General features: G+C 71.7%; 202 protein-coding genes, 1 tRNA gene, 1 pseudogene and 4 CRISPR repeat arrays (2 of these 208 cut by a window edge). Of the genes and pseudogenes, 80 read left to right on the top strand and 124 right to left on the bottom strand.

What is annotated here, in order from left to right; translation table 11 throughout:
- The 3 genes from AHOG_RS10210 to AHOG_RS10200 form a co-directional block, all read left to right on the top strand.
- Positions 1 to 454, top strand: the 3' portion of a protein-coding gene (locus AHOG_RS10210; RefSeq protein WP_093941148.1) for an oxidoreductase. Its footprint begins 482 nt before the window's first position; the window shows 454 of its 936 coding nt (coding positions 483-936); the start codon falls outside the window, past its left edge; it ends in the stop codon at positions 452 to 454.
- Positions 455 to 609: 155 nt separating this feature from the next.
- Positions 610 to 1,803: a cytochrome P450 gene (locus AHOG_RS10205; protein ID WP_157736748.1), complete on the top strand. Its 1,194-nt coding sequence runs from the start codon at positions 610 to 612 to the stop codon at positions 1,801 to 1,803.
- A 731-nt stretch (positions 1,804 to 2,534) separates the two neighbouring features.
- A complete protein-coding gene (locus AHOG_RS10200; RefSeq protein ID WP_157736747.1) occupies positions 2,535 to 4,466 on the top strand; it encodes an AfsR/SARP family transcriptional regulator in 1,932 nt (643 codons plus the stop codon).
- Here AHOG_RS10200 and AHOG_RS10195 read toward each other — a convergent pair.
- From AHOG_RS10195 to AHOG_RS10170, 6 genes are all read right to left on the bottom strand, one after another.
- Positions 4,396 to 6,405: an AfsR/SARP family transcriptional regulator gene (locus AHOG_RS10195; protein ID WP_093941145.1), complete on the bottom strand. Its 2,010-nt coding sequence runs from the start codon at positions 6,403 to 6,405 to the stop codon at positions 4,396 to 4,398. The two genes, AHOG_RS10200 and AHOG_RS10195, sit on opposite strands and share 71 nt — an antisense overlap.
- Positions 6,406 to 6,802: 397 nt before the next feature.
- Positions 6,803 to 7,300, bottom strand: a complete 498-nt coding sequence (locus tag AHOG_RS10190; RefSeq protein ID WP_093941144.1) for a DUF4262 domain-containing protein — start codon at positions 7,298 to 7,300, stop codon at positions 6,803 to 6,805.
- Positions 7,301 to 7,333: 33 nt separating this feature from the next.
- On the bottom strand, positions 7,334 to 8,086 hold the full coding sequence (locus AHOG_RS10185; RefSeq protein ID WP_093941143.1) for a YebC/PmpR family DNA-binding transcriptional regulator: 753 nt from the start codon (positions 8,084 to 8,086) through the stop codon (positions 7,334 to 7,336).
- Positions 8,087 to 8,185: 99 nt separating this feature from the next.
- Complete coding sequence (pdxT, locus tag AHOG_RS10180) at positions 8,186 to 8,806, bottom strand: pyridoxal 5'-phosphate synthase glutaminase subunit PdxT (RefSeq protein ID WP_093941142.1); 621 nt, start codon at positions 8,804 to 8,806, stop codon at positions 8,186 to 8,188.
- Positions 8,807 to 9,169: 363 nt separating this feature from the next.
- Positions 9,170 to 9,478: an AzlD domain-containing protein gene (locus AHOG_RS10175; RefSeq protein ID WP_093941141.1), complete on the bottom strand. Its 309-nt coding sequence runs from the start codon at positions 9,476 to 9,478 to the stop codon at positions 9,170 to 9,172.
- Entirely contained in the window at positions 9,469 to 10,545 is a 1,077-nt protein-coding gene (locus tag AHOG_RS10170) for an AzlC family ABC transporter permease (protein ID WP_093941140.1), read from the bottom strand. The genes AHOG_RS10175 and AHOG_RS10170 overlap by 10 nt, the downstream gene beginning before the upstream one ends.
- A gap of 64 nt (positions 10,546 to 10,609) precedes the next feature.
- Here AHOG_RS10170 and AHOG_RS10165 point away from each other — a divergent pair, with 64 nt between their 5' ends.
- The 3 genes from AHOG_RS10165 to AHOG_RS10155 all read left to right on the top strand — a co-directional run bounded on the left by AHOG_RS10165 (position 10,610) and on the right by AHOG_RS10155 (position 11,943).
- The gene (locus AHOG_RS10165; protein ID WP_093941139.1) at positions 10,610 to 11,176 is read left to right on the top strand and encodes a helix-turn-helix domain-containing protein; all 567 of its coding nucleotides are present in this window, start codon (positions 10,610 to 10,612) and stop codon (positions 11,174 to 11,176) included.
- A 76-nt stretch (positions 11,177 to 11,252) separates the two neighbouring features.
- Entirely contained in the window at positions 11,253 to 11,489 is a 237-nt protein-coding gene (locus tag AHOG_RS10160; protein ID WP_093941138.1) for a FitA-like ribbon-helix-helix domain-containing protein, read from the top strand.
- Between the two features lie 52 nt (positions 11,490 to 11,541).
- Complete coding sequence (locus AHOG_RS10155) at positions 11,542 to 11,943, top strand: type II toxin-antitoxin system VapC family toxin (RefSeq protein ID WP_211290566.1); 402 nt, start codon at positions 11,542 to 11,544, stop codon at positions 11,941 to 11,943.
- A 92-nt stretch (positions 11,944 to 12,035) separates the two neighbouring features.
- On the opposite strand, the gene pdxS is transcribed toward AHOG_RS10155, so the two are convergent.
- Positions 12,036 to 12,968: a pyridoxal 5'-phosphate synthase lyase subunit PdxS gene (gene pdxS / locus AHOG_RS10150; RefSeq protein ID WP_281258085.1), complete on the bottom strand. Its 933-nt coding sequence runs from the start codon at positions 12,966 to 12,968 to the stop codon at positions 12,036 to 12,038.
- Between the two features lie 197 nt (positions 12,969 to 13,165).
- Here pdxS and AHOG_RS10145 point away from each other — a divergent pair, with 197 nt between their 5' ends.
- Positions 13,166 to 13,924: a nucleoside/nucleotide kinase family protein gene (locus tag AHOG_RS10145; protein ID WP_093941137.1), complete on the top strand. Its 759-nt coding sequence runs from the start codon at positions 13,166 to 13,168 to the stop codon at positions 13,922 to 13,924.
- A gap of 361 nt (positions 13,925 to 14,285) precedes the next feature.
- Positions 14,286 to 14,927: a lytic polysaccharide monooxygenase auxiliary activity family 9 protein gene (locus tag AHOG_RS10140; protein WP_245856678.1), complete on the top strand. Its 642-nt coding sequence runs from the start codon at positions 14,286 to 14,288 to the stop codon at positions 14,925 to 14,927.
- A gap of 158 nt (positions 14,928 to 15,085) precedes the next feature.
- On the opposite strand, the gene AHOG_RS10135 is transcribed toward AHOG_RS10140, so the two are convergent.
- The 7 genes and pseudogenes from AHOG_RS10135 to AHOG_RS10105 all read right to left on the bottom strand — a co-directional run bounded on the left by AHOG_RS10135 (position 15,086) and on the right by AHOG_RS10105 (position 22,908).
- Positions 15,086 to 16,201 carry an NUDIX hydrolase gene (locus tag AHOG_RS10135; RefSeq protein WP_093941135.1) on the bottom strand — a complete coding sequence of 372 codons (1,116 nt, stop codon included), beginning with the start codon at positions 16,199 to 16,201 and terminating at the stop codon, positions 15,086 to 15,088.
- The gene (locus AHOG_RS10130) at positions 16,198 to 17,343 is read right to left on the bottom strand and encodes a glycosyltransferase family 4 protein (protein ID WP_093941134.1); all 1,146 of its coding nucleotides are present in this window, start codon (positions 17,341 to 17,343) and stop codon (positions 16,198 to 16,200) included. Before AHOG_RS10130 ends, AHOG_RS10135 begins: the two co-directional genes overlap by 4 nt.
- 341 nt (positions 17,344 to 17,684) lie before the next feature.
- A pseudogene (locus tag AHOG_RS10125) lies at positions 17,685 to 18,629 on the bottom strand (phosphatidylinositol mannoside acyltransferase); the annotation flags it as partial.
- The gene (pgsA, locus tag AHOG_RS10120) at positions 18,626 to 19,237 is read right to left on the bottom strand and encodes a phosphatidylinositol phosphate synthase (RefSeq protein ID WP_093941132.1); all 612 of its coding nucleotides are present in this window, start codon (positions 19,235 to 19,237) and stop codon (positions 18,626 to 18,628) included. The gene pgsA and the pseudogene AHOG_RS10125, both read right to left, overlap by 4 nt.
- A gap of 175 nt (positions 19,238 to 19,412) precedes the next feature.
- The gene (locus AHOG_RS10115) at positions 19,413 to 19,958 is read right to left on the bottom strand and encodes an HIT family protein (protein ID WP_093941131.1); all 546 of its coding nucleotides are present in this window, start codon (positions 19,956 to 19,958) and stop codon (positions 19,413 to 19,415) included.
- Entirely contained in the window at positions 19,955 to 22,039 is a 2,085-nt protein-coding gene (thrS, locus tag AHOG_RS10110; protein ID WP_093944328.1) for a threonine--tRNA ligase, read from the bottom strand. The genes AHOG_RS10115 and thrS overlap by 4 nt, the downstream gene beginning before the upstream one ends.
- Positions 22,040 to 22,176: 137 nt before the next feature.
- Positions 22,177 to 22,908, bottom strand: a complete 732-nt coding sequence (locus AHOG_RS10105; RefSeq protein WP_245856956.1) for a creatininase family protein — start codon at positions 22,906 to 22,908, stop codon at positions 22,177 to 22,179.
- A 197-nt stretch (positions 22,909 to 23,105) separates the two neighbouring features.
- On the opposite strand from AHOG_RS10105, the gene AHOG_RS10100 reads away from it, so the two are divergent.
- Complete coding sequence (locus AHOG_RS10100; protein WP_093941129.1) at positions 23,106 to 23,690, top strand: helix-turn-helix domain-containing protein; 585 nt, start codon at positions 23,106 to 23,108, stop codon at positions 23,688 to 23,690.
- Positions 23,691 to 23,734: 44 nt separating this feature from the next.
- A complete protein-coding gene (locus tag AHOG_RS10095) occupies positions 23,735 to 24,394 on the top strand; it encodes an RES family NAD+ phosphorylase (protein ID WP_093941128.1) in 660 nt (219 codons plus the stop codon).
- Positions 24,395 to 24,715: 321 nt separating this feature from the next.
- Here AHOG_RS10095 and AHOG_RS10090 read toward each other — a convergent pair whose 3' ends face one another.
- From AHOG_RS10090 to AHOG_RS10080, 3 genes are all read right to left on the bottom strand, one after another.
- Positions 24,716 to 25,462 (bottom strand): GNAT family N-acetyltransferase, encoded by a 747-nt coding sequence (locus AHOG_RS10090; protein ID WP_157736746.1) that lies wholly within the window; start codon positions 25,460 to 25,462, stop codon positions 24,716 to 24,718.
- Between the two features lie 8 nt (positions 25,463 to 25,470).
- Positions 25,471 to 26,004 (bottom strand): GNAT family N-acetyltransferase, encoded by a 534-nt coding sequence (locus tag AHOG_RS10085; protein ID WP_093941126.1) that lies wholly within the window; start codon positions 26,002 to 26,004, stop codon positions 25,471 to 25,473.
- A 194-nt stretch (positions 26,005 to 26,198) separates the two neighbouring features.
- Complete coding sequence (locus tag AHOG_RS10080; RefSeq protein WP_093941125.1) at positions 26,199 to 28,163, bottom strand: S9 family peptidase; 1,965 nt, start codon at positions 28,161 to 28,163, stop codon at positions 26,199 to 26,201.
- A gap of 110 nt (positions 28,164 to 28,273) precedes the next feature.
- On the opposite strand from AHOG_RS10080, the gene AHOG_RS10075 reads away from it, so the two are divergent.
- Positions 28,274 to 29,557, top strand: coding sequence for a metal-dependent hydrolase family protein (locus AHOG_RS10075; protein WP_093941124.1), 1,284 nt, complete (start codon positions 28,274 to 28,276; stop codon positions 29,555 to 29,557).
- A 52-nt stretch (positions 29,558 to 29,609) separates the two neighbouring features.
- On the opposite strand, the gene AHOG_RS10070 is transcribed toward AHOG_RS10075, so the two are convergent.
- Positions 29,610 to 30,602 carry a TerC family protein gene (locus tag AHOG_RS10070; protein WP_093941123.1) on the bottom strand — a complete coding sequence of 331 codons (993 nt, stop codon included), beginning with the start codon at positions 30,600 to 30,602 and terminating at the stop codon, positions 29,610 to 29,612.
- A 413-nt stretch (positions 30,603 to 31,015) separates the two neighbouring features.
- Here AHOG_RS10070 and AHOG_RS10060 point away from each other — a divergent pair, with 413 nt between their 5' ends.
- Entirely contained in the window at positions 31,016 to 33,844 is a 2,829-nt protein-coding gene (locus AHOG_RS10060; protein WP_245856677.1) for an alpha/beta fold hydrolase, read from the top strand.
- Positions 33,841 to 34,860, top strand: a complete 1,020-nt coding sequence (locus AHOG_RS10055) for an ABC transporter permease (protein ID WP_093941121.1) — start codon at positions 33,841 to 33,843, stop codon at positions 34,858 to 34,860. Before AHOG_RS10060 ends, AHOG_RS10055 begins: the two co-directional genes overlap by 4 nt.
- A 517-nt stretch (positions 34,861 to 35,377) precedes the next feature.
- Here the strand turns inward: AHOG_RS10055 and uvrB are convergent.
- Positions 35,378 to 37,555, bottom strand: coding sequence for an excinuclease ABC subunit UvrB (uvrB, locus tag AHOG_RS10050; protein ID WP_093941120.1), 2,178 nt, complete (start codon positions 37,553 to 37,555; stop codon positions 35,378 to 35,380).
- Positions 37,556 to 37,738: 183 nt separating this feature from the next.
- Between uvrB and AHOG_RS10045 the strand changes: the two genes are divergently transcribed.
- Both AHOG_RS10045 and AHOG_RS10040 read left to right on the top strand, forming a co-directional pair.
- Positions 37,739 to 38,305 (top strand): ribonuclease FAU-1 family protein, encoded by a 567-nt coding sequence (locus AHOG_RS10045; RefSeq protein WP_093941119.1) that lies wholly within the window; start codon positions 37,739 to 37,741, stop codon positions 38,303 to 38,305.
- Positions 38,306 to 38,572: 267 nt separating this feature from the next.
- On the top strand, positions 38,573 to 38,968 hold the full coding sequence (locus tag AHOG_RS10040) for a ribonuclease FAU-1 family protein (protein ID WP_245856676.1): 396 nt from the start codon (positions 38,573 to 38,575) through the stop codon (positions 38,966 to 38,968).
- Between the two features lie 64 nt (positions 38,969 to 39,032).
- On the opposite strand, the gene coaE is transcribed toward AHOG_RS10040, so the two are convergent.
- The 4 genes from coaE to rpsA form a co-directional block, all read right to left on the bottom strand.
- A complete protein-coding gene (coaE, locus tag AHOG_RS10035; RefSeq protein ID WP_157736745.1) occupies positions 39,033 to 40,031 on the bottom strand; it encodes a dephospho-CoA kinase in 999 nt (332 codons plus the stop codon).
- Positions 40,032 to 40,063: 32 nt separating this feature from the next.
- On the bottom strand, positions 40,064 to 42,145 hold the full coding sequence (locus AHOG_RS10030; RefSeq protein WP_093941117.1) for an acyltransferase family protein: 2,082 nt from the start codon (positions 42,143 to 42,145) through the stop codon (positions 40,064 to 40,066).
- Positions 42,146 to 42,240: 95 nt separating this feature from the next.
- On the bottom strand, positions 42,241 to 44,250 hold the full coding sequence (locus tag AHOG_RS10025; protein ID WP_184450860.1) for an acyltransferase family protein: 2,010 nt from the start codon (positions 44,248 to 44,250) through the stop codon (positions 42,241 to 42,243).
- A gap of 487 nt (positions 44,251 to 44,737) precedes the next feature.
- Entirely contained in the window at positions 44,738 to 46,231 is a 1,494-nt protein-coding gene (gene rpsA, locus AHOG_RS10020; protein WP_093941115.1) for a 30S ribosomal protein S1, read from the bottom strand.
- A 337-nt stretch (positions 46,232 to 46,568) separates the two neighbouring features.
- On the opposite strand from rpsA, the gene AHOG_RS10015 reads away from it, so the two are divergent.
- From AHOG_RS10015 to AHOG_RS10000, 4 genes are all read left to right on the top strand, one after another.
- The gene (locus tag AHOG_RS10015; protein ID WP_221438461.1) at positions 46,569 to 47,366 is read left to right on the top strand and encodes a class I SAM-dependent methyltransferase; all 798 of its coding nucleotides are present in this window, start codon (positions 46,569 to 46,571) and stop codon (positions 47,364 to 47,366) included.
- Positions 47,367 to 47,440: 74 nt separating this feature from the next.
- Positions 47,441 to 48,367, top strand: coding sequence for a GNAT family N-acetyltransferase (locus tag AHOG_RS10010; protein ID WP_245856674.1), 927 nt, complete (start codon positions 47,441 to 47,443; stop codon positions 48,365 to 48,367).
- Positions 48,368 to 48,393: 26 nt separating this feature from the next.
- Positions 48,394 to 49,134, top strand: coding sequence for an ATP-binding cassette domain-containing protein (locus AHOG_RS10005; protein WP_184450863.1), 741 nt, complete (start codon positions 48,394 to 48,396; stop codon positions 49,132 to 49,134).
- Entirely contained in the window at positions 49,131 to 51,278 is a 2,148-nt protein-coding gene (locus AHOG_RS10000) for a YhgE/Pip family protein (protein ID WP_157736744.1), read from the top strand. The genes AHOG_RS10005 and AHOG_RS10000 overlap by 4 nt, the downstream gene beginning before the upstream one ends.
- A 231-nt stretch (positions 51,279 to 51,509) precedes the next feature.
- On the opposite strand, the gene AHOG_RS09995 is transcribed toward AHOG_RS10000, so the two are convergent.
- Complete coding sequence (locus AHOG_RS09995; protein ID WP_093941111.1) at positions 51,510 to 51,905, bottom strand: VOC family protein; 396 nt, start codon at positions 51,903 to 51,905, stop codon at positions 51,510 to 51,512.
- A gap of 13 nt (positions 51,906 to 51,918) precedes the next feature.
- The gene (gene polA, locus AHOG_RS09990; RefSeq protein WP_245856673.1) at positions 51,919 to 54,624 is read right to left on the bottom strand and encodes a DNA polymerase I; all 2,706 of its coding nucleotides are present in this window, start codon (positions 54,622 to 54,624) and stop codon (positions 51,919 to 51,921) included.
- A gap of 95 nt (positions 54,625 to 54,719) precedes the next feature.
- Here polA and AHOG_RS09985 point away from each other — a divergent pair, with 95 nt between their 5' ends.
- On the top strand, positions 54,720 to 55,154 hold the full coding sequence (locus tag AHOG_RS09985) for a PaaI family thioesterase (protein ID WP_245856954.1): 435 nt from the start codon (positions 54,720 to 54,722) through the stop codon (positions 55,152 to 55,154).
- Positions 55,155 to 55,500: 346 nt separating this feature from the next.
- On the opposite strand, the gene AHOG_RS09980 is transcribed toward AHOG_RS09985, so the two are convergent.
- The 6 genes from AHOG_RS09980 to AHOG_RS09955 form a co-directional block, all read right to left on the bottom strand.
- On the bottom strand, positions 55,501 to 56,214 hold the full coding sequence (locus AHOG_RS09980) for an ABC transporter ATP-binding protein (protein WP_093941110.1): 714 nt from the start codon (positions 56,212 to 56,214) through the stop codon (positions 55,501 to 55,503).
- Positions 56,201 to 57,058, bottom strand: a complete 858-nt coding sequence (locus tag AHOG_RS09975; RefSeq protein WP_211290630.1) for an ABC transporter ATP-binding protein — start codon at positions 57,056 to 57,058, stop codon at positions 56,201 to 56,203. Before AHOG_RS09975 ends, AHOG_RS09980 begins: the two co-directional genes overlap by 14 nt.
- 122 nt (positions 57,059 to 57,180) lie before the next feature.
- Entirely contained in the window at positions 57,181 to 58,326 is a 1,146-nt protein-coding gene (locus AHOG_RS09970) for a branched-chain amino acid ABC transporter permease (protein ID WP_093941108.1), read from the bottom strand.
- A complete protein-coding gene (locus AHOG_RS09965; RefSeq protein ID WP_245856672.1) occupies positions 58,323 to 59,333 on the bottom strand; it encodes a branched-chain amino acid ABC transporter permease in 1,011 nt (336 codons plus the stop codon). Before AHOG_RS09965 ends, AHOG_RS09970 begins: the two co-directional genes overlap by 4 nt.
- A gap of 99 nt (positions 59,334 to 59,432) precedes the next feature.
- The gene (locus AHOG_RS09960; RefSeq protein ID WP_093941106.1) at positions 59,433 to 60,644 is read right to left on the bottom strand and encodes a branched-chain amino acid ABC transporter substrate-binding protein; all 1,212 of its coding nucleotides are present in this window, start codon (positions 60,642 to 60,644) and stop codon (positions 59,433 to 59,435) included.
- A 323-nt stretch (positions 60,645 to 60,967) separates the two neighbouring features.
- Positions 60,968 to 61,597, bottom strand: a complete 630-nt coding sequence (locus AHOG_RS09955) for an ANTAR domain-containing response regulator (protein ID WP_093941105.1) — start codon at positions 61,595 to 61,597, stop codon at positions 60,968 to 60,970.
- 262 nt (positions 61,598 to 61,859) lie between these two features.
- Between AHOG_RS09955 and AHOG_RS09950 the strand changes: the two genes are divergently transcribed.
- A tRNA-Leu gene (locus AHOG_RS09950) sits at positions 61,860 to 61,936 on the top strand.
- 169 nt (positions 61,937 to 62,105) lie between these two features.
- On the opposite strand, the gene AHOG_RS09945 is transcribed toward AHOG_RS09950, so the two are convergent.
- Entirely contained in the window at positions 62,106 to 62,585 is a 480-nt protein-coding gene (locus AHOG_RS09945) for a hypothetical protein (RefSeq protein ID WP_093941104.1), read from the bottom strand.
- A 1,533-nt stretch (positions 62,586 to 64,118) separates the two neighbouring features.
- Here AHOG_RS09945 and AHOG_RS09940 point away from each other — a divergent pair.
- From AHOG_RS09940 to AHOG_RS09930, 3 genes are read left to right on the top strand one after another with little or no spacing between them, the layout of a single operon-like run.
- Entirely contained in the window at positions 64,119 to 64,958 is an 840-nt protein-coding gene (locus AHOG_RS09940) for an ABC transporter ATP-binding protein (protein ID WP_169725837.1), read from the top strand.
- 27 nt (positions 64,959 to 64,985) lie between these two features.
- Entirely contained in the window at positions 64,986 to 65,957 is a 972-nt protein-coding gene (locus AHOG_RS09935; protein WP_093941103.1) for an ABC transporter substrate-binding protein, read from the top strand.
- Between the two features lie 7 nt (positions 65,958 to 65,964).
- Positions 65,965 to 68,187, top strand: coding sequence for an iron ABC transporter permease (locus tag AHOG_RS09930; RefSeq protein WP_093941102.1), 2,223 nt, complete (start codon positions 65,965 to 65,967; stop codon positions 68,185 to 68,187).
- A gap of 438 nt (positions 68,188 to 68,625) precedes the next feature.
- Here AHOG_RS09930 and AHOG_RS09925 read toward each other — a convergent pair whose 3' ends face one another.
- Genes AHOG_RS09925 through AHOG_RS09915 form a run of 3 tightly spaced genes read right to left on the bottom strand, consistent with a single transcriptional unit; the run spans position 68,626 to position 71,623 of the window.
- Positions 68,626 to 69,525, bottom strand: coding sequence for an ArsA family ATPase (locus AHOG_RS09925; protein ID WP_093941101.1), 900 nt, complete (start codon positions 69,523 to 69,525; stop codon positions 68,626 to 68,628).
- Positions 69,516 to 69,827 carry a cory-CC-star protein gene (locus tag AHOG_RS09920; RefSeq protein WP_245856671.1) on the bottom strand — a complete coding sequence of 104 codons (312 nt, stop codon included), beginning with the start codon at positions 69,825 to 69,827 and terminating at the stop codon, positions 69,516 to 69,518. The genes AHOG_RS09925 and AHOG_RS09920 overlap by 10 nt, the downstream gene beginning before the upstream one ends.
- Positions 69,824 to 71,623 carry a carbon starvation CstA family protein gene (locus AHOG_RS09915; RefSeq protein ID WP_093941100.1) on the bottom strand — a complete coding sequence of 600 codons (1,800 nt, stop codon included), beginning with the start codon at positions 71,621 to 71,623 and terminating at the stop codon, positions 69,824 to 69,826. Before AHOG_RS09915 ends, AHOG_RS09920 begins: the two co-directional genes overlap by 4 nt.
- Positions 71,624 to 71,784: 161 nt before the next feature.
- On the opposite strand from AHOG_RS09915, the gene AHOG_RS09910 reads away from it, so the two are divergent.
- Entirely contained in the window at positions 71,785 to 72,597 is an 813-nt protein-coding gene (locus tag AHOG_RS09910; RefSeq protein WP_093941099.1) for a hypothetical protein, read from the top strand.
- Between the two features lie 59 nt (positions 72,598 to 72,656).
- Here AHOG_RS09910 and AHOG_RS09905 read toward each other — a convergent pair whose 3' ends face one another.
- Both AHOG_RS09905 and AHOG_RS09900 read right to left on the bottom strand, forming a co-directional pair.
- Positions 72,657 to 73,454 (bottom strand): SDR family oxidoreductase, encoded by a 798-nt coding sequence (locus tag AHOG_RS09905; protein ID WP_093941098.1) that lies wholly within the window; start codon positions 73,452 to 73,454, stop codon positions 72,657 to 72,659.
- A complete protein-coding gene (locus AHOG_RS09900; protein ID WP_245856670.1) occupies positions 73,454 to 75,517 on the bottom strand; it encodes an ABC transporter ATP-binding protein in 2,064 nt (687 codons plus the stop codon). Before AHOG_RS09900 ends, AHOG_RS09905 begins: the two co-directional genes overlap by 1 nt.
- Before the next feature lie 67 nt (positions 75,518 to 75,584).
- Between AHOG_RS09900 and AHOG_RS09895 the strand changes: the two genes are divergently transcribed.
- Together AHOG_RS09895 and recQ are read left to right on the top strand one after the other, a co-directional pair.
- Entirely contained in the window at positions 75,585 to 76,151 is a 567-nt protein-coding gene (locus tag AHOG_RS09895; RefSeq protein ID WP_093941097.1) for a TetR family transcriptional regulator, read from the top strand.
- Between the two features lie 313 nt (positions 76,152 to 76,464).
- Complete coding sequence (recQ, locus tag AHOG_RS09890) at positions 76,465 to 78,306, top strand: DNA helicase RecQ (RefSeq protein WP_093941096.1); 1,842 nt, start codon at positions 76,465 to 76,467, stop codon at positions 78,304 to 78,306.
- Positions 78,307 to 78,497: 191 nt separating this feature from the next.
- On the opposite strand, the gene AHOG_RS09885 is transcribed toward recQ, so the two are convergent.
- The 4 genes from AHOG_RS09885 to AHOG_RS09865 all read right to left on the bottom strand — a co-directional run bounded on the left by AHOG_RS09885 (position 78,498) and on the right by AHOG_RS09865 (position 81,763).
- Complete coding sequence (locus tag AHOG_RS09885) at positions 78,498 to 79,079, bottom strand: TetR/AcrR family transcriptional regulator (protein WP_169725836.1); 582 nt, start codon at positions 79,077 to 79,079, stop codon at positions 78,498 to 78,500.
- 440 nt (positions 79,080 to 79,519) lie between these two features.
- Positions 79,520 to 80,008, bottom strand: coding sequence for a hypothetical protein (locus tag AHOG_RS29310; protein ID WP_184450867.1), 489 nt, complete (start codon positions 80,006 to 80,008; stop codon positions 79,520 to 79,522).
- Positions 80,009 to 80,306: 298 nt separating this feature from the next.
- Positions 80,307 to 80,864 carry a universal stress protein gene (locus tag AHOG_RS09875; RefSeq protein WP_093941093.1) on the bottom strand — a complete coding sequence of 186 codons (558 nt, stop codon included), beginning with the start codon at positions 80,862 to 80,864 and terminating at the stop codon, positions 80,307 to 80,309.
- Positions 80,865 to 81,280: 416 nt separating this feature from the next.
- Entirely contained in the window at positions 81,281 to 81,763 is a 483-nt protein-coding gene (locus AHOG_RS09865) for a universal stress protein (RefSeq protein ID WP_157736743.1), read from the bottom strand.
- Between the two features lie 516 nt (positions 81,764 to 82,279).
- Between AHOG_RS09865 and AHOG_RS09860 the strand changes: the two genes are divergently transcribed.
- Positions 82,280 to 83,920, top strand: coding sequence for a GAF domain-containing sensor histidine kinase (locus AHOG_RS09860; protein ID WP_169725835.1), 1,641 nt, complete (start codon positions 82,280 to 82,282; stop codon positions 83,918 to 83,920).
- A gap of 105 nt (positions 83,921 to 84,025) precedes the next feature.
- On the opposite strand, the gene AHOG_RS09855 is transcribed toward AHOG_RS09860, so the two are convergent.
- Positions 84,026 to 84,694 (bottom strand): response regulator transcription factor, encoded by a 669-nt coding sequence (locus tag AHOG_RS09855; protein ID WP_093941089.1) that lies wholly within the window; start codon positions 84,692 to 84,694, stop codon positions 84,026 to 84,028.
- Between the two features lie 449 nt (positions 84,695 to 85,143).
- Between AHOG_RS09855 and AHOG_RS09850 the strand changes: the two genes are divergently transcribed.
- The 6 genes from AHOG_RS09850 to AHOG_RS09825 all read left to right on the top strand — a co-directional run bounded on the left by AHOG_RS09850 (position 85,144) and on the right by AHOG_RS09825 (position 89,884).
- Positions 85,144 to 86,301: a S1 family peptidase gene (locus AHOG_RS09850; RefSeq protein ID WP_093941088.1), complete on the top strand. Its 1,158-nt coding sequence runs from the start codon at positions 85,144 to 85,146 to the stop codon at positions 86,299 to 86,301.
- Positions 86,302 to 86,707: 406 nt separating this feature from the next.
- Entirely contained in the window at positions 86,708 to 87,445 is a 738-nt protein-coding gene (locus AHOG_RS09845) for a hypothetical protein (protein WP_157736742.1), read from the top strand.
- The gene (locus tag AHOG_RS09840) at positions 87,433 to 87,774 is read left to right on the top strand and encodes a hypothetical protein (RefSeq protein ID WP_245856669.1); all 342 of its coding nucleotides are present in this window, start codon (positions 87,433 to 87,435) and stop codon (positions 87,772 to 87,774) included. The genes AHOG_RS09845 and AHOG_RS09840 overlap by 13 nt, the downstream gene beginning before the upstream one ends.
- A gap of 150 nt (positions 87,775 to 87,924) precedes the next feature.
- Complete coding sequence (locus tag AHOG_RS09835) at positions 87,925 to 88,908, top strand: aldo/keto reductase (protein ID WP_093941086.1); 984 nt, start codon at positions 87,925 to 87,927, stop codon at positions 88,906 to 88,908.
- 167 nt (positions 88,909 to 89,075) lie between these two features.
- Positions 89,076 to 89,522: an SRPBCC domain-containing protein gene (locus AHOG_RS09830; protein ID WP_093941085.1), complete on the top strand. Its 447-nt coding sequence runs from the start codon at positions 89,076 to 89,078 to the stop codon at positions 89,520 to 89,522.
- Positions 89,519 to 89,884, top strand: a complete 366-nt coding sequence (locus tag AHOG_RS09825) for an ArsR/SmtB family transcription factor (RefSeq protein WP_093941084.1) — start codon at positions 89,519 to 89,521, stop codon at positions 89,882 to 89,884. Before AHOG_RS09830 ends, AHOG_RS09825 begins: the two co-directional genes overlap by 4 nt.
- 720 nt (positions 89,885 to 90,604) lie before the next feature.
- On the opposite strand, the gene AHOG_RS09820 is transcribed toward AHOG_RS09825, so the two are convergent.
- Positions 90,605 to 91,294, bottom strand: coding sequence for a RibD family protein (locus tag AHOG_RS09820; RefSeq protein WP_093941083.1), 690 nt, complete (start codon positions 91,292 to 91,294; stop codon positions 90,605 to 90,607).
- Positions 91,295 to 91,489: 195 nt separating this feature from the next.
- On the opposite strand from AHOG_RS09820, the gene AHOG_RS09815 reads away from it, so the two are divergent.
- Both AHOG_RS09815 and AHOG_RS09810 read left to right on the top strand, forming a co-directional pair.
- On the top strand, positions 91,490 to 92,506 hold the full coding sequence (locus AHOG_RS09815) for a tryptophan--tRNA ligase (protein WP_093941082.1): 1,017 nt from the start codon (positions 91,490 to 91,492) through the stop codon (positions 92,504 to 92,506).
- Between the two features lie 342 nt (positions 92,507 to 92,848).
- Positions 92,849 to 93,415, top strand: a complete 567-nt coding sequence (locus tag AHOG_RS09810) for a histone deacetylase (protein ID WP_211290565.1) — start codon at positions 92,849 to 92,851, stop codon at positions 93,413 to 93,415.
- A 99-nt stretch (positions 93,416 to 93,514) separates the two neighbouring features.
- Here AHOG_RS09810 and AHOG_RS09805 read toward each other — a convergent pair whose 3' ends face one another.
- From AHOG_RS09805 to AHOG_RS09760, 10 genes are all read right to left on the bottom strand, one after another.
- Positions 93,515 to 93,967 (bottom strand): protein-tyrosine phosphatase family protein, encoded by a 453-nt coding sequence (locus AHOG_RS09805; protein WP_093941080.1) that lies wholly within the window; start codon positions 93,965 to 93,967, stop codon positions 93,515 to 93,517.
- A gap of 564 nt (positions 93,968 to 94,531) precedes the next feature.
- Entirely contained in the window at positions 94,532 to 95,860 is a 1,329-nt protein-coding gene (locus tag AHOG_RS09800; protein WP_093941079.1) for a UDP-glucose dehydrogenase family protein, read from the bottom strand.
- A complete protein-coding gene (locus AHOG_RS09795; protein WP_093941078.1) occupies positions 95,853 to 96,803 on the bottom strand; it encodes a glycosyltransferase family 9 protein in 951 nt (316 codons plus the stop codon). The genes AHOG_RS09800 and AHOG_RS09795 overlap by 8 nt, the downstream gene beginning before the upstream one ends.
- On the bottom strand, positions 96,794 to 97,483 hold the full coding sequence (locus tag AHOG_RS09790; protein ID WP_093941077.1) for an SDR family oxidoreductase: 690 nt from the start codon (positions 97,481 to 97,483) through the stop codon (positions 96,794 to 96,796). The genes AHOG_RS09795 and AHOG_RS09790 overlap by 10 nt, the downstream gene beginning before the upstream one ends.
- Before the next feature lie 60 nt (positions 97,484 to 97,543).
- Complete coding sequence (locus AHOG_RS09785; protein WP_093941076.1) at positions 97,544 to 98,995, bottom strand: PfkB family carbohydrate kinase; 1,452 nt, start codon at positions 98,993 to 98,995, stop codon at positions 97,544 to 97,546.
- Positions 98,992 to 99,555: a D-sedoheptulose-7-phosphate isomerase gene (locus AHOG_RS09780; RefSeq protein WP_169725834.1), complete on the bottom strand. Its 564-nt coding sequence runs from the start codon at positions 99,553 to 99,555 to the stop codon at positions 98,992 to 98,994. The genes AHOG_RS09785 and AHOG_RS09780 overlap by 4 nt, the downstream gene beginning before the upstream one ends.
- On the bottom strand, positions 99,552 to 100,607 hold the full coding sequence (locus AHOG_RS09775) for a glycosyltransferase family 9 protein (RefSeq protein WP_093941075.1): 1,056 nt from the start codon (positions 100,605 to 100,607) through the stop codon (positions 99,552 to 99,554). Before AHOG_RS09775 ends, AHOG_RS09780 begins: the two co-directional genes overlap by 4 nt.
- A complete protein-coding gene (locus AHOG_RS09770; RefSeq protein ID WP_093941074.1) occupies positions 100,604 to 102,091 on the bottom strand; it encodes an HAD-IIIA family hydrolase in 1,488 nt (495 codons plus the stop codon). The genes AHOG_RS09775 and AHOG_RS09770 overlap by 4 nt, the downstream gene beginning before the upstream one ends.
- On the bottom strand, positions 102,088 to 103,713 hold the full coding sequence (locus AHOG_RS09765; RefSeq protein ID WP_093941073.1) for a carbamoyltransferase family protein: 1,626 nt from the start codon (positions 103,711 to 103,713) through the stop codon (positions 102,088 to 102,090). Before AHOG_RS09765 ends, AHOG_RS09770 begins: the two co-directional genes overlap by 4 nt.
- A 208-nt stretch (positions 103,714 to 103,921) precedes the next feature.
- Positions 103,922 to 104,899: a GDP-mannose 4,6-dehydratase gene (locus tag AHOG_RS09760; RefSeq protein ID WP_093941072.1), complete on the bottom strand. Its 978-nt coding sequence runs from the start codon at positions 104,897 to 104,899 to the stop codon at positions 103,922 to 103,924.
- A gap of 377 nt (positions 104,900 to 105,276) precedes the next feature.
- Between AHOG_RS09760 and AHOG_RS09755 the strand changes: the two genes are divergently transcribed.
- Positions 105,277 to 106,161: a glycosyltransferase family 2 protein gene (locus AHOG_RS09755; RefSeq protein ID WP_093941071.1), complete on the top strand. Its 885-nt coding sequence runs from the start codon at positions 105,277 to 105,279 to the stop codon at positions 106,159 to 106,161.
- The gene (locus tag AHOG_RS09750; RefSeq protein ID WP_093941070.1) at positions 106,158 to 107,054 is read left to right on the top strand and encodes a glycosyltransferase family 2 protein; all 897 of its coding nucleotides are present in this window, start codon (positions 106,158 to 106,160) and stop codon (positions 107,052 to 107,054) included. Before AHOG_RS09755 ends, AHOG_RS09750 begins: the two co-directional genes overlap by 4 nt.
- A gap of 88 nt (positions 107,055 to 107,142) precedes the next feature.
- Here the strand turns inward: AHOG_RS09750 and AHOG_RS09745 are convergent, their stop codons facing one another.
- Positions 107,143 to 108,357 carry a glycosyltransferase gene (locus AHOG_RS09745; RefSeq protein WP_093941069.1) on the bottom strand — a complete coding sequence of 405 codons (1,215 nt, stop codon included), beginning with the start codon at positions 108,355 to 108,357 and terminating at the stop codon, positions 107,143 to 107,145.
- A gap of 32 nt (positions 108,358 to 108,389) precedes the next feature.
- Entirely contained in the window at positions 108,390 to 109,346 is a 957-nt protein-coding gene (locus tag AHOG_RS09740) for a glycosyltransferase (protein ID WP_093944318.1), read from the bottom strand.
- Positions 109,347 to 110,824: 1,478 nt separating this feature from the next.
- Here AHOG_RS09740 and AHOG_RS09735 point away from each other — a divergent pair.
- The 4 genes from AHOG_RS09735 to AHOG_RS09715 all read left to right on the top strand — a co-directional run bounded on the left by AHOG_RS09735 (position 110,825) and on the right by AHOG_RS09715 (position 117,017).
- The gene (locus AHOG_RS09735; protein ID WP_093941068.1) at positions 110,825 to 112,657 is read left to right on the top strand and encodes an ABC transporter ATP-binding protein; all 1,833 of its coding nucleotides are present in this window, start codon (positions 110,825 to 110,827) and stop codon (positions 112,655 to 112,657) included.
- The gene (locus AHOG_RS09730; RefSeq protein ID WP_093941067.1) at positions 112,654 to 114,465 is read left to right on the top strand and encodes an ABC transporter ATP-binding protein; all 1,812 of its coding nucleotides are present in this window, start codon (positions 112,654 to 112,656) and stop codon (positions 114,463 to 114,465) included. The genes AHOG_RS09735 and AHOG_RS09730 overlap by 4 nt, the downstream gene beginning before the upstream one ends.
- Before the next feature lie 54 nt (positions 114,466 to 114,519).
- The gene (locus tag AHOG_RS09725) at positions 114,520 to 115,815 is read left to right on the top strand and encodes a YfgM family protein (protein WP_093941066.1); all 1,296 of its coding nucleotides are present in this window, start codon (positions 114,520 to 114,522) and stop codon (positions 115,813 to 115,815) included.
- 698 nt (positions 115,816 to 116,513) lie between these two features.
- Entirely contained in the window at positions 116,514 to 117,017 is a 504-nt protein-coding gene (locus AHOG_RS09715) for a hypothetical protein (protein ID WP_157736741.1), read from the top strand.
- 133 nt (positions 117,018 to 117,150) lie between these two features.
- Here the strand turns inward: AHOG_RS09715 and AHOG_RS09710 are convergent, their stop codons facing one another.
- Positions 117,151 to 117,813 carry a P-loop nucleotide/nucleoside kinase family protein gene (locus AHOG_RS09710; protein WP_093941063.1) on the bottom strand — a complete coding sequence of 221 codons (663 nt, stop codon included), beginning with the start codon at positions 117,811 to 117,813 and terminating at the stop codon, positions 117,151 to 117,153.
- 8 nt (positions 117,814 to 117,821) lie between these two features.
- Positions 117,822 to 118,172 (bottom strand): TFIIB-type zinc ribbon-containing protein, encoded by a 351-nt coding sequence (locus AHOG_RS09705; RefSeq protein WP_093941062.1) that lies wholly within the window; start codon positions 118,170 to 118,172, stop codon positions 117,822 to 117,824.
- On the opposite strand from AHOG_RS09705, the gene amrS reads away from it, so the two are divergent.
- The 3 genes from amrS to AHOG_RS09690 are packed head-to-tail and all read left to right on the top strand — an operon-like array spanning position 118,113 to position 121,878.
- Positions 118,113 to 120,287, top strand: a complete 2,175-nt coding sequence (gene amrS, locus AHOG_RS09700) for an AmmeMemoRadiSam system radical SAM enzyme (protein WP_342746057.1) — start codon at positions 118,113 to 118,115, stop codon at positions 120,285 to 120,287. The genes AHOG_RS09705 and amrS overlap by 60 nt on opposite strands.
- A gap of 14 nt (positions 120,288 to 120,301) precedes the next feature.
- Entirely contained in the window at positions 120,302 to 120,703 is a 402-nt protein-coding gene (locus AHOG_RS09695) for a cupin domain-containing protein (protein ID WP_211290564.1), read from the top strand.
- On the top strand, positions 120,700 to 121,878 hold the full coding sequence (locus AHOG_RS09690; RefSeq protein WP_157736740.1) for a pyridoxal-phosphate-dependent aminotransferase family protein: 1,179 nt from the start codon (positions 120,700 to 120,702) through the stop codon (positions 121,876 to 121,878). Before AHOG_RS09695 ends, AHOG_RS09690 begins: the two co-directional genes overlap by 4 nt.
- A gap of 387 nt (positions 121,879 to 122,265) precedes the next feature.
- Here the strand turns inward: AHOG_RS09690 and AHOG_RS09685 are convergent, their stop codons facing one another.
- Entirely contained in the window at positions 122,266 to 122,883 is a 618-nt protein-coding gene (locus AHOG_RS09685; RefSeq protein WP_093941058.1) for a LysE family transporter, read from the bottom strand.
- A gap of 116 nt (positions 122,884 to 122,999) precedes the next feature.
- Between AHOG_RS09685 and AHOG_RS09680 the strand changes: the two genes are divergently transcribed.
- The 5 genes from AHOG_RS09680 (at position 123,000) to AHOG_RS29305 (ending at position 131,224) form a co-directional block, all read left to right on the top strand.
- Positions 123,000 to 123,485 (top strand): Lrp/AsnC family transcriptional regulator, encoded by a 486-nt coding sequence (locus tag AHOG_RS09680; protein ID WP_093941057.1) that lies wholly within the window; start codon positions 123,000 to 123,002, stop codon positions 123,483 to 123,485.
- A gap of 443 nt (positions 123,486 to 123,928) precedes the next feature.
- Entirely contained in the window at positions 123,929 to 126,730 is a 2,802-nt protein-coding gene (locus tag AHOG_RS09675) for a hypothetical protein (protein ID WP_093941056.1), read from the top strand.
- Between the two features lie 750 nt (positions 126,731 to 127,480).
- Positions 127,481 to 128,335, top strand: a complete 855-nt coding sequence (locus AHOG_RS09670; RefSeq protein WP_093941055.1) for a M23 family metallopeptidase — start codon at positions 127,481 to 127,483, stop codon at positions 128,333 to 128,335.
- A 197-nt stretch (positions 128,336 to 128,532) separates the two neighbouring features.
- Positions 128,533 to 128,856 (top strand): hypothetical protein, encoded by a 324-nt coding sequence (locus AHOG_RS09665; RefSeq protein ID WP_157736739.1) that lies wholly within the window; start codon positions 128,533 to 128,535, stop codon positions 128,854 to 128,856.
- A 910-nt stretch (positions 128,857 to 129,766) separates the two neighbouring features.
- Entirely contained in the window at positions 129,767 to 131,224 is a 1,458-nt protein-coding gene (locus tag AHOG_RS29305; protein WP_211290563.1) for a phosphatase PAP2 family protein, read from the top strand.
- A 246-nt stretch (positions 131,225 to 131,470) separates the two neighbouring features.
- Here AHOG_RS29305 and AHOG_RS09655 read toward each other — a convergent pair whose 3' ends face one another.
- Positions 131,471 to 132,751: a family 8 glycosyl hydrolase gene (locus AHOG_RS09655; RefSeq protein ID WP_211290562.1), complete on the bottom strand. Its 1,281-nt coding sequence runs from the start codon at positions 132,749 to 132,751 to the stop codon at positions 131,471 to 131,473.
- A gap of 850 nt (positions 132,752 to 133,601) precedes the next feature.
- Between AHOG_RS09655 and AHOG_RS09650 the strand changes: the two genes are divergently transcribed.
- Together AHOG_RS09650 and pcp are read left to right on the top strand one after the other, a co-directional pair.
- Positions 133,602 to 134,423, top strand: a complete 822-nt coding sequence (locus AHOG_RS09650; RefSeq protein ID WP_093944317.1) for a nucleotidyltransferase family protein — start codon at positions 133,602 to 133,604, stop codon at positions 134,421 to 134,423.
- A gap of 276 nt (positions 134,424 to 134,699) precedes the next feature.
- A complete protein-coding gene (gene pcp, locus AHOG_RS09645) occupies positions 134,700 to 135,362 on the top strand; it encodes a pyroglutamyl-peptidase I (RefSeq protein WP_093941052.1) in 663 nt (220 codons plus the stop codon).
- A gap of 170 nt (positions 135,363 to 135,532) precedes the next feature.
- A CRISPR array of direct repeats spans positions 135,533 to 135,800; the repeat unit is 24 nt; unit sequence GGCTCACCCCCGCTTGCGCGGGGC.
- A gap of 162 nt (positions 135,801 to 135,962) precedes the next feature.
- On the opposite strand, the gene AHOG_RS09640 is transcribed toward pcp, so the two are convergent.
- The 4 genes from AHOG_RS09640 to AHOG_RS09625 all read right to left on the bottom strand — a co-directional run bounded on the left by AHOG_RS09640 (position 135,963) and on the right by AHOG_RS09625 (position 140,990).
- Positions 135,963 to 137,339 carry an RNA polymerase sigma factor gene (locus tag AHOG_RS09640; protein ID WP_093941051.1) on the bottom strand — a complete coding sequence of 459 codons (1,377 nt, stop codon included), beginning with the start codon at positions 137,337 to 137,339 and terminating at the stop codon, positions 135,963 to 135,965.
- A gap of 311 nt (positions 137,340 to 137,650) precedes the next feature.
- On the bottom strand, positions 137,651 to 138,079 hold the full coding sequence (locus AHOG_RS09635; RefSeq protein ID WP_093941050.1) for a YciI family protein: 429 nt from the start codon (positions 138,077 to 138,079) through the stop codon (positions 137,651 to 137,653).
- Positions 138,080 to 138,496: 417 nt separating this feature from the next.
- The gene (locus tag AHOG_RS09630) at positions 138,497 to 139,540 is read right to left on the bottom strand and encodes a ferric reductase-like transmembrane domain-containing protein (protein WP_184450869.1); all 1,044 of its coding nucleotides are present in this window, start codon (positions 139,538 to 139,540) and stop codon (positions 138,497 to 138,499) included.
- A gap of 514 nt (positions 139,541 to 140,054) precedes the next feature.
- Positions 140,055 to 140,990, bottom strand: a complete 936-nt coding sequence (locus AHOG_RS09625) for a LysR family transcriptional regulator (RefSeq protein WP_093941048.1) — start codon at positions 140,988 to 140,990, stop codon at positions 140,055 to 140,057.
- A gap of 82 nt (positions 140,991 to 141,072) precedes the next feature.
- Between AHOG_RS09625 and AHOG_RS09620 the strand changes: the two genes are divergently transcribed.
- Positions 141,073 to 141,834 carry a sulfite exporter TauE/SafE family protein gene (locus tag AHOG_RS09620; RefSeq protein WP_093941047.1) on the top strand — a complete coding sequence of 254 codons (762 nt, stop codon included), beginning with the start codon at positions 141,073 to 141,075 and terminating at the stop codon, positions 141,832 to 141,834.
- Between the two features lie 24 nt (positions 141,835 to 141,858).
- On the opposite strand, the gene AHOG_RS09615 is transcribed toward AHOG_RS09620, so the two are convergent.
- On the bottom strand, positions 141,859 to 142,530 hold the full coding sequence (locus tag AHOG_RS09615; RefSeq protein WP_093941046.1) for a CatB-related O-acetyltransferase: 672 nt from the start codon (positions 142,528 to 142,530) through the stop codon (positions 141,859 to 141,861).
- Positions 142,531 to 142,849: 319 nt separating this feature from the next.
- On the opposite strand from AHOG_RS09615, the gene AHOG_RS09610 reads away from it, so the two are divergent.
- The 5 genes from AHOG_RS09610 (at position 142,850) to AHOG_RS09590 (ending at position 148,108) form a co-directional block, all read left to right on the top strand.
- A complete protein-coding gene (locus AHOG_RS09610; RefSeq protein ID WP_093941045.1) occupies positions 142,850 to 143,281 on the top strand; it encodes a hypothetical protein in 432 nt (143 codons plus the stop codon).
- On the top strand, positions 143,274 to 143,609 hold the full coding sequence (locus AHOG_RS09605) for a hypothetical protein (protein ID WP_093941044.1): 336 nt from the start codon (positions 143,274 to 143,276) through the stop codon (positions 143,607 to 143,609). The genes AHOG_RS09610 and AHOG_RS09605 overlap by 8 nt, the downstream gene beginning before the upstream one ends.
- A gap of 233 nt (positions 143,610 to 143,842) precedes the next feature.
- A CRISPR array of direct repeats spans positions 143,843 to 144,480; the repeat unit is 28 nt; unit sequence GTCTTCCCCGCGCGAGCGGGGGTGAGCC.
- 359 nt (positions 144,481 to 144,839) lie between these two features.
- Positions 144,840 to 145,679 (top strand): GntR family transcriptional regulator, encoded by an 840-nt coding sequence (locus tag AHOG_RS09600; RefSeq protein ID WP_093941043.1) that lies wholly within the window; start codon positions 144,840 to 144,842, stop codon positions 145,677 to 145,679.
- Between the two features lie 270 nt (positions 145,680 to 145,949).
- On the top strand, positions 145,950 to 146,813 hold the full coding sequence (locus AHOG_RS09595) for a fumarylacetoacetate hydrolase family protein (RefSeq protein ID WP_093944316.1): 864 nt from the start codon (positions 145,950 to 145,952) through the stop codon (positions 146,811 to 146,813).
- Positions 146,810 to 148,108, top strand: a complete 1,299-nt coding sequence (locus tag AHOG_RS09590) for an L-fuconate dehydratase (protein WP_093941042.1) — start codon at positions 146,810 to 146,812, stop codon at positions 148,106 to 148,108. The genes AHOG_RS09595 and AHOG_RS09590 overlap by 4 nt, the downstream gene beginning before the upstream one ends.
- Before the next feature lie 137 nt (positions 148,109 to 148,245).
- On the opposite strand, the gene AHOG_RS09585 is transcribed toward AHOG_RS09590, so the two are convergent.
- The 8 genes from AHOG_RS09585 to AHOG_RS09550 form a co-directional block, all read right to left on the bottom strand.
- Positions 148,246 to 149,961, bottom strand: coding sequence for an acyltransferase family protein (locus tag AHOG_RS09585; protein ID WP_093941041.1), 1,716 nt, complete (start codon positions 149,959 to 149,961; stop codon positions 148,246 to 148,248).
- A 5-nt stretch (positions 149,962 to 149,966) separates the two neighbouring features.
- A complete protein-coding gene (locus tag AHOG_RS09580; RefSeq protein WP_093941040.1) occupies positions 149,967 to 151,193 on the bottom strand; it encodes an alpha/beta hydrolase in 1,227 nt (408 codons plus the stop codon).
- Between the two features lie 519 nt (positions 151,194 to 151,712).
- Positions 151,713 to 152,708 carry a phytoene/squalene synthase family protein gene (locus AHOG_RS09575; protein ID WP_093941039.1) on the bottom strand — a complete coding sequence of 332 codons (996 nt, stop codon included), beginning with the start codon at positions 152,706 to 152,708 and terminating at the stop codon, positions 151,713 to 151,715.
- Positions 152,705 to 154,216: a phytoene desaturase family protein gene (crtI, locus tag AHOG_RS09570; protein ID WP_245856668.1), complete on the bottom strand. Its 1,512-nt coding sequence runs from the start codon at positions 154,214 to 154,216 to the stop codon at positions 152,705 to 152,707. The genes AHOG_RS09575 and crtI overlap by 4 nt, the downstream gene beginning before the upstream one ends.
- A 49-nt stretch (positions 154,217 to 154,265) precedes the next feature.
- On the bottom strand, positions 154,266 to 155,432 hold the full coding sequence (locus tag AHOG_RS09565; protein ID WP_093941037.1) for a polyprenyl synthetase family protein: 1,167 nt from the start codon (positions 155,430 to 155,432) through the stop codon (positions 154,266 to 154,268).
- Between the two features lie 831 nt (positions 155,433 to 156,263).
- Positions 156,264 to 157,100 (bottom strand): hypothetical protein, encoded by an 837-nt coding sequence (locus tag AHOG_RS09560; protein WP_093944315.1) that lies wholly within the window; start codon positions 157,098 to 157,100, stop codon positions 156,264 to 156,266.
- A gap of 273 nt (positions 157,101 to 157,373) precedes the next feature.
- Positions 157,374 to 157,982: a GNAT family N-acetyltransferase gene (locus tag AHOG_RS09555; RefSeq protein ID WP_093941036.1), complete on the bottom strand. Its 609-nt coding sequence runs from the start codon at positions 157,980 to 157,982 to the stop codon at positions 157,374 to 157,376.
- Positions 157,983 to 158,077: 95 nt separating this feature from the next.
- Positions 158,078 to 158,617: an Lrp/AsnC family transcriptional regulator gene (locus AHOG_RS09550; protein WP_093941035.1), complete on the bottom strand. Its 540-nt coding sequence runs from the start codon at positions 158,615 to 158,617 to the stop codon at positions 158,078 to 158,080.
- Between the two features lie 105 nt (positions 158,618 to 158,722).
- Between AHOG_RS09550 and AHOG_RS09545 the strand changes: the two genes are divergently transcribed.
- Together AHOG_RS09545 and lspA are read left to right on the top strand one after the other, a co-directional pair.
- Positions 158,723 to 159,409 carry a LysE family translocator gene (locus tag AHOG_RS09545; protein WP_093941034.1) on the top strand — a complete coding sequence of 229 codons (687 nt, stop codon included), beginning with the start codon at positions 158,723 to 158,725 and terminating at the stop codon, positions 159,407 to 159,409.
- A 61-nt stretch (positions 159,410 to 159,470) separates the two neighbouring features.
- A complete protein-coding gene (lspA, locus tag AHOG_RS09540) occupies positions 159,471 to 160,013 on the top strand; it encodes a signal peptidase II (protein ID WP_245856667.1) in 543 nt (180 codons plus the stop codon).
- A gap of 177 nt (positions 160,014 to 160,190) precedes the next feature.
- Positions 160,191 to 160,463: direct repeats of the CRISPR family, unit length 29 nt; unit sequence CGACCAACCTCCACGCGTGTGGAGAGCAC.
- Between the two features lie 370 nt (positions 160,464 to 160,833).
- Here lspA and AHOG_RS09535 read toward each other — a convergent pair.
- Positions 160,834 to 161,523, bottom strand: a complete 690-nt coding sequence (locus tag AHOG_RS09535) for a FadR/GntR family transcriptional regulator (RefSeq protein ID WP_093941032.1) — start codon at positions 161,521 to 161,523, stop codon at positions 160,834 to 160,836.
- Positions 161,524 to 161,621: 98 nt separating this feature from the next.
- On the opposite strand from AHOG_RS09535, the gene AHOG_RS09530 reads away from it, so the two are divergent.
- The 3 genes from AHOG_RS09530 to AHOG_RS09520 all read left to right on the top strand — a co-directional run bounded on the left by AHOG_RS09530 (position 161,622) and on the right by AHOG_RS09520 (position 169,089).
- Positions 161,622 to 163,220 (top strand): MFS transporter, encoded by a 1,599-nt coding sequence (locus AHOG_RS09530; protein WP_093941031.1) that lies wholly within the window; start codon positions 161,622 to 161,624, stop codon positions 163,218 to 163,220.
- Entirely contained in the window at positions 163,220 to 164,176 is a 957-nt protein-coding gene (locus AHOG_RS09525; protein ID WP_093941030.1) for a dihydrodipicolinate synthase family protein, read from the top strand. The genes AHOG_RS09530 and AHOG_RS09525 overlap by 1 nt, the downstream gene beginning before the upstream one ends.
- A 1,259-nt stretch (positions 164,177 to 165,435) precedes the next feature.
- Positions 165,436 to 169,089 carry a phosphodiester glycosidase family protein gene (locus AHOG_RS09520; protein ID WP_093941029.1) on the top strand — a complete coding sequence of 1,218 codons (3,654 nt, stop codon included), beginning with the start codon at positions 165,436 to 165,438 and terminating at the stop codon, positions 169,087 to 169,089.
- Between the two features lie 159 nt (positions 169,090 to 169,248).
- Here the strand turns inward: AHOG_RS09520 and AHOG_RS09515 are convergent, their stop codons facing one another.
- The 13 genes from AHOG_RS09515 to AHOG_RS09445 all read right to left on the bottom strand — a co-directional run bounded on the left by AHOG_RS09515 (position 169,249) and on the right by AHOG_RS09445 (position 183,286).
- Complete coding sequence (locus AHOG_RS09515; protein ID WP_093941028.1) at positions 169,249 to 169,590, bottom strand: hypothetical protein; 342 nt, start codon at positions 169,588 to 169,590, stop codon at positions 169,249 to 169,251.
- Between the two features lie 164 nt (positions 169,591 to 169,754).
- Complete coding sequence (locus tag AHOG_RS09510; protein ID WP_093941027.1) at positions 169,755 to 170,105, bottom strand: hypothetical protein; 351 nt, start codon at positions 170,103 to 170,105, stop codon at positions 169,755 to 169,757.
- The gene (locus AHOG_RS28450; protein WP_157736738.1) at positions 170,102 to 170,656 is read right to left on the bottom strand and encodes a hypothetical protein; all 555 of its coding nucleotides are present in this window, start codon (positions 170,654 to 170,656) and stop codon (positions 170,102 to 170,104) included. The genes AHOG_RS09510 and AHOG_RS28450 overlap by 4 nt, the downstream gene beginning before the upstream one ends.
- A gap of 393 nt (positions 170,657 to 171,049) precedes the next feature.
- Positions 171,050 to 172,468, bottom strand: a complete 1,419-nt coding sequence (der, locus tag AHOG_RS09500) for a ribosome biogenesis GTPase Der (RefSeq protein WP_093941025.1) — start codon at positions 172,466 to 172,468, stop codon at positions 171,050 to 171,052.
- Positions 172,465 to 173,187 (bottom strand): lysophospholipid acyltransferase family protein, encoded by a 723-nt coding sequence (locus AHOG_RS09495; RefSeq protein WP_093941024.1) that lies wholly within the window; start codon positions 173,185 to 173,187, stop codon positions 172,465 to 172,467. Before AHOG_RS09495 ends, der begins: the two co-directional genes overlap by 4 nt.
- Positions 173,184 to 173,909, bottom strand: a complete 726-nt coding sequence (gene cmk / locus AHOG_RS09490) for a (d)CMP kinase (protein WP_093944314.1) — start codon at positions 173,907 to 173,909, stop codon at positions 173,184 to 173,186. Before cmk ends, AHOG_RS09495 begins: the two co-directional genes overlap by 4 nt.
- Before the next feature lie 370 nt (positions 173,910 to 174,279).
- A CRISPR array of direct repeats spans positions 174,280 to 174,919; the repeat unit is 28 nt; unit sequence GGCTCACCCCCGCTTGCGCGGGGCTTAC.
- Positions 174,920 to 175,497: 578 nt separating this feature from the next.
- Positions 175,498 to 176,652 (bottom strand): prolipoprotein diacylglyceryl transferase, encoded by a 1,155-nt coding sequence (gene lgt, locus AHOG_RS09480; protein ID WP_093941022.1) that lies wholly within the window; start codon positions 176,650 to 176,652, stop codon positions 175,498 to 175,500.
- 77 nt (positions 176,653 to 176,729) lie between these two features.
- Positions 176,730 to 177,287 (bottom strand): Uma2 family endonuclease, encoded by a 558-nt coding sequence (locus tag AHOG_RS09475; protein ID WP_093941021.1) that lies wholly within the window; start codon positions 177,285 to 177,287, stop codon positions 176,730 to 176,732.
- A gap of 137 nt (positions 177,288 to 177,424) precedes the next feature.
- Complete coding sequence (gene trpA / locus AHOG_RS09470) at positions 177,425 to 178,240, bottom strand: tryptophan synthase subunit alpha (RefSeq protein WP_093941020.1); 816 nt, start codon at positions 178,238 to 178,240, stop codon at positions 177,425 to 177,427.
- Positions 178,240 to 179,541, bottom strand: coding sequence for a tryptophan synthase subunit beta (trpB, locus tag AHOG_RS09465; RefSeq protein ID WP_245856950.1), 1,302 nt, complete (start codon positions 179,539 to 179,541; stop codon positions 178,240 to 178,242). The genes trpA and trpB overlap by 1 nt, the downstream gene beginning before the upstream one ends.
- A complete protein-coding gene (trpC, locus tag AHOG_RS09460) occupies positions 179,520 to 180,332 on the bottom strand; it encodes an indole-3-glycerol phosphate synthase TrpC (protein WP_093941018.1) in 813 nt (270 codons plus the stop codon). The genes trpB and trpC overlap by 22 nt, the downstream gene beginning before the upstream one ends.
- 175 nt (positions 180,333 to 180,507) lie before the next feature.
- Positions 180,508 to 181,212 carry a Trp biosynthesis-associated membrane protein gene (locus tag AHOG_RS28445; protein ID WP_157736737.1) on the bottom strand — a complete coding sequence of 235 codons (705 nt, stop codon included), beginning with the start codon at positions 181,210 to 181,212 and terminating at the stop codon, positions 180,508 to 180,510.
- A gap of 445 nt (positions 181,213 to 181,657) precedes the next feature.
- Positions 181,658 to 183,286, bottom strand: a complete 1,629-nt coding sequence (locus AHOG_RS09445) for an anthranilate synthase component I (protein ID WP_184450871.1) — start codon at positions 183,284 to 183,286, stop codon at positions 181,658 to 181,660.
- A 53-nt stretch (positions 183,287 to 183,339) separates the two neighbouring features.
- On the opposite strand from AHOG_RS09445, the gene AHOG_RS09440 reads away from it, so the two are divergent.
- Positions 183,340 to 183,975 (top strand): TetR/AcrR family transcriptional regulator, encoded by a 636-nt coding sequence (locus AHOG_RS09440; protein WP_184450873.1) that lies wholly within the window; start codon positions 183,340 to 183,342, stop codon positions 183,973 to 183,975.
- 9 nt (positions 183,976 to 183,984) lie between these two features.
- Here AHOG_RS09440 and AHOG_RS09435 read toward each other — a convergent pair whose 3' ends face one another.
- The 6 genes from AHOG_RS09435 to AHOG_RS28435 form a co-directional block, all read right to left on the bottom strand.
- Positions 183,985 to 184,434 (bottom strand): MarR family winged helix-turn-helix transcriptional regulator, encoded by a 450-nt coding sequence (locus AHOG_RS09435; protein ID WP_093941015.1) that lies wholly within the window; start codon positions 184,432 to 184,434, stop codon positions 183,985 to 183,987.
- A gap of 929 nt (positions 184,435 to 185,363) precedes the next feature.
- Positions 185,364 to 185,606, bottom strand: coding sequence for a hypothetical protein (locus tag AHOG_RS09430; protein ID WP_093941014.1), 243 nt, complete (start codon positions 185,604 to 185,606; stop codon positions 185,364 to 185,366).
- A complete protein-coding gene (locus AHOG_RS09425; RefSeq protein WP_093941013.1) occupies positions 185,603 to 185,884 on the bottom strand; it encodes a hypothetical protein in 282 nt (93 codons plus the stop codon). The genes AHOG_RS09430 and AHOG_RS09425 overlap by 4 nt, the downstream gene beginning before the upstream one ends.
- 188 nt (positions 185,885 to 186,072) lie before the next feature.
- Positions 186,073 to 186,384, bottom strand: coding sequence for a hypothetical protein (locus tag AHOG_RS28440; protein ID WP_157736735.1), 312 nt, complete (start codon positions 186,382 to 186,384; stop codon positions 186,073 to 186,075).
- Positions 186,381 to 186,584 carry a hypothetical protein gene (locus AHOG_RS09420; protein ID WP_093941012.1) on the bottom strand — a complete coding sequence of 68 codons (204 nt, stop codon included), beginning with the start codon at positions 186,582 to 186,584 and terminating at the stop codon, positions 186,381 to 186,383. The genes AHOG_RS28440 and AHOG_RS09420 overlap by 4 nt, the downstream gene beginning before the upstream one ends.
- Positions 186,581 to 186,775 carry a hypothetical protein gene (locus AHOG_RS28435; RefSeq protein WP_157736734.1) on the bottom strand — a complete coding sequence of 65 codons (195 nt, stop codon included), beginning with the start codon at positions 186,773 to 186,775 and terminating at the stop codon, positions 186,581 to 186,583. The genes AHOG_RS09420 and AHOG_RS28435 overlap by 4 nt, the downstream gene beginning before the upstream one ends.
- A 204-nt stretch (positions 186,776 to 186,979) precedes the next feature.
- On the opposite strand from AHOG_RS28435, the gene AHOG_RS09415 reads away from it, so the two are divergent.
- The 4 genes from AHOG_RS09415 (at position 186,980) to AHOG_RS09400 (ending at position 189,965) form a co-directional block, all read left to right on the top strand.
- Entirely contained in the window at positions 186,980 to 187,855 is an 876-nt protein-coding gene (locus AHOG_RS09415) for a helix-turn-helix domain-containing protein (protein WP_093941011.1), read from the top strand.
- Complete coding sequence (locus tag AHOG_RS09410) at positions 187,842 to 188,030, top strand: DUF397 domain-containing protein (RefSeq protein ID WP_093941010.1); 189 nt, start codon at positions 187,842 to 187,844, stop codon at positions 188,028 to 188,030. Before AHOG_RS09415 ends, AHOG_RS09410 begins: the two co-directional genes overlap by 14 nt.
- A 209-nt stretch (positions 188,031 to 188,239) precedes the next feature.
- Positions 188,240 to 188,704 carry a hypothetical protein gene (locus AHOG_RS09405; RefSeq protein ID WP_093941009.1) on the top strand — a complete coding sequence of 155 codons (465 nt, stop codon included), beginning with the start codon at positions 188,240 to 188,242 and terminating at the stop codon, positions 188,702 to 188,704.
- Between the two features lie 661 nt (positions 188,705 to 189,365).
- A complete protein-coding gene (locus AHOG_RS09400) occupies positions 189,366 to 189,965 on the top strand; it encodes a hypothetical protein (protein WP_093941008.1) in 600 nt (199 codons plus the stop codon).
- Between the two features lie 155 nt (positions 189,966 to 190,120).
- On the opposite strand, the gene hisI is transcribed toward AHOG_RS09400, so the two are convergent.
- Genes hisI through AHOG_RS09380 form a run of 4 tightly spaced genes read right to left on the bottom strand, consistent with a single transcriptional unit; the run spans position 190,121 to position 192,729 of the window.
- Positions 190,121 to 190,477 (bottom strand): phosphoribosyl-AMP cyclohydrolase, encoded by a 357-nt coding sequence (gene hisI / locus AHOG_RS09395; protein ID WP_093941007.1) that lies wholly within the window; start codon positions 190,475 to 190,477, stop codon positions 190,121 to 190,123.
- Complete coding sequence (locus AHOG_RS09390) at positions 190,474 to 190,872, bottom strand: hypothetical protein (RefSeq protein WP_093941006.1); 399 nt, start codon at positions 190,870 to 190,872, stop codon at positions 190,474 to 190,476. The genes hisI and AHOG_RS09390 overlap by 4 nt, the downstream gene beginning before the upstream one ends.
- Positions 190,869 to 191,642 (bottom strand): imidazole glycerol phosphate synthase subunit HisF, encoded by a 774-nt coding sequence (hisF, locus tag AHOG_RS09385; protein ID WP_093941005.1) that lies wholly within the window; start codon positions 191,640 to 191,642, stop codon positions 190,869 to 190,871. The genes AHOG_RS09390 and hisF overlap by 4 nt, the downstream gene beginning before the upstream one ends.
- A 10-nt stretch (positions 191,643 to 191,652) precedes the next feature.
- Positions 191,653 to 192,729, bottom strand: coding sequence for an acyltransferase family protein (locus tag AHOG_RS09380; protein ID WP_376700032.1), 1,077 nt, complete (start codon positions 192,727 to 192,729; stop codon positions 191,653 to 191,655).
- Positions 192,730 to 193,030: 301 nt separating this feature from the next.
- On the opposite strand from AHOG_RS09380, the gene AHOG_RS09375 reads away from it, so the two are divergent.
- Entirely contained in the window at positions 193,031 to 193,783 is a 753-nt protein-coding gene (locus tag AHOG_RS09375; protein WP_157736733.1) for a CPBP family intramembrane glutamic endopeptidase, read from the top strand.
- 688 nt (positions 193,784 to 194,471) lie between these two features.
- On the opposite strand, the gene priA is transcribed toward AHOG_RS09375, so the two are convergent.
- A complete protein-coding gene (gene priA / locus AHOG_RS09370; RefSeq protein ID WP_093941002.1) occupies positions 194,472 to 195,203 on the bottom strand; it encodes a bifunctional 1-(5-phosphoribosyl)-5-((5-phosphoribosylamino)methylideneamino)imidazole-4-carboxamide isomerase/phosphoribosylanthranilate isomerase PriA in 732 nt (243 codons plus the stop codon).
- A gap of 609 nt (positions 195,204 to 195,812) precedes the next feature.
- On the opposite strand from priA, the gene AHOG_RS28430 reads away from it, so the two are divergent.
- Positions 195,813 to 196,292, top strand: coding sequence for an Imm1 family immunity protein (locus tag AHOG_RS28430; protein ID WP_157736732.1), 480 nt, complete (start codon positions 195,813 to 195,815; stop codon positions 196,290 to 196,292).
- Between the two features lie 311 nt (positions 196,293 to 196,603).
- Here AHOG_RS28430 and AHOG_RS09360 read toward each other — a convergent pair whose 3' ends face one another.
- Complete coding sequence (locus tag AHOG_RS09360) at positions 196,604 to 196,813, bottom strand: hypothetical protein (protein ID WP_157736731.1); 210 nt, start codon at positions 196,811 to 196,813, stop codon at positions 196,604 to 196,606.
- Positions 196,810 to 197,442: an imidazole glycerol phosphate synthase subunit HisH gene (gene hisH, locus AHOG_RS09355; protein WP_093940999.1), complete on the bottom strand. Its 633-nt coding sequence runs from the start codon at positions 197,440 to 197,442 to the stop codon at positions 196,810 to 196,812. The genes AHOG_RS09360 and hisH overlap by 4 nt, the downstream gene beginning before the upstream one ends.
- Positions 197,443 to 197,761: 319 nt before the next feature.
- Between hisH and soxR the strand changes: the two genes are divergently transcribed.
- The gene (gene soxR, locus AHOG_RS09350) at positions 197,762 to 198,223 is read left to right on the top strand and encodes a redox-sensitive transcriptional activator SoxR (protein ID WP_093940998.1); all 462 of its coding nucleotides are present in this window, start codon (positions 197,762 to 197,764) and stop codon (positions 198,221 to 198,223) included.
- 274 nt (positions 198,224 to 198,497) lie between these two features.
- Here the strand turns inward: soxR and AHOG_RS29045 are convergent, their stop codons facing one another.
- Positions 198,498 to 198,653: a hypothetical protein gene (locus tag AHOG_RS29045; protein WP_169725833.1), complete on the bottom strand. Its 156-nt coding sequence runs from the start codon at positions 198,651 to 198,653 to the stop codon at positions 198,498 to 198,500.
- A gap of 75 nt (positions 198,654 to 198,728) precedes the next feature.
- Positions 198,729 to 199,328, bottom strand: a complete 600-nt coding sequence (gene hisB / locus AHOG_RS09345; protein WP_093940997.1) for an imidazoleglycerol-phosphate dehydratase HisB — start codon at positions 199,326 to 199,328, stop codon at positions 198,729 to 198,731.
- A gap of 187 nt (positions 199,329 to 199,515) precedes the next feature.
- On the opposite strand from hisB, the gene AHOG_RS09340 reads away from it, so the two are divergent.
- Together AHOG_RS09340 and AHOG_RS09335 are read left to right on the top strand one after the other, a co-directional pair.
- A complete protein-coding gene (locus AHOG_RS09340) occupies positions 199,516 to 200,424 on the top strand; it encodes an RNA polymerase sigma-70 factor (protein WP_093940996.1) in 909 nt (302 codons plus the stop codon).
- Positions 200,425 to 200,511: 87 nt separating this feature from the next.
- Positions 200,512 to 201,699 (top strand): NAD(P)/FAD-dependent oxidoreductase, encoded by a 1,188-nt coding sequence (locus AHOG_RS09335; RefSeq protein ID WP_093940995.1) that lies wholly within the window; start codon positions 200,512 to 200,514, stop codon positions 201,697 to 201,699.
- A gap of 66 nt (positions 201,700 to 201,765) precedes the next feature.
- Here AHOG_RS09335 and AHOG_RS09330 read toward each other — a convergent pair whose 3' ends face one another.
- The 3 genes from AHOG_RS09330 to AHOG_RS09320 form a co-directional block, all read right to left on the bottom strand.
- Positions 201,766 to 202,281: a hypothetical protein gene (locus AHOG_RS09330; protein WP_093940994.1), complete on the bottom strand. Its 516-nt coding sequence runs from the start codon at positions 202,279 to 202,281 to the stop codon at positions 201,766 to 201,768.
- Positions 202,278 to 202,805, bottom strand: a complete 528-nt coding sequence (locus AHOG_RS09325; protein ID WP_157736730.1) for a hypothetical protein — start codon at positions 202,803 to 202,805, stop codon at positions 202,278 to 202,280. Before AHOG_RS09325 ends, AHOG_RS09330 begins: the two co-directional genes overlap by 4 nt.
- Before the next feature lie 144 nt (positions 202,806 to 202,949).
- Entirely contained in the window at positions 202,950 to 203,201 is a 252-nt protein-coding gene (locus AHOG_RS09320) for a hypothetical protein (RefSeq protein ID WP_093940992.1), read from the bottom strand.
- A 446-nt stretch (positions 203,202 to 203,647) separates the two neighbouring features.
- On the opposite strand from AHOG_RS09320, the gene AHOG_RS09315 reads away from it, so the two are divergent.
- Positions 203,648 to 204,229, top strand: a complete 582-nt coding sequence (locus AHOG_RS09315) for a DinB family protein (protein WP_093944311.1) — start codon at positions 203,648 to 203,650, stop codon at positions 204,227 to 204,229.
- Between the two features lie 171 nt (positions 204,230 to 204,400).
- Here AHOG_RS09315 and AHOG_RS09310 read toward each other — a convergent pair whose 3' ends face one another.
- The 7 genes from AHOG_RS09310 to tgmA form a co-directional block, all read right to left on the bottom strand.
- Positions 204,401 to 205,531, bottom strand: a complete 1,131-nt coding sequence (locus tag AHOG_RS09310) for a histidinol-phosphate transaminase (protein WP_093940991.1) — start codon at positions 205,529 to 205,531, stop codon at positions 204,401 to 204,403.
- Positions 205,528 to 206,850 (bottom strand): histidinol dehydrogenase, encoded by a 1,323-nt coding sequence (hisD, locus tag AHOG_RS09305; protein ID WP_093940990.1) that lies wholly within the window; start codon positions 206,848 to 206,850, stop codon positions 205,528 to 205,530. The genes AHOG_RS09310 and hisD overlap by 4 nt, the downstream gene beginning before the upstream one ends.
- Before the next feature lie 380 nt (positions 206,851 to 207,230).
- Entirely contained in the window at positions 207,231 to 207,563 is a 333-nt protein-coding gene (locus tag AHOG_RS09300) for a transcriptional regulator (protein ID WP_093940989.1), read from the bottom strand.
- Positions 207,560 to 208,252 carry a hypothetical protein gene (locus tag AHOG_RS09295; protein WP_093940988.1) on the bottom strand — a complete coding sequence of 231 codons (693 nt, stop codon included), beginning with the start codon at positions 208,250 to 208,252 and terminating at the stop codon, positions 207,560 to 207,562. Before AHOG_RS09295 ends, AHOG_RS09300 begins: the two co-directional genes overlap by 4 nt.
- A gap of 591 nt (positions 208,253 to 208,843) precedes the next feature.
- On the bottom strand, positions 208,844 to 210,010 hold the full coding sequence (locus AHOG_RS09290) for a methyltransferase domain-containing protein (RefSeq protein ID WP_245856665.1): 1,167 nt from the start codon (positions 210,008 to 210,010) through the stop codon (positions 208,844 to 208,846).
- Complete coding sequence (gene tgmB / locus AHOG_RS09285) at positions 210,007 to 210,987, bottom strand: ATP-grasp ribosomal peptide maturase (RefSeq protein WP_245856664.1); 981 nt, start codon at positions 210,985 to 210,987, stop codon at positions 210,007 to 210,009. Before tgmB ends, AHOG_RS09290 begins: the two co-directional genes overlap by 4 nt.
- Before the next feature lie 26 nt (positions 210,988 to 211,013).
- On the bottom strand, positions 211,014 to 211,349 hold the full coding sequence (tgmA, locus tag AHOG_RS09280) for a putative ATP-grasp-modified RiPP (RefSeq protein ID WP_245856663.1): 336 nt from the start codon (positions 211,347 to 211,349) through the stop codon (positions 211,014 to 211,016).
- Positions 211,350 to 212,137: 788 nt separating this feature from the next.
- Here tgmA and AHOG_RS09275 point away from each other — a divergent pair.
- The 4 genes from AHOG_RS09275 to AHOG_RS09260 all read left to right on the top strand — a co-directional run bounded on the left by AHOG_RS09275 (position 212,138) and on the right by AHOG_RS09260 (position 215,591).
- Positions 212,138 to 213,442, top strand: a complete 1,305-nt coding sequence (locus AHOG_RS09275) for a M14 family metallopeptidase (RefSeq protein ID WP_093940985.1) — start codon at positions 212,138 to 212,140, stop codon at positions 213,440 to 213,442.
- A gap of 633 nt (positions 213,443 to 214,075) precedes the next feature.
- Positions 214,076 to 214,852 carry a hypothetical protein gene (locus tag AHOG_RS09270; RefSeq protein ID WP_093940984.1) on the top strand — a complete coding sequence of 259 codons (777 nt, stop codon included), beginning with the start codon at positions 214,076 to 214,078 and terminating at the stop codon, positions 214,850 to 214,852.
- Positions 214,853 to 214,858: 6 nt separating this feature from the next.
- Positions 214,859 to 215,203 carry a hypothetical protein gene (locus AHOG_RS09265; RefSeq protein ID WP_093940983.1) on the top strand — a complete coding sequence of 115 codons (345 nt, stop codon included), beginning with the start codon at positions 214,859 to 214,861 and terminating at the stop codon, positions 215,201 to 215,203.
- Between the two features lie 49 nt (positions 215,204 to 215,252).
- Positions 215,253 to 215,591, top strand: a complete 339-nt coding sequence (locus AHOG_RS09260) for a hypothetical protein (RefSeq protein ID WP_093940982.1) — start codon at positions 215,253 to 215,255, stop codon at positions 215,589 to 215,591.
- Positions 215,592 to 216,075: 484 nt separating this feature from the next.
- Here the strand turns inward: AHOG_RS09260 and AHOG_RS09255 are convergent, their stop codons facing one another.
- The 6 genes from AHOG_RS09255 to nadA form a co-directional block, all read right to left on the bottom strand.
- Positions 216,076 to 216,777, bottom strand: a complete 702-nt coding sequence (locus AHOG_RS09255) for a DsbA family oxidoreductase (RefSeq protein WP_093940981.1) — start codon at positions 216,775 to 216,777, stop codon at positions 216,076 to 216,078.
- Positions 216,774 to 216,998: a hypothetical protein gene (locus AHOG_RS09250; RefSeq protein WP_093940980.1), complete on the bottom strand. Its 225-nt coding sequence runs from the start codon at positions 216,996 to 216,998 to the stop codon at positions 216,774 to 216,776. Before AHOG_RS09250 ends, AHOG_RS09255 begins: the two co-directional genes overlap by 4 nt.
- Positions 216,968 to 218,578: an ABC transporter substrate-binding protein gene (locus AHOG_RS09245; protein ID WP_211290561.1), complete on the bottom strand. Its 1,611-nt coding sequence runs from the start codon at positions 218,576 to 218,578 to the stop codon at positions 216,968 to 216,970. The genes AHOG_RS09250 and AHOG_RS09245 overlap by 31 nt, the downstream gene beginning before the upstream one ends.
- Positions 218,579 to 218,745: 167 nt before the next feature.
- The gene (gene nadC, locus AHOG_RS09240; RefSeq protein WP_093940979.1) at positions 218,746 to 219,666 is read right to left on the bottom strand and encodes a carboxylating nicotinate-nucleotide diphosphorylase; all 921 of its coding nucleotides are present in this window, start codon (positions 219,664 to 219,666) and stop codon (positions 218,746 to 218,748) included.
- The gene (locus AHOG_RS09235) at positions 219,663 to 221,300 is read right to left on the bottom strand and encodes an L-aspartate oxidase (protein ID WP_093940978.1); all 1,638 of its coding nucleotides are present in this window, start codon (positions 221,298 to 221,300) and stop codon (positions 219,663 to 219,665) included. The genes nadC and AHOG_RS09235 overlap by 4 nt, the downstream gene beginning before the upstream one ends.
- Positions 221,297 to 222,340, bottom strand: coding sequence for a quinolinate synthase NadA (gene nadA, locus AHOG_RS09230; RefSeq protein ID WP_093940977.1), 1,044 nt, complete (start codon positions 222,338 to 222,340; stop codon positions 221,297 to 221,299). The genes AHOG_RS09235 and nadA overlap by 4 nt, the downstream gene beginning before the upstream one ends.
- 136 nt (positions 222,341 to 222,476) lie before the next feature.
- On the opposite strand from nadA, the gene AHOG_RS09225 reads away from it, so the two are divergent.
- Both AHOG_RS09225 and AHOG_RS09220 read left to right on the top strand, forming a co-directional pair.
- Entirely contained in the window at positions 222,477 to 223,139 is a 663-nt protein-coding gene (locus tag AHOG_RS09225; protein ID WP_281258094.1) for an NUDIX hydrolase, read from the top strand.
- Positions 223,140 to 223,293: 154 nt separating this feature from the next.
- Positions 223,294 to 224,613 carry an FAD-dependent oxidoreductase gene (locus tag AHOG_RS09220; RefSeq protein ID WP_093944308.1) on the top strand — a complete coding sequence of 440 codons (1,320 nt, stop codon included), beginning with the start codon at positions 223,294 to 223,296 and terminating at the stop codon, positions 224,611 to 224,613.
- Between the two features lie 309 nt (positions 224,614 to 224,922).
- On the opposite strand, the gene AHOG_RS09215 is transcribed toward AHOG_RS09220, so the two are convergent.
- The 7 genes from AHOG_RS09215 to AHOG_RS09185 all read right to left on the bottom strand — a co-directional run.
- Positions 224,923 to 225,666 (bottom strand): DUF2567 domain-containing protein, encoded by a 744-nt coding sequence (locus AHOG_RS09215; RefSeq protein ID WP_157736729.1) that lies wholly within the window; start codon positions 225,664 to 225,666, stop codon positions 224,923 to 224,925.
- Positions 225,667 to 225,695: 29 nt separating this feature from the next.
- A complete protein-coding gene (gene bsaP, locus AHOG_RS30665) occupies positions 225,696 to 225,908 on the bottom strand; it encodes a biotin synthase auxiliary protein BsaP (RefSeq protein ID WP_093944306.1) in 213 nt (70 codons plus the stop codon).
- A gap of 14 nt (positions 225,909 to 225,922) precedes the next feature.
- Positions 225,923 to 226,945 carry a biotin synthase BioB gene (bioB, locus tag AHOG_RS09205; protein ID WP_169725832.1) on the bottom strand — a complete coding sequence of 341 codons (1,023 nt, stop codon included), beginning with the start codon at positions 226,943 to 226,945 and terminating at the stop codon, positions 225,923 to 225,925.
- Between the two features lie 144 nt (positions 226,946 to 227,089).
- The gene (locus AHOG_RS09200; protein WP_157736728.1) at positions 227,090 to 227,746 is read right to left on the bottom strand and encodes a hypothetical protein; all 657 of its coding nucleotides are present in this window, start codon (positions 227,744 to 227,746) and stop codon (positions 227,090 to 227,092) included.
- A complete protein-coding gene (gene bioD, locus AHOG_RS09195) occupies positions 227,743 to 228,477 on the bottom strand; it encodes a dethiobiotin synthase (protein ID WP_093940973.1) in 735 nt (244 codons plus the stop codon). Before bioD ends, AHOG_RS09200 begins: the two co-directional genes overlap by 4 nt.
- Positions 228,478 to 228,603: 126 nt before the next feature.
- Complete coding sequence (locus AHOG_RS09190; RefSeq protein WP_211290560.1) at positions 228,604 to 229,896, bottom strand: adenosylmethionine--8-amino-7-oxononanoate transaminase; 1,293 nt, start codon at positions 229,894 to 229,896, stop codon at positions 228,604 to 228,606.
- A 430-nt stretch (positions 229,897 to 230,326) separates the two neighbouring features.
- On the bottom strand, positions 230,327 to 230,686 hold the 3' end of the coding sequence (locus AHOG_RS09185) for a cytochrome P450 family protein (protein ID WP_093940971.1). The gene runs 846 nt beyond the window's last position; the window shows 360 of its 1,206 coding nt (coding positions 847-1,206); its start codon lies beyond the right edge, outside the window; its stop codon occupies positions 230,327 to 230,329.

Below are 230,686 nucleotides of genomic sequence, written 5' to 3'. Positions count from 1 at the left end.
CGACCTCGACTTCACCCGCCGGTACAACCGGATGGCGGCCTACTCCCAGTCCAAGCTCGCCAACCTGCTGTTCGCCTTCGAACTCGATCGACGCTGCCGGGCGTCGTCCCTCGACGTGGTCAGCGTGGCCGCCCATCCCGGGCTCGCCGCGACGAACCTCTTCACGGCGGCGGGCGGGCTGTTCGGCTTCTTCGGCCGCGTGATGGTGCCGCGCTTCGCCCAGTCTGCCGAGGCGGGCGCGCTGCCCCAGCTGCGCGCGGCCACCGCGCCGGACGTCGAGGGCGGGCAGTATTTCGGGCCTTCCGAACGAGGAGAGCAGAGCGGTCCCCCCGTCGTGGTGCGTGCCGCGGAGCAGGCCTACGACGCGGCGGTCGCCCGTCGACTCTGGACGGTGTCCGAGGAGCTCACCGGCGTCCGCTTCGCGGAGCCGTCGACGCCCCCGGCGCTCCAGTGACTCCGCCCGACGCGTCCTTGCTCGGATTTCGAGTGAAGATGGGATCACCGAGGGTAGCGTCGACGGCTGGCATGACCGGTGTCGGCCGATCGACCGCCCGCACCGGCGCCATGGAAGCGGATACCAGTTCCCACACCGTCCCGGAGGGGCCACTCGTGACACGAAGCAGTGAATTACGACCTGTACCCGGCATCGAATCGGACGGCGGCACCGAGCTGATCGACTGGCTCCAGGAGATGCGAGAGCATTCTCCCGTCTGGCAGGACGGCATCGGAGTATGGCACGTCTTTCGTTATGAAGACGTAAGCCGCGTGATCACTGACTACTCGATCTTCTCCGCCGACTACAGCAAGGCCTACGCGGAGAACCAGCAATTCCGACCGGGGAACATCACGATGGTCGATCCCCCGTACCACCGGAAGCTTCGCGGCCTGGTCAGTCAGGCCTTCGGCGCCAGGGCGATCAACGCGCTGGAGGGTCGAATTCATCGAATATGCCATGACCTGCTCGACGCGATGGACGGCGCCGAGGAGATCGACATCGTGCAGGACTTCTCGTATCCGCTGCCGGTGATCGTGATCGCCGAACTGCTCGGAGTCCCGCCCGCCGACCGAGTGCTGTTCCAGCAGTGGGCCGACAGCATCCTGCTCGCCGATCACTCCGACATGGGCGATGAGGCCTTCATCACCTCCTTCGGCGACTCGGTTCGCAACACCGGGGACTACATGCTCCGTCACTGTGAGTCACGCAGACGGGACCCGCAGGACGATCTGATGAGCAGGCTGGTCCAGGCCGAGGTCGACGGCGAACGACTCGACGATCAGGAGATCGCCACCTTCGCCGGGCTGCTGCTGATGACCGGGCACGTGACGACCACGATCCTGCTGGGCAACGCACTGCTGTGTCTCCGGGACGAGCCGAGCGCCGAAGCCGAACTGCGGGCGGATCGGTCGCTGATCCCGACGGCGGTCGAAGAGGTGCTGCGGTACCGCGCGCCCTTCATGCAGACCAAGCGAGTGGCCGTGGAGGACACCGAGATCGCGGGCGTCCGAGTGCCGAAGAACGAGCTCATCATGCCCTGGCTGCTGTCGGCGAACCTGGACGAGCGGCAGTTCGCCGAGGCGGATCGGTTCGACATCCGACGTGATCCGAACCCGCACCTGGGGCTGGGCCGAGGCATCCACTTCTGTCTGGGGGCGCCGCTGGCACGACTGGAGGGCCGAGTGGCGATGAACGTCCTGTTCGATCGCCTTCGCGGCATGCGGGTGACCGCGACGCCTCCGTTCGATCCCTACGGCTGGGGGCTGTACGGCGTTCGGAATCTGGCCACGTCGATCGCCTGGGCCTGACGCCCGGCACACGTCGCGATCAACGAGAGGGCACCGGCGGACTCGCGCCGCCGGTGCCTCCGCGCGCGCGGGCCACCTGTGCGGACGCCTGCCGCGGACGTCGGGTTCGCACGACGGCGGAACGCATCCCGACGCCGCGGCTGAAGCCGAGACACGCCGCCTCCGGTCGCCGCCGAGTCGCTCCGCGCCCTCGCACGCCGGCCCGACACGGGGAATTCGTCCTGCGTTCAACGAAGATCGGAACAATTGGTTGCACATTCACCGAAAATTCCCCACTCGAAGGTCACACGAGAATGGGCGGTGTCCACCGTTCACTCGATCGTGCAGCCATGAACACCGGAGATCCAAACATTCATAAGGTACGACGGGCATATGACCACGCTCTCTTCGTCGCGAGGACCGCCATGCCCGCGCCGGTCCGCCGTCCCGGCCACGACCGAGAAATATGACGCTCAGTCGTTTTCTAGACTTGCTCTAGTCAGACTCCAGCGAGCCTCCAGCCGAGGCGACGAATGTCCCCACTGGTGGAAGCACAGAGCCTCAGGGGAAATCCGCCTGAATGAGCTGAGATCCATCGATACCGAGGTTGTGAGGGGACTTGTCAAGGCTGTAGCAACTCTTCTCGTCCTCCCGACGACATCGCAGCAAGCCGGAATGATCACCGCGCGCGGTACTCGTCGGTCCGGGCACGGGCTCGCCTGACAAGGTCGACCGGAAGGAGAGTGGTAGTAGTGCAGGTACATGTACTGGGACCCTTCGAGGTACTGCGGGACGGTCGGTTCGCCACGCCGTCGGCCCCCAAGCTCCGCCAAGTGCTCGCGTTGCTGGTCACCCACGCCAACAGCATCGTCCGCACCGACCAGATCATCGAGGAGCTGTGGGAGGACCATCCTCCTAAGAGCGTCACCACGACGCTGCAGACCTACGTCTACCAACTACGAAAACTTCTCCGTCTCAGCGGTTCCGGCGCTCCCGCCGTCCACCGCAACGAGCCCCTCGCCGAGGCCGTGCTGCTGACCTCGCCCAGCGGCTATCTCCTCGGACTCCCGCCGGACGCCATGGACTCGCACCGCTTCGAACAACTCGCCGAGCGCGGCAGGGCGGAGTTCGAGGCAGGCTCGCTGGCAGAGGCCGCCGACACCCTCGGCGCCGCGCTGAAGCTGTGGCGGGGACCGGCGCTGATCGACGTCAGTCCGGGCCCGGTGCTCCAGGCCGAGGTGGTCCGGCTCGACGAGATCCGCAAGAACGCCCTGGAACGGCGGATCGACAGCGCGCTCTCCCTGGGCAGACATCGGGAGCTGCTCGGCGAGCTGACCACCGCCGTGACCAGGGAGCCGACCCACGAGGGTTTCCAGGCCCGCCTGATGCTGGCGCTCTACCGCTCGGGCAGACGATCCGACGCGCTTCAGGTCTATCAGCGGGCCCGCAAGGTGCTCGCCGACGAACTCGGACTCGACCCCTCCTCCGAACTGCAGAAGCTGCATGCGGCGGTCCTGTCGGCCGATCCCGCGCTGGAGGCGCCGCGGATTCGCGAGACGGTCCGCGCGTCCCCGCAGATCGAGCCGCCCGCCGAACTGCCGTCGGACATGCCGGCCATCGTCGGCAGAGAGGCCTCGCTCACCACGGCACTGCAGGCCCTGACCTCTCCCGAGCGCAAGGCCCCGCCCGTGGTCGTCGGCGTCGGCGCGCCCGGCACGGGTAAGTCGGCCTTCTGCGTCCATGCCGCACACCTCGTGCGCTCCGACTACCCCGATGGCCAGCTCTACGCGCAGCTGCTCGACCCGAGGGGCGAGCCGGTCGACCTCTCCGAGGTCCTCGCGCACTTCCTTCGCGCACTGGGCGTGGCACCGACGTCGCTGCCTCGCTCGTTGGAGGAACGCAGTCAGATGTTCCGGGGTCGCACGGCGGGCAGACGGGTCCTGGTCGTGCTCGACGACCTCGTCAGCGCCGAACAGCTCCTCCGGCTCAAGCCCTCCGGCAGCGGGTGCGCGGTGCTCGCCGCCAGCAGGAGACGACTCTCCCATCCGATGATCACGACCACTCTGGAGATGACGCCGCTCAACGTCGGCGACTCGTTGCAGCTGCTCGGGTCGACGCTGGGCGCACATCGGATCGCGGGCGAGATCGACGCCGTGCACGAGCTGGTCGAGCTGTGCGAGGGGATGCCCCTGGCGCTGCACGCCTCGGCCAGCAGACTCCGACTGCGCCCGCACTGGTCGATCACGCGCCTGGTGGAGTGGGTGCGTCGTGAACAGCGGCGCGGTCCGGAACTGGCGGTCAAGGCGTTGGAGCTGTCTGCCAGCATCGAACAGACCTACCGACTCGCCTCGCCCGCCGTCCGGACCGCCTTCCGCCTCGTCTCGATCCTGCACGAACAGCCGGTCTCCCCGCAGGCAGCCGCGGCGGTGCTGCGCTGCACGGAGTTCTCGGCCGAATCACTGTTGGAGGAACTCGTCGAGTTCCGGCTGTGCGACGCGGAGCCCGCCGCCGAGGAGCCGGGAGGCTTTCGCTATCGCTTCCCCACTCACCTGCGCGCCGCAGCGGGCCTGCTCGAACTGGCGCCGGAACACGACGAGGTCTTCGTGCCCTCGGTCAGCGGCCCGCCAGCACAACGGGCAGCGAGCCCGCGGTGGGCCCCTCGTTCGGCCGCCAGCGAGGCGTGAGGTCTCCGGGGAGCTGCCCGTGTCCCTGCGGGCAGTCTCCGGCCTCTCCGCCGCGCTGATCGCAGCAGCCGGGCAGGTGCGGCGCGGCACCGGACCGACGCCGCACCGACACCTCCCACTGCTCGCGGGCGAACCAGCGATTGACCGGATGAAACTCGAAGCGCATCTCCTCCTCGCTGGTGCGCTCGGCGATGCGCAGCAGCCCGCGTCCCACCAGCTGTGCCAGGGTCGCCTCCGCCTGCTCCGGATCGCAGCCGAGCCGACGGGCCGCGTCGGGAGCGGTGAATCGCGCGGACAGCGTGGAGAGATCGCGGAAGGTCTGCCAGACGGCGACCGGGAGGCCTCGTGTCCCGCTGACGAGGCTGCGCCGTACGTCGATGCCGTCGAAGCGCAGCAGATCCAGCGGCCGGTCACTCTCGCCGAGGTGTCTGGCCATGCTGGAGATCGGCCATCCGACGGCCGCGCTGAGCCGGGCTCCGACGCAGCGCACGGCGAGCGGCAGGTGACCGCAGAGCTCGACGAGCCGCTGTGCCTCGACACGCTCCCGCTCCACGCGCTCCGCACCGATCATCCCGGCGAGCAGTTCGAGGCTCTCCCCGGCCGACAGGGGTTCCAGGGCGGTCACCCTGGCGCCGGGCAGACTCTGCACGCCGACCCTCGCGGTGATCAGGACGGCGCAGCGCGAGCCGCCGGGCAGCAGCGGTCGGATCTGCTCGACGCTCGCGGCGTCGTCGAGCACGACGAGCAGCCGCCGTTCGGCGCTCCAGGTGCGGAACAGCGTCGCCAGCTCGTCCAGTTCACCGGACAGCTGTTCGGCGGCGAAGCCCGCCGCACGCAGGAACCCGCGTAATACCGAGAGCGGGGTGCGCGGCGTGCCGGAACCGCCGAGGTCACAGAAGAGCTGTCCGTCGTGGAACCGATCCCGCAGCCGATGAGCCACCCGGACCGCGAAGGCCGTCTTGCCGATGCCCGGCATCCCGCTGACCGCCAGGACGCGGAGTCCCGGGCCGGTCGTCGCATCGGACTCGGCGGGGGCGATCCGGTGCAGCGCCTCCGTCAGTCTGTCCTCCCGGCCGACGAAGTCGGCGATGTCGTGTGGCAGCTGCGCGGGCGTGCCGATCTCGGTTCCCTCGGTCGGACGTCTGCCGAGCACCAGCCGGTCAGTCGGCGTCCCACCCTCCTCGGTCTCGCCCGCGAGCAGGTCGTTGTGGACGCGCTGCAACGCGGGCGACGGCTCGAGCCCCAGCTGGTCGATCACGTTCTGCCGGAAGCGCCGATAGACGTCCAGGGCCTCGTGCTGCCTGCCGGATCGGTTCAACGCGGTCATGAGCTGCCCGTGGAAGCCCTCGTCGAGCGAGCGGGCGACGGTGAGCTCCTTCAGTTCGCTGATCAGTTCACGATGCCTGCCCAGTCGGAGGTCCGCCTCGATCCGGGACTGCAGCGTGCGTAGTCGGCTCTCTTCGAGCCTGGTCAGGTGCGCGCTCAAGAGGGTGCCGACGTCGATGCCTCCGAGCGCGGGTCCACGCCACAGCGCGAGCGCGTCGCGAAGCCGCTCGGCGGCGACCTCCGCCTCTCCCACGTCCAGCGCGCTGCGGCCCTCCCGGGAGAGCCGCTCGAATCGATACTGGTCGACGCTCTCGACCGGAGTGGTGATCACATAGCCGAAGTAGCGTGTCCGGAGGCTGACCTGTGTCTCGTCGGCCAGTGCCGCGAACAGGAGCTTGCGCAGCTTGTAAATGTATGTCTGCAGTGTCGCCAATGCGCTCGACGGCGGCCGCTCCCCCCACAATTCATCCACCAGTTCGCTGGTGTGAACGAGGGTATTGTGCCGGGAGACCAGTAGTGCGAGAACCTGTCGGGTCTTGGGTGCCGTCGGGGTCAGATCTTGATCGTCAACGAGGACTTCCAGCGGACCGAGCGTGTTGAACCGTACAGCCATGCATCCTCCCCAGTCGTCGCCCGAACGGACCAAGGCACCCGGCGAAGGTGATCGACAAGGGACCGCCCTGTCGGCTGAGAAGACGAACAAAAGCCCACCGAGAGGTCACCATTCCAGGAATCCACTAATCCGACTCGGGCGGAGCCAGCCTACTCCATTGCGCCGTTTAGTCCCATGGCCCAGGAAAACGACGCCGAATACACCCAGAAGACCCAACGTCCTGCTCAGTTCACTGCTCAGCGTGATATTCACCAGGCTGGTCGACCGACAGTGCACCCACCCGGCGGAGCACCCCGACGCGCGCGAGGGGACGCCCTGTCAGGGCAGACCAGGTCGCGACGCGAGCGGCGGGGAAGCGCGCCGTCACGCACGGTCGCGCGCTACGCCGCCGGGGCCGTCAAGGCCCGGTGTCGCCGGGGATCCAACTCTCCGGCCGGCCACTGTCCGTGAGGATGCGTTGCCATCGGACGAGGCCGCTGGGCGCGTCCGGCTCCCAGGGCCAGGCGCCGTCCGGGCTGGCCGCGATCAATTGCACGGCCGGAAAGTCACCCTTGCGATAGATCAGGAGTGCATGTCCGAAGTACTCGGCGTAGTAACCCCTGGCCACTCGTTCGAAGGTGATCGGACAGTCCTGGATGAATCCGTCATAGCACTGCCCGATCCCGAAGGTCTCTCCGCCCAGCACGCGCTGGACGAACTGGTTCAACACAGCGTGTGCGACCTTCGGCGGCATGCCCACCGCCACCGCCTCCGGGCTGCCGCATCGCCGCCACAACCCGACGGTGAAGGCGAACGGTGGCCCGTTCCGGTCACCCCCGACATGTACGACCGCGGCACCGTGCTCCTCCGCGTCGGCCAGCAGTCGCCTGCGGGCCTCCTCGTCCCCAGGAAGCATCCGAGCAGCCCTTTCGAGTCGGCGGCGGGTGGATCAGGCCTCGACGGCCTGCATGACCTCATCGGACACGTCGATGTTGGAGAAGACGTTCTGCACGTCGTCGCAGTCCTCCAGCGCGTCGATCAGCCGGAAGACCTTCCGCGCCGTGTCGACGTCCAACTCCACCGTCCCGGAGGGCACGAAGTCGGCCTCCGCCGAGTCGTACTCGATGCCCGCCTCGCGCAGCGCCGAACGCACCGCCACCAGGTCGGCCGCCTCGGAGACGACCTCGAAGTTCTCCCCGTGGTCGTTGACCTCCTCGGCGCCGGACTCCAGCACCGCGCCGAGCACGTCGTCCTCGCTCAGCCCGTTCTTGGGCAGCAGCACGACGCCCTTACGGGAGAAGAGGTAGGAGACCGAGCCGGGGTCGGCCATCGAACCGCCGTTGCGTGTCATGGCCGTGCGAACCTCGGACGCGGCCCGGTTGCGGTTGTCGGTCAGACACTCGACCAGGATCGCGACTCCGTTGGGTCCGTAGCCCTCGTACATGATGGTCTGCCAGTCGGCACCACCCGCCTCCTCGCCACCGCCCCGCTTACGGGCCCGCTCGATGTTGTCCAGCGGGACGGAGTTCTTCCTCGCCTTCTGCATGGCGTCGTAGAGGGTGGGATTGCCGTCGGGATCACCGCCACCGGTTCTGGCCGCCACCTCGATGTTCTTGATCAGCTTGGCGAAGAGCTTGCCTCGCTTGGCATCGACGACGGCCTTCTTGTGCTTCGTGGTGGCCCATTTGGAGTGGCCGCTCATGTCTCCTCCATCGTCGACGTCCTCATCATCGCGCCGCGTCGCACGGGCGGACCCGATCGCACCCGTGCCTGCTGCGGCGACGCACTCGGCAGGGTGTGCTCACCGCTCGCGCACGGCGTGGACGAACATCTCGTGCACCCGCCGATCACCAGCCAGCAGCTCAGGATGGAACGCGGTCGCGATCACCGCCCCCTGCCGAACCGCGACGATCCTACCGGCGGCGGCCCCCGCCTCGGGCACCTCGGGCACGCGCGCCAGCACCTCGACGTCCGAACCGGCCGATTCCACCCAGGGCGCCCGGATGAACACCGCCCGCAGGGCGCCGCCCGGCAGGCCCGTGACGTCGAGGTCGGCCTCGAAGGAGTCGACCTGCCGCCCGAAGGCATTGCGTCGCACCACCATGTCGACGCCGCCGAGGCTGCGCTGGTCCGGCCTGCCGTCGAGCACCTCGCGAGCCAGCAGGATCATGCCCGCGCAGGAACCGAGCACCGGCAGCCCGTCGGCGATCCGCTCCCGCAGCGGCTCGAACAGCTCGAAGACCGACAACAGCCTGCTCATCGTGGTCGACTCCCCGCCGGGGAGGACGAGCCCGTCGACCTCGGCCAGTTCTTCGGCCCGGCGGACCGGCCGAGCGAGCACGTCCTGCTCGGCGAGGGCGAGCAGATGCTCTCGGACATCGCCCTGCAGGGCGAGCACACCGATGACGGGCGCGGCGGACACGAGCGACCTCCTGAGAAGCGGACGAGGGGACAGCGGGCCGAGGCACGGCCGAGTGCAGCCACCGCCTGCGATGCCGGAGTGTGGTGCGCTGCGCCGACCAGCCTAGTCAGGCGGCGCACCCGCCGATCCGCCCCTCGACCGCTCGACCCGTCGCGGTCGCCGAGACCGGTCTGCCCGCGAGCGGGCGGCGGCACGGACGGCAGGTCGGGCCTGCGGGACGACGTGGGCACGGCGGCGCACCAGAGCAGCCGGCACCAGAGCAGTCGACACCGGGGCGAGCGGCGGGCGCCGGGCCCTCCGCGACGACGGGATCAGGGCGGGCGCGAAACGACGTCGAGAGCCGGCGGGCTGGAGGACACCTGATCAGGGCACGCCGAGCAGGCGAAGCCCGGCGGCGGTGAGCGCCGCGGCGAGGACGATCACCACGAACGGCGCGCGCCGCCAGGCCAGCACCGCTCCGACGGCGACGCCCGCCGGGCGAGCCCAGCCGGCGAAGCCGCCCGCCTCGGTGAGGGCCGCGGTGAACAGCAGCGCCGTGAGCAGTGTGGTGGCGGCGGTGGCCAGCAGTCGCCCGGCCCGCTCCGACACCTCGATCCGGCCGCGCAGCAGCGGTCCGGCGACGCGCAGCAGATAGGTGCCCACCGCCAGGACGAGCACCGTCGTCATGGACATGGCGTCTCCTCATCGGCATCGGTACGACGTCTGCCTGCCTCGGCGACAGGCCGGGCCCGGCGGTCGCACCCGGTCTCGGAATTCGGCCGACCGCCCCGAGAGCCCGGCGGCGAGGCCGCGGTGTCCGCACCCGGCGTGCGGTGCGACTCCGCGCCGGGGCCGGCCTGCCCGGCCTGTGCCCGGGTGCCTGCCCCGGCCGCGGGTCCCGTCGTGCCTGCCTGGTCCGTCACGATCGGCGGCCCGACGGTCGCCGACTGCCCACCGCCTGCCGCCGAGGTGCCGTCCGGACCCGCTGGAGTGCTCGCGGGCACCGCCGCCACCTCGCTGGGATTCGGCATCGATCCCGACGGCGGGTCCGCCTGGACCGGCTCACATTCGCCTTCCGCCCGCCTGGCCCACCGCGGCAGCGGAAGGGCGAACACGACGCCGACGAGGGCCAGCAGGACGGGCATCCCGGCAGGCAGCACGGGTGTCGCTGCGACGGCCACCAGCGCGCCGACCAGTGCGGCCCGGCGCGTCGCCGCCACCCGCAGCGAGGGCAGGACCAGCGCGACCAGCGCGGCGGGGAACGCGGCGTCGACGCCGTAGACGGAGGTGTCGCCGAGCGCCTCTCCCGCCATCGCGCCGAGCACCACCGCCGGATTCCAGGTGAGGAAGGCCGCCACGCCGGACACCCAGAAGGCCGCCCTGGCGCGCTCGGGATCGCGTTGAGCCATCGCGAAGGCGACCGACTCGTCGATCAGGATGTGACTGCCCACGAGCTTGGCGAGCAGACCGCGCCCCATGGTGTCGCCTAAGGCGAGCCCGAAGGGGAGGTGTCGCAGATTGAGCAGCAGGCCCGCCACGACGGCGGCCACCGCGCCGCCGCCCGCCGCGAGCACCCCGACCACCATGAACTGGGCGCCGCCTGCGAAGACGACGAGCGACATGACGAGAGCGGCCCACATCGACAGTCCCGCCGCGACGGCCACCGCGCCGAACGAGGCACCGACCACGGCGATCGCGGCGGCCAAGGCGCCCACGTCCCGCAGGAGCGCCCTGTCTATCGTTCGCCATATCGAACTCATCGACTCACATCCTGAACAAGCATCGTTCGTTCGTCAAGAAGAACGAATGTTCACTGGAGCGATCATGACTGAGAACGAGCAGCCCGGCGCACCCCTCGCCGTCATCGCCACGGCGCTACGCCGCGAACGCAGCCGGGCGGGACTGTCGCTGAGCGAGGTGGCCCGTCGCGCCGGGGTCGCCAAGTCGACCCTGTCGCAGCTGGAGGCGGGCAACGGCAACCCCAGCGTGGAGACGCTCTGGGCACTGGGCGTGGCACTGGGCGTGCCCTTCAGCAGACTGGTGGACCCGCCGGACCGCCCGGTGCAGGTCGTCCGCGCCGACGAGGGGCTCAGCGTGCGATCCGAACAGGCCGACTTCGACGCCCGGCTGCTGTCGGCCTGCCCGCCCGGGGCCCGGCGTGACGTCTTCACCGTCGTCCTCCAGCCCGGCGCCACCCGCGAGGCCGACGCCCACCTGCCCGGCACGGTCGAGCACCTCGTCGTCGCGCACGGCTCACTGCGCGCGGGACCACTGGACCGGGTCGTCGAGCTGAGCGAGGGCGACTACCTGAGCTTCCCCGGCGACGTCCCCCACCGGTACGAGGCGACGGCGCCGGACACGCGGATCGTCCTGGTGATGGAGCACGTCTAGACGGTCATGATCACCCGATTGGTCAAGAAAGAGGCAGTTCATGCAAAGGAGCGCCACTTCTCAGTATCCTGCATACATGGGTAAGACAGTGCAGATCAGAGACCTCGATGACGAGGCCTACACGGTGATGCGTACCCGGGCGGCACGCGAGCATCTGTCGTTGAGCGCATACCTGCGGAGACAGATCGAATCACAGGCGAACAGCCTCACGATGGAGGAGCTGCTGGCGCGGGCGGATCGACGGCGAGCACACGGGATGGGGACGACCCCGGAGCAGATCACCGACGGGGTGCGCGCGGCCCGTCACGACTAACCAGGTCCTTACCTTCCCTCACCGACCCCAGAGCAGTCAGGACGCCACAAACGTGATCGAATCGGTCGTGGACTCGTCGGCCATTCTCGAACTGTTCACCGCAGCGCAGCCCTCTCGTGGCCTGAGAACCAGATTCCTGGCCAGTGGGAACGCCGCACCGGCTCTGCTCGACGCCGAGGTCGCTCACGTACTGCGCCGCATGGCCCGACGTGGAGAGTTGTCCGAACAGGACGCACACGACACCCTGATGGACATCCGAGACTCCCCGATCAGCCGTTCACCTCATCAACCCCTCGTGCCGAGAGTGTGGGAGCTGCGCGGCTCGGTCACGGCCTACGACGCGATGTACATCGCCCTCGCGGAGGCCCTTGACGTCCCCCTGCTGACCTGCGATGCAAAGCTGGCCGGGAGCAACGGTCACAACGCGAAGATCGAGCTGTTCGCGCAGGACTGAGCCTTCCAGGTCTCACACCGGAGCCGCGCTCCTGCCACGGCCCGGCACCGCGCCCCGGCGGTGCCGAGCCGACGTCGGTCAGCGCCCGCGACTCACCAGCCCCGGCCCGCGTAACGCTGGCTCGCAGGCAGGTCGTCGACGTTGAGCCCCACCATCGCCTCGCCGAGCCCGCGCGACACCTTCACGATCACGTCCGGGTCGTCGTAGAAGGTGGTCGCCTTCACGATGGCCTCGGCCCGCTTGACCGGGTCGCCGGACTTGAAGATGCCCGACCCCACGAAGACGCCCTCCGCGCCGAGCTGCATCATCATCGCCGCGTCGGCGGGCGTCGCGATGCCGCCCGCGGTGAAGAGCACCACGGGCAGGCTGCCCGCCTCGGCGATCTCCCGGACGAGCTCGTAGGGGGCGCGCAGCTCCTTCGCCGCGACGAACAGCTCCTCGTCGTCGAGCACGGTCAGCCTGCGCAGGTCGGCCCGGATCTGCCGCATGTGCCGGGTGGCCTCGACGACGTTGCCGGTGCCCGCCTCGCCCTTCGATCGGATCATGGCCGCCCCCTCGGAGATGCGGCGCAACGCCTCCCCGAGGTTGGTGGCGCCGCACACGAAGGGAACGGTGAAGTTCCACTTGTCGATGTGGTGGGCCTCGTCGGCGGGGGTCAGCACCTCGGACTCGTCGACGTAGTCCACGCCGATGGCCTGCAGGAGCTGCGCCTCGGCGAAGTGACCGATCCTGGCCTTGGCCATGACGGGGATCGACACGGCGTCGATGATGCCGTCGATCATGTCGGGGTCGGACATCCGCGCGACGCCGCCCTCCACCCGGATGTCGGCGGGGACCCGTTCCAGCGCCATCACCGCGACGGCGCCCGCGTCCTCGGCGATCTTCGCCTGCTCGGGGGTGACGACGTCCATGATGACGCCGCCCTTGAGCATTTCGGCCATGCCGCGCTTGACCCGCGCGGTGCCGGTCACCGGGGTCACGGCGGGCTGCTCGGAGTCGGAGGGGGTGAGGTCGACCGAGGTCACAGCGTGCGCCTTTCACAGAACGTCGAGTAGTGAATCACCCGTTCGTACGAGTGCGGTCCCGCTAGTCTACGACTGACGTGGACCGGCGCCCCAGGCCAATCGACCTCGATCTGACCAGTCCACTTCCCGTTGGGCGTGACTCGTGATCAAGACCTCTCCTACGTCGCATATCGTGCCGTCACGACAACGGAGGTTCGATGCGCATCCTGGTCGACGGGCTCGACATGACCGGCAAGTCCACTCTCACCGAGGTCGTGGTGAGAATGCTCGCCGCCCGTGGGGTCCCCGCCCGACGTCACCGCGGACTGATCAGCATCGGCACGCTGCTGGAGCCGCTGCGCCGACCGCTGCGGCCCTTCCGGCTGCCCCGCCGCACTCTGGCGAGCACCACGTTCCTGCTGGCCGGTTACGCGCTGGACGCGCTGCTCACCAGGGTGCTGCCGTATCGGCATCCCGAGGTGGTGCTCGTGCAGGACGGCTATGTGGACCGCTGTGTGGCCTCGGGCATCGCCGCAGGCCCCTACCGGCCCGCCCGCTGGGCGCTGCGCAGCGCCGCCTGGTTCGTGCCCTTCGACCTGGCGGTCTATCTGCATGCCCCGCCCGCCGAGCGCGCCGCCCGGCTCGCCGAACGCTCGGATGCCGACGCCAACGATCGACACTCGGTCGCCGACGCCGCGTTCGCGGCCGAGTTCACCCGCGTGCTGATCGAGGGCATGGGCGCCCGGCACACCCGGCTGCTGGTGTTCGACACCACCCGGCAGAGCGTGGACGAGGCCGCCCGGATCATCGTCGACACCCTGCTCAGCAGGCCCGCGCGCTCTCGGAGGCCGCGGCGGGGCGTGGCGGGGCGGAGCGGGCGCGCGACCGGGCGCGCTCGTCGTTCCGGCCGCGCCCGACCCGGGTCGCGGGGTGGGCCCGCCCGGCGCGGTGAGCGGGAGACCCCGGCCGCGGACTAGGCCGTCGGGTCGGCGTGGCGGTACCGGCGTGAGCGTTCGTCGCCGCACGGCGCCTGCCGACCGGCGCCCCCGGCGTCCGGCGTGCACGCCCCTCGGCGCCGCCCCGGCGGCTCGGTGCCCGGGCTCCGCGACGCGAGCCCCGAATCGAGGCCTCCCCGCGGTGGGGAGGCGCCGGGAGGCAGGCGCGCGCCGGCCACACTCGAAGGGCCTTCCCCGCCTGGGAGAACGGCGGGCAGGCTGCGCCGTCTCGGCCAGCGGCTTCGACCGGATGCACCGCCCAGGTGGGTCCGCCGAGCGGATGTTCTCCCGTCGGCTGGTTAATTACCGTCGACAGTCGGGAGCATCACGTAAGGAGATCACCGTGACGAGACGACGCAAGGGCGCGTTGGTCGGGGTACTTGCCGGAGTCGTCGGCCTGCTCGCGGCGTTGCTGCCCGCGAGCAGCGCGCTGGCGCACGGCGGGATGTCCTCGCCGGGCACCCGCACGTACTTCTGTTTCCAGGAGGGGCCGGAGAACCCGCAGTCGGAGGCCTGCGCGGACGCGATCGCCCAGGGCGGCACCCAACCGCTGTACGACTGGTTCGCCATTCTCATCAGCGACGCCGCGGGCAGACATCAGGAACTCATCCCCGACGGGCAGCTCTGCGGCGCGGGCACCGACAAGTACGCCGCCTACGACGTTCCCCGCGACTGGCAGACCACGACCCTGCCGACCAGCGGCGAATGGACCTTCGAGTACGTGGCCTGGGCACCGCACCCCGGCGACTTCGACCTGTACGTGACCAAGGACGGCTTCGATCCCGACCAGCCGCTGAAGTGGTCGGACCTCGAACCGGAGCCGTTCTCCACCGTGACCGACCCGCCGATCGTGGACGGCTCGTACCAGTGGACGGCCGAACTGCCGGAGGGCAAGTCCGGGCAGCACATCATCTACTCGATCTGGCAGCGCTCCGACAGCCCGGAGGCCTTCTACAACTGCTCCGACGTCGTCTTCGGCGGCTGAACCGCCGTCACCCTCCGACGCACCCGACGGAGGTCGAAGCGGGAGGACGGACGAGGCCCCGGTCACCGGAGCTCTTCTCGCGGCTGGACGGCGGCGGTCCGGCCCGCCTGCACGCGGCCGGGTGGGCGGCGGACGAGCAGGCACGCGGGTGCGCGGCATCAACGGATGCCGCGCACCCGGCCGTCCCATCGGCCGACGATCACGTCCGGCAGGAACTCTGCGAGCTGCACCGGATAGACGGTGGCCTCGGTCTCCCTCAGCTCGGCGGCCGTCCACCACCGATGGCCGCGTACCGTGCGCCGCTCCAGGTCGGTGAAGCCGGAGACGTCGACGTCCTCGGCGTCGGTCCTGGCGACGAAGAACCACTCCTCACTGTCGAAGACCTGCCCGTCGAAGCCGAAGACGGCGCGCCGGAGCCACACCGGCCCCACCAGGTCGGACTCCGCCAGTGCCAGCCCGGTCTCCTCGGCCACCTCGCGGATCGCGGCCGCCCGCAGCTCCTCGCCCGACTCGACTCCCCCGCCCGCGGTGCACCAGAAGGTCTCCTGCGGCCTGCCGGGGTCGAGGGACTCGAACAGCAGCAGCCTGTCCGCGGCGTCCAACAGCAGCACGCGCGCCGAGGGGCGATAGATCACCGGGGTCGCGGGCTCCGGCTCGCCCGCCCGCTCGACGATCTCGAAGTACGTCGGCGGCGGCGCCCCGCCCGCCAGCCGCAGCCACCGCACCGGACGCCGGGACCGCAGGGCGAGGGTGTCCCGGACCGCGTCGTTGTAGACCCGACGGGCCAGCATCACCCGCTCCTCGGCCTCGGTCAGCTCGGCGGCCAGCGGCACGGGCAGCCGGGAGCGGTCCAGTTCGCCCAGCATCCTGCCCAGCAGGTTCTCGCTGTGCTCCCGACCGGGCCTCGGCGTCAGTTCGGCGTCCAGCGCCGCGGCCCGCAGGCGTTCGGCGTCCAGCGGCGAGACCCTCGGCGGCTCCGCGCCCGGTGCGGACACGTCTCGCTGCCCGGGGTCGGCACCCGACGCGCCCGGCGGTCGGTCGGCCGGGGCCGGGCCGCGCGGCGGCTCCGCCACGGCCGCCACCGGGCCGACGGCCGCCACCGCGCGCGTCACCACGGCCCTCCGCGCCAGAGCCGACTCCAAAGCCGCCCAGCCCGCGTCGGTCCGGACGTGCAACCGATTGAGCCGGTTGGCGATGAGGACGGACCAGCCGCCGACGAGCAGCAGCAGGGTGAGCAGGATCAGGACGACGACCAACAGCGTGGTGAGACTCATTCGACATCGCCGCCGTCCGCCTCGGCGACCCGGCGAGGATCGGCCGCCATCGCCGTCTCGTACACCCGCAGCACCTGTCGGGCCACCACCGGCCAGTCGAAGTTCTCGACGAAGCGGCGCCCGACGGCGGCGAACTCGGCACGACGCGAGTCGTCGTCCAGCAGATCGGCCAGCCGCAGTGCCAGCGCCTCGGCGTCCCCGACGGGGCTCAGGACACCCGCCCTGCCGTCGTCGAGCACTCGCCGGAAGGCGTCGAGGTCGCTGGCCAGCACGGCGGTGCCCGCCGCCATCGCCTCGGCCAGGATGATGCCGAAGCTCTCGCCGCCGGTGTTGGGCGCACAGTAGACGTCCACACTGCGCAGCGCCCGTGCCTTGTCCACGTCGTCCACCTGGCCGAGCAGATCCAGTCGCTCGGCCAGCGCCGAGCCCGCCCGCGCGCGCAGCTCGTCGGCGTCTCCCCGGCCGACGACCAGCAGCCGAAGGTCAGGTCGGCGTTCGACGAGCAGCCGCATCGCGTCGAGCAGCACCGGCATGCCCTTGCGGGGCTCGTCGAACCGGCCGACGAAGCCGACGGTGCCGCCCGTCCTCGGATAGCCGTCGAGCCGCTCGGCGCCCGCGAAGAAGTCGACGTTCACGCCGTTGGGGATGAGGACCGCGTCACCGCCGAGATGCTCGACCTGCACCCGCCTGGCCAGCGCGGACACCGCGATCCGCGCGGTGATCTTCTCCAGGAACGGCTGTAGGACCGAGTGGAAGGCCGCGAGGGTGCGGGACCGCTGAGTGGAGGTGTGGAAGGTCGCCACGATCGGGCCGTCCGCCACCATCAGGGCCAGCAGAGACAGACTGGGCGCGACCGGCTCGTGCAGATGCAGCACGTCGAACTGGTGATCGCGCACCCATCGGCGTGCCCTGGCGAAGGAGACGGGTCCGAAGGAGAGCCGGGCGACCGACCCGTTGTACGGGATGCCCAGTGCCCGACCCGCGGGCGTGACGAAGCTCGGCAGGTCGCCGTCCTCGTCCGCCGCGGCGAGCACGTTCACCCGGTGCCCCAGCCCGATGAGGGTGTGGGCGAGGTCCATGACATGGGCCTGGACCCCGCCGGGGACCTCCAGGCTGTAGGGACAGACCAGTCCGACCCTCACGACGGAGGCTCCGCGCGCCCCGACTCGCGCTCCGACCGGCCGTCGGCCGCGGACGCCTGCACCGCGGGCGATGCGGACGGCGCGTCGGAACCCTCCGCGGCAGCCGATCGGCGGGCGCGGCCCGTCCCCGGCGCGGCGCCCTCGGCGGCGGAGTCCTGCCCTGCGACGGCCTGCCCCGTGTCCTCCCCCGCGGCGAGCCCACTCCCGGCCTGTCCGCTCACGGCGTCCCACTCTTCGATGTCGTCGTCCGGGGCGGCCCCGCTCGTGACGTCGTCGGCCTGAGTGGCGGCGTTCTCCCCCTCGACACGCGGGGCACCCGCGGCTTCGTTCCCGTCGCCTGCGAGGAGCGCCCGGCGACGCGCCGAGAGGTCCGCGAGCCAGAGCGGCTGCAGCATGTGCCAGTCCTCGGGCCGACCCGCGATGTCGGCGGCGAAGGCGTCCGCGACGAGCTGGGTGGCGGCCTTGATCTCGGCCGGGCTCGAGCCCGACACCGGGACCGCCTCGTGCAGCCGGATCGACCAGCCGTCCTCGGTGAACTCGCAGGCGGCGGGCACCAGCGCCGCCCCGGTCGCGGCCGCGAGCCGAGCCGGGCCGCTCGCCATCCGCGTGGTCTCGCCGAAGAACTCCACCTCCACGCCCCGCCTGCTCAGATCGCGGTCGGCGATCAGACACAGCAGACGGTTCTCCCGCAGACGGGCCAGCAGCGTCGACATCATCCGTCTGCCCCCGTCGTGCGGCAGGATCTCGAAGCCCATCGACTCGCGATACGCGACGAACCGCCGATACAGCGGCTCGGGGCGCAGCCGCTCGACGACCGAGGTGAATCCGCCGTAGCGACTCACCGCCCACACTCCCGCGATGTCCCAGTTGCCGCTGTGCGGCAGGACCGCGATCGCACCCCGCCCCCGCGCCAAGGCCGCGTCGAGGTGCTCCCGGCCCTCGACCCCCGCGTCGACCCGCACGCTGACGGCCCGCAGGTCCATCGCGGGCAGACGGAAGGCCTCCCGCCAGTAACGCAGATAGGAGCGCATCGACCGCCGTACGAGGTCGTCCAGCTGCGGCTCGCTCAATGTCGGCGCCACCCGACGCAGGTTCCGGCGGAGCTGCTCGACGCCACGCCCGCCCCGCCGCACCGTCAGATCGGCGCCTGCCTGGAACAGTAGGCGCGCCGCTCGTTCCGGCAGCAGTCTGACCAGTCGCCACCCCGCCGTGTAGGCGCCGTCGACGAGGCGGTCCCGCACCGAGAGCGCCGGGGACACGGCGGGTTCGCCCGTCCCGCCGCTCATGCCGCCTGCTCCGAGGCGGAGCGGTGGACGGCGAGCAGCCGCTGTACCACCGTGATCACCGAGAGCACCGCGAGCAGCCAGAGACTCGCCTGCAGGATGTACGGCACACCGAGACCGTGCACGCCGACGCCCACCAGCCCGATGATCAGCCGCTCGGCCCGTTCGACCAGCCCGCCGTCGGCGGACAGCCCGGAGGCCTCGGCCCTGGCCTTGATGTAGGAGATCACCTGGCCGCAGCCCAGCGAGACCAGGGCGGCGATGCCGGTCACGCGGTCGTCGGCACCGACGAAGCACCAGTAGGCGATGGCGCCGAACAGCGCCGCGTCCGCCAGCCGGTCACAGCACGAGTCGAGTACGGCGCCGAACACGGTGCTGCCGCCGCTCACCCGCGCCATCGCGCCGTCGAGCAGGTCGAAGAGCACGAAGACCGTGACCACCGCGGCGCCGACGAAGAGGTCGCCCCTGGGCAGGAACCACAGCGCCGCGCCGATCGTGCCCGCGGTGCCCAGCACCGTCATGGTGTTCGGCGAGAGTCCGCGGCGCACCAGCCAGCCGCCCACGGGGTCGGTGATGCGGGCGACGGAGGCACGCGCGAAGATGTTGAGCATGGGACTGGTCGACTCAGGCCTTCCCTCGACGGCGTGAACCCGGGCGGGCCATGCCCACGGACATGTCAGGTACCGGAAAGCAGACTAACGAGCGACGCCCGGATGCATGGCGGCGGCATGGTCTGTCTCCCCGGCCTGTCGCCCCCGACGACGTCGGCTCCGTACGGGCCCGCGTTCATCCGCTCTCCGCCCAGGCGACGGCGAGCAGTGACCGGGTCTCGCCCAGCAGCTGCGGCAACACCTTGGTATGGGCGATGACCGGCATGAAATTGGCATCGCCGCCCCACCTCGGCACCACGTGCTGATGCAGGTGCGCGGCGATCCCGGCTCCCGCGACCGGGCCCTGATTCATCCCGATGTTGAAGCCGTGCGGCCCCGAGGCCCGCCGGATCGCCCGCATGGCGCGCTGGGTGAAGGCGGCCAGCTCGGCCGTCTCCGCCATCGTCAGGTCCGTGTAGTCCGGGACGTGGCGATAGGGCAGCACCATGAGGTGACCCGGGTTGTACGGGTACAGGTTGAGCACGGCGAAGACCCGCTCGCCGCGCGCGATGATCAGTGCGTCGGCGTCGTCCAGCGCAGGCAGCAGGCAGAAGGGACAGCCGGCCTCGTCCAGACCCTCAGGCTTGTTCTCTCCTCGGATGTAGCTCATCCGGTGCGGGGTCCAGAGCCGTTGCAGGGCGTCGGGAACGCCGACGCCCTGCTGCTCGGCGAACTCGGTCATCCCGTGCGGGCGGCGTCGAAGGCCTCGGCGGTCGGCGAGGAGTTCTCCCGTCGGCCGACCCAGCCCGCCAGTGCATCGACGGCCTGCTCCACCGGAACGCCGTTGATCTGGCTGCCGTCGCGGAAACGGAAGGAGACCGCCCCCGCCTCGACGTCCTTGGCGCCCGCCAGCAGCAGGAACGGCACCTTCTGCGTCGTGTGGTTGCGGATCTTCTTCTGCATCCGGTCGTCGGAGGTGTCCACCTCGACCCGCAGGCCCTTGGCACGCAGCGCCGAGGCGACGCCCGTCAGGTGCTCGACGTGCTCGTCGGCGATCGGGATGCCCACCACCTGGACCGGCGCGAGCCAGGCGGGGAAGGCGCCCGCGTAGTGCTCGGTCAGAATCCCGAAGAAGCGTTCGATCGAGCCGAACAGCGCACGGTGGATCATCACCGGCCGCTGCCGAGAGCCGTCGGAGGCGGTGTACTCCAGGCCGAACTTCTCCGGGAGGTTGAAGTCGAGCTGGATGGTCGACATCTGCCAGGTGCGGCCGAGCGCGTCCTTGGCCTGCACGGAGATCTTCGGTCCGTAGAAGGCGGCGCCGCCCGGGTCGGGCACCAGTTCGAGCCCGCTCGCCACGGCCACCTCCCGGAGCGTCTCGGTGGCCTCGGCCCAGACCTCGTCCGAGCCGACGTACTTCTCCTCGTCGCGAGTGGACAGCTCCAGATAGAAGTCGTCGAGACCGAAGTCCCGCAGCAGATCCAGCACGAAGGTGAGCAGGGAGCGGATCTCCTCGCCGACCTGTTCCGGGGTGCAGTAGATGTGGGCGTCGTCCATCGTCAGGCCGCGCACCCGGGTCAGCCCGTGCACCACGCCGGACTTCTCGTACCGGTACACCGAGCCGAACTCGAACGCCCGCAGCGGCAGTTCGCGATAGGACCGTCCCCGCGACTGGAAGATCAGGTTGTGGAACGGGCAGTTCATCGGCTTCAGGTAGTAGTCCTGGCCGGGCTTGCGCACCACGCCGTCGGCGTCGACCTCGGCATCCAGGTGCATGGGCGGGTACATGCCGTCGGCGTACCACTGGAGGTGTCCGGAGATCTCGAACAACGTGCCCTTGGTGATGTGCGGGGTGTAGACGAACTGGTAGCCGGCCTCCTCGTGTCGACGCCGTGAGTAGTCCTCCAGCTCCCGGCGGATGACGCCGCCCCTGGGGTGGAAGACGGGAAGACCGGAGCCGATCTCGTCGGGGAAGCTGAACAGGTCCAGCTCCGCGCCGAGCCTGCGGTGGTCGCGGCGCTCGGCCTCGGCCAGCCGCTCCAGGTACGCCTCCAGCGCCTCGGTGGACTCCCACGCGGTGCCGTACACCCGCTGTAGCTGCGGGTTCTTCTCGCTGCCCCGCCAGTAGGCCGCGGCGCTGCGCATCAGCTTGAACGCGGGGATGTGCTTGGTGGTGGGGATGTGCGGGCCGCGGCACAGGTCGCCCCAGAGCCGTTCGCCGCTGCGCGGGTCGAGGTTGTCGTAGACCGTCAGCTCGGCGCCGCCGATCTCCATCACCTCGGAGGTGTCCACGGCGGCCTCGCCCTGACCCGGCCCGCCCTTGACGTCGACGAGTTCGAGCTTGTAGGGCTCCGAGGCCAGCTCCTCCTTGGCGGCGGAGACGGACTCGACCACCCGCCGGGAGAATCGCTGCGCGCCCTTGACGATCTGCTTCATGCGCTTCTCCAGCGCCTGCAGGTCCTCGGGGGTGAAGGGGCGCGGCATGTCGAAGTCGTAGTAGAAGCCGTCGGTGACCGGCGGGCCGATGCCCAGCTTCGCCTCGGGGAACAGATCCTGAACGGCCTGCGCCAGCACGTGGGCCGTCGAATGGCGGATGACGGCCCGGCCGTCCTCGGTGTCGGCCGCCACCGGAACGACGTCGGTGTCGACGTCCGGCGTCCAGGACAGGTCACGCAGGACACCCGCCGGGTCGCGGACCACGAGGACGGCGTCGGGGCCCTTGGCGGGTAGGCCGGCCTCCCGGACCGTCGTCCCCGCGGTGGTCCCGGCCTGCACCCTGACGGGTGATGCGGACTCGGGCGGCGGGAACTGCGGTCGGGACACGGTCACTCCTTGACGATGACGGAAGGCACCGGGCACGGTGCGGACTCCGATGCTATCCGGCGCCGTCGCGCCGACACCGCACGGTTTGCCGCCGTCGCGACGCGCCGCGGTACGGCACGGCGGGCGAGCACTGCGAGCTAGAGCGTCTTGGACAACAACAGCAGGCGATCGGCGAGGGCCGCGGCGCAGGCGTCCAGCCATCGCCTGCCCTTCTCGGCGGAGGCACGACCGGGTTCGTCGGTGAAGCCGTCGATGCGGCGCCACCGCTCGCGGCTGTGCAACGTGATGCCGGTCATCGCCTGGAGTTCGCTGACGGCGCGGGCGCCGGGCCGCTCCTCCACCAGTTCCTCCCGCAGCGCCAGCAGCATGGCGGTCTCGAACACGCCCGCGTGTCCCGGCACCAGCGGGCTGTTGCCGCCTGCCTCGGCGGGGAAGAGGTCCCAGTAGTCCGCATAGCCGACCGAGAGGTCGAACCGGATCGCGGCGGCCTCGGCGACCGAGTGACACGGGCCCTTGTTGCCCGCGTGGCCGTTGACGAGGACCACGCGCCGCCCGCCGCCCATGGCGATGGAGCGGACGATGTCCAGCAGCACCTGGGTGAAGGTCTCGAAGGTCAGCGAGAGCGTGCCGCCGAAGGGCAGGTGATGATCGGAAGAGCCGAAGGCCACGGGCGGGGTGATGATCAGCTGCCGCGGGCAGCGTTCCGCCGCCTGCGCGACGGCCGCCTCGACGACCGCCTGGACGATCAGCGTGTCGGTTCCGGTCGGCAGGTGCGGGCCGTGCTGCTCGATGGCGCCGACCGGGAGGATCACCATCCCCTCCGGCAGGGCCTCGATGAGACGTTCTCGGGTGGAGCCATGCCACCGCATCACGTTCACCGATCTCCTCCTCAGCGCTCAATCGGTGAAGAAGGGACTGCTTCATCACGAAGTCCGCCCCGGATCTCCGTATCATCTATCACCCGCACGAGTGGCCGTACTGCCCCCTCGTCGAAGACCGCGTCACGCACCGCAGTCGATGGAATCGCGTCCCGCACGCACCCGCACAGCTGGGCTACGCTGGAGGCGTGAGTACGGGGTTGGAGTCAGTGCTGGCGAACGCGGGCCTGGGAGTGTCCCCCAGGGAGTTCCTGACCTTCGTCGAGGACGCCGTGCGCAAACTCGCGCCGCCGCGCCCCGACCCGGCGGCGCACCTGTCGGTGGGCGAGCGCGAGGCTCTCGCCGAGGTCGGGCTCGATCTGAGCCACCGCGGCGAGACCGAGATCGATCACCGCGCGCGCGCCGTGGCGCAGCAGGCGGTGCTGCACGACTCGGCGCTGACCGTGCCGCAGGCCGCGGCCGCCCTGGGCATCGACACGAGCCGCGTCCGACACCGCATCGCGGAGGGACGCCTCGCGGGCTGGAAGGATCAGCGCGGCTGGCGGCTGCCTGCCTGGCAGTTCACCACCCACGGGGTGCTCCCCGGCCTGGACGTCGTGCTGGCCTCGGTGCCCGCGGACCAGCCTGCGCTGGTCGTCGCGGCGTTCATGTCGACCGTGCAGGAGGATCTCCAGGTGGGTCCCGCGAACGCGGCGCCTCGGGACTGGCTGCTGGCGGGCGGTGACCCGGCGCGGGTCGCCAGGCTCGCCGCCCGGCTCGGCGAACCCGTCTGAGCGGCCCGACCCGTACCGCCTGAACGAGAGACGAACGACTGACGATGGCTCGGCTTCCCCAGCCGCCCGAACCCGACGTCCTGCGTGCGATGCTGCGCGAGACCGAGGACGTGGTGGCCGTTCACCAGGCGACACGACTCGTCCGCGTCTTCACGACCGGCGGCAGACATCGACAACAGTGGGACACCTTCCGCCGATTCGGCCCGCTGGCACACGCCCGGTTCGACCCGCATCCGGTGACCGACGGCGACGCGCCGACTCCCGCGCAGGCCGACGACGGCGTCCTGTACTTCGGGTTGTCGGTGCGCACCAGTATCGCCGAGGTGTTCCAGGCCGCCTCGATCGTCGACCGCCGTACCCGTGCGCCGCACCTGGTGGTCCTGCGCCCCGTCCGGCCGCTGCGACTGCTGGACATCGCGGGGCTGTGGCCCACCAGGGCGGGGGCGTCCCAGGCGATCAGCAGCGGACCCAAAGACAGGACGCAGGCCTGGGCCCGTGTCATCCGAGAGGCGTATCCGCGGCTCGACGGGTTGTGGTACCGGTCGTCGATGGATTCGGGCAGCCCCGCGGTGTGTCTGTGGGACCCGCCGTCGGGCAGCGCGCTGCCCGAGTCACCCGATGTACTGCTGCCGCTCGACCATCCGGGGCTCGACCTGCCGCTGGGGCGAATCTGCGAGCAGCTGCACTACACGCTGCTGGACTGACCGCCCGTGCCGGCCGGTCGCCGGGGTGGTTCGACGGGGTGGAACGGGCGTGCGTCGACCGCCTGCGGGCAGCCGAGGTCGCGGCGAGCGATTGGGCCGCCGAGGGCGGGTTCGGCCGCGGTCGGCGGCCTCGACAGACCGTGCTCGCCCTCGGCCGATGGCGCGCCGGCCTGTCAGTGCCGCGTTAGACGGGCGGCGCGCTCTGCGGCAGCACGGCGCGACGGGCGGCGTACACGACGAACGACGTGCTCCGCAGACGGCCTTCGTCCGGCAGCGTGGTCTCGGCCGTCCGGCAGGCGATGCGGCGGCGGGCCCGCGCTCTCAGCGACCGGCGGCGGCCCGAGGCGTGTCGACCGGCGGCGGGAGCGGCCGGGAGTACCGGATCTCCGGCAGGCTGAAGCCGGGCAGCTCCAACGGCCGCACCACCTCGTCGCAGTCCCAGCCCACGGCCTCGTAGAAGGCGCGGCCCTCGGAGTTGCCCTCCATCACCCACACCACGACGTGCTCGTAGCCCGCCTCGGCGAGATACGCCAGTCCCGCGTCGTGGACGAGCCTGCCCGCACCGGTCCGCAGCCAGGCGGGCGAGGCGTACAGCGCGATCAGTTCGCCGGTGCGCCGAATCGGGTGGGCGTCGGCGGGCTCAGCCGGCGGCCCCACGGTGGAGTAGGCCCCGATCAGCTCGGTGGACCCGCCGGCCCCCAGGTCGACGGCGGGGCCTGCGACGGCGTCGCGGGCGCCCTGGCCGCGGGCACCCTGGCCGCCCACGACCTGGTCACCGACAGCCCGCTGACCGGCGCCCCGGTGATCGGCGGCGTGAGCGGCGGGGGACCCGCCCCCCGATGCGGCTTCGGCGTCATCCGGTCCGGCCGCGCGCACGGCCAGGAAGTCCGCGTGCGGCTCCGGCAAGGCCAGCGTCCGTCGCCAGTTCGGGGTCTGGTCCACCCTCGACAGGCCGTCGAGCAGGGCGGCGGGCATCAGGTCTCGGTAGACCCGCTGCCAGGCCGCCACGTTCATCCTGCCCAGCACGGCCGCGTCGTCCGGCACGGCGCGTCGCAGTGTCCATCGCATTCGGGTCATCATGCCGGGACGAGACTGCGGGAGTAGCGGATCTTCGGAATCCGTTCTCCCGCGATCTCCAGGTCCAGCAGTAACCCGTCGTCCGACCAGCCGTGGCGCTCGTAGAAGCGGCGACCGGAGAGGTTCGACCGCAGCACCCAGAGCACCGCGTGCTCGAAGCCCTGAGCGGCGAGGAAGTCCGTCGCCGCCTGCGACAGGGCGTGGCCCGCGCCGGTCCCCCACACGTCCGGGTCGGCATACAGCGCCACCAGCTCCCCGACCCGCGTCCCGGGGAGCCGGTCCACGTCGTCGCGCGCCTGTGCGACGGCGCAGTACGCGCCGATCCGGCCCGTCTCGTCGACCGCCACGAACACCGCGCCCGGCTCGGGCTGTGCCAACCATCGCGCCCAGCCCGGTTCCTTGGCCTCCTCCCGCAGGCCGCGGAGGAAGCTGTCCGGCATCATGCCGGGGTAGGCCTGACGCCACGACCGGACGTTGATCCGGGACACATCAGAGGAATCCGCAGGCACCGCTCGACGCACCGTCCATCGCATGCGGAGAAGAATGGGCGTTCATCGGCCGTCAGGCCAGCGGTTTTCCATCGTCGCGATCATCCGCCCCCTCCGCCGACACGCCGCGTGACCATCCCCCGCGACACGCCGATGCCATCCGGGCGCGACCCCGGGCGGGCCATGCCCGCCGCCGACCTCGCGACCAGCGGCGGGCGACCGCGCCGTGCCCGTCCGCCTCAGCCCTCGGCCGCGCCGCCGACCGGCATCCTCCGCTTCCAGAAGTCCAGCACCGCCTCGAAACGCTGCACTCGATGCCGGGGGCCGCCGCTGCGACTCAGCTCGTGTCCCTCGCCGGGGAACAGCAGCAGCTCCACGTCGACGCCCGCCCGGTGCAGTGCGACGTACTGCCGCTGGGCCTGCTCCACGGGACAGCGCCAATCCTGTTCGGAGTGCACCACCGCGAAGGGGATCGTCACGCGATGGGCATACGAGACGGGGCTCTTCTCCCGCCACACCGTCGGGTCCGGGCCGAGGTAGGCCTCGGTGAAGTACCAGCCGATGTCGGAGCTGCCGTGGAAGGAGTCCCAGGCGTTCACCGCGCGCTCGCTCCAGGCCGCCGTGAACCGCTCGCCGTGGTGGGCCGCCAGCCAGCTCGTCATGAAACCGCCGTACGAACCGCCCATCACGCCGACCCGCGCCGCGTCGCACTCCGGCTCGGCCAGCGCGAGATCCAGGACGGCGAGGATGTCGGAGACGTCCACCGTCCCCATCGCCCCGATGACCGCGCGGGCGTGCCGCTCGCCGTAGCCCGCCGAGCCGCGCGGGTTGGACATGACCACGGCGTACCCGGCGGCGGCGTAGACCTGCGCCTCGTCGAAGAAGCTCCACTCATAAGGTGCGAAGGGCCCGCCGTGCACCGTCAACAGCACCGGGTGCGGACCGGGTCCCTCGGGGAGGACGATCCAGCCGTGCACCGGATAGCCGTCCGGTCCGGTGCCGGTGAGCTCCCGCACGGGGCGCACGCCTCGGTCTCGGATCGCACGTCCGTAGTCGGTCGCGATCGTCGCCGTCTCGACCGAGCCGCCCGCCGTGTCCAGCGTGGTGAGCACGACCTCCGCCGGGCCGTCGACGTCCGCCCGCAGCAGGGCCAGCCGATCGCCGCTCACCGCGAATCCCCGCACCGAGGCTCGCTCCTCGGTGAGCGCGGGCAGCGTGTCCAACGGGGCCGCGACCGCGTCGTCGGGGACGAACCGCAGCCGCGCGCTGCCGCGTTCCCGGACGACCACCAGTACGCCGCCGGCCACCGGCACGGGGGCGCAGCCGTGCGCGACGTCGACGGTCTCGGCGTCCGTCAGTCGGACGGCCTTCTCGATGTCGCCGTCGGCGGGCAGCGTGGCGCGGAACAGGCCGCCGTTGCGCGCGACATCCTCCCGGTCGGGAAACTCGGTCCCCACGTAGTACAGCCGACCGTCCTCGGTGATCACCGGCGCCGACACGTCCCCCGCCGAGCGCACCGCGAGCCGGGGCGCCGCCCCGGAGACCGGGACCACGTAGACGTCGTGGTGCAGCGTGTCGACACGGCCCAGGTCGCGCTCCGCGACGACGACGAGCCGCGTGCCGTCGGGTGCCCAGACCGGCGTGGCGACGTCGAACCCGCCGTCCGTCAGCTCCACCGGCTCGGCGGCATCGTCGACGACGTCCACCACGAACAACCGCCGCCGCTGATCGTCGAGGAAGCCCACGTCGTCGAGCCGGTACAGCAGCCTGGTGATCCGACGCGGTGCCTCCGAGGCGGCGTCGACGCCCTCCTCGGTGCCGTAGCGGCCCGGCTCGGGGACTCGGGCGGCGAAGGCGATGCGCCGCGAGTCCGGACTCCACACCGGCTCGCCGGCGCCGCCCGGGAGTGCGGTGAGTCGACGGGCCTCGCCGCCGTCCACCGGCATCACATACAGCTGGGCGCGCTGCCCGGCCTCGGCGCGCAGGAAGGCCACCCGCGTGCCGTCGGGCGAGACCCGCGGGGTGCGATCGCGGCTGCCCGCGGTCCACGGGACCGGATCGCCGCCGCCGAGCGGCACTCGCTCGATCGAGCTCAGGTAGGCGTTCTGCTCGACGTCGGGACGGGTCACCTCCACCAGCAGCAGGTCGCCGTGGAAGGCGAGGTCGCTGGGAACACGCAGGGCGGAGAGGTCTTGTGGACGCATTCGACCGAAGTTACGCGCCTGGTCGGGCGGGAAGGGTCGCCCAGACCAAATCGTTAGCCGACCTCACAAGATTTCGTCCCGGACGGGCGCCGTACCGCTACCGTCTGCACATGACACGCATCCACTTCACCGGCGGCCGGGTGTTCGACGGCACCGGTTCCCCCGCCCGGCCGGCCGACGTCACCGTGACGGACGATCGCATCGAGTCCGTGAACGATCGACCCGCGGCGACCGACCCTCCCGGGTCGACCGCCGCCGCGCCCGCGCCGGGCGAGCGGGTCGTCGACGTGAGCGGCGCGACCGTTCTGCCCGGCCTCTTCGACTGCCACACCCACATGATGCTCGGCGGCATCGACACGCTTCAGACGGTGACGACGCCCTTCTCCCTGCCGTTCTTCGCCGCGGTCGGGAATCTGCGGACGACGCTGAGCTGCGGCATCACCTCCGTTCGCGACGCGGGCGGCGCCGATCTCGGCGTGGCCGAGGCCGTCCGCCGAGGCATGATCCCCGGACCGCGGATGCAGATCGCCATCTCGATGCTGTCCCAGACCGGCGGCCACGGCGACGACCACCTGCTCAACGGCGGCAGCCTGCCGCTGATGCCCTCCCACCCCGGAAAGCCGAACACCGTCGTGGACGGCCCGGAGGAGGTCCGCAAGAAGGTCCGAGAGCTGATCAGGGCTGGCGCCGACGTGATCAAGGTCGCCACCAGCGGCGGCGTGGCCTCCCCACGCGACGATCCGCGTCACGCTCACTTCCGGGACGACGAGGTGGCGGTGATGGTCGCCGAGGCGACGGCCGCCGGGCTCTCGGTGATGGCACACGCCCAGGGCACCGACGGCATCGCCGTGGCGGTCCGCAACGGCGTCCGCTCCGTCGAGCACGGCATCTACCTCACCGACGAGGTCATCGAGCTGATGCTGGAGCACGACACCTGGCTGGTCCCGACGCTGCACGCGCCGAGGGCCCTGCTCGCGGGGGCGGCGTCCGGCGCGGGGCTGACCAGCGGAGTGATCGACAAGGCGCGCCGGGTGCTCGATCAGCACATCGAATCGGCCCGCGCGGCGATCGCGGCGGGCGTCCGCATCGCGATGGGCACGGACGCAGGCGTCGGACCGCACGGCGACAACCTCGACGAACTACGGCTGCTCACCGAATGTGGGATGAGCGTGGAACAGGCCCTGCACGCCGCGACGCGCTCGGCCGCGGAGCTGCTGGGCGTCGCCGATCGGCTCGGCACCCTGGAACCGGGCAGACTCGCCGATCTGGTGGTGCTGGACGGCGACCCGGCCGCGCTGATCCCTCTGGGGGGAGAGGCGATGCGGGCCGCCGTCCGCGAGGTCTGGACGGACGGCAGGCGGGTCTACGCCAGAACCGAGCCGTCCGAGACCTGACGGTGTCCAGCCGAACACGCCGAGCGGGCGGCGGACGGCGACAACCTGTCGATCAGTCGTCGACCTTCTTCACCGCGCCGGGGTCACGCCTGACCTTCCAGAGGCTGGCGACGGTGGTCACCACGAGGACGCCGATGATCACCGTCAACGAGAGCCCGGTGGAGACCTCGGGCACCGACAGGGGCTCGCCGCCGTTGAGGAACGGCAGGGTGTTCTCGTGCAGGGCGTGCAGCACGAGCTTCACACCGATGAACGCCAGGATGAGCGACAGACCGATCGACAGGTACACCAGTCGGTTGAGCAGCCCGCCGACCAGGAAGTAAAGCTGTCGCAGACCCATCAGCGCGAAGGCGTTCGCGGTGAACACCAGGTAGGGCTCCTGCGTCAGGCCGAAGATCGCCGGGATCGAGTCGAGGGCGAACAGCAGGTCGGCGCTGGCGATGGCCACCAGCACGATCGCCATCGGAGTCAGCCAGGTCTTGCCCTCGATCCGCACGAACGACTTGCTGCCGTGGAATTCCTCGGTCACCGGCATGAAGCGCTTGGTCAGCCGCACCATCAGGTTGTCGGCCGCGGCGGAGTCGTCCTTGTCGTCGTGCCGCAGCAGCCCCCACGCGGTGTAGATGAGGAACGCGCCGAAGATGTAGAAGACCCAGCTGAAACGCTCGATCGCGGCGGCGCCCACCGCGATGAAGATGCCGCGCAGCACGAGCGCGAGCAGGATGCCGATCAACAGCACCCGATGCTGATGGATCTTCGGGACCGCGAAGGTCGACATGATGATGACGAAGATGAACAGATTGTCGACGCTGAGCGCCTTCTCCGTCACATATCCGGCATAGAACTCGCCTGCGATCGTGCCGTCGACGACGATCCACAGCCCGATGCCGAACACCACCGCCGCCAGCACCCAGCCGATCGACCAGATCGCGGCTTCCTTGATGCCGACCTCGTGCGGGTTGCGCCCGACGATGATGAGATCAACGGCGATGAGCAGCAGCAGCACGCCGACCGTGACGAACCATACCCATGTGGGGACGTCCATTGAGCCTTCCTCCGGTGTCAGGACACGCCGATCACCGGAGGTCTCTTCCGCCGATTCTTCGATCGACCGACGGCCCCGGGCGCCTCCTGCCGGAGACAACCGTGATGACGAGACCGCCGCGAAGGAATACTCCCCTCCACCAACCAGGGAATTGTCTACCACGTGTCGCCTCAGACACCACCCGGGGTGAGCAGCGACACCACCCGCATCCTCGGCACCACACCAGAAGTCACTCCATCGGGTGAACGAGCCGGCCCGACGCGCGGCGGCGCGGCGCCGACGACCTGCGCCTCACCCATCGCGCCGGACTCGTCGTTCGGCGAACGACCGACCGGCGCAGCGGACTCCCCGTTCGGCGACGATCGGTGACGAGATCGCACCTTGAGGGTGACGTCTCCCTTACAGTCTCCGCTGTGCCCGTCCGAACCCGACGGACCAGGAGACCGCTGCTGGCGGTCGTCCTCGTCCTCCTGATCAGTGCCGGGTTCCTGCTGTGGCCCCGCGAGGACGCCGTTCCGGAGGTCGGCGCGCGCGACCTCACGCTGGAACTGCCCGCAGGACCCGGCGACGCCTCGCGCGTGAGCATCGACGCCACGCTCTACACCCCGGAACGCACTCCGGCGCCCTCGATCCTGCTGGCGCACGGCTTCGGCGGGAGCAAGGACGACCTCGCCGATCAGGCGCGCGGCCTGTCCGAACGCGGCTTCGTGGTCCTCGCCTACTCGGCGCGCGGCTTCGGGGCCAGCACCGGTCGCATCGGCCTGAACTCTCCCGAGCACGAGGTCAACGACGCCCGGGAGCTGATCACCTGGCTGGCGGGCAGGCCGCAGGTCCTGTCGGACGGGCCGGACGATCCCGTGGTGGGTGTCGCGGGCGCCTCCTACGGCGGCGCGCTCGCCCTGCTGCTGGCGGGCACCGACGACCGAGTCGACGCCATCGCGCCGATGATCACCTACAACGACCTCAACCGGGCTCTGCTGCCCAACGCGGCGGGCGACCCGCCCTCGGACGCGACGACACCGGCGGCGGGCCCCGAGGCAGGCCCCGGCGTGTTCAAACAGTCCTGGGCGGCGACGCTGTTCAGCGCGGGCTTCACGCCCCCGGCGGCCCAGCGTGACCCGGCCGATCAGGACGGCGAGACCCCGCCGAACGAGGCCGACGACGCGAACGAGGCCGACGCACCGGCGGCCGCCGCTGCCGACGGCCCGCTGACCTGCGGCCGATTCAGCAGCGCGGTCTGCGAGGCCTACACGGAGCTCGCCACCACCGGCAGGCCCAGCGCCGAGACCGTCGAACTCCTCGCCGCGCGCTCACCCTCCTCGGTGACCGGGTCGATCCGGGTGCCGACGCTGCTCGTCCAGGGCAGGCAGGACACGCTGTTCGGCTTCGAGGAGTCCGACGCCACCGCCCGTGAGATCGCCGAGGCGGGCGGTACCGTGCGCGTGATCTGGTACGACGGCGGTCACGACGCCGAGTCGCCCGGCGAGGACCTGCTCGACGAGGTCGGCGACTGGTTCGACTTCCACCTCGCCGATCGCGGTCCCGATCCGGGCACGGGCTTCGAGTACACCCTGCCGAAGACCGGCCCGAACGAGGAGACCCCGCCCAGGACGGTCACCACCGACGCCTACCCCGGCCTGGGGTCGGACGACGGGACCAGCCGAGAGAACCTCCGGCTGACGGGCGACCCGACCCCCGTGCTCACTCCGCCCGGCGGGCAGCCCGCCTCGGTCAGCAGCCTGCCCGGCCTGGGGATCGGCGCCCTGCCCACCGGGCCCGCCGGCGGTCTGGCCACGGACCTGCCCGGGCAGGTCGCGCGCTTCACCAGCGAGCCGCTGTCGGAATCGGTGCTCATCGCCGGGTCGCCGCGGATCACGCTCCAGGTCTCCGCCGTCCCCGGCCAGCCCCGGACGGGCTCGACGGTGCTCTTCGTGAAGCTCTACGACCTCGGCACGGGGGACGACCGCAGACTGCCGGGCGGGGCGGTGGCCCCGATCCGGCTCGGGGACCTGCGGGCCGACGGCGCTCCCACCGAGGTCGTCGTCACGCTGCCCGGCATCGTGCACACGATCGACGCGGGCGACCGGATCGAGATCGCCGTGGCCACGACCGACCAGGCCTATCGGGGTGCGACTCAGCCCGGTGTCACGCTCGTCGGACTCGGCGGCGACGAGCACCTCAGCCTGCCGACCGTCGCGGGAACGCCCACCCATGTCGAACCGCCCACGGAACCGCTGCTCGGGGCCCTCGCGGTGATGGCGCTCGGCGTCGCGGTGGCGGTCGTGAGCGCCGTCCGACGGCGACAGACCGCGGACTTCGATCCGGAGCTCGCCGACGTCCCCCTGTCGACCGAGAAACTGAGCAAGTCCTACGGCGGCGGAGCCCCCGTGGTCTCCGACCTGTCGATCCGGGTGGAGTCCGGCCAGGTCGTCGGACTGCTCGGGCCCAACGGCGCGGGCAAGACCACCACGCTGCGCATGCTCCTCGGCCTGATCTCGCCGTCGGAGGGATCGGTGCGGGTCTTCGGTCATCTGATCCGCCCCGGCGCTCCCGTCCTCTCCAGGGTGGGTTCCTTCGTGGAGGGAGCAGGCTTCCTCCCGCACCTCTCCGGCATGGACAACCTGCGGTCGTACTGGGCCGCCACCGGGCGATCCGAGGAGAGCGCCCGGATGGAGGAGGCGCTGGCGATCGCGGGTCTCGGGGTCGCCGTGCACCGCAAGGTGGGCGCCTACAGCCAGGGCATGCGGCAGCGCCTCGCGCTCGCCCAGGCCATGCTCGGGATGCCCGATCTCCTGGTGTTGGACGAACCCGCCAACGGCCTGGACCCGCCGCAGATCCATCGGCTTCGCACGGTGCTCGCCGACTACGCCGCCACGGGCCGCACCGTGCTGGTCTCCAGTCACCTGCTGGCCGAGGTGGAGCAGACCTGCGATCACCTCGTGGTGATGCACCGAGGACGGCTCGTCGCGGCGGGCCCGGTCACCGACATCGTCGCGGGCGACGGCGAGGTCACCTTCGTGGTGGACGATCCGGTGGCGGCCGGTCTGGCCCTGCGTACGCTGCGCGGGGTCGAGGAGGTCGCCTCCGACGAGCACTCCGTGACGGCGCGACTGGTCGACACGCCCGCGTCGGCGGTGGTCGCGGCCCTGGTGGCGGCAGATGTGGCGGTCACCCAGGTCGGACCGCGTGGCAGGCTCGAGGACACGTTCCTCCAGCTCGTAGGAGGGGAGACGGCACCGTGAACGGGCCGCAGGACGAGACGGACCCGCCGGACGCGACCGGCGCCGGTTCCTCGGCCGACCATGCGCCGGGCAGGTCGACCGGCGGCGACGCCGGGAGCAGGACGACCGCCCGAACGGAAGCCGACGGGGGCGCGTCAGCCGACGCCGCGTCCCCTGGTGACCGGTATGAGGCCTGGCAGGGCGCGGCCGCGGGTTACCGTCCGTCCCACACACTGCGGCTGCGGGTCGAGCTGGGCAGGCAGCTGCGGCGAAGACGGACCCGGATCACGCTGGCCTTACTCGTCGCCCTGCCGGTGCTGCTGTGGGCGTCGTTCGAGATCGGCACCGACGAATCCGGCCCCGGTCGGGGCAGCTTCGTCGAGCTGGCCACCGGCAGCGGACTGAACTTCGCGTTGTTCTCGCTGTTCGCCTCGGTGGGCTTCCTGTTCGTGGTGGTCGTCGCCCTGTTCTTCGGCGACACCGTGGCGGGCGAGGCCGCCTGGTCGAGTCTGCGTTACCTCTTGGCCGCGCCGATCCCGCGTGCCCGGCTGCTTCGGCAGAAGGCCCTCGTGTCCGGGCTGCTCAGTCTCGCGGCGCTGGTCCTGCTTCCCGGCGTGGCACTCCTGGTCGGGCTGGCGGCCTACGGTTCCGGACCGCTGACCACACCGGCAGGCGAGACGCTGCCGTTCGCCACCGGTCTCGCGGCGCTGGCGATGGTGATCGTCTTCCTGCTGGTCTTCTCGCTGTGGATCGCCGGACTCTCGCTGTTGTTGTCGGTGTCCACCGACGCACCGCTCGGTGCCGTGGGCGGCGCGGTGCTCGTGTTCATCGTCTCGCAGATCCTCGATCAGATCACCGCGCTCGGGGATCTGCGGAACTTCCTGCCCACGCACTACGCCTACGCCTGGACCGATCTGCTCAGCACACAGCCCGACTTCACCGATCCCGCGCGAGGCGTGTTCGCGGCCGTGGCCTACGCCACCGTGTTCCTGCTGGCCGCAGGCTTTCGGTTCGAGCGCAAGGACATCACCAGCTGACCCGTTCCGCCCTTCGGGCCGAGCCGGGTGTTCGAGTGCGCGCACGGCCGCATCGGACCTCCTCTGGACCGCCCGTCGTCCCCCGCCTCGCCGACCAGGGCGGAGGGGCGGCACACCCGCGGGCACGGTGCGCTCCGGCGAGACCAGTCGGTCCGACCCCTCGGCCGCACCGCTCCGGCATGACGCCCTGGTCGTGTCGACGCGCGGCTCGGCTCGACGTCGGGAGCCCGGTCCGGCCGGTGTCTCGGGGCGAGCCGACTGGCGTATGCCGCGCCCGCCACGCCGCGGACGAGTGGCGACGGCCCGCGCCGCCACCCCGTGGCGGTCCGCCGCGATCCCGGTCTCGTCGGCCGCCCCGCCGGCCGAGGACATGGCGGACGATCGCCGACATGCGGCTCTCATCCCCGAGACGACGCCCGCGAGCGGCCACCCGACGCGCACCCGCTGCCGGCCCCGGGGAGGCGTCGCTTCCGGACTCGTGCCCGGACGAAGCGAAACGGCCCGCGGCGGCACCGCCTCAGGACACCCCGGCCGCGTCCATCGATCGCAGCTCCTTCTTCAGGTCCGCGATCTCGTCCCGCAGCCTTCCCGCCAGCTCGAACTGAAGCTCCCGCGCCGCGTTCATCATCTGATCGGTCAGCTGCTGCACGAGGTCGGCGAGCTCCGCCCTCGGCATCGAGGTGGTGTCCCGCTCGACGAGCACGCCGGAGCTGCCCCTCGGCTGTCCCCGCTCGCCGACGGGCTTGCGACCACGGGAGGCGTTGCGGCCGCCCACCTCGGTCGTCGCGGTGTCCTCCGCCTCGGAGTACACCTGATCGAGGATGTCGGCGATCCGCTTGCGCAGGGGCTGCGGGTCAAGACCCCGCTCCTCGTTGTAGGCGATCTGCTTGGCCCGGCGACGGTCGGTCTCGTCGATGGCCCGGCGCATCGAGTCGGTCACGCGATCGGCGTACATGTGGACCTCGCCGGACACGTTGCGCGCCGCACGACCGATGGTCTGGATGAGGCTGGTGCCCGAGCGGAGGAAGCCCTCCTTGTCCGCGTCCAGGATCGCCACCAATGACACCTCCGGCAGGTCGAGCCCTTCCCGGAGCAGGTTGATGCCGATCAGCACGTCGAACTCGCCGAGACGCAGTTGTCGCAGCAGCTCCACCCGCCGCAGCGTGTCGACCTCCGAGTGCAGGTAGCGCACCCGGATGCCCAGTTCGAGCAGGTAGTCCGTCAGATCCTCGGCCATCTTCTTCGTGAGCGTGGTGACGAGCACCCGCTCGTCGCGCTCGGCCCGCAGCCGAATCTCGTGCACCAGGTCGTCGATCTGCCCGTCGGTGGGCTTGACCAGCACCTTCGGGTCGACCAGACCGGTCGGGCGGATCACCTGCTCGACGAACTCGCCGCCGGACTGCCCCAGCTCGAACGGACCGGGAGTGGCGGACAGATAGACGGTCTGCCCGATGCGATCGGAGAACTCCTCCCAGGTCAGCGGCCGGTTGTCCAACGCGCTGGGCAGCCGGAAGCCGTGGTCGACCAGGGTGCGCTTCCGAGAGGCGTCGCCCTCGTACATCCCGCCGACCTGCGGCACCGTGACGTGGGACTCGTCCATGACCAGCAGGAAGTCCTCAGGGAAGTAGTCGATCAGGGTCGCGGGCGCCGAGCCCGGCTCCCGGTCGTCCATGAAGCGGGAGTAGTTCTCGATCCCGGAGCAGAACCCGACCTGGCGCATCATCTCGATGTCGTAGGAGGTGCGCATCCGCAGCCGCTGCGCCTCCAGCAGCTTGCCCTGACCCTCCAGCCTGGCCAGCTGTGTCTCCAGCTCGGCCTCGATCGACTGGATCGCCTTCTCCATGCGGCCGGGGCCCGCGACGTAGTGAGTGGCGGGGAAGATCCGCACGTCCGTCAGCTCGCGCACGACCTCGCCGGTCAGCGGATGCAGGTAGTACAGCTTGTCGATCTCGTCGCCGAAGAACTCGATGCGCACGGCCAGTTCCTCATAGGCGGGGATGACCTCGACGGTGTCCCCGCGAACCCGGAACGTGCCCCGGCTGAACGCCAGGTCGTTGCGGTCGTACTGGACGTCGACGAGCGCACGCAGCAGCAGGTCGCGGTCGACCTCCTCGCCGACGGCGAGGGGGATGGAGCGATCGAGATAGGACTGTGGGGTGCCGAGGCCGTAGATGCAGGACACGGAGGCGACCACGATGACGTCCCGCCGGGTCAACAGGCTCATCGTCGCCGAGTGGCGCAGCCGCTCGACGTCCTCGTTGATCGACGAGTCCTTCTCGATGAAGGTGTCGGTCTGCGGGACGTAGGCCTCCGGCTGGTAGTAGTCGTAGTAGCTGACGAAGTACTCCACGGCGTTGTCCGGGAAGAATCCCCGCAGCTCGTTGGCGAGCTGAGCGGCCAGTGTCTTGTTCGGCGCCATCACCAGCGTCGGTCGCTGCACCTTCTCCACGAGCCAGGCCGTGGTCGCCGACTTGCCGGTTCCGGTCGCGCCGAGCAGCACGACGTCGCGCTCGCCCGCCCGCAGGCGCTTCTCGAGCTCGGCGATCGCCTGCGGCTGATCCCCGGCGGGCTCGTAGTCGCTGACGACTCGGAAACGGCCGTCCGTGCGGGGGATGTCGCCGATCGGACGGAACTGGGAGGAGGCGGTCACCGGTGCATCTGCCACGCCGACCAGCGTAGGCCTGACCTCCGACATCGTCCGCCGTCGTGCCGTACGCCACTGTCGGTCCGGGTCACCGCAGGACACTCGTGTCCCGGCAGGTACGTCGCGCATCATCGGCAACGGACGCGGCCCGTCACCGTCCGGCCTGACCTGTCGCCAGCGCACTTACACGTTCGGGGGATCACGCTACGGTCACGGATTAGGCAGTATGGGTGTATGAGCGCCGAGGTTCAGATCGCGTCGCACGTCCACGCCCCCAAGGTCGAGACGTTCGACCTGGTCCGGATGACCAATACGGACCCGAAGGGGATCATCCGAGCCGTGGACCGTATCGAGGTTCACCCGTTCGGGCTTTTCCTCGCTCGACCGGTCGTCGGCCATCATCGACTCGCGTATCTGCGGTCCTGGCTGCTGCCCGAGCTGGGTCTGCGGATCACCGACTGCGATCTGCATCCCGGTGTCGTGCCCGAATGGGATCTCTATCTGGACCTGGTGGCGATCACACCGGGGAAGACCAGCTGGACGAGCGTCGACCACTATCTCGACCTGCTGGTGTGGACGGGCCGCGGCGTCACCGTCGTCGACTCCGACGAACTGCTGGCCGCCCTGGCCGCCGACCTGCTCGACGCCACGAGCGCACAGCTCGCCATGGAGAACACCCACCGCGCCGTGGAGGGCATCGCCGCCAACGGTCACGACGTGTTCCGATGGCTGCGCGTCGCGGGCTTCGATCTCACCGACACCATCGCACCGCCGCGCCCGGCTCTGCCGCCGACCAACTAGCCGGCGCCGAACGTCCCGTCAACCGCCGATGTGGCAGGCCGGTGATCTACCGACCGAAAGCAACCCGGATGAAGGCGATCCGTGACAGAAAAGAAGCAGTAAGCCTGGTCACAAACCGCGTCCACGCCGCTACGCTCTGGTTTTGTGGGCGCCGTTATCACTCCGCAGTTGGTCGATGTGGTCGATACGATCACTTCGGTCCGTAATTATTCTTCGGGTACCCGTCGCCGTCTCACCACCTGTTCTGTCGAACGGTGGGGACTTCGGATGGAGTACCTCACCCCGGAGGACCCCTTCGCGGGCTCCGAGGTGACCTGGATTCTCGCCGACCTCGGGCTGCGGCTGGTGCATCAGCGGCCGCGCGCCAGACACGGCCGCAGTGGTCCCAGTGTCCTCACGGCCGTGCGCGTCGAGCGGGATCACCGTGTCTGGCGGACCACCGACCTGCTGCTCGGGCTCGCCGTTCCCGGTGGAACGACGGCCCGGATCGTCCGCTCCGAGGAGTTCGCCGCAGCCGTGGCAGGCCGGGTCCTACCGCCGAGAGATGCCGATCTCGCGCTGCGCACGGTGCACCGGACGCTGGAGGAGGTCAGCCTCCAGCGGCACGATCTCTCCCGGTGGCTGCTGTCCTCGGGAATCTTCGAGAGCTGGCCGCCCCGCTGACGTGCCCGGCGGGGCGCCTGCGCCCGTGCCGTCGCGTCGCCGGGTGGAGACCCGCGCGGGCGACTCACACGCGCAGGCCTTCAGTCGGTCGGTTCATCCCGACCACGACGTACAGCTCGGCGGGCCTGCCCGGGTCCGCCGAGCGGTGCACGCGGGAACCGGGCGCGACGGCCGTGGGCGCCGCGGTCGCCTCGTCCACGGGCACCGGCGGAAAGCCCGCCGCGACGAGCGACGGAGCGAGTGAGTCGGCCGCCGCCGCCGAGGGCACGGTCACGGCCAGTTCGATGACGTCCGGCGCGGGTCGTCCCGGCTCGGCGGTGGCGCCCACGTGCTCGACACCGGCGGCCCGATCGCCGAGTTCGTGCCGCAGCCTGCGGATCAGTCGTCCCGCCTGCGCCGCCCAGCGTGGATCGTGCTCGCCGACGCTCCTGTCGCCGAGCCGTGCAGGCCTGCCCAGCCGTAGATTCTCCTCGAAGGGGCGGATGCGCTCCTCGCTCAGCGCGTCGACCCGCGCGATCAGCTCCTCCGGCGAACCGTCGTTGTCCAGCCAGACGTCGGCCACGGCCTGTCGATCCGCCCGGCTCGCCTGGCTGGCGATGCGGGCACGCACGGCCTCGGCCGTCATGCCCCGCTCCCGCCGCAACCGCTCCACCCGGACCGTCTCGGCCGCGTCGACCACCACCACCAGGTGATAGCCGGGGGCCAGTCCGTTCTCCACGAGCAGTGGGACGTCATGCACGACGACGGCGTCGGCCGGGGCCTCGGCCAGCAGGTCGGCGGTCCTGGCGGCGACCTTGGGATGCACGATCCCGTTCAGTCGGGCCCGGGCCGCCGGGTCGACGAAGACCAGCTCGCCCATGGCGGGCCGGTCCAGCGTTCCCTCGGCGGTCAGCATCCTCGGGCCGAACGCCTCGACGATCTCCGCCAGTCCTGCGGTGCCGGGTTCGACGACCTGCCTGGCCAGCCGGTCGGCGTCGATGATCACCGCCCCCTGCTCGGCGAGACGCCTCGCGACGGTCGACTTCCCCGCCCCGATTCCTCCGGTCAGTCCGATGCGCAGCACCGGACCATCCTGCCGGCCGCGGCACGGCCGGGTCACCAGCCGGTCGCCGCGCGGATCTCGGCCTCCAGGTACGGCGTCATGGTGCGCATGTAGGTGGCACCGATGTGGTTGTGATCCAGATACACCAGAACGTTGCCGATCGCGGGCGGGCAGGAGTCCTCGGTGCAGATGTAGTCGCTGAAGTCGAAGAACGACACGTTGGCCGGCACATCGCCGATCAGCTCGTACGGCGGGACCTCGGTCAAGAGCTCGGCTCTGGACGTCGAGCACTCCGGCGCGTCGACGCCGTTCTCCGCGGCGCACTCCGAAGGCTTGAAGTCGAACCGAGGGTTGTCCCGCATCGCGAGCACCGGAATGCCCTCATCGCCGAGGCGACGCCACTGGTCGACGAACCCGGGAGGAGTCGTCTCGGTGAGCCCGACCCGGACGTCGCGGGAGCCGATCGTGAAGACGGCGTCCGGGGCCATCTCGATGATCTCCTCGGCCGCGTCGGCGTTCCACTGCCTGCAGCCGTCGTCGTTCGGATCGGTCTCCGACTCGACCGAGAACGGGCAGGCACCGCGCAGCATCGAGGTGATCTGCCAGTTCTCGCGCTCGGCGATCTCGTAGAAGGCGGTCGCCCACTGTTCCGCGTGGGAGTCGCCGACGATGACGACGTGCCGCGCGAAGTCGTCGCCGACGGCGTTGCGACAGATCTCCAGCTCCTCATTACGTCCGGAGAAGGCGCAGTGCTCCTGCTCGATCTGCGCCCAGTCGTCGCCGATGGCGATGTAGGACGGGGCCACCCCGACGTCGTCGCCTCCCCAGTACTCGAAGTCCGGGGTCCGGGCCGCGGCGCCGGGGAAGTCCGGATCGCCGACGGCGACCTCCTGGGCGGTGACCTGCCGGTGTGCCAGGTACTGCCAGGTCCCCGCGGCGGCGAGGACCGGGATCAGCATGACGAGCCCGAACCGGTACCCCGCCCACGGCGTACGCGTGCCGACGGCGGACCGGCGCAGCGGGTTCTCCACGAGGTGATAGGTCAGCACCGAGAGCACGACCGAGACGCCGATGATGAAGGCACCGCCCAGCAGACCGACCTCCGCACGCTGCCTCGCCACGAGGTAGAAGATCAACACCGGCCAGTGCCAGAGGTACAGCGCGTAACTGATGTTGCCCAGGTACTCCAACGGACGTGAGGACAGGATCCAGTCCACGCCGAACCGGGTCCCGGAGGCCCCGGCGAGGATGACCAGCAGCGCGGCACCCGTCGGCCAGAGCGCCATGTAACCGGGGAACACGGTGCCGACCTGCAATACGAGGCCGCAGGCCACCAGGGCGATGATCCCGAACCAGCCGAGCACCACCCTGGCGAGCTTCGGGAGATTGACGTGGTCGATGACCAGCATCAGCAGGCCGCCCAAGGCGAACTCCCACACCCGGGTCAGCGAGTTGAAGTACGCGAACGGCTGGTTGGCGGCGGTGCTGATGATGGAGAAGATCAACGAAGCCGTGAACACCGCGAACAGCGTCGCGGCCAGGGTGAGGCGCAGTCGATTACGGGTGAGCCTGGCGACGCCGATGACCAGGAGCACCAGCAACGGCCAGACGACGTAGAACTGGCCCTGGATCGACAACGACCAGTAATGCTGAACCGGGCTGGCCTCATTGGTCTGCGCGAGGTAGTCGACCGAGTCGGCGGCGAGCTGCCAGTTCTCCAGATACAGCGCGGAGGCCACGACCTCCCGAATCGTCTGGAACCACCGGTTCTCCGGCAGCAGGAGCACGGAGGCGACCATGACCGCGATCAGCACGGTGAGGGCGGCGGGGAACAGCCGCTTGATCATCCGACCCCACAACGGCCGGAACTGGATGCCGCCCGGCCGCTCCGCGGCCCGTACCAGCTGACCCGTGATCAGGAAACCCGAGATCAGGAAGAAGACGTCCACACCACCGGACACCCGACCCAGCCAGATGTGGTAGACGACCACCAGCAGCGACGCCACCGCCCGGAGACCCTGCAACTCCGGCCGATACTTCCGCACCACAGGCGGCGCCACCAGATGGGAACCGGTCACCGGCTTCGTCACCTCTGTATCCGATCCGGCAGCGCCTGCCGAATTGAGAGTCACCATTCTCTTCCTCTACTCATCGCCTGCCCCGCCGGCCCCGTCGGTGTCCGGTGCGGCGGACGGGCGCGGTCAGGCGTCGAACCGATCTCGGTACGGCGTCACCACCGGGTCACATCGAGGATCGCCTCCTCCAACATCGGCGCCATGCTAGCCACGTAGCTGGCGGAGATGTGGTTCTCGTCCAGGTACACGAGCACGTTGCCGATCACCGGCGGACAGACGTCCTCGACGCACAGGTAGTCGCTGAAGTCGAGGAAGGAGACGTTGGCAGGCACATCGGGCAGGAACTCGTAGGGTGCCCGCTCGGCGAGGAGCTCGGCACGCGGCACCGAGCAGCTCGCCACATCGAGCCCCGAGTTCTCCAGACACTCCGACGGCTTGTAGTCGTACCGAGGATTGTCACGCATGGCGATCACCGGAATACCGGCGGCCTCCATATTCCGCCATTGCTCGACATAACCCTGCGGCGTCTCCTCCGTCAGCCCGACCCGCACCTCACGGGTCGCCGTGGTGAAGACGAGATCGGGATCCATGTCGATGGTCTGCGCGGCGGCCGCGGCATTCCATTCGACGCAGTCCTCATTGTTCGGGAACGTCTCGGACACCACGGAGAAAGGGCAGGCACCCTTGTACATGGAGGAGATCCGCCAGTTCCGGTCCTCCGCGATGAGGTACAGCGCGGTCACCCACTGCTCGGAGTGCGAGTCGCCCACCACCACGATATGCCGCTCGGCCGGGCCGTCGAGCGTGTTCTGACAGACGCGCAGGTCCTCGTAATGCGGCGAGGTCTCACAGTTGTCCCGGTCGATCTTCACCGCGTCGTCGGACAGGGCGACGAAGGGCGGCGCGGGCACCACGTCATCTTCTCCCCAATAGGTGAAATCGGGTGTCAGACTCACCGCGCCAGGGTGGTCGGGGTCGTCCATGATGCCGTCGTAGGCACCGGCCTGCTGCGCGGCGGTGTACTGCCAGGTGCCCGCGGCGGCGAGCACCGGAACGAGCAGAACCAGCCCGAAGCGGTACCCCGACCACGGCGTGCGCGTGCCGATCGCCGAGCGCCGCAGCGGGTTCTCGACCAGGTGGTAGGTGAGCATCGAGAGCACGATCGAGACGCCGATGATGAAGGCACCACCCAGCAGACCGACGTCGGAGCGTTCCCGCACGATCAGGTAGAAGACCAGCACCGGCCAGTGCCAGAGGTACAGCGCGTAGCTGATGTTGCCCAGATACTCCAACGGACGTGAGGACAGGATCCAGTCCACCCCCAGACGGGTCCCGGAGGCCCCGGCGAGGATCACCAGCAGCGCGGCACCCGTCGGCCAGAGCGCCATGTAACCGGGGAAGACCGTGCTCACCTGTAACACGAGGCCGCAGGCCACCAACGCGGCGATCCCGAACCAGCCGAGGAGCACCCGCACGGCCTTCGGGAGGTTGACATGATCGATGGCCAGCATCAACAGACCGCCGAGCGCGAACTCCCACACCCGGGTCAGCGAGTTGAAGTACGCGAAGGCCTGGTCGCTCGCCGTGCTGATGACCGAGTAGATCAGCGACGTGGTGAACACCACGGACAACGTGCCCAGCAGCGTCAGCCGGAAGCGATTTCCGCTGAACTTCGCGACGCCGATGACGAGCAGCACCAACAACGGCCAGACGATGTAGAACTGCCCCTGAATCGACAACGACCAGAAGTGCTGGACCGGACTCACAGCGTTGCTCTTCGCCAGATAGTCCACGGAGTCGGCGGCGAGCTGCCAGTTCTCCAGATACAGCGCGGAGGCGACGATCTCTCGAATGGTCTGGAACCAGCGATTCGCGGGAAGCAGCAGGAACGACGCGACCATCACGACCGCGAGCACGGTGAGGGCGGCGGGGAACAGCCGCTTGATCATCCGACCCCACAACGGCCGGAACTGGATGCCGCCGGAGCGTTCCACGCTGCGCACCAGCTGGCCCGTGATCAGGAAACCCGAGATCAGGAAGAAGACGTCCACACCACCGGACACCCGACCCAGCCAGATGTGGTAGACGACCACCAGCAGCGACGCCACCGCCCGGAGACCCTGCAACTCCGGCCGATACTTCCGCACCACAGGCGGCGCCGTCACCGGCGGAGACGTCGTTGTGGTGACCGAACCCGATGCCTCGGCCGTATCGGTCAGACTAAGAGTCGCCACGCTCTTCCTCTGTTCGTCGCCACGACGGCTCGTCCAGATCGACGACTGATCGAGGAACCGTCGACCGGTCGATTCGGGTAGGCCGAACGCGGCTCTCCATGCGATGCATCACGAGTGCCCGCGCTACCATTGGATCCGCTGTGACGTGCGTCTCAACCGTGCGACATCCAGGCGAGAACGACAACCGTCAGCGCGGTATAACGTGACACAACTACACACCGGTACGACAGCCGGGTCCGGTTCGTTATCCGGCCGACCGCCAGCCGAGATTCACCGGTGACCATCGCGAACCGAGCGCAACCGAAACACCCGAGACAACGGCGATGAATGCACAGAGGGTGATCTTCGACCGCTTGGTCGAAGATCACCCTCTGATGTGTTCTCACGCTCCGGGGCCGAGCCCCGAATCAGTCAGTCGTCACGCTCCGCCGGAGAGCTTCTCCCGCAGTGCGGCGAGCTGCTCGTCGCTGGCCAGCGAGCCGCTGGAGGAACCGGTGTCCGCGGCCTTCGGCGAGTCGGACGAGTAGTTCTGCTCGCCTGCCTCGCCAGCCTCGGCGTGGTCCTCGGCGGCCTTGGTGACCTGCTTCTTGTGCTGCTCGAAGCGGACCTGAGCCTCCGCGTACTGACGCTCCCACTCCTCGCGCTGAGCGTCGAAGCCCTCCATCCACTCCTGGGTCTCGGAATCGAAGCCCTCGGGGTAGATGTAGTTGCCCTCGGCGTCGTACTCGGCGGCCATGCCGTACTGCGTGGGGTCGAACTCCATCTCGGGAGTGAAGCCCTCGTTGGCCTGCTTGAGCGACAGCGAGATACGACGGCGGTCGAGGTCGATGTCGATGACCTTCACCATGACGTCGTTGCCCACCTGGACGACCTGCTCGGGGACCTCGACGTGGCGCTCGGCCAGCTCCGAGATGTGCACCAGGCCCTCGATGCCCTCGTCCACGCGGACGAACGCGCCGAACGGAACCAGCTTGGTGACCTTGCCGGGCACGATCTGGCCGATGGCGTGCGTGCGGGCGAACTGGCGCCACGGGTCTTCCTGCGTCGCCTTGAGCGACAGCGACACGCGCTCGCGCTCCATGTCGACGTCGAGCACCTCGACGGTGACCTCCTGGCCGACCTCGACGACCTCGCTCGGGTGGTCGATGTGCTTCCAGGAGAGCTCCGAGACGTGCACCAGACCGTCCACGCCGCCGAGGTCGACGAACGCGCCGAAGTTGACGATCGAGGACACGACGCCCTTGCGGACCTGCCCCTTCTGCAGCTGGTTCAGGAACTCGCTGCGGACCTCGGACTGCGTCTGCTCGAGCCAGGCACGCCGGGACAGCACCACGTTGTTGCGGTTCTTGTCCAGCTCGATGATCTTGGCCTCGAGCTCGCGGCTGACGTAGGGCTGCAGGTCGCGGACACGGCGCATCTCGACGAGCGACGCGGGCAGGAAGCCGCGCAGTCCGATGTCGAGGATCAGGCCGCCCTTGACGACCTCGATGACGGTGCCCTTGACCGGCTCGTCCTTCTCCTTGAGCGCCTCGATGGTGCCCCAGGCACGCTCGTACTGAGCACGCTTCTTGGAGAGGATCAGGCGGCCTTCCTTGTCCTCCTTCTGGAGAACGAGGGCCTCGACGTGGTCACCAACGGTGACCACCTCGGCCGGGTCCACGTCGTGCTTGATCGACAGCTCGCGAGAGGGGATGACACCCTCGGTCTTGTAACCGATGTCGAGCAGCACCTCGTCGCGGTCGACCTTGACGATGGTGCCCTCCACGATGTCACCATCGTTGAAGTACTTGATGGTTTCATCGATGGCGGCGAGGAAGTCCTCCGCCGTCCCGATGTCGTTCACGGCGATCTGCGACTCACCTCCACCGGCGTGGACGGGCGAGGCGGGGACGGTGGAAGTGTCGGTGGACATCAGGTAGATGGCTCCGGTACGGATAGGGGTAGGGGGCTCTGCGGTTGTCACTCGGCGGGAACGACCGACACCCCGGTACGGCGACCATGAACCGGGAACCGAACGGCACCGGCCACGACTCACGATGCCTCGGAGCCGACCGGCGTCGAACGTGGGCGGAACGATCCCACTACGCAGCGATATCGTACGCGCAGAGGCGTTCGGTGAGCAAACCCGGCACGCGCTCGATCTGATCTAATCCCCGACCGCGTGAAACGGAGCACTCCGCGTGACCATCGACTCACCCCGAGACACCGCAGCGCAGCAGGGCGATCGCTATGCGGCGGCACAGGCCGCACTGGGGGCGACGAGGTACGGCCACGCCGAGGTCGACGACGCCGCCGCCCGGCTCGCCGGTCGTGTCTGGTGGGACGCCGACGCCGACGAGTACCAGGCCTCGCACGGCGACTTCCTGGGCGACGCCGAGTTCCGGTGGTGCCCGGAGGGCCTCGTGGAGTCCGAGGCGGGGCTGCTGGGCGAGGTGGCCGGTCGGTCGGTGCTGGAGGTGGGCTGCGGGTCGGCCTCGTGCTCGCGCTGGCTGGCGGACCACGGCGCCACACCGGTGGCGCTCGACATCTCGGCGGGCATGCTGCGACACGCCCGGCTCGGCGCCCGGCGCACCGGGACGCACGTCCCGCTGGTGCAGGCCAGCGCCGACGCGCTGCCCTTCGCCGACGACTCGTTCGACCTCGCCTGCTCCGCGTTCGGCGCGATCCCCTTCGTCGCCGACCTCGACCGGGTCATGCGTGAGGTCGCCCGGGTACTGCGGCCGTCGGCGCGCTGGGTGTTCGCGGTGACGCATCCGATGCGCTGGATCTTCCCCGACGATCCCGGACAGGCCGGGCTGACGGTGCGCCAGTCGTACTTCGACCGGGCGCCCTACGTGGAGGCCGACGACGACGGCACGCCGACCTACGTCGAGTTCCATCGGACCCTCGGCGACTTCGTCCGCGCGCTCGAACAGGCGGGCCTGCGACTGACGGACCTCGTCGAACCGGAATGGCCCGCCGGGCACGAGCGGGAATGGGGACAGTGGAGCCCGCTGCGCGGCAGGCTGTTCCCCGGCACCGCCATCTTCTGCTGCCGCACCCGCTAGCGCGGCCCCGCCGGATCATCGAGGCTTGGTCGACACCGACGGGAGCCGACGGCTCCCGGGAGGGAGAGGCCGCCGTGACCGAGGACCTGCTGCCCACACGACATCCCACCGACCTGGTCGCCCTCGATCCTCTGCTGCCGGAGCGGTCCCGGCGCCCGCCCGGCCCGACGATCCACGCCGCGCTGCCCGACGGGAGCCGCGTCGCCGGAGTCCGCGTCGTCACGGAGCACCGTCCCGGCTCCACCGCGACCCTGTGGTCGGCGCGGTGGTCGTGCTCCCTGACACCGCTGCTCGACGTCGCAGAGCCCGCCGGGCTGCACGCGCTGCTGTCGGTCTGGCGGGCGGAGCTGGACCGACTCGCACCGCCCGAGCAGGACTCGTCCTGCGAGATCACCTGGCCGAGCCGGGACGTGGCGGGCTCGCGTGTCCTGCTCGACCACGGTCTCGTCCCGCTCACCGTCCTGGCCGTCCGCTCGGCTGGCAGGCTCACTCGCTCCACCGTCGTTCCCGGACTGACGGTCCGCCGGGCGGGTCCGGCCGATCTCGACGCGGCGCTGGCCCTGTCGGTGAGCGAGGCCCGGTACTCCTCGCTCGTCGGCGGGACCATGCTGCGCCCCGATCTGGTGGACCTCAAACGGGCGAGTCTGGGGGCACGGCTCGCCGGGGACGCCCCCGTGTGGCTGGCGGAGCGGGACGGCCTGCCGGTGGGACTGGCCGAATGCGCCTGGAACACGGTCGGCTCCGACGATCGGGAGGGCAGGCTCCGCCCCGGGATCTGGGGATACGTCAACTGTCTGTCCGTCACTCCCGAGCTGCGCGGCTCCGGCGTCGGGTCGATGCTGGTGGACACGGTGCACCGATACTTCCTCGCCACCGGGGCCTCGGGCACCTACCTGTACTACAACCCGGCCAATCCGCTCTCCGCTGTGTTCTGGCCGCGACAGGGTTATCGTCCTCTGTGGACAGTGTGGGAGGTGCGTCCCGCCTCCGCGCTGCGGTGAGGCGAACAGGCCGAGGGGGTTTCGGTGTGGAACGTCCGATAGACATCCGTGCACGTGCGGTCAGCCTCGCCGACACCAGGGGACGCCTGCTCGCCGCCACCAGCGTCGAACTCCGAGCAGGTGAGCTCACCCTGATCTCGGGGCGTCCCGGCTCCGGCCGGACGGCGCTGGCGCTGGTGCTCACCGGACGGATGCGCCCCCACGACGGCCGGATCGAGTCCGACGGGCCGCTGTCCCGGGCGGAGCTGCGTCGCCGCTCCGCCGTGGTGGACGCGCCCGAGATCAGCTCCCCCGAGCCCGGCGCGCTCCTGCGCGACGTCGTCGCCGAGGGACTGTCCGCCGCGGGCAGGCCGGACGATCGGGAGGCGATCACCTGGTGGCTGCGGCAGCGCGGACTCCTCCCCGACGCCGAGGAACGCGCCGATCGGCTCGACCCCGCCGTCCGCACCCGCGTGCTCACCGACCTCGCCGCCGCCAGGCCCGGCGTCCACGCGCTCGTCCTGGACTGTCCCGATCGCCACGGCGGCAACCCGAACGGATGGTTCTCGGTGGCACGAGACCACGCCGAACAGGGCTGGACCGTCGCGGTGCTGTGCTCATCCGAGTCCGTCCGGATGCTGGGCGCGCCCGCCGCACGCATCGGCGCCCATGACGGCCACCGCCCCGCCTACCGACGCTCCACCGCCGCACCCGTGTTCGCACCGCAGCAGGTCACCGCGCCCCTGCTGTCCCCCGTCGCCGAGGCCGCGTGGCGGGACTCGCGATGAGCGCCCGACGCCTCGCCTCCCTCGAACTGCGCAGGCTCGCCGTCGGGCGGATCACCCGACTCGCCCTCGTCGCGGCGGCCCTCGTCCCGCTCCTCTACGGAGCGCTGTCCATCTACGCCAACTGGGACCCGTACCAGCGGCTCAGCTCGGTGCCCGCCGCCATCGTGATGGCCGACGACGGGGCGGTCGACGCCGACGGCCGGACGCTCGACGCGGGCGCCGAGGTGGAGAGACAGCTTGTGGAGGCGGGCGACTTCGACTGGCGCCGTGTCTCCCCCGAAGAAGCCGATCTCGGCGTCGCCGCGGGTCGATACGGCTTCGCTCTCGTCGTGCCGCCCGACTTCTCCAGCGCGTTGATCGCCGATGTCGCCGTCGACCCCCAGACCGCCAGGCTCACCGTGATCACCAATGACGCGAACAACCATCTGGTGGGCACCGTCGCCGAGCAGCTGGCCGAACGGGTCCGTTCCACCGTCGCCACGCAGGTCGGCCGGGAGACGGCCGACCGGCTGCTGGTGCGCCTCAACACCGTGTACGAGCAGACTGCCGCCTCCTCCGACGAGGCCGTCGAGCTGACCGAGGCGACGGGCGAGTTGATCGCGGCCGTCGTACTCGCGGGGGAACTCCTCGACGAGGCGGTCGAGTCGACCGCGGGCGAGGCCCTCGCGGCGAGAAGCCGGGCCGAGCAGGCCGTGGACCTCGCCGACGCCGCGGGCGACTCCGCCGACGCCGCGGGGGCGGTCGCCGCGGACACCACCGCGCTGGAGGAGGGCGCCGCCACGCTCCGCGATCTGATGCGGCGCGTCGACGACGACATCGAGGCCGCCGACGGGCGATCGGAGGAGGTGAGCTCGTCAACGGCAGCGGCGGCGGCCGAGGCGGCGGAGCTGACGGCGGCAGGCGGCCTGGTGGCCGAGTCGACAGGCGAGATCGCGGCGGGACTGCCCTCGGTCCGCGACGGCCTGTCCGAGGAGTTCACCCGGCTCGGCGCGGCCCCCGAGGAGGTGGAGACGCTGTTGGCCGAGCTCGACGCGCTCACGGAGCGTTCCGCGCTGGTCGACGAGGCGGCGACCGGGCTCGCCGACGCGCTGACCGGCTGGACGGGCACCCACGAGTCGATACAGGAGTCCGCGGCGGCGTTCTCGGCCGCGGCGGACGCGCTCGCCTCCTCGGCATCGGCGGCGAGCGGGGAGGTCGACGAGCTGCTCGCCGCCGGGGAACGCGTGACGACCGCGGCGGCGGACCTCGACGCGGACTTGACTCGGCTGAGTGAGGAGGCGGCCGAACAGCGGGAGGCACAGGACGACGCCGCCGTCGAAGCCGAGACGGCGGCCGACCGGGTCCAGACGCTCGTCGGCGGCGCCGTGGAACTGCTCGAACTCACCGAGGGAGTCGACGAGGCCGCCCTCGATCTCGCCGATCGACTCGCCCAGGACGCGGCGCTCATCCCCACCGTCGACCCCGCCGTCCGGCAGGCGGCGGCCCAGGCCATCGCCTCGCCGGTGACGGTGACCGACCGCGCCCATCTCACGGCGGGCAGCCATGGCGCCGGCCTCGCGCCGCTGTTCCTGGGCCTGGCGTTGTGGGTCGGCGCGGTGGTCTCGTATCTCCTGCTGCGCCCGCTGTCGGTCCGGGCACTAGCGGCGAACGTCCCGGCCTGGCGAGTGGCACTCGGCGGCTGGCTGCCCGCCGCCGCACTGGGTCTCGCACAGGCGGTGACGCTGTTCATCGCCACGGTGCTGGTGATCGGCCTCCCCGCCACGCGGCCGTGGGCAGTGCTGGGACTGCTCGTCGTCACCGCGCTGGCGTTCACCGGGATCGCCCACGCCCTGTGCGCCGCGTTCGGCCCGGCCGGCCGGTTCGTCGCGCTGGTCGCCCTGGTTCTGCAGCTCACCACGGCGGGCAGCGTGCTTCCCTGGCTGACGATGCCCGAGGCCCTGCATCCGCTGCACCGGCTGCTGCCGCTGGGCTACGTGGTCGACGGACTGCGGCACCTGCTCTACGGCGGCGACGCCGAGTCCGCGCTGCTCGCGGTGCTGGTCTGCCTGTGCTGGCTGGTGCTGGCCTTCGTCGTGGCGGTCACGGCGGCGATGCGTCGGCGGGTGTGGACGCCCGGCAGGCTGCGACCCGAGGTCGCCTGGTGACACGGTGCGACGACGGCGACGACACGCACCGGCCCGATCAGCGGATGCCCGCGGCGAGGCGGTCGTGCCCGCGACCAGGACTCGGCGTGGCCGACGCGGCAGCACGGCGTCCGACCCGATCGACGGCATCCGAGACGGTCGCGATCCTCGCCGGGCGACCGGGGTCGCGACCGGCGGGCGCCGACCGAGCGGGCCCGGCGGGGCAGGGACTCGCTCGGTCAGCGGTCGCGGTCACTCCTCGAGCTCCTCGTACCGCGCGACCTCCACCAGGTTGCCGTCGGGGTCGCGGAAGTACAGCGAGATCATCGGCCCGAGGGCGCCGACCCTGGTGACCGGCCCTTCCTCGATCCGCACCTCGCAGGCCCGCAGGTGGTCCTTGACCTCCGAGATCGCCATCGACGTCACCAGGCAGATGTCTGCGGAGCCCGGCACGGCGTAGAGCGCCGAAGGCGTCAGCTGCTCCGAGGAGGAGTGCAGGTTGATCCGCTGCACGCCGAAGGCCAGCCCCGGGCGGTCCTCCGCGAAGGTCACCGGCTGCATCCCCAGCACGTCCCGGTAGAACTCCTGGCTGCGCTCGACGTCAGCGACGGTCAGCACCAGGTGATCGAACCGCTCGACTTTGATCAACGTGTCCTCCGGGTCAGTGGGCGGCGGCGTCCCAGGAGCGCCCGACGCCCACGGAGACCTCCAGCGGAACGTCGAGCCGATACGCGGAGCCCATCGTCCGGCGCACCAGTTCCTCGACCTCGTCTCGTTCGCCGTCGGCGATCTCCAACACGAGTTCGTCGTGCACCTGCAACAGCATCCGAGAACGCAGGCCCGCCTCGGCGAGTCCTCGGTGCACCCCGATCATCGCCACCTTGATGATGTCGGCGGCGCTGCCCTGGATCGGGGCGTTGAGCGCCATCCGCTCGGCCATCTCCCGCCGCTGCCTGTTGTCGCTGGTCAGGTCGGGGAGATAACGCCGGCGTCCGAGCACCGTCTCGGTGTAACCGTCCTTGCGTGCGCGTTCCACCACAGCCTGCAGGTAGTCGCGCACTGCGCCGAAACGAGCGAAGTAGGCGTCCATCTGAGCGCGGGACTCCTCGGCGGAGATCCGCAGCTGTTGGGCCAGACCATACACCGAGAGGCCGTAGGCCAGTCCGTAGGACATCGCCTTGACCCGCCTGCGCAGCTCGGCGTCCACCGCCTCGGGAGCGACGTCGAACGCCCGCGCCGCCACGTAGGTGTGCAGATCCTCACCCACCCGGAAGGCCTCGATGAGTCCCTCGTCGCCGGAGAGGTGCGCCATGATCCGCATCTCGATCTGGCTGTAGTCGGCGGTCATCAGCTCGGTGTACCCGCCGCCGACGACGAAGGCCTCCCTGATCCGCCTGCCCTCCTCGGTGCGGATCGGGATGTTCTGCAGGTTCGGCTCGGTGGAGGAGAGCCGACCCGTCGCGGCGATGGTCTGATTGAAGGTCGTGTGAATCCGACCGTCGCCCGCGATGGACTTGATCAGACCGTCGACGGTGCTCTTGAGTCTGGTGGCGTCTCGGTGCGCCAGCAGGTGGGCCAGAAACGGGTGTTCGGTGGAGGCGTACAGGTTCTGCAACGCCTCGGCGTCGGTCGTGTACCCGGTCTTGGTCCGCTTCGTCTTGGGCATGCCCAGCTCGTCGAACAGCACGACCTGCAGCTGCTTGGGAGAGCCGAGGTTGATCTCCTTGCCGATCACCCGATAGGCGTCGTCGGCGGCGATCTTGACCTGGCTCGCGAAGTGATCGGCCAGCAGTCCCAGGTGATCGGCGTCGACGGCGATGCCCGCCGCCTCCAGATCCGTGAGCACCCCCAGAATGGGCAGTTCCAACTCTCCGAGCAGCGCCGAGGCGCCGATCTTGTCGAGTTCGACGTCGAGCGAGTCGGCCAGCAGGGCGACGGCGTTCGCCCGGACGATCTCGCCGGTGGCCTGTGCCCTGGCGTCGGCGTCCTCGTCGGCCAGCAACGAGAGCTGCCCCGACTCCTCCTCGGCCTCCAGCCGCAGCTCCCGCCCGAGGTAGCGGACCACCAGATCGGCGAGGTCGAAGGACCGCTGTCCGGGGCGGACCAGGTACGCCGCGAGCGCGGTGTCACTGGTCAGCCCGGCGAGCCGCCAGCCCCTGGCCGCCAACACGTGCGTCATGTACTTGGCGTCGTGGGCGGCCTTCGGTCGAGTGTCGTCGGCAAGCCACTCGGCCAGAGCCTGCTCGTCGTCCTGGGTCAGGCCGACGGTCTCGATGTAGGCGCCCTGCCCGGAGGCGGTCGCGAAGGCGAGTCCCTCCGCGTCGCCCGCGCCGCGCGCCCACGTGCCGCGCGCCGCCAGTCCGACGCGCACACCCGCGACGGCGTGCTCAGCCAGCCAGCCGGCCAGCGCACCAGAGGCCAGCAGGCCGCCGTGCACGTCGAGGCCTTCCTCGGCCTCGGGCTCGGCGGTGGCCAGCGTCGCGAAGAGCCGGTCGCGCAGGACGCGGAACTCCAGGTCGTCGAACAGTCGGTGCACGGCGTCGCGGTCCCAGGGGCGCACCGCGAGATCGGCGGGCGCCAGCTCCAGCTCCACCGCGCGATCCAGTTCGGTGAGCCTGCGGTTGAGCAGCACAGACTCCAGTCGCTCCCGCAGGGCGTCGCCCGCCTTGCCCTTCACTCGGTCGACCTGGTCGACCAGGTCGGCGAGCGAGCCGAACTCGCGAATCCACTTGGCGGCGGTCTTCTCCCCCACGCCGGGGATGCCGGGCAGGTTGTCCGAGGGGTCGCCGCGCAGCGCCGCGTAGTCCGGGTACTGGGCCGGGGTCAGTCCGTACTTCTCCTGCACCGCCGCCGGGGTGAACCGGGTCAGGTCGGAGACGCCCTTGCGCGGGTACAGCACGGTCACCGAGTCCGTGACCAGCTGCAGCGCGTCCCGGTCACCCGTGCAGATCGAGGTGTGGAAACCCTCGGCGGAGGCCTGGGTGGTCAGCGTCGCGATGATGTCGTCGGCCTCGAAGCCCTCCTTGGACAGCACCGGGACGCCGAGGACGGCCAGCACGTCCTGGATGAGGCTGACCTGGCCCTTGAACTCGTCCGGGGTCGCCGAGCGAGTGGCCTTGTACTCGGGGTAGACCTCGCTGCGGAACGTCTTCCGCGACACGTCGAACGCCACCGCGAGATGAGTGGGAGCCTCGTCGCGCAGCAGGTTGATCACCATCGAGGTGAAGCCGTAGACGGCGTTCGTGGTCTGCCCGGTGGTGGTCCGGAAGTTCTCCGCGGGCAGGGCGTGGAACGCGCGATAGGCCAGGGAGTGGCCGTCGAGCAGCAGCAGGCGGCCGGGTGCGGAGTTACCGTCAGACAGGGACACGGCCAGCGAGTCTAGGCTGCGGGTCAGACTGTCTGTTCCAGCGCGCCGTCCCGAAGGAGCCACGGGTGAGTGAATCCGGCCCGACCCGAGAGTCGATCAGCGACACCGCAGCTCAGCACGGTTACCTCGCCGAGGCGACCGACGAGCAGCTCACCAGCCGGATGGGCATCGAGATCACCGAATGGGATGCGGACCGCCTCGTCGCGACGATGCCCGTGGCGGGCAACCGGCAGCCCTACGGCCTGCTGCACGGCGGGGCCAACGCGGTGCTCGCCGAGACCCTCGGCTCGATCGCGGCGGCGATGTACGCGGGCGCCGATCGGATCGCCGTCGGCATCGAGCTCTCGTGCACGCATCACCGCGCGGCCCGCGAGGGAGTGGTGACCGGCGTCGCCGTGCCGCTGCACCGGGGGCGCAGCACCGCCTCCTACGAGATCGTGATCACGGACGAGTCGGAGCGGCGGACCTGCACCGCCCGGCTGACCTGCATGCTGCGTGATCGGCCGCCGGGCGAACCCGCCTCGGCCTGAGCCGAGACGCGGCGGGCCCGGGGCGGCGGGGTACCGAGACTTCGGGTTCCGGGGCCTGCGGGGTGCGGCACGAACCGGCGCCCCGCAGGTGTGCGTGGCCGCGTGATGGCGTGGCCGCGGGCGTCCGGGTGTACCAGGCCGGAGGTCGGTGCGGCTGCCCGCCCGTCGCCGGGCCCGCCGCGCCGCGCCTGGCCTGAAAGCCGTGTCCGACGACCTCGGGCCGTCGAGGACGCCGTCCGGCGCGCCACGATACGGCCGCCTGTTCTGCGGGCAGCAAGCACGCGAAGGGGCTCCGACCCGCCGCATCGCGACGGGCCGAAGCCCGGTGCGTCGAGCCCGCTCCCGGTCAGGCCACGCCCAGGTAGGCGTCCTTGATCGCCGGGTCGGCGAGCAGCTCCCGCCCGCCGCCTGCCTTGGTGATGCCGCCGCTCTCCAGCACGTAGCCGCGATGGGCCCGACTGAGCGCGGACTGCGCGTTCTGCTCCACCAGCAGCACGGTCGTGCCCTGCTCGTTGATGTCGGTGATGATGCGGAAGATCTGTCGGATGAACTGGGGCGCCAGTCCCATCGACGGCTCGTCCAGCAGCAGCAGTCGGGGCCGGGCCATCAGAGCCCGCCCGATCGCGACCATCTGCTGCTCACCGCCCGAGAGTGTTCCGCCCTGCTGACCGATCCGCTCCTTCAGCCGAGGGAACAGCTCGTAGACCCGTTCGAAGTCCTCCCGGATCCCCTTGCGGTCCTTCCGGCTGTAGCAGCCCATCTCCAGGTTCTCCAGCACGGTCATGCCGGGGAACACGCCGCGCCCCTCCGGGGCCTGCGAGATGCCCCGCACCACCCGGAGGTCCGCCCGCAGCCTGCTGATGTCCTGACCGTCGAAGGTGATGGTCCCGCGCGACAGCGGCAGCAGCCCGGAAACGGCCCGCATCGTGGTGGACTTGCCCGCACCGTTGGCGCCGATGAGGGTGACGATCTCCCCCTCCTGCACGGTGAGGGAGATTCCGCTCAGCGCCTGAATGCGCCCGTAGTGGACGGAGACATCGGACAGCTCAAGCAACGTCATCGTCGGGCACCCCCAGATACGCGGCGATCACCGCCGGGTCCTCCCGCACCTGCGCGGGCGTCCCCTCGGCGATCTTGCCACCGAATTCGAGCACCACGATGCGGTCCGTGACGCCCATGACCAGCTTCATGTCGTGCTCGATGAGCAGCACGGTGTAGCCGTCGTCCCTGATGCGGCGGATGAGCTCCATGAGCTCCTCCTTCTCCGCCGGGTTGAAGCCCGCCGCGGGCTCGTCCAGACAGAGCAGCTTCGGCTCGGTCGCCAGCGCACGTGCGATCTCCAGCCTGCGCTGATAGCCGTAGGGCAGATTGCGGGCCTTGTCCGCGGCACGGTCGGCGATGCCGACGAACTCCAGCAGGGCCATGGCCCGCTCGACGCCCTCCCATTCCTCACGGCGGTGTCTGCCGAGCCGCAGCAGGGCGCCCACGACACCGGTGCGGTGGCGGGCGTCGGTGCCCACCATCACGTTCTCCAGCGCCGTCATCTCGGAGAAGAGCCGGATGTTCTGGAACGTCCTGGCGATGCCGCGGCGGGTGATCTCGAAGCGCTTCAGCCTGCCCAGCGGCTTGCCCTCCAAGAGGACCTGTCCCTCGTTGGGCCGGTACACGCCGGTCATGGCGTTGAAGCACGTCGTCTTGCCCGCGCCGTTGGGCCCGATCAGCCCGAGGATCTCGCCCCGTCGGATGCCGAAGGAGACCGAGTTCAGCGCCGTGAGGCCGCCGAAGCGGACCGTGACGTCCCGCAGTTCCAGCAGGGTGTCCCCGACGTCGACGGCGATCTCGCGATCGGGTGCCACGACCTCGGCCACCTCGGCCTCGTGCTCGGCACGCTCCTCGTCGGTCATCCGCGCGACCTCGGCGACCAGACCGCCCTCGGCGGCCGTGCCCTCCTGGGCCGTGTCCCGCGCTGCCGCACCCTGGCCGGCCTTCGCCGCATCCGGGTCGGGCTCTCGTTCGTTCTGCGCGCTCATGCGTTCACCCCCTTGCCGGAGTCCTTCATCGGGCTCTCCGTGGCGACCGGCTCGTCCCGGCCCAGCAGCTTGCGATAGCCCTGTCTGCCGTAGGCGAGCAGCCGCTGTCGGGCGCCGAGCAGCCCCTGCGGTCGGAAGATCATCAGCACGATGAGCGCGAGCCCGAAGATCAGATAGCGGTACTCGCTGATCACCTGGAACCGGTCCGGGATGTAGGAGATCACCAGCGCGCCCAGGATGACCCCGACCTTGTTGCCGGAGCCGCCCAGGACGACCGCGGCCAGGAACAGCACCGAGGTGATGACGTCGAACCGCTGGTTGTTGACGAAGGCCGCCTGACCGGCGTAGAGGACGCCGGAGAGACCGCCGATCGCCGCGCCGATGACGAACGCCCAGATCTTGAAGCGGAAGGTGGCGACGCCCATGATCTCGGCGGCGTCCTCGTCCTCCCGGATCGCGACCCAGGCCCGACCGACCCGGCTGCGCTCCAGGTTCCCGACCAGGATGAGCACCAGGATGATCGCGGTGACCGTCAGCCAGTACCAGGGGGTGCCGTCGGTCTGCACGAAGATCGGCGAGCCGTCGGAGTAGGTCCCCGGCGGACCGCCGACGCCCTGGAACCCCTGGTTGCCGCGCAGCTGCGGGATGTTGTCCGCCAGCAGCCGCACGATCTCGCCGAAGCCGAGCGTGACGATGGCCAGGTAGTCGCCGCGCAGCCGCAGTGTCGGAGTGCCGAGGATCACGCCGGAGACCATCGTGACGGCCATGGCGATCGGCACCACCGCCAGCCACGGGTAGTCGCCGTACAGCACCGAGTCGGGGCTGGTGAGCACCGCCGCCACGTAGGCGCCGATCGCGAAGAAGCCGACGTAGCCGAGGTCCAGCAGGCCGGCCTGGCCGACGACGACGTTCAGCCCGATCGCCAGCAGCGCCATCCGGGCCGCGTTGAACAGCGCGATCTCGTAGTCGGTGCCGGGCTCCGTGGTGAGCGGGAAGAAGTTCAGCAGCGGCAACAGATAGACGAGGACCACCAGCGGGATCAGCACACCCCACTGCTGGAACCTGCTCAGCCCGTTCCACCAGTTGCGAATCTTCGTTCCGAAGGGCACGGGAGCCGAATCGGAGGAGTTCCGTGCGTTCATACCCGTGCCTTCCCGAGAGACTCGCCCAGAATGCCGGTGGGCCGGAACATCAGGATGGCGATCAACAGGACGAAGGCGACGATGTCACGCCATTCGCCGCCGAACAGGGACTGTCCGTAGTTCTCCGCGATCCCGAGGACCAGACCGCCCAGCAGCGCCCCGCGCAGATTGCCGATGCCGCCCAGCACGGCGGCGGTGAACGCCTTGATGCCCAGCAGGAAGCCGCCGTTGTAGAGGACGCCCTGCGGGATCTGCATGATGTAGAACAGCGCCGCGGCGCCCGCGAGCACGCCGCCGACGACGAAGGTCAGCATGATGACCCGTTCCCGGTTGACGCCCATCAGGGTCGCGGTGTCCGGGTCCTGTGCCACCGCCCGGATGCCCCGGCCGAGCCGGGTGCGATTGATGAAGATGTCCGCGACGAGCATCAAGGCCAGCGAGGCCAGGAAGACCGTGAGCTGGATGTTGGTCACCCTGGCGCCGAAGATCTCGAAGACGGTCTCCGGCCGCAGCAGCCGGATCGCCCGCTCCGGGTTGGCGCCGCGCCACAGCAGGATGAGCTGCTGGATGGCGAAGGAGGCGCCCACCGCGGTGATGAGGAAGACCAGTCGCGGGGCCTTCTTCCGGCGTAGCGGTCGATAGGCGACCCGTTCCAGGGTCAGGGCGAGCAGTCCGGAGCAGATCATCGCGATCACGCCTGCGAGCAGCAGGTTGACGACGATCTCGATGACCGGGATCTCCAGGGTGGGTCCCGGCCGGAATCCGAGGGCGGTGAAGGTGAAGTAGGCGGCGAAGGCGCCGACGATGAAGACCTCGGAGTGGGCGAAGTTGATCAACTTCAGCACGCCGTAGACGAGGGTGTATCCGATCGCCACGAGGGCGTAGATGCTGCCGTACGCCAGGCCGTCCACGGTGTTGGACCAGAACCGGTCGACGAGCAGCCCGACGTCGAACCCGATCCATGGCTGGCCCTGGGCGAGGACCTGGGTAGAAAGAGACTGATTCACTGATCGACTCGTTTCCATACGAGAGCGCTGAGGCGCGGCCGACGGCCGTCTCCGGCGTCGCCGTGCCGCGCCTCAGCGGTGGTGAAGGAGGATCGGTACTCAGCCGATCTGCTCGCCCTGGACGATCTCGCCGCCCTCGACCCGGTAGGACCACACCGGAGTCTCGGTGAGCTCACCGGTCTCGTCCCACCGGAAGTTCTTGGTCAGACCCTGGCCGTCGTAGTCCTTCACGTACTGGAGGACGTCCTCGCGGGTGTCCAGCCCCTGGTCGAGCGCCGTGAGCAGCACCGTCGCGGCGTCGTAGCCCTCCGGGGAGTACGTCGAGGGCGCGGAGCCCGCCAGCTCCTCGAAGGCGTCCGAGAAGTCGGTGAACCCGCCGGAGGGGACACACGGGCAGGTGAAGTAGACGCCCTCGGCCGCGTCACCCGCGTTGGCGACGAACTCGTTGTCCCGCACACCGTCGGGAGCGACCAGGTCGATCTCCAGGCCGGTGTCGTAGAGCTGCTGCGCGAACGGAGCGGCCTCCTGGTAGTAGCCGGCGAAGAAGATCGCGTCGGGCTCGCTGGACTCGATGCTGCCGATCACGGCGGAGAACTCGACCTGCTGGGTGCGGATCTGCTCGTTGCAGACGACCGCGTCACCCAGTCCGGCGGCGACCTCCTCGGCGAGGCCCATGCCGTAGGCGGAGTCGTCCTGCACGATGCAGACGGACTCGGCGCCGAGGTTCCCGCTGATGAACTCGGCCGCGGCCGGTCCCTGTACCGCGTCGTTGCCCAGCGCGCGGAAGAACGTCTCCCAGCCGTTGGTGCTCAGGTCCGGGCGCGTCGCCGACGGGCTGATCGCGACGAGTCCCGCGTCGGAGAAGGCCTGACCGACGGCGGCGGACTCACCGGAGAACGGCAGTCCGACCACGCCGAGGATCGACTCGTTGTTGATGGCCTCGGTGACCACGCCGGGCGCCCGGTCGGGCGTGCCCTCCGTGTCGAACTCGATCAGCTCGACCTGACAGTTCTCGTTGGCGTCGTTGTGCTCCTGCACGGCGAGACGGATGCCGTTGAGGATGTTGAGTCCCAGCGCGGCGTTCTGCCCGGCGATCGTGCCGATGTAGGCGATGGCGGGCTCGTCGCACTCGCCTGTCCCGTCACCTGCGGGAAGGACCACGTCCTCCGGGACCCCGGGCGAGTCGACCGACGCGCCGTTGCCGTTGTCCCCGGAGGCCGCCGGCTCCTCGGTGTTCTGCGCGCACCCTGCGACCGTCAGCGACAGGACCGCCGCTAACGCCAGGGTCCGTACGAGTCGTGTCTGGGCCACCCGATACCTCCACTAGACCTACCCATACGCCTGTTCGGCGGCCACCGCGTTCACTCGGGGCTGGGTTAGGGGAGGAAGGTAGCGCCCGATCGAGTGGATTGCCCAGACGCAGATAGTTGGTGTTTCCACATCGTGACGGAGCGCGAAGAGTCACCTCTCGCAGCGAGATAGTGACATGTTACCTGCGGAATACGACAGATGGAGCATTTTGTTACATCGGATGTTGTCATCTCCGATAGTTTTACATCCGACCTTATGGCGGGCGGCCTGATCCCGGCCGTTCGTCACGGCCGGGATTCGACAGGCCTGCCGGGCGGCGGAAATCAGTCCAGAGTGTCGACGACCGCGGCGGCGACCGCCTTCATGGTGGTGCGCCGGTCCATCGCGGTGCGCTGGATCCAGCGGAACGCCTCGGGCTCGCTCAACGACTGGTTCTTCATCAGGATGCCCTTGGCACGCTCGATGAGCTTGCGTGTCTCCAGGCGTTCTTGCAGGTCCGCGACCTCGCCCTCGAGCGCGCGAAGCTCGGCGAACCGCGACATCGCCAGCTCGACCGCCGGGATCAGGTCGCGCTTGGCGAACGGCTTGACCAGATACGCCATCGCGCCCGCGTCCCGGGCCCGCTCGACGAGGTCACGCTGGCTGAAGGCGGTCAGGATCACGACGGGCGCGACGCGGTCGCCCGCGATGCGCGAGGCTGCCTCGATTCCGTCGACCTTGGGCATCTTGACATCGAGGATCACCAGGTCAGGACGCAGGCGAGAGGCGAGCTCCACGGCTTCCTCACCGTCGGCGGCCTCACCCGCGACCTCGTAGCCCTCTTCGCGAAGCATCTCGACCAGGTCCAGCCGGATCAGCGCCTCGTCCTCCGCGACGACCACCCGACGGGGGGCGGGCGGGGCGGCGTTGGTGGGCTGGGCCGTCGGTCGGGCCTCGGCAGCCGGCTCGGTCACCGGGGTCCTCCAGGGGTGTGGCAGCGGATGGGCGGACCATCGTGATGGGCATTTGCTCGACGTCCGAGCTTAGCGCCCGACGCACTCCTCCGGTGTATCACGCTCACCACATGTCGGCGGCGCGCCGCCGGATCCGTCCCGATCGCCCGACTCCGCCGGATGCGACGGCCCGCCGGGCTCGGCAGGCGCACCGACTGCCGCGTCAGTCGACACCGGTTGCGCGGAAGGAGATCGCATTGGCTAGAGTCTCTGACCAGCGCACGCCCCCGTAGCCCAATCGGCAGAGGCAGCGGACTCAAAATCCGTACAGTGTCAGTTCGAGTCTGACCGGGGGCACCACCGCTGAGCTGCGGCGACAACCGCACCGCGGAGCTTGTTCGTCGGCACCCGGCGCGGACTCGGACGCGGTGGGTCGTTCTCCTGAATCCGATGGGACGCGCGTCGTCGGCAGGCTGTCCGTCCGGTCGCGCCTGTGGTCCGGCGGTGGTCACGCGCGGGCGTCCCCCGATCAGAGCAGCGCGGCGCGGGCGGCCAGACCCAGCGCGGTGAAGACGGCGCCCCAGCCGATGACGGCGATGGTCTGCCAGATCAGGACCTTCCGCCGATCCAGGCCCGCGCCGATCATGATGAACGTGGACAGGGCGGTGGCCAGTACGAAGGGCCCCAGGAGACTGGCGGCGGGGACCCCGTACCGATCGACCTTGCTCATCACCTTCTTCCGGCGTCTGCTCTTGGCGGGATCGCGGCGCGCGGCGATCCGGCGGGCGGCGGCGCTGCCGAGCCTGTCCGCGATGAGGAGGGCCAAGAGGTTTCCGGCGATCGCCGCGGCTGCGGCGAGCACGAAGGGCATTCCGATGAACGCGCCGATGAACGCGCCGATCTGTGATTCCAGATAAGGGACGATGCCGACGGCGAACACCGCGAAGAACTGCACCAGCGGATGCAGCTGACTCACGACGTCGGTGATGAATGCGGTCACGTTCTCCATGTCGTTCCTTCTCTGTTGTCCAACGGTTGACGATGACGAGTTCGGGATCGCCTGATGACACGGGCGGGGCGTGGTGAGTCGGCGGGGAGAGCGAGAATCGCCACCGGAGCCGGTTCGGGGCGCACCGACGATCGGGGCCGCGATCAGCCGCAGGCCCGCCGCGCGGCATCTCGGCTGAAGCCGGCGGCTCGGCCCGTCGTCTCGCCGCCGGGGCGGACGGGCGGCGTGAGCTGCGGTGGGCGCGCCGGCCGTGCCGCGGTGCGGCCGAGATTCGCCGGTGCATCGACTCCCGGCCCGTCGTCATCGAGGAACCGACGAATGCGCCATGACATGACGTCCGTTCCTCCTGACCGTCCGGGCGCGTCAGCACGGTCGCGCTGACGATGACCATTCGAAACCGTGACGCTGCGGCACGGTCAAGCCGCGCTGCCGCTATCCACGCGTGGCGTGTGTCTCAGTTCTTACGGCGCCGTGACCTCCGTCGAAACGCGCCGAACCGGAATTCGAATCGGGTGACGCCGCGGCATGAGTTCGTCGCGCGCCGTGCACCGTTACCCGATCAGGACTTCTCTTCGATCAAACCGGCCGGCTCGCCGTCGGCGTCGCGATGCGGACCGGTGTGCCGCCCGCGAACCGGCGTGGGGCTGATCGTGTCTGCGACGATGTCGTCGTGTCTGCTTCGCGGATGCCGCGCCCCGCGGGGTCCGACCTTCCTGTTCCGCTCGCCCTGCCCGGCGCAGCGACCGCCGCCGCGTGGTGAGCCACCGCTGGGTGAGCCCCACCGGACGGTGACGCCGCTGCCTCGCGCGGCGGAATCCCGACGCCGCCCAGGCGGGCGGCGACCGGGGCGGCGACAGCAGGACGAGGTCATGCGGTCGATCATGTCCGTCCGAAGTCCCCGCAGGTAGTGTCACCTGTCATGGATTCGCTATGACAGGTGTCATGAATCTGCTCGACGCCCCCCCGAACCGGAGCCGAACCGCCTCCCCATCCTGATCGGCCGTCCCGGAGACCGGTGCCCACGCGCCCACCGCCCGGCGGCACCCGGACGACGGGGTCACGCCTGCGGCACGGACGGGCCCGACGAACCGATGTCCGCACCGGTGCCCGGCAGTCCGACGACTCGACATCGCCAGGGCCCGAACCCGGCGCCGACTACCTCGACGGCGCGATCCTGACGACCCGCCGGGGGTCGACCACCCGGAGATGACGTCCTTCTACAGCGGTGCACCCGCCACCTTCGAAGTGTCTGCCGACGGAGCGCCGTGTAGTCCCCGCGCCGCCGAGCACCGTCCGCCTGGTTCGTGCGCGAACCCGGCGTCGTCGATCCGCACGCCGGCGGCTCGCCGTCGATGCGTCCACGGCACCCGACAGGCAGGGTGAATCCCGCGACGTCGAACCTCGCCGCGACGGCGGTGGCCGTCCACCGGCTCGCCGCCAAGGGCGCCACCAGCACGCATGCGCCGGTCGTGATCGGTGTGCCGACAACCACAACAGTTGGATGTTAGGGAAGCCTTTCTTTACTGTGTGGCGGTGTCCGCAACCCCAGCAGCCGCTCCGATCGGCGTGTCAGCGCGCGACCTCGACGTCGCCTACGGCCGCGACGTCGTCGTGCACGCCGCGTCGATCTCCCTCGACCCGGGCACCGTCACCGCGTTGATCGGACCGAACGGCAGTGGCAAGTCCACTCTGCTCCGCGCGCTCGCCCGGCTGCACCCGCCGACGGCGGGTGACGTCACCTTCGCCGACGGCGCCGAGCTTCGCGCGCTGTCGGGCAAGGAGCTGGCCCGACGCATCACCCTGCTCTCCCAGCATCGGACCGCGCCCGGCGGGGTCTGCGTGCGCGAGCTGGTCGCGTTCGGCCGCCATCCGCATCGTTCCCGGTGGGGCGGCCGGGACGACGAGGGCCCGGCGGCGGTGGAGCGCGCGATGGCGTTGACCGGACTCACCGCGATCGCCGATCGCCCCGTGCAGGCGCTGTCCGGCGGGCAGGCCCAGCGGGTCTGGCTGGCGAGCTGTCTCGCCCAGGACACCGCACTGCTGCTGCTCGACGAGCCGACGACCTTCCTCGACCTGCGCTACCAGGTCGAGATCCTCGACGTGGTGCGCGACCTCGCCGACGAGCACGGCGTCGGAGTCGGCGTCGTGCTGCACGACCTCGATCAGGCCGGGGCGATCGCCGACCGTCTCGTCCTGCTCGAAGGCGGCCGGATCACCGCGGCAGGCTCCCCGCGCGACGTGCTCACCACCACGAACCTCACCCGCGCATACGGGATTCGGGTCGACGTCGACATCGACCCGGTCGACGGGCGCATCCACACCAGAGCGATCGGCCGCTTCAACGGCGCACACGCCAGTGCCGCCTCGGCCTGATCGCACATCACCGTCAGTAGGAGAGAGATGCGCACCACTCGTGTGACCATCGGCCTGTCACTGGCCGCCGCGCTGTTCGCGGCGGGCTGTGGCACCACCGAGGAGGTCGAGGCCGACCCGGCGCCCCGCGGCGGTGACCCCGTCACGGTCGTCGACTCACGCGGCCGGGAGGTGACCCTCGACGGTCCCGCCGAGCGCGTCGCCGCCACCGAGTGGAACGGCGTCGAGCACCTGGTGTCGCTCGACGTGATGCCCGTCGCGGCGTCCGACATCGAGGGCTACACCCAGTGGGTGAGCGCGGCGCCGCTGGACGACACCCCGACCGACATCGGCACCCGAGGTGAGCCGAGCATCGACACGCTCGGCTCGCTCGACCTGGATCTCGTGGTCGTCACCGACAGCCTCAACGAGGGCGCCATCGCGCAGATCGAGACCACCACTCCGGTGATCGTGATCGCGGGCAGCTCCGCCACCGACCCCATCGGATCGATGTTCGAGAGCCTGGACATGATCGCGACGGCCACCGGCACCGAGGACAGGGCCGAGGAGCTGCGGGCCGAGTTCGACGCCAAGATCGCCGAGGGCACGGCCGCGGTGGAGGAGCTGGGCGCCACGGGCGATCAGTTCGCGTTCTCCGACGCCTACGTGGACTCCGGCACGGTCAGCATTCGGCCGTTCACCGAGGGCGCGCTGGTGCCCGAGGTGCTGGAGCGGATCGGCCTGGTGAACTCGTGGCCGATGGAGGGCGACGGGGCCTTCGGTCTCGGCCAGGCCGACGTCGAAGGACTCACCGAACTGCCCGACGTGCACTTCTGGTATATGGCCAACGACGTGTTCGGCGACCCGTACGAGGAACTCGCCGACAACGCGATCTGGCAGAGTCTGCCGTTCGTGGTCAGCGGCAAGGTGCAGCGTCTCCCCGACGCGCTGTGGATGTTCGGCGGCCCCCTGTCCATGGGGCAGTACGTCGACGCGGCCGTCGACGCGCTCGAGGACTAAGCCGACGGTGAGCAGCTCTCCAGCAGACGCCTCGCGGGCGGCCCGATCACGCACGGCCTTCTCGCGGACGGACACGTCCGAGTCGGACGTCCCCCCGCCGGACGTCCCTTCGCCAGACACGCCCGCGGCAGGCACGGCGGCGTCGCGACCACCCGCCGGGCGGCCGCCGGGACCGTCCGCCGCGAACCGAGGAAGGGGCCGGCTCGTACTGCTGATCGGCGGCCTCGTCGCGGTCATCGTGCTCGGCTCGGCGGTCCACCTCACCCAGGGCACGTCCAACCTGGACGCGCTCGATGTGGTGCGGCTGCTGTTCGGCGGCGGTACCGACCACACGGCGGCGGTCGTGTTCGAGTCACGGCTTCCGCGGCTGCTCGCCGCGGCCGTCGTCGGCGTCGCGCTCGGCGTGGCTGGGGCGGTGCTCCAGTCCGTGGCGCGCAACATCATGGCGTCGCCCGACACGCTGGCCGTCAACGCCGGGGCGCACCTGGCGATCGTCGCGGTCTCGGCCTTCGGCATCACGGTGCCGATGCTCGGCGCGGCGGGCATCGCCTTCGCGGGCGGTCTCACCGCCGCCGCGCTCGTCCTCACCCTGTCCGGGACCGGCGGCACCGGAATCGTGCGGCTGGTGTTGGCGGGCACCGCCGCCGCGCTCGCCATGGCCGCCGTGACCCGTGTCCTCCTGCTGCTGTTCGCGCAGGAGACGCGCGGGCTGTTCTCCTGGGGAGCGGGCTCACTGGGTCAGAACGGGCTCGACGGCGTCCAGACGCTCGGACCGGTGGTCGGCGGGACGCTGCTGCTGCTTCTGGCGATGTCCCGACGGCTGGACCTCGTCCACCTCGGCGAGGACCACGCACGCAGTCTGGGCGTCGACGTGGGGCGCATCCGCTTCGTTGCGATCACACTGGCGGTGCTGCTGTCGGCGTCGGCGGTGACGCTGACGGGGCCGATCGGATTCATCGGGCTGGCCGCGCCCGCCCTGGTCCGGCTGATGGTGAACGTGGTGCCCGGTCTGCATCGGCATGCGGCGCTGATCCCGGTCTCCGCCGCGATGGGCGTCGCACTGCTGTTGGGCGCGGACGTGCTGCTGCGGGCGCTGATCGGCTCCCAGACCGCGCTGGAGGTGCCGACGGGCGTGGTGACGACGGTGCTCGGCGGAATCTTCCTCGTGGTCCTGGCCCGCAACGTCCGCGTCACGGGGAAGGCGACCGAGCCGCCCGCGGCGGGCGCCCGAGGCGGGGTGAGCCGAGCCCGCTTCCGGCTGACCCTCGGCGCGCTGGCGGTCGTGGGCGTCGGCGTGGTCACCGGGTCGGTCCTGCTCGGCGACACGCTTCTCCTGCTCGGCGACGTGGTCAACTGGCTGACCGGGCAGGCGGGCCCGATCGTCACGAACGTGATGGAGAATCGGGCGCCGCGGGTGGTGGCCGCGTTCCTCGCGGGCGCGTCCCTGGCGCTGGCGGGCGCCGTCATCCAGGCGGTGGCGCGCAATCCGCTGGCCGAGCCCGGCATCATCGGCGTCGCGGGCGGCGCGGGACTCGGCGCGGTCACGGTGATCACGCTGGTACCCGCCGTCGGCTTCTGGGCCCAGGCAGGCGCGGCAGGCGTGGGCGCTGCCCTGGCGACGGCCGTGGTGTTCCTGATGGCGGCCAAGGGCGGCTTCGCGAGCGAACGTCTGGTGCTGATCGGCTTCGGAGTCCAGGCGGTTGCCCAGGCCCTGATCACGCTGCTGATCGTGCTGACCGATCCGTGGAACGAGACCAAGGCACTGACGTGGCTGGCGGGTTCGACCTACGGCCGGTCGTTCGAGCACCTCGTCCCGATGGTGCTCGCGGTGCTGCTCGTGGTCCCGCTGCTCATCCGGGCCCGAGGCGAGCTGGACCTGCTGTCCCTCGACGACGAGACGCCCAGGGTGCTGGGCGTGCCGGTGTCCCGTTCCCGGCTGCTGCTGATGGTGTGCTCGGTCCTGCTCACCGGAGCCGCGGTCGCCGGAGTGGGCGTCATCGCCTTCGTCGGCCTGGTCGCGCCGCACGCGACCCGCGCGATCGTCGGTCGGCGGCACGCCAGGGCGCTGCCGGTCGCGGCTCTCCTGGGCGGCATCCTGGTGTGTGCGGCCGACACCATCGGTCGGACCGTCATCGCGCCCGGCCAGCTGCCTGCCGGCCTCATGACGGCGATCATCGGGGCCCCGTACTTCATCTGGCTGCTGTACCGCAGCCGGGTGCGGTCGGAGTAGCTCGCGACGGGGTCGGGGACGAACAACCCGGATCTCGGCCTGACCACGGCCGAGCACGGCGGAAGTCGGCGGACGTCCGACTCCCGCCGACGTGCCCCGCCTCGGTGTCCGACGCGCCCACGTCGCCCGCCGTGCGCTCCGCCGCGCGCGGGCGGCGCGGCTCCGCACCGCCGCACCACCCGGTCAGGCCGGATGAAGCCGTCCCGCACAGCCGCGGCGCGGCCCCTCGGCGCGGGGAGCCCGCGATGCAGCCTCGTTCGCGGCAGGCACCGCGGCCCGGCCGACGACCGGGCGGGTTCCCGCCGGTGCCGTCCCGTCCCGAGCCGACGGGCGAGCCCGAGCGGACGAACCGGCCCCGACGGCTCGCCGTCGTCCGCATCGACGCCGCGACGACGAGCGGCTCGCCCGCGACGCGCTCTCGAGAACCGGTCGACGTCCTCACCGGTCGTCTCGCCCGCTCGCCGCCAACTCGCGGAGTCGGCCGAAGCCGGTGGGCTCGGCCGGGGCGGTCGCGTAGCACGCGACGCCGGGACGGGCGAAGCGCCGCGTGATCCCCGCGAGCAGCGTCGGGTCGGCGTCGGGACCGACCTGGTTGAGCACCACCCGGCCGAGGGTGAACCCGCCCTCGGCGAGCGCGTCGGCCGCCCGCTCGGTCTCCGCGAGGACCATGCGTCGCGGGACGAGCACCAGCCGCACCTCGGCGTCGTCGCGCAGCCGGCCTGCCGCCTCCTCCAAGCGCCGACGTCGCTGGTGCAGGCGCTCCAACAGCGGGTCCTCCTCGGGCCCCACTCCACCGAGGACCGCCTCCGCGAAGCGATCGGCGGCCACCACTCGCTCCCTCCGGCGCACCAGGCCGTGAATCCACGGTGCCAGCAACGACGGCAGGGCGATCATCCGCAGCAGGTGACCGGTGGGCGCACTGTCCACGATCAGTCGATCCCACCGGTCGGGCACCTCCGCCAGGTATCCGGTCAGCAGGTCGGTGAGCGCCGACTCGGTCATGCCCGGCCCCGCCGAGGCGTGGCCGAGGTGCTGCCGTACGGCGGGCATGATCGCGCGCGGCAGCGCCGCCGCCGCGTCGTCCTCGACCTGCCGTACCCGGCGACGCACCGCGGCGGCCGCGTCGGGTTCGGCCGCCCACAGTCCGTCGGCGATCCGCCGAGGCCGGTCGCCCAGGCTGATCTCGAAGGCATCGCCCAGCGAATGGGCGGGGTCGGTGGAGACGACCAGCGTGCGATGTCCCGCGTCGGCTGCGGCCAGCGCATGCGCGGCGGCCATCGTCGTCTTACCCACTCCTCCCTTCCCCGCGAAGAAGATGATCGGCCGGATCAACAGCATCCTCCCGGCCCGTCGTACTCGTCCCGGCCCATCCGACGGTGCCAGTCGTGCAGGTCCGCCAGTACGAAGGGCACCAGTTCCAGCGTCTCGTAGGCGACGGGACTGTCCACGCCCAGCGTGTCGAGCAGCATCAGGGCGCGCAGCGTGTCCTGCTGGTCCCGTGCCTCTCGCCGCAGGGCCGACCGCCAGCGGGCGGTGAACCAGGCCTCGTGGAAGTCGGCCGCCGCCCGCAGACCCGCCCGGACCCGGCCGAGCGGTCCGGCTCGTCCTCGGCGCGGGTCCTGCGCGGCGGCGTCCGTCACCGTTCGTCGGCCTCCGAGCCGTCGCGCGGAGCCCGAGGCTCCGTCACGCTGCCTGCGGCGGCCGGACCGGCGGCCGAGTCGGCAGACTCCTCGGAGTCAGCGTCGGAGCCGTCGTCGGACTCGGGCAGAGAGCGGCTCGCCCAGGCGCCCCGCAGCGCCAGCGTGGCCTCCACGATCAGCCAGAGCGCCAGCACGAAGATGATCGCGTCGAGCGGCGCGAGCAGCCACTCGCCCGCCCGGACGAACTCGATCAGATTGATGATGAGCGCCCACGAGGTCATGATCATCAGGAACACCAGCGGCACGAGCACCGCCACCGGGTTGCGCCGCCGTTTGGTGACCCAGACGGCGATGACGGCGAGCGCGAGGCCTGCCGTGAGCTGGTTGGTCGTGCCGAACAGCTGCCACAGTGTTCCGAAGGCCAGGTCGCCGGGCGCGAGCGCCAGGGCCAGCGGCACGGCGACCGCGATCATCGACGACCAGGTGATGCCGCGGGCCAGCGGGCGGAACCGGACGACCTCGGAGATCTCCTGCACGATGTAGCGCTGGAGCCGCACGCCGGTGTCCATGGTGGTGGCGGCGAAGCTGATGACGACGACGGCGGCGAAGACGACGCCGACCTCCAGCGGGATGCCGAGGTTGGCTGCGAAGTTGGCGACACCGTTGACGAAGTTGCCGGTCGCGCCGCCCGAGGCGGTGTCGAAGTCGGCGAAGAGCATGTTCCAGTCGGCCGTGGTGGCGGCGATCCCGGCGGTGCAGGCCAGGATGGAGCAGACCGCGAGACCCCCCTCGCCCAGCGCCGACGTGTAGCCGACGAACCGGGCGTCGGTCTCCTTGTCGATCTGTTTGGCCGTCGTGCCGGACGCGACGAGGCTGTGGAATCCGGAGATGGCGCCGCAGGCGATCGTCACGAACAGCAGAGGAAACCACGGGGGCGAGTCGGCGGGCACGTCGTTGACCACGGGGGCGACGATGCGGTTCAGGCCGACGCCCATGCCCACGAAGATGATCACCAGCGCCAGGATCATCTGATGCTGGTTGATGTAGTCACGGGGCTGCAGCAGCATCCACACCGGCATCCGGGACGCGGCGAAGGCGTAGAGGAAGATCAGGATGATCCACAGCGTGCGGGCCTCCATCCCCAGCGCCGAGGCCAGCGGGTCCAGGGAGATCGGGACGAGCAGGCCGAGCGGGATCACCGCGTAGACCACGACCAACGCGACGATCGAGGGGACGAGCGCCGCCGTCCTGGTGCGGTAGATGTACTGGCCGACCGCGATCGCCAGCGGGATCTGCACCAGGACCGGCAGCACCGAGGCCGGGTTGGCGATGAACAGGTTCGCCATGACCACGGAGAACACCGCGTTCACCAGGGTCAGCAGGAAGAAGATGATCAGCAGGAAGAGCGTCCGGGCCCGCTTGCTGATCACCTCGCCGGCGAGTGCCCCGATGCTGCGGGCGCGGTGCCGCACGGAGACGACCAGCGAGCCGAGGTCGTGCACGCCCGCTGCGAAGACGGAGCCGACCACGACCCAGATCAGGGCGGGACCCCATCCCCAGTAGACCCCGACTGCGGGTCCGACGATCGGGGCGGCGCCCGCCACCGAGATGAAGTGGTGACTGAAGACGATGTGCCTGTTGGTGGGCACGAAGTCGATGCCGTCGGCGAAGCGGTGGGCGGGAGTCACGTACAACGGATCGAGCACGTAGACGCGGCGGGCCAGATATGCCGAGTAATAGCGGTAGGCCACCGCGAAGATCGCGATGACGGCGAGCATGACCACGATGGCGGGCATCCGCAGCGGCCCCCTTCTCTCGCGTCGCCGGGAGGACTCCGTTGCCCGCCCGACAGGCGTACCAGAAGCTACCGAAGGACGGGCCGCTTGATAAGGAGCAGCGGCTGGATTGTTGACACCGGACGCGGCCACCGTGGACGGTTGTCCGCGGGAGGCACGGCATGGAGGACTTCATCCGGCGATGGCGACGGGCCGGGACCGGCGAGCTCTGCTGGCTGGGCGCGGACGGCCCCAGGGGCGTCGCGGTGGTCCCGTTGACCCGCGGGGGTCTGCCCTGTGTGGCCTTCCCGCTCGCCCGGTTGTCCGAGGTGGACGACGTCACGGGTCGGGTCGCCGCGTTCTCCGTGCCCGGACCACCCGATGCGGCGGGCAGGCCCGGGCCGGGGATGGTCGCCGTGGGGCGCGTGCACGTCGAGCACGATCTGGCGGGCGCCGTCTACCAGGAGGAGCTGCTGCATCAGGAGCTGGTCAAGTATCCGCCGACGCGGCTGCGGGCGGACAGCATGCTCGCCCGCCGAGAGAACTGGTGGTGGATCGCGCGGGCGATCGTCGGCCTGGACGTCGACGTCGAGGTGCGGACGCTGCCGCCCCGGCTCACGGCGGACGACGCCCTGCTGGTGCGCGAGGCCGATACCGAGGGGCTGCTCCCCCGCGTGGACGTCGTGTCGGCACGGGACTGGTCGGCCCGCGATGACGTCTCGCTGCTGCTTCCCGCGGCCTGCCCGCCTGGAGCCGGCGAGCAGGCCTACGTGTTCGGCCATCGACACAGTCCCGATTTCGAGCGGTGGGAGACCTGGCACCGGGCCGGAGGGCTGACCGGTCGGACGCTGCGCGTGGCGGACGCGGCAGGCGGGCCGGTCGAGACGATCCGCCCGCACGGCATCCTGGGACGCCTCCACGGTCACCGCACGCTGGCGCGCGACTGCCGAGCCGGCGTCGCGGAGCTGGAGAGCAGGCTCGGCGTCTCCGGCTGAGACACCCGACGAACGGCGGGAGGGCCCGCTCGAACCCGAGCGACGCCCGCCGTCCTCCCTCAGCGGAACTCGTCGACGTGCGCGCGGGCCCACTCGGCGAACGTGATCGTCGAGCCGGTGAGGTCGACGACGGTGGAGGCGGGCTCCGGCGGTTCGTCGAGTCCGGCGGCGAGGATGTCCAGATACCACTCGGCGGCGTCGCCCATCGACGGCGTCAGCTGCTCGACGGCCTCGACTCGGGTCAGCCGGTGGAACGGGATCTCTCGCCCGAGAGCGGCCCCGAGGGCTCGGGCCGCCGACAGTCTCGTGACGACCTCCGGCCCGGTGAGGCTGAGTGCGGTGCCCACCAGGTCGTCCGAGATCAGGGCGGCGGCCGCGACCCCGGCCACGTCCGCCATCGCGATCGGCACGCCCGCGGAGTCCGGGTAGGCGTCGCGGATCTCGCCGGTGAGCCGGATCTGATCGGCCCACTGGGTGAAGTTCTCCATGAACTCGGCAGGCCACAGGTGGGTCCACTCGACGCCCGAGGCCTCCACCGCCTCGGCGACACCGCTCCACCAGCTCTCCGGCTCGCCGGACAGGTCGACGATGCGGCGGACGCCTGCCGCGGCGGCCGTCCTGGTCACCTCGTCGACGGTGTCGGGCAGCGGAGCAAGGTACATCCGGTCGACGTCGGCGAACGCCCGCGAGCAGCTCGCCGGGTCGCTCAGGCGACCGACGACCACCTCGACGTGCGCGGGCAGTGCCGCCCGCGCGGGATCGACCGTGAGCGCCCGCACCTGGGCGTCGACGCCGTCGAGCGCGTCGATCACCATCCGCCCGATGTTCCCGGTGGCCCCGGTCACGAGGATTCTCATCAGCTGCTCCCTTGCTCTGCCGCGCTGTGCGGGGTCGGGTCGTCGGGGGTTCTCACGTGGGTCGCTGAGCCGTCCGCGGCGACGGGCACGGTGGCGGACACGATGGACGCAGCGGCGGTGTGCCGCGAAGCCGAGCGGGTCGCGGCCGAGGGTCTCGCGGCGGGCGCCTCCGCGGCGGGTTCCGCGGCGATGTGGAGGGCGTGGACGAGTTCGCGGTACAGCTCGTCGGCGGCGAGCAGGCTCGCATGGGTGCCGGTCGCGCGAATCCGCCCGTGTTCCATGACGACGATCCGGTCGGCGTGCAGGACGGTCGACAGGCGATGGGCGATGGTGACGACGGCGCCGACTTCGGCGCGAGTGCGGAGGCAGGCGGTGATCGCCGACTCCGTAACCGCGTCGATCTGGGCCGTCGCCTCGTCGAGGAGCAGGACGTCGGGTGTGCGCAGCAACGCCCGGGCCAAGGCGATGCGTTGCCGCTGACCGCCGGAGATCGCCGCCGCCGACAACGGGGTGTCCAGTCCTTCGGCGAGGGAGTCGACGTGCTCGGCGAGCAGGACGTCGCCGAGGACGCGGCGTAGTTCGTCGTCGGTGGCGTCGGATCGGGCGAGCGTCAGGTTCTCGCGGATCGTCCCCGGGACGACCGGCGTGTCCTGCTCCACATAGGCGAACCGTCCTCGCACCTCGTGCGGGGTCAGCTCGCTGTACCGGCGGCCTGCCGCCGTGAGGTGGCCGCTGTCTGGTTCGAGGAATCGCAGCAGCAGGGAGAACACCGTCGTCTTGCCCGCCCCTGAGGGACCGACGATGGCGAGGTGACCTCGTCTCGGCACGCTGAGACTGACCTCGCGGACGGCGGGTTCGCTGCCGTGCTCGTAGGAGGCGGTGACCGACTCCAACCGGATCAGCGCGTCGTCGCATGCCTCCGGCGGGCTGGGCGTGGGCATGAGCGGCGTGGGGTCCCGCCGGTCCGTCCGGCGCGCGGGTCCCCCGTGTTCGTCGGCGCCCGCACGCCCGTCGAGCCTCGGCCGATCTCCGGGCCCTTGCCCGCCCGCGCAGGCGGAGCCCGCCGAGGCCGCCTCGGCGGGAAGGTCCTCGATCTCCCGGATGCGCGCGGCGGCGGCGATGCCCGACTGGACCGACGTCACCTCCCCCGCGAGCCCCATGACCGGGCCGAGGAGGTTGACGGAGTACAGGAAGAAGGCGATCAATGTCGAGACGTCCAGCTGACCTGCGGCGACGCGCCAGCCGCCGAAGCCGATCACGCCGATCAACGCCAGTTGGATTCCGGCCGAGGCGATGGTCATGGCGACGGCCTCCCGCCGCACCGCCGCGATTCCGTGCCGGGCGGCGCGCCGGCCGTCGGCGATGACGCGGTGGCCGATCCGTTCCTCCGCCCGCTCGGCCTTGATCGTCCGGAGTGCGCGCAGCGCCCCTTCGATACCGCTGCCGAGCCTGCCGAGCGACTCCTGCGCACGCTGCTGCTCGGTGGCGATCGCGGGCATGAGCGCCAGGAAGACCAGCGAGACGAGGGTGATCGCGCCCGCGGCGACCGCGAGCAGGGGGAGGTCGAGGATCGCCAGCATGACCAGCGTGCCGACCAGCACCACCGTGCCGTCGATGATCCCGATGACGCTGGAGGAGGCCGCCTCACGCAGCAGCACGGTGTCGGAGGTGACCCGGGTGACCAGTTCTCCGACGGGTCGCCGGGTGAGCGGGAGCAGCGCGGCTCGCAGGTAACGACGAATCAGTGATCGGCGGGCGTCGAACACCAGCCGCTCCGCGACGGTCCCGACGAGCATCGACTGCCAGACGTTCGCCACGATCCCCGCGACGAGCAGGGCCAGGAGCAGGGTGACGGGGCCTGCCAGGCTCGCCTCGCCGCTCAACGAGTCCAGTACCCGCTTGATGATCATCGGGGTGGCCAGGTCCATGCCGGAGGCGACCAGCGACAGCAGCAGCGCGCCGATCAGCGACCGCCGGTGGGGCCGAGCGAAGCTCCACAGCAGCCGAAGGCCAGATCCACGCCGCTCCGCTCGGCCCGAGCTGACCGTTTTTGAGTCAATCACGACTCAAAGTAGGTCATGTGAGCCCGATTTTGTCAAAGCGAATGGTGCCTTCGCTACATTGCTGCGCATGGAAAGGGCAGCGGAGGCGGAGTCGCGAACACGGACCCGGACACGCCACACGATCCTGGACGCGGCGGTCGGCGTGTTCAGCTCGGACCCGGCGGCCTCGCTCGCCGAGGTGGCCGCCGCCGCCGGGGTGGCCAGGAGCACCGTGCAGCGGTACTTCCCCGAACGCGCCGACCTGCTGACGGCCCTGTCCGATCACGCGACCGAGCGCGTCGCGGCGGCCGCTCGCCGCGCACGGCTGGACGAGGGGTCCGCTCCCGACGCGCTGTCGCGCCTGGTCCAGGAGTACTTCGACCTCGGTGACATCCTGATGCTCGTCACCACCGGCCCGCCCGGTGATGGAACGGGCGCCGACGACGGGACGTGGGCCGACGAGGCGTTCGACGCCCTTCTCGCCCGCGGCCATGCCGCCGGGACGATCGATCCCACGCTCCCGGCCGAGTGGATCGGTCAGCTTCTCTGGTCGACCCTGTACGCGGGCTGGAGTCATCTGCGGACCAACGGCGTGTCGCGGCACGAGGCCTTGACGGTCTGCCTGCGGTCCTTCCTCAAGGCCGTGGCGCCGTGATCGACGGGTGCGGTGATCGACCCGCCGTCGCCTCGGGCCGGGGCGTCGGCGGAGAGCCCGGCGGCAGGCGTCGTCAGGTCCTCGCCGAGGGGCGCTGATCGACCCGCTCCCCGGCGGTCTCCCACCGGCCCCGGATCACGATCACGCCGAGCCGGGCGGGAAGGGTCGGGCGCCGCGTCCGGCCCGGCCCGACTCCGCCCGGTCCACTCCCGTTCCGGCTCTCGGCATCGAACCCGCCACGCTGCTCGACGGCCGTCGGGCCCACCCGCCGCACACCCCGAGGGCGCTCCCGCCCGGTCGCTAGACTCCCCCGATGGCTTCCCCGGTGACGACCGACCCTGAGGTGAGCGAGGCGCTGCAGGTACTGCGCCGGGTGTTCGGCTACGACTCGTTCCGGGGCGATCAGGCCGAGATCATCGACCACGTGATCGGCGGCGGCGACGCCCTCGTGCTGATGCCGACCGGTGGCGGCAAGTCGCTCTGCTATCAGATCCCGGCACTGGTCCGCGACGGTGTGGGCATCGTCGTGTCACCGCTGATCGCGTTGATGCAGGACCAGGTCGACGCGCTGCGGGCACTCGGTGTCCGAGCAGGCTTCCTGAACTCCAGCCAGGACTTCGACCAGCGACGCGCGGTCGAGACGGCCTTCCTCGCGGGCGAACTGGACCTGCTGTACCTGGCACCGGAACGGCTGACCGTCGAGTCGACGCTCCGGCTGCTCGACCGGGGCACGATCTCGCTGTTCGCCATCGACGAGGCGCACTGCGTCGCGCAGTGGGGCCACGACTTCCGTCCGCACTACCTCGAGCTGTCGATGCTGCACGAGCGCTGGCCGGACGTCCCCCGGATCGCCTTGACCGCGACGGCCACCCGGGCCACCCACACCGAGATCGCCACGCGGCTCAACCTCGGCGCGGCACGGCACTTCGTCGCCAGCTTCGACCGACCCAACATCCAGTACCGCATCGGCCTGAAGAACCGCGCCCAGCAGCAGCTGCTCGAACTGCTGCGCACCGAACACGCGGGTGACGCGGGCATCGTCTACTGCCTGTCCCGCAACTCCGTCGAGAAGACCGCACAGTTCCTCGTGGACAACGGCCTCCCCGCGGTGCCGTATCACGCGAAGCTCGACCCGGCCGTCCGCGCGGCGAACCAGGCGCGGTTCCTCCGCGAGGACGGGGTGATCGTGGTGGCCACGATCGCCTTCGGCATGGGCATCGACAAACCCGACGTGCGCTTCGTCGCCCATCTCGACCTGCCGAAGTCCGTGGAGGGGTACTACCAGGAGACCGGCCGGGCCGGGCGGGACGGACTGCCGTCCACCGCCTGGATGGCCTACGGCCTGCAGGACGTCATGCAGCAGCGCAGCATGATCGACTCTTCGGAGGGCGACGCCGCCCACCGCCGCAGGCTCGCCACCCATCTGGACGCCATGCTCGCGCTCTGCGAGACGGTGGCCTGCCGACGCGTCCAGCTGCTGGCGTACTTCGGGGAGCAGAGTTCGCCGTGCGGCAACTGCGACACCTGTCTGACGCCGCCGGAGTCCTGGGACGGCACGATCCCGGCGCAGAAGATCCTCTCGGCGGTGTACCGGCTCGATCGCGAACGCGACCAGCGCTTCGGCGCGGGCCATGTCATCGACATCCTCCTGGGCAGGCGCACGCCCAAGGTCGTGCAGCACGGCCACGACTCGCTGACGGTGTTCGGCATCGGAACGGAGCTACGGGACTCCGAGTGGAGCGGCGTGGTGCGTCAGCTCCTGGCCCAGGGTCTGCTCACGGTGACGGGCGACTATCACGTGCTGGTGTTGACCGAGGCCAGCAATGCGGTGCTCGCCCGGCAACGGGAGGTCCCGCTTCGTCGGGAGCCGGAACGAGCCGCTCGCGCCGCCAAGCAGCCCAGGAGCCGGAAGGGGGCGCCCGCCGCCGACCTCGCCGCCGAGGCCGTGCCGGTCTTCGAACGGCTGCGTGCCTGGCGGTCGGCCGCCGCCAAGGAGCAGGGCGTTCCGGCTTACGTGATCTTCCACGACGCCACGCTCCGAGAGATCGCCTCCCGAGGCCCGTCGACGCTCGCGGAGCTGGGCACGGTGAGCGGCGTCGGCGAGAACAAGCTGGCGAAGTACGGGCAGCAGATCCTCGACACCCTCGGCGAGTGAGGCCCCACCGGCGCGGCGGGCCGCGAACACCGGACGTCGCGCGAGCTGCCCGGGCACGGCGAGGACGGCGACGCGGAGGGAGGTCGCGAGGACGGCCGGAACCGAGACGGTGAACGGCGCCGGGCGGACGTCCCAGCGCGGCGGCGCGGGGATCCGGTCGGTGTGATGCGTCCCCGCGTCCGCGGTCACGATCAGCGGTCGCCGACCACCCGTGCGGGCATCTCCCCCAGGATGCGCATGCCGACGCCTGCCAGCACCGCCGCGCGGCGATCCTGCTCGACCGACGTGGTGGAGTGGGAGGAGAACAGCCGATAGCAGCTCTTCTCGAACAGCCAGATCAGCGACTCGGCCAGCTCGGCGGGCGTCTCCTCGGTCGTCGCCAGCAGCCCCGCCGACCGCCTGCGATCGATCCAGTCCGCGAGGAAGTCGACGAGGCCGGTCAGCCTCTGCTGCCACTGCCGTTGAACGTCGAGGTCTTCGGCCGCCTCGAAACCCCGCCGCAGGATGACGGTGTTCTCCTGCCAGGAGCGGACCGTCTGGTCCACGATGGAGCGCACCTCCGCCGCCACCTGGGAGGCGTGGTCGGCGGCGAGCAGTGGGAAGTCGTCCGGACAGTGGTACCGAGTACGCGCCAACAGCGCGCAGAAGATCTGCGCCTTCGAATCGAAGTAGAAATACAGACTCGGACGTGAGATTCCTGCGCCTTTCGCGATGTCGCCGATGCTGATGGAACGCAACGGGGCGTTGCTCAGCAATCCGGTGAGGCTGTTCAAGATCGCACGTTCTCGACGATCGCCTCGCTCGAATGGAGCAGTCGTCCCCCGAGTGGACCGACGGGACGATCGCTCAAGCGGCACTCGACCATGGTAACGAGCTTCGGTGTCGGCGACCAGCACCGTCTCACCACGCGGCCGACGACTCTACCGCGGCCATCGGCCGCCGCAGGACGCAAGGACGACGGACGTGCCATTCTTTGCGTGCGCTCAAGGCGAATTTTGAGAAAGTATTCATTCACTTACTCGACATTCGCTGACCCGAGGGAACGGGATTTCTCCGACGACCTTCGTGACCGGCTCGGACGAGAGCCGGCGGGGAAGGCGACCCTCGGCCCGGACGCGATTCGGCGGCACGGACCGCGGCGGCCCACGCCGCGACGCGGCCCGCCCCGCTCTTCGGGGCGGGCCGGCCTGCGTGCAGGGAGCGTCCGCAGGGCTCAGGCGTGTCCCCGGCGCAGCGAGAACCAACGGCGTCGGGCGGGCCGCTCCGCGGGCATCGCGTGAGCCCGGCGGGTCCGCCGGGCACGCAGGCCGCTCTCGACTCCCGCGCCTGCCTCCGCCTCGGTGCCGTGACGCGCGTCGGTCGTGCGCGCGGGCCTCCCGGCACCGGGCCTCCCCGCGCCAAGTCGTTCCTCACCGGGCCGTCCCTCACGGGGCCGTCCCTCTCCAGGCCGGGGCAACGGCGATCCCGTCGGCATCGCCGCCGGCGCCGCGGCACGGGCCTCGGCGGTCGCCTCCGCCACGCGAGAGGCTGCCGTCCTTCTCCGGATCGCCTCCTCGGCCCGCCGCTGCTCCCGACCCGCCAGCAGGATGCTCTCCCGGATCCGCTGCTCGGCGAGGTACGCCCCCGGGTCGTAATGCCTGCCCGGTCGGGTCGCCTCCCGACGGGCCTCCCGAGAGGCCCTGAAGTCGTCGAGTTCACTCATGAGTGATCCCCCGTCTCTGTGAAAGACCGTGAGACCCGTGCGTCCCACACGGCCTCGATCCCGCAGGCCCGTCACCCGCCCGCCGAGAGCCGGGCCGGGCCCTGTGATCAGCCTGCGACCGTCGTGATCATGTGAACAGGGGCGAAAGGCCTCGTTCCCGTGCCGGAAGACTCTGATCTCCCGGCGCAGCCCGACGATGTTCCGGCGCAGCCCGACGCGGATCGCCCGCCCGGTGCCGCGGACCCGCACCGCCCTCTGGCACGCTGCGATGCCGTCGAGAACCTGCTCGCCCGCGGGCTCATCCGCCGACCCCTTCGGCCAGCAGGGATTCGGTCGTCTCCTCCTCCGTCATGCCGGGCGGGATGACGATCACGGGGCATCGCGCATGCCGGATGCACGCCGCGCTCACCGAGCCGACGAGCGAGGCGTAGGCCCGTCCATGGCCGTGGCTGCCCAGCACCAGCACCGCCGCGTCCTGCGCCGCGTCCAGCAGCACGGTCGCAGGCGGCCCCTCGATCACCTCTTGTCGAATGTCGACGTCGTCCAACCCGGTGGGCTCGCCTGGCGCGACGGAACCGGGACCCGACGGACCCGTGACCTTCTCCACCGCCTCGGCCACGGCCTCGCGCAGACGCTCGACATGGTCCTGTCGGGCGTCGCCGGGGTCCACCAGCACCGTCGCGGGACCGGCAGCCATCGGCACGAAGTGCCAGGCACTGACGGCGTGGATCTGCCGTCGACGGGCCTCACCCTGCGCCAGCACCCAGGCGAGCGCGGCGACGCTGGCCGCCGAGCCGTCCACGCCGACGACGATCGGTCTTCTCCCCTCGACGCGGTCGGGCGTCTCCTCACTCATCGGCGGCTCTCCCTCCTCGGACGTCTCGACCAGAGACGGCTCCAGCGGCGATCGCCGATCAGGCGATCGGGCGGTGTCCCCGTACCGGCGGACGTGTGCGGTCGTCTCTTCTCCAGGCTCGCGCCGACCCGGTGGTCGCGACCACGGGCGCCCGCCCCGTCCTCACCGGGGCCTTCGACCCTGTCGTCATCGGACCCCGCCGGCCGTCGAACAGCCGCGGCGCGCCGGCCGGGGCGGACCCGCCGCCGCGGGCCGCCCAGCGGCTCCTCTCGCCGGCCTCCCACCGGTCGTGGAACGGGCTGCGCGGCGGTGTGCGCACCGGTGCGGCGGCCCGGCCCGCACGACGTCATCGTTCGACGCCCCGCCGGACCACCACCTGAAGCCGCCCGGCACGGCCCGCCACGCCTCGGCCGTCGCTACGGCCCGGCCGAGGGATCTCGGGCCGCCGTCGCGTTCGTCTGCCTGTCTCGGCCCGGCGGGGGAATGACCACGACCGGGGTGTGGGCGTGTCGAACGACGGCCGCGCTGCACGAGCCCAACAGCATCTCCCGCAGGAATCCGCCGCGATGGGAGCCGACCACGAGCAGTTCTCCGTCGGCGGCCGCGCCGAGCAGGACGGCGGCGGGCGTGCCGGGCACGGCGCGCGGCACCACCTCCACGTCGTCGCCCTCGCGTTCGCGGGCCTTGGCGATCTGGCGGTTCAGCAGCGTGGCGCTCTCGCTGACGGCCGCTTCCGGTTCGGTGAAGGCGAACTCGGCGAGCGGCTCGCGCCGCCAGGCGTGCAGAGCGTGGACACGGCTGTCTCGCCTGCGTGCCTCCTGAATCGCCCAGATCAGGGCGGCGACGCTCGCCTCGGAGTCGTCGACCCCGACCACGATGTCCTCTCGCGTCTCGTTCATGTCGCTGCCACTCCCTCCCGTCCCTGCGAGCCGCACGGGCGCCCGCGCGTCGGCGTCGGACGCCGTCTGCCGAGCGTGGCCCGTCCGTGACGAGCGCCAGGCGCCGTCGCCCGTCAGCCTCCCGGACACGCGATCACGCGCACAGAGGACAAGGACCCCGGTCACGTCCGCCGCGCCTGCCGCCAGTCCTGTGCCGGTCGTCCGAGGCCTGACCGGCGGGTCCGACGCTGAACGACCGGACGGTGTCCGGCCGCGCCGGGCGAGACCGACGCCGCCCCGCCCGCAGCCTGCGGCGGGCTCGCGAGCCGCGTACCGAGGCGGACCCGATGCCTGCGGACCTCCACGGATTCGAGGACCCCGGCGGGGGTGGTGACGGCGGGGGTCAGAGTCGAGAGACCCGCGATGCGGCGTTCACCGGAACCGGCGCATGATCGGCGCGGGACCGGCCTCGATGCCCTCATCGCCGCTAGACTCGCGGTTCGAATGCCACGTCATCGTCGCCAGCGGAGCCCGTCGATGTCCGTCACGCCGCCCACCCCGCCCGCGGACCAGGCCGAGGTCTCGGTCGGGACGGGCAGATCCGGCGGCCCGGCGGATCGTGCGCTGGTCGAGGCCGTGTTGGCCGTCGCCGCCGGGGCCGACCTCGAATCGACGCTGCGGCAGATCCTGCGATCGGCGTTGGAACTGGTCGGTGCGGACTGCGGGGCGTTCACGGCGGCCGGGGCGGACCGGCCCGGCGACTCGGTCTACGTCGGGATCGACGCGCCAGGCTGGCATCGACTGACCCACTCGGTCCCACCCGTCCCGGTCGGCAAGGCGACCCGGCACCCTGGCACCGAGGACGACGAATCCCGGCAGGCCGCCTCGATGCTCGCCGTCCCGGTCGGTGTGCGGGCCGAGGTCTACGGCAGCCTGACGCTCGTCGGGAAGAGCGGCGGCTTCACCCGAGGTGACGAGGAGCTGCTCACCGGACTGGCCTCGGCCGCCGGGATCGCGGTGGCCGACGCCCGCCTCGTGGAGGAGGAACGTGACCAACGCCGCTGGGCGGCGGTCGAAGGTGAGATCACCACCGAACTCATCGCGGGCGCCTGCACCGAGGACGCCTTCGATCTGCTGGCCCGCCGCAGCCTCGAATCGACCGAGGCGGATCTGGCGCTGGTGCTGCTGACCGAACGCGACTCCCCGACGCTGATGGTCGTGGGTGCCGCGGGCGCGGCAGCCGGGCGGCCTGCCGAGCGCGTCGACCGGGCGGCGCTGCTCTCGACGGCGGAACCCGCTTCGGGTGGAGCGACCGTGCTGGGGGCGGCGGACCTGGCCGCGACGACCGCGCTGGGCCGCATCGCGGGCGGTCTGTCGCTGGGGTCGGCGGTCGTCGTGCCGCTGGGCGGCGTGGTCGAGCCCACCGGCGCCCTACTGGTGGCACGGGCGGCGCGGCGCGCACCGCTGCCCGTCGGACGCATTCCGGCCATGGCGGCCTTCGCCGATCAGGTATCGCTGACCCTCCAACTCGTCGAGCGGCAGCGCACCCGGCGGGAACTCGATCTGCTGGCCGATCGGGAGCGGATCGCCCGCGAGCTGCATGATCAGGTGATTCAGCGGCTCTTCGCCATCGGGCTGGCCCTCCAGCGGACCGTGGCACGCAATGCCGATCCGCTGGTGTCCGAACGGATTCACGAGGTGCTCGACGCGCTCGACGAGACGGTCCGGGAGATCCGCACCTCCATCTTCGACCTCCACGCCGAGGCCGGGGGCGAGGCCGGGCCGCGCCGACGGCTCGCCGATGTCGTGTCCGAGCTGACCCGGGACACGACGTTGTCCGCCGTCGTCCGGACGTCGGGTCCGGTGGACGCCCTGGTGCCGGCCGCACTGGCCGGGCACGCCGAGGCCGTGGTGCGCGAGGCGGTCACCAACGTGGTGCGGCACGCGGAGGCCCGCCGGGTCACGGTGACCGTGGAGGTCACCGACCACCTGCTGATCGACGTGCTCGACGACGGCATCGGACTGCCCGACGACGTGGCCCGCAGCGGTCTGCGCAACCTCGCCGAACGGGCGACCGAGGCAGGCGGCTCCCTCGTGGTCGCCGCCGCCCGACCGCACGGCACCCGGCTGTCCTGGCGGGCGCCGCTGCGCGGTGCCGCACCCCGGCGCCGCGACTGAGTCCATCGAGGACTGTTCGCCGCCGACGTCGCCTCGCGATCGACTCGGCGGAGCCGTTTCGACCAGGTGGTGGCGGACGGGTCGGCGGCGCGGGGCGGCCGACGGTCACGGAGAGTGATCCGGCTCGGGATCCGGCGGTGTCGAGCGGTGCAGCCGGGTGGCGAGGACCGCGGCCTGCGTCCGCCGCTGCATGCCGAGCTTCGCCAACAGATGCGAGACGTAGTTCTTCGCCGTCTTCTCCGCGAGGAACATCCGCTGGGCGATCTCCCTGTTGGTCAGGCCCTCGCCGATGAGTTCCAGGACCGTGCGCTCCTGATGGCTGAGCGCATGCAGCGGATCGGTCTCCTCGCGTTCGCGACGCAGCCGGTTGAGCAGCGCCGTCGTGGTGTGCGGGTCCAGCAGGGAGCCGCCCGCCCCCACCACGCGCACGGCCGTGACGAGGTCGCCGCCCCGGACCTCCTTCAGGACGAAGCCTGCGGCACCGGCCATGACCGCGTCGAACAGGGCCTCGTCGTCGGAGTAGGAGGTGAGCATGAGGCAGTTCAGCCCGGGCATCGTCGATCGCAGCTCGCGACACAGCTCCACGCCGTTGCCGTCGCCGAGCCGGACGTCCAGGACCGCGACGTCGGGCCTGGACGCCGGGATGCGGACCAGTGCCTCGGCCACCGAGGACGCCTCGCCGACGACCTCCAGATCGTCCTGATCCTCCAAGAGGCGAGCCAGGCCGAGCCGGACGACGTCGTGGTCGTCGACCAGGAACACAGTCGTTCGCACCGATGGTCACCGTCCGTTCTCTCGGTCCACGTCCTCTGCCACCGTGCCGCAGGCGGACCGGCGATGCCACCGCCGAATTCGCGAGGGCCGCGACGCCGCGACGCCGCGGAACCGGCCAGAACGGAGAAACGAGCCGGAATCGGGCGTCGACCTGCACCGACGGCGCTCCGCCACCGTTCGACACGCTCATCCCCCTTCTGGTGAAGGACCACCGATATACCTCTTTCGGGGGTACCACCGGCCCGCCGAACGAATAACGTCGGCATCACGAGGAATGCGCTTCCCCTACAGCGGACAGGACGTCGTGCGCCGCATTCCTCGAATACCCCTGCCCTCGAACAGCCTTTCCGCGGACCACGCGACGAGGACGAACACGGCTGCCCACCACCCGAACACTCGATCGACGCCACACCACGTCCCCCTGCATGACGAGAAGGAGTCGACCCGACATGAGCTATCGGAATCTCGCGAGAATGAGCGCGGTGGTGCTGCTGGCCGCAGGCACCACCGCAGGCCTGGGCACCGCCGCGGCGGCGGACTCCACCACCGCCGAGGAGCCCGCCGCGGTCTCCCCCGGCCTGGTGTCGGCCATGGCCGCCGAGTTCGGCATCGACGAGCGACAGGCCGAGATTCGACTCGCCCAAGAGGCCGACGCGATGGCCGCGGCCCCGGCGGCGGAGACGGCGGCGGGTGACGCCTTCGGCGGCTCGTGGTTCGACCCGACCTCGGGCGACCTGATCATCGGACTGACCGATCCTGGTCAGGCCGACGAGGTTCGGGCGGAGGGTGTGCGCACCGTGCCGGTCGAGCACAGCCTGGCCACGCTCGACGCGGCCAAGGACGAGATCGACGCGCTGTCTCGCGTCGAGGCCGCCCCGCTCGGGATCGCGGGCTGGCGGGTCGACCTCGAGACCAACCGCGTCGTGGTCGACGTCGTCGCGGGCGCCGAGGGACCCGAGGTCGACGCCTTCCTGGCGGCCGCGACCGCGACCGGCCCGGTGACGGTGGCCGAGGTCGCCGAGGGCCCGGAGACGTTCGCGGCGGGCACCGTCGGCGGCGACCCGTACATCATCAACGGCAACACCCGCTGTTCGATCGGCTTCTCCGTGCACGGCGGCTTCGTCACCGCCGGACACTGTGGCCGCGTCGGCAGCTCGGTCACCGGTTGGGACGGCTCGGCGATGGGCTCCTTCGCGGGCTCCTCGTTCCCCGGCGACGACTACGGCTGGGTGCGGATCGGCCACGGCTGGTGGACCGAACCGGTCGTTCTCGGCTGGGGCACCGTCAGCGACGTGCTCGTCCGGGGCTCGAACGTCGCGCCGGTCGGCTCCTCGGTCTGCCGTTCCGGCTCCACCACCGGCTGGCACTGCGGGACCATCCAGGCCTTCAACGTCACGGTGAACTACAGCCAGGGTGCCGTGCACCAGATGACGCAGACCAGCGTGTGCGCCGAACCGGGCGACTCGGGCGGCTCCTACATCACCGGTGATCAGGCCCAGGGCGTCACCTCCGGTGGCTCGGGCAACTGCACCACCGGCGGCCGGACGTTCTTCCAGCCGGTGAACGAGATCCTGTCCGTGTACGGGTTGAGCCTGGTCACGGCCTGATCCGAGGTCGAGGCGTCCCGCACGGACGGGTGTGATCGTCTGCGGGTCGACCAGCACGCCGAGCCGGGGCGGCGCCGAGCACCAAGGCGGCGCCCCGGCCTCGTCGTGGGCCGACGTCACCGGGGCGGCGCGGGCTGTCGGGGCTGTCGGGGCTGTCGGGGCTGTCCGAGGTGACTTCGGGCGTGCTCCGCGACCGCAGGCGCGCAGACGTCCGGCGCTGCGGGACGGTGCTCGCGCCCCGATCACGGGTCGGTTCTCCTCGCCTGAAGCTCAGTGCGGAGCAGACCGGAACGGCAACGCCGGAATCAGGCCGGCGGGAACGCTTCGCGCACCACGACGTCGCCCGATCGAGCGAAGATCAATCGATGCCGAGGGCGCCCTGTCGATCACATGATGTGATCGCCGGGTGAGGATGTCACCGCTCCAGCAGGTGGCGCGGCGGTCACTGCTCGCCGCGGATCGCGCCGCCGGGGCTCGGGATTCGCTGTCGGCGGCCGCCGCGTGCCTGGACGAGGCTCTGCTCCTCACGACCGACGCACTCGCGGGAGCGACGGCGCCCGGCGTCGAACACGGGCTGATGCTCCTTCACCTGGCGCGCGAGACGATCACGGACGAGACGCTGCGCCTCGAACAGGCCGAACACGTCATCCTCGGCTTCCACGCCGCGCTGACCACGGGAGACCGTCCGATCACGGACCCGGCGGGCGGTCCCGAAACTCGTCGGGCGGATACGCCGGCGGCCGTCGAACAGCCGGATCGGAGGCCGTCGGCGGACGCCTCCCCATGCGGACGGGACCGGCCGGGCGTCGCCTCGACCCTGGGCAGGTGGCAGGGCCGCACGGCCACCGAGCATGTGCTCGACGAGGGTCGTGCCATCGGCAGAGCCCCGGCACGACGGAAGAAGGAGCCGATCCGCGAAGTACGCGCCGTCGAGGAGCTGGATCGACTATTCGACGATCTGTCGGTCAACGGGAGTGACGTGCAGCTCGACTCCTACATCGGACGGCTGCTCAGGCTGCCGGACGGCACGACGATCGGCTACCGCACAAAGTCCAAGACGACGGTCGAGCCAACGATCGACATCAAGATTCCCGGCGGTCGATCGCTGAAGATTCATGTGAACAAGCAAACGTGGAGTATCTGATGCTGGACGAACTGCGCACCGTGCTGCTCGACGCGGCCGAGGACGACTGGGTCTACTTCGCCGAGCTCGAGAGCATGATCCTGGAGATCACCGGCTCATCCGACGATCTGCTTCGCCGAGCAGGCGAGGCCGCCGTCCAATTCGTCCGCGACGGCACCATCATCCCCGGAACCCTCACCGAAACCCACGGCTTCACCCCCTGGCCCACCACACCCGACGAATCCGCCGACCGCATCCACCACGAGGTCACCACCATGATCCGCCACGGCCAAGACCCCCTGCCCGGCCAGATCTGCTGGTTCGACATCCCCGACCAGACGCCGGAGTGAACCGCCCAGCCGGCGTCGTACGCATCGGGACTCCGGTTCGACCGCCCAGGAGAGGCGAGCCGACGCGGGCGGCCACCGGCCGAGCGGCCGCGTCGCCCCGGCCCGAGCGCCCGCGTCGACCGCGCCGGGGCGGCGGCTATCGTCGGCGGCATGGAGCAGCGGGTTCTGGGCAGGACGGGTCGGCCGGTGTCGGTCGTGGGGCTGGGCACCTGGCAGCTGGGTGCCGACTGGGGCCGGGTGGACGACGACGCGGCGACGGCGGTACTGGCGGCGGCGGTGGAGTCGGGCGTCACGATGTTCGACACGGCCGACGTCTACGGTGACGGGCGCAGCGAGCGCCTGATCGGCCGATTCCTGGCCGACAACCCCGGTCTCGACATCCTGGTGGCCACCAAGGCGGGCAGGCGGGCCCCGCTGGACCCGGCGCGGTACACGGTGGACAACCTGCGTTCCTGGGTGGACCGCTCTCGGTCGAATCTCGGCGTCGAACGGCTCGATCTCGTGCAGCTGCACTGCCCGCCCACGGCCGTCTATCACTCCGACGGTGTGTTCGACGCGCTGGACACGCTGGTGGCCGAGGAGCGGATCGCCGCCTACGGCGTCAGCGTGGAGACGTGTGCGGAGGCGTTGACGGCCATCGCGAGGCCGGGCACGGCGTCGGTTCAGATCATCCTCAACGCCTTCCGACGCAAGCCGTTGGAGGAGGTCCTGCCCGCGGCGCGGCGCTCGGGGGTGGGGATCATCGCGCGCGTGCCCCTGGCCTCGGGGCTGCTCTCGGGCCGATACACCGTGAACACCGAGTTCGCCGTCGACGATCATCGGGCCTTCAACCGCGACGGCTCGGCCTTCGACGTCGGCGAGACGTTCTCGGGCGTCGACTTCGCCACCGGGGTGGCGGCGGCGCGGGAGTTCGCGGCGCTGCTGCCCGAGGGGAGCACGCCCGCCGAGGCCGCGTTGCGGTGGGTGCTCGACCAGCCCGGCGTGACCACCGTGATCCCCGGCGCGCGGACCCCGGAGCAGGCTCGGTCCAACGCCTCGGCCGCCGCGCTGGCGCCGCTGTCCGAGGCGGTGTCGGCGGGTGTGCGGGAGATCTACGACGAGCGTATCCGGGCGTCGGTGCACGGCCGCTGGTGATCCGGGCGTTCCTCGCCCGTCGACGCCGAGCCGTCGGAGTCGGCTTCGCGCGGCCGCATCCCACCCGCCATCAATTGCAAGCGACGACTTGCACGAGCGCGACTCTCGTGCAAGTCTGACCTTGCACATCGATAGGCATGTGCGGTCCGACGACCCGAAGGAAGACCATGATCCCCGAACTGATCCGCCGTGAGATCCACATCGCCGCGCCGCGCGATCGCGTGTGGACGGTGCTCACCGAGGCCGACCACCTGGCCGCGTGGTTCACCTTCGACGGCGCCGAGATCGACCTGCGGCCGGGCGGCGCGCTGGTGCTGCGTTGGAAGGAACACGGCGCCTTCCACGGCGTCGTCGAGGCGGTCGAGCAGCCGCACCGGCTCGCGTTCCGCTGGGCACTGCTCCCGGACGTCCCGGCGGGAGAAGGCAACGCCACGCTCGTCGAGTTCACCCTCGTCCCGGACAGGGAGGGCACGCGCGTGCAGGTCGTCGAGCGGGGCTTCCGCGAACTCGCGGGGTCCGACGAGGAGCGCTCGCGGCATGTCCGGGACAACGAGCAGGGCTGGGAGGGCGGATTCGCAGGTCTTCGCGACTACGTGGAGTCGCGGACGGCATGACGGAGGAGGAGACCCTCGCGGCGCTGGCCGATCCGACACGACGCCGCATCCTCGACGAGCTCGCCACGCTCGGTGAGGCCAGCGCCACCGCACTGGCCGCACCGCTGCCGGTGAGCAGGCAGGCCGTCGTGCAGCACCTGGCGGTCCTGGAACGAGCGGGCCTGGTCAGCGGCCGCCGCCACGGCCGCGAGGTCCGATTCACCGTGCGACCGGATGCCCTGACCAGCACCGCGAGCTGGCTCACCCGGCTCGCAGACCGGTGGGACGCGCGTCTGATCGCGATCAAGCGGCTCGCCGAGGGCGACGCGACGGACGTCGGCGCGGGCGACGAACCGACGACCGAGGCCGGGAACGCGGACTGATCGACGCCGCACACCATCCCAGGCGGCGCACCGGTCGGCCAGCCGGCCGGACGACGGGGCAGCCCGGCCTCCCACCCAGGAGGCCGGGTCTTCGACGGCCCGCACCACTCGACGTCGTCGTGTCGGGCGCGTCACCCGTCGCGCTGCCGCCCGCTCGTTCCATCGGCTCCACTCGATCGATATCTTGCAAGAATAGAACACGCGTTCGATAGTCGTGTCATGGTCATTCTCGTGCTCACCGTCCTCGCCGCCTACGCCCTGCTCGCCACACACACGGTGTTCGATCTCAGGGCCGTCGGAGTCCTCCGGCCGGGTTCGCATCCGGGATCGTTCCGTCCGGAACAGTCCCGGCCTGCCCGGCGCGGGCGCCTCAGCGGGTTGATGCTCGTCGACACCGCCGCGTCGGCTCGGCAGCCCCGGTGGCGGACACCAACCGCCGAGCAGGGTGCGGTGGTCTCGGTTCTGGCGGGAGCCTCCGGCGGCTCCCTGGTCGCGAGCCCAGGCGCGACCACGCGCCGCGGAGCACCCTGCCCCGGTCCGGTGCCGAGGGTGCGGTCGCAAGCCGAGGCGGGCAGCGCCGTCCGACTACGCGCGCCGCCCGCCGGTGACCCTGCGGCCTGTGGTCCTGCTGATGGGGCGGCGGCGCCGACGGCCGTCGTGCACCGCGCGCACCGCGATGTCAGGGCATCTCGGCGCGATACCGGTCAGTCTGCCGCCTTCTCAGCCGCGCTCGGCGCCGTCGATGCGGTACCGCAGCAGGGCGCAGTCACCGACGGCCCGCGTCTCGACCAGGGTCATCCGATTCGCCGCGTCCTGTGGGAAGGCGGCCGGCCCGACGAATCGGGGCGCGGCGGCGTCGCCGACGAGGAACGGGGCGATCACCAGGTGCAGCTCGTCGACGAGGCCCGCGGCCAGGAACGCGGTGTGCACCCGGCCGCCGCCCTCCACCATCAGCCGTCGCACCCCGCGCGCCGCGAGATCCGCGAGCAGGACGTCGAGGTCCAGCGGGTCGCCCGCGTCGATCACCGAGGCCGCCGATCCCATCCGGGCCGTCACCGCCTCGGCTTCGCCGCTCGGCACGTACACGAGCCGCGCGGCGTCTCCGACGGTGAAGAACCGAGCCGTCGGGTCGAGCTCACCCGAGGCCGTCATGGTCACGCGCACCGGGCTCGGCGGCAGCCCACGCCGCACCCGCTCCGCGCGGCGGCGCTCCGAGCGCACCAGCAACCGGGGGTCGTCCCGACGAATCGTGTTCGCGCCCACCAGGATCGCGTCCACGCCGGCGCGTACCTCGTCCACCCGGTCGAGGTCGGCCGCACCGGAGAGCAGCAGGCGTTGCCCGCTCGCGTCGTCGAGATAGCCGTCGACCGAGCACGCCGCCGAGGCCAGCACATAGGGGCGAGGTGACACGCATTCCCCTTCCACGCGAGAAGGCGGGCGGGCGGCCCGCCGTCACCGACTGATCGGACGGCCCCGACGCGGACGAGGCCGTCGGTTCCAGCGCCTACGGCGCCTGGGCGGATCTCACGACGCCACTGTTCGCCATTCCACGTCGGCCTGAAACACGGCAGAACGTCCCGAGGCCGCCCGGTAGACTTCCCGACCATGGCACCGCCCGCTAAGAAGGTATCGCTGACCGGTATCAAGCCCACCGGCGAACCGCATCTCGGCAACTACATCGGCGCGATCCGCCCGGCCCTGGAACTGACCGCCGACTACGAGTCGATGTACTTCATCGCCGATTATCACGCCCTCACCACGCTGCGTGATCCGGCGCTGCTGCGGCAGTACACCCGATCGGTGGCCGCCACCTGGATCGCGGCCGGGCTCGACCCCGAGCGCACGCTGCTCTACCGACAGTCCGACGTGCCGGAGATCTTCGAGCTGAACTGGGTCATGTCCTGCCTCACCGGCAAGGGCCTGATGAACCGGGCGCACGCCTACAAGGCCGCGAGGGATCGCAACGAGGAGGCGGGCCGCGGCGACCTCGACGCCGGGGTCAACATGGGACTGTTCAACTACCCCGTGCTGATGGCGGTGGACATCCTGAGCATGAACGCCGACGTGGTGCCCGTCGGCAAGGATCAGGTGCAGCACGTCGAGATCGCCGCCGACATCGCGGGCTCGTTCAACCACGCCTACGGGTCGAGCTATCGGTTCACCGTGCCCAAGGCCCTGGTCCCGGCGGCTGACGACGGCCGGACGCTTCCCGGCACCGACGGCCGCAAGATGAGCAAGTCCTACGACAACACCATTCCGCTGTTCCTGCCGTCGGGAAAGCTGAAGAAGCTGGTCCGTCGGATGCCGACCGACAGCACCCCGGTGGAGGAGCCGAAGAACGCCGACGAGTCCTCGGTGTTCCAGATCCTCGCGCAGTTCGCGAGCGAGGAGGTCACGACCGACACCCGGGCACGGTTGGCGGCGGGCGGAGTCGGCTGGGGCGAGCTGAAGAACCAGCTGTTCGAGGTGCTCGACGAACAGCTGGCGCCGATGCGGGAGCGCTACGACGCGCTGATCGCGCCGGACAGCGAGTTGGACTCGATCCTCGCGGCCGGGGCGGCGAAGGCTCGGGACCGAGCCGTGCCGGTTCTGCGTGAGGTCCGTGCGGCCATCGGAATCTGAAGTCGCACGGCGGCGGGCGGTTCACGACGCCGAGCGGCCCGCCGCAGGCGACCACGGGCGGCCCGCCACCGACCACACCGAACGCCGCCTGCCCGTGGCGCACGATGCTCAGCGCCCCGCCGTCCATCAGGCCGAGCGGCCCGCCGCCCACAGGGATGAACGGCCCGCCCTGACCACGTTGCGCGGCCGGCCGCCGCTCACGACGCCGAGCGGCCCGCCGCCCACCACACTGAGCGGCCCGCCGCCCACCACACTGAGCGGCCCGCCGCTGTGACGCGCTCTTCGCGACCGGCCCCGCCGACGACGCCCGACCTCCTCTGGTACGTCAGCTACGGCAGCAACATGTGTGCCGACCGCCTGCGGTGCTATCTGGCGGGCGGCATCCCGCCGGGGACGACACACCGTTATCCGGGTTGCCGCGACCCACGACCGCCGCGCGCCGGCGTCGGCTGTCTGTTGCCGGGCGGCGTGTACTTCGCCACCGAATCCCCGGTGTGGGGCGGTGGACGGGCCTTCTACGATCCCGAGCTCCCCGGCCCCGCCGCCGCGCGGGCATACCTCGTCACCGCCGAGCAGTTCGCCGATCTCACCGCACAGGAGATGTACCGCGAACCCGGCGCCGATCTGGATCTGCGTCCTGTCCTGAGTTCGGGCAGACAGCACCTCGGCCCCGGTCGTTACGAGACCCTGCTGCACGTCGGTGAGCGCGACGGTCTCCCGATGCTGACCTTCACCGCGCCGTGGCGAGCCGCCGAGGTCGACGGCGTGGCACCCTCGGCCGGCTATCTGCGGATGCTGCGCTCCGGGCTCGGTGAGGCACACGGCTGGGACGTCGATCGGTCGGGGCGTCATCTGGCCACGCTGCCCGGTGTGGGCCGCTGGACGGCGCGCTCGATCGCCGAACTCTGAAAAGACGTCGTCCGCCCCCGTGGTCGCCCGCGAGGTGGGGCACGGGGATCGGGGAGTCAACCGAGTCGACCGTTCGTGCGACCTGCGGCACCGCGCCGCTCAGGAGGCCCTGCTCGACCGGCTGTCGGCGAATCGCGTGACGTAGCGGCGCTGCCAGGGTGTCTCGACGGCGTGCCGGTCGTAGTGCTGCCGGACATAGCCGACGGCCGCCTTCGGCGGCACCCCGTCGATCACCGCCAGGCAGGCCAGCGCGGTGCCGGTTCGACCCCGGCCGCCGTCGCAGGCGATCTCCACCCGCTCGGTGTCGGCTCGCCGCCAGGCCTCGCGGAGAAGCTCGCGGGCCAGCGCTCGATCTCGGGGCAGCAGGAAGTCCGGCCAGGGCAGCAGTCGGCTCTCCCAGGCGACGGGCGGCGGCGTCCTGCCCAGCAGGTAGACCGCGAAGTCGGGTGTCGGCCCCGATGGCAGCGGCCTGCGTAGCCCTCGGCCTCGGACCAGCCGTCCGGAGGGCAGCCGGAGTACGCCCGGACCGTCCGGCGACCAGTGATCCAGCACGCGACCGACTCTAGACTCGCCCGGCCGCGTGGCCGACGGGCGATGAGCCCGCACCTCGGCCGCCGTCGACGGCGAGAATCTGTTCGGCCCTGGGCAGGAGGTCCGGAGCCGGACGGCGACAGCGCGACAGCGCCGATCATGTCTGCGGAGACCGATGCCTTGGTACAGCAGGGCTCCACCACGAGTAGAAGGTGCGGCCGGCTCCGCCCGCAGGGGCGCGACGGGCGACAGTCCGACGCAGGGTGGCCATGGGCTACAACCCGACGCGGAGATGCGCCGGGCGACAGCCGGAGGCCAGAGGCGAGGGGCCGACGAGCGACTGCGCGACGGGTGACGAGCCACAACCTCGAACCTCAGCGCACAGCGCAGCACGCACAGCGCATCGCGGCAGATGAGTTAGGACGACGACGCGAGATACGCCGCCGACGAGACGCCCGACACCCGACACCGACGCGACGACGCCGCTGGGCGGTGCCCGTCGGACGCTCGTGAGTTCCGGGCAGGGCCGCGCGCGGACGGTCGGGGGCGCGGGTGTCGATCACCGCGCCGGACTCGGCCGTCCGGTCAGTCCGGTGCCCGGCCGCCACGGGTTCCGATGCCGATGTGACGGAAACCCGCCTCGGCGAGGATCACCTCGTCGAGCAGGTTGCGGGTGTCCACGACGACGGGCTGTGCCGTGGCGGCGGCCAGCAGTGGCCAGTCCAGGTCACGGAACTGCGGCCACTCGGTCAGCACCACCAGTGCCATCGCGTCGTCGGCGACGGAGTACGGATCGTCCATCACCCGCACTCCGCTGCCGGCGTCGAGGGCGATCCGGTCGGCGGCGCTGATGCCCGGATCGTGCGCGCGGATCAGCGCACCCTGCCTGGCGAGCGCCTGCACCACGGCGACGGCGGGGGAGGCCCGTAGATCCCCGGTGCCCGCCTTGAAGGCGAGTCCGAGCACGCCGATCCTTGCCCCCACGAGCGAACCCGCCGCGGAGCCGGTGACCGCACAGCGCACCTTGCGCACGACCATCGACTGCTGCCGGGTGTTGATCTTGACCGCGTCCCGGACCAGCGCGAAGTCCACGCCCGCGGCCTCGGCCGCCCACAACAGCGCGCCCGCGTCCTTCGGCAGGCACGAGCCGCCCCAGCCGGGCCCGGCGGCGAGGAAGTCCGGGCCGATCCGGTCGTCGAATCCCATGGCCCGCGTGACCTGTGTGACGTCGGCGCCGACTCGTTCGCAGAGGTCGGCGAGGACGTTGGCGTAGGAGGCCTTCACCGCGAGGAAGGCGTTGCTGGCGTACTTGGTCACCTCGGCGGTGGCGGGATCGGTGTGCAGGACCGGCGCTCTGGTGGCCGCGTAGAGGGCGGCCACTCGCTCGGCGGCGGCGCGCTGACCGGCGTCGGCGCCGATCACGACGCGGTCGGGACGCAGGAAGTCCGCGACGGCGTGCCCCTCCCGCAGGAACTCGGGATTGCTCACCACCGGAAGGTCGGATCGGCCGAGAAGGGCGGGAACGCGCCGGGCCGTGCCGATCGGGACGGTGGACTTGGTGACGACGACGCTGCCCGAGCGCAGCACCCGGCCGAGGTCGGCGAGCACCGTGTCGAAGGCGCCCAGGTCGGCGACGCCGCCGGGGCCCATCGGAGTCGGCAGGCAGAGCAGGACGATCTCGACGTCGGTGAGCGCGGCGACGTCGGTGGTGAATCGGAGTCGCCGTTCGGCGATGCCCTCGGCGACCAGCTCGGCCAGTCCCGGCTCGACGAGGGCGACCTCGCCGTCACGCAGCCGGTCGATCTTGGCCCGGTCGTTGTCGACGCACGTCACGGTGCGGCCGAGCCGGGCGAGGCAGGCCGCGCTGGTGAGCCCGACGTATCCGGCCCCGACGACGCCGACTCGGCTATCCATGGATCTCCTGTTCGCGCAGGAGCCCGTCGACGGCGGCCAGCACCCGGCCGGGCAGCAGCATCAGCAGTCCGGGGTCGGGGTGGTCGGCGTGTGGGTCGCCGACGTCGCCGACCCAGAGGGCGACGTGTTGTGGGGCTGCGGGCGGCGGCCCCCACAACTTCGGGGGCGTCGGGCCGAACAGCAGCACGGACGGGGTGCCGAAGGCGGTGGCCAGATGACCGACACCGGTGTCTCCGCAGATCACCAGGGCCGCCTCGGCCACCAGGGCGGCGAGTTCGTCGAGCCCGGTTCGGCCCGCGAGGACCGCCGAGTCGGGCAGGCCTGCCTCGGCGGCGACCCGGGCGGCGAGTGCTCGCTCGGCCGGGCTGCCGGTGACCACGACGCGGTGTCCGTCGGTACGCAGGGCGCGGGCTACCTCGGCGTAGCGCTCGGGCGGCCAGCGGCGGGCCGGATAGGCGGCGCCGGGGTGCACGACGATCGCCTGCGGACGCGGACTCGACACGGGCGGGGCGGGCAGCCCGAGGTCGTCGCGCCGGGCCTCGATGCCGGCGAAGTCCAGCAGCCTGCACCAGCGGTCGACCTCGTGCACGTCCGCACGCCAGTGCAGGCCGGGCTGCTCCCCGACCTCGGGGTGTCGGTGGGTGAGCACCTCCCCCGGGCGTTGCGCCAGCAGGTCGCGGATGCTCTGCGGTCCGCGACCGTGCAGGTTCACCGCGAGACTCGGCGGCGCGCCCTGCCAGTCCAGCGCGCCGAGGCCGTCCGTGGGCAGCAGCTCGTCGACCGCGTCGACCATGTCGACGACGGCACGCAGGCCGCCCGGCGCCGCGAGCACCAGCCGCGCCTCCGGGTGGGCACGGCGCAGTGATCGCAACGTCGGGACTCCGGTCAGCAGATCGCCGAGTCCCAGCGCACGCAGGACCAGGATCGACTCGGTCAGGGCCACGATCCCTCTTCCGAGGAGCACACGACCAGCTCCCGGATCTCACATCCGGGCGGCTGACTCAGCACGAAGGCGACGGTCCTGGCGACGTCCTCCGGCTGGTTCAGCCGGGCGTCAGGCGGCGGCTTGTACTGCTCGGCGCGGTCGTCGAAGAAGGCGGTGTGCATGCCGCCGGGGATCAACAGCGTCACGCCGACCGCTCCGGCGGTCTCGGCCGCCAGCGCCCTCGTGAATCCGACGACGCCGAACTTGGCGGCGCAGTACGCCGTCGCATCGCCGACCGCTTTGATCCCGAGGGTGGAGCCGCAGGTGACGACGGTGCCGCGGCTCTCCTTCAGGAAGGGCAGGGCCGCGCGGACGACGGCGACCGTGCCGAGCAGGTTGACCCGCACGACACGTTCCCAGTCCCCTGCGGAGACCACGTCCAACGCCCCGCAGGCGTCGATGCCCGCGGCGGTGAAGACGCCGTCGAGTCGGCCGCCCGCTCGGTCCACGAGTTGTCGGACCGCGGCCTCGGCCGAGGCGGTCTCGGAGAGGTCCGCCTCGACGAACTCGACATCCGCGGCGGGTCTGGCCCGGTCGATCACGAAGGGCGTCCCGCCCTGTTCCCGGACGACGGCGACGGTCGCGGCGCCGAGCCCGGACGCGCCGCCGGTGATCAGGATGTTGCCGAGGCCTGCCATCGCACACTCCTCTGCTGTCGGGATTCGGCCGCTGTCGGGATTCCGCCGCCGTGGTCGCGGTCAGCCGCTGACCTGTGCGGCGGCCACCAGCCGCGAGGTCGAGTAGCCGTGAACGGTCGGGATCAGCACGGTCTCGCCGCCATGGCGGTGCACGACCTCGCTCTCCGGAAGCGGGGCACCCGCGTAGTCGCCGCCCTTGACCCAGACGTCCGGGCGCAGCCGCTCCAGCAGGGCGACCGGCGACGGTTCGTCGAAGATCGCGACCGCGTCCACCGAGGCGAGCTCGGTGAGCAGCCGGGCCCGGTCGCGTGCCGGGAGGATGGGGCGGCCGAGGCCTTTGAGCCGCCGAACGGAGTCATCGGAGTTCAGGCAGACGATCAGCGCGTCGCCCAACGCCCTTGCCTGGCGCAGCAGGCTCACATGGCCGGGATGCAGCAGGTCGAAGCAGCCGCCGGTGGCCACGACCCGTCCGCCCTCGGCGCGGATTCCGGCCGCAACGTCGAAGGCCGAGCCGAGTCGCGGAGGCGTCGGCCGTGTCGGGACGACGGGGTCGACGGGGACGGCGGGGTCGACCGGGACGGACAGCGTGCAGGCGCCGCCCGCCACGATGAATCGGGCAGCCGCCGCGACGGCGTCGGACACCGCCTCGGCGACGGTGGCACCGGCAAGCAGGTTCGCCGAGACGGTGGCGGCGAAGCAGTCGCCCGCCCCGCACGTGTCGGGCTCGGCCGACGACGTGATCCGCGCGTCCACGGGCACCGGCACCGTGCGCACTCGTCGACCGTCGGCCAGCACCGCGCCCGCCTCCCCGGTCGTGACCGCGACCGAGTGAGCGAGCCAGTCGTCTCGCAGGTTCGCCGCCAGCTCGACGACGTCCGGTCCGGCGGCGTCCCGTGCGACGGCGTCCCGTCCGGATCCGGGGGCGGCCGGTCCGGGTCGATGAAACAGGCGTGCCTCACTGAGGTTCGGGGAGATCAGCCGGGCGCCCCGCGTGGGTGCCGGGCCGCGCGGATGCGGGTCCCACACGATCGGCACGGTGGGCGCCAGCTCGGTGAGCGCCCGCCGGACGTCGGGATGCCCGGCGACCCCGCCGCCGTAGTCGGCGACCAGGATCGCGCCCGCGCTCCGCAACGCCCGTTCCACCTCGGCATCCACCGGCGCCGGATCGGCCGTTCCGTCGCCGGTGTCCAGCCTGACCAGCGACTGGCCGCCCACGAGCACGCGGGTCTTGCGCACCGTCGTGCCTCGGAGCGCCACCGACAGCACCGTGAGCTCCGACGACAGCAGGTCGAGCAGCGCGCGCCCCGTCTCGTCGTCGGCGACGGCGGTGATCAGCAGGACCTCGTCGGTCGACCGCGCGGCCAACAGTGCCGCCAGCCCCGCCCCGCCGGGCCTGCGCAGTTCTCGGCGCACGTCCACCACGGCGGCGGGCGTGCCGGGACACAGTCGGTCGACGGTGCCGTCGACGTCCACGTCGAGCATCACGTCGCCGAGCACCACCAGCGGCTTCACACCGGCACCCCCAGGGCTTCGTCGAGCACGAGACACAGGGCGTGCACGAGCGCCAGGTGCACCTCCTGCACCGTGGCGACGTCCGGCGCGTCGACGGTGATCGCGTCGTCGCACAGCGCGGCCAGCGGGTTCGGCGCGGGCCCGGTCATCGCCCAGGTGGTGACCCCGACGTCCTGGGCCGCCTTCGCGGCGGCGACGACGTTCTCGCTGGTCCCGCTGGTGGACAGCAGGACCAGGATGTCGCCGTCTCTGCCGTGGGCCCGGACTTGGCGGGCGTAGAGCTCGGCGACGCCGTAGTCGTTGACGATCGCGGTGCACGAGGACGTGTCGGCGTGCAGGGCGACGGCTGCCAGGGGCCGCCGCTCGTTGCGGAAGCGGCCGACCAGCTCCCCGGTCAGGTGTTGGGCCTCGGCGGCGCTTCCGCCGTTGCCGCAGGCGAGCAGTCTGCCGCCGTCGCACAGCACCTCCGCCAGGCCGCTCCCCCACCGTCGCAGGATCGGCGCGGCGGAGCCCATCCGGCTCAGCGCCGCGCTCAACGCCGCGAAATGCTCCTCGATCACGACACACCTCCGGTCGTCAGGCGGCGCTGCGGCCGTTCTGTGATTCCCGCGGCGAGTCGCACGGTCGCGGCGACGACCTCCTCGGGATCGATCGACTCGAGACACGGATGACCTGCGACGGGACACTCCCGCGCCCGGCTGCCCCGGCACGGCGCGTCCTGATCGCCCAACACGACGGTCGGCACCCCGTGGGGGGCCCATCGCCCGGCGGGCACGACGGGCGCGAACAGGGAGACGACCGGGGTGCCCACGGCGGCGGCCAGGTGCGCGGGCCCGGTGTTGGGCGCGACCACGACGCCGGCATGGGCGAGGACGGCGGCGAGTTCGGCCAGCGTCGTCCGGCCGCCGAGGTCGATGCCGCCGCCCCGCGCCACCGCCGCGGTGAGCCCGCCGTCGCCGGGTGCTCCCGTGACCACCACCCGGTGTCCGGCGGCGGCGAACGCGGCGACGACCGCGGCCGAACGGGACGCCGACATCTGGCGGGCCGGGACGGAAGCACCGGGATGCACCACGACGTAGCCGGGCGATCCGGTGAGTTCACGCAGTTCGGGCAGCGGCACGCGCACGGCGAGGGTGCCGTCGTCGCCCGGCGGCAGCGCGAATCCGGCGGCCTCGGCCAACGACAGGGCGCGGTCGCTCTCCGGCGGATCGCCGTCGACACGGTGCCGCAGGTCGAGCAGGGAGCCCGGATAGTCCGCCGAGATCGCCCCGATCCACGGCACGCCCGCCATGCGCAGCAGCAGGGCCAGCGGCAGCGGCGACTGGTGGTACGAGGTGAGGACGAGGGCGCGATCCACCCGGCGCCGCCGGAGATCGGCCACGAGGGCGTGCACGTCGGCCTCGATCAGCGGGGGCGGCTCCGGGTCGATCCACGGTGCGCACCACGTCAGCACCTCGTCGACGCCGGGCAGCAGCGCGCCCGCGGCGGCACCGCGCGGTCCGGCCAGCAGCGTGACCGACTCCGCGCCCGCGGCCACCGCCCGCAGACACGGGCCCGCCAGCAGGACGTCGCCGACGCTGTCCATCCGAGCCACGAGCATCCGCGGGCTCATCGGACACCCGCCAGGGCCAGTGCGACGGCAGCGACGATGTCGTCGGCCACCGCCGCCTCCGCTCGTGCCCGGACGACCTCCTCCGGTCGGGTGCGGGCCGTCGGGACCAGGATCGCGCGCGCGCCCGCCGCCGCCGCGGCGGCGATGTCCGCGCCCGTGTCACCGATGACCACGCAGCGTTCGACGGGCACGCCCAGGTCCTGGGCCGCCCGGAACACCATGCCGGGCGCGGGTTTCCGGCACTCGCAGCCGTCGTCGGGGCCGTGGACGCACACCTGCCAGGTCTGGAAGGGGCCGAGCAGGTCCTCCACGCGCGCGTTCACCTCGGCGAGCTGGTCGGCGCTGATCAGACCGCGCGCGACTCCCGACTGGTTGCTCACCACGCCGAGGCGGAGGCCCGCCGCCCGCGACATCCGCAGGGCCTCCTCGGCCCCCGGCATCGGCCGCACGCCCGCCGGATCGGCGAGGTAGGGGACGTCGCCGATGAGGGTGTCGTCTCGGTCGAACAGCAACGCCTGGGGCGGCAGCGGCCCGCCACGCCGGGCCGCCCGATGTCGGACCTCGCCGCGCAGCCGATGCAGGCACGCGGCGGGCGGGATCAGCACGCTGGTCAACACCATCCGGCCGATCTCCGCGGGCGTCCGCGGCCCCGGTCGGATGCGTCGTGCGGCGAACTCGGCGGTGAGTGCCGCCCAGCCTGCGGCGCAGCCGGCCGCCGCTCGTCGTCGTCCGACGGCGGCGAGGAGTCCGCCGAGCACCGCCGCCCCGGTGGTCAGCACGTGCAGGGGAAGCCTGCCGGGGCCCTCGCCGATCAGCTCCCGCCAGCGGCGGCCGTGTTCGATCCGCATCAGCACGTCGTCGGCATTGCCGCGTTGGGCGCGGACACTGGCGAGCGTGCCCGACGGCCGCACGGGGTGCGTGGTGCGTCGGGCACCTCGGACGACGGCGTAGCCCGCCAGCCGCACGCGCAGGGCGAGATCGGCGTCCTCCCGGTAGGCGCGGGGGAACCGCTCGTCGAAGCCGCCGACCGCCGCCAGGGCGGACCGGCGATACGCCATGTCGGCGGTGATCCAGCGTGCGTCGGCCAGGCCTGCCGTGCCGCGCTCGTCGTCGGTGGGCCGCCGGTCGGCGGGAAGGGGCACCACGATCTCCGCTGTCGAGGCGCCGACCAGGTCGCCGAGCCCGGTCAGATCCGCCGTCAGCCGCGCGGGCCAGTCGACGCCGGGAACCACATCGTCGTCCAGAAAGGCGATCCACTCCGCGTCCGAGTGCCGCCAGCCGGTGTTGCGGGCGGCGGCGGGACCCCGGCCGCCGGAGCGCAGCAGCCGAGCCGACGGCAGCAGGTCCAGCTCCGCACCGCCGGGCCGGTCGTCGACGACGATGATCTCCCTCGGCCGAGGGCCCATGGCCGTGTCCAGCGCGGACAGCAGTCGCCAGAGGCTCTCGCGGCCGGTCGTGGGGATCACCACGCTGTAGTCGATCATGGCCGACGCACCAGGAACGGGCCGATCGCCAACAGGTCGACCGGCGCGGAGCCGAAGCACTCCAGGGCGTCTCGCGGGGAGTCCACCATCGGTCTGCCCGCCGTGTTGAGGCTCGTGTTCACCACCACCGGCAGTCCGGTACGGGCCTCGAACTCGGTGAGCATGCGGGCGGTCAACGGTGCCTGCGCGGGGTCCACCGTCTGCACCCGAGCCGTGCCGTCGACATGGGTCACCGCGCCGATGCGGTCCCGCCACCGTTCGGCGACGTCGTGGACGAACAGCATGTACGGGCTGGGCAGCGGGCCGCGGGTGAAGATCTCGGCGGCACGGTCGGCGAGGACCATCGGAGCGACCGGTCGGAACTGCTCCCGGCCCTTCACGTCGTTGAGCCGTTCCAGGTTGCGCTCGGGCCCCGGGTTCGCCAGCAGCGAGCGATGGCCGAGCGCACGCGGGCCGAACTCCGCGCGGCCCTGGAACCAGGCGACGATCCGATCCTCGGCGAGTGCCGTCGCCACCTCCGCCGCGACGTCCGCCGGGCGTTCGTAGCGGAGGTCCGCCGTGCGCAGCACCGCCTCGATCTCGTCGTCCGTCCACTCCCGGCCGAGGTCGGCACCGGTCATCGGCGCGGCCCGCTCGCCCAGTTCGGCGGCGAGCTGGAGGGCCGCGCCCAGCGCGGTTCCCGCGTCGCCGGAGGCGGGCTGCACCCAGATCCGGTCGAAGGGCCCCTCGGCGAACAGCCGCGTGTTGGCCACGCAGTTCAGCGCGATGCCGCCCGCCATCGCCAGGTCGGACCGGCCGGTCTGCGCGTGCAGCCTGCCGATGAGCTCCAACAGCACGTCCTCCAGGCGGCGCTGCACGCTGGCCGCGAGATCGGCGTGTGCGGAGTCCAGCGCGACCCCGTCACCCGCTCTCGGCGCGAAGTCGTTCCAGGGGATCGGCTCGGTGCGGAACCCGCCGTCGCCCGTGGTGCGGACGAGTTCCTGAAACGCGGCGAGAAAACGGGGCCGCCCGTAGGAGGCGAGCGCCATGACCTTGTACTCATCGCTGGACCGGGCGAAGCCGAGATGCTCGGTGAGGTCCTCGTACAGCAGGCCGAGGGAGTGCGGCAGCCGTTGGGTCGCGGCCTCGACGAACTTGCCGTCGCGGTACTCGCCCGCCAGGAAGGACGTGCTCTCGCCGCGGCCGTCCGCGACCAGGACGGCGCAGTCGTCGAAGGGCGCCGCCAGCGCGGCCGAGGCGGCGTGCGCGACGTGGTGGCGGACGAAGCGGACGATCGAGGGGTCCAGCCCCGGCAGCGCGGCGCGCAGGAACGCGGGTGCTCGGCGTGCGTAGTCGGTGCGCAGCTCCTCACTGCCCGCGTCCAGTCCGCCCAGCGAGTGGTCCACCAGGTCCGGGTCGTAGGAGTAGCCGACGGCGTCGAGCTGGTCCGCGCGGATTCCCGCCCGGCGCAGGCACCAGGCGGCGGCCTGTTCCGGCAGCTCCCAGGCGGAGAACGGAACGGGCCGCTTCCCGTGCTTGCGTCGGCTGAACCGCTCCTCCTCGGCGGCGGCGACGATCTCGCCGTCCACGACGAGCGCGGCGGCCGGATCGTGGAAGATCGCGTTGATGCCGAGAACGCGCATCGAGCCACTCCTCCTCGCTCGGGGCGGGTGTCGAAGCCCTGCCGTGTCGGCCCCTGCCGTCCGACCTGGTCGTTTCGTCCTTCCGGGTGAGCTGGCCGTAGCGGGTGACACCTCGTCGGGCGGTCTGCCGAGCGCCCGGTCACCTCTATAGCGATGCCCGACCGGATCGGCGGTAAACCGGTCGAACGAATCCAGGCGCGCGCCGGCGTCAGGAGACCGCCCCCGACCGCTCGTGCCGCGCCGCGAACCATCGGATCGTCCTGGTCAGTCCCTCGGCGAGGCCGACCTGTGGCCGCCAGCCCAGTTCCCGTCGGGCGAGGCTGATGTCCGGACAGCGCCTGCGAGGGTCGTCCTCGGCGGCGTCGACGAACGTGACGCCCGCGCTCGTGCCTGCCGTCACGCCTGCGGCCGCGCGGACGGCGTCGGCCAGGTCCCGCACCGTCAGCTCCTCGGGGTTGCCCAGGTTCACCGGGCCGGGCACGTCCGAGACGGCCAAGGCGAGCAGCCCGCGCACGGTGTCGTCGACGTAGCAGAGCGAACGGGTCTGCGTCCCGGAGCCCGCCACCGTCAGCGGTTCCCCCGCCAGCGCCTGTCGGACGAACGTCGGCACCGCTCGGCCGTCCTGGGCACGCATCCGGGGCCCGTAGGTGTTGAAGAGTCGGGCGATCCCGGTGTTCGCGCCGCGCTCGCGTCGGTAGGCGGCCGTCAACGCCTCGGCGTACCGCTTCGCCTCGTCGTACACGCTGCGCGGCCCGATCGGATTGACACAGCCTCGGTAGTCCTCCGGCTGCGGGTGCACCTCCGGGTCGCCGTAGACCTCGCTGGTGGAGGCGAGGACGAACCGGGCTCCGGCCCGCACGGCCACGTCGAGCGCGTGCGCGGTGCCCAGCGCACCCGCCCGCAGCGTCTCGATCGGCAGCCGCAGATAGTCCGGCGGAGACGCGGGCGAGGCCAGATGGAAGACGACGTCCAGGCGGCCCGGCACGACGAACGGCTCGGTGACGTCGTGCCGGATCAGCTCGACGCCGGCCCGCGCTCGCAACTCGGCGACCGTGTCGGCCGCCGCCGTCGAGAAGTCGTCGAGCACGACGACCTCGCAGCCCCGCGCGAGCAGCAGTTCGTCGAGGTGCGAGCCGACGAAGCCCGCGCCGCCGGTCACCAGCGCCCGTTCGATGCGTCGCGTCACGTCTTCGGCTACCCGACGGCCGCCGCCTCACACGTGTGGCGCCGCGCGCGGCGGGTCGGGCGGCCCGGAACCGTGCCTGACGAACCCCGTGCACGACTGGAGCCGGTGCCTGTCGGTCGGACCCCGTGCCAGTCGAACCCCGTGCCGGTCGGACCGGGCCTCATGCCCCACGAGCGTCCCGGCGCGCGGCCCGCCGGGTTGGACCACGCCGGCCGCGGGTATGCGGCGTGCATGCGAGTACGTCGCGGGCGGCTCGACCCTGGTGGTTCGCCAGGGCCCCCAGACGTGCCGCGCCCTGCCGGCTCGGCGGACCCCGGCGTCGCGACCGGCCCGGGAGGGCGGGCACGGCGCCTGCCGACCGACGAGGAGACGGCCCGGTGAGCACGCCGCGGACCACGGTGGTCATCGCGACCCGGAACCGAGCCGCCGAGCTGCATCGCACCCTCACCCGGGTGCGGGCGCTGCGCCCCGCGCCGCCGATCATCGTGGTGGACAACGCCTCCTCCGACGACACCGCGGCCCGTGCCGCCGGGGTCGCGGGGGTCCGGGTGATCCGGCTTCGCCGCAACCTCGGGGCCGCGGCCCGCAATCTGGGCGTGGCCGGGGCCGTGACCCCGTTCGTCGCGTTCGCCGACGACGACTCGTGGTGGGCCGAGGACGCCCTCCCCGTGGCGGAGCGGCTGCTGACCGCCCATCCCAGGGTCGCCCTGCTCGCCGGGCGGACGCTGGTCGGCCCGACCGACGCCGACGATCCCGTCAACCGGCAGCTGGCGGACAGCCCGCTGGGGCAGGCGCCGGACCTGCCCGGCCCGTCGATCCTGGGCTTCCTCGCCTGCGCGGCGATCGTCCGCAGGCAGGCGTTCCTGGAGGTCGGCGGCTTCTCCCGGCTGCTGCACTTCGGCGCGGAGGAACGTCTCCTCGCCGTCGACCTCGCGGCCCGCGGCTGGGCGCTGTGCTACGCCGAGCAGGTGCGGGCCCACCACCATCCTTCGAGCACACGACCGCCCCCGGCATGGCGGGTGCGGATCGAGCGACGCAACAACGCCCTCATCGACTGGCTGCGCCGGCCCTGGCGCCGCTGCCTCGCCGAGACCGGCGGCCTGCTGTGGGCGGCACCGCGCGACGGCGAGAGTCGGCGCGTCGCCGCGGGAGTGCTGCGCCGCCTGCCCGCCGCCCTCGTCCGGCGAAGCCGACTGCCGCCCGAGATCGAACGGCAGGCGCGCACCCTGGAACACTCGGACGGGGAGGAGCCGAGCCCATGACGGCGGACCGCATCACCGTCGTGATCATCACCCGCGATCGGCGCGAGCAGCTGCTGGAGACGCTCGCGCAGATGACCGCGCTGCCCGACGCGGCGCCGATCATCCTGGTGGACAACGGCTCCACGGACGGCACCGCCGACGCGGTGGCCGCCGCGTATCCCGAGGTCGGGCTCATCCGATCGGCTCGCAACCTCGGCGCAATCGGTCGCAACCTCGCGGTCCGCCGGGTGCGCACCCCGTACGTGGCGTTCTGCGACGACGACACGCGCTGGCAGCCGGGCGTGCTGACCCGCGCCGTCACGCTGCTCGACCGGTGGCCGGGGCTGGCCTCGGTCACCGGCCGGTGCCTGGTCGAACCGGATCTGACGGAGGACCCGATCACCCCGGAGATGCGCGACTCGCCGGTGGCGGGCCCGGACTGGCTGCCGGGGCCCGCGCTGCTCGGCGTGATGGCCGGGCTGTCCGCCTTCCGAGTCTCCGCGTTCACCCAGGTCGGCGGGTTCTCCTCCCGGATGTGGCTCGGCGGCGAGGAGGAGCTGCTCGCCTTGGATCTCGCGTCCTTCGGCTGGTGGATGTGCTGGGTGGAGGACATGGTCATCCACCACGCGCCGTCCCGGCAGCGCGACGCGCGGCAACGGCGACGACTCGGCATCCGGAACACCCTGTGGACGCTGTGGCTGCGGCGTCCGCTGCGCAGCGCGCTCCGCCGCAGCGCGGCCGTCCTGCGTTCGGCACCCGCCGACCGGGCCACGGCGTCGGCCGTGGCCGCCGCCCTCCGCGGGCTGCCGTGGGTGCTGCGGGAGCGGCGGGTGGTGCCCGCGCGGGTCGAGGCGGGACTGCTGCGGCTGGAGGAGTCCCAACGACGGTCGACGGCCCGCCGCTACGTGGGGTGAGTCGGCTGCGTGCCCCGACTGGGCCGCCTGGGCTGGCGCGGCCGCACGGGCTCACACGACTGGTCGAACGGACGCGGACGGACGGGACTCACCACACGACGTCCTCGACGGGCACCGTCAGCGGCGAGCACAGCTGCTGATAGACCCGCAGCGTGTCCACGGCGATCCGATCCCACGAATAGCGCAGCTGGACCCGCCGTCTGCCCGCCAGACCGTAGCGCCGCCGCGTCGTGGGCCGGATGAGCAGTTCGTGGACGGCGCTCGCGAGTGCGTCGGGATCGTTCGGCGCCACCAGGACTCCGGTGGACCCGTCCACGACGGTGTCGACGAGGCCGCCCACCGCCGCCGAGACCACCGGAATCCCGCACGCCATCGCCTCCAACGGGGTGATGCCGAACGGTTCGTACAACGGCGTGCAGACGACGACGTCGGCCGAGCGCAGCAGGGCGGGCATCTCCCCCGTGGGCACCTGCCCGAGCAGCACGAGCCGGTCTCGCACACCCAGCAGCTCCGCCAGCCGCTCCAGGCGCTGTGCCTCGGGGTCCACGTCGAGCCTGCCGTCCTCCGGCCCGCCCGCGATGACCAGTTCGGCCTCCGGCAGCGCGGTCAGCGCGGTGACGGCGACGTCGAAACCCTTGCGCGGCACGAGCCTGCCGACGCTGACGATCCGGTGCCGCGCCGACGGCGGGGCGTGCGGCCCCACCGGTTGGAAGCGCTCCAGGTCCACGCCGCAGGGCACCACCGAGGTCTTGGACCGCGAGACGTGCATCGCGGTCAGCTCGAACACCTCGTCGGAGCAGGTGGCGATGACCCGGTCCACGCGGTGGGCGATCTCCGCCTCCAGCCTGGCCCGCTCCGGCGGGCTGGTGTCCGCGGCGCCCTGGTGTCGGCGCTTGACGGCCCCGAGGGCATGGAAGGTCTGCACCACGGGGATGCCCGTCCCCTCGGCGGCCAGCATCGCGGCGAGCCCGGACATCCAGAAGTGCGCGTGCACCACGTCGGGACGCTCCGCCGCCAGGTGTGCGCGCAGGACGGCGCCGAACTCCCCCATGTGCGGCAGCAGCCGGTCCTTGGGCATGGTGACCGGCGGGCCCGCCTGCACATGGATGACGCGGACGCCGCTGTCGGTGGTGATGGCCTCGGGCGCGACGAGGCTCTCCCGCCGCGTGTACACCGTCACCTCGTGGCCCTGTCGGCACAACGCGGCGGACAGCTCGGCGACGTGGACGTTCTGACCGCCCGCGTCGACTCCGCCCAGCGCCGCAAGGGGGCTCGCGTGCTCGGACACCATCGCGATCCGCATCCGGTCTCCTCCCGGCGGGGAGGCGCGGCGGGTCATCGCACGACCTCCGTGAGCAGGGCGGTCCAGTCCCGGGCGAAGCGATCGAGCCCGTAGCGCGCCAGCGCGTACTCCCGAGCGGTGCGGCCCGCGAGCACCGCGAGGTCCGGTTCGTGCAGCAGTTCGCGGAAGGCCCGCACGAGCACGGACACGTCGGTGGAGACCGCGCCCGCCTCGGCGGGCACGGCCATCGTCGTCTCGGTGGCGGCGAGCACCACGACGGGCATCCCCAGGTGCATCGCCTCCAGCAGGGACAGCCCGAGCGAGGTCCAGCGGGCGGTGTGCAGGTACACCCGGCGGCGGGCCATCTCCGGGTGCAGGGCGGCATGGTCGAGGTCGTCGATGCCGCGCACCGGGTGGGCCGCGGCGGCGGCCGGGGCGAACTCGGCGGCGCCGATCCCGTAGAGGTCGACCGGTCCCGCGTCGGCGAAGACCGTCAGCAGGTCGCTGCCGGTGACCCGCGCGCGGCGGCCGGGTTCGTTGATCAGCGCGACGCCGTGCGGCAGCTCCCCGGTGTACCGGTCGCCGGGGTCGACGATGCCGTGCTGGATGACGTGGGTGGGCGCCGAGCCGTTGTCCCACATCAGGTTGTTGAAGTGGGTGACGTGCACGATCGGGATGTCCGTCCGGTCGGCCAGCGGATGCCGGGCCGCCGCCGGGTCCGCTCGCGGCACGTTGTGCTCGACGTAGACGGCGGGGACGTCCCGGCCCGGTCGCCTGCCCAGCCACTCCGCCACGAGATCGATCTCCTCGGGGCGCTGGAGGATCACCACGTCCGGGTCGACGTCGCGAAGCTCGGCGGGCGCCACCTCCGTCGTCGTCGCCCAGTCGCGACCGCAGCGCCCCCGGCCCCAGGGCCCGCCGTCGGCCAGGGTGGGCAGCAGGCAGCGATGCGGGCCCCGGACGAAGGAGTCCGTCCACGACCCGTGCACGTGCCACAGAAGCACGTTCAGCCCTGCGCCCGACGCCGTCACGTCCTAGCAGTGCCCGGCGCGATCCCGGCGAAACGCCGCGGGTCTCGGCTGCTCGCGCCGACCGGCCGAGGTTCGCGTCACGACTGTCCCGACGGGCGTCTCGCGTATCAGTGGTCTCGGGCGTCCCCGACACCGGAACGAGATCCGCGGAGCGCGCCGAGCCGGGAACACCGCGCGCCGGGAACAGGTCTGGTCGCCTCGGCTCACGCGAGGCGAGATGTCCATGCCGACCGGCACGGGTCGAGAGCGGTGTGGCCCGCCGTCGAATCGTCCACAGCCGCGGACCGGTGATCTCAGGAAGCGGGACACGGTGGCCCTGTGTGCCGGACGCCGACCGACCGCTGGTCGCGGGCCGATGACACACCTCTGCTGCCCCGGTTCACGAAGGTACGCCCCGCGCAGGCGGGGTGAGCGGATCGTCGGCCTGCTCGCCGCCGCGCTCGACGTCGTACGCCCGCACAAGCGGGGTGAGTCTCAGCGCGGCGATGAGTCCCGCCGCCGCTGCGCATGCCCCACGCGGGCCGCGGGCAGGCCGCCGCAGGACGTGTTCGCCGCAGCCGACGTCTCCTGATCCGCCTCGTCGTCCGGAAAGCGGTGCCACACCCGACGCCGAGCCGAAGGCGAACGAGCGGCTGCTCGCGGGTGCGGAAGCCGCTCGCGGGCGGGGAAATCCTGTTGCACGGCGGCACCGGATCGGACCATCCTCGAGGATGTGCGAGTCCGCGGGCGTCGATCGGCCCGCTCGCCGATCAGCGATCGCGCCTGCGGCGGCTCGCGGGCATCGGAAGGGGCATCGTGTCTGACCCGACATGGTGATGCCGACAACCGGTCGACCTCCCGGCCTCGGCGCCGTCGAGGTCTCAGGGCCCCGGGCCCCGGTGCGGCACCGCCCCGTGAACTCGGCTGATCATCGCGTGGAGCGGGCATCACGCAGGCGACCGGGAGACTCGCGGGATCGCGCCCTGCCCGCCCGCACTGTCGACAGGGTCACCCGATCGGGAACTCCGCACCCGGCTTCGTCCGTTCCCCTCAGGCCGGCGCGACGCGCGGCGACCGCCCCGTCCCGCCCGCAGGCGGGCCGTCCGACCGGTCGGGATCGACGCCGCCACCGGTTTGACCTCCAGCAATGTTCAGGTATCAGGATGAGAGCATGACTGCGCCCACCACACGGCGATCCACCACACGGCAGTCCACCACACGGCAGCCCACCACGGGGCTTCCCACCGCTCCGCGGGCAGGCAGGCCGACGCCTCGGTCCCTCGGCGATGTCACCCGACGGTTCCGGTCGTGAGCCGCCACACCGCCGACTCCGCCAGGTCTCGACCGACGGGTGGTATGCCGGAGGCGGGTCTGTGCCCCGGCCCGGATCCAGACCTCGGCCCGGGCCTGTCGCCCCTCGGCGTCCCCGTGCTCGGCGATCTTCGCCACTCCCCTTCCCTCGAGAGCGGAGATCTTCGATGACCAGGAACGACTCGGCGACCAGGAACGGCTCGGCCACCAGGAGCGACTCGGCCACCACCGAAGCGGAACCCGAAGCCCGCCGGGGGACCCCGGGCTCGCTGCGCAGGCTGCTGCGCGTACATCTGCGTCCGCACCGCCGCTCGGCGGGGCTGGTGGTGCTCTTCCAGCTCGGGCAGATGCTGGCGATGCTCTACCTGCCCGCGCTCAACGCCGACATCATCGACAACGGCGTCATCCGAGGGGACACCGCCTACATCCTGCGCAGCGGCGCGGTGATGCTCGGCGTGACGCTCCTGCAGATCGCCTGCGCCGCGGCCGGGGTGTTCTTCGCCGCCCGCACCGCGATGGCCGTCGGCCGCGACATCCGCGCCGCCGTCTTCGATCGCGTCCAGGAGTTCTCGGTCCGCGAGGTCGGCCGCTTCGGGGCGCCCTCGCTGATCACTCGCACCACGAACGACGTCGAACAGGTGCAGATGCTGGTGCTCATGGGGTTCGTCCTCATGGTGCCCGCCCCGATCATGGGCATCGGCGGCACGCTGATGGCGCTGAACCAGGACGTGCCGCTGTCCGGCCTGCTGCTGTTCATCCTGCCCGCCCTGGTCATCGTGCTGCTGCTGATCGTGAGCCGGATGAGCCCGCTGGCCCGTCGGATGCAGGAGCGCATCGACGAGGTCAACCGGGTGGCCCGCGAGCAGATCACCGGCATCCGCGTGATCCGCGCCTTCGTCCGGGACGAGCACGAACGCGAGCGGTTCGCGGTCGCCAACGGCGAGCTGATGCACGTCTCGCTGCGTTTCGGGCGCCTGATGGCGCTGATGATGCCCGCGGTGATGTTGATCGTCGAGTTCTCCAGTGTCGCCGCCATGTGGTTCGGCAGCCACCGCATCTCCGACGGATCGATGCAGTTCGGCGCGCTGATCGCCTTTCTCAGCTACCTCATGCAGATCCTCATGGCGGTCATGATGGCGACCTTCGCGTTCATGATGACGCCCAGGGCCCGGGTCTGCGCCGAGCGAGTACAGGAGGTCCTGGACACCGCCACCAGCGTCACCCTCCCGTCGAATCCGACGGCCCCGGACGGCGGCCGCGGTCAGCTGGAGCTGCGCGACGTCGACTTCGGCTATCCCGGCGCCGAGGAGCCGGTGGTGCGCGGCGTGAACCTGATCGCCCGGCCCGGCCAGACCACCGCCGTCATCGGCTCCACCGGCAGCGGGAAGACGACGCTGCTCAATCTGATCCCCCGGCTGGCCGACCCCACGGGCGGCGCCGTGGTGATCAACGGCGTCGACGTCCGTGAGCTGGATCGGGCGACGCTGCCGGGCATCGTGGGACTCGTGCCGCAGAAGCCGTACCTGTTCTCCGGCACCGTCGCCACGAACCTGCGCTACGGCAGACCCGACGCCACCGACGCCGACCTGTGGCACGCGCTGGAGGTGGCGCAGGCCGCCGAGTTCGTCGCGGCGCTGCCCGAGGGCCTGGACGCGCCGATCGGACAGGGCGGCAGCAACGTCTCCGGCGGACAGCGGCAGCGACTCGCCATCGCCAGGGTCCTGGTGGCCCGCCCGGAGATCTATCTGTTCGACGACTCGTTCTCCGCGCTGGACTATGCCACCGACGCGGCGCTGCGGGCCGCGCTGGCTCGGGAGATCAAGGACGCCACGCTCGTCATCGTCGCTCAGCGGGTCTCGACCATCCGTGACGCCGATCGCATCGTCGTGCTGGACGAGGGCCGGGTCGTCGGCACCGGCACGCACACCGAGCTGATGGCGGGCAATCAGACCTATCGGGAGATCGTGCTCTCCCAGCTCACCGAGCAGGAGGCGTCATGAGTACGGCCGCCGTGAACAGGGACTCGCCGTCGAGCAAGAAGCCGATGGACTTCGCGGGCTCGGCCCGCAGGCTGGTCGCCTCGATGCGCCCCGACCTGCTGTTGATCATCATCATCCTGGCGCTGGCCGCCGCGGGTGTCGCGCTGTCGGTGGTGGTCCCCGCTCTCCTCGGCCGAGTGACCGACCTGGTCGTCGTCGGCCTCGGCGGCTCCGGGGTCGACTTCGCCGCGATCGCCCGTGTGCTGCTGCTGGCCGTCGTGATCGTCGTGGCCTCGGCGGGCTTCACCCTCGTCCGAGGACGGCTGACCGCCCGGATCGCGTTGTCCACGGCGTTCCGGCTGCGGGAGCAGGCGGCCACGAAGATCACTCGGCTGCCGCTGGGCTACTTCGACCAGCAGCCGCGCGGTGAGGTGCTCTCCCGGATCACCAACGACGTCGACAACATCTCCCAGACGCTCCAACAGGCGCTCAACCGCATCGTCACCTCGGTGCTCACGCTGATCGGCGTGCTGGTGATGATGTTCTGGATCTCGCCGCTGCTCACCCTGGTGGCGCTGCTCAGCGTGCCGCTCTCGATCGTGGTCACCCTGGCGATCGGCCGACGCGCCCAGCCGCAGTTCGTCCGGCAGTGGACCGCCACGGGAAAGCTGAACGGCCACATCGAGGAGATGTACACCGGTCACGCCCTGGTCCAGGCCTTCGGCAGGCAGCGGGAGGCGGCGGACACCTTCCAGGAGCACAACCGGGAGCTCTTCGCCTCCAGCTTTCGCGCGCAGTTCGTCTCCGGCGTCATCGAGCCCGCGCTGCGTTTCATCGGCAACCTCGGCTACGTGCTGGTCGCGGTGATCGGCGGACTGCGGATCATCTCCGGCTCGATGACCATCGGCGACGTCCAGGCGTTCATCCAGTACTCCCAGCAGTTCAACCAGCCGATCAGCCAGATCGCGTCGATGGCGAACCTGTTGCAGTCCGGCGTCGCCTCCGCCGAGCGGGTCTTCGCGCTGCTCGACGCCGAGGAGCAGGACCCCGACCCCGCGACGCGGCCGGAGCGGACTCGGGTCACCGGTCGGGTGGCGTTCGAGGGCGTCTCCTTCCGGTACGAGCCCGACAAGCCGCTGATCGAAGATCTGTCGCTGACCGTCGATCCCGGTCAGACCGTGGCGATCGTGGGCCCCACCGGCGCGGGCAAGACGACGCTGGTGAACCTCCTGATGCGCTTCTACGAGACCACCGGCGGCCGGATCACCGTCGACGGCGTGGACGTCGCGACGATGTCGCGGGCCGAGCTGCGCAGGCCGATCGGCATGGTCCTGCAGGACACCTGGCTGGTGGGCGGCACGATCGCCGAGAACATCGCCTACGGGGTCGACGGCGCGACGCGAGAGAAGATCGTCGAGGCGGCGATGGCCACCCACGTCGACCGGTTCGTCCGCACCCTGCCCGAGGGCTACGACACGGTGATGGATCACGAGGGCGATGGAGTCAGCGCGGGCGAGAAGCAGCTCATCACGATCGCGCGGGCGTTCCTCACCGAACCGGTGATCCTCATTCTCGACGAGGCGACCAGTTCGGTGGACACCCGGACCGAGGTGCTCATCCAGCACGCCATGGCCTCATTGCGGGAGGGGCGGACGAGCTTCGTCATCGCTCACCGGCTGTCGACCATCCGGGACGCCGACGTGATCCTGGTGATGGAGTCCGGCCGGATCGTCGAGCAGGGTGATCACGAGACGCTGCTGGCCGCGGGGGGCGCCTACTCCCGGCTGTACGCGGCCCAGTTCACCGAGCCGGCCGTGGAGACCGCGTGAGCCGATCGGCGTCTCGACTGGCCGATCCGGCGACGGCGGCCGAGCATCCGAGGCATGGTTGACGATCGGGGTGCGGCGGCGCGGGGCGAGACGGGACGGACGGCGGTCGACGGGGTGGACCGGGAGCAGCGGACGGCATGGCGGCGGCTCGCCGTGCTGCCCGGCCCGATCGCTCCCGGACTCGCCGCCGCCGTCCTCGGCGCCGACGTCGACGACGCGCGGCGGCTGCTCGACGCGCTCGCGGACCGGGCGCTGGTCGACCGTGCCGAGGACGGGCGCTACGACCTCGGCGAGGCACAGCGGTCCAGGGCCGCGGAGGCGGCGGAGATCGAGAAGGCGGAGGAGAGGCTGCTGGCGCGGCGGGCGACCGACTGGTTCGTGCACTCGGCCGTCAACGCCAATCGGGCGGTCACCCATGCGAGCGACCACACCCTCGTTCCCGCCGCGCCGGTCGACGGCGTGACGCCGGAGGTCTTCGCCTCCACCGAGGCGGGGCGCGCCTGGTGCGAGACGTGGTCGCCGGATCTGGTGTCGTGGGTCCGCTTCGCCTCGGCGGCAGGCCTGGACCGGCGGGCGTGGGAACTGCCCGTCGCGTGGTGGGACTACCTCTTCCTGGCCAAGCCCTGGGTGATCTGGCGGACCGCGGCCAAGGCGGCCCTGCGTACGGCACGCGCGGCGGAGGATCTGGTGGGGCAGGGCTGGATGCTGCACGCGCTGGGCGTCATCGCCATCGAGGAGACCGACTGGGACCGCGCCGCCGACTACCTCGACGAGGCCTTGCGGATCCGCGCCGAGGCGGGCCATGACCGAGAACTCGGCTGGACGCTGGCCGCCGTGTCGCGCGCGGCGCTGGATCGCAACACCATCGAGGGCGCGCCGCTGGACGCCCGGCTGGTGCTCGATCGGCTCGACGAGGCGGAGCGGGCGTTCACCACGTCCGACTGCGTCGACGGCCTGTCCCACGTGTGGTCCTATCGGGCGCAGGTGCTGCATCACCTCGGCAGGGAGGACGAGGCGGTGACCGCCCAGCTGCACGCCGCGGAGTTGGCCGACCAGGTCGACGCCCCCGTGCTCTCCGCGTTCACGCTGTCCAGGATGGCGGAGATGCGTCTCGCCCTCGGGGACTTCGACGACGCGGTGACGATGGCCGATGCCGCGGCCCACCTGGCGCAGCGGATCGGCTGGCTGTGGTGCGTGGTCAACGCCCGCACCACCGAGGGCACCGCCCACGTGGCCTCGGGCCGGACCGCCGAGGCGCGTCGATCCTGGGAGGCGGCGCTGACCGTGGCCCTACGGCTGAGCGACGTGCGTGCCGAGGCGCTGGAACGGCGACTCGCCGAGCTGGGCTAGCCGAGGCCCTGGACCGCTGCTGCCGGGTCGAGCGTGTGGAGGAGTCGTCGACACACCCGTCGGCTGTCCGGCGGACGGACACCCGACGGACCGCTGCCTCCTGCGGACGCCACCGTCTTTCACTCGAACGGGTGAAACTGGCGGTTGCCGGTACGAACGACGACGGATGCGTGCTCTTTTCTCCTGACGAGCTCGGGCGAGCCCGCCCGAGGCCGACGATCCGCGCCCTCGACGAGCCCTGCCGGGGCGGCGGGCCGACCACGTCCGGTGAACCGATCGACGACCGTGAAGAGAAGACGTCTCGTGGCCATCATCATGATCAGCCCACCGCCGCCGACGGACGCCGTGCCGCGCCGAACGCGATTCCCCGCGGTGTCCGCCCACGCGGTGTCCGCCCACGCGGCGGCCGGCGAGCGCGGAGCCTTCTCGGAGGACGAGCCGTCGCGGCCGCCGACGGGATCGCCGCAGTCGACGTGCGCGGCCGCGGCGACGGCGAGCCGTCCCCGCGCACTCACAGCCGACGCGGTGTGGTGGGCCCGCGGCCCCGCACGCGGGTCGCGGCGACGAGGTCGTTTCCGGGACGGCAGCGGCGGATCGGGCGACGACGGACCGCTCCGCGGGGACACCGACTCCGACGGCCTGGATCGAACGAGAGCGGGAGTCCGAGGCGACGCGCACCGTGCCGCGTCGGATGCGGCGTGGCACGGGGGCGCCCCGTGGTGATCCGGTCGTTCCCGGTGCTCGACCACCGCGACGTCTACCTGCACCGACTGTTGGACAGCCGGTGCGCGCATTACCGCGCGCTGGGACTGCCCGCCGTCGTCGACCACACGACACGCCGGATACTGCTGCCGCTCGGCACGGGAATCGACGCGGTGACCGTGCCCGCCGATCTGGTCTCGACGGCGCTGCACCTGCTGTCCCACCAGCGTTGCACGCCTCCTGCGGTGGCCCTGCCGGGCGGACGATGGACGACGATCCTGACTCACCCGTGTCCGGCGGCCCGCCCGGCTCTGCCCGACGGCCTCGAACAGGCAGGAGTGCGGCTGACCCCGCGCGGTTCGGCGTCGGTGCTGCCCGCCCTGTCGGCGGGGCCCGCCGACTGGTCCTGGGTCGTGGAGCCCCGCGAAGGAGGATCGCTGCCGCGCTGGTCGACGACGATGCGCGCACTGACCAGGGCCGTCGAGGGGCGCGTCCTCTGATCGTCCTCGGCAGAGGAGATCCCGTCTCGCCGAGTCATGCCCGGCCGCCGAGGAGAAGGCGGCGTCCGCCGTGTGCGCGGGCCCGACGAGATCTCGACGCGGGCGCCCGCCCACCGCGCCCGAGGACGACGGCTCAGTCCTCCGGACGTCCCCGGTCGGCGGCCGCGTCGCGGTCCAGCTCGCCGGTGATCCACCTGGCGACCTCGTCGGCCGTGTCGGAGACGGGGACGCCGGTGGTGTCCAGCAGACGAACCGGCGGCGACATCGACGCCGCGGTGGCCACCAGCCAGTCGGTGAACTCGAGCGTCTCGGTGATCCTCGGCTCCGACCACTGGCGCCAGGCCGGGCGAGCCCGCAGTCGCTCGGCGAGTGTCGCGCGGTCGGTGACCAGGCCCAGGTAACGGATCTCGCTGAACAGTGCGCGTTCCGGGAGCCGTTCCAACTCGATCGGCACCACGGTCCCGCAGAGCACGGCGGGGCGGCCGCTCTGATGGATCATCGCGGCGAGCCGCAGCCAGGTGGACCGGAAGAGTCGGTGATCGTCGGCCGGGTCCCGAAGGCCTGCCACCCACAGGACGTCCTGTTCCAACACGACGGCCCGATCCTGGACTCGTTCGGCCAGCAGCCTGGCGACCGTCGACTTCCCGGTGCCGCTCGGTCCGATGAGAGCGAAGAGCGGACGACGGGCGAAGCGCCGCTCTCGACCGCAGGAGGTGCAGGTGAGCACCGGCTGGGCGCGCGCGACGACGGGGTGGTCGGTGCGATCGCCGCAGCCGGGGCAGACGAGCAGATTCATCGTCGCGACTAGTCGAACAGGCCTCGCAGGAACCCGCCTGGTCCGCGGTCACGCCGGTGGCCGTACGGCCGGGGCGAATCCTCGTAGTGGCCGCCGTGGCCGCCTCGGTAAGGACCGGGCGAGTCGGGACGGTGGCCCTGGTACGGCCGGGGGGAGTCCGAGTGGCCACCGTGAAAGCGTTGGCCGCCGTCGGGCTGGAAGGGAGGCGGCGAGCCGTAGTAGCTCTGCTCCGCGTTGGTCATCTGCTCCAGTTCGCCTCTGTCGAGGAAGATTCCGCGACAGCCTTCGCACTGTTCCAGATGGACGCCGTTGCGCTCGTAGGTGCGCATCAGGTTCTGGCACTTAGGACAAACCACCATGCAAGCATACGCATGCGGCGATGCTCGTCGATCTTTCTACGAAGAACGTCTTCGCAGCTCACAGGCATTTCACGCCGTACTCACGGGAACCTCACGCGGCGACGAGACATCACGAGCCCGCTGTCCGATCTCCCCGCGTCACCCCGCCGAATCGGCGCGGCGGCGCACCGTCCACCTCTCGATCCCACCACCGCGACCCCGCCACCGCGGCCGCCACGACTCGAAGAGGTCGACGCCGATCGACGCGCGAGGGCACCCGCGCTCCGCCGCCCATCGCCGAACGGGCACGGCGACACGCCGCCGTGCGATCGACCGATATGCCCGACACCGTCGCCCCACCCCTGCGAACACGGGGTGACGACCCTTGACAGCGCGTCACCATGCTGCTTTTCTGTAATCGGCATCACAGTGCATCCGGTCAGTGTCGAGAATCGAGACACCGACCCTGCGGCGCGGACCGCGCACAGCACCACGAGTACCCCGGCGACCTCGAATCGCACTTCGATCTCGCCGAGAAGCCACGCCCGGAATCACCGCATTCCTCCCACCACGCGAAGCCGACCGACAGGTCACTCTCGCCGGACCACCGTCGTCGCCGTCCGAGCATTCGCCGACGACGGCCGAGGGACCGGGGCGACCCGACGGCCGGAACCCCGACCCGCTGCCGGAACGAGGCCCCGAATCATGAGGAAATGGCAGGAAGAAGGCTACCCCGCCCGCTTGCAGGACGATCTCGGCGACGGCGTCGTCCAATGCAGACTCAGCCCGAGGAACTGTCGAATAAGGCCAGGTCAGCACGGTTTCTGCATGGTTCGGGCCAACCGGGACGGCACGCTGGTGAGCCTCAACTACGGCCGGTCCGTGCACGCCACGGAGGAGACGATCGAGACCGAGGCGGTGTTCCATTTCGAACCGGGCGCCCGCATCCTGTCCATGGGCAACATCGGCTGCATGCTGAACTGCGACTACTGCCACAACTGGAAGACGTCGCAGGCCCGATTCGTCGCCGATTCCGACGTCTTCTACTACACACCGGCAGAAGTCGTCGACATCGCCGTCCGCCACGGAATCAAGGTGATCTCCTGGACGTACAACGATCCGGTCGTCTGGCATGAGTTCGTCACGGAGACGGCGGCGCTGGCTCGCCAGAAAGGGATCGTGAACCTCTACAAATCGGCGTTCTTCATCTCCGAGAAAGCCGTCGAGGAACTGATTCCGGTGATCGACATCTTCTCCGTGTCCATCAAGTCGATGGACGCCAAGTACTACCGGAAGATCACCAAGGGCTGGATCGAACCGGTGCTCGCGGCGACCGAACAGGTGTACCGGTCGGGCAGGCATCTGGAGGTCTCCACCCTGATGGTCACCGACCTCAGCGATGGCGAGGACACCGCACGAGACATGGCTCGCTTCGTCGGGGAACGGCTCGGACCGGAGGTGCCGACGCACTTCGTGCGCTTCCACCCCGACTACAAGATGACGAACACCATCCGCACGCCCGTGGATCGATTGGAACGGGCCCGGCAGGTCGCGCTCGACATGGGCCTGGAGCACGTCTACCTCGGCAACGTGTACGACACCGAGGCCGCCAACACCTGGTGCCGCGCCTGCGGCGCCCTCCAGATCACCCGCTACGGACTCAACGCCCGGCTCCTGGGCCTGACCCCGGAGGGAGCCTGCGCCCGCTGCGGCACGGACGCGCGCATCCGGCGGATTCCCGGCCCGGCGCCCGCCCGACCTGTCGTCGCCGACCTGCCGACGAGCGAACCGCACGACGTCGCGGGCTTCGACTGGGAGGGCGACGTCCGCGCCGTCCACATCCGGGTGCGCAACGATGCCGAGACGCCCCGGAGCGTCTACCACCGGCGGCGGCGCTCCGGCGGGGCACCCGCCGAGTGGGTCCGGATCGACCTGCGCGCCGGCGAGAGCTACCGGTTCATCGCCGCGCAGTCCCTGTCCGACGAGATCGGCGTCGTGGTCGCCGTCCCGCCCGGCTGCGTCTCCAGCCTGCATCAAGTCTTCGACCGGGCGCACTTCCCCACCACGGAGGCCGAGGCGGGCACGGTGAACGCCGACGTCACTCCGCTGCCGCTGTACGTCCGTCCCACCAGGTGAAGGCGAGGAGAGCCGTGCCGAACGACGCCCAGTCCACGAGACTCCAGACCGAAATGCCGTCGCTCGACCGAGACGTGGTCACCGTGCCCGCCGCCACCGTGGAGGGCGCCGAGGCCTATCCGGGGCTGCTACGCCGCGTCCTGGCCTACAACGACCGCCTCATGCTCGTCGAGCACGTCATGGAGGAGGGCTCGGTGTTCCCCCGCCACAGCCATCCGCACGAACAGCTCGCCTATCTCGTCTCCGGCCGGGTCCGTGTCCAGGCAGGCGACGAGACCTTCGAGGCAGGTCCCGGCGACAGCTTCGTGGTGCGCGGCGGGGTCGAGCACCAGGTGTGGGCGTTGGAACGATCGGTCGCGCTCGACGTGTTCACCCCGCACCGCGAGGACTACGTCGAGTGGGCCGACGGCCGATGACCGCCACGGCAGGTCGGGACGCGGGGTCGGCGGCACGGCACGAGTCGGATGCCGTCGGCCCCGCGCCGCTGGCGATGGTGGTCGGACCGACCCGGCTGGCACCGTCGGTGCTGCGTCGCCTGGCCGACCAGCCGCCGCCGATCACCGACCGTCGATTCCTCGCCGAGTTCCGGGAGGCGTTGGAACTGCTCAGACCCGTGCTCGGCACCACGGCGGCCGAGACGTTCCTCGTGCCGGGCTCGGGGACGGCGGGCATGGAGAGCCTCGCGGCGAGCCTGCTCGACCCGGCGCGGCCCGTCCTGGTGCTCTCCACAGGGATGTGGGGAGAACGCTGGCACGAGTTGTGCACCGGCCTGGGGCTGCCGAGTCGGGTGCTGCGGGCCGCCCCGGGACACGGGCTCGATCTCGACGAGGTGGCCGCCTGCCTGCGGGACCGGCCGTACCAGGCGGTCCTGCTGACCCATGTGGACTCCAGCAGCGGCGTCCGCGCGGACGTCGCCACCGTGACCGCGCTCGCCCACCGACACGGCGCGCTCAGCCTGGTCGACGGCATCGCCGCCGCGGGCGCCGAGGAGGTCCGGCAGGACGACTGGGACGTCGACGCCTATCTCACCTCCCCGCCCAAGGCGCTGAGCGGACCCGGGGGGCTGTTCCTCGTCGCGCTGCGGGCGGCGGCCGTGGACGTCCTGACGGATCGGGGCTGGACGCCGCGCGGGTACAGCCTTGATCTGGGCCGTTGGCTTCCCGTGACGCGCACGCTGGCGGCGGGCGACTTCGCCTACTTCCAGACGCCGCCGGGCGCTCTGGTGAGCGCGCTCGCGGAGAGTCTGCGGCTGATCGTCGCCGAGGGTCCGGAGCGGATTCGGCGACACGAGACGTTGGCTGTTCGGTTGCGGACGGGTCTCGCGGCGGCGGACCTGCGGCTGTTCACCGCGGACGCGGCCGATCGGGCCCACGGCGTCACCGTGCTGCGCACCCCGGCGGGCGTCGACGCCGCGCGGCTGGTGGCCGCGGTCGAACGCCACGGCGTCGTGCTTCAAGCGGGCACCTATCCGACGGCGGCGCGGCGCACCGTACGTATCGGCCATCTCGGTAATCACACGGCGGCCGACGTCGATCGGACACTGGCCGCGTTGACAGCGGCGCTGGCCGAGACGGCGAGAGCCGAGGCCTGACGCGCCCGCGCGTTCGGCGGGCGGGGGCTCGCCCCGACCCGCCGCGGGACGAGAAGCGAGGCTTCGGCTTCGCCGGGCCAGCCCCGGTCGGAGGTGGTCGCCGATGGAGGCCGGTCGGGTGCGCTCCGGCGGAGACGGCGGCCCGCCCACGCCCCGAGGAGCGGACCGGCGCCCGGCGCCTGCCGGTCTGCCGACTCTGACGACCTGCCGCCTCCCGGTCGGTGCGAGCCGAGCGCTCCGCCGACGCCGCGCCACCGACTGCCCCAGCACCACGACTCCCCGAGTCCCCGAGTCGCGCGGCCCGAGCCGCGCGGCGCCGCGCCGAGCCACGCGCCGCGCCGACACGGGCCTGCCGCCGGAGCGCACGGCCACCGCCGTGCCACTCGCTCACGCCAGGATGCGCCAGGCCAGCACCACGGCGAACAACAGCAGTCCGACGGCGGCGACCACGTCGATCGTCCGTCGCAGGCGGGGCCCCAGAAAGCGGCCCAGCCCGGCCACCAGCAACGAGAGCAGCGCGAACCAACAGAAGGTGCCGACGCCGACGCCCACCAGCAGGATCGGTGAGCTGCCCGTGTCGTCGGAGCCCGCGGCTGAGACGGCGGCGAACACCGCCGCCCACGACAGGATGGTCAACGGGTTGGCCGCGGTGGCGGCGAGCCCGGTCAGGAACGCGGGCCGCACGCCGGACACTCCGCCGGTCGCCGTCTCCTCCGGTGTGTCGCGCAGCGCCGAGCGCAGGGCCCGCAGGCCGAGGAACACCAGGACGGCGACGCCGAGGGCGCCGAAGACGACGCGCACGCCATCGATCTGGAGGATCGTCGCGACCCCGGCGACGCCCAGCGCCGCATACGCCACGTCCACCAGCGCCGCACCCAGTCCGAGTGCGAGCCCGATCGCCACCCCGCCGTGCAGCACGCCGCGCACGCACAGCAGCCAGATCGGGCCCACCTGCGCCGCCACCAGCATCCCGAAGCCGAAGCCGCTCGCCAACGCCGCCATCATCCGTCCGTCCCCCTGCTCTACCCCGATCGACGGAACATCGCCGCCGAAAGTGGAGTATCGAGGCCCGAATTCGTCGATCGCAGGTCGAACCCGGCGATCTCCGCGACCATGGCCGTATGGACGAGATCAACAGGGCGATTCTCCGTGAGGTGCAGCGAGATCCTCGGATCTCCTACAGCAGCCTCGGCGCCGCCGTGGGCCTGAGCGCCAACGCGGCGGGGGAGCGACTGCGCAGACTCACCGCCCGAGGGGTCGTCCGACTGAAGGTCCTCGTCGATCCCGCCGCCACCGGCCAGGAGGTTCTTCAGGTCCTCATCGATCTCCGGCTGCGTCCCGAGCAGGACAACGCCCGGTTCGAGGCGACGGTGGCGTCCTTCGCCGACATCGTGGAGGTCCACCACGTGACGGGCGAGTTCGACTACGTGGTGCGGGCCGAGCCGCCGGACGTCGCGGCCCTGGACAGGCTGCTGCGGGACCTCAAGGAACGGGCGGGCGTGGCCGCCACCTCGACGCGGCTGATCCTCCGGCCGATGTCCGTCGTGCCCGGCCAGCGCGGCCGCGGCTCCGACCGCGCCGACACCCGGCGCCGAACCGGAAGCTGAGTCCGGCCGGCGCCGATCCGCATGCAGGCGCGGTCGTGCGCGTCGGCTGCCTCCCCTCCCGACGAGCCCGTTCGACGGCGTTCGACTCCGGATCGTCGAATCGATTCGACGACGGGGAAGGTTTCGATTCAGCCCGATCCGCGTCTGGTGGTGGCCGATGTCCGCGGTCAGGACTAGCCTGACGATCCACAGCGAGCTATCTTCACCCATTCGAGTCGCGTGAAGGTCGACCGGGGGCGAAAACCGGCGGCATACTGTCGGCCACGGCAGGATGATCGACTTCGATGGCACGACATGCTATTCCTCCGTTGGGGAGCGGAGACGACTGCCGGCGAGAATTCGCCGCTTCCGCCACGACCGCCGAGTCGTGGCGATTCGGGGACAGGGGGTCAACTGTGACGACCAGCGATCGAAATCGGTCCGCCGGGCGACCGAGCAGCACCATGCCTGCGTTCGAAGGCGCGCCGCAGGTGCTCAAACTTCTGCGCAAGCTGGTCACCCGGCCGCTGTTCGGCGAGGTTCCCGCCGATCAGGACGGCCGACGCGGAATTCCGATGCTGTGTCTGGCACGAGGCGAGGATCAGGCCGAGCTTCTCACCGCGCTCGCCGACCAGCTCAAGAACGCCACGCCACGCCGGGTCCCCCATGCCCGCCACTCCTTCACCGCCGAAGTCGATGAATCCGTAGACCAGACCGAACTCATTCTCACGGCACTGCGTGACCTGGCCGTGCAGCTGTCCACTGGCGCCAACACCAAGTATGGAAGGATGCGGTTCAGTCGCTTTCATCTGGTCGACTGGCTGCTCCGACAGGAATTCCCCGAGCCCGACGACATCGACCTCCGGGCCCGGCTCTCGCTGCGCTCTCGACGGCGCGACCGGCTCAGCCGCGCGGGCGAGCCCATCGCCGAGGTCTTCGATTCCCGCTGGGGCGTGCTGTTGCGCACCGTCGGCGCACTCCGATTCGCGATTCGGTTACGCGGTCGCGTTCCCGGCATCGGCAACGAATACCGCTGGCTGCTCCGTCAGCCGTATCTGGCACCGCAGGACCCGGGCACGTTCGTCGGGTTCGCCGAACGACTGACGAGAAATCTCAACCGCGACGAGGATCAGGGACAGCTCCAGCGACTGATCGTCAACGCCTTCCTGGAGGACGTCCGCGCCGCCCATCGCCCCTTCCCCCGCTTCATCCGGGCATTCCGCCGCACGACCTACACCGTGCTGCTGCTGGACGGGATCACCCCGGCCAACGGAGGCAACCGGCTGTTACGGCTGATCAACGACGTCCGCAACGACACCGGTGCCTTCGACCCGCTCGTGGTGGTCAGCGGAGGCACGGTGATCCCGCCGGACCCGGCCGAGCTGGGTGCCGCGAGCGTCGACACGGAGAACCGGGTGGTCGAGACCCGGCCCGCCGTCGAGGCGGAGGACGCCTACGAGAACTGGCTGGCTCTCTTCGCTCAGGGCAGCAGGCGCAGGGACCACACCGCCTGGTACCTGCCGCTGGAGGTTCCGCCCCCGCCCGCCGAGCCGCAGCCCCACCGCAGGCAGCTCGACGCGGTCAGGCGGTTCTCCTTCCGTGCTCCACCGTGGTGGGCGCGCAGGCGATACACCCGCACCGGGGCGGTCCTGCTCGCCGCCGCAGCGGCGGCGGGTGCGGGCTACCTGTCCGTGGAATCGGTACAGACCCATCGGGCGTGCGGGATCCTGCCGTGGGAGCCGGATGCACGCACCATCACCTTGACAGCAGGGGAATGCGTCGGGGTGAGCACGAACTCGTACATCTTTTTGCGCAACGGCGGCGAGCAGGTACGCGAGATCGAGCAGAAGATCAAGGATCTCAATCGCGGAGTGGACCAGGCGCAAGAGAACGGGACCACTCGTCCGGTGGTCACCGTCGTCTATCCGGTCGCATTGGAGACCCGAGCGCGCGGTGCGGCGGACACCGCGCAGGACGACGAGAGTCTCAAACTGGACTCGGCTCATGAGGGTCTGATGGGCATCGCCAGCGCACAGCACAGACTGTTGCACGACCCCTCCTCATCGCGGCCGCTGATCCGGGTGCTGGTCGCCAACGCCGGATCGCGGATGCAGGAAGGGCAGGCCATCGCGGACCATGTAGGACGGCTGGCCGCCGAGGACGACTCGCTCGTCGGAGTGGTGGGCCTGGCTCAGAGCCGCAAGGCCACCGAACAGACGATCGTGGCATTCGCTGAGAAGGGGCTGCCGATCGTCGCCGCCACTCTCTCCGCCGAGGAGATGCCCAAGGCCTCCCCGTTGTATTGGCAGGTCTCCCCGGACAACACTCGCGAGGCCGAGGTGGCCGCCGCGTTCGCCGCGAACGAACTCGCCGGAGAGACCGTCCCCGACGACGCACGGATCAGCAGAGAGGTTCGCATCATCTCGCCCGCCGACCACAAGGATCTCTACGCCCTCGATCTGACCAAGAAGATCGCGACCGCGTTCCGGGCACGGGGCTTCGAGGTCGAGGGCGATGCGCAGGAAGGCGGCAATCCCTTCCAGTACCTGCCGGACGGGAACCCGAGCGACGCCCCGGGGGATACTCCCGCTCCGGCTGAGCTCGGTCGCGCATCCTGCGGTTACGACGGACTCGTCTTCTTCGCGGGACGGCCTCTCGACTTCGGCGAGTTCCGCCGAGGCGTCGACATGGGGTGTCCGCAGGCACCGCCGACGATCCTGGCCGGAGACGACATCTCCCGGCATGCCGCCGACGAGGAGGAGCGGACCCGATTCTCTCGAGTGCCGTTCCATTATCTGTCTTTCGCGGTAGGGTCGTTGTCCTGCACCGATTCGGATCCGACGGAGTCGGATTCCACGCCGAGCGATCTCTACCGAACGATGGTGGATCTGTTCCCGCAGGTCTGCCAGAGCACGACCGACCCGTCGATGGACGGTCACGCCGCCCTTGCCTACGATGCCCTCAATCTCCTCTCGCGGGCGGTCGACGACCTTCGCTCCGGTGACCCCAAGCTGCCGATCGAGCCGGGAATGGTGCAGAACGCGCTGAGCCGCGTCCACTCGCAGGGCGCCTATTACGGCGAGACCGGCCGCATCGACTTCAGCAGCGATGTCAACAGCCAGGTGCCTGCGGACAAGTTCGTCGCGGTGCTGCTGGCCGACGGTTCCGATGCGCCGATACTGCTGGGCTCGTGTGAGGGCACCGGCGATACTCGTGACGACGAGAACGACCAGAGCACGGCCGACGTCTCCGCCGAGTGGTGTTAGGACGGACGAATCGGCGAATCGCAGTCGGCCGGTCGGCGATCTGGGCGGCGGACGGATCGGAGTCGTGCTGCGAACCCGATCCCCGTCGCCCAAGCCGCGACCTGGGCCGATTCGGCGGAGGTCGTAAGCCGGCCGCACCGTCGAGCCGACGCCGCTTCACGGTAGACGTCGGCCGTCACCGAGACTGCGGCTGTCGCCGAGGCCCGTCACCGCCGATGTCCGGATTCGACCTGCCGAGTCCCGCACGCCTTCGCCATGGACGGCAGCGTGGTCCTGGCTCGGCAGCCGGCTATGCGATCCATGGCCCGGCGACGACATTCCGACGGAATCGGTGCCGCGGTGGCGGCGTCACTTCGACCGCATGGGCTGGGACCCCTGCGGCTCGATTCGCTACGACCCGGCAGACACCCTCTCGGCGGTCCGCGGCCCGCCCGCGATATCTCCAGTCGTGCCGGAGGCGGGCGCCCGCTGTCGACTATTCGGGACGTCGTCGAGGCGAGAGGCGGCGGCGGGACCGTCGGCAAGCCCGCTGCCTGCGGCTCGACCGCAACCCGGGCCTACCCGGTTCGGCAGGTTACCGGCCGGATCGCCGACGCGACAAGACCGGACGAACAATACCGAGAATGATGCAACTGTTTCACCGGAATTTCGCGTCGATCCATTCCGTCGGATCGTCTCCTGTGGTCAGATCAGCTGACTCGTACCATCGGCGGCCGATCGGCCGCCGCTCCAGTACCTGGAGGACAGCGTATGACGTTCACGAGACGATTAGGCGCCTTGACGACGGCCTTCGCCATCTCCCTGCTCGGCCTGGTGGTCGGCCAGGGAACGGCGCTGGCCGCCCCGAACTACCAGGTGCCGTTCGAATGCAATGAGACGGTCAACGCCAATACGCGCGCGAATCACAGCCCCGCACAGGGTGTCGACTTCCAGCGTTCGGACATCAACAACCTTCCCGTCGTCGCCTCCGCCGCGGGACGGGTCTCCCGTGTGGAGAACACCGGCAGCACCAGTTACGGCCGATGGATCGAGATCGACCACGGCTCCGGCTTCACGACCCGCTATGCGCACCTGTCGCGGCAGACCGTCACGGTCGGCACGCAGGTCCGGCTGGGGCAGCGGATCGGGAACGTCGGATCGACCGGCGGCTCCACCGGGCCGCATCTGCACTACGAGCAGCGTTCTGGGGGTTCGCCCGTGCGAGCCACGCTGAACGGAGTCGCGGTCCCCTACTACGGCAACACGAGCTTCACCAGTGCGAACAGCTGCCCCGACGGCGGGAATCCCTACTCCCCCGGTCAGGTCTGCGGCAGCGGATACAACGTCATCAATCAGCGGGCGCTGGGCAACGCGGGCACCGTGTACCTGACCTACAACTCCGGTAATCGACACAACTGCGTCGTGACGATCAAGTCCGCCTCGGTGGGCGCCCCTACGGCCACCTCGGCGTTCCTCGAGGTGCAGGGGCAGACCAGGGTCACCGACTCCGGTTCCTTCTCCTACTACGCCGGTCCGGTGCGCAGGGCGGCGGGAGCCACCTGCGTGAAGTGGGGCGGATCGGCGGGCGGCCAGTCCTACACCAGTCCGTTCGAACACTGCGGCTGATCGGCCGGCTCGTCGACCGACGCCTGCGCCTCGGCGGCCTCGGGTCGTCGGGGCGCCGGGGCGCGGAGCCGGGCACGGCAGGCCTCGTTCCCACGCGGAGCGGAGCCTGTCGGCCGTCCGGGCCTCGGGGGCCGCAGGCAGGGGCGCGCGTGGCGCGGCGGGCCGCCGCCGTCGCCGGGGCGCACTACGGTGGTCTGGTGAACATCGATGAGGTCGCCGAGCCGATCGGCGTGATCACCGCCGAGACCGCGGCCTTCGCGCTCGACCGGTTCGCCGATCGCAACGCGCGGGTTCCCGGATCGTCCGTCGTGCACGCCATGCGACCTGCCCGGTTCCTGGGCCGCAGCGTCCCCGGCCTCGGCTGCGGCACCGCCGTGGGCGGCTGGGACTGGTCGCGCCTGCTGCCCACCGCCGAACCGATCACCTGTTCCCGCTGTCGCCGCGATCCCGCCACCCGCGAGGACGAGGACCGACTCGACCACGCCGCCCAGCTCGCGCTCGACCTCGACCCCACGGATTGACGACTCCGCCGGCTCGCGACCGTGCCCCCGGCGGTCGGCGGAACGTGGTTCTGGAGCCCTGAGCCCTGAGCCCTGAGCCCTGAGCCCTGAGCCCTGAGCCCTGAGCCCTGAAGCGAGCGTCCTTCGCGAACTCGACGAGCCGATCCGCCACGCCGGCGTGTCGACGTCCTCGTTCTCGGGCACCGCGCGGGCCTGCCTCGCGCGCCCGGGACGGGCGGCACGTCGACGCGGTTCGGCTCGGTCCTGCCGATCACGATTCACCAGCGGATGCGGGACGGCCGATGTGCGATGGATTTTGATTGACACTGAAGCAATAGTCACTTCGATTGACGCGGCGAGCGGGCGACGCGTGTCCGATCACCGTCGCACCGGGAACGGCCCCCGCTCGCGCGTACGGCGACCGACCGCCGGGCCGCCCCTCGGCATCCCTCGGATCCGCCCGACCCCGCGGGCGGTCCGTTCACTCGGCCCCGTCCGCCCCGGTGCACGGGACGCCTGCTCGATCACACCCACTCCTCCGACATGACGTCCGCCCGACCCGATGCACCGCACGCGGACGGCCGAGCCGATCGACACCGTCCGCCACAGGCACGCCGAGGCGATCGAGCCCGCGCGCCCGACGGCGCCGAAGCGGAGCCGACGACGCCGGCGAGGCTCCCCGGGTCGGTGTCACCCGAACGGCGGGTTCGCCGCGAGCCGGGCGCCGCAGTGGGAAGAACCGGAGACCGGCAGCCGGGAGCAGGCCCTCGCCGCCGGGACACACGTCGTAGTGAACCTCGTTCCCGGACGAGATCAGAACGACGCTCAACCTCACCAGGGTGCCAGGCGTCTGACGGACAGGCGTCGCCGTGACCGGAATGTCAGACTCCATACACTCCTGGTTCATGATCGACTTAGCTATGGAGGTCTCGTGTTCCGCTGGCTGACACCGACAGCGCCGTGGGCGACCGACGTCGGGACCGTCCCGCACGTCTCGGCCGGGAGCGCCGCCACGGTGGAGGTCGACGGCATCCCGACGTGGAGTGCGACCTGGTACCGGGACCTCGTCGACTTCGCCCACGGCACCCCCGGCTGGGTGCACTGGTTAGCAGAGGTCGGCACCGAGGCGCTGCCGATCCTGCTGGTCGTGGTGCTGGCGGTGAACTGGTGGCGTTCGCGAGGGCTGGACGCCGCGACGACGGCCCAGGCGTTCCTGGCCCCGTTCGCCACGGCGACGTCGTATCTCATCAGCAACGGCGCCAAGTCGATCATCCGGCAGGACCGGCCGTGCCAGGCGATCGAGGTACTCCCGATCTCTCCGTGTCCGGCGATGGGCGACTGGTCCTTCCCCAGCAATCACACCACCTTCGCCGCCGCCGCCGCGGTCGGGCTGGCACTCGCGTGGCGTCGCACGATGGTGTGGGCGCTGGTCGCGGCCGTCCTCACCGCCTTCTCTCGCGTCTTCGTCGGCGCGCACTATCCGCACGACGTCGCCGTCGGGCTGCTGCTCGGCACGGCGGTGGCGGCGGTGATCCTGCTCGCCGGGACGCGGCCGACGACCAGACTGGTGGAATGGGCGGAGGGGGTGCCCGCCCTGCGCTGGGCCGTCGCCGAGGGCCCGCTGATCCCGAGCGGTCGGGACACCGACTCCGACGAGCTCGAGCCCGCCGCCCCGGCGCGCCGCGCCGCCGTGGTGACCTCGCCCGCCGACTCGGCCACCGTGCGACTGCCCGTCCCGGCCCGAAGCCCGGAGACGGCCGGGCCCGACGGATCAGGCGTGGCGGCCGGGGCACGACCCCGGCCGTCCGCCGCGGGGACCGAGGCCGCGACGGCCGTGCACCCGAGATCCCGCCCGACGGCGGGCGGCGAGACGCAGGCGAGCGTCGCGCAGGCCACGGCGGTCCACGGCGCGCCGCCGCATCGCCGGGGCGGCGGCGACCAGGCCACGATCCGTGCCGCCGCGCCCCGGGTGCGACCCGCCGCCGGCGCCGACCAGCGGCCCGGCACGGGGTCCGAACAGGCCACCGTTCGCGCCGCCGCGCGACCCGAGGGCGGGTGGCGGCCGACCGGTGACGGCACTCCCGTCGGGATCAGGCCGCATGAAGGCAGGCCCGGCGGAACACGGCCGGACGCGGCAGGCCCGGCCGCCGACGGGCAGGCCGCGACCGAACGGCTGCCCGCCCCCGCGCGGCCGGGCCCGCTCACGGCCGCGACGTCGAACCGGCCCATGCCCACCGGGGCGCCCCCGAGGCGACCCGTCGCGCGACCGCCGTCCACTCCGACACACCCCACGCGACGGGGACCCGACGGCAGACCGACACCTCGCCCGGAAACGAACCAGGAGAACGAGGGCGGCGGCCACACCGCTCCGCCGCGCCGACCACACTGAGCCGCTCCGTCCTGCCCTGCCGGGCTCGGTCGGGCAGGGCAGGCGGCCGGACTCGCGTGCCTCGTCGACGTCCCGGCACCGGCTTCGGCGCCGTCCGTCGCCACCTCCGGCCGAAGCACCTCGGTCGTGCTCGGCGGAACACGTCGCGCACGGCGGACGTCACCCGGCCGCACCGTTCGCATGCGGGCGCTCGGCGACCCCTCGGGCGCGTCGCCGAACCCCGCCGCGAACCGGTGGGGCCCTACGTCACAGGGTGCGGCCGGTCCCGGTCAGGATCAGCATCACCTGGAGCTGGATGCTCGCCGCGTAGTACCGCTGCGGGTCGACGTCGGTGGCGAGGATCTTCGACCACAGGGCGTCCAGCCATGCCTGGCTGTCCGGGTTGCTCAGGGCGGCCACCGCGAAGGGTGCGAAGAACGCGGCGTCCGATCCGGTGCGGTAGCGGGTGCCGTCGAGCCGGTATCCGGTGCCGATCTGGTCGGGGTCGCCCCCGGTGGACCGCTGGATCCAGTCGTCGAGCCGCTGGGCGGCGGCCACCGAACGCGGGTCGCCGGAGTTCAGCGCGTCCAGGCCGATCCGCCACGGCGTGCGGCAGGCGTTCCAGCTGAAGTAGCCGTCGGTGTCGCTCTCGAGGAACTGTCCCTGCGCGGGCTTCGGGTCGGTGCCGGTGTCCTGCACGAAGTCGGGCAGCAGCCCGGTGTCGGGCGCGTAGTCGTCCTGCAGGGTCTCGATGAGATCCTGGTGGGCGAGGCGAATGGTGTCCCAGTCGGCGTCGCCGGTGGCCTCGCGGAACACCCGGAAGTGGTCGAGCATCCAGTCTGACGTGCGGCTTCCCCAGTAGAGCTGCGGCGTCCAGTCCGGATGCGCCCAGTCCCCCAGTTCCATCAGGTTGGTGACGGGGTGCACCTCGCTGCGCTTGATGGCGTTGATCCTGGTCACGGCCAGTCCGTGGTAGTCGACGGCGCCGTCGCTGCCCCACGCCGCGTCGGCCAGCAGCAGCCCGTAGGCGATGTCCATGTCGCCGTCGGTGGCGGAGTCCTGTCCGCCCGTGGTGGTGCAGGACAGGTCCTGCGCGCCCGCCATGAGATCGGGGTCCAGCGCCGAGGGGTGATCGAGGGCGTACCGCAGGATGCCGTCGAAGATCTCCTGGGCCTCCGGATCCACGTCTGCCATCTGGGCGGTGATCACCATTCCGTAGCCCTGGCCCTCGGCGACGTAGGGCTGATAGGCGTCGGGCGAGTACACCTGATACCACTCGTCCCGGCAGTCGTTCCGGACGAAGGCCGACTTCCACGCCTCATAGACCTCGGCGACCGCCGCCTGCTGGTCGGCGCGATCGGCGGACAGGGCGATCGCCGCTCCCGGCCGGGCGGGCGGCTCCGCCGCGAGCGACGACGACGCGGCCGTCGCGGGCTCGGCCGTCGCGGGCGACGGTGTGGAGTGGGCGATGCCCGTCGTCCCGGCCAGAATCAGCACGGCGGCCAGCGCCACCGGTACCGTCGTCTCTACTCGAACACCGCGTCTCACGCCGCACCTCGAAGTTCCTCGTCGGGCCCCCAGTGTCCGAATCAGACGGTGGCAGGCTGGTCACGAGCAGGTCAAGGCCGGGACGGGTGATTGGTGCGTCCGCCGCAGCCGGTGCCGTCGGGCGGTGGAGGCGGGCGGGCCGGTTCGGCCTGCGGGCCACTGCGCCCGCCGCCGCTCCCATCCCCCGGCCACGGCGGGCGTGGCGGGCGCGAGCCGACCGGTGACCGTCCGATCCGCGAGCCTGCTCACGGCGGCATGTCGCCGACAACACCGCTCACGGCGGTGGCAGCGGCCGCCACCGCCGTCGGCATGATCACGACGGGGTCGTGCGCTCCCCGCCGCCCGCGTCTCGGCCGGTGCCGCCTGCGGCGAACGCGGCGTGCGGTCTTCGCGGTCGGCTCCATCCCAGCCGTGGTCCTACGCGCAGGAGGCGGCGGTCCGCGCGGCCGCCGGGGCGAGCGGCGCGCCCGCCGGGGCGGCGGCCTCTGCCGAACAGGACGCCGCCGCCGCGGCCGTCACCCGCCGACGACGCCGGATCGGGCGGGCTCGCCCCGGTCGCGGTGGAGGGCGACTATCGGCTGCCGCCCGCGGTCCAGTTCGGCTCGACGCGGCCTGGCCCGGGGAGGTCACGACCCCGCCGCGCTCCGGCCGTCCGTGCCGCAGCCTCGGCTGAGCCGCCGAGACGATGACCAGATCCCGTGCGCCGGACGCCGTGGAACGGTCCGCAGGCCCACCACGCGGCCCGCCGGCCGACTCGATGCCGTCGGAGTCGACAATGGACGAGACCCTGCCGCCGTGCGCACGGCGGCCCGCATACCGTCCAGCCGACCACCCGCCGGAGACCCGCCACATGCCTTCTTCCGCTCCACTGCTCGACGCCCGCGTCCACCGGCTGCGGGAGGTCGCCCACGCCGATCCCCGAGTGGACGGCGTGGTCCTGTACGGGTCGTGGACTCTCGGCGAGGCCGACGCCCACTCCGACATCGAGGCCTACGTCTTCGTCCTGGACGAGGATCTCGACGCGTTCGACGGGGCGGAGTTCGTCGCTCGGCTGGCGCCGCTCCAACTCGCCTACACCAACATGTTCGGCATCCTCGCCGTCGTCTTCGACGACCTGATGCGCGGCGAGTTCCACTTCGAGCCCGCAGGGCGCGGCGCCGAACAGCTCGCGAGCTGGCGCGGCCTGGTGCACCTGCCGGAACCGGATCGCGCCGTCCTGCTCGACCGCCGGGGTCTGCTCGCCCCCGCCGCGAAGGCGCTCGCCGACGCGCCCGCGCCGAAGCAGGCCGAGACCGCGCGGCAGCTCGTCGACGAGCTGACGAACTGGACGCTGATGGTCGGCCACGTGCTCACCCGAGGCGAGACGGCCCGCGCCCACGCCGGGCTGGCGACGATGGTGGCGCCGCACCAGCTCCAGTTGTGCAGGCTGCTGCGCGGCTCCACGGCGCACTGGCTCACCCCGAGCCGGGCGCTGGAGGCGGACGTGCCCGCCGACGACGTCGCCCGCTATGCCGCGACGACCGCCGCGCTGGACCCCGCCTCGGTGCGGGCGGCGGCCCGGGAGAGCTGGCACTGGAGCCGGGAGCTGGCCGCCGAGGCCGCCGACCGCTGGGGGCTCGCCCTGCCCGCGCGGCTGCACGAGGACGTCGCGACGCTGCTCGACGAGGCCTGAGCCGAGGCGGGCCGGGGCCTCGCGACGGGTGCGGAAGTCGCTGGTCGGCCCGACGTCGAGACGCCGGTCCCGGTGCCGAGCCGGCGGAATGGACTCGCCGACGCCGACGCCGCGCCCGTGGGCAGGCGCCGTCCGCCGCCTCGGCGTGGTCCTCGGGGTCGACGATGCCCGGCCCGCCGATGTCGGCCCGTCGATGCGGGCCCCGGCCTCCGAGGAACACGGGCCATGCCGCACCATCGTGCCGTCCCGTCGTCCCCGTCGCGGAGGAACGCGCCCATGACCAGCGTCCTGCTGACCGGCTTCGAGCCCTTCGACGGCGCGAAGATCAATCCGTCGTGGCAGGCGGTGTCGCAGGCACGCGAGGACTTCGACGGTGCCGCCGAACTGCACGTGGCCGAACTGCCCGTCGAGTTCGCCCGCTGCGGCGCGGCCCTGGCGGCGGCGTTGGACCGCACCCGGCCGGACCTGGTCATCGCGGTCGGACAGGCGGGCGGCCGGGCGGGGATCACCCTGGAACGGGTCGCGATCAACATCGACGACGCCCGGATCCCTGACAACGCGGGCGACCAGCCGGTGGACGTGCCCGTCGTCGCGGACGGGCCCGCCGCCTACTTCAGCACGCTGCCGATCAAGTCCTGCGTGGCCGAACTGCACCGGACGGGCGTGCCCGCCTCGGTGTCGCAGACGGCGGGCACCTTCACCTGCAATCACGTGTTCTACCGGCTCATGCACGAACTCGCGGGCGGCCGAGGCCGACGCGGCGACGGGAGCGGCCCGCGCGGCGGCTTCGTCCACGTCCCGTTCGCCCCCGAACAGGTCCCCGACGGCACCCGCCCCAGCATGTCCGTCGCCACCATCGCGGCGGCGCTACAGACGATCGTCCACACGAGCCTCGCCGTCCACGTCGACGAACGCCTCCCCGGCGGCGCCACGCACTGAGCCGGCCGGGGTGCGTCGTCGCGGCGGCTTCGATCTGGGCGCATCGGGCGCGCGCTGCCGGCGCGGGGCGTACGCCGAGCCGCGTCCTGCTGTGTCACGTCCCGCTGTTCGCGCCCGCTGGCGTGGGGCGTACTCGCCCAGCGTCGCCGGAAGCCAGATCGGTGCGAAGCGGCTCACCCCCGCTTGCCCGGGGCGCACCCGCGGTGGTGGTTTCCTGCGACCGCGTTCTTGGGCTCACCCCCGCTTGCGCGGGGCGCACTCACGCTGGGCATTCCTCCACATGTGGACACACGGCTCACCCCCGCTTGCGCGGGGCACACGTCAAGGCTCCGCGCAACGCCGGAACCAACGTCGGCTCACCCCCGCTTGCGCGGGGCGCACCGTGAGCTGGCCTGTCTGCGCTCTGCCGCCGAGGGCTCACCCCCGCTTGCGCGGGGCGCACCCTTCGCGACCTGGCCTTTCAGAAGCGCGTCATCGATTCGTGATACTTCCGTCCGGCCAGCGAGGAATCCACCGGGCCACCGTATCCCAGTGCCGGTCGCCTCTCGGCGGCGAGTGGGCGACCGCCGCGCATCCTCGTGTGTCGCAGGCCCGGCCCGGTCATGCCTGGACGGCTGCGGTCTCTCCCCGCTGCTCGGCGCCGGACTCGGCCGCCCGGTCGGACCCCGCCGCCCGGTCGGACCCCGCAGCCGGGCCGGACTCCGTGGCCGGGACGGGCTCGCACTCGGCGGCGCGTCTGGTCAGCAGCGCGCGTTCGCGGGCGTTCTCGGTGAGGGCGGCGGCCCGCTGGAACTCGGCGCGGGCCTCGGCGAGCCGACCTAGGCGACGCAGCAGATCGCCGCGCACGCTCGGCAGCAGGTGGTACCCGGCCAACGCCTTCTCCGTCAGCAGTGTGTCGACGAGTTCGAGGCCGACGTCCGGGCCGAAGGCCATCCCCAGCGCCACGGCCCGGTTCAGCTCCACCACCGGGGACGGCGTCAGCACCGCGAGCCCCTGATACAGGGCGGCGATCCGCACCCAGTCGGTGTCCGCCGGCGTTCTGGCCCTGGCGTGGCAGGCGGCGATGGCGGCCTGCAGCGTGTAGGGCCCGCGCGGGTGCGCCAGCGACTCGGCGCGGTCCAGGGCGGCCAGGCCGCGCCGGATGAGGAGCTGATCCCAACGGGCCCGGTCCTGGTCGAGCAGCAGGACCGGCTCCCCCGTGGCCGAGGTCCGAGCCCGCAGCCGCGAGGCCTGGATCTCCAACAGGGCGATCAGGCCGTGGACCTCGGCGTCCTGCGGCGCGAGACCCGCGAGCATCCGCCCGAGGCGCAGCGCGTCCTCACAGAGGGCGGGCCGCATCCAGTCGTCGCCGGTAGTCGCGGCATAGCCTTCGTTGAACACGAGGTAGATCACGCCGAGTACCGAGGCCAGCCGCTCGGCGCGCTCCGCCTCGGCCGGGATGGCGAACGGGACGCCTGCCCTGGCGAGGGTCCGCTTCGCCCGCACGATCCGCTGGGCGATCGTCGACTCGGAGACGAGGAACGCCCGTGCGATCTCCTCGGTGGTCAGCCCGCCGAGGAGCCGCAGGGTGAGCGCCACCCTGGCGTCGGCGGACAGCACGGGGTGGCAGGCCACGAACAGCAGGCGCAGGACGTCGTCCTGGATGTCCTCGCCGTCCAGGTTCGCCGAGGCTTCCGGCGCGACGGCGCCCCCGCCGGAGTCGAGGTCGCGGCCGATCTCCTGGAGGTTGCGGGCATGGCGTTCTTGACGACGAAGGTGGTCGATGGCCCGCCGTTTCGCCGTCGTCGTCAACCAGGCGCCGGGGTTGCGGGGAATACCCTCCGCAGGCCACTGTTCCAGCGCCGCGACCAGGGCGTCCTGCGCGAACTCCTCGGCGAGGCCGACATCGCGGAGGTACCGGGCGAGGCCCGCGACGAGCCGCGCCGACTCGATCCGCCAGACCGCGTCGATCGCCCGGCGGATGTCAACAGCCGTCATGGCGCAGACTGAAGCACAACCGCCCGACACACCCGAGTGCAGGCCGGCCGCAGCGCGCGGGCCGCGGGTTCCCGCGGTCCGCGTCTCCTCGGTTCGGGAGCGGCGATCCCATCCGAGAGTCGCGCGGTAGCCGGATCGATCCGGTTCGAGCCGTCGGTGTGGCTTTCATGGCCGGGGCTCCCGAACCAGGCTGACACGAGCGGACGAACAGAAGAAACGGGGCAGGCGGAAACGAGCAGACAGAGCCGGCCCGGCGGAGCGGCGGCCCGGAACGCCCAGGCCTGCCGCCCGCCACGGCCGGCGCGCCGCCGTCAGCTCTGCTGCGAGGCCACCTCGGCACGCAGCCGCTCCTCGGCCTCGCGCAGCTCGGGGGTGAACTCCTCGCCGAAGTCCTCGGCCTCGAACACCTGCCGGATCTCGATCTCCTGCTCGACCGCCGGGTCGGCCGGGATGCGCCGGACCCACTCGATCGCCTCCTCCTTCGACTTCACCTGGATGAGCCAGAACCCGGCGACCAGCTCCTTCGCCTCGGAGAAGGGCCCGTCGACCACGGTGGTCTCCCCGCCGGAGAAGCGCACCCGCGCGCCCCGAGAGCTCGGGTGCAGGCCCTCCCCCGCGAGCATCACGCCCGCCTTCACCAGCTCCTCGTTGTAGCGCCCCATCGCCGCGAGCATCTCCTCGCTCGGCATGGCGCCCGCCTCGGTGTCGGCGTCGGACTTGATCAGGATCATGAATCGCACGGCTGTTCTCCCTCACACCATCGGGTTCTCCGTGAGCAGGCTGCCCCCACCTCGCGGGAGGGCAAACCCCGCTCTCACCAGTGCGTCGAACAGGGCGGGGCCGAATCGACACGGCGGCGGAACTTTTCTCGAAGGGCGATCCAACTGGTGCGGGCGCGGCCATCGACGGCGGTGTCAACGCAGGTCAAGGCCCCGACGGCCGCACGGAATCCGGCGAGGAGCTGCCCATTCCGGCTCGGCCGCCTCCGCATCTCACGCGACGTAGCGAGCTGTGCGGCTCAGCCGCTCACGCTGAACAGACGCACTGTCCCCGGATTCCGGGGACAGTGTCCGGTCCCCCGCCCCGCGCGGCCCGCCGACGAGACGACCAGGGCGCGAGCGATCGGCCCGCCGACACCGGACAGGCGAGGACGTGAGTCAGGCCTTCGATCGTTGGGCGGGGCGGTCACCGAGTCTGCGCTCCGCCCGGCGCACCATCACGGCGGCGACGGCGACCGCGACGCCGAACACGGCGAAGCCCGCCCAGATCATCCACGGGACCACCACCGGCGGGGCGCTCATCGCCTCGTCGCGGATGCGGCCGCCGTCCCGGCCGCTGATCGCCACCAGGAGGATCACCGCGATCGTGGCCACGACGGCCAGCACGGCGATGATCTTCCGGGCGATCGCCAGCGGGCTCCCGTCGCGGCCGAGGCGTTCGCCTCGGCGGGCCGGGGCGAGCAGCCGCAGCACCAGCAGGACCGCGATCGGAATCTGCAGCAGCCACAGCGTGGTCCTCGGCCACCCCTCGTACCAGACGTTGGTGCCGTAGAGCAGGGTGTGCCAGGCGCTGAGGATGTAGACCACGATGACGAAGCGATGCAGGGCCCGCCACATCCGCGCCCCGGTGCGGTTGCGCACGTAGTAGATGAGGCCGAGCGGGATGGCGAGGTACAGGGCGAGCAGCCCCAGCAGGATCGCCACCAGCCCGGTGCCGGACGGATAGCCGCCGGGCACGAAGGCCTCCACGAAGGCGTTGACCACCCGGCCGACCGCGTCGAGGTCGTTGTCGTTGGTGCGCACCAGTTCGAGGAAGAACAGGAAGGCGTGCGCGAACATCAGCGCGATGGTGGTGAGGCTGGTGGTGCGGTGCCAGCGCTCGATCCGCACCGCGGAGATCCGCAGCCATCCGGGCCGCTCGCTGGAGCGGACCAGGCCCAGCACGGTGGTGATGTACGCCCACAGCAGCGCCGACCAGCCGAAGGCCTGGCACAGCCAGTACATCCAGTAGGCGTGCGGGTCGAGGTAGGGCATCACCTCGAGGGTCGGCGAGTTGCCCGACAGCACCCGATCGAAGAGGAACCAGAAGATCAGTCCGGTCAGCACCAGCGCCGCGGTGGCATCGGGTATCGACGCGCGCAGATCGGCCCGCAATCCGGTGGGGCGCCGTCTCTCCTCGGTCTTCGCCTCCGTGGCGACCATCGCGAGCACCGCCTTCATAGGCCTGGACCAGTGGACCTATTTCTTAACCAACGGCGCTGCGCTGCGTCAACGCTGCCGACTTCGGCTTCGATGGCCGAGATGAGCCATTCTCGTCGGGAACCGAGACGGGCTCCACGACGACCGGATCGCCGTCGCACGCCACCGATCCCGGTTCTGAATCCGCCCGGACCGGCCGGCATCGACGGCGTGACGAGGCTCTGCGGGCGGTAGTCGGGGCGGCGAGGTGGAGCGTGTGCGCTTCGTCAGCCGTCGGGTCTGATGGCGACGATCGGGGTGGGCTCCGCGACGTCGACGGGCCGGGTCGACTCCGCCCGGCTCGGCCGAGGGACGGCACGCCGCGGTGGGCGCCCGCGTCGGCAGCCGGCTCCGCCGTCCCGTCGGGTGCGCTGATCGTCCGGCATGCCGAGTACGACATGGGCCTCGTGAGCAGGAGTCGGCTCCGTCGGATCCGGGTGGCCGCGGGGAAGGTCCGCGCGCGGACCCCGCCCGGCCGTCACGGCTCTTCGGGCCGCGGCGGCGCATCGAGTCGGGTCGGCTCCTCCGCGCCTGCCGCCGCGCGCAGGTGCCGGGCCAGCGCCGTCACGGCGGCGGAGGGCTCGCGGGTGCCCGCGCCCCAGCACAGCAGCTGACGTCGGCGCGCCCAGCCGTCCTGGAGCGCGCACGTCTCGACGGGCGTGTGCTCGGCGACGGCTCGACTCGGCACGACGGCGAGGCCGACGCCCGCCATGGCCAGGGTGATCACCGTGGTGAGGTCGGCGACGTGGGTGCGGTAGCGCGGGGCGGGCGCGTGCGGGCCGACGTGCTTGTCGATCCAGCGTTGCAGGGAGGAGTCGCGGCCGGGGCCGATGAGCGGGTGTTCGGCGGCCTCGCGGTACCGCAGGGCGCCGCGGCCCGCGAGGACGCCGCCCACCCTGCCGATCACCACCAGCGAGTCGTCGCCGAGCGGCTCGGTGCGCAGATCGCGATCGGCCGCCTCGTCGTCCTGGATGATGCCCAGGTCCGCCTCCCCCTCGGCGAGCCGGCGCACGGTCCGCGGGGTCGGGCATTCCTCGACGGTGACGTCGACGTCCGGATGGGCGCGGAGGAAGGACACCAGCGCCTGCGGCACGAAGCGGTGCATCGCGGACCCGCCTGCGAGCAGTACCAGCGGCGCGGAGGAGGTTCGGGCGTAACCAGCGACCGCGCCTTCCAGCAGCGCCGTCTGCGCGAGGACGTCCCGCGCGTGTCGGAGCAGCGTCACCCCGGCGGGGGTGGGTCGCACCCCGCGCCGCTCCCGGATCAGCAGCTCCACCCCGGCATGTCGCTCGAGCGAGCGCACCCTGGCGCTGGCCGAGGGCAGGCTCAACAGCATGCGGCGGGCGCCCGCCGTGATCGAGCCCTCGGTGACGACGTGAACGAAGAGCCGGAGATCGTCCAGGTCGTAGCGCATCCCGTCAGCCTATGGCAGCGCCTTACCCTGGCTACGGAGATGACGCATTGTGAGCGTCACCGCACGGTGTGATGCTCGGCGCATGGTCGAGATCGTCCTCCTGCTGATCGCGGGCGTCGCGGCGGGCGCGCTCAACGCCGTCGGCGGCGCGGGCAAGTTCCTGGCGCTGCCCGCCCTCGTCGCCGCCGGACTGCCTCCGGCGACGGCCAACGCCTCGGCCACCGTCGCGCTGGTGCCGGGCGCCGTCGTCGGCGCCTGGGTCTACCGACGCGAGGTCGTGCCGGTGGGCACCACGTCGACGACCGCGCTCACCGCGACGAGCATGGTCGGCGGCGCGATCGGCGCGGTGCTGCTGCTGACGCTGCCTTCGGAGTCGTTCGACGTCGCGGTGCCGTGGCTGCTGGCCTTCGCCACCCTCGTCCTGGCGTTCGGCCGCCGGGCGTCGACCCTGCCGGGCACCGCGGCGGGACACGCACCGCGGCTAGGTCCGCGTTCCGTCCTGATCGGCCAGCTCGTGCTGGCGATGTACGGCGGATACTTCGGCGGAGCCGTAGGCATCCTGATGATGGCCCTGTGGAGCGTCGGGCTCGGCATGGACGTCGCGACGAGCAATCCGATGCGGGTCCGCCAGCTCGCCGCCGTCTACGCGACCGCGACGGTGTTGTTCCTGCTCGGCGCCGACGTCCTCGCTCATCCGCTCCCGCTGCTCGCGATGCTGCTCGGCGGGGCGGCGGGCGGTTACGGCGGCGCGCGTCTCGTGCGCAGGCTCCCGGCCGGGGTTCTCCGCGGCACGGTGCTGGTCACCGCCGTGACCATGACGGTCCTGTACTTCCTGCGCGGCTGAACCTCCCGCCAGGCGACGGTTCGTTCAGCGGTCCGGGGACGTCGCGGGCGCCGCCTCGGCCGCGATGCGCTCGATGTCGGCGGGGGTGCCCGTCATGAGCGTGCGGGCATGCTCGGTGACCAGTTCGAGGGGCCAGTCCCACCAGGCCGCCGCCGTCAGCCGCGCGACGTCGGCCTCGTCGTAGCGCAGGCGGATCACCCTGGCCGGGTTGCCGCCGACGATCGCGTAGGGCGGCACGTCGGCGGTGACCACCGCGCCCGTGGCGATGATCGCGCCGTCGCCGATGCGGACGCCGGGCATGATCGTGGACTGGTAGCCGAACCACACGTCGTTGCCGACGACGGTGTCTCCCTTGCTGGGCTGGGAGAACAGGATGTCCATGGTCCGTTCCTGCCACTCGCCGCCGAAGATCGTGAACGGGAAGGTGGAGACGCCGGAGGTCGGGTGCGCCGCTCCCGCCATGATGAACCGGGTGTCGGCGCCGATCGCGCAGTACCGCCCGATGATCAGCCGCTCGGGGCCGTAGCCGTAGAGGACGTTGCGCTCCGCGAAGTCCAGCGCGTGTTCGGGGTGGTCGTAGTAGGTGAACTCGCCGACGTCGATCCGAGCATCCTCGCCGATCAAGGGCTTGAGCAGCACCACTCGCGGCTGGGTGGGCAGCGGGTGCAGCACGGTCGGGTCGGGGAACGTGGGCATGGTCGGCTCTCTCCTCTGCGGACACGGACACACCTCGCGGCACGGCAGCCGCACCTGTCGTGTGCGCCGTCAGCGTGCCAGGGCGAGTCGAGTAAACACAACTCGATTCGCATTAAGGGCCGCCGCAGGCCTGCACTCCACGGATGACACACGGCGGCGACCGCCGCGCCGAACACGCTGCGTGAGAAGCAGGGCGAACGCCGGAATCGTCCCGATTGTCGGAGAAGACCGCCGGACGGAGGGCCGAATCTCCCGATCTCGGCGCCTACCATGACACGTAGCGAGTCCGCGATCAGACACTGAGCGTTACATTAGGGCGGTGGGTGGATGGGAGTACGCGATCTGGGGTCTCTTCGGCGGCTTCGCGGTCGAAGGACTCGAGTTCTCCGGCGCGATCCGCCGGACGGGAGACTGGCCGTGGCGCAGCCCCGGCGAGCCGGGACCGCTGCCCCTGCTGGCCTCGGTGGTGATCCGCCTCGGCGTCGGCTCGGGGCTGGCCGTCGCCGCCGGGATCACCGGGCAGGTCAGCGGCCCGTTCGGCGCGCTGGCCATCGGAGTGGCGGCACCGCTGCTGGTGGAGCAGATCACCCGGGCACTGCCCGCCACCGCGCCGCCGAGACTCCCGGCCGGACTGCCCGCACCCGAGGAGCCGATGCCCGCCGAGCGTCGCGGGTCCGAGGTGGACCCCGCTCCCGGATCGGCGCACCGCGAACTGACCGTGCACCGAGGCGCCGGAGGCGACGATGACTGAGGGCTTTCTGAGTGGGCTGAAGCGGGCGCTCGCCAGGAACACACCCGCGTTCGATCCGCCGCGCGCGACACAGTCGAGCGGCGGACTGGGCCTGCGGGCCGCACTGGCGAGAGGCGCCGTGGACCACGAGGCCGCCTCGTCGGACGGCGGCGGGGCGAGCCGGTCCCACCGCACCGACCACAGTCGACCGGGAGCCCGCCGAGAGGGCGACTCCGCCGCCTCGGCCGCCGGCCTGCCCGCGCCGGTCGGACACCCCGTCTTCGGCCGCCCGCGCGCGTCACAACCCGGCACCCCGAAGCCCGTTCCGCCGAGGCCGAAGCCGGTCTGAGGCGGGCGGTCGGGCCGCACGGCCAGGCCTGCACACGGTCGACCGCTCGCGCGCCGCCGAGCCTGCGGCGCAGGGCTGCCGCCTCTTGGTCGCAGGCCGGCTCCGGCGAAACCGCACACGCGGGCACGTCTCGGTGCCCCACGCTCCAGTACGGTGACCATATGCGTACGTCGAACGCCGCACTGTCACATCACGAAACGATCACGCGCCATTAAAAGCCCAGTTCACGAAGGGTCTTCCCCGCGCGAGCGGGGGTGAGCCGCATGATCCGGCCGTCCTCGGTGATGCTGGCACGTCTTCCCCGCGCGAGCGGGGGTGAGCCGTGGTGAGTCCGGAGTTCTCTGTCAGCGGCCCCGTCTTCCCCGCGTGAGCGGGGGTGAGCCGGTGGACCTCCCCGCCCTCGATCTGAGAGACCCGTCTTCCCCGCGCGAGCGGGGGTGAGCCATGGGGACTGCTGGTCTCCGGGGTGGCCGGGCTGTCTTCCCCGCGCGAGCGGGGGTGAGCCGTTGGGCAACGTCGGCCCCTCATCAGGGTCGGCGTCTTCCCCGCGCGAGCGGGGGTGAGCCGGCGCGGCCTCGACCAGCGGAACCCGGATCTCTGTCTTCCCCGCGCGAGCGGGGGTGAGCCAGGGCCGTCTCGATGTCCTGCTCGTGCTCTGTGAGTCTTCCCCGCGCGAGCGGGGGTGAGCCCGCGGAGCAGTCCAGGTCGATCAGATGCTCCAGTCCTCCCCGCGTGAGCGGGGGCGAGCCCACCAGATCCGGGCCTACCCCGTTCCCATCGACGTCCTCCCCGCGCGAGCGGGGGTGAGCCGGACCATCCTGCCGTCACCATCCCAGGCAGGACGTCCTCCCCGCGCGAGCGGGGGTGAGCCAATGTGGGCCTGCACCTTGTACTTGGACCCCCCGGTGAGCGGGGGTCAGGTGCTCGGCGACCGGGTTCGATCTCGGTGTCAGGTCGCCGCCGGCCCGCAGGCGGAGCCTTTCGGCCGCCGATGGTCGTCCGGATCGTGCCAGGTCCGCCCGTGCCCTTCGGGGCAGGCATCCTGCCGATGATGCGACACCGTGTTTCGCGGCAGGGCAGCAGGACAGGCGATCGCACCCGCCCGCCGAAGGTCGGCCGAAGACGGCCGTCGGGCGGCGAATCCTATAGGATTCCGCGCCGCCCCGGCCTAGGGTGCGACTCGGGAGGCCGCCGCGAAGGGCGGCTGTCGGCGGGTCGCGGGAGGCGTGGATGGCTGTCGAGACGGCGGAAGCCGGGCGCGAGCCCGCCACGGCGGCCGTGCCGACGACGGCCGGGTCTGGCACGACGGCGACGGCGACGGCCGCGAAGGCGGCGGCAGCGATCGACGAGGCAGCCCCGCCGGCCGGTACCACCGCGACGGCGACGACGGCCGGGGCCACCCCGACCACGACCCGGCGACGCCGCCGGAACGTCCTGGTCGACGAGGTCTACGAGTCGATCAAGAACCTGATCATGGATCACGTGCTCGAACCCGGCGCCCGCGTCTCGATCGACGGGCTGGCCCGCACGCTCGCCGTCTCCCCCACTCCGGTCCGGGAGGCGCTGGCCCGGCTGGAGTCGGCCGAGCTGGTCGTCAAGGAGCCCTTGCGCGGTTATCGGACGACGCCGTTGCTCACCCTCGATCAGCTCGACGATCTCTACCGCTTCCGGCTGCTGGTCGAACCGTGGGCGGCGGCGGAGGCGGCGCGGTCGGCCGGGGCGGCGGCGAAGGAGCGGCTGCGGGCCGAGATGGACGTCTGCGCGACGCCGGAGTCGCCGCGTTATCGGGAACTCGCCTCGCACGACACCCGTTTCCACCTGCTCGTCGCCGAGTTGGCGGGCAGTGCCCAGATCCGACGCGCCTTCGAGCGGACCCACTGTCATCTGCACGTCTTCCGGCTGTACTACGACCAGCAGGCCGGGACCATGACGCTGGCGGAGCACCGCGAGGTCACCGAGGCGATCTCGCGTGGTGAGCCGATCGCGGCGGAGGCGGCGATGCGCGCCCATCTGGAGGCGGCGTACCACGACCGGCTTCGGCCGCTCGTCGCGAGTCGGGACACGCGGTGACGCGGCCCCGACGGCACGGGGGTCCGCTCACACCCCCGACCGGCTCGGCCCTGTCCGGATCACGCCCCCGAACCGACGTTCCCCGGCGCACCTATCCGCCGCCCGCACCGCGCCCGCGGCACATGCCGCCGCGCCCGGCACCGCGCCTGCCGCGTCCGCGCCCAGCCGGCAGGCCGAATCGGGCGGCGATCGATCCAGTGTCCGACCCCGGTGGACATCGTCGTCCACATCGTCCACACCGCCGGTCACGGCGGTAGGAGAGGAGTTCCCGTGCGGCTGCTTCGACTCGGTCCCGTCGGGGCCGAACGGCCCGCCCTGCGCACCGACGACGGCTCGGTCTTCGACCTGACGCCGATCACCGACGACATCGACGGCGCCTTCCTGGCGTCGGACGGCATCGCCCGCGCCCGGCAGGCGTCGGCCGCCGGGACGCTGCCCGCCCTCGACCCGACGGGGCTGCGGGTCGGCGCACCCGTGGCCCGGCCGACGGCGGTGCTGTGCATCGGGCAGAACTACGCGGCGCATGCGCGTGAGTCCGGCGCCGAGCCGCCCGCGCAACCGATCCTGTTCTTCAAGCACCCCAACACGATCGTCGGGCCGGACGACGCCGTGGAGATCCCGCCGAACAGCTCCCGCACCGACTGGGAGGTGGAGCTGGCGGTGGTGATCGGCAGGCGCGCCAGCAGGCTGGCCTCCGAGGCGGAGGCCGCGGCGCACATCGCGGGCTACACGGTGTCCAACGACATCTCCGAACGCGAGTGGCAGCTGGAGCGGTCCGGCGGTCAGTGGTCGTTGGGCAAGTGCGGCCCCGGCTTCAATCCGCTCGGGCCGTGGCTGGCCCCGGCCGACGAGATCGCCGATCCGCAGGATCTCCGGCTGCGGTCCTGGGTGGGCGGCGAGGCGCGGCAGGACTCCCGCACCGCCGACATGGTGTTCGGCGTCGCCCACCTCGTCTGGCACCTCAGCCAGTTCGTGACGCTGGAGCCCGGCGACGTCGTCAACACCGGCACGCCGGAGGGCGTCGCCCTGTCCGGTCGCTTCCCGTATCTGGCCGCCGGGGACGTGGTGGAGTTGGAGATCGACGGTCTCGGCAGGCAACGTCAGGTCATGGTGGCGCCGGAGACCGCCGCATGAGCCGAGTGCTGGCGTTGGAGGTGTCCGACGTCCGGTTTCCCACCTCGCGGGAGCTGGACGGCTCGGACGCGATGAATCCGGACCCGGACTATTCGGCCGCGTACGTGGTGCTGCGCACCGACGACGGGCCGGACGGGCACGGTTTCGTCTTCACCATCGGCCGGGGCAACGACGTCCAGTGCGCGGCGATCTCGCTGCTCGCGCCGTATGTCGTCGGGCGGGACGTCGAACAGCTGTGCGCGAACCTCGGCGGGCTGTCTCGGGAGCTGGTGTCGGATTCGCAGCTGCGTTGGCTGGGGCCGGAGAAGGGTGTCATGCACATGGCGGTCGGCGCGGTGATCAACGCCGCGTGGGATCTGGCCGCCAAGCGTGCCGGGCTGCCGGTGTGGCGGCTGCTCGCCTCGCTGTCCCCGGAGGAGATCGTCGACCTCGTCGACTTCCGGTATCTCACCGACGCGCTGACCCGTGAGGAGGCCCTGGCCATCCTGCGGGCGGCCGAACCGGGTCGCGCGCGACGGCTGGCCGAACTCGAGGCCGACGGCTATCCCGGCTATACGACCTCGCCCGGCTGGCTCGGGTACGACGACGCGAAGCTCGCGCGGCTCGCGACGGAGGCGGTGGCCGACGGCTTCGACCTGATCAAGCTGAAGGTCGGGGCCTCGGTGGAGGACGACGTCCGTCGGCTTCGCGTGGCGCGGGAGACGGTGGGGCCCGACGTGCGGATCGCGATCGACGCGAATCAGCGGTGGAGTGTGGACGAGGCCGTGCCGTGGCTGCGGCGGCTGCGGGAGTTCAGTCCGTGGTGGATCGAGGAGCCGACCTCGCCGGACGACATCCTCGGTCATGCGGCGATCCGGGCGGGCGCGGCGCCGATCCGGGTCGCCACCGGGGAGCACGTGCAGAACCGAGTGATCTTCAAGCAGCTGTTGCAGGCCGGGGCCGTGGACGTCGTCCAGATCGACGCCACCCGGGTGGGCGGGGTCAACGAGAACGTGGCGATCCTGTTGTTGGCGGCGAAGTTCGGCGTCCCGGTGTGTCCGCACGCGGGCGGCGTCGGCCTGTGCGAACTGGTGCAGCATCTGTCGATGTTCGACTTCGTGGCGGTGTCCGGTTCCCTGGAGGGACGGGCGATCGAGTACGTCGACCACCTGCACGAGCATTTCGTCACCCCGGTTCGAATCGAGCGCGGCCGCTACCGGGTTCCCGTCGATCCCGGCTCGGGCGCGGAGATGCACGCCGACTCGCGTCGGCGTTTCGCGTATCCCGACGGGGAGGTGTGGCGCGCGGAGGGCTAGGCCGGGGCCGCGCGATCACCGTGCGGGCCCGGTTCGGGCGGGCCCGCCGCCGACGTGCTCCGGGCCCGCCGCCGAACCGCCGGCCGGTGCGCCGAGGCCGGTCGGTTCGGGCCGGTCGGCGGTGTCGACGGAGTCCGTCACGGCGGGCCGAGCTGCCGGCCCGTCGTGGTCGGCCGCGTTCGTGCCGTCGGCCGAGGCGGCGGGCCCGGCGACGTCGCGGCGTCGGTGAACGCACGGGATGCCGGTCGGGGCGCGGACTCGACGGTGTCGACACGCGGGGACCCGGATACGGTGCTCGGGTCGCGGCGCAGCATCCTCGGCGCGCTGCGCGTCTCCCAGCGGCGGAAGAGCAGGATCGACAGCAGGAGCACCGCCGCGCACAGCGGGAACACCGCGATCCGGCCCGCCACCCACACCGCGTCGGCGGGCACGCCGTCGAGCGCGGGCAGACTCAGGCCCAGCGCGTGGGTGCCGAGCTGGGTCGTCAGCAGCGCCGTCTGGTGCCAGAGGTACACGGTCATCGCCACCAGGTTCAGCGACACCACCGCGGCCCAGAGCATCGGTCGCCGCAGCAGCCTGGCGAGTCGGTCGTAGCACAGCAGCGCCACGCCGAGCTGCGCCAGCGCCATGGCGGGCACCAGCAGCGAGGGCGGTCCCATGTTGGAGCGGTCCGCGCCGGTCACGCCGGTCATGCTCGCCGGATAGTCCGCGAGCAGGATGAGCACCGCGCAGGACAGCACGCCCGCGATCAGCAGTCGCGGGGCGGCCGAGGTCGTCAGCCTGCCCTGGGCGAACGCGACGCCGAGCAGGTAGGGCACCAGCCACGCGGCGATCAGGTTCGGCGTTCCCACCTGGGCGGGCACGTCCGGCCACGGCCCGTACCGCAGGACGTCCAGCACCACGACCAGGATCGCGGGCCCCGCCGCCGCCCAGGCGCCCCATCGCCGGACGGCCGCCTCGGCGAGCGGGGTGAGGGCGGTCAGCACCAGGTATACCGGAAGGAACCACAGTGGACTGATCGCGAACAGCCCGACGGTGTACAGGTCGGCGGCCGACCAGCCCGCCGCCGCCAGCCCGCCGAGGCCACAGGCCAGCAGGACGGCGAGCAGCAGGACCGGGCGGAGCATCCGATCCAGTCGGCCCGCCAGCCACGCCGGATAGGCACGGTGCCGGGGCGAGCGGGCGTCGCGATCACCGCCGCCCGCGAACCGGGCTCGCGGTTCGCCGGCTCGTCGGGATCGCTGAGTGGACGCCGCGGGAGCCGCGGCGCGGTCGGCCGGGCGAGTCGCGTCGGCATCCCACGGCGGCCGCGTCGTCGCTCCACCGTGGCCTGTCGCCGCATCCGCCACGGCGCTCGCCGATGTCCTTCCTGACGGGCCGATGCCCGATACGGGTTTCGCCGCCGCATTCGCTGAGCGGCCCGCCGCTGCACCCCCTGAGCGGCCCGCCGCTGCACCCCCTGAGCGGCCCGCCGCTGTCTCCCCCCGCTCACCGTGCCGCGGCGACCGCCTCGCCGCTCGCCGCAGGCTCAGGGAGTTCGCCCAGCCGCCCGCGAAGAAGAACAGGCCGAGCAGTTGCAGCACCCAGGTCAACGCCGCCAGTTCCGGCATGTGCTGAAGCGGGCTGGCGATGCGCAGCCCCGCGTCGTCGACGACGATGACGCTCACCAGCCAGTGCCCGAGCACGACGCCGACGATGGCCAGCGCGCGCAGGGCGTCGATCACTCGATTGCGGTCCGACGGCGTCGCGGCGTCGATCGCCTCAGCCCGGCGGCGCAGCCGTGAGCCGCGCGGTCGGGGCTCCGCGGAGTGCGACGCCGCAGGCGAGGTCGTCCGTCGTTCGATTCCGGGCATCGGTTTCACGTCCTGTTCGAGGATGAGCGGTACGGCTCGGTGACGAGGTCGAGCGAGATGCGGGCGAACCAGCGGGCCGAGTCGCTGCCGTCGCGGAGATAGCCGTCGTGTCCGGCCACGCGAGCGGCGGGGACCCGCCGGGCTCCGAAGTCCACCGAGGAGGGATCGCGGCCATGCCCGAAGCCGAGCAGGCGGACGTTGGGCACGTGCCGGATCCAGTCCTGTGGACCGAGGGCGGCCCAGACCCGGGCGTCGGTGCTCAGCTCGGCCGCCGTGTCCGCTCCGACGCCGGGGCTGCCGAAGACGACGACGTCCCGCACGGCGAGACCGGCGGCGGCTCGACCGCACACCACCGATCCGTAGCTGTGGCAGAACAGCGCCAGGTGCGGGGAGGTGCCTGCGCCGTCCGTCCCTTCGGTGCCGGTCCGGTCGACGGAGACCACGTCGGCGTCCGTCGCCCCGTCCCGGGCCGCCCGCGCGGCATGCAGGCCGTCGACGAGTCGGCGTAACAGGACGGCACCGGCCTCGGCGTGGGTGGCGGTCGCGGCGCCGACGCCGAGCGCCTGCGGGGTGTCGTATCCGGCCCAGGCGATGATCGCCGTCACCGAATCCGGCCGCAGCCGCCGCTGCGCCGCCGCCAGGTCGCCCGCCATCTCCCCCGGCGTCCCGACGTGTCCGGAACGCGGGTCGAAGGAACGCAGGCCGATGCCGGTGCCGGGCACCATGACGGCGATGTGCTCGGCGCGCTCCAGGTCACCGTGCACCTCGGCATAGCGGCCTCGACCGCGCGGATCGAAGACGAGGATCGGCCTGTCGTCCCCGGCGAGGCGCCCGTAGACGGCGGAGGTGTGCCGCGCCGAGTCCCGGACCGAGGCCGTCGCCGTCGGGTCGGCCGCCACCGCCCTCAACCGGTCTCGCTCCAGACCGATCGCCCGCCGATTCGCCGCGTAGCGCAGGGTGATCGGCGCACCGTCGAGATTGCCGACGACGAAGGGAAACCGCTCGGCGAGCGCCTCGGCACGCCGCGGTCGGAGACGGTCGAAGAACGCCGCGATCTCGCTCGGATCGGCCGAGTCGGGATCGGGAGCGGGCATCCCGTCGACGACCTGTCCCGACCAGGCCGCCGCCCCGATCAGCGGCGGCCGCGGCGCGGGCCCCGTCGCCGAACCTCCGCACCACGGCAGCAGGAGGGTGAGCACCAGCGTCACCGCACTCGCGCGTAGGAGTCTCATGGTCTTCCCCGTGCCCGATCGTCTCGTGCCGCATCACAACCTTCTGACAAGGAGAAATCTAGGAATCAGCGGTGTCTTCGACCATGGCGGCAGCCAGTCGGGCACCCCGGTGGCCTGCCCCCGCACGGGGGGTGGTGCCAGGGGTAGTCGCGGGGTGGAGACTCCTCCCGGCGGGCGGTCGTCGGCTCCGGACCTCGCGCCCCACGGCCGGACGAGCGTCGGCCCGCCCGAGCGCCGACGGTGTATCGCCGCGCCGATGAGCTACGGCGTGCGAGCGAACCGCGTGCACCGTGAGCGGGTCCGTGCATGGTCGGCGCCAGGCGGCCGTGTCCGCGGCGGCGGCGTGATGCGGAGCAGGCGCCTCGGCACGCGACGGACACCACCGCGCGAGGGGAACCCGCCCTCGGCGGCAGCCGACTCGACGCCGGCACCGGCGGGGCGGCGCGGCCGTGCGCCCCGCTCCGGCACCGTCAGACCGAACGGCCGATCCGCCGCACGCCGCCGCCCGTCGAGGCGCGGTCAGGACCGCCCGCGGCTGGGCGAATCCGTGCCCGACCGTCCGGGCTCCGTCCGCCGACGGGGTCGTCGAGCGGTCGCCGACCGCAGCCCCCTGGTCATGCTGTGCAGGACGGCGGGGGCCACCACGGCGAGGCGTCTGCCGCGGGGAACGATCGCGCGGTCGCGCAGGACGTCGACGTCGGCGTCCTCGATCTCGTCGAGGATGCCCTGGTAGAGGACGGCGGCGGTGGTGACGCAGGGGCGGGCGTCCGGGGCCAGCAGCGGGATTCCCGGCAGGGCCCGCCGATACACGGCCCGGTTGCGGGCGATGAAGTGCGCCAGTGCCTGCCGGACCCGCCGGTCCGACCGACCGAGTCGCCTGCACTCGTCGAGTCGTTCACGGTCGACGCCGAAGGCGGCCAGCTCGTCGAGCGGGAGATAAAGCCTGCCCCGGTCGAGGTCCTCGCCGACGTCGCGCAGGAAGTTGGTCAGCTGGAACGCCTCCCCGAGCGCGGCGGCATGACGGGCCGCCTCCTCGCGCGGGCCCGCGGTGCCGAAGATCGGGAGCAGTTGGAGGCCGATGACCTCGGCGGAGCCCCGGACGTACACGGCCAGGTCGGCGGCGCTCGGGTACTCGGTGACCGTCAGGTCCATCCGCATCGAGAAGAGGAAGTCGGTGATCAAATGATGATCGATGCGGTAGCGGGCGACGGTGTCGACCACCGCCGCCAGGATCGGGTGGCCGCTGCGGCCGGCGGCCAGGTCCGCCGCCACCCGGCCGGACACCTCGCGCAGTCGGACCGTCGGGTCGACCGTCCCCGGCTCGTCGACGATGTCGTCCACCCAGCGGGCGAAACCGTAGAGGGCGTGCACGGCGGGCCGCTGGTCGGGGCGCAGCAGCCGGGTGGCGAGGAAATAGGTGCGGCCGAAGCGGGCGTTGAGCAGCCTGCAACGGGCATAGGAGTTCCGCAGCGCGGCGCCCCGGATCCCCGCCGCGTCCAGTTCGGCCCGACTCATCGCCCGCGTGTCCGTCCTTCCGTGCGACTGCCCGAACCGGCCGGGATGCCGGTGACCCGTGCGGCGGCGAGCCTGCCGGAGATCAGCGCGGTCGGAACGCCGACGCCCGGCGTCGTCCCGGAGCCCGCGAGGGCGACGTTCTCCGTGCCCGCCACCCGGTTGCCCGGCCGGAAGGGTCCGGTCTGGCTCAGCGTGTGCGCCAGCGAGAACGGGGTTCCGGCGCCGTGCCCGCCCTCGGCCCAGTCCTTCGGGGTGACCAGATGCCGCAGGTCGATGTCGGGGGCGTCGGTGAGCAGGCCCCGCCGGATCGCCACCGCGATCAGCTCGTCGCGGTAGGCCGGGCCGAGCCGGGCCCAGTCCTGCCTGCCGACGGCCAGATTGGGGGCGGGCGCCAGCAGGTACAGCAGCTCACGGCCCTTTGGTGCCAGCGTCGGGTCGGTCACGGTGGGCCGGGTGAGCAGCAGCGACGGGTCCGTCATCAGTCGCCCCTCGTCGATGATCTCGCGGAAGGTGCGTTCCCAGGCCGCGCCGAAGGAGATGACGTGATGGGCGGGGTCGGCCTGTGCGCCGCCCGCGACACCCAGGTGCAGGACGACGGCCGAGGGCGACCAGCGCAGCGGCACGAGCCGACGCGGCGTGCGGCCCAGGAGTCGGTAGGCCGTGGGCAGATCCGGGGTCAGCACCACGGCGTCGCACTCGATCCGTTCCTGATCGGTGTGCACGGCACGCACCCGGTCGCCGCCGCGTTCCAGTCGCCGCACCGGGCTGTCGTAGCGGAACTCGGCTCCGTGCGCGGCGGCGGCGTCGGCGAGGGCGCGGGGCAGGGCCCGCATGCCGCCCTTCGGGAACCACACGCCGCCGACGGTGTCCAGGTAGGCGATCACGCCGTAGGCGGCCATGGCGCGCCGCGGTGACAGGCCCGCGTACAACGCCTGGAACGAGAACACGCGCCGCAGCCGCTCGTCCCGGAGCCGTCTGCCGACCGCCGGACCGAGTCTGCCGAGTCCGCCGAGCGCCACGAGCCGGGCCGCCGCCGGGTGGATCAGGTTCAGCGGCGAGTCCAGGTTCGCGGCGATGAACCGGTCGATCTGTGCCTCGTAGAGCTCGGTCAGCCACCGCCGCAGCCGTCGGTAGCCCGCCGCCTCCTCGGGGCCCGCGAACCGGCGGACCTCGGCCTCCATCGCCTCGGCGTCGGAGTGCACGGCCAGTGAACTGCCGTCGGCGAATCGGGCCTGGTAGGCCGGATGCAGTGGACGGAGTTCGAGCCGGTCGGCCAGGGACTCGCCCACCGCGCCGAGAGCGTCGTCGACGACCTCGGGCATGGTCAGCACGGTGGGGCCGGTGTCGATGCGGTAGCCGGCCGTGTCGAGCAGGCCCGCGCGGCCGCCGGGATGGCTCGCGGACTCGACGACGGTGACCCGACGTCCCGCGCCGAGCAGGTGCAGCGCGGCGGACAGCCCCGCGAGCCCGGCGCCGACGACCACGACGTGGTCGGTGCGTCCGCTCATGCCGCGTTCCGGCCGCAGGCCGGCGGAGCCGCGTCGGGGTCGGTGGGGCTCAGACATCGCGGCGGACCATCGCGTCGGCGAGGGTGCGCAGCCGGGCGGCGGCCGGTTCCGGCAGGTCGACCGTCGAGAGTCGGTCCACGGCCGAGGCGGCGAGCGTCTCGATGCGTCGTTCCACCAGCGCCACGGCGCCCGTCTCGACGAGCAGGTCTCTGACCTCGGCGAGCGTCTCGCGCGAGAGGTCGGCGTCGCCGAGCGCCGCACGCAGCGTCGCGCTCGCGGCGGGCCGCCCCTCGGTGTCGGCCAGGCGCAGGGCTTCGTTGACCAGCACGGTGTGCTTGCCCTCGCGGATGTCGTCGCCCGCGGGCTTCCCGGTGGTCTCGGGCTCCCCGAACACTCCGAGCAGGTCGTCGCGGAGTTGAAAGGCGATGCCCAGGTCGGCGCCGTAGTCGTGGAGCGCGGCCGTCACCTCGCGGCTCGCCCCGCCCAGCAGGGCGCCGAGGCGCAGCGGCTGCTGCACGGTGTAGCCCGCCGTCTTGAGCAGGTTCACCCGCAGCGCGGACTCGATCGACTCGCTGCCCGCCGCCTGGTTCCGCAGGTCCAGGAACTGGCCCGCCATCATCTCGGTGCGCATCGCTCGCCAGGCGGCGCCCGCGCGGTGCAGCTTCTCGTGCGGCACCCCGGACTGGTGCAGCATGTCGTCGGCCCAGCACAACGCCAGGTCGCCGACCAGGATCGCCACCGAACGGCCGAAGCCCGCGCCGTCACCGCGCATCCCCGCGTCCCGGTGCATGGTCTCCATGGCCACGTGCACGGCGGGCCTGCCGCGGCGGACGTCGGAGTCGTCCATCACGTCGTCGTGAACCAGCGCGCAGGCGTGCACCAGCTCCACCGCGCTGACGGCACGCAGCACCGCGTCGGCCTCGTCCCCGGTGTCGGCGCCGCCCGCGGCCCGCCAGCCCCACCAGGCGAACAGTGGTCGGATGCGCTTGCCGCCCTCACGGACGAAGGCGGCGAGCGGGTCGACCAGCTCCGTGGTGAAGCTGTCGTCGAGGTCGAGCGACTCGGCGCGGCGGTCGGCGAGGTAGCGGGCGAGATGGCCGTCGACGGCGCGGACCACGTCGGCGTCACCCGCTCGGAACACCGGCTCGGGTGCCGTCGTGGTGTCGGCCCGGCCGAGGTCGACGGCGGACGCCGCGTGGTCACCGGTTCGAGTCATGCCACGTCTCCTCGTGACCTGGGGGTGGTGTCGGCACGGGCCGTGCGGCACGGATCGACGGGCGTCTTTCGCGCCACGGCCTCGCGACGTGCCCCCGCCTCGGGGTGCGCCGCCGCCCGAGAGGGGGCGAGCCGGACCCTCACAGGGTAGTTCCGGGCGATCCTCGGTTCGGACCGCCCGCTGCTCGGCCGGGTCTCCCGGCTGGGCGGGCGGGCTCCGGCGCGGCTCTTCGGGGGAAGGGGGCGAGGAGCGCGGCGGCCGACAGCGGGGCACCTCGGCGGCCGGGGCGATCTGTACGGCGGCGGGTGGGCGAGCAGGCACGGCGGCGGGCGGCGATCTCTCCGACGACGGGCGGGCGGGGTCGGACGACGACGGCGGCTCCGCACTGACCGGTGACGCGGCCCGCACGCCGTCGCATCCGACGTCGCAGAGTCTGGACCGGACCCGCTCGCCGAACCCTGATCGAACCCGCGCCCGGAAGGCTTCCGCCGGGCCGAGCCCGAGTCCGGGGCGTCCGGTGCCGGCGGCCTGCGGAGGTCGGGGCACCCGATGTCGAGGCGTCAGGTGGCGTGGCAGGCCGATGTCGGAGGCGACCAGTGTCGGGGACGGGCGCGGTCGAGGCACCCGGCCGGGCACTCGCTCCGAACCGAACGATCCCGAGCCGATGACCGCCGACAGTGTGGGGCGGAGAGCGCGCGGCCAAGGGCACGAGTCACCGCGGCCCGTCGAGCGTCGCACCGCGCCGCGTGATGCCGAACCCGTAGCGTTCAGCGTCGAGACCGGCGACGTAGACGGGGGCCGAGGCCCGCCCGACAGGCGGTCGCCGGCGCCTCAGCCGGGGAGGTCGGCGGCGCGGAGGAGCACCGCGGCTCGCGTGCCGATCCGAACCCGTTCCAGCGGCCACGGTCCGGCGGGCAGTCGTACTCGGCGGGAACGGTCGACGAGGACGACCACGGCCGACGGCGGCAGGGCCGGCCGCAGCGCGCGCGACAGCGTCGTCACCGGGTCCGGCGTGGCCGGGGCGGCCCGCGCGTTCGGATCCGGACCGGTGGGATCGTCGGTGTCTGCTCCGGCGGCGTCGGGCGCCGCCGCCGTCGCGGCACCCGCCTGCCCCTGCCAGGCCGTCTGCTCGCCGTAGGGCAGATCCGTGATCACCAGGTCGACGGGCGGGAGTCCCGCCGTGGCGGCCCGCGTCTCGGTCGGATTCGTCGCGTCGGCGCGGCGCACCACGGCGGGCAGATCGCCGCCGCCCGCGCGGAGCAGCCCGGTGAGCCTGTCCGCGGCCTCGGCGGCCTCGGCGTGCGACGGCTTGTCGAATCGCTCGGCGAGGTCACGCAGGTGCGCCGACCGTGCTCGCAGACCGGCCTCGCCGAGCAGGCCCAGGTTCTCGGCGGCCAGCGCGCAGGCTCGGGGATCGACGTCGGAGGCGAGCACCGCGCCCAGCTCGTGGCGGTGCAGCAGTCCCAGGACCGTGAGCAGGTAGCCGCTGCCGCACAACGGGTCCCACAGGGTCAGCTCGCTCCGATCCGGCAGCCAGGCCCGTGCCCTGGCGAACAGTTCGACGGCCAGGCGGACCGGAAAGCCGGGGAAACCGGGCGCCGAGCGCAGCACCGCCCCACCGGCCAGGTCGGCGTGGTCGGTCCGCTCGACGGCGAAACGGTAGGACACCGGCACTCCCACTTCAGGCGGCCGCCGCCCGAGGCGGGCCGACGGCGTCGGGCCCAGCCTAGGACAACGACTCGCACGGCCACCGGCTCGCTCGACCCGCCGCCGACGGTGTCCGCCGGGCTCCGCCGATGCCGTCCGCCACGGCCCTGGCAGGGTGCGCCTCCCCTGACGACCCGCAGTGCTGCTGACGGCCTGCGGCGCTCCGCCAGCAGGCAGCGCGGCGGGCAGGCCGTGACGATCCCGGCAACCCGTGACGCCGCGATCGGCGGGGCCTCAACCGCCTGGGGGCGGCGGCGACTCGGCCGTGCGCTCGGGTTCGGCGGGCGGCTCGGCCCGGCGCGGGTGAATCAGCAGGGCGGCCGTCTTGTCCGGCAGGCTGATCTCGCCGTGGTCGACGAAGCCCGCCGCGACGAAGGCACGCACCGAGGGCCCGTTGGCGACGTCGGGCTCGGCCACCACTCGTTCGCAGGCCGGGTCGGCGCGCAGCAGTCCGAGGGCGACCGCCCGAAGCAGGGCTCGGCCGAGGCCGCGCCCGGTGGCGAGGCGATCACCGATCGCGACGTGCACGCCGAGGTCGTGGGTCCGCGCCGGATAGCAGGCGGCCAGGCGATCGCGGATCGCCCGATAGATCTCCAGGTAGGCCAGCGGACGCCCCTCGTGCAGCAGGAGCACCGGCCGGGAGTGATCGCCGGCGAGCTGGCCTGCCAGCTCCTCCTGCCAGCGTCGCCTCGGCCAGTCCTGATGCCAGAAGGCCGCCACGTGCTCCCGGTTCATCCAGTCGTGGACGAGGTCCAGGTCAGGGCCCTCGGCGCGGGCCCAGCGGGCCGCCCAGGGCTCGTCGAGCCGCGGCAGCGGCGGCGGTCCGACCTCGATCCGACTCATCCGACTCCTTCCGGGCGGGACGACCCCGGCGGTCGCGTCACGGTGGTCTGGAGCCATGATCCCCACCTCCCCGCCCCGCCGGGGAGTGCGGTGCGTCACTCCGTGTCCACGCGCCCGCCGCTACGGCTGCCGCTGGTTCTGCCGCCGCTCGTCGGGGGCGCCGCGCCGGGCGGCAGCAGCGGGCCGCCCGCCCACTGCTGGAAGATCAGCGTGGTGTGCACGCGCGAGACCTCGTCTCGGGAGGCGAACGCGTCGAGCACCAGCCGTTGCAGGTCGCCCGCGCCCGCCGTGGAGACGTGGACGAGATAGTCGTCGGGACCCGCCAGGTTGTAGAGCGCCCTGGTCTCCGGCAGGCCGAGCACATGGGTGACGAACGGGTCGACCAGTTCGCGTCGATGCGGCTGGATGCGCAGGGAGATCAGCGCGTCCAGCGGCCTGCCGAGTCGCTCCGGATCGACGCGGATCGTCTGGCCGAGGACGACGCCGATCGAGCGCAGCCGCGCCACGCGGTCCAGGCAGGTGGACGGGGCGATCCGCACGGCGGCGGCCAGCTCCTTGTTCGTGATCCGTGCGTCGTTCTGCAACAGGCGCAGAATCTCAAGATCGACCGAATCGAGTTCGGCGGCAGGGGCCATGCGGCGAATGCTAGACGGACTTTCATCCAGATAGCCGAACTTGGGACAGGATCTCCCCGTCGCGACGAATCCGCGACGCCGAGGATCAACCAGGGAGCGTCCGCCGTGCCGGAAGGCATCTCGCTGTTCATCGCAATCACCGCGATCACCATCGTCGTACCGGGGCCGGACTTCGTCCTGGTCACCAGGAACACGCTGCTGTTCGGCCGACGGGCAGGCTATCTCACCGCCGCGGGCATCTCGCTGAGCCTGACCCTCTACTCCCTGCTCGCGGTGGTGGGCCTGACGACGTTGATCGCCACGCACGAGGGGATGCTCACGACGCTGCGGCTCGCGGGCGGCGGCTATCTCGTGTTCCTCGGCTGGCAGGGGCTGCGGTCCTGGTGGCGCGGCCGGGCGGCTCGGCGAGGGCCTTGCGATCTCGACGCCGGGTCCGTCGCGGCCCTGCACCCGTCGGACGTCGACGAGTCCGCGAGGCCCCGGACGGGCGGCCTGCTCGCCGCCCCGCTGGCGCAGGGGGCGCTGAACAACCTGCTCAACCCCAAGGCGCTGGTCTTCTATCTCACGCTGCTGCCGCAGTTCATCCAGCCCGGCGGCTCGGTGGTCGCGCAGACGGGGCTGCTCGGGGGCATCGCGACGGGCCTGGCCGCCCTGTGGTGGCTGCTGTACGTCACGGCCGTCGGCCGACTCGCGCCCGCGCTGCGCCGCCGGTCGGTGCGCGACGGCCTCGATCTCGGCAGCGGCCTGCTGCTCGGCGGGTTCGGCGTCGTCCTCGCCGTCGGGGTGCTGTGAGCGAAGCCGCGGGACCAAGACCGTCGGCGCGAATCCGGCCGCCATGGGTAGAGTCCTTCGAGTGACCGCCGCCGCATCCGTCCCCGCCGCCGAGACGGCGGTCCGCCCCCTCCGCGTCCGCCTGGTGATCGCGGCGATCGCGGCGACCCTGGCCGTGATCGACCTCGTCGTGAAGCACCTCGTCGAGCAGGCCCACCCGGTCGACGCCGACTTCGGACTCCTGAGCATCCGACTGGCCTACAACCCCGGGATCTCCTTCAGCATGGGCGCCTCGCTGCCCGCCTGGGTGGTCATCGCCGTCACCGGTGCCGTCACGCTGGGCATCGCCGTCTACGCCTGGCGGACGGCCCCCGAGGTGCCGAACTCGGCGCGGCTGGCGCTGGCCATGATCCTCGCCGGGGCCACCGGGAACCTCGTCGACCGCATCGCCGACGGCGCCGTCACCGACTACCTGTACACCGGCTGGTTCCCCACGTTCAACATCGCCGACGCGCTGCTCACCTGCGGCGTCGTCCTGCTGATCCTGGTCACGCTGCTGACCGAGGTCCGCCCGCGACCCGCCGCCCGTCCCGAACCCGAGCCGCAGGACGAGCCCGCGAGCTGACGGGCGATTCGCGGCCGGAGCACCGGGGCGAGGAGCTGACGAGCAGCCCGGTTTCCGACTGACGTCCACCTGTGTGGAGTGCACGACGGCGGAACCGGTACTACCTCTTGCCGGTCAGCCGACCTCCTGTGCGCGTGGAGAGCACTCGGTGCACCTCAACGGCACGCCGCGCCGGAACGATCAACCTCCACGCGTGTGGAGAGCACCAGCAGCACGTCGGCGTGCCGGTCCCGCATCGCGACCAACCTCCACGCGTGTGGAGAGCACCCCGCGACGGGAGGATGCACGACGCCGCGTTCCGACCAACCTCCACGCGTGTGGAGAGCACGCGTCGTCGATGCGCGACTTGTTGTCGCTGCGCGACCAACCTCCACGCGTGTGGAGAGCACGCCTCCCCACCGATCGCGCGGATCGAGAACTCCGACCAACCTCCACGCGTGTGGAGAGCACCCTTTGCGACCTGCGGTTTCAGAAACCGGGTTTACCGTTTTCGAGGCTGTGGGCGAGATGCATGTCCGTATCCTTCCAGACGGTCGGGACGAGATCCGGGCGTGTCGGCCTCCGGCCGCGCCGCTGCGCGAACCAAGGCTCAAGCCCGCCGAGCCCGCCGAACCATCGACCCGCCGAATCACCGACCCCGCCGAGCCCCCGCCCGCCGGGCAGGACGAACCAGGCAGCCCGACCGCCCCCACGACGCGCGATCCGCATACCGAGGCCCACGCGCCGGCCGGCCGCCCGACTGGCTGCCAGGCCGACCGGCCGACCCGATCGGCCGGACCGACCACCCGAACCGACCGACGGCCCCCGGCCGACCTCGGTCTCAGTCGGCTTCGGTGCTCTGCCGGATCAGCCGGGCCACCCGCTCCTCGATGTCCACGAAGTGCGCGCCGAGGGCGTCGCGGGCGGCGGCCGGGTCGCCCGCCCGCACGGCCTCGACGATCATCCGGTGTTCGTGGCAGATCTCGGCGCGGCCGGGCCTGGGCGGGTCGAGTTCGGCCTCCACCCGGTGGTAGACCGTCCAGAAGAGGCCGATCAGCTCCAGGGCGATCACGTTGTCCAACGGCCGGAACAGGGTCTCGTGGAAGCGTTGATCGGTCTCGACGAGGTCGCCGGACTCCATCGCCGCCACCAGGGCGTCCAGCTCGCCGACCAGGTCCTCGTCGGCGCCGGCGACGACGGCCTCGATCAACGAGGTCTCCAGGACGCGGCGGACCTCCATCAGGTCTCGGAGCACCGAGGCGTCGTGGCGCAGCGACTGCCGCGCCCGGTAGAGCAGGCCGGGGGTGAAGGCGGTGATCGGCGCGGCGCCCACGAAGGTGCCGTAGCCGTGCCTGATGTCGACGATGCCCAGCGTGCTCAGGGCGCGTAGCGACTCGCGCACCGAGTTGCGGCCCACGCCGAGTTCGTCGACGAGCTGGTTCTCGGTGGGCAGCGGAGAGCCAGGGGTGAGTCCACTGTCGATGATGAGATCGATGATCCGGTCTTGCAGCCGGCGGCCGTTCGCTGTCACGCGCCATCCCTCTTGCCACGGGTGAGGGCACCACAGTACCTTGCCCAGACATCCCACCTCCCAGGTGGGATGTCCGCCAGCGGAGCAAGGAGGCTCTGATGGACCCGCACACGCGCGGCCGATCCCGGTGGTATCACCAGCTCACCAGAAAAGACTGGAAGTCGTTCTTCGCCGCCTGGCTCGGCTACGCGATGGACGGCTTCGACTTCGTCCTCATCGCGCTGGTGCTCACCGAGGTCGCGGCCGAGTTCGAACTGTCGACCGTCCAGGCGGCCAGTCTGGTCTCGGCGGCGTTCATCTCGCGGTGGTTCGGCGGCCTGGCCCTCGGCGCGATCGGCGACCGCTACGGGCGACGACCCGCGATGGTGCTGAGCATCGTCCTCTACTCCGTCGGCACCTTCGCCTGCGGACTCGCCTGGGAGTACTGGCCGCTGTTCGTCGCCCGGCTCGTCGTCGGCATGGGGATGGCGGGCGAGTACAGCGCCAGCGCGACCTATGTGATCGAGAGCTGGCCGCGCGCGCTGCGCAACCGCGCCAGCGGCTTCCTGATCTCGGGCTTCTCCCTCGGCGGCGTGCTCGCCGCCCAGGCCTACCGCTTCGTCGTCCCCGAGTTCGGCTGGCGGGCGCTGTTCCTGCTGGGATTGGCCCCGATCCTGCTGGCGCTCTGGCTGCGCCGCAGCCTGCCCGAGGCACCCGACTGGCAGCACCAGGCCGATCAGCGCGACGGCACCGGCGAACGCGACTTCGTCAGCGTCCTGTACGGCGGCGGTCGACGCAGGCTGATCAACATCGTCCTGACGATCGCCGTGTCGCTCGCGCTGTTCCTGCTGTTCGCGGGCGGCGCCACCGGCCTGCTCACCTGGGTGTGCATCGCCGTCACCATCGCGGGGCTGGCCGGCTTCACCATCCAGTTCGCGGGCTCCCGAAGTCCGATGATGCTGACGCTGATCGTCGTGGTGTTCTGCGCCTTCCTCTACTCGTGGCCCATCCAGGCCCTCCTGCCGACCTACCTCAAGACCGACCTGGGTTACGACCCCGCCCAGGTCAGCGAGGTGCTGTTCTTCGCGGGCTTCGGCACGGCGGTGGGCTGTTGTCTCGCGGGCTTCGTCGGCGACTATCTGGGCACCCGCCGCGCCTACAGCCTCACGCTGCTCGCCTCGCTGCTGTTCATCCTCCCGGTGTTCGCCATCGGCGGCGACCAGCTCCTGCTGCTGGGGGTGCTGCTGTTCTGCCAGCAGGCGCTCGGCCAGGGCATCTCGGGAATCCTGCCGAAGCTGGTCAGCGGCTACTTCGACACCAGCACCCGCGCGGGCGGGCTGGGCTTCACCTACAACGTCGGCGCGTTGGGCGGCGCCGTGGCGCCGGTCCTGGGCGCGCAGATCGCCGAGCGCACCAGCCTGGGCACCGCGCTGGGCGGTTTGGCGTTCAGCCTGACGCTCGTGGTGATCGTGCTGATCGCGATCGACGCCCCGGCCCGCGTGCAGCGGCTCTTCGGCGACGACTCCGCCGCCGTCGACCTGACCGTCGCCGAGGACCAGATCGCCCCCGAGCTCCGGGCCGCCGCCGACCGTGTGGGCCCGACGGCGCGGGACGCCGATGCCGGACGGTCCGACACCTCGAATCCGGACGCCTCGAGTCCGGACGCCGCCCCGCAGGACACGACCGAACCCGACACCACGACCGGAGGCCGACCCTGATGAGCACCCCGACCACCGCAGCACGACCGCTCGTCGACGGCGGAGTGGTGCCGCCGCTGTGCACGCCGCTGACCCCGGATCGTGAACTCGACGTCGAGTCGCTCGAACGTCTCGTCGCCCATCTGCTGGCGGCGGGCGTCCGGGGACTGTTCGTCGGGGGCTCGACCGGCGAGACCGCCTACCTGACCGACGAACTGCGCCGACGCGCCCTCGACGTGGTGGTCGGCACGACGGCCGGGCAGGTGCCGGTGCTCGCCGGCATCGTCGACATGTCCACCCCGCGCGTCGTGGACCATGCCCGCTCGGCGGCGGCGCGGGGCGCCGACGGCCTGGTGGCGACCGTGCCCTTCTACTCTCCCACCCACCCGGTGGAGATCCGACGACACTTCCGGGCGATCCGGACCGCCGTAGACCTGCCGCTGATCGGCTACGACATCCCGAGCGCCGTGCACACCAAGCTCGACGCGGCGACGGTCGGCGAGCTGGCGGGCGAGGGCGTCCTGGACGGGCTGAAGGACTCCAGCGGCGATCTCGACGGGCTGCGCGCGGTGCTCGACCTCGTGGCCGACGTGCCCGGCTTCCGGGTCTTCAGCGGCTCGGAGACCGTGGCCGATCTGGGCCTGCGCTGCGGCGCGGCGGGGCTGGTGCCGGGACTGGGCAACGTGGACCCGGACGGCTACGTCCGGCTGCATCGAGCGGCGGCCGAGGGCGACTGGGACGCGGCGCTGCGTGAACAGCAGCGGCTGCGGGCGCTGTTCGGCCTGATCGGGGTCGCGCCCGCCGACCGGATGGGGCGCTACTCCTCGGCGATCGGCGCGTTCAAGGCCGCGCTCGTCCTACGCGGGGTGATCCGGCACGGCACCACGAGTCTGCCGATGGTGCCGTTGGACGCCGCCGAGATCGCCGCCGTCGGCGACCACCTCTCCCGAGCGGGCCTCTCGCTCGCCGAGGGCTGACACGCGGCGTGGGGTGCGCCGCCTCCCGCAGCGGCGCGCCCCACGAACCCTGCTCCGTTCCCCGCCCCGGTACGAGCCGAGGGCCGCGCCGGGTCGGCGGAGCCCACGGCGCGGTGTCGGATGCGCGCGGTGCCCCTGGCGAGTCGGCGTCCGATCAGCGGCCGTCCGGTGTGCCCAGGGCCCTTGTGCGCAGGGCCTTGCACAGCGCCCGGTCTGCGCCGGACCCTGTCCGGCGACCGGCCGCCGAGTGCGGGCGGTGTTTCGGGCTGCCGGCTCGAGTCTCCAGCAGTCGGCTCGGCCTGCGTGGCAGGCGTGGGCACCCGCCCTGCGGTCATGGGCTCCGGCCACGGGCTCGGATCGCGGGCCGGGTCGCGGTCTCCGGCACGGGCTCGGATCGCGGTTTCGGGTGATGGGCAGGTCACCGGCCCGGGCCACCGGCTCGGCTCGCAGGCTCGGCCTGTGCTCTCGGATCCTCTGTTCGGCCTCGACCTGACGGGCACGTACCTCGTGCTCGGCCCGTGCCCCGACTGTGGTCATCGGCCGCGGGCCCGTCTCGTCCCGACCCGCATCCCGACCCCGCTGACCACCGGCCGCAGGCCCGGATCGGGCCGATGGGCGATCGTGGTGCCGCGATCTCGCCGGCCGCGCCTCCCGCCACCACGCTCAGACCACAGGAGCACCCACTCCGAGAGCCGCCGTCTCCGCCTGCGAACGCGGCACCGCGGCACCCCGAACGCCCCGTTCGGCGAGCCTCACAGACCAGGCCTCGTCGATCGGCACCGCGTCGTCCCCGATCTCGTCGGGCTCGGGTCACTACGACTGGCGTGCGGAGTGGCAGCGTCGCTTCTTCCGACCGGCGGGCTGCTGATCTTCCTGGCGAGCGCGTGGACTTCTCGCCGCCGTGGGGGCCGATGAGCCCGACGATCTCCCACCGCGGGCGCTCCGCCCGGCACTCGTCCACAGTGGTCGGCGACGGTGGCCGGCGGGAGTGATCGTGACGGCGGACCATGACGGCGACGGTGGTCCGGCAGCGGCCCGTCTCGCCGCGTCGCCGTCGCCGTCGCCGACCGTGTCCGCGTCCGCTCGCCGGCCGAACGGACTTCCCCCGATGGGCGGAGTCGCGGGCGACGGCCGATCGACGAGGGTGGAAGGCGAGATCGTCGAGTGTTCCCGCCCTCGTCACATCCGAGACAGACCCCGGTCGCCTCGGTCGACTGTGCTCGGCGGGCACCGCAGGCGGTTCGGGTGAAGGGGAGGACATGCGGCGACGAGTCGACGCACAGGGCGGTACGGAGACGGCGGCGGGGTCGGACAGACCCGAGGCCGCCGGTTCCTCTGAGGACAGACGGGCGGCGGCGGGAGTCTCCGAGGTCGTCGCCGAGGAGAGCAGGCCCGCGGCGGGGCCGGGCCGCCCGGTTCGACGGCGAGGCCTCGGCACCACGAACCACGCCCGACGCCGCGCCGCCCCGCTCCGGCGGGTGGAGCGCACGGGCATCGTCGAGCAGGCAGACGGGCAGGCCGCGCCGTCGGCCGGACGCGCTCGCCGCGCCGTCGGGGTCACGGCCGTCGCCGCCCTGCTGCTGCTCGCGGCGGGGACCTCGGCGAACGCGGGGGACGGTCCGGCCGCCGCGCCGCCCGTGGAGGACGCGCCCGCCGCGTCCTCGGCGGCCGAGGCCACGCTGCGGACGTCGATCGACCCGAGCGCCGCGCCGCAGGCCGGCTTCGTCACCGACAGCGTGACCACCCAGGTCGCTCCCGGCCTGGAGCTGACGGAGTTCGACCGTTTCGACCCGGCCGGGTGGATTCGCGGTGACGTGCTGACCGCCGAGCTGTCCGAGTCGAGCCTGGAGCCGGTCTACCTGCACCCCGGCGCCGTCGCGGACCGGAGTCCCCTGTCCGAGCAGCTCGCCGAGGCGGGCGCGGTGGCGGGCGTCAACGGGGACTTCTTCGACATCAACGCCACCGGTGCGCCGCTGGGCGTCGGCATCGACGACGGTGAGCTGCGTCATGCCCCGGCGGCGGGCCACAACCTCACGGCGGCGTTCACCGAGGACCGCAGGGCCGCCCTGACGGAGGTGTTCCTCGAGGCACGTCTGACGCTGCCCGACGGCACGGTCCTGGCGGGCAGCAACCTGAACTCGCCGGTGATCGCGCGGGACGGCATCGGCGTCTTCACCCCCGCCTGGGGTTCGACGAGCCGCGCCACGGCGACGGCCGGTGCGACGCAGGTCCGGGAGGTGGAGCTGGTGGACGGCCGGGTCACGGCGATCCGCACGGCGCCCGGCGACGGGCCGATCGCCGAGGGGACGCAGCTCCTGCTCGCCCGGGACGCGGGCGCGGCGGCGCTCGCCTCCCTCACCGAGGGCGACGTGGTGGACGTCGCGCTGGCGCCGAGGGCCGACGCCGCTGACCTCGCCGTGGCGGTGGGCGGAAACCGGGTGCTGGTGCGCGACGGCGAGGTGCAGCCGGTCGACAACGTCGCCGCCCACCCGAGGACGGCCGTGGGCTTCTCCGAGGACGGCTCCCGGTTCTGGCTGGTGAGCATCGACGGCAGGCAGTCGACCAGCCGGGGCATGACGGAGCTGGAGCTGGCGCACCACCTGCACTCCCTCGGCGCCCACGAGGCGCTGAACCTCGACGGGGGCGGTTCGTCGACGCTGCTGGCCAGGAAGGTCGGCGATGCCGAGGCCGAGGTGCGCAACTCGCCGTCCGACGGCGGCGAGCGGCTGGTGCCCAACGGGCTGGGCCTGCGCACCGCCGAGGGCAGCGGCCGGCTGACCGGCTTCCGGGTCGAGCCCGCCGTCGCCGGGCCGGACTCCGCTCGGGTGCTGGCCGGGTTGAGCAGGCGGCTCGACGCCCTCGGCCACGACGAGAGCGGCGCGCCGGTGTCGGCCTCGCCCCGCTGGCGGGTGCATCGTCCCGGCAACGGCCGCGTCGTCGACGGCGTGTTCGTCGCCCGCGACCGCGCCGACCGGGTCGGCGAGACGACGGTGACCGCCGCGACCGGCAGGATTCAGGGCACCACGGAGCTGGACGTGCTGGGCAGGCCGGTGCGGCTGCGCGGCGAGGTCGGCCGGGTGACGCTGTCGGGCGCCGAGGTCGACAGCCACGTCCGGGTGATCGGCAGCGACGCGGACGGGTTCAGCACGTGGGTGGAGCCCGAGGATCTGCGCCTGGACTATGACGAGGACGTCGTGCGGGTGGATCCCGACGGCGACGGGTTCTCCGTCACCGCACTGGTCGACTCCGGGTCGACGGTGCTCACCGCCACCGCGGGCGAGCTCACGGCACGCATCGGTGTCACCGTCGGCACCGAACAGCAGGTGCTCGACCCGCTGGACTCGCTCGACGGCTGGCAGGCCACGGCCTTCCCCGCCGTCGTCGGGTCGGCGATCTCCGCCGCCGACGGGCGGGACGGCACGCCGGGCATCGCCCTGGACTACCGGTTGACCGGCACCACCGCGACCCGCGCCGCCTACGTCAACGCGGTGCCGAGGACGGAGCTGCCCGAGGGCACCCAGCGCGTCGGGCTGTGGGTGAACGGCGACGGGAACGGTGCCTGGCTGCGGCTGGAGCTGCGCGACGGCGCCGACTCCCCCGCCGTGCTGAGCCTGGCCGACTCGGTGGACTGGACGGGGTGGCGCTATGTCGAGACCGCGCTGCCCGCCGGGTTGGCGGCGCCGGTCCGACTGCACCGCTTCTACGTGGTGGAGACCGACCGTGAGCGGCAGTACGAGGGCCGCGTCGTGTTCGACGACCTCACCGCCGCTGTCTCCCCGGTCGCCGAGGTGCCGCCGGAGTCGCCGCTGCCCGACGCCGCCGTCGTGGTCGACGACGTGCTGGGCCCGGAGCGCGGCGCCCTGCGGGTCGCCGTGGTCTCGGACGCCCAGTTCACCGCGGACGACCCGGAGGGTCCGCTGGTCGAGCAGGCCCGGCGGACCCTGCGGGAGGCGGTCGCCGCCGAACCCGATCTGGTGCTGATCAACGGCGACCTGGTGGACCGGGGCACGGCGCCCGACTTCGAGCTGGCCCGCGCGATACTGGACGAGGAGCTGGGCGATCGGCTGCCGTGGTACTACCTGCCCGGCAACCACGAGGTGTCCGGCCCCGGCGACACCTCCGAGTTCGAGGCCGTGTTCGGCGAGACTCACCGGCGGGTGGATCACGACGGCATCCGGCTGATCCTGTTGGACAGCTCGCGCGGCACCCTGCGCGGCGGCGGGTTCGACCAGATCGAGATGCTGCGGGCGGAGTTGGACGCGGCCGAGGACGACCGGTCCGTCCGGGGCGTGCTGGTCGCGCTGCATCACCCGACCGACGACCCCGGCACGGCGGGGAACTCCCAGCTCGGTGATCGGCGCGAGGCCGAGCTGCTGCTGGACTGGCTGAGCGAGTTCGAGGACGCCTCCGGCAAGCCGACGGCGCTGGTCGCCTCGCATGCGGGCCGTTTCCACGCCGACCGGGTGGACGGGGTGTCGCGGCTGGTCAACGGCAACGCGGGCAAGTCGCCGTCGGGACCGGCGGATCAGGGCGGGTTCACCGGCTGGAGTGTGGTGCGGTTCCAGCCGGGCGACCGCGAGGAGCCGGTGCGCTTCGAGCTGCGACCGCACGTCGACGAGCTGGTGGTGACCGCGCCGGAGCGCATCGGCAGGCACGAGGACGCCTCGGTGACGGCCCTGGTGCGACAGGACGGCCGGGAGGTGCCGGTGGCCTATCCGGTCGGCGCGGCGTGGTCGGGTTCGCGGAGCCTGCACGTCGTCGAGTCGGATCATCCCCGGGATCGGCCTCGGCCGTGGCACGTCGCGTCCTTCGACCCGGCGACCGGCACGCTGGCCGGGCTCCGGCGCGGCGAGGTCGAGCTGTCCGTGACGGTCAACGGGGTCACGGAGACGGTGGAGGTCGGCGTCCGCTGAGAACCGCGATGCCGGGGAGGGCGGCGGCCGAGCGTGGCCGCCGCCCTCCCCGGCTCGGCAGGCGGCCGGTCGGCAGACGGGATGCGGCCGGTCGGCAGGCGATCAGTCCCGTCGTCGGGTCCCGTCGGAGCCGGTGCGTCCGAGCACCGTGTTCGCGGGTCAGAACACGCAGGTGCCGCTCGCTATGCTCCCGTCTGCCTGGTAGTCGACGCTGGAGACAGTCGATGATTCGTTCTTGACGCGGGCAGCCAGAGCCTTGCCGCTCTCGATCCAGTGGCGATACGCCTCCGGAGTGGGAAACGCCGAGTCCGGCGGATACTCCCGGTCGAGAGTGTCCTGGTACTCATCGTCCCAGGCATCGAGCGCGCTCACGAGCTGGGCGCTGAGCCCCAGATACTCTGCTGCTTCTTCGGTGCTCCAGTTGAGCCGCCGTCCTTCTTCGACGTAGTAGTAGAAGGGCGGTTCGTTGAACCCCGCGAGTAGTATCACTGCGACGGTCACTGCTTCACTTCCGGTAGCGGTTGGGGCGTACTTTGTCGTACAGGTTCAAGGGATGCGCCGTGACGATGTAGCCGTTGCTGCCGATGGCGACGACGACTCTGTGTGTGTTCCCGTCCATCTCGACATCGAAGACCTCTCCATATGACTGCCCCGCGTTACCGCGTTCAGAACACGCAGGTGCCATCCTGAAAATAGCCGTCGGCCTGATAATCCACGCTCGCGACGACGGGGGATTCCCGCTTGATGCGGGCGGCGAGTTCCTTGCCCTTCTCGATCCAGGCATGTCGATGCCGCGGGGAAGGGAAACCGGAATCCTGCGGGACGGCGAGGTTGAAGGTGCCCTGTAGTTCGTCATCCCACTCATGCAGCTCACGAGTCAGGTCAGCACTGAAACCGAAGTACTCGGCTGCCTCGTCGATCGTGTGATTGTGGAAGTCGCCGTCCTGCGCGTCGAAGTACATGGGGTCTTGGTCGTACCCGGCCAGTATCGCGAGTTCCACGGCCTTCGAGGTCATGAGAGCCTTCTCTTCCTGCTGATCGGGTGTGCTGTCACGATGAAGCCGTTGTCGCCTATCGTGATGGCGATGCGGATGCTCCTGCCGTGAATCTCGATCTCGTACACCTCCGCAGCCTTGTGCTTTCCCACGAACCGGCCGTGTCGAAGGCAGTGAAACACGACGTCGATGATCTCATGTTCCGCTATCGCCGCGTCGGCGAACTCCTCTCGGCGCTTCTGTCGAAGGATGTGTGCTTCTCCGGCGTGGTCAGGATCGCCAGTCTCCAACCACACCAGGTGGCCGCGTCGGTGACGGATCATCCGGACGATCCTCGCGGGACTGATCTTGGTTCCGGCGCGTTTCAACTCGGCGATCCACTCCGCGTAGCGAACTTCTGGATCAGTCGAGGACGCGTCTGCCGACGGGTACGGGTCAACAGGCGAGGAGGCGCAGGAGCCTGCCGTTCCGGCAGGTGAGACGCCTGGGGGCGGCGCCTCGACGTCGCCGATCCCGTGCCCGGCGATATGCCTGCAATAACCGTCGATGATCTCCTGCGCACCGCCGAGCAAGGCGCGTGCCGCGCGGACCTCCGCGGCCGACCGAGCGGCAAGGTGGTTCGCCTGATCGACCTCGGGCTGCGTCGAGCCGTGGGTGGCGGCGGCGAAGACGGCCGCGCCGTCGGCGATCGCGGCGTCGGCCTGGACGGTGGCCTGACGTGCCTAGGTGAGCAGGGCATGGGCCCGGTGGAGCCGGGCCACGATATCGGTGACCGACACTGCGCGAATCCTTACCTTCCGTGTTCGCCCATCGTGCTGGAACAACGTTCCGTAGTCGAGCGAATACTTTCCGCAGAAGGTGGTGAGGCGGGGCGTCCCGCCGTCCAGGATTCGACGTGATCAACCCGGACCGGACGAGACCTGATTCGCGTCCGCCCGGCCCGGGTCGTCACCGACAAACTGTCCTCAGGACTTGCGCTGGCCCCGCTTCTCCCGGACCCGGATGGAGAAGCGGATCGGGCTGCCCTCGAAGCCGAAGGTCTCCCGGAATCGCCGCTCCAGGAAGCGCCGGTAGCCCGCCTCCAGGAAGCCGGTGGTAAAGAGCACCACCGTCGGCGGCCGGGTCTGCGCCTGGGTGGCGAAGAGGACCTTGGGCTGCTTTCCGCCGCGCACGGGCGGCGGGGTGGCCTGGATCAGCTCGTTCAACCAGGCGTTGAGCTGACCGGTGGGCACTCGGGTGTCCCAGGAGTCCAGCGCGTTACGCAGGGCAGGCGCCAGCTTCGCCACCGCCCGGCCGGTGCGCGCCGAGACGTTGACGTGCTGCGCCCACGGAACGCGGACGAGCCCTCGGTCGAGTTCCCTGGTGAGCTGATGACGTCGGTCCTCGTCCACCAGGTCCCACTTGTTGAACGCCAGGACCAGCGCCCGACCGGCCTCGACGATGTCGGTGATGACGCGGAGGTCCTGTTCGGTGATCGGCTCGCTGGCGTCCAGCAGCACGGCGACCACCTCGGCGGCCTCGATGGCCGCCTTCGTCCGCAGCGAGGCGTAGTACTCGGTGCCGCTCGCGGTGTTGACCCGCTTGCGCAGTCCGGCGGTGTCGACGAACTTCCAGATCTCGCCGTCCAGCTCGATCAGCTCGTCGACCGGGTCCACCGTCGTGCCCGCGACGGAGTCGACCACGACGCGCTGCTCGCCGGCGAGCTTGTTGAGCAGGCTCGACTTGCCGACGTTGGGCTTGCCGACCAGCGCGACGCGCCGGGGTCCGCCGCCGCCGTGGCCGACGAGGTCCTTCGGGGACTCCGGCAGGGCCGCGAGCACGGCGTCGAGCAGGTCGCCGGAGCCTCGGCCGTGCAGGCCGCTGACCGGCATCGGCTCGCCGAGGCCCAGCGACCAGAGCTGGTGCACCTCGGCCATGGCCCGTTCGCTGTCGACCTTGTTCGCGGCGACCAGCACCGGGCGGTCCGAGCGGCGCAGCACCCTGGCGACGGCGTCGTCGGTGGCCGTGGCGCCGACGGTGGCGTCGACCACCAGCAGCACGGCGTCGGACGCGCTCATCGCCAGTTCGGCCTGGGCGGCGACCGCCGCCTGGAGGCCGGTGGCGTCGGGCTCCCAGCCGCCGGTGTCCACCACGGTGAACTTCCGGCCGTTCCACAGCGCGTCGTAGGCGACGCGGTCCCTGGTCACACCGGGAATGTCCTGCACGACCGCCTCTCGGCGGCCGAGAATGCGGTTGACCAGGGTCGACTTGCCGACGTTCGGCCGCCCCACCACCGCGAGCACGGGTTGCGGCAGCGCCGCCTCCTCCGTGCCGTCGTCCGTCTCACCGTCGGCCGACAGCTCCCACTCGGCCTCATCGGTCCAGCTCCCGTTCAGGCCGGTCACGTGTTCTCTCCCTTGTCTCCGCCGGGCGAGCCCGATTCGGCGAGCAGTCGCCGATCGAGTTCGCGCACCAGCTCCGCGAGTTCACCCTGCACCCGCGCCGTCGCCGCTTGGAGGGCCGCGCGCCCCCGACCCGAGGGCACGGTGAAGGGCTCCCCGAACAATACGTCCACCCGGGGCCGGAACCTGCGACCGGACTCCGCCGGGCGGCGCGTGCCGCGACAGGCGACCGGCAGGACGAGTGCATCGGAGGACCTGGCCAGCCAGGCGGCGCCGTTGTGCGCGCCGGACACGTCGCCGTCGCCCCGGGTCCCCTCGGGGAAGACGGCCACCAGCCCGCCCGCGCGCAGCGCCCGGACCGAGGCCAGCAGCGGCACCCGGTCGGCCTCGCCGCGCCGCACCGGCAGCTGTCCCATCCGCCGCAGCGCCCAGCCGACGGGCCCCCGGAACATCTCGTGCTTGATCAGGAAGACGCACTGCCGCCGGACCAGGCCGAACAGCAGGGGTCCGTCGATCAGCGAACTGTGATTGGCCACCAGCACCACCGGGCCCCGGCGCGGCAGCTGGTCACGCCCGGAGACCCGGACGCGGAAGAAGACCCGGCCGATCGTCGTCCCGATCCACCGGCCCGCGCGGTTCATGGCCCCCCAGGAGCCCTCGGGCAGCGCCGAGGCACCCGTGCTCGACGACTCCGAGTCGGCCGTCGAGGAACGGGCGCTCATCGGGTGGTCCTCGGTCTGGTCACGGCGAGCCCGTTCTCGACGACGAGGCGGAACAGCTCCGCCAGCACGCCCGCCACGTCGAGGTGTGTCGTGTCCACCTCGACGGCGTCGGTGCCGCGCCGCAGCGGCGAGACCGCCCTGGACGAGTCGAACTCGTCGCGTCTTCGCACGTCGGCGTGGGTCTCGTCGAGCGAGACCCGGCGGCCCTGCGCGGTGTCCTGGGCGGTGCGCCGCCGGGCCCGGACCTCGGCGTCGGCCGTCAGGTAGACCTTGAGGCCCGCCTGCGGGGCCACCACCTCGCCGATGTCGCGGCCTTCCACGACGATGCCGACGTCGGCGCCGTCGGCCTCGGCGATGACCTCCTGCTGTCGGGAGACGAGCAGCCCGCGCACCTCGGGCACGGCGGCGACGGCCGACACGGCCCGCGTCACCCGTTCCCCGCGGATCTCGGCGGCGACGTCCTCGCCGTCCAGCCGGATCTCGGGGTGCTCGGGGTCGGTTCCCACGGTCAGCCGGGCCTCGGCGGCGACCCTGGCGACCGAGGGGGCGTCCGTGGGGTCGACGTCCGAGCGCAGCACGGCCAGCGTCACGGCCCGATACATCGCCCCGGTGTCCAGGTAGCGCGCCCGCAGGCCGCGGGCCAGCCGACGCGAGACCGTGGACTTGCCCGTTCCCGACGGCCCGTCCATCGCGACGATCCCGCGCAACTCAGCGCCCTCCACCGTGCCTCCGTTCGGCCGTGCCTCGTGCCTCGCCGCGCCCCGATCGGGGGACACCGCCTGTCCGGCGTCCATTCTGCCCGCTCCGCTCCGATGCTCCGAGGCCGGTCAGGCGACCGCTGTGGGCGAGATCCCCCCGCCCGACGCCTGCGGGGGTGTGGCGGGAGGACGGGGGCCGAGCTGAGGCGGACGGGTGTGGGCACGTGTGGGGGCAGGGCAGGCGCCTGCGGAGGTCGGTGACGTGCGGTCCGGGCGGAAGGCCTCCGTGCGGAGTCGTGCGGGCGAGGCGGGTCACCAGGGAGCGCTGACGACCGGCTCACCCCGCTTGCGCGGGGCTTACGCAACGGCCGGTGCCAAATCGGCAAGATTAACGGGCTCACCCCCGCTTGCGCGGGGCTTACTCCTCCCATTCGCCGACGTCCACCGGCTGCATCGGCTCACCCCCGCTTGCGCGGGGCTTACGCCGGGCAGGTGCCGGCGGTGGTCGTCGGCGTCGGCTCACCCCCGCTTGCGCGGGGCTTACCACGGCGGTGCAGCTCGGCTCCATCGCTCATTTGGCTCACCCCCGCTTGCGCGGGGCTTACTCGCGCCCGACGACGCGGGCACGCTGCGGGTGCGGCTCACCCCCGCTTGCGCGGGGCTTACGCCCAACCGGGGGCTCGACCTTGCGTCTTAATCGGCTCACCCCCGCTTGCGCGGGGCTTACGAAGACCCTCGTCACGAAGGCGGATCTGGTCTTGCGGCTCACCCCCGCTTGCGCGGGGCTTACTTGGTGGGGGCAAGGGTGCTGAGCAGGTCGAGCGGCTCACCCCCGCTTGCGCGGGGCTTACTACGAGGCGGCGAGCGAGGCTCATCACCGTGCCGGCTCACCCCCGCTTGCGCGGGGCTTACTGGGAGCCGGGGCCTGAGGGCGTGCCGCGATCGGGCTCACCCCCGCTTGCGCGGGGCTTACGCGGCGTCGATACGGCCGTGCCGGTCGATGTACGGCTCACCCCCGCTTGCGCGGGGCTTACCCTTCGCGACCTGGGCCTTCAGAGGCGCGTTATCGATTCGTGATGCGCTCGGGCGGCTTGGATCGGTTCCACGTCGATCACGGTAGCGCAGCGTCCCGGCGGCATCGGCCCGCAGGCTGCCGGGGCGGGTCGGCCTCGGCGGTGTCGCGCGGCAGGCCGAGCGCGGCGGTCGGTGGGAACCGCCCGCCGGGCGTCGCCGCTCCGACGTCGCCCGCCCGGCCGCCGCCCTGGGAACCGTCGCCGAGGACCACGCGCCGAACCGGCCTCCGGCGGGTGCCCGCCGCGTGGACGCTGGACGCCGCCACGTCGGGACGACGACGGCTGTCGGCACGACGGCACGACGGCACGACGGCACGACGGCACGACGGCACGACGGCACGACGGCACGACGGCACGACGGCACGACGGCACGACGGCACGACGGAAAGCCTGCCCGCACGACCAAGCCCCGCGTGACAAGGCCCGTAGGCATGACGAGGCCGTCGGGACGACGAAGGCCGCCCGTCGTAAGAGAGCGACGGGCGGCCCGGATCGATCAGTTCGGCGAACCGGCAGCAGCAGGCCCGGCGGCGCGGGACTCAGTCGCCGCCGCCACCGCCGCCACCGTCCCCACCGCCGCCGTCGGAGCCGCCGGCGGACCCGGAGCCGCCCGACGACGAGTTCACGTCGGCGCTCGGGGCGACGCTCACCGCCGCGCGATCCCCGGAGTCACCCGACCCGGTACCACCGGAGCCCGACTCGCCCGGTCCCGAGCCGCCCGGCCGGTCGTCGTCGCGAGCCGTGCCCGTCCCGGCGTCGGTGCCGGCGGTGCCGCCCGCGAATCCGGGGCCGCCGGAGTCGCCGCCCGTGGCACCCGTGGAGCCGTCCCGGTCCGGCGTCGTGCCCCGTGCCAGCGCCGGGTCCTCCCGGCCGCGCCGGGCGAGGATCAGGTAGGCCACCGCGCCGAGGAAGACCAGCGCCGAGGTGAAGACGTTGATGCGCTGCCCGAAGATCATCGTCGCCTGGTCGGTGCGCATCAGCTCGATCCAGAATCGGCCGAGGGTGTAGCCGGCGACGTAGAGGGCGAAGACCCGGCCGTGGCCCAGTCGGAAGCGGCGGTCGGCCCAGACGAGCAGCAGCACGACGCCGACGTTCCACACCAGCTCGTACAGGAAGGTCGGGTGGACCACCGCGATGGGCGTGTGATCGACGGCGATGCCGTTGATCTGGTCCTCCAGCCCGGTGGCCGGGTCGATCCGCTGGTACAGCTCCAGGCCCCACGGCAGGTCGGTCGGGCCGCCGTAGAGCTCCTGGTTGAACCAGTTGCCGAGCCTGCCGATCGCCTGCGCCAGGATGATGCCGGGCGCCAGCGCGTCGGCCATCATCGGCAGCGGGATGCCCCTGCGTCGACAGGCGATCCAGGCGCCGACGCCGCCCAGGGCGATGGCGCCCCAGATGCCGAGGCCGCCGTTCCAGATGGCGAAGACGTCCAGCGGGTTGCGGCCCTCGCCGAAGTACAGGTGATAGTCGGTGGCGACGTGGTACAGCCTGCCGCCGATGAGCCCGAACGGGACCGCGAAGACCGCGACGTCCAGGACGGTGCCCTTCTCCCCGCCTCGGGCGGCCCAGCGTCGCTCGCCCCACCAGATCGCCACGACGATCCCGATCAGAATGCAGATCGCGTACGCCCGGATGGACAGCGGTCCGATGCGCCAGACGCCCTGATCTGGGCTCGGAATGCTCGCCAGGAACATGGATACGGTACCGGTCACGCCGTCACACTATCCGGCACTCTCGGAAATGCCCACGCATGGTCGCCCCGCGTGGTCGCTCAGTGCAGATCGAGCTGCGCGGGAAACGGCCGTTCCAGCGTGAGTCTGCCGTCCCGACTGCGGGCCGTCTCCTGGTATTCACCGCCGATCAATTCGAAGACGGTCATCGTCACCGACTGCGCCAGGGGCGTCACGAGCAGCAGGAACGGAATGCCCGCGTGCGCGTAGAGCTGCTTCTTCAGCGCGCGGTCGAACATCTTCGACGCGGGCGAGGACACCTCTACGACCAGTACGAGATCGCTCGCGTCGAGATAGAGCCCGTCCCGGTCCGGCACGCTCGTGATGGCGAGATCGGGAATGAGCAGCCGTCCGCTGTCCAGCAGCACGCTGATCCGGGGCAGCGACTCGTACTCCGGCGGAACGGCGGCGAGGAAGGAGACCTGGAGCCGTTGCAGGATCCGCTGGTGGGTTCGGCCTGCCACCGGACTCACGACCAGCGCGCCGTCGACGAGCTCGATGCGCTGCCCGTGGTCTTCGGGGAGCTGGAGCACCGCCGCCGCGGTCCAGGGACCCGCGTGGGCGAAGATGTTGGTGCTGGGCTCTGCTGGTGCGGCCATGACCGGACGCCTCCTCCAGGGTCGGCGGGCCCACCCTGGCACGGAATCCGGCTGATCGTCTTCTGCACACGCGGAGCGTACCGTCAAACACACAGAGTAGTGAATTCCCGGCGGGCGGCGCGCGGGAGGCGGCCCGATCAGGCAGGCCGCGCGGTCCGCCTGCGCACGCCCGACGCCAGCTCGGCCGCCAGTTCCCGCACCTCGGCCTGGGCGCCGGACGGCTCGCGGTCCACGCCGCCGACCCGCGAGACGAAGGCCGAGCCGACGATCACCGCGTCGGAGAAGCCCGCGATCTCGGCGGCCTGGTCGCCGGAGCGCACGCCGAGGCCGACGCCGATGGGCAGGGTGGTGTGGGCGCGGGCGCGGCGAACCGTGCTCCACGCCTCGGAGCCGACGGCGTCGCGGGCGCCGGTGACGCCCATGACCGCGGTGGCGTAGACGAAGCCGCTGGAGGCCTCGGCGGTCATCGAGATGCGCTCCTCGCTGGAGGACGGCGCGATCAGGAAGATCCGGTCGAGTCGGTGGTCGTCGGCGGCGGCGAGCCAGTCGCCCGCCTCGTCGGGGATGAGGTCCGGGGTGATCATGCCGAGGCCGCCCGCCGAGGCGAGGTCTCTGGCGAAGGCGTCCACGCCGTACCGGTGCACGGGGTTCCAGTAGGTCATCACCACGGCCCGGCCGCCCGCCGAGGCCACCGACTCGACGACCTCGAAGACGTCACGCAGCCGGAACCCGCCGCGCAGGGCCGACTCGGCCGCCCGCTGGATCACCGGCCCGTCCATCACCGGATCGGAGTAGGGCACGCCGATCTCCACCAGGTCGACGCCCGCGTCGATCATGGTGCGGAACAGGTCCGCGGAGCCCGGCACGGTCGGATAGCCCGCGGGCAGGTAGCCGATCAGCGCGGCCCGCCCCTCGGCGCGGCAGTCGGCGAACATCGGCGCGAGACGACTCATCAGGCTTCCTTCTCACCGAGCAGGCCGAACCACGAGGCCGCCGTGTCCACATCCTTGTCGCCGCGGCCGGAGAGGCTCACCAGCAGCACGGCGTTCTCGCCCTTCTCGCGCCCGACCTTCAGGGCGCCCGCCAGGGCGTGGGCGGACTCGATGGCCGGGATGACGCCCTCGGTGCGGCACAGCAGCTCGAAGGCGTCCATCGCCTCGGCGTCGGTGATCGCCCGGTAACTCGCCCGACCGGTGTCCTTGAGCCAGGAGTGCTCGGGACCGACGCCGGGGTAGTCCAGGCCCGCCGAGATCGAGTGTGTCTCGATGGTCTGGCCGTCCTCGTCCTGGAGCAGGTAGGAGCGGGCGCCGTGCAGCATTCCGGGCAGGCCCGCGGTGAGGGTGGCGCCGTGGCGTCCGGTGTCGAGTCCTTCGCCCGCGGGTTCGAAGCCGATCAGCTCCACGTCCGCGTCGTCGAGGAAGGGGTGGAAGATGCCGATGGCGTTGGAGCCGCCGCCGACGCAGGCGATGACGGCGTCGGGCAGCCTGCCCGCCTGGTCGAGCAGCTGCGCCCGCGCCTCGACGCCGATGACCCGGTGGAAGTCGCGGACCATCACCGGGAAGGGGTGCGGGCCCGCCACGGTGCCGAGGAGGTAGTGCGTGTCGTCGACGTTGGCGACCCAGTCGCGCAGCGCCTCGTTGATGGCGTCCTTCAGGGTGCGGGAGCCGGTCGTGACCGGGATGACCTCGGCGCCGAGCAGCCGCATGCGGGCGACGTTCAACGCCTGTCGCCTGGTGTCGACCTCGCCCATGTAGATGACGCAGTCGAGGCCGAGCAGGGCGCAGGCGGTGGCGGTGGCCACGCCGTGCTGTCCCGCGCCGGTCTCGGCGATCACCCTGGACTTGCCCATCCGCTTGGTGAGCAGCGCCTGGCCCAGCACGTTGTTGATCTTGTGCGAGCCGGTGTGGTTGAGGTCTTCGCGCTTGAGGAACACCCGGGCGCCGCCCGCGTGCTCGCCGAAACGGGCGGCCTCGGTCAGCGGCGACGGCCTGCCCGTGTAGTCGCGGAGCAGCCGGGCCAGCTCGTCGGTGAACTCAGGGTCGAGCCTGGCCTTGTCGTAGGCCGCGGCCAGCTCTTCCAGCGCGGACATCAGCGCCTCGGGGACGAACCGGCCGCCGTAGGGGCCGAAGTGGCCGCCCTCGTCCGGTTCGTGCGTGTCCGCGGGTGTCCGCGCCGTCGAGTCACCCGCGACGGCCTCGGCCTCCGCCGCGTCCGATCCCCGTTCGACACCGCTCATCGGCTGGGCCTCGGGCAGGCCGGGTGCGAGCCCGCCGTCACGAGCTGGGTCACCGCCGCCTTCGGGTCGCCGCTGGCCACCAGGCCCTCGCCGACCAGGACGGCGTCCGCCCCGGCACCGGCGTAGGCCATCAGGTCGCTCGGGCCTCGAACGCCGGACTCCGCGATCTTGAGGACGTCCGCGGGCAGTCCCGGCGCGATCCGGCCGAAGACCTCGCGATGCACCTCCAGGGTGTGCAGGTCGCGGGCGTTGATGCCGATGAGGCTCGCCCCCGCCTGCAACGCGCGGTCGGCGTCCTCGGCGGTGTGCACCTCGACCAGGGCCGTCATCCCGAGGGACTCCACCCGGTCCAGCAGGGACTCCAGTGCGTTCTGCTCCAGGGCGGCGACGATCAGCAGCACGATGTCGGCGCCGTGTGCCCGCGCCTCGTGCACCTGATACGTGCCGACGATGAAGTCCTTGCGCAGCAACGGGACGTCGACGGCGGCTCGCACCGCGTCGAAGTCCGCCAGCGATCCGCCGAAGCGTCGCTGCTCGGTGAGCACGCTGATCGCGCGCGCACCCGCCGCCGCATAGGAGGCCGCCAGCTCGGCCGGATCGGCGATGTCGGCCAGGTGCCCCTTGGAGGGACTGCGCCGCTTCACCTCCGCGATGACGCCGATGCCCGGCGCCAGCAGTGCCGTTCTGACGTCCTTCGGTGGCTGGGCCTGGTCGGCCAGCCGCTTGATCTCATCGAACGGCACCGCCGCCTCGCGATCCGCGAGGTCGGCACGCACTCCGTCGAGGATTGACTCCAGGACACTGTTCACGAGATCACCTCGTTGACGTGCCCGTCCGTGCGCTCGATCACGCCCACTCCCCTCGCGCGCCGCCGGGTTCCCAGGATGCTAACCCCATTCGCCCCCGCGTCGGGCCACCGGGTCCGGTGAAACCCCAGCGCAGAAAGGCCGTCAGGCGCTCCGACCTGCATGGTCGTTTGCAGGATCAACGATCCTCCTCGGTCGGGTCGGTCCCCTCGTTCAGCCTGTCCCACATCCGGCGGTCCGGCTCCACCGGGTTCCGCTCGGTCCTTCTCGCGGTGTAGCGCCCGCCGAGGGTCGGCAGCACCCCGCCTCGCAGCACGGTCCACGCGCCCGTGACGGCCAGCAGCAGGCCGCCCGCGCCCGCCGCGACCCGCCCCAGCAGGACGGCGGGCGGCTCCTCGACGGTCTGATCGACGAGCGGCCCCAGGAAGACCGACGTCGTGTCGCCGGGGCCCGCCTCGCCGCCGGCGATCGCCGCCCACAGCGCCCAGGCACCCGCGACGACGAGCAGCCCGCCGACCAGCCGACGCGGTATTCCCCGCAGCGACACCAGAGCCGCCACGGCGGCGAGCGCCAGCAGCGCCGTCGGGGTGAGCCAGGCCGCCGCGTCGGCGCCGGTGAGGACGACCGTCGAGATCAGTTCGCGCTCGTCGGGCAGGATCACCAGCCAGGGCAGCAGGGTCGCCGACCACAGCAGACCCGCCGAGACCGTCAGCAGCAGGCTCAGCCCCAGCAGCAGCCGCCTGCCCGCCGCTTCCGGACTCTTCTCGGCGGGAGCCGCCGGATCGGAGTCGGTCCGCGGGAGATCGGCCCGCTCGGGGCCGGCCTCCTGGTGATCAGTGTCCTCGGCGGGGGCCCCGTCGGGGTCCGATCGCGCGGGGTTCACCCGCTCGAGGACAGGCTGCTCCGCGGCGGCCTGCCCAGGGGCAGACTGCTCGGGCGTTGATCGCTCGGGCTCCGTCTGCTCGGGCTCCGTCTGGTCGGGGGCCGCTTCGTCAGGGGCCGCCTTCTCGGAGGCCGACTGCCCGGGGTCGGGTCGCCCGGGCGCAGGCTGCTCGGAGAACACCGCGTCGGGGTCCGTTTGATCGGCATCGGGGCCACCGGCTTGAGCACCACCGGACCCGGCGCCGCCGCCGGTCTGGGCGTCGGCCGAGGACACGGCGTCCCCGGACCGAGCGCGGCCTGGACGGGCGGCCTGCCGCTTCCGAGCGCCCCGGCCTTCGACGTCGTCCGGCGGTGCCTGCCCGTCGGTGGGCTCGGAAGACTCGGCCGCGTCGGGCGGCTCGGCGACGCCGGAAGGCTCGGGGCCGTCGGGCGGCTCGGGGGCGGGCTCAGGCACCGGAACCCCGCACCGCGAGGCTCGCGACGTCGCCGGGCAGGCCCGAAGGCCGTGTCCCGCCGCCCTCGCCCGCCGGGGCGGGTGTCGCCAGCGTCTCGGCCGTCGCGATGGCCGCCAGCACCGCGCCGGCCTTGTTCAACGTCTCCTGGTCCTCGGCGACCGGGTCGGAGTCGGCCACGATCCCGCCGCCCGCCTGCACGTAGGCGGTGCCCTCGCGCATGAGCGCGGTGCGGATCGCGATCGCGGTGTCGGCGTCGCCCGCGAAGTCCAGGTAGCCGACCACCCCGCCGTAGACCCCGCGGCGGGTGGGCTCCAGCTCTTCGATCAGCTCCATGGCCCTGGGCTTGGGCGCACCGGAGAGGGTGCCTGCCGGGAAGCAGGCCGTGATCGCGTCGAAGGCCGTGCGGCCCTCGGCGAGCCGCCCGGTGACGGTGGAGACGATGTGCATGACGTGGCTGTAGCGCTCCACGGTGAAGAACTCGACCACCGACACCGAGCCGGGCGCGCAGACCCGGCCGAGGTCGTTGCGTCCGAGATCGACGAGCATCAGGTGCTCGGCGCGCTCCTTCTCGTCGGCGAGGAGGTCCTTCTCCAGCAGCGCGTCCTCCTCCGGATCGGCGCCGCGCCACCGCGTCCCGGCGATGGGATGCGTCGTCGCCACTCCATCACGCACGGTGACCAGTGATTCGGGGCTGGAGCCGACGATGTCGAAGGGCACCGGCCGGCCGTCGGCTCCCGGCGACTCCAGCCGCAGCAGATACATGTAGGGGCTGGGGTTGGTGGCCCGCAACACCCGGTAGACGTCGAGCGCGTCGGCGTTCGTGGTCACCTCGAAGCGCTGGGAGACCACCACCTGGAACGCCTCGCCCGCGCGGATGGCCTCCTGGGCGGCCCGCACGGCCGCGTGGTGCTCGGCCTCGGTGCGCCTGCGGACGAAGTCGGGTTTCGGCCGGTCGTAGACGGCGACGCTGGCCGGGGCGGGCGCGCCGAGCCGGACGGTCATCTCGTCCAGCCTGGCCAGGGCGTCCCGGTAGGCGGCATCCACCCGCTCGGGGCTGTCGTCCCAGTTCACCGCGTTGGCGATGAGCGTGACGGTGCCCTCGTGGTGGTCCAGCGCGGCGAGATCGGTGGCCAGCAGCATCACCAGCTCGGGCAGGCGCAGGTCGTCCTCGGCCAGCTCCGGCAACCGCTCCAGTCTGCGGACGGTGTCATAGCCGAGGTAGCCGACCATCCCGCCGTGCAGCGGGGGGAGGCCGGCCAGCGGATCGGTGTGCAGCACGCGCAGGGTCTCCCGCAGCGCGGTGAGGGGGTCGCCGCCGGTGGGAAGGCCGACCGGTGGAGTGCCGGTCCAGACGGCCTCGCCGTCACGCACGGTGAGCGCGGCGGGGCTGCGCACACCGACGAAGGACCAGCGCGACCAGGAGCGTCCGTTCTCGGCCGATTCGAAGAGGAAGGTGCCCGGCCGATCGTCGGCAAGCTTGCGGTACACGCCCAGCGGCGTCTCGTCGTCGGCGAGCAGCCTGCGGACGACCGGGATCACCCGCCGATCGGCCGCCAGAGCGCGGAACTCCTCCAGCGTCGGGCTGACCACGCCGATTCCGCCACCAGTCACGTCCACCATGACGTCATTGTGCCGGTGCGCCCCGTCTCGCCGTCACGGGACATGATGAGGCGGTGAACGGCCCGACGAACTCCCTGGACGAATCGGGCGGCCCCCGCCGCCGAGGACCGCGCAGCGGGGGCGACACCCGCGCGGCCCTGCTGCGTGCCGCGAAGGAGGTCTTCGCCGAACGCGGCTACGAACGGGCCACCGTGCGGGTGATCGCGGAGCGGGCGGGCGTCGACCCGGCCATGGTGAACCACTCGTTCGGGGGCAAGGAGAAGTTGTTCGCGGCGGCCGTGGAGCTGCCGTTCGATCCGGCGCTGGTGGTGGAGACCATCCTGGCAGGCGAGGCCGAGTCGGCGCCGGAACGGCTGATCGCGACGTTCGTCTCGGTGTGGGACGCCCACGCCGACGGCTTCGCCGCGCTGGTCCGCAGTTTCAGCTCCACGGCCGCCGCCGCCGAGATGCTGCGCACCGCGCTGAGTCGCTTCGTCATCGGCGAGGCGCTCGGCAGGCTCGGGATCGATCAGCCAGGGGTGCGCGGCGGGCTGGTGGCGAGTCAGATCATCGGGCTGGGCATCACCCGGTACACGCTGCGGCTGGAGCCGATGAGCACGGCCGATCCGGCATGGCTGGTGGCGGTGTTGGCTCCGACGCTGCGGCGCTACCTCTTCGACGAGCTGGCGCCGCCGTCGGCGCGGGACTGAGGGCGAGGGTCAGCGGCGTAGTCGGTTGAGCAGGGTGATCAGGACCGCCCGATCCCCCGGCGCCAACGACGTCCCCGCCAACCCCTCAGCCGTCGCCGCCCGCAACGTCTCCACCACCGCCTCCAGAAACTCGATCCCGAAATCCGTCAACGCCAACCGCTTCTCACCACCCCGACCCGCCACCACCACATAACCCCGATCCGCCAACCGCACCACACTGTGATCCAGACTCCGAGGCGGCAGATCCAACGCCGTGTTCGCGATCGCCTTCCGCACCGGATGCGGCGACCGCGCCAACAACCGCAACAACCGAAAGTCATACACCGAAATCCCATGATCATGACGCAACACATCCGCGGGCCGCACCGTCCACCGCTGCACCGCCGCGATCAACGTCTCCCACATCACCCAGGGTTCGGCCGCGACCGTGCGCGCGCCCACGGCGACGTCCAACGGCACCGCCCCGACCGACCGCCGGGCAGCCGCGACAGACTTGACCGACGACGTCGACGCCGATGAGGAATGCCGCCCCGGTGCGGCGGATTTCGGCAGTGCCGGGGTGTTCGGCGCCGCTGACGAGTTCCGCATCACCGAGGACTTCGGCGGTGCGGACTTCGGCGGCGGTGCGGACTTCGGCGATGCGGACTTCGATGGCACTGCGGACTTCGGCGGCGCTGCGGACTTCGATCCCGGTGAGACGCCCGGCTCCGCCGAGGGCTTCGGTTCCGGGGAGATGTTCGCTCCCCGCACGGGGACCGGCTCGGGAGAGCACGGCTCGGCGAGCCGAGCGGGCGGCGCCGAAACGGGCCGGGGCGGGACGGTCGGGGTGCTGTCGGACATGTGTCGTTCTCCTGGTGCTGGTCGATTCAAGGACAGCGGGTCGAAAGGAATCCGGCCGAAAGGCGTTCGCCGAGCGGAATTCGGCCGCTTCCGACGCGGCCGGTCGGGAGTCGTCGGGTCGGGAGTCGTCGGGTGGAAGTCGTCGGATCGGAAGCTGTCGGGGCGGAAGCTGTCGGGTCCGGAACCGTCGGGTGGACGACGGCCGGGTCGAGCGGCTAGGGCGATCGGGCTCCGTCGGCACCGGTCTGGTCGCGACGAAGGCGATCAAGGGGCGCTGGGTGGGCGTCCCGGTTCGGAATCGAGTCGGCGGAGCGGCCGGTGCGCGTGTCGCGGCCGGTGGGCATCGTCGCGGCGGCCATGGATCGGGCAGCCATGGGATTGAGCAGCCAGGTGATCAGACAGCCGAGTGATTCGGCATCACCGGATCACCGGATTCGGCGATCGCGAATTCAGTGATCGCCTGATTCGGCGATCGCGAATTCGACGTGGCGTCGGCTGTCAACGGGTGCCGGCCCGAGTGAGAAGGCCGAATCCCGTGTGACGGGGCGTTAGCGGGAGAGCGCGTCGGCGGCGGCGACGGGGGCGGCGTGGAGCGCCGAGGCGTGTCTCAGACAGAGTGGGCAGCGTTGTTCGTCGTAGAAGCACACTCGCATCGGGCGTCGATTCATCGCGCGGAACTCCGCCTCCGGGGCGCAGATCGGCCGGATCAAGCGGGAGCCGTTCCAGTCGGCGTCGGCGAGGTGTGAATCACCGGTGCGCACGGTGCGCACGTACCAGGCGAGCGTCGTCACGTTTCCTCCACCGGGAGACAGATCGGGCAGCGCAGCAGCCGCACCCATTCCTGCACCGACACCAGCGCCGCGCCGCAGATCGCCACGTCCAGCGACCGATACGACTCGTCGCGGCGGTGTTCCAGTCGGCGAAACCGACCGGCCCACCTCGGCGGCGGCGCCGGCATCGGCGGGCGGCTCTCGGACACCGAAGCCTGCTCGCCGCCCCACGCGCGATCCCGCAACACGACGACGGCACCGGACGGATCGGTCTCCTTCGGCGGGAGGTGGCTCGGCACGAGACCGCTCGGCGGACGACCATTCGACGGAGGATCACTCAACGGAAGAGCCCTCGACGGAAGAGCAGTCAGCGCACGATCGGCAGCCGCGAGATCATTCGCAGGCAAGGCCGTCGGCGGCGGATCGTCCGGCGGCGAATCCGTCGGATCGGCACCGGACCATCGTGGCCGGGTCGGCTCGGCGGCGGTCACGGCTCGACCACCCGAAGCCTGCCGACGAGCACGAAGGGCCGCACCCGCGCGGCGGCCCGGGCCCGAGGAACCCGCCCGGCCGAGGCACGGGCACGGACCGGCTCGCGGCGAGCCTGCGGACCACGGCCCGTCGGCGGCGGCGGTGACTGCGCCGGAGCCGCACTCGCGCGTCCGCCCCACGACGTGGCGGAGCCGGACCGCCTGCCGATGCGGCGCAGCCGCCACAGCAGTCGGGAAAGCCGCGAGCCGACGGCGGGCGGCCCGGCGGGTTCCGTGCGGCGCGGCCGGTGGGGCGGAGTCGTCGTCATGGCACCTCCTCGGAAGACGTGTCGGGTTCGGGAGCGGCCTTCCTGCGGCCGTGATCGGGCCTGCGGGCGCAGCCGGACTCGTGGGCGTCGGAGGACGGGAAGTCCGCGTCCTGTCTGCCGCACCAACAGCAGGTGCGGGCCAACCTGTTGTTGCGTTCCGGCTCGGTCTCGTCCGGGAGCCTGCGCATCCACGGCTTCATCGCTCACCTCCGTGGCAGGCGGGGCAGGGCGTCAGTCGTTCCTCACTCTCGGCGGGCCGCACCACCACGCCGCAGCGGGCGACGTCGACGGCCCAGTACCGGACGTCGCGGACATGGGCGAACCCCGACCCCGACGCGAACACACCAGCCCAGGACGGGGCGGCATCGGATGTCTCGGAAAGGGCGGTCATCGAGACACCGCCCAATAGAGATGCAGCGCGGCGTACCAGACGCCGAGCGCAGACAAGATCAACAAGACGAAAGACATCGCCACCTCCGGAACCGTTACCCGAATTGGGAACTCCGACCCATTATCTTGGACCGGGTCCAAGACTCAAAGCCGGATTCATGAGCATGAATCAGATTCACCTGCGGTTTCCGGCTATTCTGGTTCCATGGCAGGCACTCATCGATCACCTCGGGCACTGGCACTGGCCGCCGCACTGAGGGAGGCGCGCGCAGCAACAGGGCTGACCCAACGCGGTCTGGCTGAGCGGATCGGCGCCCCGCACTCGCGTATCACCCGCTACGAGTCTGGTTCCAGGGTTCCTAAAGAAAACGAAGTGGCAACGATTCTCGGCGCCCTGGGCACGGAACCGGTGCTCCGGACGCATATCCTCGAGATAGCTCGAGACGTCGACCGCGAGACCTGGTCCGAGGTCACCCAAATGGGGACACCCACCCAGCTAGACACACTGACTCAATATGAACGCTCCGCAACCGCACTGACTGACATCTCGACAGTGTTGATCCCCGGTCTGCTCCAGACGCCAGGTTATGCACGGACGATCATGTCGAGCGCGCAGGACGCCATACCTGCTGGCGATGTGGAGCGGCGCGTGCTGTATCGCCTTGGTCGACAGCGGATTCTTGATGGCCCGTCGGCACCGCAGTTCACTGCGGTCATCGACGAGACGGCGCTGATACGCCGCGTCGGAGGGGCAGCGGTGATGGCGGAGCAGTTGGATCACATCGCATGGATGACGACGAAGCCGAACGTCTCGGTTCGGATAGTCGGGCTCGACGTCAGCTACCACCATGCGATGGTCGCTGGATGGTTCGTGATCGAGTTCGCGGACGCTGCTCCGGTCGTCCAGTTGGAGCACTTCAACACTGGAACCTTCGTCCATGCCCGCGCTACGACAAGATCGTTCCTCGACGCTCGGGATAGCGTGCTGTCCGTCGCGATGAGTCCTGAAGAGTCGACTCAGCTCATCGCGACGCACGCGGAGCACCACCGTCGAGGAGATGAACTTTATGACCGCACCTAAGGACTGGCAGAAGCCGAGCCGTTCGGGACCTGCAGCGAACTGCGTCGAGATCGGTCAGGCTCCAGGCCTCGTCGGCATCCGCGACACCAAGAACCGCGACGGCGGCACCCTCCTCATCAATCACACCACCTTCGGCACATTCCTCCAAGCGATCCGAGACGATCGGCTCCGCTGACACCGTGGCGGTCACCTGCCATCGGGTGACCGCCACCTCATCGGGGGTCGCCGGGCAGTCTCCCCTACGGCCACGTCTCGGGCATGCCGAGACAAGAGCGACGGTGGTGTTCGGCGATCCCGCCGACACGCACCTGTGCCGGCGAACAGCGTCGGCATCCGCCGCCGACCGTGGTGTGTCCATCGGGGCGCAGCACATCTGGGAGCATCATGACCGTCTCGTCCTGGGGCGACGTCGAACCCGGCGTCCCGGCGCATCATCACTGCCTCGCGACGATGGAGACCGCCGCCGACCCGAAGCACTGGACCGACGCGAGCGCCGCCGAACCGACCCTGGTCGCGTGGTCGGCCGGTGAGGTCGTCGAGTGGGTACGCCTCCAGCTCGACAGCCACGCCGCCGAGGCGAAGCCCGAATTCGGCGACGGAGCACGGATGACGCACGCCCTCGCGGCCTACGATCCCACGCCTGCCCCGTTGTCGACCTGGCCGTCCACGCACCTGCCGAATCTGTGGGAGCGGCTCAGTTCCACGACGTCCCGTGGCCGCTGGGCGATGGAGACGTGGAAACTGTCGTGGCGATCGTCGGTTGGTGCTCCAGATCTTGAGCTACGCGGACCGCGACCAGCCCCAGGGCACGTATCTCGGCCGCCCCTACGAGGTGTGCCGCCGGCATGACCGCCCGGCGGAGTCGCCATACCGACCGCCGGCACCGACCGCGCACACGGAGTCCTGCACCGCGCCGGTGCGGGACGCCGTTCGCAGGAGTCGTCTGCGGGCGGCTCCCGCCCGAGCTGCCCGCGCCCGGTATCACCCCACCGGATTCGTCGGCCGGTAGCCGCCCGATGCCCCCGCGAACACGGAAGACCGGACGCGGCGGCCCGGCTCGTGGACGTCCTCCCGACCGCCGCGCGGCGGAGTCGCTGACGGCGATGGCCACTGCCCTCCCGCTATGCCTGACCGCACAACGGGTCACTGCCGACGTCGGTCAGTGTGAAGCGCCGTGCCTGCCTCTATCAGCACGGGAGATGAGCCTGGCGGCATCGCCCGCCACGTCGTCATCGCCTCCGGCAAGCATGAGGTCGGCCCACGCACGACCTCCATACGGATGCACTGCGAGCACGACGAGGTCCCGAGCCGGGAGCCCCGGCGTTCAAGCATGGCCGTAGCCGCTGAACATCGTCTCCTCAGCGAGAACTACTGAGTCGGCGAGTTCTCGGGAGCGCCGTTTGAGCGGCGGGCAATCTTTCGACAGCAGGCCCGGCCCAGCCCGGCTCGCAGCGGCGAGCGCCATCATGGTGTTGTCATTGGCCCACCGCGCTCGGGGATGGAGGCAGGGATGCTCGACCCGCACTGGGTGTTCGCGGGCGCGGTGCTCGGGCTGGTCGGCAGCGTCCGCTATGCGTTCGCGATCACGCGGGGACGAGTACGCCCGAATCTCGTCACCTGGTCGCTCTGGGCCGCCGCACCCTTGATCGGCTTCTTCGCCCAGTTGGACTCCGAGGTCGGTCTTCCCGCCGTGATGACGCTCGCCGCAGGGGCCGGACCGCTGATCGTGATCCTCACGAGCGTGATCGCCCGACGCCACTACACCCGGCTGGGCGTCCTCGATCTCGTCTGCGCGGGGATCGCCTCGCTCGCCCTGTGCGTCTGGCTCGGGCTCGGCGCGGCACCGCTGGCCGTGCTCTTCGCCGTGGCCGCCGACGCCGTCGCCGCACCGCCGACGATCGTCAAGGCATGGCGCCACCCCGATTCCGAGAACGTCTTCTTCTACGTCCTCGTCGGTGTCGGCGCGACGATCACCCTTCTGACGATCGCCTCGTGGGAACCGCAGTCCTGGGCCTTCGCCCTGTACCAGGTCGCCCTCTGCGTGCTGCTCATCGGCGTCATCGCGACCCGGCGGCGCGCCCACGCGACACGACTACGCCCCCGGACGTGATCGGTCGCGCGTCCGGCGGCTGCTTGGCGGACCGCAGCATGCTGATCCGCCGCCCACGACTCCCGTCGTCGGCCGGGTCCATCGCACCCGACCTCGACAGGCACCGCGCGACCCTCGTCGACCGACGACGACCCGGAAAGCAGCCGCGCCGCGGGTCAGGCGTCCTCGGCCAACAACACCCGAGCGTCGAAACAGGTGCGATCCCCCGTGTGACACGCCGCCCCGACCTGATCGACGACCAACAGGACCGTGTCCCCGTCGCAGTCCAGCCGGACCTCCCGGACATGCTGGGCGTGCCCCGAGGTCTCCCCCTTCACCCAGTACTCCTGCCTGCTCCGCGAGAAGTACGTCGCCCGCCGGGTCGTCAGAGTCCGACGCAACGCCTCGTCGTCCATCCAGCCCACCATCAGCACCTCGCCGCTGCCGTGCTGCTGGGCGACCGCGCACACCAGGCCGTCCGCGCCGCGCTTGAGCAGGGCGGCGATCTCCGGATCGAGCATCTCGTCGTTCATCGGCCGCCGGGGCCCTCCAGTCCGAAGAAGCCCCGTGCGGGGCCGGTGTTGAGCAGCACCACCGCGTAGACGGTGCCCGCGGCGGCGAGCCCGCCGAGGACCCGCACCCACCAGAAGCCGTCGTTCAGCACGAACTGGAGGTACAGCAGGGCCACGAGCACGGCGATGACCATGGCGAAGACCCGCAGGCCCGCACGGCCCGTGAACAGGCCCGCGGCGGCCGAGCCCACCGCCAGGAAGATCACCAGTGGCAGGCCGACGACGTCGAAACCGCCCTCGGTGAGCCAGCGGATGATCCCGACCAGCAGAAACGCCGCCGCGCCGCCGGCAAGGGCCAGTGCCGCGACCCGCACCTCCACAGGCGTGCCGGACGAGCCCGCACCGGTCCCGCTCATCGGACGACCACCCCGGCCTCGCGCAGGCCGTCCTTGACCTGGCCGATCCGCAGTTCGCCGAAGTGGAAGACGCTCGCGGCCAGCACCGCGTCGGCGCCCGCGTCCACCGCCGGGGGGAAGTGCTCGACGGCGCCCGCGCCGCCGCTGGCGATCAGCGGCACGCCCACCACCCGACGAATCGCCCGGATCATGTCCAGGTCGAAGCCCGCCTTCGTGCCGTCGGCGTCCATCGAGTTCAACAGGATCTCGCCGACCCCGAGCTCCTGGCCGCGCTCCGCCCACTCCACCGCGTCCAGTCCCGTGCCCCGGCGACCGCCGTGGGTGGTGACCTCGAAGCCCGACGGCGTCGGCGGCCGGCCCTCGGGCACCCGGCGGGTGTCCATCGACAGCACGATGCACTGGGCGCCGTAACGCTGCGACGCCTCGCGGAGCAGCTCCGGCCTGGCGACGGCGGCGGTGTTCAGGCTCACCTTGTCCGCGCCCGCCCGCAGGAGCCTGTCGACGTCGCCGACGGCCCGCACCCCGCCGCCCACGGTGAGCGGGATGAACACCTGCTCGGCGGTGCGGCGAACCACGTCGAAGGTGGTCTCCCGATCGGCGGAGGAGGCCGTGACGTCGAGGAACGTCAGCTCGTCCGCCCCCTCCGCGTCGTAGGCGGCGGCCAGTTCGACGGGATCGCCCGCGTCGACGAGATCGGTGAAGTTGACGCCCTTGACCACCCGGCCCCGATCCACGTCGAGGCAGGGGATCACCCGGAGTGCTACGGACATGCCGACCAGCCTACGGCGGCGGTGAGGTCGCCTTCTCCGTGCGGTGTCGCATCCAGTAACGGCCGAACAACGCGATCACCGGCAGCGTGCACAACAGCGGACCGATCACCGCGATCGGCCGCTCCAGCCACCAGCCGACGTCCGGCACGGTGGTGTCGTTCACCGGGCTGCCCTGGATCAGCCACGTCACCACCTGAGACAGCGCCATCCCGGTGGTGTGGAACAGGAACAACGGCAGGGCGAACCGGTTGATCACGTCGTTGAAGCGCTGCCACCTCGCCCGCTGCAACAGGACCTGCATCCGGGGGCGCAACACCTCGACGGCGCCCATCTGGAAGGCCAGCAACGCGACGATGACGAAGGTCGGCGGCGCCATGTTGGAGAGCCGATCACCCGGCACCCCCACCATGGAACCCGGATAAAGACCGGAGAACACCAGACCGGCCAGCGCGAACAGGCCCACCCACAGCACCACGGGACCGAACCGGCGCCCGACCCTGGCCAGCCGCTGGTAGAAGAAGCCCGCCTGATGGGCCAGCCCCCACACCAACAGCATGTTCAGCCAGCCCAGCAGTTCCAGTCCGTACCGGAAGCGCAGGACGTCCACCAGCATCGCGGCGCCGCCCATCCAGATCAGCGCGAGCAGATCGAAGCGGCGATGCAGCCACAGGCTGAACGGCAGCAGGGCGATGAGCACCAGATACACGGCCAGGAACCACAACGGGCTGATCACCAGCAGCACCACCTGCCCCATCCAGCGCAGGTTGAACATGGTGCTCAGCACGCCGCCCAACACCACCCAGGTGAGCAGCAGCGCGCCGCCGGGCACGGCGAGCTGACGCAGCCGGGAGCCGACGAACGCGGCCAGGGTCGTGCCCCTGGCCTTGGCCCGCTCCCAGGAGACCATGTGCACATAGCCGCCGATGTAGAAGAACACCGGCAACACCTGGAGCAGCCACGTGGCGATCCACAGGCCCGAGGTGAAGCCGAGCGGGCTGGTGGCCTCCGGGCCGTCGGGCCCCCACACCAGGATCGTGAACGCCCAATGCCACAGGACCACCACCAACAGGCTCATCGCGCGCAACAGGTCGACATAGCGGTCGCGGCGGCGATCGGGCTTCGAGGACGGCGCGGAGGAGCCGGCGGGGCGGGCCGGTTCGGGGGGTGGTGCGGGGGTGGGGGCTGGTGTGGGGATGGGAGGCCGGGCTGCGGCTTGGGCGCGGGCCTCGGCGGGGGCTTGGGCGGGGGCTGGCGCCGGGGCGGACGACCGAGCCGGGCCGGGCTCCTCCGTCGCACCGTCCTCCGGCGAGTTCGGCTGCTCCGACGGGGTCGAACTCGACACTCGGTGATTCCCTTCTCGACCCGCCATGCGGCACCATGGCGGCGGGATGCCTCGACGACGATCCGGCCTGGCACGAACCCGGTGGCCCGAAGCGACCGGGGTGGCCGCCATGGCCGCGCTGCTCACTGCGGGAACCGTGAGCGGCAACGTGCTCCTGCCCCCGAAGGCCTACCCCGTCGGAGGCCTGTCGGCCACAGTAGCCGCGCTCTGCGTCGCAAGGCGTTGCGGGCTGTCACGGGACGACATCGGTATGGGGCCGGATTCGGTGTCCGCCGGGCTGCGGGTCGGCGGTGCCGCCACCGCGGCGATCAGCGCCGTCGGACTCGCCGCGCTGGCCGTCCCGACGCTGCGTCGGGCCTTCGAGGACGATCGCGCGGCCGATGCGGGCGTCGGCGAGCTGCTGTGGAACGTCCTGATCCGGATTCCCGTGGGCACCGTCCTCCTGGAGGAGGTCGCCTTCCGGGGCGTCCTGCCCGCGCTGACCGGCGCCCGCACCGGGCACCCGACGCGGGCGATGATCCTCTCGGCGGGCATGTTCGGCCTCTGGCACGTGCTGCCCGCCCTGCGCCTCGCGGGGGACAACCGGGCCGTGGAGGCGGCGGTGGGACACGGCAGGCTGCCGACCGTCCTGGCCGGGGTGTCGAGCACCTTCGTGGTCGGGCTGGCCCTGCACGCCCTGCGTGTCCGAGGCCGAGGCGTCCTGGCGCCCGCGCTGGTGCACCTGGCGACGAACTCGGGCGGGTATCTCGTCTCCTGGCTCGTCCAACGCGCCGCCCGCCGCAGGCGAGCCCCTGTCTGAGGCGTCCGTGCCGGTGCGCCGGGCGGGAGCATCGGCGGCGGAACGGCAGGAGTGCGCGGTGTCCGGAGCCGTCTCGTCCCGACATGGCACCGGCCTTCCGACTCGGCGCCCGCCGTCTCCGAGCGGGTGAACGCGGACGAGACGCCGTGAGGGCGTGGGACCTCGCCCGCGCGTCAGCCGGTTCTCGTCACAACGTCCGTCGATGCCGTGGGCGGGAACGGCGGCGCCGATCCAGAGCGGTCTTCGGGGAGTCGGTGTTCGCGGTCACCGATCGAGAGCCTCTGTCGAGTGCCGTGCTCGGACTCGGTGATCGGAGACCGCCCCCGGCGAGTGCTGCTCGACTCGGACCTCGGCCCGCCCGCGTCGAGCAGCCGGAGCCGGCCTCCGCCAGGCCGCGTCGAATCCGACCGCGGCTGCCGGGTGACGTCGGCGGGCGGCCCTGAACAAGCCCGACCCGCACCGGCGACCACGTCCGCCACACCGAGCCGAGTCGGCGCGGCACCGCTCACGACACCCGAGGAGGCCGGACTCCGACCCGCACCACGACCGAGATGAGCCGGAGCTGAGAGAGCCGGAACCGGGACGACCTGACACGACCGAGCCGAGCCCGGTCGCCGGGCCGCCCCGGCCGGTGAGAGTGCGCGGTGTCTTCCGCCGCCGAGCGGCATCGACGGCGGTCAGGCTTGCCTCAGCGCACGGCGGCCAGCGCGTCGGGCAGGGTGAAGGCGCCCGCGTACAGCGCCTTGCCGACGATGGAGCCCTCCAGGCCCGCGGGGGCCAGCTCGGCCAACGCGGTCAGGTCGGCGATGCTCGACACGCCGCCGGAGGCGATGACCGGGGCGTCGGTCCGGGCGCAGACGTCGCGAAGAAGGTCGATGTTCGGGCCGCGCAGCGTGCCGTCCTTGCTGACGTCGGTGACGACGTAGCGGGCGCAGCCGTCGGCCTCCAGCCGGGTGAGGACCTCCCAGAGGTCGCCGCCGTCGCTGGTCCAGCCCCGCGCGGCGAGGCGGTGTCCCTGCTCGGTGATGCGGACGTCCAGGCCGACGGCGACCGCGTCACCGTGTTCGGCGATGACCTTCGCGCACCAGGCCGGGTCCTCCAACGCGGCGGTGCCCAGGTTCACGCGGCGGCAACCGGTGGCCAGGGCCGCCTGCAACGACTCGTCGTCGCGGATGCCGCCCGAGAGCTCGACCTGCACGTCCAGCGCGCCGACGACCTCCGCGAGCAGCTCACGATTCGTGCCCCGGCCGAACGCCGCGTCGAGGTCCACCAGATGGACCCACTCGGCACCGTCGCGCTGCCAGGCGAGGGCCGCCTCCAGCGGCGAGCCGTACATGGTCTCGGTGCCCGCCTCGCCCTGGACCAGGCGAACTGCCTGACCGGCTGCGACGTCGACGGCGGGAAGCAGGGTGAAAGTCACGGGACGCACTGTATCGGGGCACACCGGCCGAGCCGCCGGGCTCACCCCCGCTCGCGCGGGGCGGACGCCCTCGCCACCGCGCTCGGCGTGACACAGCACGGCTCACTCCCGCTGCGCGGGGCGGACAGGTGGACAGGTGACTGACGGTGCAGTCCAGCGGCTCACCCCCGCTGCGCGGGGCGGACGCCAGTTCCAACGGTGAGTGACCAGACATGCACGGCTCACCCCCGCTGCGCGGGGCGGACCCTTCGCGAACTGGGGTTTCAGAAGCTCGTTATACGTTTGAGATCGAACGCTGAGGGATTGTCCGGATACACACGGTCACCGTACCGCAGCGTCGCGCAGCACTCGGCCGTCATCACGATGGACGACTCGCACACCCGACCGGCAGCCTGGAGGACGTCGTTTCTCGCTCGGGTGCGCGGCGCTCTCCACGTGAGGCGAGGCCCGCCTCGACTGAATCGGCTGGCCGCGCTCCCCGCCCCGCCCATCGACCTGGTCGCGGATGCCGTGACCGGCCGCACCAGCAGGGCCGGCGCCCTGCGCAGCTCGGACCGTCCTCGGCCTGGTGAGGACCCGCCGGCAGTATCCGAGCAGGAGGTCACCACGATGAGTCTGCGAACCGTTCTCGCCAGCGCAATCGATCCCGACCGTTGGGAGACCACGGTCGTGGCCGATCCTGCCGAGGTCGAGCTGCTGGTGAACCGGCTGGCCTCACCGGCTGTCTCCGACGCCCAGATCGAGCATCTCGGGCGCCCGGCTTATGTCGACGAAGACGGCGAGTCCGGGCCGGATCACCTCGTCTACGCAGGAGTCCACGACGGTCGGGGTTACCTCGACTACATCGGTGCCCGTTTCGGCGGGGACCTGCCCGCAGTCGGGATTCTCGACGGCGATCCCGACTCGCCGGAATGGCAGGGCGCCGGCCATGCCTTTCATCGCAGCTCGGGTGTCACTCTCGATTCGTTCCACCGTCTCCTCGTCGACCTGCTCCGATCGGGCAGACCGTCTGAGCGGGCGCGATGGCTTGACGGAGAGGTCCACCCGACAGCACCCCCTGCGTATCACCCCGCCGCCGGAGACAGGTGAACGGAATCTCCGACGACATCGGCGGACCCGTTACTCCCGTATGTGGACAGGTGCCACACGGCTCACGCCGCGCCTAAGGCCACACCCGCCGAGACGCTGCGTCCCAGCGGCGGCAATCGGCCCATCCCGGCTTGCGCGGGAAGCCCCAGGCCATGCGTCTGGGCTAGGACAGGCCGCACCAGACGCGCCAGACCGCAGACGAAACCGACGCCAACAGCCGAGCCCCGGATGAACGACCCCCGCGACGACGAGTCGGCGCCCGAGCGGCGGCCCGTGCCCGACCGGGCACGACGATCGGGGCGGCCCGGCCCTCAGCGCTCGCCCTGATCGCGGCGGAGGATCACCACGGCCGGGATGCCGAGCACCGCCACCAGCAGCGCCAACGCCGTCCAGCCGGACAGCCCGAAGCCGACGAGCACCGACTGCCCGGCGCCGCCCACCAGCGCGATGATGATCAGCACCGCGACGAGCCGGGTGCCGCCGCCGCGACGCACCATGCCGTACCGGCGGGGCCTGCTCACCGCAGCGTCTCCAGCCAGTTGGACAGCAGCGCGGCCCCCGCGTCGCCGGACTTCTCCGGGTGGAACTGCGTGGCCCACAGCGGGCCGTTCTCCACGGCCGCGACGAACTCCTTGCCGTGCACGGCCCAGGTCACCTGCGGCGGCAGGAACGGCGGAGTCGGCTCCAGCGTCCAGGATCGCGCGGCGTAGGAGTGCACGAAGTAGAAGCGGGCGTCGGCGTCCAGGCCGGCGAACAGCCTGCTCCGCGCGGGCGCCCGGACGGTGTTCCAACCCATGTGCGGGAGGACGTCGGCCTCCAGCCGGTCGACCGTGCCGGGCCACTGGGCGCAGCCCGCCGACTCCTCGCCGTGCTCCACGCCACGTTCGAAGAGCACCTGCATCCCGACGCAGATGCCGAGCACCGGACGGCCACCCGCCAGCCGGTCGTCGATGATCTTGTCGCCGCGTACGGCACGCAGTCCCGCCATGCAGGCCGCGAACGCGCCGACCCCGGGCACCACCAGACCGTCGGCGGCCAGGGCCGCGTCCCGATCCGAGGTCACCTCCACGGTGGCGCCTGCCCGTTGCAAGGCCCGTTCCACGGACCGCAGGTTTCCCGACCCGTAGTCGAGCACGACGACGTCTGCCACGAAACCCAGGCTACCGAGGCCGTCCACCCGGTCTTCGCACTCCCCCGGCGCGCGAACCCGGCGCCGCACTCCGAGTCGGCACTCCGACTCGACGCTCTCCCCGACGCCCGAGTCCGGTGCCCGAGGCCGACGGCCGAGTCCGGCGCCCCAGGCCGACGGCCGAGCCCGTCACCGAGCCCGGGGGCGCGTCGGCGACGTAGGCCTCGCCGGGATCGTCCAACGCCACCGAGGCCGGGCACGCCGCGCGAGCGCGGACCCGCGACGCGCGGTGATCGTCTCGATACTTCGACGTAGGTAGAGCTTTGGCTATGCTTAGCTCATGTCCCGACTCCGCGATCAGTTGACCATCGGCGAGGTCGCGACGCGAAGCGGGGTTCCCCACACCGCGCTGCGATTCTACGAGCAGCGCGGGCTGATCTCCTCGGAGCGGACCGGCGGCAACCAGCGGCGTTACGCCCGCACCGTCCTACGACGGCTGGCGTTCATCCGGGCCGCGCAGCGCGTCGGCATGAGCCTGGACCGGATCGCCGACGCCCTGGCCACGCTCCCCGCCGACACCAGCCCGACCAAGGCGCACTGGGCCCGGCTGTCCGCCTCCTGGCAGGAGGAGCTGGACGCCCGGATCGACGGCATGCAGCGGCTACGCGATCGACTGGCCTCCTGCATCGGCTGCGGCTGCCTGTCGCTGAGGTCCTGTTCACTGCACAACACCGATGATCAGCTCGCCGACCTCGGGGCGGGCGCCACCGGCCTACAGCCGACGTCGGAGGGCGGCCGCTGAACGGTCGCGCGGCCGAGACGTCGGGGGGCACGCCCCCCTGGTCACGGGGCCAGGCCTCGGCGCGGACGCCGTGTCCGCGTCCGCCGCGGCCCGCCGCTCGGCGAGAGCGGCGAGAACGGCCAGGTCAGACGACCTACTCGTCGTCCGGGGCACGAAGGCCCGCAGGCGGGACGCCGACCGGGACGACCCGGACTCGGTCCGCCCGCACACCCGGCGCCGGCCCGAGTCCGCGATCAGCCGCTCCCCCGCACCCTGCCGCCGGAACGGGCGCCGGTCAGATCAGCCAGAGGACCGTCGCGGTGCCCGCGAGCGCGGCGGCGACCAGCAGCAGGATCGCGAAGGTCTTCGCGGTCTTCCAGAGCGAGATCACCCCGCCCAACAGGAAGCCGGTCACCCCGAGCAGGAGCAGCCACACCCAGTCACCGTCCACCGGACACCTCTCGTCGCGCGGCCACGCCGCCGTCCACACCTGGTCGGGCGAGGCTACCCAGGCCGCGTCGCCTGCTCAGAGGGTGCCCTTCGTGGACGGCACTCCGGTGACCCTCGGGTCCGGCTCGACGGCGGCACGCAAGGCCCTGGCGACCGCCTTGAACTGCGCCTCGGTGATGTGGTGCGGGTCGCGTCCGTGGATCACCCGCACGTGCAGGGCGATCTGGGCGTGGAAGGCCAGGGAGTCGAAGACGTGCCGATTCAGCACGAAGGGGTAGTTGCCACCGATCGTGAAGGTGACGAACGCCTCCGGCTCACCCACGTGCACGCAGTACGGCCGGCCGGAGAGGTCGACGGCGGCATGGGCGAGGGTCTCGTCCATCGGGATCCAGGAGTCGCCGAACCGGCGGATGCCCGCCTTGTCGCCCAACGCCTGTCGGAGGGTCTGCCCCAGGACGATCGCGACGTCCTCCACGGTGTGGTGCGCGTCGATCTCCACGTCGCCGCGCGCCGCGACACTCAGATCGAAGGAGGCGTGGCTGCCCAACGCCGTGAGCATGTGGTCGTAGAACGGGACCCCGGTGTCGATCTCGACCTGCCCGGTTCCGTCGAGTTCGATCTCGACGGTCACCGAGGACTCCCTGGTGATGCGTTCCACCCTTGCCGACCGGCTCATCGGCCGTCTCCTCGCTGCTCGTCTCACCAGGGCGACCCGATCGCCCGTCCACGCCTTCGGCCAGCGTAACGAAAGCCGATCCCGACAGGTCGACCGTCTCAGGCGGCGGGCGGCCCCCGGCCGACACCCGGGACCCGCGCGCCCGCCGCGCACCGGTGGACCACGGCCCTCGGCGCGCGGCGATCGTATGATCAGTGGCGTGCCGGTCACCTCGGAGGAGCTGAACGAGTTCGAGAAGCACCGCACTCGACTGTTCGGGATCGCCTATCGGCTGCTCGGCTCCGCGAGCGAGGCCGAGGACGCCGTGCAGGACACGTTCCTGCGCTGGAACGACGCCGAGCACGCCGCCGTCCGGGAGCCCGTCGCATGGCTCACGCGGGCGCTGACCAACCTGTGCCTCACCCGCCTCGCCTCCGCCCGCGTCCGCCGCGAGAGCTACGTCGGTCCGTGGCTGCCGGAGCCGGTGATCACCGAGGACGCCGCGTTGGGTCCGCTGGACACCGTGGAGCAGCGCGAGTCGGTGTCCATGGCCTTCCTCGTGCTGCTGGAACGGCTCACCCCGCCGGAGCGGGCGGTGTTCGTGCTGCGGGAGGCCTTCCAATACAGCCACCGCGAGATCGCGGACATCCTCGGTCTCACCGAGGGGAACTGCCAGCAGCTCCACCACCGGGCCCGCGAACGGGTGGGACGGGACCGGTCTCCCTTCACGGCGAGCCCCGACGCCACCAGGCGGATCGCCCAGCGGTTCCTCGACGCCGCGCGGGGCCTGGACGTCGCCGGGCTGGAAAGCCTGCTGGCCGCCGACGTCGTCTCGTGGTCCGACGGCGGTGGCAAGGCCCAGGCCGCCCGCAGGCCCGTCTTCGGCTCCGACCGGGTGGCTCGGCTGCTGGCGGGCTGGGTGCGCAAGGGCGGCCCCGACGTCACCGCCACCATGGTCGAGGTCAACGGGCAGCCCGCGATCCTGGGCTTCCTCGCCGGGCGGCTCACCCTGGCCGTGTCCCTGGACATCGCGGACGGTCGGGTGGCGGCCGTCCACGCGGTCGCGAACCCCGACAAGCTGGCCTTCCTCGCCGCCCAGCTCGCACCCTCACGATGACGTGATCACCGTCACGCCGCGTCGCTGTCAGGAATGACGCGCCCATTCGGTTCAGGAGGCGACGAACCGAGTGGGAAGGGGACGACGATGACTCATCGCATCGTGATCATCGGCGCGGGCTATGCGGGACTCACGGCGGCGGCGCGGGTGGCGCGTCAGGTCCGCGACGTCGAGGTGGTGCTGGTCAACGCCAGGGACACCTTCGTGGAGCGGGTGCGCCTGCACGAGATCGCCGCCGGGGCGGCGGTCGGCGAGCACGCCCTCGCGGACCTGCTGCGCGGCACCGGGGTGCGACTGCGGATCGGACGGGTGGAGTCGATCGACCCGGAACGCCGCGTGCTGCGGATCGCAGGCACCGCCGGCGACGACGCCCTCGATGACGGCACCCTCGGCTACGACACGCTGGTGTACGCGCTGGGCAGCGTCGCGGGTGCCGGTGTCCCCGGCGTCGCCGAGCACGCCGAGGACGTCGCCGAGCTGGGCACGGCACGCGGACTGCACCGACGGGTGCTCGACGTCGCCGCCCGAGGCGGCACCGTCACCGTCGTCGGCGGCGGACTCACCGGAATCGAGGCGGCCACCGAACTCGCCGAGACGCATCCCCGACTCCGGGTGCGGCTGCTCGTCGGCACGACGGTGGGCGCGATGCTCTCCACCAAGGGCCGGGCGCACCTGGCGCGGGTGTTCGACCGATTCGGCATCGAGGTGCGGACCGGTGCCAGGGTCACGGAGGTACGGGAATCCTCGCTCGTGCTGGCCGACGGCGAGACCGTCGACACCGACATCACGGTGTGGGCGACGGGCTTCGGCGTTCCCGACCTCGCCGCACGGGCAGGCCTGGCCGTCGACGCGACGGGCCGTGTCCTGGTCGACGACACCCTGCGCTCCACCTCGCACCCCGAGGTCTACGCGGCGGGCGACGCCACGGCGGTCCGGCTGCCCAGCGGCCGAGAACTGCGGATGGCCTGCGCGACGGCCAAGCCCCTCGGCCGGCACGCGGCGGACTCCATCGCCGCCCGGCTGGCGGGCCGCACGCCCCGTCCCTTCCGATTCCAGTACCTGCTCCAATGCATCAGCCTGGGCCGTCGAGACGGGCTGATCCAGTTCGTCGACGCCGAGGACGCCCCCAAGGAACGGGTGCTCACCGGCCGCACCGCCGCCCGGTTGAAGGAACTCATCCTCCGCTACGCGCTGCGGACCGCCTACCAGACGGGTCCGTATCCGCCCCGGCGGCGGGTGAGCGGCCGGCAGCCGGCGCACAGCACGCACGCCTGACACACCGACACGACTCCGGCGGAGCCCGTCCCGCGACGGGCTCCGCCGCCGGTCGGGTCGGCACGGCTAGAAATCCCGCCGGTACAGCGGTGAGAACTGCCACGGGACGAAATCCTCATCGGAGAACAGCGCGTGGTAGACGCGGACGTTCTCGGGGTCGGTGATCCACAAGGTCATGTCCAGGCGGTGTTCCAGCGTCTCCCGGCTCGGGAACGTGATGCCATGCTTGCCGAGGACGTCGAAGATCTGCCGCTCGACCGGCTGAAGATCGTCCTCATTCGGGTAGAGCAGCCGTTCCCATCGACGGTTTCCCGTCCGCGCGAAGACGGCGAGCGGGCCCAACATCGAGATCTCCAGCGCCCAGGACCGCTCCTCGAGGGTGATCCTGCATCCGAAGGAGACCTGATAGTTGGGGTCGGTCCATGATTCCTCGACCAGTACAGAATCGAGCTCCCGGATCTCCCGGAAGACCATCTCGTAAGGCCGCTGTTCCAGCTGCCGATCAACGAAGACGTAATCGGGATCAGCGAGGTCGCCGCCGTAGGCCTGGGTGATGAAGGCGACGATGTCGAGATCGGTCATGTCAGGTCCTCAGGTCGTCGACTGGTTCCGGGGCCGCAGGGATGTCCGTGAAGCCGCCCCTTGTGGTCAAGGTGAGAGCGCACTCGGTTCTGATAACGCCCACACCCGTCCACTCCCACGGGGTAACCGAAGTCGTGCTCACGCACGTAGGTCCTGTCCTTATCGATCGGCTGCCCCCTGTCCCAGGCTTCTCGACTGAGTCGATGGGCGGACTCGACGTCGAAGAACGCCGATTCGCCCTTCGGTCCGTTCTTCCGCGATGCGTACTCCCTGGTCCCCAGCACGTGCCGAGCCTGCTTCTGCGTGCTGATCCTGGTGGGCTCGTCGGGCCAGTCCGGCGGGGTGGCCCGGTCCACGGTGGTCGGATCGACCGGCGGCCCGGCGGGAGCCGCCGACCCGAGCGGGACCAGCCCCAGGACGCCGATCACGTACTCATCGAGGTGGCTGCCTGCCGCGCCCCAATGACCCGCCGTGCGGCGCAACGTGTCGCGGGCATGCCGCAGTCGATCGCGAGCCTCGGTCACCAGGGGATTACGGGACTCGCCCGCCAGCACGGCGACCTCGCGAAGGATCCCGTCCTACCGGTCGGCCTCCGCCAAGGCCTCGGCCACCGGCAGTTCGGCCTGCACGGCCGCCAACGCGGCCACCACCTCCGCCAGCTCGGACATCTACACCATTTCCCGATAAGCGGTCAGGGCATGGGCGGTGTCCCGGACGCCTGCCGCGCACTCCTCCACGCCGATCCCCGCCAGTCGCAGCCGCCGGAGCGCGTCGGCTGCCGCGCTCGCGTCGCTGCTCGCGAGCACCCGACCCAGCGCGCCCAGGGCCCGCGTGCCGGCCTCGGTCAGCGGTCCGGACGGGAACATCTCCAGCCGTCGGGTCAATCCGAGCAACTCGCTCTGCAACGCAGGCACCGACATGACATCACTCCGCGATAGACCGAACTCGGAGCGTGAGGATATCGGCAGGCGGATCGTCCGCGAAAGCGAGAAGACCGGCAGCTGCCTCCGTCGGGACGGGCCGGAGCCGTCCCGCTTGGCCGCGCAGGCCGTGAACCCATGACGAGGTCCCCGTCCACGAAGAACGCGTGATACACCCGAACGTTCTCGACATCGGTCGTCCGCAACGCCATGTCCTGATGTCGCTTCGACGCCGCGCGGCGCGGAAAGCCGATGCCCTGCACCGTGAACACGCCGAGGACCCGCCGTTCGACCGGTTCCAGATCGGACTCGCCCGGGTAGAGCGGTCGTCTCCATCGACGATTCGAGGGCCCGGGAACGTTCCTGCGCGGTGAGCCGATCAGCGATGACGACCTGACGGATAATTCCGTTGCCGTCCACACTGCGCGCTGTCGATGATGGCGGCCATGACCGCGACCCGACGCGCCGACATGTTCACCGCCGACGGCAGGCCGTCCGACGACGACCCTCGGGAGCACGGCCCGCGGCTGGGCGACGAGCGCACCACCATGGTCGAGTCACTGCGCCGCCAGCGCCTCACGCTGGAGATGAAGTGCGCCGACCTCGATGCCGAGGCCATGGCGCGCCGGGCCGTCGAACCGTCGACGATGTCGCTGCTGGGGCTGGTGCGGCATCTGGCGGAGATCGAACGTGCGACGTTCAGGGTGATGCTGGCCGGGCAGGATGCTCCCCGGCTGTTCTGCACTCCGACCGACCGCGACGGCGACTTCAACGGCGCCGTCGCCGATCCACAGGTCGTCGCGGAGGCATGGGAGGCCTGGCGGAGCGAGGTGGCCTTCGCCGAACGGTTCGTCGCCGACGCACCGAGCCTCGACGTCCTCGGCGACGATCCCTTGAATCAGCACGGCAGCGGCGGCGGGCCGATGTCGCTGCGTGAGGCGCTGATGGGGATGATCGAGGAGTACGCCCGGCACATGGGCCACGTCGACCTCCTCCGCGAACGCATCGACGGCCGACTGGGCCAGTGATCACGGCGGGGCCGTGCGGGACGGACATTCAGAGACCCGCTCGGTCCGGCTGCCCTGAATACGTCGTGCGCGCCGCTCAGCCGGGGCCGCCCTGAATCCGTCGCGCCGCCGATCACCGCGCCGAGGCCGCCCGCGCCGCCGCTCCGAGGCCGTGGCCCGCGGGCGGCCCGCTCAGCCGATGTCGAAGCGGGCCGCGACCTCCTCACTCGCGCGGAGGAACGCCTCGTTCTCCACGGGCGTGCCCACCGTCATCCGCAGCCGGCCGGGGATGCCCACGTCCCGGATGAGGACGTCGCCGTCGAGGTAGGCCTGCCAGGCCGCCGCGGGATCGCCGAACCGGCCGAACAACAGGAAGTTCGCGTCCGAGTGCACCACCGAGAAGCCGAGCCCGCTCAGGGCGGCGGCGACCCGCTCCCGCTCGGCGACCAGCGCGGCCACCGAACCGAGAGTCGCCTCCGTGTGACGCAGAGCCGCCCGCGCCGCGGCCTGCACCAGCACCGACAGGTGATACGGCAGCCGGACGAGCTGGAGCGCGTCGACGACGGCGGGGGCCGCCGCCAGATAGCCCAGCCTGCCGCCCGCGAACGCGAAGGCCTTGCTCATGGTGCGGCTGACGATCAACCTCGTCGGGAACTCGGCGAGCAGCCGCACCCCGCTCGGCGCGGCGGAGAACTCGCCGTAGGCCTCGTCGAGCACCACGATGCCCGGCGCCGCCGCCAGGAGAAGCCGCAGATCGTCGAGCGGCACGGCCTGCCCGGTGGGGTTGTTCGGACTGGTCACGAACACGATGTCCGGCCGGTGCTCCTCGATCGCCCGCACGGCCGCCGCCGCGTCCAAGGAGAAGTCCGCGCGGCGGGGAGCGGCCACCCATTCGGTGCGGGTGCCCGCGGCGATGATCGGGTGCATCGAGTAGGACGGCGCGAAGCCCAGCGCCGTGCGACCGGGGCCGCCGAAGGCCTGCATGATCTGCTGCAACACCTCGTTGGACCCGTTGGCCGCCCAGAGGTTCGCCGCCGCCAGCTCGACACCCGTCACCCCGCGCAGGTAGGCGGCCAGGTCGCCGCGGAGGGCGAGCGCATCGCGATCGGGATACCGGTGCAGGTGCGCGGCGACCTCCCGCACCGACTCGGCGACGTCGGCGACGAGTTCCGGCGGCGGCGGATAGGGGTTCTCGTTGGTGTTCAACCGGACGGCGACGTCGAGCTGCGGGGCGCCGTACGGGCTCTTCCCCCGCAGGTCCGCACGCAGCGTCAGGGCGCCGAGATCGACCTCGGCGCCGGGGATCGAGGACGACGTGGTCATCGGCGCCCGTCCGTCCGCACCGCGACGGCCTGCCCGTGGGCGGGCAGCCCCTCGGCCTCGGCCAGCGCGATCACCTGGTCCGCGACCTCGCGCAGCGCCGTCTCGTCGTACTCGACCACGTGGATTCCACGTAGGAAGTTCTGCACGGACAGGCCGCCGGAGTGCCGGGCGCAGCCGCCCGTGGGCAGTACGTGGTTCGAGCCCGCGCAGTAGTCGCCCAACGAGACCGGCGAGTAGGCGCCGACGAACACGGCCCCCGCGTTGCGGACCCTGGCCGCCACCGCGGCCGCCTGCGCGGTCTGCACCTCCAGGTGCTCGGCGGCATAGGCGTCCACCACCCGCAGCCCGGCGTCGAGGTCGTCCACGAGGACGCAGCCGGACTGCCTGCCGCTCAGCGCCTCTCGGACCCGCTCGGCGTGGCGAGTGGCGGGGACCTGCACGGCCAGCTCCGCGTCCACCGCGTCGGCCAGCGCGGGCGAATCGGTGACCAGGACGCTCGCCGCCAGCGTGTCGTGCTCGGCCTGGCTGATCAGGTCGGCAGCGACGTGCACCGGGTCGGCCGTGTCGTCGGCGAGGATCGCGATCTCGGTCGGGCCCGCCTCGGCGTCGATGCCCACCAGGCCGCGCAGCAGTCGCTTGGCACCGGTGACGTAGATGTTGCCGGGGCCGGTGACCAGGTCGACCGGGTCGAGCACCCGGCCGTCGGTGTCGCCGCCGCCGTAGGCGAGCAGCGCGACGGCCTGAGCGCCGCCGACGGCCCACACCTCGTCGACGCCCAGCAGCGCGCAGGCCGCCAGGATCGTGGGGTGCGGCAGGCCGCCGTGCTCGGCCTGCGCGGGCGAGCACACCACCAGCGACTCCACACCCGCCTCCTGGGCGGGCACCACGTTCATCACCACGCTGGAGGGATAGACGGCCAGGCCGCCGGGCACGTACAGCCCGACCCGACCGACCGGCACCCAGCGTTCGGTCACGGTGCCGCCCGGCGCCAGCGTGGTGGTGACGTCGGTGCGCCGCTGGTCGGCATGCACCAGCCGTGACCGGCGGATGGCCTCCTCCAGCGCCGCCCGCACGCGCGGGTCCAGCTCGGCCAAGGCCTTCTCAAGCCGCTCGGCGGGCACGGTGACCCGCTCCGGCCGCACCCCGTCGAACCGCTCGGTGAACTCCAGCGCCGCCTCGACACCTCGGGTTCTGACCGCGTCGACGATCGGCCGCACCCGATGCAGCACCGCGTCCACGTCGATCTCGGCACGCGGAAGGACCGCGCGCAGTTCGGCGGGACTCGGGACTCGACCACGCAGGTCGGTACGGGAGAGCATCGGGCTCCTCTGGGTTCTCGACGCGGCACGACTGCCGCGACCAGCGTAGCCGGCACGCAGGTCGCCGATCGGCAGACCCGCCGTGAGCCGCGACGAACCGGCGAGAAGCGATCACCACGCCGGATGGCTCGGCCTGGCGGCACGACGGGCCCCGTCGACAGGAGACGTACGGCGCGCTCGCCCCAGCCTTCCCCGGTGCGTCATCGCCCGACCACGGGACCGTCCTCCCGGCGCCGTGGTCGAACGGTCATCGATGTCGAGCGCCGCGCAGAGCGCTTCGAGTGCGTCCAGGCGACGACCGCGGCCGTTCAGGCAGGCGGCGCCAGGGGCCCCGCATCAGGACGGGCACGACCTGCCCGCCGCCGCCTGGCACGCAGGGGTCACGGCTCTTCGGCGGGCTTCCAGTCCCGGACCTCGTCACGCAGTCTGTCCAGTCGACGCCAGTAGTCCGCGACGGCCTCAAGACCGGGCCCGGTCAGCCGCACGCTGGTCTGGGCCTTCTTGCCGACGAACCGCTTGTCGATCTCGACGGTCCCGGCCGCCTCCAGTTTGGCCAGGTGGGCGGACAGGTTTCCCTTGGACAGCCCCGTGAGGCGCTGGAGATAGAGGAAGTCCGCCGCCGCGCAGGCCGACAACGCCGTGACGATCGCGAGCCGCGCGGGTTCGTGCAACAGCCGGTCCAGACCGGCGATCTCCTCGAACGGCTCGGTCACGTCGCGTCCGCTCCGCCATGCCCGGCCGCCTGCTCGGGCGAGGCCGTGGAGGCGCGCGGACCGACGAGGCAGCGATGCAGTGTCCGATGAGTGGTGACACCGACGACGATCAGCAGTGTGGTGAGCAGTCCCACGCCTGCGCCTGCGCTGGTGGCGGAGAACGGATGACGGCCGTCACCGTCGACGAGCAGGCCGAAGGGGATCAGGCTCAGCACGATCACCGCGACGCCGAACCAGATGAGAGAGCTTGACAAGGAGCGGATCCGCGAGCCGATGATCACGGTGGCGACACCCAGGACCACGCCGAACCAGGACACCACGTGAGCATCGGTGCCGAGCGGCCAGTTTCCGGTCATCGAGAGCACCGCTATCAGGCCGTAGACGCCGAGCAGCCCGAGTCCGAGCACCGCGGCCGCGCGGGCGACACGGGCGGATCGCCCACCGTGACGCAGGGTCCCGTAGGTCCGGTCGTACCAGCGTCCGATCCACCACGTCCCGACCGTCGCCGCCACGACCGCCGCCGCCCACATCCACCACCGGTCCTCTCCGGCCACTCCTGCCTCCCACGCCCACCACACCAGCAGCGGCGCGACCCAGGGCAGCATCCGATAGCCCTGCAAGCCCTGGAACTCCCTCGTCACCAGTCGCGCTCGTTCCGCGATTCCGGCGCGATCCGCCTGACCCGACATCCCCACAGCCCTCCTCATCCGCCAACTGGTTTGTACTGTAAACCGGACTGTTTCGCAGACGCAAGGCGGGCTCGTCAGACCGCGCCCCTATCGACGAGCCGTGCCCCGAGCGCCCTGCGCCGTCTGACCGGTTCAGTACGCCGAGTCGCCGCATAACGACGCCCGCATCAGGCCTGCGCTCCTCGGTCGCGCGTCACGGGGCGCACAGCCCGACGGCCGCCAGAGACCTCCCTCCCGACGGCCCCGACAGGCATGAGCCCGCCGAGCCACACCGGAATCGAGTCGGTGCAGCCCGGCGAGACGCCGACACGATGGGACGAGACCTCCCACATCGGACATCGAGGCGGGCAGACCGGTGGTCACGAGAGCGTGTTCTGTCCATCGGCCTTGTCAGGGATCACCCGCCGGAACACGATCGAGGAGCCCTCTCCTCCAGACCGTCCAGCCATGCGGTGCGCGGCGCCCTGACATCGAGAGCTCGTCGTCCCAGGGCTTCAGTCGGCCGATGCGCAGACAGGGCGGCACGATCGGCAGGGCAGCACTGCCGGCAGGGCGGGACGCCACCCCCTCGAAGCAGCACGACAGGTCGGGTCACGGATGCACCGGCCAGGTGTGCTCGCTGTCGGGATGATCCAGCCAGAGAGTCTGTCGACCTGGGGTGACGGAGAGCCCGAACCGATCCCAGGCGGGTTCGTCGAGGTCACACCACTGCTGGTGGGTGTCTTCGAGAATGGACCACAATCTGCGGGGCCCGCCTTCGGCGACGGTGTGACCGTCCTCGGTCGCGGAGAGGGTGACCTCGGCCCAGGAGCCGTCCGCGGTAGCGATCCAGACCGCGGTGGGCGGCCGGGCCGTGTCCTCTCCGGTATAGCCGTGGGCGATGCCGGGACCGAGCGCGAACGAGGCGAGGAACCACACGACCAGGTTGTTCCAGGGGATGCGGGGATCGAGTCGAGTGCAGCGGCGGCTCTCGGCATGATCTCGCCGCACCCGCATTCGTTCGGGTACGGCGCCTGCCTGACGGCGCAGATCCATGAACGCCGCGTAGACCGGGTCGAAACGCCCTTCCGCATGCTTCGCAGCGAGTCGAGTCAGCCGGACGAGGCTGCCCGCGCCGACCGCGATCTTCAGGTCGGTGAGGATCACGCCGCTCACGCGCGTCTGCTCGACCCAGGCCCATGGCACGGCCGGGACCGCGCAGGTGGCGATGACCGCGTCGAACGGTGCGTACTCGGGCAGCCCCGCCGCGCCGTCGCCTGCCACCAGTGTCGGGCGCCTGCCCAGACCGGCCAGCCGCTCGCGGGCCAGCGCGAGAAGGTCCGGTTCGACATCGATGGAGAACACCCGGTCGTCGCCAAGCCGGTGCGACAGCAAGGCCGCGTTGTAGCCGGTGCCGGTGCCGATCTCCAGAACCCGCTGTCCATCAGACAGGTCGAGAGACTCCAACATGCGCGTCATCAGGCCCGGCTGAGTGGCCGAGGACCGGATCACGGTGCCTGAGCCGGTGTCGTCGACCGCTGTCAGCAACACGGTGTTCGAGTAGACAGTGGCCAGGCCCGCCTCGCTCGCCGTGTCGATGCGCTCCCAGCCGCCGGGGGTGTGCTGGTAGTAGGCGGGAACGAGATGGTGTCGGGGCACGGCGGCGACCGCGGCCCGCCACTCGGGCGAGGTGAGTTTGCCTGCGGCCGCCAGTTCGTCCGCTAGCCGCGCCGCATGCGGCTGCCAGTCGACGTCTCCGAGGCCGGGGCCGGTGGTCACGAACACGCACTCCCCGCGAGGAGATCGGCGAGGGCGGCAGTGATCGGCGCCCCGGTTCGCGACTCCAGCCATCCGTACTGCCCCGAGCCGTTGGATTCCAGGAACCAGGCGCGCTCATCGGTGTCGAAGGCGAAGTCGAACGCCGCGTAGGCCAGCCCGAGTGTGTCCATGTAGGCCCGCAAGCCCTTCTCAAGGTCCGACGGAGTGTCCACCAGCTCGTAGGTGAGAGCACCGTAGTCGGACCGCCAGTCCACCCGCGCCGAATCGGAGTGCGCGCGGATCAGGATGGTGAACATCCGCCTGCCGACCACGATCACCCGAGCCTCGTGGCTCTTCTCCACCCAGCATTGGACCTGCGTCGCCGTCGAAGCGACTGATCTCAGGTCGGCCAAGTCTACGGAAGTGAGGCGGTGAGTGTAGGCCACCTTCAGTCGACCGCCCTCGGTCACCGCATTGGATCCGAGCGACTTGCACACGATCCCGGCCCTGTCCTCCGCGACCCCGTCGGTGTTGACGGCGGCGAACCTGGCCACGGCGGTCGGATCGTTGGTGACCAGAGTCGCAGGCACCCTCAGTCCACACGCGGCCGCAGCGGCCAGTTGCACGGGCTTGAACATCGCATCCGCAGCCCGGTTCGGGTTGTTGACCCACGATACTCCGGGTAAGGCCGCGAGCACTCCGCCGAGCCCGAGGCGCGCCTCGCGATGGGCGTACGCGCGCTCGACATCGGTGAGAGCGTCGGGAAACCGAAAGGCCGCAGGGTCGCGGTACCAGATCGCGGTTATCGCCTCTAGGTCGACCTGACGGTGTTCAGTGGTCAGAACACCGGTCCATCTACCGGTAGCATCGATACGAGCGTCGAGCACGAGGCGACGAGGAAACCAACTCGTGTCCGCGCGAAACACCTTCATACCCCGCGCAGTCAGCTCACGGACGACCGCATCGGCCGGGGCGTCTGTCTCCTGGGCGAGCACCACGACTGTCGGATCGTATGTCGAGGACGTCATTCCTCCTCCCAGTCGTAGTGCTCCTCCGGACCTTCGTCGCCGTCGCTCGACGCCTTGGTCTTCCAATCCTTGCCCATCGTCTCGATCAACGGCCTACCGTCCAGATCGACGGCGACCTGTAAGTCGGGGCTGTAGTGCGACTCCGGCTGCACCGGCGATGGCACTGGGCGGGCATGTCGCAATCCCAGCGGCCGGGTGTCGAACGGTCCCGGCCGGTCGGCCGTCGCCCGATGCCGCACCAGATACCGGAGACCGGCCGACGACAACGGTGTTGCTTCCGGAACCGGCATCACACCGATGTCGGTAGCGACGCCGGTGGGGCTGATGAGCATCGTCGCACTCCTCTGCTGGCATACCGCGAAGATCAGCCGCGCCAGCGGCCATACGGCCACGCCTGGATTCCCGACGTCATGACCAGAACGTCGAATCGACGCCGCCGATCACGCCTCTTCGATCACGCATGCTGAGCGTAATCGGTTGATTTCATACTGTCGATGTCCGCCGCTCGATCAGAAGCCATCCGTGGTGGGCACCCGTTTCCGGCACGGTCGGGGGCACGCGGTGTCCGGCCAGGAGACGGCACCGAGGAACCGGGCCGCGAGCGGCCCTTCAGGAGGACTACGTTCGGCAAGTGGGACGGCGCCACCTCGGGGAGCTCTATCTTCGACACGCAGTCTGGTCAGCCGGCGTCCGTAGTGCCGCGGCGGCCTTGAAACCGGCCTTCAGTCGGCCGCGCACGGGTCCCGGTCTGACCCGCCTATCGGCCGCCGACCCGATGGGACGAGACCGCCCACATCGGACATCGAGGCGGGCAGACCGGTGGTCACGAGAGCGTGTTCTGTCCATCGGCCTTGTCAGGGATCACCCGCCGGAACACGATCGAGGAGCCTTCTCCCACCGTGCTCCCGAACATCCTTCGCGCACCCGTGGCGAGTCCGTCGCCGTGACCCCCAGGCCGCCCCGCGTCGTGCACGACGTCGAAGCCGGTCATCGCGGCCGTCGACCCCGCCCGGCTCGGACGAAGACCCGACACCCGTGCCCGCCGCCACCACGAACACCCGCCCCGCGCCCACCCCACGCGCGGGGTTCCCCACTCCGACACCCCTGACCCGGAGGCCCCATGTCCCGCTTCAGACGTGTGCCCACGGCCCTCGCCGTCGGCCTCTGCCTCTGCCTCGCCGTCTCGCTCGCCACACCGGCGGCGGGCACGGACCGGAACGACACGCGGCACGCCGAGCAGGACTCGGCGGGCGTGTATCTCGTCGAGGACACCGACACCCCCGCCCTGCGGACCCGGATCGCCGACCTCGGCGTGGACGTCCTGACCGCCGACGACACGAGCATGACCGTCGTCGCCGACGCCGATCAGCTCGCAGGCCTGCGGGCCGTCGGACGGCCGCTGACCTTCCTGGCCGACCGCGAGGCGTACTTCGGCGGCGCGCCGGAGGACGTCCCCGACGGCCCGTCGATCAACGCCTTTCCCAACGGCTACCAGGACTATCACGACTTCGCGGAGCTGACCTCCGCCCTACAGCAGGCGGCGGCCGAGCACTCCGACCTGGCGACGCTGAGCACCATCGGCACCTCGGCGCAGGGGCGGAACCTGTGGCTGATGAGCATCACCAGGGCACCGGCGGGCTCCCCCGAGGTGCTCTTCACCTGCCAGCAGCACGCGAGGGAACACCTCACCCGTGAGATGTGCCTGCGCATCGTCAACCGCTTCACCGACAGCTACGGCAGCGACCCCGCGGTGACTCAGCTGGTGAACTCCCGCATCATCCGGGTGATCCCGTCGGTCAACCCGGACGGCGCCGAGTACGACCACGCCACCGGCACCTTCCGAGGCTGGCGGAAGAACCGGCAGGGGCAGGGCACCGACCTCAACCGCAACTGGGGACACCAGTGGGGCTGCTGCGGCGGCTCCAGCGGCTCCCCGAGCAGCGACACCTACCGGGGGACGAGCGCCTTCTCGGCGATCGAGACCCAGCGCGTCCGCGACTACGTGGCCTCCCGCGTCGTCGGCGGCGACCAGCGGATCACCGCCCACATCGACTTTCACACCTACTCGGAACTCGTGCTCTGGCCGTACGGCTACACCTACTCCGACACCGGACCGGGCCTCAGCGCGCAGGACGCCGCCGCGTTCCGCACCCTGGGCACGCAGATGGCCCGCACCAACGGATACACGCCGCAACAGTCCAGCGACCTCTACATCACCGACGGCAGCATCAACGACTGGATGTGGGCGGCACACGGGATCTACAGCTACACCTTCGAGATGTATCCCCGCGGCGGAGGCCTGAACGGCTTCTACCCGATCGACGACGTCATCGATCGGGAGACGGCGCGCAACGACGCCGCCGTCGACCTGCTGCTGTCCTACGCCGACTGCGTTCCTCGGGTGATCGGCGCGAGCTGCGGCTGATCCCTCGACGCCCGGCGTCTCGCCCGCGGCGCGCGCCGCGGGCGAGACGGGCCGGCCCCGGCCGGCTCGGGTCGGCATCGGCATCGGCATCGGCGAGACAGGGAGCCTCGACGACGGTTCCGGCGGGGGCGCGTATCCGCTGCCCGAATCAGAGGTCATCCGTGGTAGGCACCCGTTTCCGGCACGGTTGATGGCACGCGGTGTCGGGGCAGGGGACGGCACCGAGGAACCGGGCCGCGAGCGGCCCTTCAGGAGGACCACGTTCGGCGCGAGCTCCGCCTGGTCCGACCAGACACTTCTTACCCAGCACGAGGCAGGCGGTACCGCCACCGGTTCCTCTACCACTCCCAGCCTGATGGCCCTGATCTTGGAACGACTGGACCTTCGGCAGGGACACTCGGTGTTGGAGATCGGGCACCGGATACAACGCCGCCCGGACCTCGACCTCTTCGGCCTGACCGTCACCCCGACGGCACCCACCGCTTCCGGCTCGACGACCCCGACACCCCGGTACCTCACTGACCGCCCGCTTCGCCCGCCGCGCCCCCGTGACCGGTCACGGGGGCGCCGTCACGTTCCGACCCCGGCTACGCCACCATGGTCAGCCGAACACGAACAGTGAGGAGTCGAGCCTTGTCGGTCACCGACGTGGTCGCCCAGCTCCGCCAGGCACACGCCCTGCTCACCCAGGCCCGCCACGCCACCCGCCAGGCCGACGCCGCCATCACCGACGGAGCGGCGATCTTCGCCACCGCCACCCACGACTCCACCCAACCCGAGGTCGCACAGGCGAACCACCTCGCTACCCGGTCTGCCGAGGACGTCCGCGCCGCGCACGCGCTGCTCGCCGGAGCACAGGACGTCATCGACGGCTACTGCCGTGACATCGCCGGACACGGCATCGGCGAGGGTGGGTCGCTGGTCTCGGTCTTACCGCCCATCGGCGACACGAGGACCCGGCCGCCGCCGTCCACCGGACCACCGCCGCCGGCCGACGAGCACACCGACCCGCAGATCCGCTACGCCGACGAGATCGCCGAACTCCGACGACGGGGGGCGGAGGTCAAGCCCCACGACGTCGTGCGAGCAGAGCGCCTCGACGACGGACGGATCGTCTGGATCGAGAACGGCGACGGCGATAGCGGGCGGAACCACATCCTCTTGCCGCGTCGCGTCCGGAACTTCGAAGAGGTGCACATCCCACGGGAGGAGATCGAGAACCTGCTCTTCGCAGCACTCCGGAGCGGTACCGTGGTCGGGCACTGCGGAAGAGATCGGCCAGTGTATGAGGTGGAGTACCTCGGCGAGCGACGCCGTGTCGCAGTCAACACCACCACAGAGGGGAAGATCTACGGCGCCAACCCCATCGCCCGTAGACGAAAGATTCGCCGTGACCTGCATCGAAAGTGAGCTGAGATGACCGTGGACGTGACGATCCTCGTCGGGTGGAAAGAAGACTATCTCTATTACGAAAGCGGGTACGAGGAGGACACACTCAGCCACGATATCGAGGAGGCCGCAGAATTCCTTGATCTCAATGCCGACCTCGTTCGCGACCTCGAATCCTGGGACGCGGAATACCAAGCTACCTACAACCCCGTGAAATTCAGAGATTCTGGTTTCGCAACTCCCGATGCCAAGCGTGACTGGATCGAGCGAGGAAAGGAGCTATCGGCACGACTCAAAAGAGAGTCCCCGATGGTCGCCAGCGTCAACTACCTCGCAAACGGCAGCATCCCGGAGCACACCTGTGTCTTCTAGGATCGTGTCCTCGCGTAGGCGATGACTGGTCGTCCTGGGGTTCTCCGCCGTGGCACTGGCCGGATGCGCGCCGCCCTCCTACGAAGGCTCGGGCGTGCGGGTCGGCAGCGCGCCCGACCTGGTGTCGACCGCGGTGTCGGAGGACCCGCCGGTGAGTGTGTACTTCGTCTGGGGTCGTGGCCCTGAGCTGGTCGCGGTCGACGAGGCGTTGCAGTCGTGTGAGCCTGAGGTCGACGGGTGTGCAGGCCCGGTGGTGGATGCGGCCTTGTTGATGAGCGAGGTCGGCCAAGCGGTCAGCGACCTGGAGATCCGTGAGTTCTACCCGGACGTGGCCGGGATCGCGGACAGGTCCGCCGAGTCGAGCGCAGCCTTCAACGCCGGGGACTGAACCCTCGACGCCCGGTGTCTCGCCCGCGGCGCGCGCCACGGGCGAGACGGACCGGCCCGGGCCCCAGCCTGCTGCTCGGCTCGGTGGCCCCGGCCGGCACCGGCGAGACAGGGAGCGTCGACGGGTCCGGCGGGGACGCACGACGACCGTTCGTCGCCTGCCGACCCTCGTCTCTCAGGCCCACCCGACCCGTCTCCTTGCCCGGATGAGGGGTCGCACGGCGCGGGCCGATCCGCAGACCGGCCGCCGAGTCCGCCCACCGCCGGGCCGGCTGCCGCCAAACCGGATGCCGCCGGGCCACCCACCGCCAAGCCGCCGACCGCCAGGCCAGCTGCCGCCGGGCTGAGCGCGGTCCGCACCGTCCGCCCCCGATTCACCCGCCGTCCGACGACTTCCCACCGCACCACCGCCCCACCGCGCCCACTGACAGACCGAGCTCACCCACAGACCACGCCCCTCCGCCGCGCCGCGCGGCCGTCCACCGTCAGTCAGCGCCGGAGGCCTGCTCCCGCCACGCCTGGTCGAGCAGGCCCAGCAGGTCCCCGGTCGCAGGCGAACCGGAGTGGACCCGGCCGCCGAGCCGGAAGGCGGGGACCTCGGAGACCCCCGCCGTCGCGGCGCGGGCATGCTCGGCGCGCACCACGTCCGCATAGGCGTCGGTGCTCCACAGCCGCGCCGTCTCCGTCCTGCTCAACCCGGCCGCGCTCGCCAGCTCGGTGAGCAGCCCTCGATCGGCGAGGTCGCCGAGATCCCGATGGCAGGCGGCGAACAGGGACTTCCGCATGACGTCGCCGAACCCGTGCTCCGCGGCGGCGTGGGCGAGCCGATGCGCGTCGAAGGTGCTCGTCGGACGCAGGCCCTCCGGCCGCAGGACGAGCCCCGCCGCGCGGCCCTCGGCCCGGATGCGCTCCACGATCCCGGTCACGGTCGGCTCGTCCATGCCCCAGTCCGAGAGCATGATGTCGACGAGCGGCCGGGACGGCGTCTCCGCGTAGCCGGGGCGCAGTTCGAACGAACGCCAGCGGGTCTCGACGCGGTCGGCATGGGCGAAACGGCCGAGCGCGTCGCCCCAGCGTCGGAAGCCGATCTGACACCAGGGGCAGGCGAAGTCGAACCAGATCTCGACGCTCAAGGCGCCGCGCTCCCCCGGCTCGGTCGGCGTCGAGGCCGTGTCGATCTCGCTCATGCCACCATCGTGTGTCGCCCGACGGTGATCCGCCAGCCTCGCGCGCCGCTAGATACGACGCACACCACGATGCCCTCTCGGCTCGTCTCGTCGACCGCCACGAGTGCTTCGTCGGCGGCGGGCCGCTGCCGGGTGTGGCCCACCGCGATGTCGTGATGCGGGAAGACCAGGCTCTCGGCGTCCCGCCACGTCAGTTCGGCGTCCAGCGGTGCAGATTCCACCAGGGGCCCCAGGTGAGTCCGTGCTCCGCGGGCTCGAGCACGGCCTGATAGCCGGCCCAGCCCGCCCGTTGGAGATAGGCGTGATCCAGGAAGGCCAGGTAGACCAGGCCTGGATCGTCCAGATAGGCCCGCTGCGCCTCCCAGTAGTAGACGGTCCGACGCGCCGGATCGGTGACCTCGCGGGCGTCGTCGAGCACCGAGTCCACTTTCGGATTGTCGTAGCGGCCGGGGTTGCCCGACGGGTCGGCAGGCGCCGTGGAGTGCAGCGCCTCGTAGAACTGAAGGTCGGCGTCGAGCTGCCGACCGCCGCTGATCACGGCGGCGTGCTCGGCGGCCTGCTCGGCGAGGTCGGCCTCCGACAGCGCCCGTGTCTCGACCTCGATGCCCACCTCGGCCGCGTCGGCGGCGAAGGCCTCGGCGAGGCGGCCGTCGAGATCGCGCAGCTCGTCGTAGACCACGGTGAACCGCGCCACCTCGCCGTCGCGCTCCCGAACGCCGTCCGCGCCGGGCGTCCATCCGCCGGTGTTGAGCAGCCGCCCGGCCTGCTGCCGGTCGACGATGAACTCGGCGCCGGGCTCGCGCAGCTCCGCCAGCGCGGGACTCGCCGGGGTGGAGGCCGGGGCTCCCAGGCCGTTGAGCACGTCCTCGACCAGCGCCTCTCGATCCACGGCGAGGTTCAAGGCCATCCGCACCGAGCGGTCGCCGGTGACGGGGCCGTCGGCGGGGAGACTGACGGCCCGATACTCGACGCTGTCGTGTCGCAGCAGGTCGTAGTCCTCGGCGGCGGGAGTGCGGGCCGGGTCCCGCAGACCGTGCGGATCGCCCGGCGGCAGCACCACGCCGTCGGGCTCCCCGGAGGCGAGGAACTCCGCCTGCTCGGCCGCGTCGGCGGCGAAGACGACGCGGACCTGCTCGACCTCCGGCGTACCGCGCCAGTGGTCCTCCGCGGCCGTCCAGACCATCTCCTCGCCCCGCGTCCACTCGGTCAGCCGGTAGGGCCCGGTGCCGTTGGGCTCCTCCGCCAGCGGGGAGTCGTCGACCGTCCGGCTCTCGGCGAGCGGCTCGCTCGGCAGGATGCCGAGGGTGAGCAGCGCGGCGAACGGCGCGTACGGCCGAGCCAGCTCGAACCGGACCGTCGTCTCGTCGACGGCGGTCACCGTGTCGATCACCGAGTACTCCGCCGCGAGCGGCGAGCCGACCGCCGGATCGAGCAGCGCCCGATAGGTGGCGACGACGTCCGCCGCGTCGAAGTCGCTGCCGTCATGGAAGGTCACGTCATCGCGGAGACGCACCGTCCAGGCCCGGCCGTCCTCATCGGGCTCGGGCAGCTCCGCCGCCAACGCGGGCACCAGGTCCAGCCGGGCATCCGGGGTGAGGAGCCCGTCGTAGAACTTCGCGGCGCCACTACGGCCGAAGCCCGCCAACGGATGCAGGGTCGCGGGCTCGTCCACGGTGGACAGGACGAGCGGGGCGGTGGCGTCCGCGGTGTTCCCGCCCGGCGACAGCGGACTGGTGCAGGCGGAGGAGAGCAGCACGACGGTCAGCACGCAGGCGGGCAGCCGATGGCGGGGAGTGGGCACAGATCACCCTAGAAAGCACGGCGAGCGCCGGGCAACCGGGTCCGTCTCGCGCCCGCCTCGGGCCGCGCCGGGCGGGCGGCCTCGCTCCGCCGCAGGCGCACGATGGCGAACGGCGACGGGAGACGGGCATCGGCGACGCCCGACCCGCCCGTTCGACGTCGGACCCGTCAGCTCAGGTCCAGTCCCAGATCCAGCGCGGGCGCCGAATGGGTGAGGCCGCCCACGGCCAGGTAGTCGACGCCGGTCGCGGCATAGGTCCTGGCGACGTCCAGGGTGAGCCCGCCGGAGGCCTCCAGCCGGGTGCCGGTGCCCGCGGCGTCGCGCCGCCGAACTGCCTCGGCGCACTGCTGCGGGGTGAAGTTGTCCAGCAGCACCAGCTCGGCGTTCTCGGCGAGCACGGCGTCCAGCTCCGCCAGCGTCGTCACCTCGACCTCATAGGAGAGATCCGGGGCGTGGGCCCGGACGGCGGCCAGCGCCGCGGTGACCGAGCCGGCGGCGACCACGTGGTTGTCCTTGATCAGGACGGCGTCGCCCAGACCCATCCGATGGTTGGCGCCGTCGCCGCAGCGCACCGCGTACTTCTCCAGATGCCGCAGCCCCGGGGTGGTCTTGCGGCTGTCCCGAATGACGCAGTCGGTGCCCGCGACCTCGGCGACCCAGGCCGAGGTGAGGGTGGCGATGCCGGAGAGGTGACAGAGCAGGTTCAACGCCGTGCGCTCGGCGGTGAGGAGTCCCCGCACGGGCGCCTTGATCCGCAGGGCCGCCTGACCGGGCCGCACCCGATCTCCGTCGGACAGCTCGGTGCGGACCTCGACGCGATCCGGGCCGATCACGGTGTCCAGCACCGCCAGGAAGACGGGGATGCCCGCGACGGTGCCCGACCGCCGGGCGGCCACGTCGGCGACCGCCACCGCCTCGGCCGGGACCGTGGCGGCGGTGGTGACGTCAGGCCCGTACCGGAGGTCCTCCTCCAGCGCGGTGAGAACGATCCGCCGCACCTCCACGGGGTCGAGGGAGGCGGCCTCCAGCTCACCGAGCACGGTCGAGGAGAACTCGGCCGGAGCGAACTCCGCGAAACGCGAACTCATGCGACGCCTTTCAGACTGATCGGATCGACGAGGATGGGCTGTCCGGCCACGTCCAGCCGAGCGGGCAGGCTGCGCCGCCAGTGCCGGTCGTCGCGTCCGGGATGATCGTGACGCACGTGGCAGCCTCGGGTCTCCGTGCGGCTGCTCGCCGCGAGCAGCAGCAGCCGGGCCACCAGCGCGAGCGCCGCGTCGGCCACCAGCTCCGGGGTGCGCAGCGGGCGCACGACGGAACAGTCGTCCAGCGCGGCCGTCGCCGTCGCCAGCCCGGCGGCGTCGCGGCCGATGGCGGCGTGCCTGCTCATGACCCGTTGCAGGACGGGCCGGTCGGCCACCGCCTCGGCGGGCAGGACGGCGTCGACCGATTCGGTCGGGCCGCCCAGCAGGCAGGCGGCGAGGTCGGCGGCCACCGCCTCGGCGACCGCGCGCCCGGTGACCAGGCCCTCCAACAGGCTGTTGGACGCCAGCCGGTTCGCCCCGTGCAGTCCGGTCCTGGCCAGCTCACCGACCGCGTACAGCCCGACGACGCCGGTGCGGCCCTCGGTCGAGGCCACGATGCCGCCGCAGGAGAAGTGCGCGGCGGGCGCGACCGGGATCGGAGCGACGGCCGGGTCGACGCCTGCCGCCCGCGCGGCGGCGAACACCGTGGGGAACCGCCGCCGGAAGGCCGGGCCGGACAGGTGGGTCGCGTCGAGGTAGACGTGATCGTCGACGCCGCCGGGTGCCTCGGTGAGCCGTCGGGTGATCGCGGCGGAGACGACGTCCCGGGGTGCGAGGTCGGCCATCGGGTGTACGCCCGCCATCACCCGGTCGCCTGCGGCGTCGATCAACACCGCGCCCTCACCCCGGACGGCCTCGGTGATGAGCGGTCGGCGGCCTCGGGACGCCGGCCCGCTGTAGAGCACGGTCGGGTGGAACTGGACGAACTCCAGGTCCGACACCACCGCGCCGGCCCGCAGCGCCAGCGCCAGCCCGTCGCCGGTCGCGCCGTCCGGGTTCGAGGTGGCCTGATAGAGCTGGCCGATCCCGCCGGTGGCGAGCACCACCGCCGGGGCCCGCAGCAGGCCGGGCGACCCGTCGGGGTCGAGCACGAGCAGGCCCGCCACCGCCCCCGCCGGGGTGCGCAGCGTCTCCACCGCGACATGCCGCTCCAGGACGGCGAGGCCGCCGTCCCGCGCCGCGGCCAGCAGGGCGCGGGAGACCTCCGCTCCGGTCGCGTCGCCACCCGCGTGGATCACCCGGTAGGCGCTGTGGCCGCCCTCCCTGGTCCTGGCGAGCCCGCCGCCGTCGGCTGCCGCGTCGAAGCGCGCCCCCAGGTCGATCAGCTCGGTCACGGCGGTGGGGCCCGCGCCGACGATCCCGCCCACGGCGGACTCGTCACAGAGCCCGGCTCCCGCCGCGAGCGTGTCGGCGACATGCCGGTCGACGGAGTCGACGGCCGCCGCCGAGGAGGCCGGTTCGGCGAGGACGACGGCGACGCCGCCCTGTGCCCATCGGGTGTTGCCGTCCTCGGCCGCTCCTTTGGTCACCACCAGGACCCGCAGGCCCAGCCGCCGGGCGTGCAGCGCCGCGGTCAGCCCCGCTACTCCGGTGCCGACCACGAGCACGTCGGCGTCGGCCTCCCATCGGACGGTCATTCGCCGCCGCCCGGCCTGCCGATCTCGATCATCCGTCGTACGGCGCTGCGCGCCTGGCTCGCGGTGTCGGGATCGACGTGGACCTCGTCGAGCCCTTCGCGCAGGCAGCGGAGCAGCGCGGCGGGGGTGATCATCTTCATGTACCGGCAGGAGGCCCGGTCGTTCACGGCCCGGAAGTCGACGTTCGGCGCCGCCTGGCGTAACTGGTGCAGCATTCCCACCTCGGTCGCCACCAGCACCGAGGACGCGGAGGTGCCCCGTGCGGCGTCAAGCATGCCGCCGGTGGACAGGATCCGGACCTTCTCGGCGGGCACGCCGCCCTCGCCCGCCAGGTACAGCGCGGAGGTCGCGCAGCCGCACTCCGGATGGATGAACAGCTCGGCGTCCGGCGCGGCGGCGGCCCGCTCGGCCAGCTCGGCGCCGTTGATGCCCGCGTGGACATGGCACTCGCCCGCCCAGACGTGCAGGTTCTCGCGGCCGGTCTCGCGCTGCACGTGGGCCCCGAGGAACTGGTCCGGCAGGAACAGGACCTCCCGGTCGGCCGGGATGGAGCGCACCACGTCGACGGCGTTGGAGGAGGTGCAGCAGATGTCGGTCTCGGCCTTCACCGCGGCGGTGGTGTTGACGTAGGAGACGACGACAGCGCCGGGGTGCTCGGCCTTCCAGGCCCGCAGCTGGTCGGCGGTGATCGAGTCGGCCAGCGAGCAGCCCGCGCGCTCGTCCGGGATCAGGACGCGCTTGTCCGGACTGAGGATCTTGGCGGTCTCGGCCATGAAGTGGACGCCGCAGAAGACGATGGTGGAGGCGGTGCTCTCGGCGGCGATCCGGCTCAGCGCCAACGAGTCCCCGGTGTGGTGGGCGACGTCCTGGATCTCGGGGAGCTGGTAGTTGTGCGCCAGCACCACCGCGTCCTGCTCGGCCGCCAGCCGCAGGATCTCCTCCCGCCAGGCCTGGTCGCCGACGACGCCGCCGAAGGGTGTGAGGTCGACGCCGGGTTCCGCCGCCGTGTCGTGCGCGGCGGCCGTGCTGCTCGCGGTCATCCTGGTCCTCCTGACCCGACCACGGATCGGGGTCGGTTTGACTACCGAGAGTTTTCGCCCTGCAAGCGAAAACCAGCCGGATAGTATCAGCCGAGTGAGCACTACCGGGCACGAGGTGTTGGCGGCAGTACTCGGAGTGCGGGGTCTCGGACCGGAGAGATCACTTCAGGTACTGCTGTGGCAACGCGGCATGGCACCCCAGGCGGGGCGCTGGTCGCTGCCCGGCGGACGGCTGGGCCCGACGGAGGACGTCGAGGCCTCGATCCGACGCCAACTGGCCGAGAAGGTCGACGTCCGCAGGCTCTCCCACGTCGAGCAGCTCGCGGTCTTCAGCGCCCCGGACCGCGTCCCGGGCCCCCGCACGGTGGCCACCGCCTTCCTCGGCCTGGCGCCCTGCGACGTCGACCCGACCGTCCCCGAGGACACCCGCTGGTATCCCGTCGACCAGCTCCCCGACACCGCCTTCGACCACGAGGCCATCGTCCTGCGGGCCCGCAACCGCCTGCGGGCGAAGCTGTCCTACACCAACCTCGGCTTCGCCCTGGCCCCACGAGAGTTCAGCATCTCCACGCTGTGCGGGATCTACTCCGTCGCGCTGGGCTACCGGGTCTCCCCGACGAACCTCCAGCGAGTGCTCACCCGACGCGGACTGCTGGAGCCCACCGGACACACCTCGCCCTCCGGGCCCTCGGGCGGGCGCCCGGCGGCGCTGTTCCGGTTCACCGGACACGGCATCCAGGTCACCGACCCGTTCGCGGTGCTCCGACCACCCCCGACGGGCGCCGCGCGGCGCAGGTGATCAGGCCCACAGTCCCCCGGGCGGAACGCGCCGCTTAGGCCGGGCTAACCTCTACCTAACGACAGGGTGCACGCTCTGGACGTGGACGTTCTGCCAATCCAAGTGTGATGACCGATGAGGAGAGTCCATGAGTCGCCCGCTGCGGGTAGCGGTGATCGGCGCGGGTCCGGCCGGGGTGTACGCGGCCGACATCCTGACCAAGTCCGAGCAGCCGGTGAGCATCGACATCTTCGAGCGCCTGCCTGCGCCCTACGGCCTGGTCCGCTACGGCGTCGCCCCGGACCACCCCCGGATCAAGCAGATCATCCACGCGCTGCGCCGGGTGCTGGAGAAGCCGCAGGTGCGGTTCATCGGCAACGTCGACTACGGCGTGGACGTCAAGCTCGACGAACTGCGTGAGCACTACGACGCCGTGATCTTCTCGACCGGTGCCGCGACGGACCGCGCGCTGGACATCCCCGGCGTCGACCTGCCCGGCTGCCACGGCGCCGCCGACTTCGTCTCCTGGTACGACGGCCACCCCGACGTCCCGCGTGACTGGCCGCTCACCGCGCGCAGCGTGGCCGTGATCGGCGCAGGCAACGTCGCCCTGGACGTGGCCAGAGTGCTCGCCAAGACCGCCGACGAGATGCTCACCACCGAGATCCCGGACAACGTCTACCGGGGCCTGGCCGCCAGCCCGGTCACCGACGTCCACGTCTTCGGCAGGCGCGGCCCCGCCCAGGCCAAGTTCACGCCGCTGGAGCTGCGCGAGCTGGACCACTCCCCGAACGTCGAGGTCATCGTCTACCCCGAGGACATCGAGTTCGACGAGGGCAGCATGGCGGCGATCCGGGAGAGCAACCAGGTCAAGACCATCGTCAAGGTCCTTCAGGACTGGGCGATGCGGGAGCCCGGCACCCGGCCTCGCAGGCTGCACCTGCACTTCCTGCACCGCCCCGTCGAGGTCACCGGCACGACCGAGGTCGAGGGCCTGCGCACCGAGCGGATGGAGCTGGACGGCACCGGCAACGTCAAGGGCACCGGCGAGTTCCACGACTGGGACGTCCAGGCGGTGTACCGGGCGGTCGGCTACCTCAGCTCGCCGCTGCCCGAGGTGCCCTTCGACCATGCCACCGGCACGGTGCCGCACCAGGCCGGGCGGGTTCTCGACCTGGACGAGCAGCACATCCCCGGCGTCTACGTCACCGGCTGGATCAAGCGCGGCCCGGTCGGCCTCATCGGCCACACCAAGGGCGACGCGCTGGAGACGATCAACAGCCTCCTCGCCGACATCGACGGCGTGGAGCTGGACGACCGGCCCGAGCCGGACGCGATCCTGCGCTTCCTGGCCGATCGCGGCGTGCCCTTCACCGACTGGACCGGCTGGACCAGGCTGGACGAGCACGAGATCAACCTCGGCGCCCCGAGCGGTCGCGAGCGGATCAAGGTCGTGGACCGGGCGGAGATGCTGTCGGTCTGCCGGGAGGACTGACCTTCCGACGACGCGAGACGAGACAGGGCGGTCACCCGACGGTGGCCGCCCTGTGTCGTCACGGGGCCATGGCGGCGTGCCGCCGTGTATGCGGGCCGGGGCGGGCCGGATCGGGTGCGGGCACGTCGTGGCGTCGCAGGTGGCGTCGATCCAGGTGGCGTCGCAGGTGCTCGGGTGGCGCCGACGCGGCTGGTCGGGCGCCCGACCGTCGACGACGGACCACCCGAGACCGTCCGGGGCGAAGTCCGCCGAGCGAATCCGCCCAAGGCCGAGACGCCCAGTGCGCGGTCGGCCGTAGGCCCGACCCGATCAGGAGAGCCTGCGCCCCAGGTCGTCCTCGCCGTTCCAGGCCGTCGCCAGTCCGTAGGCGAACGCGGCACCGAGCGGCTGGGCGACCATCGCCCACGGCGAGTCGAGGCCGGGCGGTCGGACCAGCGTCATCCCGGCGCTGATCTGGTCGGCCAGCGGATGCGCGGAAGCCGCGAAGGACAATCCGGTGCGCGTCGCCAGCCAGGCGGCCAGCAGCGAGCCGCCCACGACGGCGAACGCGGTCACCGGACCGCGACGCCGCCGCAGCAGCCAGCAGGCCATGCCCGTGAGGACGCCGAGGGCCGCGCCGAGCAGGACGAACACCGCGATGGCGTCGAACCGGTGGTAACTCTCCATCGAGAACGGGATCAGAGTGCCGTCGGAGAGGACCCGCAGTCGCATCGGCGGGGCCAGCACCGACCACAGCCAGCCCAGCGGCAGGCCGAGCAGCCCGATGACCGACAGCGTGCTCAGTGCGGGCAGCACGTCGGCCCAGGCGAAGGCGGGCGCGACGGGACGACGGGCCGCCGCGACGGCGCCGTACTGGTGCGCCGCGTACTCGTCGACGTGTTCGGAACCGAACTCGTCGGCGTGGAACCCGTTCGAGCGCGCATCCGCCGTGCCGACGTCCGCCTGCGGCGGGGCAGCGCCCGGTGACGACGAGGCGGGCGCTCCCCCGACGGGAATCCTCCCGGCGGGCACCCCGTCCGCGCCCCTGGGCTGCTGCCCCACTTCGGCCTCCATGCCAACTCGGGTTCGTGCCGGACGCCGCGTCAGCGGGCGCCGGCGTCCCGGCTCGAGGCGTGCGACTCGCCGTGCACGCTGCACCGGGCGCTCCACCCCGCCGGGGTCACCTGCACCACCATACGGCGGGCGCAGCGCGCACAGAATCGCGGTGGATCAACGATCCGGCGCCGCGCGCAGCCGTTCGCGTGCGGCGCCGACGCCGCCGCGCCGCACCAGCCGCAGAAGTCGTCCTCAGCCATCGTCGACGCCCCGATCACAGCGTCCGGTTCAGGGCCTTGATCGGCATGTTCAGCTCGTCGAGCATCGCCAGGTCCTGTTCGGCGGGCCTGCCGAGATTGGTCAGGTAGTTGCCGACGATGATCGCGTTGATCCCGCCGAGCATCCCCTGCTTGGCACCGAGGTCTCCGAAGGTCAGCTCCCGCCCGCCCGCGAAGCGCAGGATCGTGCGCGGCAGCGCCAGCCGGAAGGCGGCCACCGTGCGCAGCGCCTCCGTCCCCTCGACCACCGGATAGTCCTCGAACGGGGTACCGGGATTGGGGATGAGGAAGTTCAACGGCACCTCGTCCGGGTCCAGCTCGCCGAGCTGCGCGGCGAACTCGGCCCGCTGCGCCACGGTCTCGCCCATGCCGATGATCCCGCCGCAGCACACCTCCATCCCGGCGGCCCCGACCATGCGCAGCGTCTCCCACCGCTCCTCCCAGGTGTGGGTGGTGACGACCTGCGGGAAGTGGGAGCGGGCGGTCTCGAGGTTGTGGTTGTACCGGTGCACGCCCATCTCGACCAGCTCGTCCACCTGCGCCTGGGTGAGCATCCCCAGCGAACAGGCGATGTTGATCTCGGCGGTCTCCGGCTCCGCGCGGATGGCCTCGATGCCCGCGCGCACCTGGGCGAGCAGCCGATCGTCCGGTCCGCGCACGGCCGCGACGATGCAGAACTCGGTCGCGCCGGTCACCACGGTCTGCCGGGCGGCGGCCACGAGGCCGGGGATGTCGAGCCGCACGGCCCGGACCGGCGAGAGGAACCGGCCCGACTGCGAGCAGAAGTGGCAGTCCTCCGGGCAGCCACCCGTCTTCAGGCTGACGATGCCCTCGACCTCCACCTCGGGACCGCACCACCGCATACGGACCTCGTGGGCGAGTTCGAGCAGCTGCTCGACGCGGTCGTCCGGCAGCCGCAGCACGGCTTCGATCTGAGTCCTCTCCAGTCCGCGGCCCTCTTCGAGGACCTGCTCTCTGGCCAGGGCAAGGATGTCGGTCTGATCGGACGTCACTGTCACAGTGGACTCCCTCGATTCAGTCTGCCGAACCACGATGCAGGAGAGCGGGCGATCGACGCATTGTCACGGTGTGCCCGAATCCGTTGCGCGACACTGTCGACGACCACCAGAAGATCATCACAGGTCGGCTCCGTTCCGTGAAGATCACCGGGCGGGAGAGTCACCGTCCGGGTGGGCCGGAGGCGCCGAGTCCGGCGACGACGGTGACGCACGCGGTATCGCGGGGCCTTCCGCCACCGGGTCGAGGCCGCCCGAGCCCGCGGCGTCGCCCGGTCGGGTCCCGCGACGCCCCGCCGCGGCGCCCGCAGGCGCGTCCCCATCGAGGTCGCCGCGCACCGACGCGACGAAACGGTGTGCCCTGCCGAGTCCGAGGGCGATGATCGTCACCAGCAGCCAGGTGAGCACGAGCAGCCAGCCGACGACCTCCACCAGCACCCTGATCACGCCCGAGCGTTCCCCGGCGTAGGCGCCGCCGAGCAGCAGCAGACCCGGCGCCAGCAGCAGCGAAGCGGCGGTGAGGACACAACCGGACCGGCTCCGACCCGAGCCCAGGTTCAGCGAGGTGCCCGCCGTGGCGAAGGCCGCGAGGAACAACAGCGCGGCGCCGCAGGCCGACGCGAGGCGTCCGAGGCCGTCGGCGGTGACCGCCTGCCACAGCAGCAGCCCGGCCACGACGACGAAGACGGCCGTGAGCCACAGCCCACAGCCGGTTCGGCCGACCCGCTCCGGGGGTGCCGCCCGGCCGTCGGCGGGACCGCCCACGCCGTGCCCCGGTGGGCCGAGTGGCCGCTCGGCGTTCATCGTGCGGCCCCCGCACCGTGCAGGCGGCCGACCGTGGTCGCCGGATCGTCGGCCGTGCCGCCGAGTTCGGGACGCAGCCAGCCCGGCGCCCTGGCGCGGAACTCCTCCGGGGGAAGGCCGCCCGCGCCCGAGGGCAGCACGCCCAGCAACGGCGCCGCCGCGACCTCGGGGAGATCTCGCAGGTTGTGCTCGGCCGCCAGGTCCGGCTCCGCCCGCCACTCGCCGATCACCACGCCGAGGCACGCGAGCCCTCGAACGCGCAGCGCCTCCACGGTCAGCGCCGTGTCGTTGAGGGTGCCGAGCCCCGCCCTGGCGACGACGAGCACCGGAGCCGCCACCGCCCCGGCCGCGTCGGCCACCGTGCCGCCCGCCGTGTCGAGACGGACCAGCAGCCCGCCCGCGCCCTCGACCAGGACCGTGTCGTGATCGCCGTCCAGCTCCCGCACCGCCTCGGCTATCTCCTCGGTGCCGACCCCGGCGGCCCCCACCCGCGCCGCCGCCGTCGCCGGGGCGAGCGGATCGGGATAACGGGCCAGCTCTCTCGTGGTCACCGGGCCGACGAGTCTGCGCACGTCGTCGACGTCGCCGGACTCCCCGCGCCGCACGCCGGTCTGAGCGGGTTTGAGGACGGCCGCCGTACGGCCCGCGCCGAGCGCACAGGCCGCCACCGCGGCGGTGACGATGGTCTTGCCCACACCGGTGCCGGTGCCGGTGATCACGAGGACACCCATCTGCCCGAGCCTAGAGGCAGACCCGACCGCCCTCGACGAGGCGGTTCGCCCCGCGGCGCGGGCGCAGCGCGCCCGACCGACGGCACGCATGCCGGGCGGCGGGGCCGTGCGGGAGGTCCGCGCCGGTCAGAGGGTGGCGGCGATCTCGGTCATCGCGGCGGTGACGGCGTCGAGATCGGCGTCGTCGATGACATACGGCGGCATCGTGTAGACCAGTTCGCCGAAGGGACGCAGCCAGACGCCGTGTCGGGCGGCGACCGTTCGGGCGGCGACCATGTCCACCCGATGGTCAAGTTGGACGGCGCCGATCGCGCCCAGAACCCGCACACCGCGCACCGACGGCAGGCCGCGAGCCGGGGACAGCCCTCGGGAGAGCCCTGCCTCGATGCGACGCACCGCCCGCCGCCAGTCATCCCCGGCGAGAAGTCCGAGCGACGCGCTCGCCACCGAGCAGGCCAGCGGATTGCCCATGAACGTCGGCCCGTGGGCGAGCACCGGCTGCTCCCCTCGGGAGATGCCCGCCGCCACGCGTTCGGTGCACAGCGTCGCGGCCAGCGACAGGTAACCACCGGTGAGGGCCTTGCCGACGCACATGACGTCGGGGCTGACACCCGCGTGGTCGGCGGCGAACAGCTCGCCGGTGCGGCCGAACCCGGTGGCGATCTCGTCGAAGATCAGCAGCACGTCGTTGGCCAGGGTCAGCTCCCGCAGCACGTGCAGATAGCGGGGGTCGTGGAAGCGCATCCCGCCCGCGTTCTGCACGACGGGTTCGACGATCACCGCCGCGAGCTCGTCGGCATGCTCCTCGATCTCGCGGGCCAGCAGCGCGACGTAGTCGTGGTCGACGCCGACGTCGTAGCCCGGCGGCGGGGCGGGCACGAAGACCTGTTCCGGCAGCACCCCGCGCCACAGCGAATGCATGCCGCCGTCGGGATCGCAGACGCTCATCGGATGGAACGTGTCGCCGTGGTAGCCGCCCCGCCAGGTCAGCAGGCGGCGCTTCTCCGGCCTCCCGACCGAGCGCCAGTGCTGGAGGCACATCTTGATCGCCACCTCCACCGACACCGAACCCGAGTCGGACAGGAAGACATGCCGCAACGGGGCGGGCGTGATCTCCACGAGACGGGCGCACAACTCGACGGCGGGCTCGTGGGTGAGTCCGCCGAACATGACGTGGCTCATCCGACCGAGCTGATCGGTGATCGCCGCGTCCAGCACGGGATTGCGGTAGCCGTGGACGGCCGACCACCAGGACGACATGCCGTCGATCAGCTCGGTACGGCCCTCGATCGGCTCGGCGAGCCGCAGCCGGACCCCGGACGCCGACTCCACGACGAGGGGCTCGACGACGCCGGGCATCGGGCCGTAGGGGTGCCAGACGTGGGCGCGGTCCAGTTCGATCAGTCGGGCGGGGTCCACGTCCGGCAGCTTAGGCCCGCTCGGCGGATGGCGGGCGAAGACGCGAGGAGCGTCGGCCGCGGGCCGGAAGGCCGGGACAGCCCGAAGCAGAAGTAGGCGTCGGACTCGGCGGTCGAATCCGACACCGGCGGGCCTGTGGCGGCCGCGAGTGGGAGACGCTGTACCAGGTCAGAGTGGCACGCTCCTCGATACCCACTGGATCGAGGAGATTCGGGTCGATGTTCACTGCCCGATCACACCGCTGATCCGGGTGGCGATCAGGCAGCCGCCGACGCCGATTCCCCGGCGAGTCCGGTGCGCCGACCGGTGATCGGACGTGCGTCGCACCGCGGCCGACGCCTCCTCGGCGACCGGAACGGGTCCGGCCGCCGAGGGCAGCGGGTCGCCGCCGACAGGCGCGGGGCCGCGGTGCGCGGCCGTCGCCGAGGGTTCAGGCCGTGAGCCGCACCGGCAGCGTCTCCAGCCCGTGGATGAGCGTGCTGTGGCGCCACCGCAGCGTCTCGGGCTCGGCCGCCAGGCTCAGGTCCGGGAAGCGGGCCAGCAGCCTGCCGAAGGCGATCTCGCCCTCCATCCGTGCCAGCGGCGCGCCGAGACAGAAGTGGATGCCATGGCCGAACGCGAGGTGGCCTCCCGGCGCCCTGGTGACGTCGAGCCGGTCCGGCTCCTCGAAACGATCCGGGTCCCGGTTGGCCGACAGCAGCGAGACCAGTACCGGGTCGCCCGCCGACACCCGCGCCCCGTACAAGGTCATGTCCGTGGAGGCCCAGCGCATCGTCGCGAGATGAATCGG

Origin of the sequence: Actinoalloteichus hoggarensis (assembly GCF_002234535.1) — a bacterium.
GTDB classification, from domain to species: Bacteria; Actinomycetota; Actinomycetes; order Mycobacteriales; family Pseudonocardiaceae; genus Actinoalloteichus_A; species Actinoalloteichus_A hoggarensis.
The sequence above is the reverse complement of the archived record's forward strand: the minus strand, read 5'-3'. Positions and strand labels throughout refer to the sequence as shown.

Bases quoted from the DNA above. Each gene is read 5' to 3' on its own strand.
- AHOG_RS10195 (WP_093941145.1), bottom strand. From the start codon at position 6,405: ATGGCTGTACGGTTCAACACGCTCGGTCCGCTGGAAGTCCTCGTTGAC.
- AHOG_RS10190 (WP_093941144.1), bottom strand. From the start codon at position 7,300: ATGCTTCCTGGGGACGAGGAGGCCCGCAGGCGACTGCTGGCCGACGCG.
- AHOG_RS10185 (WP_093941143.1), bottom strand. From the start codon at position 8,086: ATGAGCGGCCACTCCAAATGGGCCACCACGAAGCACAAGAAGGCCGTC.
- AHOG_RS10175 (WP_093941141.1), bottom strand. From the start codon at position 9,478: ATGTCCATGACGACGGTGCTCGTCCTGGCGGTGGGCACCTATCTGCTG.
- AHOG_RS10170 (WP_093941140.1), bottom strand. From the start codon at position 10,545: ATGAGTTCGATATGGCGAACGATAGACAGGGCGCTCCTGCGGGACGTG.
- AHOG_RS10165 (WP_093941139.1), top strand. From the start codon at position 10,610: ATGACTGAGAACGAGCAGCCCGGCGCACCCCTCGCCGTCATCGCCACG.
- AHOG_RS10160 (WP_093941138.1), top strand. From the start codon at position 11,253: ATGGGTAAGACAGTGCAGATCAGAGACCTCGATGACGAGGCCTACACG.
- AHOG_RS10145 (WP_093941137.1), top strand. From the start codon at position 13,166: ATGCGCATCCTGGTCGACGGGCTCGACATGACCGGCAAGTCCACTCTC.
- AHOG_RS10135 (WP_093941135.1), bottom strand. From the start codon at position 16,201: ATGAGTCTCACCACGCTGTTGGTCGTCGTCCTGATCCTGCTCACCCTG.
- pgsA (WP_093941132.1), bottom strand. From the start codon at position 19,237: ATGCTCAACATCTTCGCGCGTGCCTCCGTCGCCCGCATCACCGACCCC.
- AHOG_RS10115 (WP_093941131.1), bottom strand. From the start codon at position 19,958: ATGACCGAGTTCGCCGAGCAGCAGGGCGTCGGCGTTCCCGACGCCCTG.
- AHOG_RS10105 (WP_245856956.1), bottom strand. From the start codon at position 22,908: ATGCGGTGGCATGGCTCCACCCGAGAACGTCTCATCGAGGCCCTGCCG.
- AHOG_RS10095 (WP_093941128.1), top strand. From the start codon at position 23,735: ATGGCTCGGCTTCCCCAGCCGCCCGAACCCGACGTCCTGCGTGCGATG.
- AHOG_RS10090 (WP_157736746.1), bottom strand. From the start codon at position 25,462: ATGCGATGGACACTGCGACGCGCCGTGCCGGACGACGCGGCCGTGCTG.
- AHOG_RS10085 (WP_093941126.1), bottom strand. From the start codon at position 26,004: ATGCGATGGACGGTGCGTCGAGCGGTGCCTGCGGATTCCTCTGATGTG.
- AHOG_RS10080 (WP_093941125.1), bottom strand. From the start codon at position 28,163: ATGCGTCCACAAGACCTCTCCGCCCTGCGTGTTCCCAGCGACCTCGCC.
- AHOG_RS10075 (WP_093941124.1), top strand. From the start codon at position 28,274: ATGACACGCATCCACTTCACCGGCGGCCGGGTGTTCGACGGCACCGGT.
- AHOG_RS10070 (WP_093941123.1), bottom strand. From the start codon at position 30,602: ATGGACGTCCCCACATGGGTATGGTTCGTCACGGTCGGCGTGCTGCTG.
- uvrB (WP_093941120.1), bottom strand. From the start codon at position 37,555: ATGTCGGAGGTCAGGCCTACGCTGGTCGGCGTGGCAGATGCACCGGTG.
- AHOG_RS10045 (WP_093941119.1), top strand. From the start codon at position 37,739: ATGAGCGCCGAGGTTCAGATCGCGTCGCACGTCCACGCCCCCAAGGTC.
- AHOG_RS10040 (WP_245856676.1), top strand. From the start codon at position 38,573: ATGGAGTACCTCACCCCGGAGGACCCCTTCGCGGGCTCCGAGGTGACC.
- AHOG_RS10030 (WP_093941117.1), bottom strand. From the start codon at position 42,145: ATGGTGACTCTCAATTCGGCAGGCGCTGCCGGATCGGATACAGAGGTG.
- rpsA (WP_093941115.1), bottom strand. From the start codon at position 46,231: ATGTCCACCGACACTTCCACCGTCCCCGCCTCGCCCGTCCACGCCGGT.
- AHOG_RS10000 (WP_157736744.1), top strand. From the start codon at position 49,131: ATGAGCGCCCGACGCCTCGCCTCCCTCGAACTGCGCAGGCTCGCCGTC.
- AHOG_RS09980 (WP_093941110.1), bottom strand. From the start codon at position 56,214: ATGACGTTGCTTGAGCTGTCCGATGTCTCCGTCCACTACGGGCGCATT.
- AHOG_RS09975 (WP_211290630.1), bottom strand. From the start codon at position 57,058: ATGACCGACGAGGAGCGTGCCGAGCACGAGGCCGAGGTGGCCGAGGTC.
- AHOG_RS09970 (WP_093941108.1), bottom strand. From the start codon at position 58,326: ATGAACGCACGGAACTCCTCCGATTCGGCTCCCGTGCCCTTCGGAACG.
- AHOG_RS09945 (WP_093941104.1), bottom strand. From the start codon at position 62,585: ATGGAGAACGTGACCGCATTCATCACCGACGTCGTGAGTCAGCTGCAT.
- AHOG_RS09935 (WP_093941103.1), top strand. From the start codon at position 64,986: ATGCGCACCACTCGTGTGACCATCGGCCTGTCACTGGCCGCCGCGCTG.
- AHOG_RS09925 (WP_093941101.1), bottom strand. From the start codon at position 69,525: ATGCTGTTGATCCGGCCGATCATCTTCTTCGCGGGGAAGGGAGGAGTG.
- AHOG_RS09915 (WP_093941100.1), bottom strand. From the start codon at position 71,623: ATGCCCGCCATCGTGGTCATGCTCGCCGTCATCGCGATCTTCGCGGTG.
- AHOG_RS09910 (WP_093941099.1), top strand. From the start codon at position 71,785: ATGGAGGACTTCATCCGGCGATGGCGACGGGCCGGGACCGGCGAGCTC.
- AHOG_RS09905 (WP_093941098.1), bottom strand. From the start codon at position 73,454: ATGAGAATCCTCGTGACCGGGGCCACCGGGAACATCGGGCGGATGGTG.
- AHOG_RS09895 (WP_093941097.1), top strand. From the start codon at position 75,585: ATGGAAAGGGCAGCGGAGGCGGAGTCGCGAACACGGACCCGGACACGC.
- recQ (WP_093941096.1), top strand. From the start codon at position 76,465: ATGGCTTCCCCGGTGACGACCGACCCTGAGGTGAGCGAGGCGCTGCAG.
- AHOG_RS29310 (WP_184450867.1), bottom strand. From the start codon at position 80,008: ATGAGTGAACTCGACGACTTCAGGGCCTCTCGGGAGGCCCGTCGGGAG.
- AHOG_RS09875 (WP_093941093.1), bottom strand. From the start codon at position 80,864: ATGAGTGAGGAGACGCCCGACCGCGTCGAGGGGAGAAGACCGATCGTC.
- AHOG_RS09865 (WP_157736743.1), bottom strand. From the start codon at position 81,763: ATGAACGAGACGCGAGAGGACATCGTGGTCGGGGTCGACGACTCCGAG.
- AHOG_RS09860 (WP_169725835.1), top strand. From the start codon at position 82,280: ATGTCCGTCACGCCGCCCACCCCGCCCGCGGACCAGGCCGAGGTCTCG.
- AHOG_RS09850 (WP_093941088.1), top strand. From the start codon at position 85,144: ATGAGCTATCGGAATCTCGCGAGAATGAGCGCGGTGGTGCTGCTGGCC.
- AHOG_RS09835 (WP_093941086.1), top strand. From the start codon at position 87,925: ATGGAGCAGCGGGTTCTGGGCAGGACGGGTCGGCCGGTGTCGGTCGTG.
- AHOG_RS09830 (WP_093941085.1), top strand. From the start codon at position 89,076: ATGATCCCCGAACTGATCCGCCGTGAGATCCACATCGCCGCGCCGCGC.
- AHOG_RS09825 (WP_093941084.1), top strand. From the start codon at position 89,519: ATGACGGAGGAGGAGACCCTCGCGGCGCTGGCCGATCCGACACGACGC.
- AHOG_RS09815 (WP_093941082.1), top strand. From the start codon at position 91,490: ATGGCACCGCCCGCTAAGAAGGTATCGCTGACCGGTATCAAGCCCACC.
- AHOG_RS09810 (WP_211290565.1), top strand. From the start codon at position 92,849: ATGTGTGCCGACCGCCTGCGGTGCTATCTGGCGGGCGGCATCCCGCCG.
- AHOG_RS09800 (WP_093941079.1), bottom strand. From the start codon at position 95,860: ATGGATAGCCGAGTCGGCGTCGTCGGGGCCGGATACGTCGGGCTCACC.
- AHOG_RS09790 (WP_093941077.1), bottom strand. From the start codon at position 97,483: ATGGCAGGCCTCGGCAACATCCTGATCACCGGCGGCGCGTCCGGGCTC.
- AHOG_RS09775 (WP_093941075.1), bottom strand. From the start codon at position 100,607: ATGAGCCCGCGGATGCTCGTGGCTCGGATGGACAGCGTCGGCGACGTC.
- AHOG_RS09770 (WP_093941074.1), bottom strand. From the start codon at position 102,091: ATGATCGACTACAGCGTGGTGATCCCCACGACCGGCCGCGAGAGCCTC.
- AHOG_RS09765 (WP_093941073.1), bottom strand. From the start codon at position 103,713: ATGCGCGTTCTCGGCATCAACGCGATCTTCCACGATCCGGCCGCCGCG.
- AHOG_RS09750 (WP_093941070.1), top strand. From the start codon at position 106,158: ATGACGGCGGACCGCATCACCGTCGTGATCATCACCCGCGATCGGCGC.
- AHOG_RS09745 (WP_093941069.1), bottom strand. From the start codon at position 108,357: ATGCGGATCGCGATGGTGTCCGAGCACGCGAGCCCCCTTGCGGCGCTG.
- AHOG_RS09735 (WP_093941068.1), top strand. From the start codon at position 110,825: ATGACCAGGAACGACTCGGCGACCAGGAACGGCTCGGCCACCAGGAGC.
- AHOG_RS09730 (WP_093941067.1), top strand. From the start codon at position 112,654: ATGAGTACGGCCGCCGTGAACAGGGACTCGCCGTCGAGCAAGAAGCCG.
- AHOG_RS09725 (WP_093941066.1), top strand. From the start codon at position 114,520: ATGGTTGACGATCGGGGTGCGGCGGCGCGGGGCGAGACGGGACGGACG.
- AHOG_RS09710 (WP_093941063.1), bottom strand. From the start codon at position 117,813: ATGAATCTGCTCGTCTGCCCCGGCTGCGGCGATCGCACCGACCACCCC.
- amrS (WP_342746057.1), top strand. From the start codon at position 118,113: ATGGACGCCGTTGCGCTCGTAGGTGCGCATCAGGTTCTGGCACTTAGG.
- AHOG_RS09705 (WP_093941062.1), bottom strand. From the start codon at position 118,172: ATGGTGGTTTGTCCTAAGTGCCAGAACCTGATGCGCACCTACGAGCGC.
- AHOG_RS09690 (WP_157736740.1), top strand. From the start codon at position 120,700: ATGACCGCCACGGCAGGTCGGGACGCGGGGTCGGCGGCACGGCACGAG.
- AHOG_RS09685 (WP_093941058.1), bottom strand. From the start codon at position 122,883: ATGATGGCGGCGTTGGCGAGCGGCTTCGGCTTCGGGATGCTGGTGGCG.
- AHOG_RS09680 (WP_093941057.1), top strand. From the start codon at position 123,000: ATGGACGAGATCAACAGGGCGATTCTCCGTGAGGTGCAGCGAGATCCT.
- AHOG_RS09675 (WP_093941056.1), top strand. From the start codon at position 123,929: ATGCCTGCGTTCGAAGGCGCGCCGCAGGTGCTCAAACTTCTGCGCAAG.
- AHOG_RS09670 (WP_093941055.1), top strand. From the start codon at position 127,481: ATGACGTTCACGAGACGATTAGGCGCCTTGACGACGGCCTTCGCCATC.
- AHOG_RS09650 (WP_093944317.1), top strand. From the start codon at position 133,602: ATGCCTTCTTCCGCTCCACTGCTCGACGCCCGCGTCCACCGGCTGCGG.
- pcp (WP_093941052.1), top strand. From the start codon at position 134,700: ATGACCAGCGTCCTGCTGACCGGCTTCGAGCCCTTCGACGGCGCGAAG.
- AHOG_RS09640 (WP_093941051.1), bottom strand. From the start codon at position 137,339: ATGACGGCTGTTGACATCCGCCGGGCGATCGACGCGGTCTGGCGGATC.
- AHOG_RS09630 (WP_184450869.1), bottom strand. From the start codon at position 139,540: ATGGTCGCCACGGAGGCGAAGACCGAGGAGAGACGGCGCCCCACCGGA.
- AHOG_RS09625 (WP_093941048.1), bottom strand. From the start codon at position 140,990: ATGCGCTACGACCTGGACGATCTCCGGCTCTTCGTTCACGTCGTCACC.
- AHOG_RS09620 (WP_093941047.1), top strand. From the start codon at position 141,073: ATGGTCGAGATCGTCCTCCTGCTGATCGCGGGCGTCGCGGCGGGCGCG.
- AHOG_RS09615 (WP_093941046.1), bottom strand. From the start codon at position 142,530: ATGCCCACGTTCCCCGACCCGACCGTGCTGCACCCGCTGCCCACCCAG.
- AHOG_RS09605 (WP_093941044.1), top strand. From the start codon at position 143,274: ATGACTGAGGGCTTTCTGAGTGGGCTGAAGCGGGCGCTCGCCAGGAAC.
- AHOG_RS09600 (WP_093941043.1), top strand. From the start codon at position 144,840: ATGGCTGTCGAGACGGCGGAAGCCGGGCGCGAGCCCGCCACGGCGGCC.
- AHOG_RS09590 (WP_093941042.1), top strand. From the start codon at position 146,810: ATGAGCCGAGTGCTGGCGTTGGAGGTGTCCGACGTCCGGTTTCCCACC.
- AHOG_RS09585 (WP_093941041.1), bottom strand. From the start codon at position 149,961: ATGCCCGGAATCGAACGACGGACGACCTCGCCTGCGGCGTCGCACTCC.
- AHOG_RS09580 (WP_093941040.1), bottom strand. From the start codon at position 151,193: ATGAGACTCCTACGCGCGAGTGCGGTGACGCTGGTGCTCACCCTCCTG.
- AHOG_RS09575 (WP_093941039.1), bottom strand. From the start codon at position 152,708: ATGAGTCGGGCCGAACTGGACGCGGCGGGGATCCGGGGCGCCGCGCTG.
- crtI (WP_245856668.1), bottom strand. From the start codon at position 154,216: ATGAGCGGACGCACCGACCACGTCGTGGTCGTCGGCGCCGGGCTCGCG.
- AHOG_RS09565 (WP_093941037.1), bottom strand. From the start codon at position 155,432: ATGACTCGAACCGGTGACCACGCGGCGTCCGCCGTCGACCTCGGCCGG.
- AHOG_RS09555 (WP_093941036.1), bottom strand. From the start codon at position 157,982: ATGAGTCGGATCGAGGTCGGACCGCCGCCGCTGCCGCGGCTCGACGAG.
- AHOG_RS09550 (WP_093941035.1), bottom strand. From the start codon at position 158,617: ATGGCCCCTGCCGCCGAACTCGATTCGGTCGATCTTGAGATTCTGCGC.
- AHOG_RS09530 (WP_093941031.1), top strand. From the start codon at position 161,622: ATGGACCCGCACACGCGCGGCCGATCCCGGTGGTATCACCAGCTCACC.
- AHOG_RS09525 (WP_093941030.1), top strand. From the start codon at position 163,220: ATGAGCACCCCGACCACCGCAGCACGACCGCTCGTCGACGGCGGAGTG.
- AHOG_RS09520 (WP_093941029.1), top strand. From the start codon at position 165,436: ATGCGGCGACGAGTCGACGCACAGGGCGGTACGGAGACGGCGGCGGGG.
- AHOG_RS09510 (WP_093941027.1), bottom strand. From the start codon at position 170,105: ATGACCTCGAAGGCCGTGGAACTCGCGATACTGGCCGGGTACGACCAA.
- AHOG_RS09495 (WP_093941024.1), bottom strand. From the start codon at position 173,187: ATGAGCGCCCGTTCCTCGACGGCCGACTCGGAGTCGTCGAGCACGGGT.
- lgt (WP_093941022.1), bottom strand. From the start codon at position 176,652: ATGTTCCTGGCGAGCATTCCGAGCCCAGATCAGGGCGTCTGGCGCATC.
- AHOG_RS09475 (WP_093941021.1), bottom strand. From the start codon at position 177,287: ATGGCCGCACCAGCAGAGCCCAGCACCAACATCTTCGCCCACGCGGGT.
- trpA (WP_093941020.1), bottom strand. From the start codon at position 178,240: ATGAGTCGTCTCGCGCCGATGTTCGCCGACTGCCGCGCCGAGGGGCGG.
- AHOG_RS09445 (WP_184450871.1), bottom strand. From the start codon at position 183,286: ATGGTGGACGTGACTGGTGGCGGAATCGGCGTGGTCAGCCCGACGCTG.
- AHOG_RS28440 (WP_157736735.1), bottom strand. From the start codon at position 186,384: ATGACGACGACTCCGCCCCACCGGCCGCGCCGCACGGAACCCGCCGGG.
- AHOG_RS09420 (WP_093941012.1), bottom strand. From the start codon at position 186,584: ATGAAGCCGTGGATGCGCAGGCTCCCGGACGAGACCGAGCCGGAACGC.
- AHOG_RS28435 (WP_157736734.1), bottom strand. From the start codon at position 186,775: ATGACCGCCCTTTCCGAGACATCCGATGCCGCCCCGTCCTGGGCTGGT.
- AHOG_RS09415 (WP_093941011.1), top strand. From the start codon at position 186,980: ATGGCAGGCACTCATCGATCACCTCGGGCACTGGCACTGGCCGCCGCA.
- AHOG_RS09410 (WP_093941010.1), top strand. From the start codon at position 187,842: ATGACCGCACCTAAGGACTGGCAGAAGCCGAGCCGTTCGGGACCTGCA.
- AHOG_RS09405 (WP_093941009.1), top strand. From the start codon at position 188,240: ATGACCGTCTCGTCCTGGGGCGACGTCGAACCCGGCGTCCCGGCGCAT.
- AHOG_RS09400 (WP_093941008.1), top strand. From the start codon at position 189,366: ATGCTCGACCCGCACTGGGTGTTCGCGGGCGCGGTGCTCGGGCTGGTC.
- hisI (WP_093941007.1), bottom strand. From the start codon at position 190,477: ATGAACGACGAGATGCTCGATCCGGAGATCGCCGCCCTGCTCAAGCGC.
- AHOG_RS09390 (WP_093941006.1), bottom strand. From the start codon at position 190,872: ATGAGCGGGACCGGTGCGGGCTCGTCCGGCACGCCTGTGGAGGTGCGG.
- hisF (WP_093941005.1), bottom strand. From the start codon at position 191,642: ATGTCCGTAGCACTCCGGGTGATCCCCTGCCTCGACGTGGATCGGGGC.
- AHOG_RS09375 (WP_157736733.1), top strand. From the start codon at position 193,031: ATGCCTCGACGACGATCCGGCCTGGCACGAACCCGGTGGCCCGAAGCG.
- AHOG_RS28430 (WP_157736732.1), top strand. From the start codon at position 195,813: ATGAGTCTGCGAACCGTTCTCGCCAGCGCAATCGATCCCGACCGTTGG.
- soxR (WP_093940998.1), top strand. From the start codon at position 197,762: ATGTCCCGACTCCGCGATCAGTTGACCATCGGCGAGGTCGCGACGCGA.
- hisB (WP_093940997.1), bottom strand. From the start codon at position 199,328: ATGAGCCGGTCGGCAAGGGTGGAACGCATCACCAGGGAGTCCTCGGTG.
- AHOG_RS09340 (WP_093940996.1), top strand. From the start codon at position 199,516: ATGATCAGTGGCGTGCCGGTCACCTCGGAGGAGCTGAACGAGTTCGAG.
- AHOG_RS09335 (WP_093940995.1), top strand. From the start codon at position 200,512: ATGACTCATCGCATCGTGATCATCGGCGCGGGCTATGCGGGACTCACG.
- AHOG_RS09330 (WP_093940994.1), bottom strand. From the start codon at position 202,281: ATGACCGATCTCGACATCGTCGCCTTCATCACCCAGGCCTACGGCGGC.
- AHOG_RS09320 (WP_093940992.1), bottom strand. From the start codon at position 203,201: ATGTCGGTGCCTGCGTTGCAGAGCGAGTTGCTCGGATTGACCCGACGG.
- AHOG_RS09315 (WP_093944311.1), top strand. From the start codon at position 203,648: ATGACCGCGACCCGACGCGCCGACATGTTCACCGCCGACGGCAGGCCG.
- AHOG_RS09310 (WP_093940991.1), bottom strand. From the start codon at position 205,531: ATGACCACGTCGTCCTCGATCCCCGGCGCCGAGGTCGATCTCGGCGCC.
- hisD (WP_093940990.1), bottom strand. From the start codon at position 206,850: ATGCTCTCCCGTACCGACCTGCGTGGTCGAGTCCCGAGTCCCGCCGAA.
- AHOG_RS09295 (WP_093940988.1), bottom strand. From the start codon at position 208,252: ATGTCGGGTCAGGCGGATCGCGCCGGAATCGCGGAACGAGCGCGACTG.
- tgmA (WP_245856663.1), bottom strand. From the start codon at position 211,349: ATGCTCATCAGCCCCACCGGCGTCGCTACCGACATCGGTGTGATGCCG.
- AHOG_RS09275 (WP_093940985.1), top strand. From the start codon at position 212,138: ATGTCCCGCTTCAGACGTGTGCCCACGGCCCTCGCCGTCGGCCTCTGC.
- AHOG_RS09265 (WP_093940983.1), top strand. From the start codon at position 214,859: ATGACCGTGGACGTGACGATCCTCGTCGGGTGGAAAGAAGACTATCTC.
- AHOG_RS09255 (WP_093940981.1), bottom strand. From the start codon at position 216,777: ATGAGCGAGATCGACACGGCCTCGACGCCGACCGAGCCGGGGGAGCGC.
- nadC (WP_093940979.1), bottom strand. From the start codon at position 219,666: ATGAGTTCGCGTTTCGCGGAGTTCGCTCCGGCCGAGTTCTCCTCGACC.
- AHOG_RS09235 (WP_093940978.1), bottom strand. From the start codon at position 221,300: ATGACCGTCCGATGGGAGGCCGACGCCGACGTGCTCGTGGTCGGCACC.
- nadA (WP_093940977.1), bottom strand. From the start codon at position 222,340: ATGACCGCGAGCAGCACGGCCGCCGCGCACGACACGGCGGCGGAACCC.
- AHOG_RS09215 (WP_157736729.1), bottom strand. From the start codon at position 225,666: ATGGAGGCCGAAGTGGGGCAGCAGCCCAGGGGCGCGGACGGGGTGCCC.
- bsaP (WP_093944306.1), bottom strand. From the start codon at position 225,908: ATGGCTGAGGACGACTTCTGCGGCTGGTGCGGCGCGGCGGCGTCGGCG.
- AHOG_RS09200 (WP_157736728.1), bottom strand. From the start codon at position 227,746: ATGAACGCCGAGCGGCCACTCGGCCCACCGGGGCACGGCGTGGGCGGT.
- bioD (WP_093940973.1), bottom strand. From the start codon at position 228,477: ATGGGTGTCCTCGTGATCACCGGCACCGGCACCGGTGTGGGCAAGACC.